This window comes from Microbulbifer sp. CnH-101-G, from assembly GCF_052466775.1.
In genome coordinates this window covers 975,346-1,206,031 of record NZ_CP174292.1, presented here as the reverse complement: position 1 = coordinate 1,206,031, position 230,686 = coordinate 975,346, and the positions used below count along the sequence as shown (strand labels likewise).

185 protein-coding genes, 6 tRNA genes and 6 pseudogenes (2 of these 197 running past the window's edge) are annotated in these 230,686 nt (G+C 48.4%); 76 read left to right on the top strand and 121 right to left on the bottom strand.

What is annotated here, in order from left to right:
* The 6 genes from ACJJID_RS05470 to ACJJID_RS05445 all read right to left on the bottom strand — a co-directional run.
* A protein-coding gene (locus tag ACJJID_RS05470) for a hypothetical protein (protein ID WP_444921821.1) crosses the window boundary here: on the bottom strand, positions 1–652 show its 5' end (the start). It extends 659 nt beyond the left edge of the window; the window shows 652 of its 1,311 coding nt (coding positions 1–652); its start codon is at positions 650–652; its stop codon lies beyond the left edge, outside the window.
* 391 nt (positions 653–1,043) lie between these two features.
* A complete protein-coding gene (locus ACJJID_RS05465; protein ID WP_444921820.1) occupies positions 1,044–2,642 on the bottom strand; it encodes a phytoene desaturase family protein in 1,599 nt (532 codons plus the stop codon).
* 271 nt (positions 2,643–2,913) lie between these two features.
* Positions 2,914–3,177, bottom strand: coding sequence for a DUF7660 family protein (locus tag ACJJID_RS05460; RefSeq protein ID WP_444921819.1), 264 nt, complete (start codon positions 3,175–3,177; stop codon positions 2,914–2,916).
* Complete coding sequence (locus ACJJID_RS05455; RefSeq protein ID WP_444921818.1) at positions 3,174–4,247, bottom strand: hypothetical protein; 1,074 nt, start codon at positions 4,245–4,247, stop codon at positions 3,174–3,176. The genes ACJJID_RS05460 and ACJJID_RS05455 overlap by 4 nt, the downstream gene beginning before the upstream one ends.
* Positions 4,248–4,667: 420 nt before the next feature.
* Positions 4,668–4,877 carry a helix-turn-helix domain-containing protein gene (locus ACJJID_RS05450; protein ID WP_152453048.1) on the bottom strand — a complete coding sequence of 70 codons (210 nt, stop codon included), beginning with the start codon at positions 4,875–4,877 and terminating at the stop codon, positions 4,668–4,670.
* Between the two features lies 1 nt (position 4,878).
* Positions 4,879–5,388 carry a DUF2975 domain-containing protein gene (locus ACJJID_RS05445; RefSeq protein ID WP_444921817.1) on the bottom strand — a complete coding sequence of 170 codons (510 nt, stop codon included), beginning with the start codon at positions 5,386–5,388 and terminating at the stop codon, positions 4,879–4,881.
* A gap of 138 nt (positions 5,389–5,526) precedes the next feature.
* Here ACJJID_RS05445 and ACJJID_RS05440 point away from each other — a divergent pair, with 138 nt between their 5' ends.
* The gene (locus ACJJID_RS05440; RefSeq protein ID WP_444921816.1) at positions 5,527–7,593 is read left to right on the top strand and encodes an alpha/beta fold hydrolase; all 2,067 of its coding nucleotides are present in this window, start codon (positions 5,527–5,529) and stop codon (positions 7,591–7,593) included.
* Positions 7,594–8,002: 409 nt separating this feature from the next.
* On the opposite strand, the pseudogene tnpA (ACJJID_RS05435) reads toward ACJJID_RS05440, so the two are convergent.
* Positions 8,003–8,367: pseudogene (gene tnpA, locus ACJJID_RS05435) on the bottom strand (IS200/IS605 family transposase); the annotation flags it as partial.
* A 247-nt stretch (positions 8,368–8,614) separates the two neighbouring features.
* Here tnpA (ACJJID_RS05435) and ACJJID_RS05430 point away from each other — a divergent pair.
* Positions 8,615–9,067 carry an immunity 26/phosphotriesterase HocA family protein gene (locus tag ACJJID_RS05430; protein WP_444921815.1) on the top strand — a complete coding sequence of 151 codons (453 nt, stop codon included), beginning with the start codon at positions 8,615–8,617 and terminating at the stop codon, positions 9,065–9,067.
* Positions 9,068–9,177: 110 nt separating this feature from the next.
* Here ACJJID_RS05430 and ACJJID_RS05425 read toward each other — a convergent pair whose 3' ends face one another.
* The 12 genes from ACJJID_RS05425 to ACJJID_RS05370 all read right to left on the bottom strand — a co-directional run bounded on the left by ACJJID_RS05425 (position 9,178) and on the right by ACJJID_RS05370 (position 39,559).
* The gene (locus ACJJID_RS05425; protein WP_444921814.1) at positions 9,178–14,394 is read right to left on the bottom strand and encodes an OmpA family protein; all 5,217 of its coding nucleotides are present in this window, start codon (positions 14,392–14,394) and stop codon (positions 9,178–9,180) included.
* The gene (locus ACJJID_RS05420; protein WP_444921813.1) at positions 14,394–26,186 is read right to left on the bottom strand and encodes an isopeptide-forming domain-containing fimbrial protein; all 11,793 of its coding nucleotides are present in this window, start codon (positions 26,184–26,186) and stop codon (positions 14,394–14,396) included. Before ACJJID_RS05420 ends, ACJJID_RS05425 begins: the two co-directional genes overlap by 1 nt.
* A gap of 1,679 nt (positions 26,187–27,865) precedes the next feature.
* Positions 27,866–29,245: an AgmX/PglI C-terminal domain-containing protein gene (locus tag ACJJID_RS05415; RefSeq protein WP_444921812.1), complete on the bottom strand. Its 1,380-nt coding sequence runs from the start codon at positions 29,243–29,245 to the stop codon at positions 27,866–27,868.
* Between the two features lie 9 nt (positions 29,246–29,254).
* Positions 29,255–29,800: an ExbD/TolR family protein gene (locus ACJJID_RS05410; RefSeq protein ID WP_253868941.1), complete on the bottom strand. Its 546-nt coding sequence runs from the start codon at positions 29,798–29,800 to the stop codon at positions 29,255–29,257.
* Positions 29,797–30,387, bottom strand: a complete 591-nt coding sequence (locus ACJJID_RS05405) for an ExbD/TolR family protein (RefSeq protein WP_444921811.1) — start codon at positions 30,385–30,387, stop codon at positions 29,797–29,799. The genes ACJJID_RS05410 and ACJJID_RS05405 overlap by 4 nt, the downstream gene beginning before the upstream one ends.
* Positions 30,387–31,154 carry a MotA/TolQ/ExbB proton channel family protein gene (locus tag ACJJID_RS05400; RefSeq protein ID WP_444921810.1) on the bottom strand — a complete coding sequence of 256 codons (768 nt, stop codon included), beginning with the start codon at positions 31,152–31,154 and terminating at the stop codon, positions 30,387–30,389. Before ACJJID_RS05400 ends, ACJJID_RS05405 begins: the two co-directional genes overlap by 1 nt.
* Positions 31,155–31,223: 69 nt before the next feature.
* A complete protein-coding gene (locus ACJJID_RS05395; RefSeq protein WP_253868938.1) occupies positions 31,224–31,547 on the bottom strand; it encodes a hypothetical protein in 324 nt (107 codons plus the stop codon).
* Positions 31,544–32,128: a tetratricopeptide repeat protein gene (locus ACJJID_RS05390; protein WP_444921809.1), complete on the bottom strand. Its 585-nt coding sequence runs from the start codon at positions 32,126–32,128 to the stop codon at positions 31,544–31,546. The genes ACJJID_RS05395 and ACJJID_RS05390 overlap by 4 nt, the downstream gene beginning before the upstream one ends.
* A 23-nt stretch (positions 32,129–32,151) precedes the next feature.
* Positions 32,152–35,331, bottom strand: a complete 3,180-nt coding sequence (locus tag ACJJID_RS05385) for a tetratricopeptide repeat protein (protein ID WP_444921808.1) — start codon at positions 35,329–35,331, stop codon at positions 32,152–32,154.
* Positions 35,328–37,559, bottom strand: a complete 2,232-nt coding sequence (locus ACJJID_RS05380; protein ID WP_444921807.1) for a hypothetical protein — start codon at positions 37,557–37,559, stop codon at positions 35,328–35,330. Before ACJJID_RS05380 ends, ACJJID_RS05385 begins: the two co-directional genes overlap by 4 nt.
* Before the next feature lie 2 nt (positions 37,560–37,561).
* Complete coding sequence (locus tag ACJJID_RS05375) at positions 37,562–38,071, bottom strand: hypothetical protein (protein ID WP_152453024.1); 510 nt, start codon at positions 38,069–38,071, stop codon at positions 37,562–37,564.
* Between the two features lie 474 nt (positions 38,072–38,545).
* A complete protein-coding gene (locus ACJJID_RS05370; RefSeq protein ID WP_444921806.1) occupies positions 38,546–39,559 on the bottom strand; it encodes an NADP-dependent oxidoreductase in 1,014 nt (337 codons plus the stop codon).
* 147 nt (positions 39,560–39,706) lie between these two features.
* On the opposite strand from ACJJID_RS05370, the gene ACJJID_RS05365 reads away from it, so the two are divergent.
* From ACJJID_RS05365 to ACJJID_RS05350, 4 genes are all read left to right on the top strand, one after another.
* Complete coding sequence (locus ACJJID_RS05365) at positions 39,707–40,615, top strand: LysR family transcriptional regulator (protein WP_444921805.1); 909 nt, start codon at positions 39,707–39,709, stop codon at positions 40,613–40,615.
* A 248-nt stretch (positions 40,616–40,863) separates the two neighbouring features.
* On the top strand, positions 40,864–41,487 hold the full coding sequence (locus tag ACJJID_RS05360; protein WP_152453018.1) for a hypothetical protein: 624 nt from the start codon (positions 40,864–40,866) through the stop codon (positions 41,485–41,487).
* A 167-nt stretch (positions 41,488–41,654) separates the two neighbouring features.
* Positions 41,655–42,050, top strand: coding sequence for a hypothetical protein (locus ACJJID_RS05355; RefSeq protein WP_444921804.1), 396 nt, complete (start codon positions 41,655–41,657; stop codon positions 42,048–42,050).
* 687 nt (positions 42,051–42,737) lie between these two features.
* Entirely contained in the window at positions 42,738–43,253 is a 516-nt protein-coding gene (locus ACJJID_RS05350; RefSeq protein ID WP_444921803.1) for a GNAT family N-acetyltransferase, read from the top strand.
* A gap of 156 nt (positions 43,254–43,409) precedes the next feature.
* Here the strand turns inward: ACJJID_RS05350 and ACJJID_RS05345 are convergent, their stop codons facing one another.
* From ACJJID_RS05345 to ACJJID_RS05335, 3 genes are all read right to left on the bottom strand, one after another.
* Entirely contained in the window at positions 43,410–44,798 is a 1,389-nt protein-coding gene (locus tag ACJJID_RS05345; RefSeq protein ID WP_444921802.1) for an MFS transporter, read from the bottom strand.
* A 169-nt stretch (positions 44,799–44,967) separates the two neighbouring features.
* Positions 44,968–46,353, bottom strand: a complete 1,386-nt coding sequence (locus tag ACJJID_RS05340) for an MFS transporter (RefSeq protein WP_444921801.1) — start codon at positions 46,351–46,353, stop codon at positions 44,968–44,970.
* Between the two features lie 88 nt (positions 46,354–46,441).
* Entirely contained in the window at positions 46,442–47,824 is a 1,383-nt protein-coding gene (locus tag ACJJID_RS05335) for an MFS transporter (protein ID WP_444921800.1), read from the bottom strand.
* 252 nt (positions 47,825–48,076) lie between these two features.
* On the opposite strand from ACJJID_RS05335, the gene ACJJID_RS05330 reads away from it, so the two are divergent.
* The 4 genes from ACJJID_RS05330 (at position 48,077) to ACJJID_RS05315 (ending at position 51,662) form a co-directional block, all read left to right on the top strand.
* Positions 48,077–48,598 (top strand): DUF4174 domain-containing protein, encoded by a 522-nt coding sequence (locus tag ACJJID_RS05330; RefSeq protein WP_444921799.1) that lies wholly within the window; start codon positions 48,077–48,079, stop codon positions 48,596–48,598.
* A gap of 360 nt (positions 48,599–48,958) precedes the next feature.
* Positions 48,959–49,570 carry a hypothetical protein gene (locus ACJJID_RS05325; protein ID WP_444921798.1) on the top strand — a complete coding sequence of 204 codons (612 nt, stop codon included), beginning with the start codon at positions 48,959–48,961 and terminating at the stop codon, positions 49,568–49,570.
* A gap of 620 nt (positions 49,571–50,190) precedes the next feature.
* Positions 50,191–50,832, top strand: a complete 642-nt coding sequence (locus ACJJID_RS05320) for an NAD-dependent epimerase/dehydratase family protein (protein WP_444921797.1) — start codon at positions 50,191–50,193, stop codon at positions 50,830–50,832.
* 173 nt (positions 50,833–51,005) lie between these two features.
* Positions 51,006–51,662 carry an exopolysaccharide biosynthesis protein gene (locus ACJJID_RS05315; RefSeq protein ID WP_444921796.1) on the top strand — a complete coding sequence of 219 codons (657 nt, stop codon included), beginning with the start codon at positions 51,006–51,008 and terminating at the stop codon, positions 51,660–51,662.
* 55 nt (positions 51,663–51,717) lie between these two features.
* On the opposite strand, the gene ACJJID_RS05310 is transcribed toward ACJJID_RS05315, so the two are convergent.
* The 3 genes from ACJJID_RS05310 to ACJJID_RS05300 all read right to left on the bottom strand — a co-directional run bounded on the left by ACJJID_RS05310 (position 51,718) and on the right by ACJJID_RS05300 (position 54,246).
* Complete coding sequence (locus ACJJID_RS05310; protein WP_444921795.1) at positions 51,718–52,317, bottom strand: lysostaphin resistance A-like protein; 600 nt, start codon at positions 52,315–52,317, stop codon at positions 51,718–51,720.
* A gap of 94 nt (positions 52,318–52,411) precedes the next feature.
* On the bottom strand, positions 52,412–52,933 hold the full coding sequence (locus ACJJID_RS05305) for a GDYXXLXY domain-containing protein (RefSeq protein WP_444921794.1): 522 nt from the start codon (positions 52,931–52,933) through the stop codon (positions 52,412–52,414).
* On the bottom strand, positions 52,930–54,246 hold the full coding sequence (locus ACJJID_RS05300) for a DUF2157 domain-containing protein (protein ID WP_444921793.1): 1,317 nt from the start codon (positions 54,244–54,246) through the stop codon (positions 52,930–52,932). The genes ACJJID_RS05305 and ACJJID_RS05300 overlap by 4 nt, the downstream gene beginning before the upstream one ends.
* 244 nt (positions 54,247–54,490) lie before the next feature.
* Between ACJJID_RS05300 and ahpC (ACJJID_RS05295) the strand changes: the two genes are divergently transcribed.
* Positions 54,491–55,057, top strand: coding sequence for an alkyl hydroperoxide reductase subunit C (gene ahpC / locus ACJJID_RS05295; RefSeq protein ID WP_152452997.1), 567 nt, complete (start codon positions 54,491–54,493; stop codon positions 55,055–55,057).
* Positions 55,058–55,545: 488 nt separating this feature from the next.
* On the opposite strand, the gene ACJJID_RS05290 is transcribed toward ahpC (ACJJID_RS05295), so the two are convergent.
* The 4 genes from ACJJID_RS05290 to ACJJID_RS05275 form a co-directional block, all read right to left on the bottom strand.
* Complete coding sequence (locus ACJJID_RS05290) at positions 55,546–55,701, bottom strand: hypothetical protein (protein WP_444922609.1); 156 nt, start codon at positions 55,699–55,701, stop codon at positions 55,546–55,548.
* A 47-nt stretch (positions 55,702–55,748) separates the two neighbouring features.
* Positions 55,749–57,119, bottom strand: coding sequence for an ATP-binding cassette domain-containing protein (locus ACJJID_RS05285; protein ID WP_444921792.1), 1,371 nt, complete (start codon positions 57,117–57,119; stop codon positions 55,749–55,751).
* A 585-nt stretch (positions 57,120–57,704) separates the two neighbouring features.
* Positions 57,705–58,901: an MFS transporter gene (locus tag ACJJID_RS05280; RefSeq protein WP_444921791.1), complete on the bottom strand. Its 1,197-nt coding sequence runs from the start codon at positions 58,899–58,901 to the stop codon at positions 57,705–57,707.
* Positions 58,898–62,269, bottom strand: coding sequence for a Gfo/Idh/MocA family oxidoreductase (locus ACJJID_RS05275; protein ID WP_444921790.1), 3,372 nt, complete (start codon positions 62,267–62,269; stop codon positions 58,898–58,900). Before ACJJID_RS05275 ends, ACJJID_RS05280 begins: the two co-directional genes overlap by 4 nt.
* 378 nt (positions 62,270–62,647) lie before the next feature.
* Here ACJJID_RS05275 and ahpC (ACJJID_RS05270) point away from each other — a divergent pair, with 378 nt between their 5' ends.
* From ahpC (ACJJID_RS05270) to ACJJID_RS05230, 9 genes are all read left to right on the top strand, one after another.
* Positions 62,648–63,214, top strand: coding sequence for an alkyl hydroperoxide reductase subunit C (gene ahpC, locus ACJJID_RS05270; RefSeq protein ID WP_444921789.1), 567 nt, complete (start codon positions 62,648–62,650; stop codon positions 63,212–63,214).
* A gap of 78 nt (positions 63,215–63,292) precedes the next feature.
* The gene (gene ahpF, locus ACJJID_RS05265; RefSeq protein ID WP_444921788.1) at positions 63,293–64,843 is read left to right on the top strand and encodes an alkyl hydroperoxide reductase subunit F; all 1,551 of its coding nucleotides are present in this window, start codon (positions 63,293–63,295) and stop codon (positions 64,841–64,843) included.
* 424 nt (positions 64,844–65,267) lie between these two features.
* Positions 65,268–66,581: an acetyl-CoA hydrolase/transferase family protein gene (locus tag ACJJID_RS05260; RefSeq protein WP_444921787.1), complete on the top strand. Its 1,314-nt coding sequence runs from the start codon at positions 65,268–65,270 to the stop codon at positions 66,579–66,581.
* Between the two features lie 8 nt (positions 66,582–66,589).
* The gene (locus tag ACJJID_RS05255) at positions 66,590–67,438 is read left to right on the top strand and encodes an HpcH/HpaI aldolase/citrate lyase family protein (RefSeq protein ID WP_444921786.1); all 849 of its coding nucleotides are present in this window, start codon (positions 66,590–66,592) and stop codon (positions 67,436–67,438) included.
* A gap of 22 nt (positions 67,439–67,460) precedes the next feature.
* Positions 67,461–67,976 (top strand): MaoC/PaaZ C-terminal domain-containing protein, encoded by a 516-nt coding sequence (locus tag ACJJID_RS05250; RefSeq protein WP_444921785.1) that lies wholly within the window; start codon positions 67,461–67,463, stop codon positions 67,974–67,976.
* 444 nt (positions 67,977–68,420) lie between these two features.
* Positions 68,421–69,848: an alpha/beta hydrolase family protein gene (locus ACJJID_RS05245; protein WP_444921784.1), complete on the top strand. Its 1,428-nt coding sequence runs from the start codon at positions 68,421–68,423 to the stop codon at positions 69,846–69,848.
* Positions 69,849–69,913: 65 nt separating this feature from the next.
* Complete coding sequence (locus tag ACJJID_RS05240) at positions 69,914–70,996, top strand: sensor histidine kinase (protein ID WP_444921783.1); 1,083 nt, start codon at positions 69,914–69,916, stop codon at positions 70,994–70,996.
* Positions 70,997–70,999: 3 nt separating this feature from the next.
* Positions 71,000–71,716, top strand: coding sequence for a LytR/AlgR family response regulator transcription factor (locus ACJJID_RS05235; RefSeq protein ID WP_444921782.1), 717 nt, complete (start codon positions 71,000–71,002; stop codon positions 71,714–71,716).
* A 308-nt stretch (positions 71,717–72,024) separates the two neighbouring features.
* Positions 72,025–72,534, top strand: coding sequence for an ester cyclase (locus tag ACJJID_RS05230; RefSeq protein ID WP_444921781.1), 510 nt, complete (start codon positions 72,025–72,027; stop codon positions 72,532–72,534).
* Positions 72,535–72,748: 214 nt separating this feature from the next.
* Here ACJJID_RS05230 and ACJJID_RS05225 read toward each other — a convergent pair whose 3' ends face one another.
* From ACJJID_RS05225 to ACJJID_RS05215, 3 genes are all read right to left on the bottom strand, one after another.
* Positions 72,749–73,624, bottom strand: a complete 876-nt coding sequence (locus ACJJID_RS05225) for an SDR family oxidoreductase (RefSeq protein ID WP_444921780.1) — start codon at positions 73,622–73,624, stop codon at positions 72,749–72,751.
* A 772-nt stretch (positions 73,625–74,396) separates the two neighbouring features.
* Positions 74,397–75,221, bottom strand: a complete 825-nt coding sequence (locus ACJJID_RS05220) for an SDR family NAD(P)-dependent oxidoreductase (RefSeq protein ID WP_444921779.1) — start codon at positions 75,219–75,221, stop codon at positions 74,397–74,399.
* Between the two features lie 133 nt (positions 75,222–75,354).
* Positions 75,355–76,197, bottom strand: a complete 843-nt coding sequence (locus ACJJID_RS05215; RefSeq protein ID WP_444921778.1) for a type 1 glutamine amidotransferase domain-containing protein — start codon at positions 76,195–76,197, stop codon at positions 75,355–75,357.
* Between the two features lie 126 nt (positions 76,198–76,323).
* On the opposite strand from ACJJID_RS05215, the gene ACJJID_RS05210 reads away from it, so the two are divergent.
* Positions 76,324–77,241, top strand: a complete 918-nt coding sequence (locus ACJJID_RS05210) for a LysR family transcriptional regulator (RefSeq protein WP_444921777.1) — start codon at positions 76,324–76,326, stop codon at positions 77,239–77,241.
* Positions 77,242–77,442: 201 nt separating this feature from the next.
* Here the strand turns inward: ACJJID_RS05210 and ACJJID_RS05205 are convergent, their stop codons facing one another.
* Complete coding sequence (locus tag ACJJID_RS05205) at positions 77,443–77,844, bottom strand: winged helix-turn-helix transcriptional regulator (protein WP_444921776.1); 402 nt, start codon at positions 77,842–77,844, stop codon at positions 77,443–77,445.
* Between the two features lie 149 nt (positions 77,845–77,993).
* On the opposite strand from ACJJID_RS05205, the gene ACJJID_RS05200 reads away from it, so the two are divergent.
* On the top strand, positions 77,994–78,536 hold the full coding sequence (locus ACJJID_RS05200) for a nuclear transport factor 2 family protein (RefSeq protein ID WP_444921775.1): 543 nt from the start codon (positions 77,994–77,996) through the stop codon (positions 78,534–78,536).
* A 207-nt stretch (positions 78,537–78,743) separates the two neighbouring features.
* On the opposite strand, the gene ACJJID_RS05195 is transcribed toward ACJJID_RS05200, so the two are convergent.
* The 6 genes and pseudogenes from ACJJID_RS05195 to tnpA (ACJJID_RS05170) all read right to left on the bottom strand — a co-directional run bounded on the left by ACJJID_RS05195 (position 78,744) and on the right by tnpA (ACJJID_RS05170) (position 81,091).
* Complete coding sequence (locus ACJJID_RS05195; RefSeq protein ID WP_444921774.1) at positions 78,744–79,145, bottom strand: hypothetical protein; 402 nt, start codon at positions 79,143–79,145, stop codon at positions 78,744–78,746.
* 143 nt (positions 79,146–79,288) lie between these two features.
* Positions 79,289–79,624 (bottom strand): hypothetical protein, encoded by a 336-nt coding sequence (locus tag ACJJID_RS05190; RefSeq protein ID WP_444921773.1) that lies wholly within the window; start codon positions 79,622–79,624, stop codon positions 79,289–79,291.
* A gap of 93 nt (positions 79,625–79,717) precedes the next feature.
* Positions 79,718–80,017 (bottom strand): hypothetical protein, encoded by a 300-nt coding sequence (locus ACJJID_RS05185; protein WP_444921772.1) that lies wholly within the window; start codon positions 80,015–80,017, stop codon positions 79,718–79,720.
* 124 nt (positions 80,018–80,141) lie between these two features.
* Positions 80,142–80,318, bottom strand: a pseudogene (locus ACJJID_RS05180) (YdeI/OmpD-associated family protein); the annotation flags it as partial.
* Positions 80,319–80,468: 150 nt separating this feature from the next.
* Positions 80,469–80,648, bottom strand: coding sequence for a DUF1905 domain-containing protein (locus ACJJID_RS05175; protein WP_444921771.1), 180 nt, complete (start codon positions 80,646–80,648; stop codon positions 80,469–80,471).
* Positions 80,649–80,705: 57 nt separating this feature from the next.
* A pseudogene (gene tnpA, locus ACJJID_RS05170) lies at positions 80,706–81,091 on the bottom strand (IS200/IS605 family transposase).
* 536 nt (positions 81,092–81,627) lie between these two features.
* On the opposite strand from tnpA (ACJJID_RS05170), the gene ACJJID_RS05165 reads away from it, so the two are divergent.
* Both ACJJID_RS05165 and ACJJID_RS05160 read left to right on the top strand, forming a co-directional pair.
* The gene (locus ACJJID_RS05165; RefSeq protein WP_444921770.1) at positions 81,628–83,559 is read left to right on the top strand and encodes an Ig-like domain-containing protein; all 1,932 of its coding nucleotides are present in this window, start codon (positions 81,628–81,630) and stop codon (positions 83,557–83,559) included.
* Positions 83,560–83,955: 396 nt separating this feature from the next.
* A pseudogene (locus ACJJID_RS05160) lies at positions 83,956–84,090 on the top strand (IS110 family transposase); the annotation flags it as partial.
* A 21-nt stretch (positions 84,091–84,111) separates the two neighbouring features.
* Here the strand turns inward: ACJJID_RS05160 and ACJJID_RS05155 are convergent.
* From ACJJID_RS05155 to ACJJID_RS05095, 13 genes are all read right to left on the bottom strand, one after another.
* Entirely contained in the window at positions 84,112–84,696 is a 585-nt protein-coding gene (locus tag ACJJID_RS05155) for a DUF6940 family protein (protein WP_444921769.1), read from the bottom strand.
* Between the two features lie 455 nt (positions 84,697–85,151).
* Entirely contained in the window at positions 85,152–85,613 is a 462-nt protein-coding gene (locus ACJJID_RS05150; protein ID WP_444921768.1) for a hypothetical protein, read from the bottom strand.
* Between the two features lie 60 nt (positions 85,614–85,673).
* The gene (locus ACJJID_RS05145) at positions 85,674–86,048 is read right to left on the bottom strand and encodes a hypothetical protein (protein WP_444921767.1); all 375 of its coding nucleotides are present in this window, start codon (positions 86,046–86,048) and stop codon (positions 85,674–85,676) included.
* A gap of 146 nt (positions 86,049–86,194) precedes the next feature.
* Positions 86,195–86,662: a hypothetical protein gene (locus tag ACJJID_RS05140; RefSeq protein ID WP_444921766.1), complete on the bottom strand. Its 468-nt coding sequence runs from the start codon at positions 86,660–86,662 to the stop codon at positions 86,195–86,197.
* A gap of 110 nt (positions 86,663–86,772) precedes the next feature.
* Positions 86,773–87,018: a hypothetical protein gene (locus tag ACJJID_RS05135; protein ID WP_444921765.1), complete on the bottom strand. Its 246-nt coding sequence runs from the start codon at positions 87,016–87,018 to the stop codon at positions 86,773–86,775.
* 437 nt (positions 87,019–87,455) lie between these two features.
* On the bottom strand, positions 87,456–87,629 hold the full coding sequence (locus ACJJID_RS05130; RefSeq protein WP_444921764.1) for a hypothetical protein: 174 nt from the start codon (positions 87,627–87,629) through the stop codon (positions 87,456–87,458).
* Between the two features lie 93 nt (positions 87,630–87,722).
* On the bottom strand, positions 87,723–88,205 hold the full coding sequence (locus tag ACJJID_RS05125) for a DUF4279 domain-containing protein (protein WP_444921763.1): 483 nt from the start codon (positions 88,203–88,205) through the stop codon (positions 87,723–87,725).
* A gap of 26 nt (positions 88,206–88,231) precedes the next feature.
* On the bottom strand, positions 88,232–88,516 hold the full coding sequence (locus ACJJID_RS05120; protein ID WP_444921762.1) for a hypothetical protein: 285 nt from the start codon (positions 88,514–88,516) through the stop codon (positions 88,232–88,234).
* 85 nt (positions 88,517–88,601) lie between these two features.
* Entirely contained in the window at positions 88,602–88,904 is a 303-nt protein-coding gene (locus ACJJID_RS05115; RefSeq protein ID WP_444922608.1) for a DUF6980 family protein, read from the bottom strand.
* Positions 88,905–89,004: 100 nt separating this feature from the next.
* Positions 89,005–89,199 (bottom strand): hypothetical protein, encoded by a 195-nt coding sequence (locus tag ACJJID_RS05110; protein ID WP_444921761.1) that lies wholly within the window; start codon positions 89,197–89,199, stop codon positions 89,005–89,007.
* A 725-nt stretch (positions 89,200–89,924) separates the two neighbouring features.
* On the bottom strand, positions 89,925–91,631 hold the full coding sequence (locus tag ACJJID_RS05105; protein ID WP_444921760.1) for a SulP family inorganic anion transporter: 1,707 nt from the start codon (positions 91,629–91,631) through the stop codon (positions 89,925–89,927).
* Between the two features lie 184 nt (positions 91,632–91,815).
* Complete coding sequence (locus ACJJID_RS05100) at positions 91,816–92,229, bottom strand: TIGR01244 family sulfur transferase (RefSeq protein WP_444921759.1); 414 nt, start codon at positions 92,227–92,229, stop codon at positions 91,816–91,818.
* Positions 92,230–92,294: 65 nt separating this feature from the next.
* Positions 92,295–93,173 carry an MBL fold metallo-hydrolase gene (locus tag ACJJID_RS05095; protein WP_444921758.1) on the bottom strand — a complete coding sequence of 293 codons (879 nt, stop codon included), beginning with the start codon at positions 93,171–93,173 and terminating at the stop codon, positions 92,295–92,297.
* A gap of 96 nt (positions 93,174–93,269) precedes the next feature.
* Between ACJJID_RS05095 and ACJJID_RS05090 the strand changes: the two genes are divergently transcribed.
* From ACJJID_RS05090 to ACJJID_RS05065, 6 genes are all read left to right on the top strand, one after another.
* Entirely contained in the window at positions 93,270–93,584 is a 315-nt protein-coding gene (locus tag ACJJID_RS05090; protein ID WP_152452914.1) for an ArsR/SmtB family transcription factor, read from the top strand.
* Between the two features lie 4 nt (positions 93,585–93,588).
* Positions 93,589–94,020 (top strand): YeeE/YedE family protein, encoded by a 432-nt coding sequence (locus ACJJID_RS05085; protein ID WP_444921757.1) that lies wholly within the window; start codon positions 93,589–93,591, stop codon positions 94,018–94,020.
* An 11-nt stretch (positions 94,021–94,031) separates the two neighbouring features.
* Positions 94,032–94,466 carry a YeeE/YedE family protein gene (locus ACJJID_RS05080; RefSeq protein WP_216646316.1) on the top strand — a complete coding sequence of 145 codons (435 nt, stop codon included), beginning with the start codon at positions 94,032–94,034 and terminating at the stop codon, positions 94,464–94,466.
* A gap of 116 nt (positions 94,467–94,582) precedes the next feature.
* The gene (locus ACJJID_RS05075; RefSeq protein WP_444921756.1) at positions 94,583–96,337 is read left to right on the top strand and encodes a SulP family inorganic anion transporter; all 1,755 of its coding nucleotides are present in this window, start codon (positions 94,583–94,585) and stop codon (positions 96,335–96,337) included.
* Positions 96,338–96,409: 72 nt separating this feature from the next.
* Entirely contained in the window at positions 96,410–98,629 is a 2,220-nt protein-coding gene (locus ACJJID_RS05070; protein WP_444921755.1) for an ATP-dependent helicase, read from the top strand.
* A 107-nt stretch (positions 98,630–98,736) separates the two neighbouring features.
* Positions 98,737–98,813, top strand: a tRNA-Arg gene (locus tag ACJJID_RS05065).
* Between the two features lie 130 nt (positions 98,814–98,943).
* Here the strand turns inward: ACJJID_RS05065 and tnpA (ACJJID_RS05060) are convergent.
* The 3 genes and pseudogenes from tnpA (ACJJID_RS05060) to ACJJID_RS05050 all read right to left on the bottom strand — a co-directional run bounded on the left by tnpA (ACJJID_RS05060) (position 98,944) and on the right by ACJJID_RS05050 (position 100,896).
* Positions 98,944–99,357: pseudogene (gene tnpA, locus ACJJID_RS05060) on the bottom strand (IS200/IS605 family transposase).
* A 314-nt stretch (positions 99,358–99,671) separates the two neighbouring features.
* Positions 99,672–100,412 carry a toll/interleukin-1 receptor domain-containing protein gene (locus ACJJID_RS05055; protein WP_444921754.1) on the bottom strand — a complete coding sequence of 247 codons (741 nt, stop codon included), beginning with the start codon at positions 100,410–100,412 and terminating at the stop codon, positions 99,672–99,674.
* A 154-nt stretch (positions 100,413–100,566) separates the two neighbouring features.
* Positions 100,567–100,896 (bottom strand): GmrSD restriction endonuclease domain-containing protein, encoded by a 330-nt coding sequence (locus tag ACJJID_RS05050; RefSeq protein WP_444921753.1) that lies wholly within the window; start codon positions 100,894–100,896, stop codon positions 100,567–100,569.
* 328 nt (positions 100,897–101,224) lie between these two features.
* Here ACJJID_RS05050 and ACJJID_RS05045 point away from each other — a divergent pair, with 328 nt between their 5' ends.
* Both ACJJID_RS05045 and ACJJID_RS05040 read left to right on the top strand, forming a co-directional pair.
* On the top strand, positions 101,225–101,689 hold the full coding sequence (locus tag ACJJID_RS05045) for a hypothetical protein (RefSeq protein WP_444921752.1): 465 nt from the start codon (positions 101,225–101,227) through the stop codon (positions 101,687–101,689).
* The gene (locus ACJJID_RS05040) at positions 101,686–101,985 is read left to right on the top strand and encodes a hypothetical protein (protein ID WP_444921751.1); all 300 of its coding nucleotides are present in this window, start codon (positions 101,686–101,688) and stop codon (positions 101,983–101,985) included. Before ACJJID_RS05045 ends, ACJJID_RS05040 begins: the two co-directional genes overlap by 4 nt.
* A gap of 18 nt (positions 101,986–102,003) precedes the next feature.
* Here ACJJID_RS05040 and ACJJID_RS05035 read toward each other — a convergent pair whose 3' ends face one another.
* From ACJJID_RS05035 to ACJJID_RS05020, 4 genes are all read right to left on the bottom strand, one after another.
* The gene (locus ACJJID_RS05035; protein WP_444921750.1) at positions 102,004–102,279 is read right to left on the bottom strand and encodes a GmrSD restriction endonuclease domain-containing protein; all 276 of its coding nucleotides are present in this window, start codon (positions 102,277–102,279) and stop codon (positions 102,004–102,006) included.
* Between the two features lie 333 nt (positions 102,280–102,612).
* On the bottom strand, positions 102,613–103,485 hold the full coding sequence (locus ACJJID_RS05030) for an RbmA family biofilm matrix protein (protein WP_444921749.1): 873 nt from the start codon (positions 103,483–103,485) through the stop codon (positions 102,613–102,615).
* A 144-nt stretch (positions 103,486–103,629) separates the two neighbouring features.
* A complete protein-coding gene (locus tag ACJJID_RS05025) occupies positions 103,630–104,505 on the bottom strand; it encodes an RbmA family biofilm matrix protein (RefSeq protein ID WP_444921748.1) in 876 nt (291 codons plus the stop codon).
* A gap of 453 nt (positions 104,506–104,958) precedes the next feature.
* Positions 104,959–105,126, bottom strand: coding sequence for a hypothetical protein (locus ACJJID_RS05020; protein WP_444922607.1), 168 nt, complete (start codon positions 105,124–105,126; stop codon positions 104,959–104,961).
* 355 nt (positions 105,127–105,481) lie between these two features.
* Here ACJJID_RS05020 and ACJJID_RS05015 point away from each other — a divergent pair, with 355 nt between their 5' ends.
* The 8 genes and pseudogenes from ACJJID_RS05015 (at position 105,482) to ACJJID_RS04980 (ending at position 112,897) form a co-directional block, all read left to right on the top strand.
* The gene (locus tag ACJJID_RS05015; protein WP_444921747.1) at positions 105,482–105,682 is read left to right on the top strand and encodes a hypothetical protein; all 201 of its coding nucleotides are present in this window, start codon (positions 105,482–105,484) and stop codon (positions 105,680–105,682) included.
* A gap of 1,252 nt (positions 105,683–106,934) precedes the next feature.
* Complete coding sequence (locus ACJJID_RS05010) at positions 106,935–107,384, top strand: transposase (RefSeq protein ID WP_444921746.1); 450 nt, start codon at positions 106,935–106,937, stop codon at positions 107,382–107,384.
* Positions 107,285–107,713, top strand: a pseudogene (locus ACJJID_RS05005) (transposase); the annotation flags it as partial. The gene ACJJID_RS05010 and the pseudogene ACJJID_RS05005, both read left to right, overlap by 100 nt.
* 34 nt (positions 107,714–107,747) lie before the next feature.
* The gene (locus ACJJID_RS05000) at positions 107,748–108,803 is read left to right on the top strand and encodes an FG-GAP repeat domain-containing protein (RefSeq protein WP_444922606.1); all 1,056 of its coding nucleotides are present in this window, start codon (positions 107,748–107,750) and stop codon (positions 108,801–108,803) included.
* A 125-nt stretch (positions 108,804–108,928) separates the two neighbouring features.
* Positions 108,929–109,783, top strand: a complete 855-nt coding sequence (locus tag ACJJID_RS04995) for a delta-class carbonic anhydrase (RefSeq protein ID WP_444921745.1) — start codon at positions 108,929–108,931, stop codon at positions 109,781–109,783.
* 294 nt (positions 109,784–110,077) lie between these two features.
* Positions 110,078–110,154 (top strand) — tRNA-Arg (locus ACJJID_RS04990).
* A gap of 174 nt (positions 110,155–110,328) precedes the next feature.
* Complete coding sequence (locus ACJJID_RS04985; protein WP_444921744.1) at positions 110,329–111,498, top strand: patatin-like phospholipase family protein; 1,170 nt, start codon at positions 110,329–110,331, stop codon at positions 111,496–111,498.
* A 493-nt stretch (positions 111,499–111,991) separates the two neighbouring features.
* Complete coding sequence (locus tag ACJJID_RS04980) at positions 111,992–112,897, top strand: EamA family transporter (RefSeq protein ID WP_444921743.1); 906 nt, start codon at positions 111,992–111,994, stop codon at positions 112,895–112,897.
* 44 nt (positions 112,898–112,941) lie between these two features.
* On the opposite strand, the gene ACJJID_RS04975 is transcribed toward ACJJID_RS04980, so the two are convergent.
* The 3 genes from ACJJID_RS04975 to ACJJID_RS04965 all read right to left on the bottom strand — a co-directional run bounded on the left by ACJJID_RS04975 (position 112,942) and on the right by ACJJID_RS04965 (position 115,966).
* Entirely contained in the window at positions 112,942–114,978 is a 2,037-nt protein-coding gene (locus ACJJID_RS04975) for an acyl-CoA synthetase (protein WP_444921742.1), read from the bottom strand.
* 132 nt (positions 114,979–115,110) lie between these two features.
* Positions 115,111–115,491, bottom strand: coding sequence for a tautomerase family protein (locus tag ACJJID_RS04970; protein ID WP_444921741.1), 381 nt, complete (start codon positions 115,489–115,491; stop codon positions 115,111–115,113).
* 10 nt (positions 115,492–115,501) lie between these two features.
* Entirely contained in the window at positions 115,502–115,966 is a 465-nt protein-coding gene (locus ACJJID_RS04965; protein WP_444921740.1) for a hypothetical protein, read from the bottom strand.
* A 193-nt stretch (positions 115,967–116,159) separates the two neighbouring features.
* On the opposite strand from ACJJID_RS04965, the gene ACJJID_RS04960 reads away from it, so the two are divergent.
* The gene (locus ACJJID_RS04960) at positions 116,160–116,591 is read left to right on the top strand and encodes a winged helix-turn-helix transcriptional regulator (protein ID WP_444921739.1); all 432 of its coding nucleotides are present in this window, start codon (positions 116,160–116,162) and stop codon (positions 116,589–116,591) included.
* Between the two features lie 470 nt (positions 116,592–117,061).
* On the opposite strand, the gene ACJJID_RS04955 is transcribed toward ACJJID_RS04960, so the two are convergent.
* The gene (locus ACJJID_RS04955; RefSeq protein WP_444921738.1) at positions 117,062–118,315 is read right to left on the bottom strand and encodes a Y-family DNA polymerase; all 1,254 of its coding nucleotides are present in this window, start codon (positions 118,313–118,315) and stop codon (positions 117,062–117,064) included.
* Complete coding sequence (locus ACJJID_RS04950) at positions 118,316–118,705, bottom strand: LexA family protein (protein WP_152452880.1); 390 nt, start codon at positions 118,703–118,705, stop codon at positions 118,316–118,318.
* A gap of 64 nt (positions 118,706–118,769) precedes the next feature.
* On the opposite strand from ACJJID_RS04950, the gene ACJJID_RS04945 reads away from it, so the two are divergent.
* The 6 genes from ACJJID_RS04945 to ACJJID_RS04920 all read left to right on the top strand — a co-directional run bounded on the left by ACJJID_RS04945 (position 118,770) and on the right by ACJJID_RS04920 (position 122,988).
* Positions 118,770–118,898, top strand: a complete 129-nt coding sequence (locus tag ACJJID_RS04945; protein ID WP_444921737.1) for a hypothetical protein — start codon at positions 118,770–118,772, stop codon at positions 118,896–118,898.
* Positions 118,899–118,963: 65 nt separating this feature from the next.
* Positions 118,964–119,497 carry a mechanosensitive ion channel domain-containing protein gene (locus ACJJID_RS04940; protein ID WP_444921736.1) on the top strand — a complete coding sequence of 178 codons (534 nt, stop codon included), beginning with the start codon at positions 118,964–118,966 and terminating at the stop codon, positions 119,495–119,497.
* A 40-nt stretch (positions 119,498–119,537) separates the two neighbouring features.
* Positions 119,538–120,047: a hypothetical protein gene (locus ACJJID_RS04935; protein ID WP_444921735.1), complete on the top strand. Its 510-nt coding sequence runs from the start codon at positions 119,538–119,540 to the stop codon at positions 120,045–120,047.
* Positions 120,047–120,589 carry a hypothetical protein gene (locus ACJJID_RS04930; RefSeq protein WP_444921734.1) on the top strand — a complete coding sequence of 181 codons (543 nt, stop codon included), beginning with the start codon at positions 120,047–120,049 and terminating at the stop codon, positions 120,587–120,589. The genes ACJJID_RS04935 and ACJJID_RS04930 overlap by 1 nt, the downstream gene beginning before the upstream one ends.
* A 195-nt stretch (positions 120,590–120,784) precedes the next feature.
* A complete protein-coding gene (locus ACJJID_RS04925; RefSeq protein ID WP_444921733.1) occupies positions 120,785–121,648 on the top strand; it encodes an AraC family transcriptional regulator in 864 nt (287 codons plus the stop codon).
* A 173-nt stretch (positions 121,649–121,821) separates the two neighbouring features.
* The gene (locus ACJJID_RS04920) at positions 121,822–122,988 is read left to right on the top strand and encodes a patatin-like phospholipase family protein (protein WP_444921732.1); all 1,167 of its coding nucleotides are present in this window, start codon (positions 121,822–121,824) and stop codon (positions 122,986–122,988) included.
* A gap of 795 nt (positions 122,989–123,783) precedes the next feature.
* Here ACJJID_RS04920 and ACJJID_RS04915 read toward each other — a convergent pair.
* Together ACJJID_RS04915 and ACJJID_RS04910 are read right to left on the bottom strand one after the other, a co-directional pair.
* Positions 123,784–124,800 carry an NAD(P)-dependent alcohol dehydrogenase gene (locus tag ACJJID_RS04915; RefSeq protein WP_444921731.1) on the bottom strand — a complete coding sequence of 339 codons (1,017 nt, stop codon included), beginning with the start codon at positions 124,798–124,800 and terminating at the stop codon, positions 123,784–123,786.
* Between the two features lie 190 nt (positions 124,801–124,990).
* On the bottom strand, positions 124,991–125,386 hold the full coding sequence (locus ACJJID_RS04910) for a glycine zipper family protein (RefSeq protein ID WP_152452863.1): 396 nt from the start codon (positions 125,384–125,386) through the stop codon (positions 124,991–124,993).
* Between the two features lie 369 nt (positions 125,387–125,755).
* On the opposite strand from ACJJID_RS04910, the gene betT reads away from it, so the two are divergent.
* Positions 125,756–127,822, top strand: coding sequence for a choline BCCT transporter BetT (gene betT, locus ACJJID_RS04905; protein ID WP_444921730.1), 2,067 nt, complete (start codon positions 125,756–125,758; stop codon positions 127,820–127,822).
* 9 nt (positions 127,823–127,831) lie between these two features.
* The gene (betA, locus tag ACJJID_RS04900; protein WP_444921729.1) at positions 127,832–129,529 is read left to right on the top strand and encodes a choline dehydrogenase; all 1,698 of its coding nucleotides are present in this window, start codon (positions 127,832–127,834) and stop codon (positions 129,527–129,529) included.
* A gap of 251 nt (positions 129,530–129,780) precedes the next feature.
* Here betA and ACJJID_RS04895 read toward each other — a convergent pair whose 3' ends face one another.
* From ACJJID_RS04895 to ACJJID_RS04865, 7 genes are all read right to left on the bottom strand, one after another.
* Entirely contained in the window at positions 129,781–130,611 is an 831-nt protein-coding gene (locus tag ACJJID_RS04895) for a TorF family putative porin (RefSeq protein ID WP_444921728.1), read from the bottom strand.
* 150 nt (positions 130,612–130,761) lie between these two features.
* On the bottom strand, positions 130,762–131,304 hold the full coding sequence (locus tag ACJJID_RS04890; protein WP_444921727.1) for a DUF2878 domain-containing protein: 543 nt from the start codon (positions 131,302–131,304) through the stop codon (positions 130,762–130,764).
* Positions 131,270–132,523 carry a class I SAM-dependent methyltransferase gene (locus ACJJID_RS04885; protein ID WP_444921726.1) on the bottom strand — a complete coding sequence of 418 codons (1,254 nt, stop codon included), beginning with the start codon at positions 132,521–132,523 and terminating at the stop codon, positions 131,270–131,272. Before ACJJID_RS04885 ends, ACJJID_RS04890 begins: the two co-directional genes overlap by 35 nt.
* Positions 132,520–133,326 carry a DUF1365 domain-containing protein gene (locus ACJJID_RS04880; RefSeq protein ID WP_444921725.1) on the bottom strand — a complete coding sequence of 269 codons (807 nt, stop codon included), beginning with the start codon at positions 133,324–133,326 and terminating at the stop codon, positions 132,520–132,522. Before ACJJID_RS04880 ends, ACJJID_RS04885 begins: the two co-directional genes overlap by 4 nt.
* Positions 133,327–133,339: 13 nt before the next feature.
* Positions 133,340–134,590, bottom strand: a complete 1,251-nt coding sequence (locus ACJJID_RS04875) for an NAD(P)/FAD-dependent oxidoreductase (RefSeq protein WP_444921724.1) — start codon at positions 134,588–134,590, stop codon at positions 133,340–133,342.
* Complete coding sequence (locus ACJJID_RS04870; RefSeq protein WP_444921723.1) at positions 134,590–135,366, bottom strand: SDR family NAD(P)-dependent oxidoreductase; 777 nt, start codon at positions 135,364–135,366, stop codon at positions 134,590–134,592. The genes ACJJID_RS04875 and ACJJID_RS04870 overlap by 1 nt, the downstream gene beginning before the upstream one ends.
* Before the next feature lie 3 nt (positions 135,367–135,369).
* Positions 135,370–135,801: a nuclear transport factor 2 family protein gene (locus tag ACJJID_RS04865; RefSeq protein WP_172975339.1), complete on the bottom strand. Its 432-nt coding sequence runs from the start codon at positions 135,799–135,801 to the stop codon at positions 135,370–135,372.
* Positions 135,802–135,949: 148 nt separating this feature from the next.
* Between ACJJID_RS04865 and ACJJID_RS04860 the strand changes: the two genes are divergently transcribed.
* Both ACJJID_RS04860 and ACJJID_RS04855 read left to right on the top strand, forming a co-directional pair.
* On the top strand, positions 135,950–136,567 hold the full coding sequence (locus ACJJID_RS04860) for a sigma-70 family RNA polymerase sigma factor (RefSeq protein ID WP_152452845.1): 618 nt from the start codon (positions 135,950–135,952) through the stop codon (positions 136,565–136,567).
* 7 nt (positions 136,568–136,574) lie between these two features.
* The gene (locus ACJJID_RS04855; protein ID WP_444921722.1) at positions 136,575–137,258 is read left to right on the top strand and encodes a ChrR family anti-sigma-E factor; all 684 of its coding nucleotides are present in this window, start codon (positions 136,575–136,577) and stop codon (positions 137,256–137,258) included.
* A gap of 150 nt (positions 137,259–137,408) precedes the next feature.
* On the opposite strand, the gene ACJJID_RS04850 is transcribed toward ACJJID_RS04855, so the two are convergent.
* Complete coding sequence (locus ACJJID_RS04850) at positions 137,409–140,921, bottom strand: indolepyruvate ferredoxin oxidoreductase family protein (protein WP_444921721.1); 3,513 nt, start codon at positions 140,919–140,921, stop codon at positions 137,409–137,411.
* Positions 140,922–141,413: 492 nt separating this feature from the next.
* Here ACJJID_RS04850 and ACJJID_RS04845 point away from each other — a divergent pair, with 492 nt between their 5' ends.
* The 3 genes from ACJJID_RS04845 (at position 141,414) to ACJJID_RS04835 (ending at position 143,552) form a co-directional block, all read left to right on the top strand.
* Positions 141,414–141,977, top strand: coding sequence for an Lrp/AsnC family transcriptional regulator (locus ACJJID_RS04845; protein ID WP_444921720.1), 564 nt, complete (start codon positions 141,414–141,416; stop codon positions 141,975–141,977).
* A gap of 257 nt (positions 141,978–142,234) precedes the next feature.
* On the top strand, positions 142,235–142,711 hold the full coding sequence (locus ACJJID_RS04840) for a hypothetical protein (protein ID WP_444921719.1): 477 nt from the start codon (positions 142,235–142,237) through the stop codon (positions 142,709–142,711).
* 55 nt (positions 142,712–142,766) lie between these two features.
* Positions 142,767–143,552, top strand: coding sequence for an alpha/beta fold hydrolase (locus tag ACJJID_RS04835; protein ID WP_444921718.1), 786 nt, complete (start codon positions 142,767–142,769; stop codon positions 143,550–143,552).
* 63 nt (positions 143,553–143,615) lie between these two features.
* Here the strand turns inward: ACJJID_RS04835 and ACJJID_RS04830 are convergent, their stop codons facing one another.
* The 5 genes from ACJJID_RS04830 to ACJJID_RS04810 all read right to left on the bottom strand — a co-directional run bounded on the left by ACJJID_RS04830 (position 143,616) and on the right by ACJJID_RS04810 (position 150,920).
* Positions 143,616–145,277, bottom strand: coding sequence for a D-arabinono-1,4-lactone oxidase (locus ACJJID_RS04830; protein ID WP_444921717.1), 1,662 nt, complete (start codon positions 145,275–145,277; stop codon positions 143,616–143,618).
* Positions 145,278–145,335: 58 nt separating this feature from the next.
* Positions 145,336–147,198 carry a carotenoid oxygenase family protein gene (locus ACJJID_RS04825; protein ID WP_444921716.1) on the bottom strand — a complete coding sequence of 621 codons (1,863 nt, stop codon included), beginning with the start codon at positions 147,196–147,198 and terminating at the stop codon, positions 145,336–145,338.
* A gap of 407 nt (positions 147,199–147,605) precedes the next feature.
* On the bottom strand, positions 147,606–148,070 hold the full coding sequence (locus tag ACJJID_RS04820) for a GNAT family N-acetyltransferase (protein WP_444922605.1): 465 nt from the start codon (positions 148,068–148,070) through the stop codon (positions 147,606–147,608).
* 422 nt (positions 148,071–148,492) lie between these two features.
* Positions 148,493–149,266, bottom strand: coding sequence for a hypothetical protein (locus ACJJID_RS04815; RefSeq protein ID WP_444921715.1), 774 nt, complete (start codon positions 149,264–149,266; stop codon positions 148,493–148,495).
* A 256-nt stretch (positions 149,267–149,522) separates the two neighbouring features.
* Positions 149,523–150,920 carry an aminotransferase-like domain-containing protein gene (locus ACJJID_RS04810; protein ID WP_444921714.1) on the bottom strand — a complete coding sequence of 466 codons (1,398 nt, stop codon included), beginning with the start codon at positions 150,918–150,920 and terminating at the stop codon, positions 149,523–149,525.
* 154 nt (positions 150,921–151,074) lie between these two features.
* Here ACJJID_RS04810 and ACJJID_RS04805 point away from each other — a divergent pair, with 154 nt between their 5' ends.
* Entirely contained in the window at positions 151,075–151,965 is an 891-nt protein-coding gene (locus tag ACJJID_RS04805; protein WP_444921713.1) for an EamA family transporter, read from the top strand.
* Between the two features lie 62 nt (positions 151,966–152,027).
* Here the strand turns inward: ACJJID_RS04805 and ACJJID_RS04800 are convergent, their stop codons facing one another.
* Entirely contained in the window at positions 152,028–154,199 is a 2,172-nt protein-coding gene (locus ACJJID_RS04800; protein ID WP_444921712.1) for a jacalin-like lectin, read from the bottom strand.
* Positions 154,200–154,736: 537 nt separating this feature from the next.
* On the opposite strand from ACJJID_RS04800, the gene ACJJID_RS04795 reads away from it, so the two are divergent.
* The gene (locus ACJJID_RS04795; protein ID WP_444921711.1) at positions 154,737–155,687 is read left to right on the top strand and encodes an alpha/beta hydrolase; all 951 of its coding nucleotides are present in this window, start codon (positions 154,737–154,739) and stop codon (positions 155,685–155,687) included.
* A 59-nt stretch (positions 155,688–155,746) separates the two neighbouring features.
* On the opposite strand, the gene ACJJID_RS04790 is transcribed toward ACJJID_RS04795, so the two are convergent.
* Together ACJJID_RS04790 and ACJJID_RS04785 are read right to left on the bottom strand one after the other, a co-directional pair.
* Positions 155,747–156,067: a cupin domain-containing protein gene (locus tag ACJJID_RS04790; RefSeq protein ID WP_444921710.1), complete on the bottom strand. Its 321-nt coding sequence runs from the start codon at positions 156,065–156,067 to the stop codon at positions 155,747–155,749.
* A gap of 262 nt (positions 156,068–156,329) precedes the next feature.
* On the bottom strand, positions 156,330–156,797 hold the full coding sequence (locus ACJJID_RS04785) for a hypothetical protein (protein WP_444921709.1): 468 nt from the start codon (positions 156,795–156,797) through the stop codon (positions 156,330–156,332).
* A 668-nt stretch (positions 156,798–157,465) separates the two neighbouring features.
* On the opposite strand from ACJJID_RS04785, the gene ACJJID_RS04780 reads away from it, so the two are divergent.
* A complete protein-coding gene (locus tag ACJJID_RS04780; RefSeq protein ID WP_444921708.1) occupies positions 157,466–158,020 on the top strand; it encodes a hypothetical protein in 555 nt (184 codons plus the stop codon).
* 643 nt (positions 158,021–158,663) lie between these two features.
* Here ACJJID_RS04780 and ACJJID_RS04775 read toward each other — a convergent pair.
* Positions 158,664–160,136, bottom strand: a complete 1,473-nt coding sequence (locus tag ACJJID_RS04775) for a lytic polysaccharide monooxygenase (RefSeq protein ID WP_444921707.1) — start codon at positions 160,134–160,136, stop codon at positions 158,664–158,666.
* Positions 160,137–161,025: 889 nt separating this feature from the next.
* Between ACJJID_RS04775 and ACJJID_RS04770 the strand changes: the two genes are divergently transcribed.
* Positions 161,026–161,625, top strand: a complete 600-nt coding sequence (locus ACJJID_RS04770; protein ID WP_444921706.1) for a hypothetical protein — start codon at positions 161,026–161,028, stop codon at positions 161,623–161,625.
* 119 nt (positions 161,626–161,744) lie between these two features.
* Here the strand turns inward: ACJJID_RS04770 and ACJJID_RS04765 are convergent, their stop codons facing one another.
* Positions 161,745–163,238: an APC family permease gene (locus ACJJID_RS04765; RefSeq protein ID WP_444921705.1), complete on the bottom strand. Its 1,494-nt coding sequence runs from the start codon at positions 163,236–163,238 to the stop codon at positions 161,745–161,747.
* Positions 163,239–164,109: 871 nt separating this feature from the next.
* A complete protein-coding gene (locus tag ACJJID_RS04760; RefSeq protein ID WP_444921704.1) occupies positions 164,110–165,927 on the bottom strand; it encodes a haloalkane dehalogenase in 1,818 nt (605 codons plus the stop codon).
* A gap of 387 nt (positions 165,928–166,314) precedes the next feature.
* Here ACJJID_RS04760 and ACJJID_RS04755 point away from each other — a divergent pair, with 387 nt between their 5' ends.
* The 3 genes from ACJJID_RS04755 (at position 166,315) to ACJJID_RS04745 (ending at position 169,864) form a co-directional block, all read left to right on the top strand.
* The gene (locus tag ACJJID_RS04755; RefSeq protein ID WP_444921703.1) at positions 166,315–167,415 is read left to right on the top strand and encodes a sensor histidine kinase; all 1,101 of its coding nucleotides are present in this window, start codon (positions 166,315–166,317) and stop codon (positions 167,413–167,415) included.
* Complete coding sequence (locus ACJJID_RS04750; RefSeq protein ID WP_444921702.1) at positions 167,387–168,139, top strand: LytR/AlgR family response regulator transcription factor; 753 nt, start codon at positions 167,387–167,389, stop codon at positions 168,137–168,139. Before ACJJID_RS04755 ends, ACJJID_RS04750 begins: the two co-directional genes overlap by 29 nt.
* Before the next feature lie 147 nt (positions 168,140–168,286).
* Positions 168,287–169,864, top strand: coding sequence for a phytoene desaturase family protein (locus tag ACJJID_RS04745; protein ID WP_444921701.1), 1,578 nt, complete (start codon positions 168,287–168,289; stop codon positions 169,862–169,864).
* A 643-nt stretch (positions 169,865–170,507) separates the two neighbouring features.
* Here ACJJID_RS04745 and ACJJID_RS04740 read toward each other — a convergent pair.
* Complete coding sequence (locus ACJJID_RS04740; RefSeq protein WP_444921700.1) at positions 170,508–177,119, bottom strand: outer membrane protein assembly factor BamB family protein; 6,612 nt, start codon at positions 177,117–177,119, stop codon at positions 170,508–170,510.
* Between the two features lie 657 nt (positions 177,120–177,776).
* On the opposite strand from ACJJID_RS04740, the gene ACJJID_RS04735 reads away from it, so the two are divergent.
* Positions 177,777–177,983 carry a hypothetical protein gene (locus ACJJID_RS04735; protein WP_444921699.1) on the top strand — a complete coding sequence of 69 codons (207 nt, stop codon included), beginning with the start codon at positions 177,777–177,779 and terminating at the stop codon, positions 177,981–177,983.
* A 53-nt stretch (positions 177,984–178,036) separates the two neighbouring features.
* Here ACJJID_RS04735 and ACJJID_RS04730 read toward each other — a convergent pair whose 3' ends face one another.
* The 4 genes from ACJJID_RS04730 to tnpA (ACJJID_RS04715) form a co-directional block, all read right to left on the bottom strand.
* Positions 178,037–178,240 (bottom strand): hypothetical protein, encoded by a 204-nt coding sequence (locus ACJJID_RS04730; protein ID WP_444921698.1) that lies wholly within the window; start codon positions 178,238–178,240, stop codon positions 178,037–178,039.
* Between the two features lie 425 nt (positions 178,241–178,665).
* Positions 178,666–179,346 carry a hypothetical protein gene (locus ACJJID_RS04725; RefSeq protein WP_444921697.1) on the bottom strand — a complete coding sequence of 227 codons (681 nt, stop codon included), beginning with the start codon at positions 179,344–179,346 and terminating at the stop codon, positions 178,666–178,668.
* 1,022 nt (positions 179,347–180,368) lie between these two features.
* Entirely contained in the window at positions 180,369–181,037 is a 669-nt protein-coding gene (locus ACJJID_RS04720; protein ID WP_444921696.1) for a hypothetical protein, read from the bottom strand.
* Positions 181,038–181,613: 576 nt separating this feature from the next.
* Positions 181,614–182,024 carry an IS200/IS605 family transposase gene (gene tnpA / locus ACJJID_RS04715; RefSeq protein ID WP_444921695.1) on the bottom strand — a complete coding sequence of 137 codons (411 nt, stop codon included), beginning with the start codon at positions 182,022–182,024 and terminating at the stop codon, positions 181,614–181,616.
* Positions 182,025–182,426: 402 nt separating this feature from the next.
* On the opposite strand from tnpA (ACJJID_RS04715), the gene ACJJID_RS04710 reads away from it, so the two are divergent.
* Positions 182,427–182,933, top strand: a complete 507-nt coding sequence (locus ACJJID_RS04710; RefSeq protein WP_444921694.1) for a hypothetical protein — start codon at positions 182,427–182,429, stop codon at positions 182,931–182,933.
* A gap of 731 nt (positions 182,934–183,664) precedes the next feature.
* Here the strand turns inward: ACJJID_RS04710 and ACJJID_RS04705 are convergent.
* The 12 genes from ACJJID_RS04705 to uvrB all read right to left on the bottom strand — a co-directional run bounded on the left by ACJJID_RS04705 (position 183,665) and on the right by uvrB (position 196,012).
* Complete coding sequence (locus ACJJID_RS04705) at positions 183,665–184,108, bottom strand: hypothetical protein (protein ID WP_444921693.1); 444 nt, start codon at positions 184,106–184,108, stop codon at positions 183,665–183,667.
* Between the two features lie 1,628 nt (positions 184,109–185,736).
* A tRNA-Pro gene (locus tag ACJJID_RS04700) sits at positions 185,737–185,813 on the bottom strand.
* A 114-nt stretch (positions 185,814–185,927) separates the two neighbouring features.
* On the bottom strand, positions 185,928–186,296 hold the full coding sequence (locus tag ACJJID_RS04695; protein WP_152452791.1) for a MerR family transcriptional regulator: 369 nt from the start codon (positions 186,294–186,296) through the stop codon (positions 185,928–185,930).
* Positions 186,277–186,582 (bottom strand): integration host factor subunit alpha, encoded by a 306-nt coding sequence (ihfA, locus tag ACJJID_RS04690; protein WP_444907762.1) that lies wholly within the window; start codon positions 186,580–186,582, stop codon positions 186,277–186,279. The genes ACJJID_RS04695 and ihfA overlap by 20 nt, the downstream gene beginning before the upstream one ends.
* Before the next feature lie 130 nt (positions 186,583–186,712).
* Positions 186,713–189,088 (bottom strand): phenylalanine--tRNA ligase subunit beta, encoded by a 2,376-nt coding sequence (gene pheT, locus ACJJID_RS04685; RefSeq protein WP_444921692.1) that lies wholly within the window; start codon positions 189,086–189,088, stop codon positions 186,713–186,715.
* Between the two features lie 131 nt (positions 189,089–189,219).
* Complete coding sequence (gene pheS, locus ACJJID_RS04680; RefSeq protein WP_252082361.1) at positions 189,220–190,233, bottom strand: phenylalanine--tRNA ligase subunit alpha; 1,014 nt, start codon at positions 190,231–190,233, stop codon at positions 189,220–189,222.
* A gap of 204 nt (positions 190,234–190,437) precedes the next feature.
* On the bottom strand, positions 190,438–190,797 hold the full coding sequence (rplT, locus tag ACJJID_RS04675; RefSeq protein ID WP_020413350.1) for a 50S ribosomal protein L20: 360 nt from the start codon (positions 190,795–190,797) through the stop codon (positions 190,438–190,440).
* A gap of 36 nt (positions 190,798–190,833) precedes the next feature.
* Positions 190,834–191,028, bottom strand: a complete 195-nt coding sequence (rpmI, locus tag ACJJID_RS04670) for a 50S ribosomal protein L35 (protein ID WP_020413351.1) — start codon at positions 191,026–191,028, stop codon at positions 190,834–190,836.
* Positions 191,029–191,175: 147 nt separating this feature from the next.
* Positions 191,176–191,715, bottom strand: a complete 540-nt coding sequence (infC, locus tag ACJJID_RS04665; RefSeq protein WP_152452785.1) for a translation initiation factor IF-3 — start codon at positions 191,713–191,715, stop codon at positions 191,176–191,178.
* A 27-nt stretch (positions 191,716–191,742) separates the two neighbouring features.
* Entirely contained in the window at positions 191,743–193,671 is a 1,929-nt protein-coding gene (gene thrS / locus ACJJID_RS04660) for a threonine--tRNA ligase (RefSeq protein WP_444921691.1), read from the bottom strand.
* Between the two features lie 107 nt (positions 193,672–193,778).
* Positions 193,779–193,855: transfer RNA gene (locus tag ACJJID_RS04655), tRNA-Val, on the bottom strand.
* Between the two features lie 150 nt (positions 193,856–194,005).
* Positions 194,006–196,012 carry an excinuclease ABC subunit UvrB gene (gene uvrB, locus ACJJID_RS04650; protein WP_444921690.1) on the bottom strand — a complete coding sequence of 669 codons (2,007 nt, stop codon included), beginning with the start codon at positions 196,010–196,012 and terminating at the stop codon, positions 194,006–194,008.
* 241 nt (positions 196,013–196,253) lie between these two features.
* On the opposite strand from uvrB, the gene ACJJID_RS04645 reads away from it, so the two are divergent.
* Together ACJJID_RS04645 and ACJJID_RS04640 are read left to right on the top strand one after the other, a co-directional pair.
* Positions 196,254–196,329 (top strand) — tRNA-Asn (locus ACJJID_RS04645).
* A gap of 45 nt (positions 196,330–196,374) precedes the next feature.
* A tRNA-Asn gene (locus tag ACJJID_RS04640) sits at positions 196,375–196,450 on the top strand.
* A 147-nt stretch (positions 196,451–196,597) separates the two neighbouring features.
* Here the strand turns inward: ACJJID_RS04640 and ACJJID_RS04635 are convergent.
* From ACJJID_RS04635 to gyrA, 13 genes are all read right to left on the bottom strand, one after another.
* Positions 196,598–198,550, bottom strand: coding sequence for a polysaccharide biosynthesis protein (locus ACJJID_RS04635; protein ID WP_444921689.1), 1,953 nt, complete (start codon positions 198,548–198,550; stop codon positions 196,598–196,600).
* Positions 198,551–198,609: 59 nt separating this feature from the next.
* Positions 198,610–199,500: an MraY family glycosyltransferase gene (locus tag ACJJID_RS04630; protein ID WP_444921688.1), complete on the bottom strand. Its 891-nt coding sequence runs from the start codon at positions 199,498–199,500 to the stop codon at positions 198,610–198,612.
* 162 nt (positions 199,501–199,662) lie between these two features.
* Positions 199,663–199,965, bottom strand: a complete 303-nt coding sequence (locus tag ACJJID_RS04625; RefSeq protein ID WP_444921687.1) for a ComEA family DNA-binding protein — start codon at positions 199,963–199,965, stop codon at positions 199,663–199,665.
* Between the two features lie 141 nt (positions 199,966–200,106).
* Positions 200,107–200,817: an orotidine-5'-phosphate decarboxylase gene (gene pyrF / locus ACJJID_RS04620; protein ID WP_444921686.1), complete on the bottom strand. Its 711-nt coding sequence runs from the start codon at positions 200,815–200,817 to the stop codon at positions 200,107–200,109.
* Between the two features lie 48 nt (positions 200,818–200,865).
* The gene (lapB, locus tag ACJJID_RS04615) at positions 200,866–202,056 is read right to left on the bottom strand and encodes a lipopolysaccharide assembly protein LapB (RefSeq protein ID WP_152452773.1); all 1,191 of its coding nucleotides are present in this window, start codon (positions 202,054–202,056) and stop codon (positions 200,866–200,868) included.
* 1 nt (position 202,057) lies between these two features.
* Entirely contained in the window at positions 202,058–202,366 is a 309-nt protein-coding gene (locus ACJJID_RS04610) for a lipopolysaccharide assembly protein LapA domain-containing protein (RefSeq protein WP_444921685.1), read from the bottom strand.
* Between the two features lie 119 nt (positions 202,367–202,485).
* Positions 202,486–202,794, bottom strand: a complete 309-nt coding sequence (ihfB, locus tag ACJJID_RS04605; protein ID WP_152452771.1) for an integration host factor subunit beta — start codon at positions 202,792–202,794, stop codon at positions 202,486–202,488.
* Between the two features lie 140 nt (positions 202,795–202,934).
* Positions 202,935–204,614: a 30S ribosomal protein S1 gene (gene rpsA / locus ACJJID_RS04600; protein WP_444921684.1), complete on the bottom strand. Its 1,680-nt coding sequence runs from the start codon at positions 204,612–204,614 to the stop codon at positions 202,935–202,937.
* Positions 204,615–204,787: 173 nt separating this feature from the next.
* Entirely contained in the window at positions 204,788–205,477 is a 690-nt protein-coding gene (gene cmk, locus ACJJID_RS04595; protein ID WP_152452767.1) for a (d)CMP kinase, read from the bottom strand.
* A gap of 68 nt (positions 205,478–205,545) precedes the next feature.
* The gene (locus ACJJID_RS04590; RefSeq protein ID WP_444921683.1) at positions 205,546–207,777 is read right to left on the bottom strand and encodes a bifunctional prephenate dehydrogenase/3-phosphoshikimate 1-carboxyvinyltransferase; all 2,232 of its coding nucleotides are present in this window, start codon (positions 207,775–207,777) and stop codon (positions 205,546–205,548) included.
* Positions 207,777–208,880, bottom strand: a complete 1,104-nt coding sequence (gene pheA, locus ACJJID_RS04585; RefSeq protein WP_152452763.1) for a prephenate dehydratase — start codon at positions 208,878–208,880, stop codon at positions 207,777–207,779. The genes ACJJID_RS04590 and pheA overlap by 1 nt, the downstream gene beginning before the upstream one ends.
* 39 nt (positions 208,881–208,919) lie before the next feature.
* Positions 208,920–209,999: a 3-phosphoserine/phosphohydroxythreonine transaminase gene (gene serC / locus ACJJID_RS04580; protein WP_444921682.1), complete on the bottom strand. Its 1,080-nt coding sequence runs from the start codon at positions 209,997–209,999 to the stop codon at positions 208,920–208,922.
* A gap of 166 nt (positions 210,000–210,165) precedes the next feature.
* The gene (gyrA, locus tag ACJJID_RS04575) at positions 210,166–212,727 is read right to left on the bottom strand and encodes a DNA gyrase subunit A (protein WP_444921681.1); all 2,562 of its coding nucleotides are present in this window, start codon (positions 212,725–212,727) and stop codon (positions 210,166–210,168) included.
* 189 nt (positions 212,728–212,916) lie between these two features.
* Here gyrA and ACJJID_RS04570 point away from each other — a divergent pair, with 189 nt between their 5' ends.
* The 4 genes from ACJJID_RS04570 (at position 212,917) to ACJJID_RS04555 (ending at position 216,674) form a co-directional block, all read left to right on the top strand.
* Positions 212,917–214,242 carry a TRZ/ATZ family hydrolase gene (locus ACJJID_RS04570; RefSeq protein ID WP_444922604.1) on the top strand — a complete coding sequence of 442 codons (1,326 nt, stop codon included), beginning with the start codon at positions 212,917–212,919 and terminating at the stop codon, positions 214,240–214,242.
* Positions 214,243–214,490: 248 nt separating this feature from the next.
* The gene (gene ubiG, locus ACJJID_RS04565; RefSeq protein WP_152452757.1) at positions 214,491–215,192 is read left to right on the top strand and encodes a bifunctional 2-polyprenyl-6-hydroxyphenol methylase/3-demethylubiquinol 3-O-methyltransferase UbiG; all 702 of its coding nucleotides are present in this window, start codon (positions 214,491–214,493) and stop codon (positions 215,190–215,192) included.
* Positions 215,193–215,204: 12 nt separating this feature from the next.
* Positions 215,205–215,864, top strand: a complete 660-nt coding sequence (locus ACJJID_RS04560; protein WP_444921680.1) for an HAD family hydrolase — start codon at positions 215,205–215,207, stop codon at positions 215,862–215,864.
* A 51-nt stretch (positions 215,865–215,915) separates the two neighbouring features.
* The gene (locus ACJJID_RS04555) at positions 215,916–216,674 is read left to right on the top strand and encodes a YciK family oxidoreductase (protein WP_444921679.1); all 759 of its coding nucleotides are present in this window, start codon (positions 215,916–215,918) and stop codon (positions 216,672–216,674) included.
* Positions 216,675–216,746: 72 nt separating this feature from the next.
* Here ACJJID_RS04555 and ACJJID_RS04550 read toward each other — a convergent pair whose 3' ends face one another.
* On the bottom strand, positions 216,747–217,055 hold the full coding sequence (locus ACJJID_RS04550; protein ID WP_444921678.1) for a hypothetical protein: 309 nt from the start codon (positions 217,053–217,055) through the stop codon (positions 216,747–216,749).
* A gap of 264 nt (positions 217,056–217,319) precedes the next feature.
* Between ACJJID_RS04550 and ACJJID_RS04545 the strand changes: the two genes are divergently transcribed.
* The 3 genes from ACJJID_RS04545 (at position 217,320) to ACJJID_RS04535 (ending at position 219,854) form a co-directional block, all read left to right on the top strand.
* Positions 217,320–217,739: a hypothetical protein gene (locus ACJJID_RS04545; protein ID WP_152452750.1), complete on the top strand. Its 420-nt coding sequence runs from the start codon at positions 217,320–217,322 to the stop codon at positions 217,737–217,739.
* A gap of 188 nt (positions 217,740–217,927) precedes the next feature.
* Positions 217,928–219,076 (top strand): sigma-70 family RNA polymerase sigma factor, encoded by a 1,149-nt coding sequence (locus ACJJID_RS04540; RefSeq protein ID WP_444921677.1) that lies wholly within the window; start codon positions 217,928–217,930, stop codon positions 219,074–219,076.
* Positions 219,077–219,416: 340 nt separating this feature from the next.
* A complete protein-coding gene (locus ACJJID_RS04535) occupies positions 219,417–219,854 on the top strand; it encodes an acyloxyacyl hydrolase (RefSeq protein ID WP_444921676.1) in 438 nt (145 codons plus the stop codon).
* A 29-nt stretch (positions 219,855–219,883) separates the two neighbouring features.
* On the opposite strand, the gene ACJJID_RS04530 is transcribed toward ACJJID_RS04535, so the two are convergent.
* Positions 219,884–220,987, bottom strand: coding sequence for a glycosyltransferase (locus ACJJID_RS04530; RefSeq protein WP_444921675.1), 1,104 nt, complete (start codon positions 220,985–220,987; stop codon positions 219,884–219,886).
* A gap of 186 nt (positions 220,988–221,173) precedes the next feature.
* Between ACJJID_RS04530 and ACJJID_RS04525 the strand changes: the two genes are divergently transcribed.
* Together ACJJID_RS04525 and ACJJID_RS04520 are read left to right on the top strand one after the other, a co-directional pair.
* The gene (locus tag ACJJID_RS04525) at positions 221,174–222,064 is read left to right on the top strand and encodes a TraB/GumN family protein (RefSeq protein ID WP_444921674.1); all 891 of its coding nucleotides are present in this window, start codon (positions 221,174–221,176) and stop codon (positions 222,062–222,064) included.
* Positions 222,065–222,316: 252 nt separating this feature from the next.
* Positions 222,317–223,627 carry an OprO/OprP family phosphate-selective porin gene (locus tag ACJJID_RS04520; RefSeq protein ID WP_444921673.1) on the top strand — a complete coding sequence of 437 codons (1,311 nt, stop codon included), beginning with the start codon at positions 222,317–222,319 and terminating at the stop codon, positions 223,625–223,627.
* Positions 223,628–223,675: 48 nt separating this feature from the next.
* Here ACJJID_RS04520 and ACJJID_RS04515 read toward each other — a convergent pair whose 3' ends face one another.
* On the bottom strand, positions 223,676–227,233 hold the full coding sequence (locus ACJJID_RS04515; protein WP_444921672.1) for an indolepyruvate ferredoxin oxidoreductase family protein: 3,558 nt from the start codon (positions 227,231–227,233) through the stop codon (positions 223,676–223,678).
* Between the two features lie 277 nt (positions 227,234–227,510).
* Here ACJJID_RS04515 and ACJJID_RS04510 point away from each other — a divergent pair, with 277 nt between their 5' ends.
* Positions 227,511–227,981, top strand: a complete 471-nt coding sequence (locus ACJJID_RS04510) for an Lrp/AsnC family transcriptional regulator (RefSeq protein WP_152452743.1) — start codon at positions 227,511–227,513, stop codon at positions 227,979–227,981.
* A gap of 69 nt (positions 227,982–228,050) precedes the next feature.
* Here ACJJID_RS04510 and ACJJID_RS04505 read toward each other — a convergent pair whose 3' ends face one another.
* Both ACJJID_RS04505 and ACJJID_RS04500 read right to left on the bottom strand, forming a co-directional pair.
* A complete protein-coding gene (locus ACJJID_RS04505) occupies positions 228,051–228,563 on the bottom strand; it encodes a shikimate kinase (protein WP_444921671.1) in 513 nt (170 codons plus the stop codon).
* Between the two features lie 44 nt (positions 228,564–228,607).
* Positions 228,608–229,330, bottom strand: a complete 723-nt coding sequence (locus ACJJID_RS04500; RefSeq protein WP_444921670.1) for an acyltransferase — start codon at positions 229,328–229,330, stop codon at positions 228,608–228,610.
* Positions 229,331–229,437: 107 nt separating this feature from the next.
* On the opposite strand from ACJJID_RS04500, the gene ACJJID_RS04495 reads away from it, so the two are divergent.
* Positions 229,438–230,055, top strand: coding sequence for a class I SAM-dependent methyltransferase (locus ACJJID_RS04495; protein WP_152452740.1), 618 nt, complete (start codon positions 229,438–229,440; stop codon positions 230,053–230,055).
* Here ACJJID_RS04495 and ACJJID_RS04490 read toward each other — a convergent pair.
* On the bottom strand, positions 229,984–230,686 hold the 3' portion of the coding sequence (locus ACJJID_RS04490; protein ID WP_444921669.1) for a prenyltransferase. 410 nt of this gene lie beyond the right edge of the window; only the last 703 of its 1,113 coding nucleotides appear in the window; the start codon falls outside the window, past its right edge; the stop codon is at positions 229,984–229,986. The two genes, ACJJID_RS04495 and ACJJID_RS04490, sit on opposite strands and share 72 nt — an antisense overlap.

Genomic DNA, 230,686 nt, shown 5'->3' with positions numbered 1-230,686 from the left:
TTGTTATTTTTAATTGAGCCCTATCTTTCGATTTTATCGGCACTTTAGCGACCTGACCTCCACTCAAAGTAGCAATCACATCTGCTAAGGCATCAATCTCTATTTTCGCCGCAGGTGCCATTGCATATACCTCATCAAATCCTTCGATTTCACTTGCATTATCGGATTCTCCATTAGACCTAGACTGAAAATCATGCGTTTGAAAAATTACATTTTGATAACCTTCAATACAGCGATCAACTTTTAGCCTATTTTCTTGCGCTAGGTGTTGCGAACTTTTGAAAAAATACTGCGAATGAGATTTTTTCCTTTTACAAAATTTCTCTTTGATACGGCCAGTATATTTCTTTTCCGGATAGCAGGTTTCACTAAAAAAAGTGAACCTCTGTCTTTTGGCTTGCCTGGCCTCAGACTGCCGACTGCTTCCAACAATGAAACTAGCTGCAATAAAAGCATTGTGGGTGAGATAATATTTTAGATATTCAAAATTAAAGCTATTTGTCAGGGTAAGTCGATCAAGGGTATAACAGCTTCCATTACTAGACAATTTTGCCTGACTGATTAATTTATCTCTCTCAACAGCGGAGCTTAATGGCGACAATAGACAGCAAGCAATGAAAATAGCGAGTAGGAATTTCGAGTAACAGAGCATTGAGCGACTCCGTTAGCTAAGTTTTCCTATAGTTTAGTCGGCCTTAAATAGGTGTGATAGTATCAAATGTGAAGTCTAATAATGGCCCCAGTAGTTCAGAACCTATAAAAACTGTATTTCGCTCGGTTACTGACTCCAACCAGTTACATCCAAGAAGTGAAGCACCTTACATGTATTTCCTTAGAATGTTCTTCCTTAGAATATAATCCCCTAGATAGAAAGCCCTTTTTGAGTCTTTCATTGAGAAAAAGATTATACCGCCCCTTTAAAGATACCCTTCTGAAGACTTAACTAAGTATTTAAGATTTCTGAAAATGTAAAATGGACCAATCAATGCCAATTGATCGCATCCCTTCCATGAATACACCCATTTAGCATCGCCAATGCACTTTCACGAATTCCCACATAAGAGCTTTCTAGCCAATAACATTCCCGACCCTGGCGTGGCACTTCCACCTAGCCAGGTGGATGCACCACACATGTAGAGACCTGGAATTGGCATTTCATGGTTCGCATACCCAGTAAAGGGCCGATTGCCATAAAATTGTGATAAATGGAGGCTACCAGCGTTTAAATCTCCATTCACAAGATTTGGGTTCAATTGCTGCAATTCCAATGGCGTATGTATAGTCATCCCGAGGATCCTATCGGGAAGACCCGGCGCATATCTCGATATCTTCCGAATGACGCGATCTGCAACTTTTTTGGCAACTTCAGGGTTCCAGACCTGTTCTTTTATTTCACAGGCAGCATCTCCACGAATCTCAGCAGGTATTGCACGTACCATTATCCAAAGAACATGCTGACCATCAGGGGCGCGGGTTGAATCAAATATCGTCGGTTGGCCCACTACGATAAAAGGGTGACTTGGAAGCATACCCGCCACACCTTCCTGGTAAGCGGCCGCTGTATAGTCCAGCGATGGACCTACATGCACGTAGAAGCTCCGACGCGCCGCTTCATCTTTCCAATCGGGCAACCTCGATAGAGCGAGATGAATCACCATTGTGCCAGGCCCGTAACGGTAATTTTCCGCTTCTTTAACTATCGCATCCGACAAATTACCTCTCGTCAGTCTCACCAATGCCTGCGGTGTGACACTGGCGACAACTCCACGAGAACATCGCAGCTCCTGTCCACTCGCAAGACCTACACCGGACGCCCTCCCCTTATCAAAGAGGATCTCTTGTACCACCTGCTTGGCTGCAACATTTCCACCACACTCTTGAACGAGTTCTACAATGGCCCGGATTATGTTGCCGGAACCACCGCGGGCAATCAGAATGCCATTTCGCTCATCACCATTGGTCTCCAGAAAAGGCATCCAGCATCCACCCGAGATATCAGGTGCATAATCTAAGTGCATTGCCCAAGCGGCTATAAGAGCCTGTACAATATCACTCTGGAAACGTCGCCCTAAATTTTCACGAAGGGAGTCAAGCAGTATCCCGCGTAAGGGAGTAGAGACACTAGGGGGTATATCCCCGGTTCTGCCAAAGACAAGTTCCAGCGGACCGGTTTGAGCGGCTGGTGAGGCCAATAGTTGGAACAAGGTGGGGCTGCACCGATCATAGTCTTCACGCCAATCCTTCCATGCCTCAGCGTCTGCCTTCGAGAAGCACGCAATGGATCGCAAATTAGCATCCAGATCCCTACTAACGCCCAAAAATTGGTCATCAGCAGCAAATGATCCAAAGGAATGCTCCGCGACAATAAATTTCAAGCCCTTTTCTGCCAAGACCTCTCTGTGCTCAGTATAAAATTCTGAGCCTGCGAACATACTTAGGTTCGTCGCCCCAATGTCATGTAAGAATCCTGGTAAAGTGAGTTCCAGTGTTCGTATTGCACCACCTGGAGTAGTGTTTAGATTGAGGACCAGTACTCGCCAACCCTCTTTGGCCAGGATGAATGCAGCGCAGAGAGAATTGATACCAGCACCAATGAAGATAATCTCGGGTTCTCTCTTAACTTCAAATAATGACTCGCTCATGACGGTATCTCATCGAACTATTGGCCAGCATCCAGACTGTTGGATACACTTCGTATTCGTCAATTAATATTAGGAATAGTACAGTCAGCCCTGGTCAACTTGTAACAAAGGGGTAATGAAGAGGCGGGATAGATTTTTTTGAAAGCGAGAATATTTATTCAGTCACTTAGTCATTAAGTTTAAATTTATAAGATGTCATGAAAACTCATATGGAGTGCTGAGTAAACTAATCCCCAGAATGGCGGATCAATCAATGAACGGGTTAATGAAGTTATTCATACATTCTGGCAGCATATAGGATTTCAGCAAAAACCTTCCAATGAATATTTTCGGGAATTTCTTCTCCCTGATTAGCGTAAAAGCCATCCATATCATCTGCCCAAGCAGCTATTGCCTCCAGAAAACTGGCTAGGTCAGCATTCTCCCAACTCGAAGAATTGTTTTTATAATCATTAAGAATATCCAGAACAAATTTAGAGAAATCATCTCTTGTCTTAATCTGGTTAAGATTTTCAAGTAAATTTAATTTATTCATTTATCTCCTCTGCGAATACGAATCGTGGTACCATCGTTTTTACTCGTGAATTTAAATGACCCCTCAACAATCTCACTTGGGGTCGCGGGTGTTATGCGGATCGGCTTGGCCGCCTCCTGAAAGGCCTTAAGCCTGCGATTGTCTAATGAATAGATTTTACCATCTCTACTAAATACCCGTATAGGTGGTACATCACTCGCATTCAATTTTCCACTCTTTAGATCCTGGATCAAGTCTTCCACTTTTCGTCCATTTGTAAAAGTTGCTTTAATGCTATCCTGAGTGAACCTGACTGCTTTAGGGTTTATCAATCCCTTTCGAATCACAGCGACTCTTGGAGATTTTACCCAGGCGCTATAGGTGATAGAACCGTCGGTCCTAGCATAGGATCGTATTCGGAATTTATAGGAACCACTTGTTAATCGCTTACCCTTTTCCCTTGGTAGGGCAATTGGGCCTGTACTTATTCCAGAATAAACACAGGACCATGTGGAACAACTATCTTTGCACTGCTCAATTTCATAGCCGGTAATTTTTTTGTTTGAACCAGGGGTTTCCCATTTGACTTCAACGGTTCCTTGAGATCCTGGATTTTCAGAGACAGCATCCACTACTCGGGGAGCTTGTATCGGAGGGTTTACTAGCTGTACTTTCTCCAACTCTCCACTTTGAACGGTTATATTTCTTGGCGTGGGAAGAGGATTAGCACCATCTTGATGTTTCTCACGGGAAAAACCATCACAGCCTACACTATTCCTGGGCTGCGCCTTGAACCACGAAAGCCCTTTAAATAACCCTTTAGGTTGAAATGAATACCCAGTGAACTTACTAGGCTTGGGCCAAATACCATCCTCTTTTTGCTTTACCAGATGATACTCATTGACAAGGCCTGGTAGTGAAAGCCAAGAAAATGGAATGTCTTCTATACGGCTGCTCGTTTCAGAGACAGCCGTTTTAACTTCTAGTAGGGAGGAGTCTGAATACGATTTGCTAGAGAAACCACTGGCACAGGCTGTAAAAGATAAAAACAGAAAGTAGAAATATGCAATAAAACGCAGGCTTAGAGACAAAGCTTTCACCCGAGAGTTGAGCACTACCGAAGGGGCAACACTGCGACCTTTTGTGACTACCCATTACCGCACCTATAAGAACCGATTATAGGGTGGGATTTTGCTTGTTGCGGCAAACACTACTGAATAGGTAGTCAGGTCTTAAGAGGATAATAATTCTAGTGGCAAGAACAGCTAGAACGAGAGGAAAATTAAAAGGCATCGATGCTTCTACAACCGGAAAGCACCTACCGCCCAGGGAGCTTCAACCGCGAACTTATTTCTAGGCACCCTCCCCTTTAGTTTATTTGAATGGAAAGCATAGGAGACTGAAGAAGACCAGCAGTTTTCACTTCAGCCCTCAACTATTGAACTAAAGATTTCCCAGTAGCACTCCTGGCACTCCCTTCCTGGGGGTAAAACTGGGTAGAAAAAAATAGATCACTCATCTTGTTTGAACTCCAAAATATCACCGGGCTGACATTCAAGCGCTTCACATATTGCCGATAACGTATCAAACCTGACTCCTTTCACTTTACCACGCTTCAATAATGACAAGTTAGCCTCGGTAATCCCTATCTCAGCTGCCAATGATTTAGAGCTGACTTTACGTTTGGCCAGCATAACATCCAAATTGACAATGATAGCCATGCTACACAAACTCTTTGTTTTCTTGCTCAATTTGTTTTGCTGCGCGCAAAATATAGAGGACGCTCACAAGTACGAACAATGTGAAAAGCCTACCGACATCAAATGACAGCACCAGGGTCAATTCATTTTCATGCAAATACGATAGATAACTGAGCCATAAAGACTCCAGCAAGCGCACCAGGATCGAAGCCCCATAGAGCCAAACCAACCACACATAGCAGCGGTCACTCTCTTTGCCAAAATAATCACCCTTCGCATACTGACCAAAAAGCCGCCAAAGCCAATAGATAAACAAGCCGGAAAGTACAAAGGTCGGCAGTTGGCCGAGTAATAGCATCGACCTGTACTCGTCACCTAACGCCCAAAGTTCCTGGAAAAGTGGGTTGCTGCTATTGAAGGCATTCTCATCGTAAACAAAGTAGTTGATTAGCAAAATGCTTATGGCAATCAAACTGACAGCGACGACAGTCCAGCGCAGACGCGTACTTAATACCTGAATATTTTGCTTCACAGGTTAGCTCCTTTGGGATAAGCAAACATTATACAACAGTATCTAATTTCTGCAATCCAGCTATAAATTATTGCTTTACAATAATTTATAGCTGCTCTACAGTATATCCATGGTCATCACTGATAAGGAGTTAAGTCCATGGAATTCAAGAATCACCGTTGGTCAATACGTAAGGCCATCTGCTGGCTGAGCTTTGCCACTGTATTTAGCGGCTGTAGCATGAATGTCGTTTTAGAGGATTCAGTATCAACAGAAGCTCAACAGGAGTTACTCCCTATTGAGAGTTTCTTTAATGACTCTGAAATCAGTGGAGTCAAATTATCTTCTGATGGTCAATGGCTGGCCTGGCTCCAGCAACATAACGGAGCACCAAATATCTATGTAATGCCGAGTGATGGGAGTGTTGAGGATGCCTTCCCTTTAACTGCTTTTGCCGATGGAGCAGATAGCTTTTATTGGGATAAACATCAGCTCGGTATGTTTGTTTCTAAAGATTCCGATGGAAACGAACAGCACCAGATTTTCCGATTGGATCTGGAGGTAAAGGATAAAACTCTTAATTTGCTGAACACCCAAAATTTAACATCGAAAAAAGGTGTCAATTACATACTTTTGGGACAGGCTTCAAAAACACCTAACACCCTTACACTCATTGCGAATCACGACGATCCGATGACATTGAAATTTTATCGGCTGGATACTGAAGCCGGTAAGCTTACATCACTGATGACCAATACCGAGCGTTTTAATGATGTACTGATTGATCCTAAAGGATTTCCCATTGCTGGTGTGAGATCGAACCCAGATACATCAATGCAGTTATTTATTTATAAGAATAAATCCTGGCAAGAAGCCCTGAAAACTGAAGCGGGCGAAATTTTACACCTATCCAGTTATAACGCAGATCTTGGAAGAGTGTACTTCGAGTCCAGCTTCGGTGAGGCAGACACTTCGGGGTTAAAGCAATTGAGCTTGGCTTCAGGAGTAATCACGGATGTGCATACAGATCCCCATGAGCGATCCGACGTTTATAAGACCTTATTCAGTAAAGATGGAGAGCTTCAGTTGGTTTCTTACTACTATGGATATCGAGAAGATTATCCAATTAGTAAGGAGTTCAAAAAGCATTGGCAATATATCACCAATCAATTTTCCGGCAGGGTAGAGATTGATGTTATCTCTATCAATGAGGAGACTGGCATATGGCTGCTAGATATTGCCAGTGATGTCGATCTAGGGGCTTTCTATACCTACAATCAAGCAGACCAATCCCTGAGGCGCTTGATAGATAAAGATACAAGGTTAGATTCTGAATCTCTGGCAGAAAGACGCTCTATTACTTATAAAGCCCGTGACGGCATTACTATTCAAGCCTATCTGACTCTGCCCAAAGGCAAGAGCAGTCAATTACCGCTAGTGGTATTGCCTCACGGTGGTCCATGGGGAAGAGATCACTGGAAACTTAGTGATAGCTTCTTCAATCGCGTGTCTCAGTTGCTATCGAATCGTGGTTATGCGGTATTACAACCCAACTTTCGTGCATCTACAGGCTTTGGTGAAACCTTCATCGCTTTGGGTAATCGCCAGTGGGGAACCGGTGCAATGCAACATGACTTGACTGATGGTGTTGAGTTTCTAGTGGAGCAAGGCATTGCGGACAAAGATAAAGTAGCAATCATGGGTGGGTCTTACGGTGGCTATGCAGCACTTTCCGGGTTGACTTTCACCCCAGATGTATATGCAGCCGCGATATCTTTTGTGGGCCCATCAAGCCTAGTCACCTTGGTTGAGTCATTCCCGGAGTATTATCGACCATTTATTTCCAACTGGTTCAAAGCAGTCGGTGATCCTTTGATTCAAGCAGACCGAGAGGATATGCAGGCCCGATCACCTTTAAACTTTACGGATCAAATTAAAGCACCTTTACTATTGGTTCAGGGTGCAAATGATCCTCGCGTTACTCAACTTGAGTCTGATCAAATTGCTATAGACATGTATCAAAAAGACTTAGCTGTCGAGTATATTTTGGCTAAAGATGAGGGGCACGGATTTACCAAGCGCATTAATAAACTGGCTTATTTGATAAAAATGGAAGAATTTCTCTCTGAGCACTTAGGTGGTGAAGTAAGCTCTGATATTCCTGAGGAGCTTACTACCCATTTGGCTGGGCTTGAAGTTGACATATCAAAATTAGCCGAGGAGTAATCTTAAATAGATTTCTTGCGACCTTGAGTTGATTACCAATATGGAGCGCCTGTCTGTGATAGATCTTAATCAAGATCGATCAAAGACAGGCTACTTTAAACTACTGTCATTTCAGCTTTTAAAGAACAACACAAGAAACTCCGTAACCCTAGCACCTTAATAGCGGAAAATATCTCACGACTGCCTCATTTTAAATTTAGATAGGCTTATGATTCATAAGCACAGCCAGCTAATAGAAATCTCGAGTTAGCTACTAAGCCATCACCCACTTGGAGCATCCGTTTAATCAGCAACCACCCGCATAGCAGGTGGTATGGTGAAAGCCCCCAGAGGGGGCCAGTTACAACCCCGCCAGTTGCATCTGCTCATGCTGGTATTCTTCTACCTCTTGATTCTTGATATACACTCAAATCACCTGCTCATCTAGCCCCACTATACTCACACAGTAACCCTGAGCCCAAAAGTGTCTTTCTGCGAAATTTCTCTGTACATGCTTGTACTTCAGAAATATCTGGATTGCAGATTTCCCTTTCAGAAACCCGACCGTATTGGAAACACTAAACTTCGGAGGAGTCATTAACAGCATATGAATGTGATCCCTCATTGCGTACCCTTTACCAATTCAATGCTCTATTGACGACATAAGTCTCGGGATATTGCTCCAATCTCCCATCTCAATGTCCCAAATAAGGCTTTCTTTCGATACTTGGGCACAAATACCACGTGGTACCTGCAATAATGTTTCACGTGAGCTTGGCATTGCCAATCTCTCATATGGCTTCCTTCTGGAGCTTGCCCGTTCATGGAGGCCATATTTTTACTCTGTACACCGGAACAGCTGAGCCTTGTCAAGTCTCACCGCAGAGGCGGTGGTTTACCTATGTGTTAATTACTTATTGACACTAATGGGGGAGCAAAATCTACCGGAGGCACTCCTGACAATGTTATTAATGGGTCGGAGCTAAAAATAAGAAATGGATTGTATATAATTGAAGTAATAAATTAAATCTTGGGCTTTTGTATGGCTATTAAACATAAAGCTGGAAGTGTAGTTAAAATTGAATTAGAAAGTGGTGAGTTTTGCTTTGCACATGTACTCAAGGACCCTCTTATAGCTTTTTACGATTTAAAAGTTAAGGAGATTCCGCCGATTAATGTTGTGATTAACTCCTCTATTTTATTTAAAGTTTGGGTTATGAAATATGCAGTTACATCCGGTCGATGGCCAATTATTGGCCAAAGCCCTTTAACAGAAGATCTAAGGGCACCAGTGACTTTTTTTAAGCAGAGCCCCATGAATGGTAATTTATTCCTATATAGGAACTCCGAAATTCAAGACGGACCTGTTTCAGCAGGGGATTGTGAAGGGTTAGAGAGAGCTGCCGTATGGGACCCAGAGCATATAGAAGATAGACTTCGAGATCACTTTTTAGGTGTACCTAATAAGTGGATGGAGTCATTAAAAATTAAGTAAAAAGAGAAGAAGGCCCGCAACGGCAGGCCTTATTAACTTCTTACCAACGAGATAACTTCACTGAAGAAGTGCGCCTCAAACAAAATAAGGTTTTAATTCCTACTCCACTCTTACAACTTACCAACAATATTCACAAACATCCCCTGGCTGTCGTAATCCAGCTGGGTGAGATCATCGGAGAAGTCGGTAAAGTTGTAACCCACCCCCAACTTCAAATGATCACCGATATGACGGTACAGGCCGACCAAGGCACCACTCTTGCTATCCTGTGCGTCGGGCAAATCGAGTAGGCGGCCTTCGATTAAGAGATCCCAGCGTTTTACAAAATGCCAGTCTGCGCGCAGTACATAGAGGCTGGCGCGGCTGTCGAAGAATTCTGGGTCTTCCCTATCCAAGCTTAACTGGCCCAGACGGTAGGCGTATTTGCCTCCCAGGGTCCAGCGTTGGGTGAGATCGTAGCTGGCATCCACGGAGAAAATATGACTCTTCTGAATAAATTCAGCCGAGGTGTTTTCTACCGTTACCTGATCTTTGGTGGGCACGTTATAGAAATAGGTGTATTTCAATAGCGTATTGAGGCGATCGTGATTCACCGGGCGGTAGGCGTAGCCCATTACCGCTTCGGTAAACTTGCCATCATAAAACTCGCCCTGGGAGCTTTTGCTGTCGGAGTAATTAAACTTGCCGACCAAGCGCCAGTCTGGGTTAAGTTGATAGCTCAGGGTGTTTTTCAGCAGCCAGGTATCGCGCTCGGATTCCAGCACGGTATTTTCATCCAGTGCGGTTTCCATGGTATCGGTGCGGTATTCTACTGCCGAAGCCAAACGGATTTCATCCAGGCTATAGCCCATATTAAGACCCAGGGCGTTGCGCTCAGTTTTGGCGCCGGTGCGCGGGTCTTCCAGGGTGCCCGCCTCTACTGTGGTGCCATATGTCCAGCGGTCGTTGGGTGCCAGGTCCATACCCAGGGCGTGGGTCAGGCCGGTGGAGACATCGCCGTGGCTGTAGCGCTCCTCACCATACATACTCAAAGTGTCGGAATAACGGCTGCGGAAGCCGGTACTCATATTGCCTTTGCGGGCACGCACGCCGGTATCGCTGCGCTCGTTATCGAGGGTGTAATTCAGGTAAACACTGGTTCTATCGCTCACCAGGAAATCGGTACCCAGGCGCGCGGCCAAACCGGTATCGCCGCTGGAGACTTCACTATCCATGGTGAGTCTGTCACTCACCCGGTAGGCGCCACCCATACCAACCCGGTTGTTTTCTTCACGGGTGCCGGTTACTTCCACAGTGCCCTGTACAAAGCCGAAAGCACTCCAGTTTTCACCGGAATCATAACTGGCTTCCACCGCCATATCGGTGCGATCGCCCTCAGTTTGGGTAGCTGCAACGACCTCCGAGAAATCCTCGCGGCTATCATTGCGCACGCCGGAGCTAAGGCGCCAGTGGTCGTTGAGGCGATAGCCGAGCATCAGATCTGTAGCACTGGTGTGCAGACCGAATTCCTCTTCTTTATTATCCGCTTTCAAGCCCACATCGAGACTTTCACCAAGAGGTAGGTTGACCCCGGCTCCAAACTGTGTGGTTTCGCCCCGGGCAAATTGGCCGGGGCCGGAGAAGCCCGCTTCCCGTTGCTGGTGGTAGAAATTACTGGAGCCGCGCAGGCTTTCAAAGAAATCCCCCAGCTGCAGGCTGCCCTCTACTTTGGTCGCACCCGCAGAAGCCTCGGGGTCTAAGGTCTGACCATTATCAAAAGTGAAACCACCATCCAAAGAGTTGGTGGTATCCAGGTTACCGCCTTCGCTATTGGCTACTTCAACTTTTAGCCAGCTGCCGGCGGTTTTGCGCAGAGTTAAATCGAAGCCCTGCAACGCGGTTTCGTTGTCATCCTCATCCTGCTGGGTAGCACTGAGCCCCAGCTTTACGTGATCTCCAAACCAGTAATGGGCGCGGCCACCAAAGGCCAAGGTGTCCATCTCTTCAAAGCCGGGAGTATATTCGTAACGGGCGACCAGATATTGGGGATTGCCGTTGTAGGAGCCATCCTGAATTAATAAATTATCGTTGGCCAGGGCGGATAGCGGTTTGTTCAGCAGTACGCGGCCCTGAATATAATCGATATCATAGTCAATGACCGGCGAGAGATTTTTTACAGCCAGCACCAGGCCAGAGTCTTTATCCCGCACTTCAACACGCAGACGTTCAGAGCCGTTGAGAATATCCTGGTGTCGCATGAAATACAGGGAACCGCCGGTTCCACGATATTCATCGCGCCCGGCAATAGTACCTGGCTCTGCGCCGAAGGCATCTACCTGGAAGCGCTTTTCCCCAAAGCTGGTCATGGAGTCGCTTTCGAAGTGACCGTTGGCACCGTAAAGAGCACGATCTATTTGCGCCAATTCATTATCGGCATAGGTTGCCTTGAAATTACCCCACAAGCCGTAGTCGTCGTACTTGGACAACTTCACATAAAACTTGCCGGAGGTGGGCGCATCTTCCACTACGGTGGAGTCGTCACCAAAGGTGGGATAATAAAGATCGCTATCTAAACGACGAAACAGGGCATCCGGCGTTTTTTCCATAAAGTTGGAAAACAGATCGTCGACAGGACCTTCTTCCGTATCCGCACTGGCGGACAAACGCCAGCCTTCACCGAAGCCACCGCTAGTATAAAACGCCAGTCGGCCATCGTAGCTGACAGAATTGTCGTAGTGGGTTTCATCGCCGGTCACCAGCGCTGCAGGGCCGTTAGTTTTATCGTAGCCGATCGTGAGATCGGCAATACCCACGGTAAACCAGTCGTTTTTAGCAAATTCCAGATCGCGCAGGAACAATTCGCCATTGCCCTCTTCATCCAGAACCGCCACCTCTACGGTGTGCATACCGGGATCGAAAATCTGTTCGGCCACAAACTGGCCCTGCTCGTTAACCGGTACTGGATTACCCGCCAGCCAAACAGTGTGCCCTGGCGGCACCTCAGCACCATTCACCAGCACACTGTTGCCATCCAGAGGGATATTTCGTCGCGCTAAGCGGTTCTCGCCGTATCCAACCAGTAATTCCTGGGAGACATCCACATCTTTTGTGGACTCTTCGACCTGGTCCACCAACCACAGAGTCTGTTCGGTGGTTTCATCGAAGCGGCCTTTTCTATCGTACACCCGCAGCACATAGTGCAGTTTTTTTAACGGCGCCTGGAACTGGGAAAATTCCGCAAACCATTCTGCTTCCCCGGCGGTCAGTGGTACCACATCAAGGGGAGTGTCGCGCAGGGACTGTCCCTCTTCAAACAGGCGCACCTCGGCCTGCTCAATAAAGGTGGGATAGTTGGTATAGCTGCGGAAAACTACGCGGTTCTCGCTGTGTTCCGTGTCCGGGTTATCCGCATAGCGGATGGTATTAGGCCAGGCTGAAACATTCAGGCGCGGCTGCATCTTTTTGTTATCGAAGCGGAACTGGATATTGGCATTATCCAGCGCCACATCGGTACAGCGCTGCAGGTCGGCAGAGTTTTTATAGGGGTCATACTCCGGGCTACCATCCACGGTAATACGCATTAAATTCAGCGAATAGGGATTATTAGCGATAGCCTCGCGATTAATGCGCTCGATTTCCAGGCGGTCACTCTCCGCCAGAATCGCCAGCTCGTCGTAAAGTACCTGTACTTCAACCCTGGCACCTTCATTCAGAGTGAAGCCGTTGGCCACTACATCGTCGGACTGCACATAACCGCGACCTTCCGATTGCACTTGGGTGTCTTCAAGGCTGAGCAGTTCTTTGACCTGCTCCATAGCGCGGCGAGCGCGTGCACCGGAAAGCCCCACATCATCGCCATAAACCATGGCTTCACGGCGATCCATACGTTTGTTTTCGCTGTAGCCAATAAAGCTCAAGCGCACATTGGCCTTGCTGGCGATTTCCCCCATGGCAGCGCGCATTCGGGTCAGCTGCGCCTGGGTAATAATCGGATCGCCATTATCGAAGCGAATGGGCGGAATATCTCCACGCAGGGATTGGTGTGCAATGGTAATGGTTTCCGCAGCCGCCGCTTCCGGGCAGGCCTGTACTCCGTCCACCGCCACTTCGAGGGGATCGTCGTACCAGAATTCCACTTCCACGCGACGGTTGAGAGCGCGGCCTTTAGGTGTGTCATTGGCGGCAATAGGCTGACTGGCCCCCTTGCCGCTACTGGTAATCATGGTGTCCGGTAGGCCCAGGGCATCGCGCACCGCCAGAGCGACACGGCGAGCTTCGCTATGGGATTTTTCCCGATAGGCACTCTGCTGCTGTTCAGAACTTTCACCAATCTGCAGAGGCAGTGCATCGGTGTGGCCGACAAAATGGATAACCAGATTATTTTTATTCGCTAAATTCGAGCGCACTTCGCGGATACGGCGTAAAAACGCCTCGGGCAAATTCGCTTGCCCTGCCTGCCAGCGCAGAGGATTGACCAGGTTTTTTAAGCGCGCGCGCTGTTCAGTGCCAGCAGTATAGTTGAGCCTACAAACTGTTTCCTGCCGGCATACTTTCACGCGATTGAGCGCCAGGGCCTCAGCGCGGGCGCGTGCCGCCATGGCTTCTTCATCCAGGGCATCGTAAGTCACCTGCACCTGGACGCGGCGATTGAGTTCACGCCCTGCGGTGGTGATATTATCGGCGATGGGCTCAACATCACCGCGGCCTTCCACGGTGATCATTTCCTCTGGCAAGTCCAGGGCCTGCTGGAAGAAATCCGCAACGAACTGAGCCCTGGCCTGGGTAAAGTCATCCTTATTCTCATAATCAGCCACCAATTCTTTTTGCATAGGATCAGAATCAGTGTGGCCAATAAAGTGCAGCTTAAAGTTTGGCTTTTCACCTAACTCGGTGAGTTTTTCTCGCAATAACTCTATAGCCTCTGGGGAGACTTCATCCTCTACAGTATAAAACGGTATGGGTTCGATAAAGTCTTCCAGCACAATTGGCTCAGGCGGAGCAATAAAACTCCCTGCATCCTGCAGCCATTGATTGGCTGGGGCACGCAATAGCATGGTTTCCGTATTGCTGCCGATGGACTTTTCCTCAAATTCTGCCTGAGGCTCCTCTATTTCTGGAGTCAGCCCGGGAATTTTTTGCCACACTTGCCACCAGCTCGCCTCCTGAGGCTCGGCAGCCCCAGGGACAACTGGTTGTTGCGCTTGAGCCGGTAGCGTCAAGGCTAGGGCGATGGCCGTGGCCAAACAGCGCTCACGTCGGCGAAATGTGCGAACAGTTTTTTTTACAGCAACCAGAGCGCTCGACGGTTCCATGCTACTGCGATTTTTATCGCTATCTGCAAAGGACATTACTGCCACCCTCCTTTGCTGGGCGGCGCACCACGCCGCCAGAATACTTCCGTTTCAATAGTCAATTCGTAGTCGCCATAACTAGCTGCCCACTGCTCGGCAATTTCAGTCTTGATCGCTTGCAAACGCTCTTCCACCAAATCCGGGTCTTCATTTTCCGCGAGGTAAGACAGACGCAATACCGAAGGCGCCTCACTGAGTTTTTCCAGCAACAGTTCAATACGGGACTGCCACTGGGGACGCATCTCGGTAGTTGTCGGTTCAAAGACCGCCTCAGCCATATCCAGTCGCACCACCCGGTGCAAGCTGGCACCGAAGTTAAACTTCACCATCTTGCCTCGGGTCGCGCGCACTACACGCGGGTTTTCCGTGGTGAGACGATAGCCGCTGGGCAGACTGCGGTCGTCGAGCTTGAGCACAAAATTGGAACCGCGATCAGGGTTCGGTACCACAGCACAGGTGATATGGAATCGACCGTGGGCGTCAGCGGTAGCATTGAGGCCAGTTGCACTCACCACTCGCGCACCAGGCAGACCGCCTTCACCAGCATCCTGATAGCCATTCATATTTTTATCGTCGAAAACCTTACCGATCACATCGGTACAGTCGAAGGTGGGGTCTGGAACCACACGCACGGTTGCCGAGGCCTCACCAGAGGCTGCTTGCCCGGAGAGCTGGTTGAACATTGCCGCACGGTTCACGTACTTGCCCTCGCCCACACCGGAACCCACGACCAGCAGCAGTTTCAGCTCACGGGTCTGATCGGCTTCCACACGCAGGTCGGACCAGATCAATTGCAAACCTTTTGTCTCCGGCTCTACCGGTTCACCGTCGAGGCGCGCCGAGCCGGCCACGTATTTGAAGCCAGCGGGGAAGAAGTCCACCAACTGCAAATCTGTGAGCGGCACCGGCAAGCTGTTGCCAAAGGTAATGGTGTAAGGCACCAGCTGGCTGCGAGTCACATTCAGCATGGCCGCAGTTTTAGTAATGGAAAGCGCTCCCTCCAGGTTCGGGTCCATGGGAATATGGTTGTTGAACAACTGGCTGTCCCCTGGAATCTGCTGGTTATCCAGGGAGAGGCGCAGGTAGTAATTGGTTAACGTATCGCGCGCTTCGATATCCAGCGGCGGATTCGCTGGGGACAGCTGTACTTCACAATGCTGCGCGGTTCCCGGCACCATGTCGGCATTGCTGCCGAGGCAGGCACCCACATCGAACCCGGCAGTTTCCTCATTGGTTTGCGCAGGGATTACCAGGGATTCACCACCGACATATTTCTTATCGGCAAGCTCTACTTTAATCAGGTAGTCCGCATTGGCAGGACAAGCGGCATCATCGAAATTAATGTCGAATTTGTAGTAACCACCGGTATGGGTTACTTGGCCCTGCTGCTTTTCATCATCGAAACAGCGATCCGGCAATTCCTGCCCAGAGCTAGCACGCAGCATGGTCAGAGCAGCACCGGTAATGGGCTCACGCAGGATCGAGTTGTACACCACACCATTTGGTGTCAGCGGTAAATTCAAGTCCTGCGGATTGGCCCCTGAGTCTACAAAAATCTCACTAATACGCTGCGGACCATCGGTGAAATCGGAAACCGAGTTACCTAAAGATGCAGTATTTTCAGTGGCATCCGGTGCGGTGTAGCGCATCTCATAACTGAGACCACCGTAGCCATTTGGAACTAGCCCTTGGAATTGGAAGTAACCGTTTTCGTCGGTCTGGATAGTTTCCAGCAAAGTATCATTGAAATAGAGGTCTACAGCCCAATTCAATAATAGGCGTTCGTCCGCATCCGCCTGGTTATTGAAGTTCACATCGTGCCATAGGTAACCGGCCAAGTTGGCAATACCCGGTGTACCGCCCACATCTATGGCAACACTGGCTTGATTAGTTGAAGGAGGATCATTCCACTGTACTTCAGCGGTGTTCAGCACCGTATAACCAATTTCCAGGTTGTCGGAAAGCTTTGCCTGGAAGCGCAGTGTTGCACTTTCACCCGGCAACAAGTCCCCATAAATAGCGGAGTAATCTGCGGTAATTACCTGACCAGCGATACTGACACCATCGACCTGGCCATTGAGCATGGCAGAGTCTGCAACGTAGGTAAGGACACCATCACCAGCAACCATTAGGTCATCAGTAATAGTCACCATGGTTGCCGGTACACCACTGATATTTTCAATGGTCACCAAGTATTCCAGCACCGTACCGGCTTCAGCTGCACCGCCACCGATAACGGCAACTTCTTTCACAATTGAAAGTAGCTGTGCATCACCCACAACCACTTGAGTCGGCTGGGCACCATTGGCCGGATTGCCATCCGCATCAGTGAGAACCAGGGGCAGTTCTTCGGCAGTGACGCTGCCCTGGTTACTGATTACAGTCCCCCTGGCAACATCCGCATTCACCATCACATCAAAAGTTACAGTGGCCGTTTGTGCAGAAGTGATCACACCCTCATCGGCACCCGGCAGTGGTGGTGTTAGGTCATTGGAAGACACGGGCAAGGCCGTATTCAGCAGTGACATACCGCCAGCGTTGTCGGCAACAGCCACGCCATTTAGGGTCGTACTGCCAGCAACATAAGTGGTATTTGCAGGCACCTGGTCGGTGAGAACCGCCTGTAGTGCATCGACACCACCCATATTGGAGATTGCAATGGTGTAACGCAGTACATCACCGGGATCAACAATGCCCGCAGAAATATTGTCCACAGTAATTGCCACGGTTTTATGCGCAATCAGCAAGGGGACATCGCCCACAATATCAATTGTAGGATCGTTCGGCGCATCGGTAGCAGGATCATCCGAAGGCACTTCAGCAAAGGGACCGCTTCCTGCACCCTCGCCATTAACAAAGCCTTGGTTAGAAATCATGGTGCCATCTTTGACATCATTAATGGTGACATCAAAGGTGACCACCGCAGCTGCAACACCGGTTGCAGCCGCACCAATAAAGCCATCGGCCTCGCCATTGGTATTAATACTCATTCCAGCTGCAAGAGGAGAAGTGCCACTTACATCCGAAAGCGCTGAACCATTCAAGGTAGTGGAACCCGCTACGTAAGTGGTATTGGCTGGAATCTGGTCGCGCAGCATTGCATTAACGACATTTTCGCTACCGGTATTTTCCACGCGAATGGTGTAACGCAGAGTATCCGTCACCATCAGCAGATCCGGATCGCCTGTTATATCCGCTGAGGTTTTGTGTACCACCAGCAGTGGCTCGGAATCGATTAACACCTGAGTAGGATCTTCATCACCCTCCGCGTCAGGATCATCGGTGCCGTTAATATTGGGATCGTCACTGTTTTTGAGTAACTGGCCTGGCAACTGTACCTGAGCCTGATTCAATACAGCTGTAGCGCTATCAATGACAGGGGCGAGAGTGACTTCATAGATCAACTGAATTGAATCGCCAGCATTGCCACTTGCCGCCAGGTCAAGATTTGTCACCTTCAGCAAACCACTGCCGTGGGTACCAGCAGAAGGATCTGTTCCGCTGCTATCGCTATTTGCCGGAGCTGTTACCAGCTGGAGTGAACCGGACTGGAACAGCGGCAGGCTGTTGAGGCGGCCCAGATCATCGGTAATTTCTATTCCGCTGACATCCACACCGCTGACATTTTCCAGGGTGAGGGTATAGCGCAATACCTCTGCAGGACTCGCTGCGTTAGCTGGGTTTTGCCCACGGCTGACATTTTCCACCGTCTTGTAGAAAGTCACCTTGGGTACCGAGGCGCTCACGCTGAACGCGTCCTCGTGATCAAGAACCCCAGGAGTGCCATCGGTAGGCGCCGGACGGGTGTACTGACGCGCTTCGGACGCACTGCTATCCCAACTGTGCCACAGTGTTACGCCGGCAATATTGGTGAGCGAATCGCCATCACGGGTATCCGCATCCAGGATGGCATCGTAACTTAGCAACAGATGGTGATCCGCAGCCAACATTGCCCCAGCGCCAATCGAGGTGAGGGTGAGCGTACAGCTGGCAGCATCAAAGGCCGCATTAAAATCGGTGCCTTCGCTCAGAGTGGCAACCGCTGTACCGGCAGCGTCTGTAATTTGCGCAGCAAAATTATTTGGTGCGGTTTCACACATACCACCGGGATTATTGTCCGGCAGAATATCGGTCACACTGATATCCCAAGCCGGGCCGGTGCCGATATTGTGTAAGCCCAATGTAAAGGTACCGGGCAAACCAGACTGCACACTGGCGGGGCCGGTTTTTGTCAGGGTAATCGCCGTGGGTTCTACCACCTGCATATCCAAAGTGGTATTACCGGCACCGGCGCCCTGCCCCAACGCCGGATTGTCGTTGCCGTAGTTGTAGCTGTAACTGGCGCTGTTGCTAAACAGGAAGCCATCTACATTGGGCGGATTGCTGTCGCGCAGGCGCAGAGTGATATCAAGCACCACCTGCTCACCAGCCGGTATGTCGATGCCACTGGTGCTATCGGCAATCACCAGCGCGGAGGCGGAACCGGTATTTTGCGGGGTAAATGCATTTTTACCGGAAACCTTGGCCGCACCAATAAATTCCAGATCCGCGGCAGAAGAGCTCAGGTCGATCAGCACACTCACATCGTGCAGAGCTGCCGGCTGTGGCGTTTGCGGAATGGTAATGCGGTAATTAAACGACTCGCCAATGGAGGCTGTGGCTTGAGTGTTTTCAATTAACAGCGGCGCGGCATTGGGGGTATTAAACTGCACGCCCACTGGAGCTGTGGGGCCGTAGTCTTCGCGCATATCCAAAGCAACCGCAGTGGCTCCCTGGGAAGGCAAATTATCGCCATCCAGTGAGTAATAGGTTTCCACAGTGGCCGCATTTTGCAGATTGAGGCCTGCGCCTAAGTTGGCATCGGCCTGTACGCGATACACCATCTGCAAAGTCTGACCCGGATTAATGGCATAACCCGTTCCCGCAGAGAAATCCCAAACCGCAACACCGGTGCTAGTATTGAACGCCGGGGCAATTGCGCCGGCCGCAGCACCATTCACATTGATCGACTGTACACTGATGCCACCCTGGCGCAGGCCGTGGGGAATCAAATCTTTTAAGACCGGGTCGTAGGCCGGTGCTGAGCCATTATTGGTAATGGTAAGGGTGTAATCGACCGTGTCGCCGGCGGACAGTGTCGCACCACCCGCGGGCGTCGCGCTGATCGCTACCGCCAAATCCGGCTGTAGCAGATCCAGGGTTTCGCTGTCATTGCGGGTCTCTGTACCGGTGGCAGCATCGAAGCTAAACACCACATTATTGGTGAGCGCCGTATTATTGGCAGGCCAAGGATGTACATCGCGGTTTAATACCCGAGCACGATAGCGCAGCACAAATTCATCATTGGCTGCATTGTTATCACCGAGATTGCGCAGATCGGCAATATTCCAACTTAAAGTTGTTGGACCCATCGCGGGGTCACCAGCCAGTACCGGCTCGGCAATATCGTTGTGGGTGAAAGGCGCCACAGCCGCAAAGGGTGCGCTGTTGTCGGCATTAACCGATACCGTGCCGACAAATACCATGCCCTGCGGCAGGGTATCGACAATCTGGGCGTTCGGTGCTGAGCCTTCAGGCAATGCCAGGCGCAGCTCGTACTCCACCAGATCGCCGATACGCAACTGGGCATTGCCGCTACCGTAACTGTCGTCGACACGGATTTTGCTCAGGGTACTGTCATTGGCAGCGGTCAGCTGTGCAGCGATATTTTCCAGCACATAATCATTTAAACCGCCGACACCATCGGCACCATTACGCTCGTAGGGACTGCTGTTGTCTTCATCCAAGCTGGTCCACTCGATACGTGCATTGGCAGAAAGCGAGGCGGCCGCCAATACTTCATCTAAAACCAATGCATCGAATACCAGCAGGCTGTTATTGCCTGCGGCAATGTCCAGATCGCTGTTGGCACGGTTCCAAACCAGGCTTTGTGCATTATTGACCCCATCACCAGTGACAGTGGGATCAGCTTGGGCGACACCGGCAAAGGAGACACTGCCCGGTACAAATTGCAGACCGAGTGAAAGCTGCTCGCTGATTGCCAAATCAAATGCGGCAGAATTTTCTGTGTTGCCCGCAGCGCTGAGATCCAGAGTGAAGCGCAGAATATCGCCCGCATCCGGGTCATTGCCGGGGCTGGTCTGGTTGGCTACGGCATTGGTTGCGGATAAATCCGGCTCAACAATCGTGAGCGTCGGCGCAGTGCCAACACCACCAGCCTGAGCTGCACCACCTTTGGTGGCGGCAAAGGTATAGCTGGCCTCATTGGCAAAACTGTGCCCCGCCTGCGCGGTTGCGTTATTGGCAACACGCGCACGCACCTCAAAAATCGCCACATCGCCAGCCGGAATCATATCCACGGCCAGGGCAATATTGTTATTGCTGGTGTTATCGGTAAATGCGCGGCCATTAATTTCCTGCAACTGCACCAGTGTCAGGCTGGGATCGAGCACATCGGTAATCACTAAGTCGTGAATCGCCGCGGTGGTGGCGCTGCCCGGTACTTGAATACGGTACACCACTTCCTCCCCCACTGCCGCTGTGGGGGCAGTAAGCAGGGTTTTCTGTGGCGGCGTTACCGTAGTGGCAACCGTGCCCATCGGGTAAGGCGTTGCCAGGGGAACCGCGGCATAGTGCTCGCCGTTCTTGCTGGGCAGTGACCAGAATTCATTGGCCGTAAAGGTGTTTACCCAATTTTCACCGCCGCCGATATCGGTATAAAAACCAATTTCATAATAAATATCCAAACAAGCGCCGGCCTCGATAGGCACCTGCAGAGTAAAGTGCATATCGTCGCCGCGATTGGCCGGTGCGGTGTAGTTGTAGTCAGCGCCCTGCGTCAGTACTGTGCCATCCAGAGACACCCGCAAGTTGGCGATGGAATTCTGGTCCATCTGCGTAGCCAGATCATCGGTCAATGACAAATCATAGGCTGGAGCCAAGCCGGTATTGCAGGCTTGCAGGGTAAACTGCATCACATCATTGGCTGGGTTCACATTCATATGGGAACTGGGCCAGTTGGCATCGGTCTTGGTCAGATTCGCGAGGCGCGGCTGCAGCACCGTAATACTGGCGCTGTCCTGCAATGCGCTGGCGGCACCGGTGTAATTCAATTGCGCAGTATTGGTTAGAGTGGCGGTGGGTACGGCAATGCCTGCACCGGTTTGCACCTTGGCGGTGTACTCAATCACAAAGTGATTGGTATTGCCGAAATTACTGCGAATATCCCCCAGGTTCCAAGTTACCGTACCGGTATCGCCGGCAGTGGGCACGGCAATCGCCGCATAGGAGTAATCATTTAGATTGTCATCGTAGGGGGCGCTGGTATCGCCATTTACACTGACAATGGAATCAAATTCCAAGCCGCTGGGCAGCGTATCGGTAACGGTTACCGCCGGAGTAGTGCCCGCTTGCAGGTTCAGGACCAGCTGATAGGTCACCGTGTCACCAACCCGCAGTGTACCCACCGGAGTAGCACTATCGGAATCCTCAATCACAGTCTTGGAGAGACTGGTGTTATCCACCGTATCGATACTGGCGTTGGCCGGGCCAACACAGTAGTCATCCGGTGCAGAAATACTTGGGCAGCCGGCGCCATCGCGCTCATAGGCCTGATCGTTGATGCTGCTGTTATCCAGTGAGGTCCAGTCCAGCATCACACTATTACTAATCGGCGAACCAAAAACCCCATTCACCTGGGTGCGATAGGTGATCACCAGGGTTTCACCCAACTGCAGATCCAGGCTGTTATCGCCGTTATCGCGACCCCAAATCAACGGTCCGTTCGGTGCCGCTGCCGGTGTAGCGACAAAACCAGCCACAGCGCCGCCGTTAATCAGTGCCATCGGAGTAAAGCTATTATCCAACTGCAGTTCCGACGGCAGTGTGTCCACCAGATTTAAATCGTAAGCAGCAGCGGTGGAGCCACCAGCGTGGGTCACGGTAATTTCGTATTCCAATACATCGCCACCCACCGGTAAATTGCCGGGGTTGGTTGCATTGCTCACGGTTTTACTCACCGTTAACAGGGGCTCTACCACGGTAATCGCGGCAGTTCTGTCATTGAGATTTTCCCCGGCCCCGGTTTCGCCATTGCTATAAGACAGAGTGGCACCATTGCGGCGTGAGTCACCGTCGTTAGTGGCCAGATCATTGGCGATACGGGCGAAATAGGTAATGCGGATCAGTGGTTCAATGGTTCCACCGGCAGTGTCATTTTCACTATTCGTATCGACGGTACCGATATCCCAGGTGGCATTGCCGGCAGTGTTGTCTGCGGGGAAGCTATTAAATGCGGCTTCAGAGGGCGCAGCGCCATTGATGGTCTCGATACCGATAAAGTCGTAGCTGATGTCGTAATCGCTATTATGACTAAGCACATAACCTTCCGGGCTGCCCAGTTGATCCGTAATCGCTACGCTTTGGCTGATACCTTCGGGCAAACTAATTTCCAGCTGGAATTTTTTATGGGCACCGATAGTGGGGACTACCGCCGGCTGCAAATCGGTTTTACTCATCTGCAGTGGCAAGACTTCTGTCTGGGCACTGGCATTGGTTTCATAATCATTGATAGCGTCACCACCATTGGGCAGTACGCCGATACGCATACCATCGGCGGCCCCATCGTTGCCGATGGAATTGCTGCTATTCAATGAAATATCTTTGCCCGGCAGGGACTGCCAGCGGGCCTGAATGGTGTTATCCAGAATCTCATGGGGCTCTACACCCTGCTCTACCCGCACATCAAAGGTGAATGACTTGGTAGCGCCCACGGCGATGCTGTAATCCGCATTACTGCGATTCCAGCTAAAGATCGGTGCATTAGCACCCACTGTAGTGATATCAACATTTTGGGGTGGATCATTACCACCGATATTGCCAACGTAAACCAACTTAGTGCCCGTCAGGTCATCAAGCACCTGCAGATTATAGGCAGCGGCGCTACCGGTATTTTCCGCGGTTACAGTTACTGTGAGAATATCGTCCGCATCGCTATTGGTTACAGCGAAGGATTTGTTCAGCTGTATCCTCGGACCCGTTACATTAATTGTATGTGGATCAAAAGTAGTTGCTACCGGGGTAGCTCCAACCGCCGGTCTATAAGTCATTTGCGCTACGCCACTAACATTAGGATTAACTAAAGTAGCGGCATGAGGTGTATATTTATTGTTCTCCACTCGCGCGATAAATGTTAGTTCGACAGGTACCAAACCGTCAGGATAGGCTCCACGGTCAAAAGACAATAGATGCTGATCGCCATAACGCCACTCAACAAAGTCATTGTTACAATCGATTTGAGGGGTTGTTGCTCCACCACCAGTAAACCATGTGGTACCCGGAATGGATGTTAAATCCAGCGATACCGCCTCAATACAACTTAACCCCTCGGGAAGATCATCACGGAAAGTAAAATCAATTAATCGGGAGGCAGGCACCTTACCCGTCAGCTGATATCGGATTTCTTCGCCAACAACCACGTTATTATTTTTTGGGTCGCTCAGAGAGAGTGAAATAATTTCTTTCGGTTCGGTTTTAACACCAATGATGGTCATAGTCGCATCGTCAGAACCGCAATAGCCACTCCCATCAATACAATAGATACGAGCACCACCAAGCGCCGGTGTGGCTGTACGTGGTGGAACTTTTCCATCTGTGCCAGGGTGGTTAGTATTATCAATAACTGGATTACTTTGCGCACCCGCCAGCCCTTTTAGACTGTCGTAACGAAAAATAGAGGCCGTATTTTTAAACGACTGATTAGGAACCACTGTACGGTGTGGGCTCACACGATAGTAAAGATTAACACTATCTTTATCGTCAATTTGTTTTAATGCTGTTGAATGATCATAGGAAAAGGTTAAGAAAGCCTGGCTTCCATTTTCCAAACAGTGCGGGGAGGCCTCGGGATCATTAGGGTCGTAGTCATAATCATTTCGACCAACCAAAGTGCCCACAAGACCAAAGTCGCCCTCAGGAGTATTATTTAGACCATCCAATGCAAATGGCCAAACACACATTTGTGCACTCTCCAGCTCGTCGGTAATTACGACATCATATGCTGGGGCAGCACTTGGACCGCTGTCTTGATTATTTTCTACAGTTATTCGGTAGACAAAGTCATCAAACTTACTACCAGACACCGAGTCCACCCAGTTACAGCTATTAATATTTCCTCCAGCCTGACTAAAATTACAGACCTTTTTAGAGATATTAAGGTTTGGCTCAGTTACTGTAAGCTCTGCAGTCCAGTCTTGCCATTGTGGATAGCCTGGATATTCTGTATTACAACTACTTCCTTTTGTGCAGGAATAATTATCAATGGTTATTTGTTGAGTTGTTGGGGTGCCAGTGCCATCCACAGTAGTCTTGAAATAAGCAGTGAAACGAGCCCGACCATAGTCAATACTCGTATCACCATGAGTGGTAGGGCCTGAGACTTTATCCTCATCTTTATTGAGTAAGCGGGTAGTCATGTCCGCAAGGAACCACTGTCCACGTTTATCTACAGCATAAGTGCCACCATCACTCACATCCCAGTGTAAGCCTGCATCTGAAAGCAACGTGCCCGGCATACTGGTAAAATTAGTGATAGTAGTACTACAGTCTGTCCTGGATGGGTCAGGGAAGGTAGCATCCGCACAAGAAGCAAGCTGGCTATGGGAAATATACCCTTGATAACCATCGCGTCCGTTATGGACCCCGGGTGTATCATCTGCGATATCAATGCCACCAACAGCAATTAAGTTGTAGCCTGGTGTCTCAAATCCAAACCAACCACCAGCATAAATCTCAAAGTCACACTCTTCCCCAATTAATATTTCCGGCTCACCGGAATCCCTGCTGGGCAATTCATTACAACTACCTGGCACATGACGTTTCAATAGATTGAAGCCAAGTACCTTTCCTCGCATAGCATCCAACGAATAATTATTGGCTTGCTGTTTCCCAGGATTGGTTTCGGAATTAGCAGCTTCCGGTGCAGGATAAATTAATGGTGTACCATCATTAAGAGTTATTTCCCCGATCAAATCTACTCGAAAAGTAAGATCATCAGCTTGCAAGCCTGTACTGCTTGTATCTTTCTCAACAACAAATGTTATATCCCCAGAACTGTCATTCTGGGCTTTTAAAATGTCTAGCCCATTGTCAATTGAGCAAAGGTAGACACTTGCATTATTAGGAATGGGTACAGTGTTGTTATCAGGCGGCGGCAGCTTCCAAATAGGCATCCTGACGTTGGCACCAGAAGGATGTGCGCTACTGGGGTGAACTGGAGGGTTCGCAACTGTAGTACTACTACAACCATTGGGAACACCCACAACATTCATCGTTGCCCCAAAAGAGACATAAGCAAAGAAGTTATCGGCTTGATCTCCACCTTCATTTGTAATTTCAAAAGTGAGATCGGTCGTGCCATTATCTCTTACAATATGTAAAGCCGCAGGGATATCAACATCCAGGTCTTCTGGCCAAGCATCGAAATTGGTAGTCTCTGTAATTTTTGCATTATTTAAAGAACAATAGTTATCAAACTCAACCTCTACTTTATGTTGTAGTGTCTTCCTATACCCGGTATCAGGCTCATTGATACCTTCATCAAGGTTGGTTTTAAGATCAAAAGCAGCTGGATCTATTAGTACAACTCCAAACCTAACTTCAACCCAATCCCCATGTCGCAAAATGTCTACTTGAGACCCTTCATTGTTTGCGACACCATTTCCCTCTAATGAAAAATTAGGTGTTTTAAGTTCTGCTTTTGCTAAGTTAGACTGACTGGCATCAACTGCCACTGGGTTTTCCCAAGTAACCCCAGCCCCGCCAAAGTTAATTCTGCCAGGATAGTTATTACCCCCACCTCCTCGTCGACCAACAACCTCTACAGGATGTGTTGGATCCATAATATACTGGGAAGGTAGAGTATTAAGCAGTCGTAGACCACTTACTGTATGACCAGTATTATTTTCTACACGAACGGTAATATTGGCACGAGAGCCTGCCCTACCTGCTATCCCCTGTGCATTTCGTATAGTAGTGTTAACCTCTAAGTCTCCCTGGTTTTGGGTCCCAAACAGGTTAGCAACTTTAGATGATGGGGGCCCCTCTCCCCAAGCATGGGTAATTCCACCTATGGGAGAGCTACAACCCCATTCGAGATTTCTAACTACATTGATTTGTCGAGCGCTATTACAAGAACTATCCATTTTCCCAGAAAAGTAGATAGAAACGGCCCCATTAATGGAGCCCAATGGGAATTGTAAGCCCCCAGCATTACCCCCGATCAATTCATTATTCACACTAGCAATCGAGGCACAATTACCTTGACGGCTACCCGCAATGACAGAGTTAATAGCATCTGCTTGTGAAAAACATGCATACTCTAAATCTGTTGCACCATCTACAGGACTCAGCAAGTCCTCAAACTTTACATAACTTAATGCTTGAGCCCCACTATCAATAGTGACTTCCCACAGAACTCCATCCTCTATATGCCCATAGGCTGTGGAATCACCAAATCTTGGAATCAATGCACCCGTACCGGTATCAAATGTTCTTACCGATTTACTAAGAGTTGGGGTCGGCTGCTCAATATCTAGAGTGCGATTGTGACTCTGCTGCTGAATCGTTGTTCTGCCACAAGCCGAATATTGAGCAAGAGCAGTTATGTCCAATCTTAAGTTTTGCTCTGCAAGGTTTTCTTCCTCCCCAGGGCGGCTACGTACATCAAAGCTCAGCTCTACAAACTCACAATCATTATCAAATACATTGGAATTATCACATCGTCTGCCCAAAAAAATGGGATCTCGAAGTGAGGCTGGTAAATCAGAAAAAGAAAAGGAAGGGTTATTGTCACCATCACTTGGTATGGAGGTTAAGCTAGCACTACCGGAAATACGCAAATTACCAGCATATTCGAGACGTGGGTTATTGAGATCAACATTCAAAGCAAGATCTCGTAACGGCTCATCAGTGGGGTTTCGAAGCCTTATACGAACTGTACCCGTTCCACATAATTCACAGTGACTGTCGTTGGCGATTTCTACAAGATCCGGCAAGAAGTTTACGGGGCATTCTTCAGTAGCCGAGGCGTTGCTCGCTACAAACAGGAAGAACATACTGGCTAAAATAAAACCAGCTAAAGAGTACTTCCGAGAGGTTTGCCTAATTACTTCCGACATCATCGTCACTTATCAGCCGCCGCTTTTCTGTTTACAAAATCCTCGACAGAGCCCACAAGCACTGCCACCGCACAGGGTCTGCCCGGTGCGCGAACTTTAATTGCAGAGGAAAAAAGTGGCCGTGAAACAGGTCATAAATACCGCGGGGCAAGGGAACTTTTTTGGAGATTGCCAAGTGGTTCTCAGGGATACCCAGGAAGGGAGTCATCTAGAAAGCAATGAAAAACTTTTACAAAACCAGCATGTACAAAAAGTGTCTCCTCGTCACCCAAGTGAGAAGGAGACACTTTTGATTAGTTTTGAGGCAGGAAGTCGATCGGGTAGAGAATGGTGATCGTTGGAACACCAGCCTTTTCACCGAAGTTAAACCGCTTGACCCTTGCCACAATCTTGGCATTGAGTGCCGGTGAATCCATATCACTGGATTCCACTTGTGCCATGGATACAGAGCCATCCGGTTCGATAGTAATTTTCAACACCATCTTGCCCTGCAGAGCCGGGTTGTTACGCAACTCGCGGTTGTAGATGCGATACAGCGACGACTTGTAACGATCGAAGACAATCTGAATTTCTTCGTCGGTTCGGGACGGCCCCACACCATCGCTAAGCGGACGATCCTCACCGGCAAAGTCACCCTCGGTACCAATAGCACTCTCCACTCGCGCAAACTCGACACCACCCAGAGAGGAGCCAGTTCCAGCCACGTTGCGGCTCACATCGGAAGCACTCAGGCCGCCACTACCCTTGGCCGCAGCAGAAGTAATCAGAGAACGCTGGCTGCGATTTTCCTTCTTACCAGCCGTGCTCAGCTGTGTCTGCTGGCCGAGACGATTATCCAGATCATCCTGAATGAGATCCTGGAAATTATCTTTGAAGGCCAGAACACCGGCGCGCTCGGCTTTCTTACGAGCCTGCTTTTTCTCGGTCTTGGTAGGCTTCGGCTCCTGCTTAGCCACCTTTTGTTCAGGCTTAGGCTCGGGTTTTTTCTCCTCTTTCTTGGGCTTGGTTTTCTCCGGCTCAGGCGGCGGCTTGGGCTTGGTTTTCTTTTCGATGACCAGCTTGGCCAGGCGCTCTGGAATTTCAACCACCTCGGATTCCGGTTCCGGCAGCGTGTACAGCGGCACTAGATAACCCAATAAAGTGGCGATAAATAGAGACGCAAATACACAGAGGCGGAAACGCTTTTCATCCTCACCTTGGGTATGCCAAGGCATAACCATCGGACGAAAATCCGGCTGTTCAAATTCGCGTGTGATTTCGAATTCGTACTTAGACTCTTCCTCTTCACGGCGCAGCTCATCTGCCTGCTCATCCAGAGCAAAGATTTCCTCATTACAATATTCAATATTGTCGAGGACTTGTCGGCGAGACTGATGTAGCTGGTCCAGCCGCTCATTGTAATCGCGGGTGGATTCGCCAATTCGCGCAATCATCCGCTCGGAGGCATCGACCCGGTAATCCTCTGCCCAGAACATTTCTCCGGCGCCGGCCTCTTCGAGCTTGCGCAGGCGCTCGGAAATTTCATCAAGCAGCTGGAACTTGGTGCCATTGGCCTGCAACTCAGCCAGCTGCTCCTCTATCTGCTGCCGCTCATCCTCGAGCAGGAGCATACGCTGGCGAACCGCATTGAGCGATTCGCTAAGCGCCTGCTGTTGTTGTAGAAAATTACTCACAAACTTCCATTAACCCTGAGATGCTTTCTGAATAACCGCCAGCGATACCTTGGTGTAGCCAGCTTCCGTACAGCTGGACATCACCTTTTTAAGCAAACTGAACGGTATGCCTCTGTCCGCGAGAATATTGACTTCCGGTGGCTCCGGCTGTACTTCACCTTCAGTGCCTTCCTCCTCAGCCTCTGCTTCGGCAGAAGCCTGGGCCACACCGATGGCCTTACCCATTTCGGCAATCATTGCCTGCTTGATGGCCTCGATAATGATTTCCTCACTCTCAAGCACCTCGCTGGTAGCCACCACCGAATTGGATTCCACCAGGATTTCCTCATCGGTCACCATCAGGGTCACCGTTTCCCTGGGCTTAGTCTCCACCACTGAATCTGGCAAAGTAATGACCTTGGGTGGCTCCAACGCCTCATTGCTGGAGGTGTTGGTGAGCAGGAAAAACACCAGAATGGTGAACACATCCATCAGTGAGGTAAGGTTCATTCCCGAGGTTTTTTTGCGTTTATGGCTGCGCGCCATGCGCTTCATACGTCGGCTTTCATGTCTCACGGCGCATCTCCTATGGAAATATCGGGAAACAGCACCACCCTTTCCACCGCTTCGGGATCGCTGGGATCACTACCTTCCACACGCACTTCGGCTCCGCGTACGGTATCCATCACACCCACAAGATGCTCATAGGCGATATCCGCTTCCATCAACAAAATGGAATCCGTTTTTTCCGGATAGCTGGCTTTTACCTGCAATAAAAACTCAGTGAGTTTTTTCAGATCGTAGACCTCGGCAGTTGGCAACAGAGCAAGCTTTTCGCCCTCTTCAGTGCCAGCCTCCACAGCTGCTTCCACCGGTGCGGGCTCACTCACTTCGGGCTGAGTCAGATTAGGAAAACGCGCGATAACCTTCTCACCGTCACTGATTTCCAGCGCCTCCTTACGCACGACGACTTCCACCGTAACTGCGGGATCATCCGGCGCTCCGCCGCCGGCTCCGCTCGGCATATTCAGTTCTAAAATTGTTACCCGTGAGAACACTGCCGATACCAACAGGAAGGGTACCAGCACCACCATCAGGTTCAGGAAGGCGGTGATGTCCAGCTCCGGGGCTTCTCTATCTCTCCCGTGGCGCCGCCTTCTCATTACGCAGTTTCCGTTTGCTGTTCTTCGGTTTTGGCCTGGGCCTCGGGTTGCGCTTTGGAGTGCTTTTCAGATTTATTAACTGGCTTATTTTCAGCTTTCTTCTCTGAAGCAGGCGCATCGATTTCGAAGCGGCGGCGAGTTGAGCTGTCGATCAGGTTGGAGGCTTTTACGGAAACCATTTCCAGGCTGTCGATAATTTCACCGGTAAGAGAGTTGAGCAGCGCATGCACGATCAACAGGGGAATACCGGTCATCAGGCCGAAGGCGGTAGTGTTCATCGCCACGGAAATACTGGCGGAGAGCAGGTCAGCCTTTTCTGCAGGGTTGGCATTAGCAACCGCAGTAAAGGCTTCGATCAGGCCCATAATGGTACCGAGCAGTCCTAGCAACGTGGCAATATTGGAAAACAGTGCGACGTAGGGAGTGCGCTTTTCCAGTTGCGGAGTGATTTCCATCATGCTCTCTTCCATCGCGATTTCGATGTCTTCGCGACGGCGCACCGCACCCTGGCGGGCAAGGCCCATGGAAAGCAGCTTAGCTACACTGGAATTATCCTGCTTGACCAGATTGCGAGCGCGATCAAAATCCCCGCTGGAGAGAATCGGTTGTAATTTATCCCACATGGTGCGATTGGTATGGCGCTCGTAGTGCAGGCGAATAAATCGCTCAATCGCTACGGCGCTACCCAGGGCGGCCACCACAAGAATGGGGTACATAAAAGTACCGCCCGTCTGGAAAAACTCGATGACGCTATTGAAAAAGTCCATTACAAACCCTCTTGAGAAATACTGCAGTAATTGGTTGCTGCTCTGGCATTTGCCAGAGAAAGGACGGCGTTAATCGCCGGACAGGCTGAGCTGGTAGAACTCCAGCTCACGCATGAAAACTTCCTTGTCGAGCGGTTTGAGCTTGTCGTCCATCAAACTGGAGACAAGATCACTTTCAACGCCCACCTCGGAACTTTTCCAGGGAACGATATAAAGGGACTTGGGCGCTTCCTTGTTACCAATAATGGATATACCCGATAGCTCCTTTACCTTGGAATCCACTTTCTTTTCTGTGGATTGTGTTTTTTCTTCATCCTGTGATTGCGCATTGGCGAATGACGAAATAGCTAACCCCATAAGGAACGGCAAAATCCATTTACACTGCACTGTCACTTGTCCGCCCTCCTCTTAAGGTCCGCCAGCCAGATGGATACATCCTGATCTTCTGGCTCCAGCTGCACATATTGCTGGAATTGTGCCAGAGCGCACTGGAGATCTTGCAGATAGAGATCACACAATATGCCTAGATTTTTAATCAAAGGCAGGTATTCGGGGTTTTCTGCCAAGGCATTCACATAAATTTTGCGCGCATCGGCAAAGCGACCCTGCTTGCGATAAAGCACAGCCAACTCATTGGTGGCTACCGGGTGTTCGGCATCAATCTCTAACGCCTTAAGAAAAGCCTCTTCCGCTTTTTTTTCCTCGCCAACCTGAGATTGGGCAATACCGAGATTGATATAGGGTGCAGGCAAGCGCTGCTCCCGCTCAACAACCGACTCCAATAATTCAATGGCCTGCACAAATTCCTTATTGGCGAGGAGTTCCAGGGAACGCGCAAAGTCCCGGCTCACACTGCCGGATACCCGCACAGAGGAATAATCAGAAACTTTTCCCGACTTGGTCTGGACACCCGCACAGGCAGCCAGAAACAAAGCCACAACCATCAGGACAACCATTCGCAATCTTATTTGCATAGCCCTAATCTCCATTTTCACTGTTACTGGCCGGAAACCGCTTCACCCGATTCCAACACCTCAGGTTCTGGCGGCAGAGGCACAATGTTCTGCAGATACTCACCAGCTTCCTCGGCGCGTGCATAACGGGCCGGCATCAGGCCGGCCAGCTTTCCGATACTTTTGTCGACCCAGGGGTTGTAAATACCCACCCCGAGCAGCTCAACATTTTTCTCATGTACGGAAATCGCTTTTTCCTCGAAAGGATAAATTTGATCCTCCAGAGCCAGCTCATACTCCTCCAGCTCAAGCGCACTTAAATTACTTGGGCGCTCAGAGTCTTTCAGGGACACACTGAAGTGCAGATAAATTTCCGCGAGATAATAGGTAGCGGCAGCGGTCACATCCGCTACCTTGTAGTCGATCAGGGCTGAGAAATCGCTGATCGCTTTTTTCATGCGCTTGCGCTTCAGATTCAGGTTTTGCTCGATGGGCTTCACCAGCGCCACCTGGGTAAAGGCTTCATAACTGGGCTGCGCCAGTTGCAGTGCGGCGTTACCGGCCAGGTAGCGGGTGCGATCACTGCGTTGGGATCCGCCGCGCAACTCAATGCGCACCATCTCGCGCAATTCCTGCGTGTAGCGTTTTTGCTGGCCGGAGGATTTATAGATATCGGCAATCTTCTGCCGTGTTTCCAGAGCCGGCTCCATAGGATTGGGGAACAGCTTGACGTAGCGGCGCAATACCGCCAGGGCTCTGTCACTATCTTTGGCGGCACTGTAGAGATCCGCCGCCTGAGTCAGGGCTTCACGACGAATCTCTTCATCTTCAGATTCTCGCTCAATACGCTCAAATTCTGCGGCCGCCAACAAGAGCTCTCCGCTCTCCTGATAGACCACCGCCAATTTCTTGGTGACATCTTTGGCCAGTTCGTGCTCGGGGAAATTCCTGCGGAAGCTGTTCAGCACCGTGGCAGCCTGGGTCCAATCCTTGAGCACAATCAGGGAGGCAGCGGCATCGTACTCCGCCGTAGCCAATAAAGTCGCCCCCGGAGCCGCAGCGCGAATTCGCAGGAAGTGGCCGGCAGCGGTGGCATGGTCCTCTTGCTTGCGCGCCATATCACCCTGCTGGTAAATGGACGCGGCCAAGTTATCGACCAGCCCCGCACGATCTTTGGCATCAGTCGCAGTGAGATTTAACGTTTCCCCATAGGCCACTTCCGCATCAACATAGGCCTGGGTATCAAAGGAACCGTGGGCCACCAACATCCAGGCGGAGCGGCGAATTTCCTGCTCTGCCGCAGGGAATTTCTCCAGCAGCTGGCGGCCGTTTTCGATCACTGGCGTATAGTCTTTAAGACCATACAACTCCTCCACCGCGCCCAACATCACCTGTGGCGCTTTGGCGTGTTGCGCAAAAGTATCGGCAAACGTTAAGGAGGAACGAATAATTTCCCGCAACAGCGGCGCACGTTGATCTAGGCTCGCCTCTTTCAGGTTATTGGCTAGGTGTTCACGGTAAGCATAAACCGCAGCGTAGCCCGCTTCGCTGGAGTCCTTGTGAGCGGGATATTCGTAAGCGGTGCGTTCATATTCCAGTGCGGCATTGTGGAAGTCACGATTTTCCAGCATCAAACCGGCGAGCTGGTAGTTCATTTCCGGCGCACGCTCGGTTTCACGGAAGGACTGTAGATAGCGGCGATACCAGTGAATGGCCTCGCGATAGTGCTCGCCTTTCTTATCCTTCAACTTCTTATTCTGGTAGGCAGCGTGATAGTGGCCTGCCAAGTCGATCAGGTTGGCCTGTAAAAACTCAACCACTTCACCGAATTCATTGATATCGAATACGGTCCAGTATTCGGCATTGAGAGCGTAGGTATTGACGAAGGTTTTCTTCGCCTCAAGTACCAGCTTGGGAAATCCACCTTTGCTGTAAATATCGATGACGCGAATAGAAAAATCCGCGGAAACTTTGTGCAGTGGATTCCGCTCCACAAAAGCGATGTAGGATTTCGCCGAATCCTGGTAACGGCGCTTGTCCAGGTAGTATTCACCCAAGTGGCTATACACCAGGTATTCATACTGACGCGCGCCCTTGCGGGAGAAATAATCGACAATGGAATCCGGCCCCTCCATATAAGAGAAACTCAGACTCACCACGCGGAAAGTATCATCCACATGTTTGCGTTCAACCATATTGGTCTGCTGGTCGAAATCGTAACCTTGAGAAACTTTGTAATCGAGCATGGCCACGTAATCATCCAGCGCCATCTCGTACATATCCTGTTTAAACAGGGACCAACCGCGCTTATATAAGGCCAATTCGTAAAAACTGGAAATCTCGCCGATCGTAATTACCCGACCATAGGCCTCTTCTGCATCCAGGTATTTTTTACGGGTAAAGTAGTATTCACCCAGGCGAAACCAGGCCTCATCGATATGGCGCGAATCTGGATACTTGGCCACCAGCTGGCGCAATACATCCACTGCAGCATCAATTTGCCCCGCCTCTTCGTAGGCACGGGAGAGCTGGTACATCACCTGGTCATTGCGGTCGTAGAAGGGATATTTTTTCAGCAGCTTAAGATACAGCGCGATCGCCTCACGGGCATTGGCTGACATCAGCGCTTCCGGGTCCTCTTCGGGCACCTGTAGCGGGGTAGTATCCGCTGCAATCTCGACACTACTGCTAGCACGGGCTTCGAAATCTGCATCGGATTCCGCCGCGCCAGTTTGCTCTGCTGCAACTTCCTGTAGCTGTTGATCTTGTACTTTGGACACTGGCGCAGCAACTCCTGCGGGAGCCTCCAAAGTATTCTCTTCAGGTACTTCTGGAGCATCAATGGCGATCACAGCACCGCTGCCAGCAGCCGCGACACCGTCGATAGCGGCATCTTCGGCCCGGTGCGCCTGCTTGATTTTCAGGTCGGCAATACGGCGCATCGCCTCGGGAGTGAGTTTAGACTCTGGAGTTTCCTGCAAGTAGCGTTGGTAGCTGGCCAGGGCCTTTTCCAGGCTTCCGTCGATATATTCTTCTTTGATCTCAATATCGACATTCTGCAGACTGCCAATGGTCTTGCCGCTATTAACCGCACAGGCGTTGAGCAACAATACTGCCGCAGCTAATGCACAGCGGCGCAGTAAGATCGGGGGCTTGTATCCTGTCGCGACGGGCTTAATAGCAGCCCTAACGGGGTGTTTTACGCGCTTGGTTAAGGATTTCACGCTTTATCCCCCTCAATCTCTGGAGCTTCCGATTCGGCAGGACTGCTCTTTGGAAGAGTTTCCGTCTGGGTCTCGCTGTGTGGCTCAACTTCGTCCGGCTCCTGCAACTTATTATCAGTTTCAGATGCTTCCATTTCGGGAGGATTGTGTTCCGGAAGAGTTTCCGGCTGAGCTTCACGATGCTGCTCAACCTCATCCGGCTCCTGCAGATTATTTTCAGTTTCTGATGCTTCCATTTCGGGAGGGTTGTGCTCTGGAAGCGTTTCCGGCTGAGCCTCGCGGTGCTGCTCAATCTTGCGCTCATCCTCGCGTTGCTCTTGCAGCTCGTTGGCACGGTCATAACTATCGGCCAGGGCGAAGCGCGCTTTAATCTGGTAGCTTTCCAACTGGCTGCGACGGCGCTCTAATTCTTCAACGGCGAGCGCTTCCAGCATGCTGCCCTGGCGGGCCATCAGCATCTCCAGACGCTGCTGAGCAGCGTGAATTTGCGCACGCAGGCGCTGGATATTCTTGTTGTAACCGGTATAGCTATGGGTAGCCGCCTGACGACTGCGCACATACGAGCGATAAATTGTTTGCAGTTTTTCAATCTCAATATTGAGTTCCTGCAAATGCTTATAAGCTTCTGTGAGGCGCTGGTGATACTCGGTGGAGAGACGTAAATCCAAAATACCCTGCAAGCGCGCCAGGCGGCTGCGGGTTTCCTCGGTAAAACCTTTGGGGTTGCGCGCGATCTCCTTGTGCAGCTGCAACAGCTGCAGGCGCGCTTCCTGCTCATCGGCGGTAGCGAGATATTCGGGGCGACGGGAAACCAGCATCTGTTCGATACGATTGGAAAACTGATCGCGCTGCTCCATACGCAACTTGATACGCGCATCCAGCGCACGGAATTGATCGTCTAACTGTGGCAGCAGGGGCTCGTAGTAAGCTCGACGCGCACTGATAATATCTTCATAAGCGGTCAGGCTTTTAAGCCACTCTTTATTGCGCTCGAAGAGATCATTGAGATCGCGATAATTGCGCAGGAATTCCTGATAATCATTGGAGGCCATCAGATCAAGGAGATAATGGGTCTCCGGCGCCTCCGGCAGATTGCGCAAAGCCACCACCCAGTTTTGCACCTGGGTAGCCTCTTTACGGCGTAGCGCTTCGAGAAACTTTCCCTGGCGAATACTATTGATAGAAGCGGTCAGCGTATCGATTTCACGGCCAAAAGCATCCAGGGCGCGGCCGTAATTAATGGCTGCGGTACTGTGTACATCCAGCTTGCCGTAGGCATAAGGCACCGCCAACATCACTTCCTGAACCGCCTCATTAGTGCCCTTGCGGTTCTGCAAGATTCTCCAGGGCACCAGGGCGCGATCATATCGGCCCGCACGAGCTTCCACCCAGCCGGCACCGAGTAGTGCTCGATTAGAGAAAGGCCCCTCGAGATTGACCCGATCAAAATAGGGGCGCGCCAACTCCAGCTCGCCGGCCTCCATCAAGTGAGAGCCCAGCAAGAGGTTGGTCTTGTCATACAGTGCCTGGTCGACAGGATTGCTGCTGCGGCGCTTGCCAAGAGCCGTGAGCTCAAGCACACCGCGGGCTTCCTCACCGGACTTCAACTGGGCGATACCCAGGTTGAACTCCACAAAGCCGTCTAGGGATTCCTCACCTTTTAAATCTTTAAGCAACTCAACGGCTTCTTCGAGGCGCCCCAACTCCATAAATACCCGCGCACGCAGGAACTGCTCATCGGCACGCACCCGCAAGGGCACCCTGCCCTCAATCATTTCCAGTGCATGCAGAGCATTGAGGGGTTGCTGTTTGTGATAGTGAATCTTAGCCAGGCGATAGGCGGCCTCATTACGCACTTCCTGAGAAACGTTGCCTTTTAGCACCGCCTCAATCGCACGGCCCGCTTCCCGGTGCATCCGATAGGAAAGCTCCAGGTCGCCCACAGAAAATTCCGCCTGCCCCAAATGCGCACTGAATGGGTCCAGCTCCGGCTCATCCAGACGGTGGTACTGGCCCAACTCGTTGTCCAGGGCCACAATCGCATCGAAATAATTTTCCTGATGGGCGTAATACATGGCCGCACCGAAAAACAAATCGCGTAGCTCCTCTTTCTCATCGTCGGCCTGAGCAGCACTGGAAAGCAGAGAGAAGCTACAGAGAGTGAAGCTGAGAGCACGCAGGCTAGCCCCGGCGACGCCAGAGAATGCGAAAAGCAGTGGGATGCGCATGATTACCAGTCCTTGAAGTTAATCTCGGACTCGGTTCCGGAAATCCTGATCTCAACAAATTTGGGCCCCACTGCCTTATCGATCTGGTAAGAGGCATTGGCCTGATAATCTTTACCGGAAGGGGTCTTACCGATAAAGCGCACCTGCAACGGGTGCGCACCCGCCTGCACATTACCGGTATAAATTTTTTGCACCCCTCCCTTCTGCAGAGATTCAATTTCGCGATAGGTGTAGAGGTGGTGCGCAACGATCTCCCCATTGAGCGTAATCTCTACAGATTCCAGCTCAAATGGCTTTTCGTCGGCAACAGAAACAAACAGGGCCACCTGGGTATTTGAGGGAAACAACAGCTTCTCTTCCAGCTGTGCCAAAGTCGCGGTGAGGTCGATCACATCTTTTTTGACATCCTGGATCTGTTCATCCAAACCACGGATATCATCTCGGCTGACATCCTGCGCATTCACTGCGACTGCCAATAAAAGAAGGAGAGTTACCTGCAAAATTCTGAACATGTGGCCTACCTCTGACCCAATCCTTATCAATGAAAACCAGCGATGTGCAAGCCCCTAATGGGCCACATTGAAATGCCTGAAAACAGGGACCTTTCAGCCAGCGGCATTGTAGTGAATACAGAAATGGGCAGATGTGAGGGAAGTCAAATCTAGGGAAACCGGCCGTTGTTAATTTTCAACGCAGTGAAGTTGCAATCTGAGGTCATTATGTGAGGCAAGTCTCATAACCCCTCAATTAAAGCCGGAAATTGATGGCAATTATTTTACAGATACATTGGGAGAAACTATCTCCCTTCAATATCAGGGCTTTATAAAATTTTAAAAAAACAGGAATGCAATCGATAGGCATTGATCAACTGCGCCCGAGGATAAGAAGATAAAAAGTGAGAAGTTAAGAGTCAGTGGCAGCCATACCCAAATCTCAAGGTATGGCTGACATCTTAGCGAAAAAGCAACCCTAAAGAATCCAGCACATCAACCGCCATTCGCCAGTGAAATAACCACTTTGCCTTTTGCCCGCTTGGTATTCAAGTAAGTGAACGCAGCCAGGCTCTGCTCGAAGGGATAAACCCTATCGACGACCGGATGAATTATCTTGTCCTGATACAGGGCCCCCAACTCTTTGAGCTGGGCGCCATTCGCCTGCATGATGACCATACGATAAAATGCGTTTTTCTCTTTCGCCAGCTTCAATATCGGACGCGACTTTAGGCGGATCAACTTGCGCAACAACCAGTTGATACCCAATTCCCTCGCCGTCTGCGGGTCCACCACCCCTGCGATAGATACTACCCTGCCACCTTTCTTCAAGACTTTGAAAGCGTCTAATGTGTATTGCTTACCGAGGGTGTCATAAACCACATCAATATCAGACAGCAGGTCCAGATAGTTTTCTTTTTTGTAGTCGATCACCTGATCCGCACCAAGCTTGCGCACCCATTCCACATTGGCGCTACTGGTTGTTGTTATCACATAAGCGCCGTAAGCCTTAGCGAGCTGAATAGCCATAGAGCCAATGCCACCGGAACCCGCATGAATCAATACTTTCTCTCCCTTTTTCAAACCCGCAACTTGAATCAGGGCCTGGTAGGAAGTCAGCCCCACCAGGGGGACGCTTGCAGCCTCTTCATGGGTAAGGTTGTTGGGCTTTTTCGCCAAGTGAGAAGCATCCACTACCAGATACTGGGCAAGAGTTCCTACATGATCCTCCCCCACCCTAGCGAAGACCTCTTCACCGGGCTGATATTGGGAGACCCCATTACCCACAGAGACCACCTGACCACTTAGGTCACGGCCGATACCCACTGGTAGATTGAGCTTCTTCACAGCCTTCATTTCACCGCGCATCACCATCAGATCTATGGGATTGATACTCGCTGCATTTATTTTAATCAGCACCTCGCCAGCACCCGGCTCAGGTACATTGGCCTCTTGAAAAGCCAGGCTGCTGTCGATATCACCATACTGAGTAATTTTGAGTGCTTTCATTAGTCCCTCTAGTCATCTGTTCAGGAATGATGGCGATAGTGCCCCCTAGCCCACCTATGAAACAGTGAGCTACCGGTGGAAGTCTTTTGTCTTTCTGACAATAATAAAGGGGAGATACCCGTACAAAGCACCAAATATAGAGGTTTTATGGATAAAATCAGGGCATTACGCTACTTCAAGCGAGTGGCAGAACTATGCAGTTTTACCGCCGTAGCCGAGGAATTTGATGTGCCCGCCTCCTCCATCTCCCGGCGGGTTCGGGATCTGGAACAGTCCCTAGGGGTAGAGTTATTGCAGCGTAGCACTCGCAAGGTGGAGGTTACCGAGCTGGGCAAACTTTACTATTCCATGACCAGTGAAGCCATTCGCCAACTGGAGCAAGCCGACGAACTGGTGAGCCAAACCTTCGAGGCACCGAGCGGGTTGATTCGCATCAGCTGCCTGCCCTCTTATGGGGAACAACACCTGACACCCTTGCTGGAAGAATTCGCCCAGCGTTACCCCAAAATTGTTTTTGATCTGCACTACAGCGACGACCTTGCCCAGCTGGGCAAAGACCCAGTAGATATCGCCATACGTGGAGGCTATGCCCCCGATGAGCATGTCATCGCCAAGCGCCTATCCAAGAACGAATTCTCACTCACCGCCACGCCAGAGTACCTAAACGCCCTGGGGCAGGAGTTTCCGCTGAACAAACAAGCTATCGAATCTGCCCAAGCCCTGCAGTACCGCGGCCCCAGAGGCCCCATAGACTGGCACTATTTGGATGGTGACCATTGGGAGCCACTGAAACTATCCACCCACATGATAAGCAATAACGGTAAGGCCCTGCTGGCTGCAGCGCTGAATCACCGCGGCATGTTCTGTGTACCTTCATGGAGTATTTGTGAATACCTGGAATCCGGGGAATTGGTGCAGGCACCCACCCAAGGGCAGGTTTCCGTCAGCCCCGGGGGCGATATTGGCATTTTTCTACTTTACGAGCGCAGTAAATATCAAATACCCAAAATTAAATTATGTGTGGATTTTATTTGTGAGCATTTGCAGCAAAATTAAGAAAAAGGTGAAAAATACCACACGGTAAAGTCAAATGTAAAAATCAACCATCTAGTGCCAACCCCATTACAATATATGACACTCTGATCGTCGAAAGGTAGTCAGTATCACTTCTATATCCAAGCCTCTTGGCCAATTATTTTATCGAGCTATGTGTGTAACTCCCATCTAAGCAGGGCAATTCGCAACGCCGATCAAACTATTATATTCTAAGGGTCTTAAAAAGTTTACATCGCAAGGAAGGATCCATGGGGCTTGATTGGAACCCAGCCAACAAGGCAAAACCTGGACATGAAGAAGAATTTAAGAAAATCACTAAAAAGCTTTTAGGAAAAGTTTGGTTTGGGAGGAAAAGACTAGAACAAAGGTTTGAAGAGATATCAATCTCTGCTTTTGAAACCCTCAATACGCCCCAAGTAGGCATCGACGAAGCAGCTACCCTGTGGGCTAAAGAGAAGTACAAAGGCTCAAATCAAGAAATAAGTGAAGAAGAATTTCTCTCCAGATTAACTGGATACTATGTACTAGAGCTCTCTCCTCCGTGTGATGGCATCCCCTATTACAGCAATAGTCTATTGGGTTACGTGGATGCTTACTCTTTCAGAGCCCAGCTTTTGAAAGACTGCAAGGAAATAATTGGTGAAGACCTACTGGCTAAATCATTTGAATACCAACAGCCTTCAGAGCTGGTTAGGTATGGTGAGGATCTAATTAAATTAGCAAGTAGATATTCTGAATCACATAAAATTAAGATCCCAGATCAGGCACCCGAAGAGACAGGCACTTCTTTCAATCTACATGTTGTAGTATCTGCCGGTCGATGGTGTAAATTTTGGGGAAAAAGAGGTCACATGTTAGAACCATTTTTTTGAACTGGTGTAAGCAAAAATGGAAATCAGGAATATATCCAGCAAAAGAACAACAATCTACAAGCAACGCACACTACAATAAATGAGCAAAACCTAATCAGTTTTAAATAGTACAACAAAGAGATTAACTGAATTAAATCAACTTTAGCTATTCATCATATAGGAATGATATGCAAGCTATTATAACTCTAACTATCGCACTCCTATCCAACGCAGCCGCCGCTGCTCAGAGCACGCCTGAAATCCTTAAGATGTATGAGCACTTTACCCTGTCTAGCGCCGCAGCGGGTAAATGTTACAAGCCGACAGAGCAGGAACTAGCTCTATTTCTAGCCAATTATGAGCTGGTTACCCGAATGTCCTCCCAATACATTAAAAATAAAAAGCCAAGCCTCACGGACAAGCAGGCCTCACAGATACTCCTTGATGCAGGCAAGCGAGCAACCGACATGGTATATAGGGAAATAGAAGAGGCAAGCTGCACGAGCCCCAAGATTCAAGATCTTATTAAGCGATTTAAGGTGCAATCCGCTTGGAAGCCCGGTAAACAACCTTCAGGCAAGTAATCATGAAAGGATAATTGGTACTAACGATCAATATCAGACGATATCTCCTAGCTAAGAGATCGTTAACATACGACAAAAGCCTGAATGTCCACTCCCCAAAAGATAACTTTAACAATATAATTGTTACCTAGACCTTAAAGGGAAATAAATCTTACTATTCAACAATAGGAAACACAGGCAAGTCGATATTAATAAATCTATTAACATTCAACAAGCTTAGGCCTGTGTATGTTTACCCTATCTACTTCATCAATTTTATAGAAAAGGATTACCCGTGGGACGAAAATTAATCTGGTCAAGCATTTTGATTGCCTCATTAAGTGGTTGCTCCTCCCTCATGGAGGAAACTGTCACAAAAAGAGCACCCTTTGACTTAAACTGTGACCCTAAATCCATGACCATTCACCAACTAGACCGACGCACATACGGTGCTTCCGGTTGCAATAGACGCGCCACATACATCTTAGAAGGGCCTTGTGCAGGACCGGGAAGCCCCTGTGTGGCCGTAATGAATTCTACCGTTGATGAGCAAAAATTTTAATGACCTCTTAATCTTTAGGTATCTGCGAAGTTGGAACTTTTTCAATCTTACTTCGCAGACTCACTCCTATTTAAAAATTTTGACCAACTTTTAAAATAACCTGAAATATCATCAAAATTAATGTACCAATGGAGTGTTGAACAGAAATGAAAGTAAGTACCCAGCGCTTAACCATGTCACCTATCACCAAAGGTGATTGGTCACTATTTGAGAGTTTGCATACTAATCCTCAAGTAATCCAGTTATGTTTCGATGCGCCAGATGAAACAGAATTAAAGTCTAAGTTTGAATCAAGACTTACGCTCTGGGAAGCGAACTCTAATACTTGGTTGTGCATGACTATTATAGATAAACTCTCCGGCCAGAAAATGGGGGTTACTGGGTTTCAATTAGAGAACGGCATAGCCGAAGTTGGCTATTTATTGTTACCAGAGTTTCATGGAAAAAGTTATGGTACCGAATCGCTTACCGGCTTAATGGAATGGGCCTATTTAGAGCATGGTATTGCGCACTATAAGGCAGTAGCAACAGAAGGTAACATTGCTTCAGAGCGGGTGCTCGGGAAGTGCGGCTTTCATCTTGATATGATCATCCCAGAAGCCCACATGATTGGCGGAAAGACTTATGCCGATCATATTTATTTTCGAAAAATAGAGGCTTAGACAGAATATCCTTTGGCGAGACTTTGCTATTTTAGTACTCAAGGGCGAATAGAAAGATAAAAAAACACAATGATTACTATACAAGCCCTTTCGTCAACCCAAAACTGACCGCCCTTTTGAAGAGCTATTTACTTATAGATGTACTCATTAGGTATGCTAACCAGATAACTCCTTCTTCTGGCTAGCTCCAACAAAAAACAAACAGCCAATCAATCCTGCAAGTGCAAGATAGGCATTAACCGTAAATGCCCGGTCAATACCTGAAGCAATATCAGGGGCAAAAGCCACGATAGTCGCATTCATACCAAGCCCAATAGCGCCGCCAGCAATTTTAAACATATATAAAACAGCCCCAGCAAGGCTTGCCCGGCTTGGTGATACGGCCGTGATTGCAGCGGTGGTAATTGCAGGATTGAATAGGCCAATGCCAGTACCCAGCATTGCCATACCCGGCAACAGAGACACAAATCCTGTGTGGTCGTTTAGATGAGACAACATAAACATTCCCACACACATGCACAGTATCCCCGCCCCCGCCAGCCACCTTGGCCCAATGACTTCATAGAAACGTCCAGACAAATAGGCGAACACCCCGGAAATAACCATTAACGGAATCAGTGACATACCGGACTGCATCGCACTGTATCCCTGTGTTTTTGTCAGAAACTGTGGAATATATAATAGCGCTGAGAAATATAAGACAGCGACTAATAGGGTGACAACACTTGCCGCAAGAAATTTCCTATTACCGATAACATCACCAGGAATCAGCGCATTGCGCCCTGTTCGATATTCAGTAATAGCAAACACACAAATAAACACACAAAACACTGTCAAGAGCGCGATAATTAGCGGATGCTTGAAACCGATCTGCCCAGACATATCAAGAGCAAACAGCAAACCAAATAAAGAAATTGAGAGAGTCGCCACCCCTGGATAGTCAATTTTTTCATCTGTTGGCTCAGGAGGCTCGAACGGAACCACCTTCCAGCATACAAACATGGCGAGTGAAGCAATGGGGATGTTGATTAAAAAAATCCAACGCCAACTTAAAAGGTCAGCCAGTGTCCCCCCCAATACCGGGCCTATGGCATTAGCGAAGGCACAAACTGCCATAATTAACCCGCCAGCCTGGCCTGAGCGGTCCTCGGGCATCAGGTTATAGGTCATCCCCAGGACGGATGGCCACATCATTGCCGCTCCGATCCCCATCAAAGCTCTTGAAATCAAGAGCATGTAAACATTAACAGCCAACCCCCCCAGAAGTGAAAAAAACATAAAAACCAAGGTGCCACAAAAGAATATATTTCTTCTACCATAGAGATCAGCAAGGCGACCACCGGTGATAATTAAAACACCAAAGACCAATGCATAACCATTAATAATCCACTGTGAGGTGGTTATGTCCACGTTAAATTCATTTTCTATAGCGGGCAATGCTGGGGCAAAAGCGGTAAAGTCATTAGCAACAAGGAATACTGCCATAGATAGGGCCGTAAGCCCTAGATATTGCTCCCTACCTAGAGAGGAATTTGACGCCGACATAAATTGACTCCTTCTGCACCACTTTAGATTTCAATCTTGATCAGCGTTTTTAGTCATTTTTCAATCACCCTCGTATGTCAAAATTTACTTACTCTTTCATTTCCAAAATACTTATTTCGTATCAAGTCTTAAGTTACTCTAAAATGAGCAACACGCTCCTCCTTAGCTACTAACGCCCTGAAAGCACTTTGGGTAGCGGCCCTGGAACAAAGAAAACAGCGATGATAAATGCACTAAGAGCAAAGTAGGCATTCACCGTATAGGCTCGACCAATACCTTCAACCACAACTGGGGCGAACGCCACGATAGTCGCATTGATCCCCAACCCCAATGCCCCTCCAGCAATCTTGAACATATATAGAATCGCACTAGCCAAGCTTGAACGACTTGAATCAACAACCGAAACAGCTACAGTAGTTACCGCTGGGTTAAACAGGCCTATACCAATACCTAGAATAATCAACCCAGGAATAAGCTCCAGATATTCAGACTCATGATTAAGGTATGATAGAGAAAAAATCCCTGCTCCCTTGCAGACAAGCCCTACACAGATCAAGATCTTAGCCCCCAGCTGTTTATGGAGCGCCCCAGAGAGGTAGGAAGTCAAGGCAAAAGTAGCCATAAGAGGAACCATTGCAAACCCAGACTGGACGGCAGTAAATCCTCGATATTCAATGAAGAATTGTGGCATGAACAATAGAACCACAAAAAACATCATTGCGGATAACAGCGTTACAATACTCACAACACAAAATGTTTTATTTGTGATGATATCTGCCGGAATCAAAGCCATCTCTTGATTACGTCTCTCTAAAACGATAAAGAGACATATAAATATTAGGAATGCCATTAACAAGTAGACTACCAGTGGGTGCCTAAATCCAATCTCAGAGGCCAGATTCAAAGAAATTAGAAGACTAAATAGCGAGACACTTAATGTGATGACTCCCAGGTAATCGACTTTCTCACGTGTACCCGTTGGAACATCATCAGGCACTGACTTCCAACATAATAGAATTGCTGTAAGAGCAAGGGGAATATTTATGTAAAATATCCAGCGCCAGCTCAAATATTCTGCTAGAACTCCACCAGCAATAGGCCCGACTATATTCGCCAGCCCCAAGACTGCCATTAAACCTCCACCAACCTGGCCTGCATACTCTTTAGATACCAAGCTATATGTCATTCCTATAATTGATGGCCACATTAATGCTGCCCCTATGCCCATTAAACAGCGGACCACCAATAGCATCGCCATATCGATAGAAAGCCCACCTAATAGTGAGCAAAGGGCAAAAATGCCAGTCCCCGTAATAAATGCGCGTTTTCTTCCATAAATATCAGCCAAGCGCCCGCCAGTAACCACCAAGATACCGAATACAAGCGCATAGCCATTGATTACCCATTGTGAGGTAGTAATATCAAAACCAAATTCATTCTCTATGGCAGGTAGCGCGGGGGCAAATGCACTCATATCAATAGCGATCAGAAAGAGGGCCAGGGCAGCTGAAGATAACCCATAGACCTGTGCCCTTGAAATCTTCGGCTGCTCCACTAACCTACTTCCTTCATCAGTTTTGGGTGAGAACCCAAAAATAGGATATTTACTTCAGCCTTCTCCACATACTCCCTCATTCCAGCCGTTACCCCTCTTCCCGCTCTGGGATTCTGGGTGCACTCATAAACAGAAAAGCAATGACAAAGCCCACAAATGCGAAACAGGCATTCACCTCAAATGCCCGGCCAATACCTGATGTTATATTCTGTGAAAAACCCAATATCGCTGCATTAACACCTAAACCGACAGCCCCCCCGGTAATTTTAAGCATATAAATAATGGCACTCGCCAGGCTGGCACGATTGGGATTAACGATGGCAATAACCATCGTTGTAGTTGAGGGGTTAAATAGCCCAAGGCCTGCCCCTAAAATGATTAACCCAAAGATATACTCATAGCCTAGACTCAGCCTAGACAAAAAGAACATTCCCAGACTCATACCAAGAATCCCAACACAGACCAGTAGTTTTCCACCTGTCCTCAAATATAATTTTCCTGCAACAAAGGACATCAGTCCAAAAGCAACCATCATTGGGACCAAGACCAACCCTGACTGTATAGTAGAAAAGCCTCTCACATTAGTTAAGAATTGTGGCAAGTACAAAATACCTGAGAAGAAAGTTACAGAGGTAAAGAGCGTAACTGCACCTGCAGCCAAGAAACGCTTGTTTTCAATGATGTCTGGTGGAATCAGTGCAATATCACCGGCTTTTATTTCTATAATGAAAAAAGCAACGCTGAATAATAAGAACAAAGATAACAGCCCCACCACTAAAGGATTCAGAAAACCTCTCTCAGAAGCAAAGCTTAAGGCTAGGAGAAAACTTAACAACGAACCTGTAAGGGCAACAACACCGAGATAATCAATTTTTTCATCCGGATCATAGGGGGCATCTAGAGGGGTAAATTTCCAACACATATATACTGCGACAGTAGCAATAGGCAAATTGAAGAAGAATATCCAGCGCCAACTCAGTAGATCTGCCAACAAGCCGCCCACAACCGGGCCAAGGGTATTGGCCAAGCCACAAACCGCCATAATCAATCCCCCAGTTTCCCCTGCGCGCTCTTCAGGCATCAGGTTATAAGCCATACCCAAAATTGCAGGCCACATAAGGGCAGCCCCCACACCCATCGCCGCCCGACTTGCCAGTAGCATTGGCACATTGATTGAAAGCCCACCGACAAGGGAAAAGAGCAAAAAAATACTGGCTCCAGCTATAAAAGTACGACGTCGACCGATAATGTCTGCTATACGCCCCCCGGTAACAACCAGTACCCCAAACACCAGTCCATAGCCATTAATAACCCATTGTGAAGTGGTAATATCCATATTCATCTCCCTTTCGATGGCCGGAACCGCCGGGGAGAAGGCGCTAATATCGATAGCGATAATAAACAGAGCAACGAATATGGCTAATAGGCCTAATCGGTTTGACTGCTGGGAGGACTCCTGCACGTACGCCATGAATGGTACCAGCTTCAGAGACTCCAATTGAAAATCAAGTCAGGAAGTTGTCAGGTCCCTGCAATACTTGGGTTTGGGACTTCTCTCAGTAGCCTAGTGCTTAAGAGCCTCTTTAATAAGGTCCACTAAAAACCAGGGGGCCACCCCCTATTTTATTAACAGGGGCAATCAAGAGAGGCACCGTAAAAGTCTAGTTGATTTAACTCAGCTAAACTTAGTGTATTTAGCAATCCAAATAGCAGAGTTGTACTAATGCGCATACTGTTTTTTTTGCTATTAATTCTTCATTCTTTACAGCTTTCCGCAGAAGAAGTAGCTATAAACAATCTTAAAAATTTCCAATGGAAATATCGTGTGTTACTCCTGGCCAACCCTAAAGACGTGCCGGAGACTATGCAGTCTCTGCTCAAGCTGGAACCACAATTCGCCGAAAGGCAACTACTGTGGTTTTTGTTTTCCAATGAGAAGATCGAGACTAATTACCCCGGTGAAATTGCCAGAGATTTCGGTGTTAATGTCCGCGATCAATATTTCAGGGGCAATACGGAACAGGTTGTTTTAATTGGCAAGGATGGTGGAGTGAAATATCGCACTGTAACCTTCTCACCCGTGGAAATATTTCATCGTATAGATCGGATGCCCATGCGGCAGCAGGAGATGCAAGGTACCTATTTACCCAATCAAGATCGGCTTAATAACTGTATTGAAACTGCAGGAACACTAAATTTTTTTTCTAGAATTGCCGAGAAGTTTTGTATTGAGCAACCTAAATAGAAGCATGTCTAGGCATCCTTGATGCCTAGACATGCCGCCCCCCTTCGCATCTGACCATCATCCAATCTCTACGCACACTGGTTATGTACAAGACTTATTACTTTAGAGTTCATTCATCCCATCTACGCATTAAGTCCTGACCAACATACATACCCGGCTAACCTTTATATCCGATAGATCCATAGATTAAATGACGCCTGTTAGATCCGATTCCTGATTCTTTCCCGCACCATCTTGAACGACATTGGTTGCACTTTGACAAACTGACCCTGTCCATCAAAAACAGACACTTTAATGATCCTAGCCTGAGCCATATCAGCTTAAATTTTATCCGACCTTTTAATCATAAAGGCTACGTTCATGAAGAAAGATTCATCCCTGGTCACAGTCATTTTGATTACTCTAGCCTTTATAGGGTTTGAAACAGCCGCTGAGGAGGGCAATCACAACGCCATCACAAATGGTAAGGGCACCATTTGTAGCAATGAATATGTCTTATGCACATCCGCTCCTTGCGTTCCAGATCCTGAGAAACCGGATTCAAATGCAATTTGTAACTGTGATGTTAACGAGGGATTGAACTTCGGGTTATCAGAATGTAAAGCCCGTGTGCCTGTGACTGACTCAAACGGTGTAAAAAAAGCCTTATCGACATTTTCTTTCGCACAGGCACCTACTAAGCCTGTACTTTCCTGCCCACAGGGTAAACCGTGGACAGATTGCCTGGATCAACCTTGCATTGTCGATCCAATGAACCCCCTCAAAGCCATATGCACATGCAAGATTGTACGTGATAAGCCCTTTGTAACTTTTGGGGGAGACTGTGTTTTTCTGACTTGTGATACGGGCTACTGGTCAGGAGCAACGGTAGGGTCTTATGTTGGGGCAAGCAGAGATCTTATGAAGGCATTCCATTTAGATGAAATACCGGCCAAATATTGTGCAGGGATGAAACCTGAGGTTTTACAGTAAAACTTGTATTATTTCGAACTTCTCCACCGCTTCGGCTATTCCTGAAAAACGATAGCCGATTCGTCCTTTTGTCCGTAAATCGTTACCTGGCAAAGTGCTGACTGACCCGTTTGGATAAAGTTGCTGGCACCATCCACATTTACGACACTCAAGCAACACCTGGGCCGATTTGGATTGGATTGTGGTACTGCCTTAGGCAAGCCAGTGAGAGAGCTTCATCATGTTGGTTACAGGTTCCGTTGACGTTGGCTCAAACTCAGTGAGAATTGATTTTGTGGGAAGATTGGATAGCAAAAGAACTAACCAAGCCAAATCAACCTGAATGCTTCTCAGTCTTCATGGACAACGCCGTTGAAAACCCAAGCCTATATAAGCCCGCTATATCTTACCTAACATCAGAACTTATTGCATCACTACCTGGAGTTAATCTTTCAAGGCTCAATATCTAATGGCAAAAAAATTCCAAACTTCTTTTCTAATTTTTTTAACGGAGTGCTCATTTATTTAAAAAAACTGACTAAAAATTCAAGTCCTTAAGCAGGCTAACAAACTTGACAATACCACCCCTTAATAGTGGATCATTCACCTTATAGAAAAGTGATTAGCCAGGAAATATAGCAATGAGAGCCATTATTATCGGAGCAACAGGACTGATCGGGAATCACCTGGTTGAGCAATTAGCAAAAGAAGCTTTCATTGATGAAATAGTAACCCTGACCCGCCGAAACACCCCCTCCCCCCACCCCAAGGTACGCAATGAAGTAGTAGATTTTGATCGCCTTGAGGAATATGCAGAATTATTTCGAGGCGACTTGCTCTTTTCCTGCCTAGGTACTACCAAGAAACAGGCTGGTAGCCTGGAGCAACAACATAAAGTGGATGTAGATTATCAGTTCCACGCGGCACAACTGGCAGCGAATAATGGGGTATCTCATTACCTGCTGGTATCCTCCAGTGGCGCTAATGCCAAGAGCAGCAATGCATATTTGCGAATGAAAGGAGAATTGGAGCAGAAGGTTTTGCTACTGCCCTTTGCCCAAATCAGCATCTTCCGCCCTTCCCTACTCATGGGAGATCGTAGTGACTCCCGCCCAGCTGAGAAAATTGGCGCCATACTACTACCCTGGATCTGCCTGCTGCCCGGATTACGTCGCTACCGTCCAATAAAAGGCGCTCAAGTGGCGGCAAAGATGGTGAGCGAGAGCCAAAGGCAGGGTAAGGGCCTGGAAACCTTCACTTTGGATGAATTGTTTTCCAACTAGATCCCCTGTTGGACTGGCGCTTGGGGCCTTGGCGGCACAGACTATCTCTAGAGGTTTCCCTTTCTGGTGAACGCCATGCTGTTGTTTGTGTCCTATTTGTTTGAGCTGCTCTTGCCCGTCTTGCTCCAGGTCGCCTTGCAGACGCTCCCTGCCGTAGCTCACAGTCGGCGAGGATGCCAGTATGTAAAACCCTGGCCATCGGGCCCTGCGCAACCAAACCCCGTCAGGCACTGAGCCTCGCTGTTATGCCCCAGGAGTTTACCGGTCTGTGCCAACTGCTCGAGCAAATCGAAACCAGCTGCCAACACGCTGAGCGGGTCTCCCTGGAACTTGTGATAGATACCATCGGGCTCAGGTCTTATGCGCCCTTCCTGCTGGTGGTGGGTCTGATTTTGTTCTCCCCCTTGAGTGGCGTGCCCGGTATTTCTACCGCCATGGCAGCGCTGCTACTGCTAGTAGCCATTCAACTTTTATTGGGGCGGAGACATGTATGGCTGCCCAAGTGGCTACTCAAGCGCTCCATATCTAAAAAGAAGCTCATAAGAGCATTGCATTGGTTGCGACGGCCGGCAGAGTTTGCTGACCGCTGGATGCAGCCGCGCCTGGACTTTTTGGTGAGGCGCGGTGGCACCTATGCCATCGCCACCACCTGTTCGCTGATCGCTTTGACGATGCCGCTGATGGAACTGGTGCCCTTTTCCGCTACTACGGCGGGATTTGCCCTCACCATTTTTGGACTGGCCCTGGTGGCCCATGACGGCCTACTGGCACTGATTGCCTTTACCATAACTGCTCTACTCACCCTACTACTCGCCCACACCCTGCTATAGGGTTGAAGGGATAATGGGCTGAAGGACTGAAGTGCCGAGCCCCTGAATAGACGAATTATTCGCTCAACCATCGATCGGCGCCCAGCACCTTGGGGTAATAGGCGAGAGCGGCCAAAGCAAAAAAATCGTAAACGGCGTGCCAGACTATCACCCCCAACAGGCTCCCACTGACCTGATAGGCATAGCCGAGGATCAGACCAAAGACAAAAATCAACAGTACATAGATCAGCGAAGCCCAATGTAGAAGTGCAAAAATGAGGGAGGCAACGAATAATCCCAAGAGCGGTGAACTCAGCTGTGATAACCAGGTTTGCAGAAAGCCACGAAATAACAGCTCCTCACACACGCCCGCAGCAATAGACAATATTACTAATTGGACAAGAGGCATTTTGCTGAAAATTGGCGCCAACCGGCCACAGTGCCAGCGCAGGGCACGGCCCACCCGATTATGGGAACGGGTCAACGCCACTACAGCAGCAAAGCTGAGTAACGCCCCCAGAATCCCCCAGGCCACTGAACTCAAAATAGTTCTATCAACAGTGGGAAGCGCTACCTCGGAAAACCCAAAACCGATTGCTGCCAGCAGCAGGCACCCCCCCTGCACCCACATCATGGTAGAGAAAATATCGATCCGATGTCCTTTCCCCTGTGACATAGCGCATCCCCCCATCCGTTGGCATTGTTTTCTCTGTTCGGTTATGAATCCGGCATACTCCTGCACCAAACACCGCACGAGTCAATTTACCGAATCAATCGTCCCCGATCACATTCTTAAGGGTCACTTGCCCGCTGGGCGCCACCATAAGCTCGGCAATCCCACCATCGCGCAATTCCCGCTCCAGCTGCAGGGCCTTTGCCTTGGGCGCAAAGTAAGCCTCTATGCCGTATTTAACACGATAAAAAAGCTTTGCGCGCCAAGCGTTACGACCCACAACCCGCCCCTTTAGAAATACCCCTTCGGAAGGTTTATCCAGGCTCGCTCCAGAAAACTCATAGAGCCCTGAAGGAGCTTTTTTCAAGGAGACATATACCACCTCTCCCTCTCGCACTCGCCGGTCTCCGGCTAGGGCCGACTTGGCAACGCGGGAAAAATCGTAATTCAGCTGCGCATAGTTACCTCGAAATAGAGAGCGGGGATCTACCGGAATCGCTTTGACCCGCACCAGCTCTCCCGTCCAAAGCGGCATCTGCGCTTTTACATACATCCCCACAAGAATGAAAAATTGCGTAGCAATCGCCACCCCTAAGGCGTAGGTCAATCCCTTCTTCATGACATTTCCTCCCCGCCCTGGTGGTGCTTCCAGTACTTGGCGGCGCCCAGCAGCAGGCCCGCAAATAGAATAAAGATTAACGTCGCCCCCAGATAATCGCCGATCAGGTCGATATAGCGCAGCAGTGCGGTGATCAATATCGACATCACCCCAAGAAAGAAATAATGGGAAATACCATCGTGAATACCCCGGTAGATCAACCAAATACCGCAGCTGATAAGGACGAAATTAGTCGCCACCTGCAGATACACTGCCAAATCCGGGTCGCCTCTGGTACTGACGGTAATCAGTGCACCAACAAAAAATACCAAGAGGAGGCCGCTCGATATCAGGCGCCTGGTCGGCAGTGCTAATACCAGCGTAGCGGCAGCCATCGCGGCTACCACCAGCCACATACTCAGCCGGTGCTCCCACTGGGCCTCAATCAGCTCCTCCCAGGGAAATGCAAAGCTGAATACCAGCAGGCTGACCAGAGCAAAACGCAGGCACCACACGGAAATCACCGTTGCGTAATCCTTGGCCACCGATGCCCCCCTCAAGGCCAACCAGTGGCTGAAAACATACAGCAGAATAAACAGGGCAACCGCTACCGCCAGATTCTCGGGATAGAGCTTCAACCCAACCCACGGCTGCTGGCTCCGCCAAAATTCCGACAGAGTGTATTCAACCCAGAAGCCGATACTCACTAAGAGCAACAGCATAAGAACCGTACTCGCACGTCCACGCAGAAGCACATAGAGAGATGCCGCAATAAAGAGCGGGAAAAGCGCCGGGTAGTAGCCCATGCTGACCTGCAAAAAGAACCACAGCAGCGCTAAAACTTGTGCCTGGATTGCCAGCCAGGGGCTGCGAGTAATCAGAGCAAACGGCAGGCAACCCAATGCCCACCAGAAGACGCCATCGAGCATATATTCGCCCAAATGGTATATCTGCGCGATCAGGATAATTGAGGCACCAAAGAAGAAGTTCCCCAGCAGGAAAAGCCCCTCGCCCCGGCGGGGATCGCCTGTGAAATAGATCCGCAGGGCAACGCATTGGGTAGCTACAGTGAGCGCTACCAGCCCTCCCATACGCAAAGCGCGTGGAATTTCCTCCCAGTTGGCACCAATCAGGGTAATCAGCGCCAAGGCGATAAACAGGTAACCGAGCCCCACCAACACGTTGTAACCCATTGAGCGCTGCCGGGCCCGATGGTAGTCCACTTCATAGCGGGCGCAGATTAACTCAGCCTGCGCCTCGCTGATTACCCCATCATCCACCCAGTCCCCGGCTTCCCGCGCCAGGTCATACTTCAACAACCTTATCAATCGCATACCACTTTCCTGCGGCTTTGTATCCATTACCGGTGAGCAGCACTACGCGCACCCCAAGTCCTTGGAGTATCTCTAAAGTCGCTTCCATCCACAATCTAGCCTGCCCCAGATAAGCGCATAGTCACAGGCTATCTGACACATTTAAATTGTTAATTTTTATTAAAAACACAAGAACAATAGTATTTAGGTCACAGAAGTTACAGACACAACGCGGAATACTTTTAATCCAACTAAGGAGCAATTCATGTCCCGTTATATCGAATCCGAACTCAAGCCCTTCAAAGCCAAGGCCTATCAGAACGGCGAATTTCACGACGTCAGCGACACCGATGTAAAAGGCAAGTGGGCCGTATTCTTCTTCTACCCCGCCGACTTCACCTTTGTATGCCCCACAGAGCTCGGTGATCTGGCGGACAACTACGAAGAGTTCAAAAAGTTGGGTGTAGAGATCTACTCCGTCTCCACCGATACCCACTTCACCCACAAAGCCTGGCACGACTCCTCTGACACCATCGGTAAAATCCAATACCCGATGATCGGCGACCCCACCGGCACCATTACACGTAACTTCGGTGTGATGATTGAGGAAGAAGGCATCGCCGACCGCGGCACCTTTGTGATCGACCCGGAAGGCCGTATACAGATCGTTGAGATCACCGCTGGTGGTATCGGTCGCGACGCCAGCGAATTGCTGCGCAAGATCAAAGCTGCCCAGTATGTCGCCGCACACCCCGGTGAAGTCTGCCCGGCTAAATGGAAAGAAGGTGAAGAGACCCTGGCCCCATCTCTCGACCTGGTAGGCAAGATTTAAGTTTTCCCAAGCCCTCACAGGATTGGAACCGGCAATGCCCACCTTTTGGTGGGCATTGTCATTTATAATTTTTGAACAGCAGATTCATACAAATTCAATAGAATTATCAAACGCTACCATAAATTTCGTTTTCAGAAAAAGTATGCCTGACTAACAAAAATCTAAACGTCGTAAGGCTCTAACTCTCTCTGCTTTTGATAATATGATCGCAATCTGACAATAACTGAATAGCCAACAATGAATCATCCATAGGAGCTTGAGGGCATTCCGTGCGTCCTGCAGCAAGGCAGCGTTGTACAGCGGCAGCCTCATAGATAAGCCCTTCCGAGCATGGGAAGATAAATTTTCAGGAAAAACTAGGCAGACGAAAGACCTATGTTTCAATAGGATATAAAGTGGCAAGGTTAATACCATAATCAACTAAATAGCCTGCCGTCAGTAACATACTACCTACTAATCCTCTTTTCTTACTAATCGATAAAGATTTTTCAATCCAAATCAAGCTGACCACCAACGCCTAAAGCCTTAACAAAACTCAGATTATGTGAAACCAATAACACGGCACCAGAAAAATCCATAATGGCATCCACTAATAGCTGCCGGGAATCCAGATCTAAGTGATTATCTGGCTCGTCTAGTAGTATAAGGTCTGTGGTAATGGTGCCTCGTGTAATGGCTAGTAGAGCTACTTTTAATTGCTCCCCCCGCTAAGTAACCTGAGAGGAAGCAGCGCCATATCACCCCTTAACCGCAAATTACCTAGCATGGTACGCCATTCAGATTCTTTTCTGCCAGGGTGAAGAAAGGAAAGGTTCTCTAGAGCTGATATCTCTTTATTGAGAAAACTGAAATCCTGATCTAAATAACAAACACTTCCACGCAGTTGGCAAACACCACTTAAAGCTTCTAGTTGGCCAGCAATAATCTTCAGCAGGGTGGACTTTCCACTGCCATTGCTACCCTTTATCCTCCAACGATCCCCCGTTCGGATTGTTAAAGATATAGGCTTATTATGAGAACCATATGGAAGCTGCAAATTTTCGAGATGCAGTTTTATTGATTTTCGAGAGTCACACTTAGTTATGGATAGCTTTTGTGGTCTTAGCCTCTGGGACTCAATTGTAGTTTTTTTACTTATCTCATCTCCTTTTCTCTCTAACTGTAACTTGCGCTGCACACACTTTCGCTTTAACTTTCCGAGACCTTTTCCTGCACGATCTTTTTGTGAATCCATAAGACTCTTGCTTTGAGAGTTCCGCTGGCCTTTACCCTGTCGTTTTCTAGTAGCAAACTTATGCAAACTTTTCTGTCTAACGTTATTTAATCTATTTAATTTTTTTCGATTATCTTCTGCCCTTTGAAGCAGGGCTGCATACTCTGTTTCTTTTTGTTGTGTATACGTACTGTATGCGCCGCCATAGATTCTCAGTCCTCGCTGATATATCGCCACTATTTGCCCAGTATTTTCTAGTAACTCCACGTCATGACTGGCTACCAACGCCCCGCCTGAATGACTTATTATTTTCTCTTTCAGCCATTCTCGACCACTCTGGTCAAGATGATTGCTAGGCTCATCGAGAAGTAAGTAATCATTTGAGAGAGAGAATGCATAGGCAAGGTGTAATCTGGCTCTTTGACCACCACTCAGTCTTTCAATAGGAGTCTCCAATGGCGCATGGATTTTTGCTTCCTCTAGCTGGCGTTGCCAATTAAGAGGCAGATGCCAACAGTCCGCAACGGATATCAAGCCCTCCTCTGATGCATGCCCTTGGTCAATCCGTGAAAAAACTTCATACAAGTGTCCATCTGCGAGGCAATCGACGATCCGCAAATCAGGCCGGTGATTCATCTGTTTCACCAGGTGATGGCGTCTTTTCCAAGATACCTTGCCGCTAGCAATGGAAACTTGACCGTGAAGAATGCCAAGTAACGTGGATTTCCCACTGCCATTAGGTGCAACTAATCCAGTGATCCCTATAGGTAATTCCAAACTTACTTCATGAAAAATCGAGGTTCCCCCAAATATCAGGGAGACGCTTTCAAGAGTACAAATAGCTGTCATATGCCCTCCGATCATAAGATCGTGCGGCGTATTTCTGCTATCGAACAAGACTGGTTCTCAAGGAAGATACGCCACCTGCAAAGGATTAAATAGGTCCGCAGCGATAGAGTGCGAACTTAGCTCCAATTATGCGCAGGACTTAATTCATCGGCGTAAAAAACTCCAGGTAGGATGACAGAATTTTATTTTCCAAGGTGGGAACATCTATTACAGGCGCTTAGCGTAATTAATATATTAGTACATTTCGAGCACTATTTGATCTACATGACTAGTAGCACTATTTGCCAATAAATGAGCTCAGACGACACCTACTATTGTAGCGATTATAGAATTTAATATACCTGCCCATCAAGCTTTGATACTGAACGCCTTATCACCAATCCGACCGTCTCCTAACCTATTAAGTATCAACCTGCAGGAAGAAGCACCTTATCAACCCGTTAGTATTTTCACTCTAACCACCTTCCTATGATAAGGCTGACTCAGCTGTGAGTGAATCACCCAGGTTTTTAACCCTGCACATTGAGAACTTCAACTGATTAACATTCTTTTTTATTCATGAGAATAATATAGATTATTAGAAGTTTATCGAGAACTTTTCAACCTCTCAAAAAAGGCTATCAATGTGCAAATTATAATCCCTGATAGAAGAAATACTGGGACTACATAAATAGCTGTTTGAATTCCATAATTTCCATCCAACCAACCCACCAAAGCATGGGCAAATATCAAAAAAACCCCTCCTGTGCCAAGAGAAAATGAAACAGTAAATGGTGGATTCTTGGAACAACGGGTTAACCACTCCATCGTATAGGGGAATAGGTAAGATAGTGTTAATCCGCATACCGGAAACCATATAGGATTCACCCAATAACCCAGAAGAAAAACCACTGCAGTCGATAGAAAAGAGATAATCAGCCAAAAGAAGGTATTGCCCTTCAGAAGAATAAAGGTAAAAAGTATCCTGCCAATGCACAATAGGCCAAAAAAGATTGATAGCAAGATATCAGCTTCAACCGCCCATGGGCCGCCTCTTGCCTCAAGAAACAGCACTAGTCGACTTGCAAGAATATGCTCCGATCCGTTGTAGGCAGAAACAATCAGCCCACCACCTATTGCAATCCACCACTCTTTTGGTTCTTTATCACGCTTACTCTTTTCTCGATAAGCACTTGGATCAATACCTCCCTCACCCGCTTGACGCCTTGCCCTGCTATTGCGTAATCCAAAGAAAATAAATAGTAAAATAGCGGTTGCAAGCCCACCAAACAGGTAGAACCCACCCTCCCAACCAAAGTGATATTTATAGAAGAGTACAGGCAATAATGGAGATAGTATTGATGCCACTCCGTAGGTGCTATGCAATCCACAATACCCTTGGCGAGTCAGGTCTTGAGGTACAAAAAGAGGAATTGCTACATTAATTAGCACCATACAACCCCCTGCACCGACCCCAAAAACAAAACTGCCCAAAATCAATACAGGAAAGGAGTGAAAATAACCAGAGATACCTGATAGGATGGAGCCGCTCCCCATGAAAATGACAAACAACCCCAAGCCAGATATGACTCTCACCCTCTTTATCCACAAAGATCCGGAGAGCGTCATCAATAAAGCTGAAAAGGTGGACAAAAAGAAAAAGGTGGAGCCCTTAGTAGGGGATACAGAAAAGAAATCTAGTATTTTTGGATAAATTGGTGCTTTATAAACTTCTATAAACCCCAGAAGAAACAGCGCTCCATAGCAGGACAACAATCCAAACCAATAGATATTTCGTTTCACGCAGCTTTTCTTTTAATGTGGTGGTCGCATTCTACGATCATCTTGATTGCCTGCACGGAGTCTGCTAAAGGAAGCTCCGGACACTCGATCAATCCTCTCTCCAAGCATCGCTGCACCGCCCGGGCCTCGTAGTATAGCCCCTCGGAGTTGGGATAATTAAACTCCCCCCTAATTCGCGGCAGCGGAAATTCATACAACCTGGTATTGTTATCGGCTCTTCGATCACCCTCGACCCTGGTTACGGAAATCCTTGTCGGGCAGTGAGCCGGTGAGTGTACTTTCACCCTACCCTCAGTGCCATAGACCTCCAATTCTTCCGCACCCTCAACCAGATGACTCCAGGAAACAACAGCTATAGGCCCGGAATCATAATGCGCATAGATTAATCCCGCACCATCCTCCTGAAATCCATAGTCATCAAGAACGCCAGAAAACTCTAGGTCTGATGCATTCCTTCCAAGCAACATAAGCGCGGCATGAATGGGGTAAACACCAGCATCCATGCCCGCCCCTACCCGCCATTTAGGCGATTGAAGCCCTTCATCCTTACGCAAGTCGAAACTTAAGTCTGCCCGAATCTGGCAAACCTTACCTATCTCGCCGCTACTTACGATGCTTCTACAATATTCAATAGCAGGGAAGAATCTCATCCACATTCCTTCCATACAAAACAGCTGCTTTTTATGGGCAAGCGCTTTAATCTTTAAGGCATCTTCCACTGTGAGCGCTAAAGGCTTCTCAACAAGCACCGGCTTTCCTGCCCTTAACGCCAGTTCAGCATGCTGCCGATGCAGCTCTGGGATGGTTGCAATATAAACAACATCAACGTCTGGATCAGAAACAAGCTCCAGATAACTCCCATACGCCCGACTGATTCCGTGGTTACTCGCAAAATCTTTCGCCCTATCCAAATCTCTTGAAGCCACAGCGTGAATTTCAGCAGACTCCAGATAATTGATAATTATCGCAAAGTCATTTGCAATTCTTCCGCAACCAATAATTCCCCAGCGTAGTGATTTTTGACTATATTTTTCCTGGTTTCTCACATTTGACGTTTTCGCACCAGCAGACCGAGAATCTTCATCTTCAATAGTATCTGGGTCCAAAACCAGCTCAGGATGTATAGCTAGTCTCTTTTGCAAGCTAATCCAGGAATTCTCCAGATCTTTATTTTTTATTTCATCTACCCAAGTGCAACGCCCTAGAGGCGCAGGCAGTGGAGCCCGTAATCTGCCCGATCGATGAATAGAAACTTGTTTAAGAGCTGTTTTGTATACATCCAAGTTAAGCCCTTTTACGCTAGCTGCAAGTCCCAGCTTGACGTAAATATCAAATAGAAACTCAACCTCCTCTTTGGTAATCAACTCCATTTGTTCAGCCACTATGGATGTGAACAGGCAATCAATACCTACTGCCTCACCATGCATCAGCCGAAATGATTCATCACGCTCCAGCCATCTTGAAAGTGTGTGCCCAAAATCCATCGGCCGGGATAAATTTTCCTCGTTTAGGTCCCCCGCGATGCTATCCAGCATGGCATCAATACATATCATAATAAGATTGTAAGAATCCTCTCCAGGCAAGCCATTAGAGTCGAGAAACCTGCTATCCAACAAGCCCTCACCCCTTTTAGATAGCAGATTGAGAACCTCTTTATTAAATACCACGCCCACTTTAATCATTTCGCCAATCGCACTCTTCAATACCCGTTGTGAGTTAGTGCGTAAAAAAGTCGGATCAATAATGGTATGCCGAGGACAGTGAAAAGCACCTAAACCATTCTTAATAATATGGTTCACACTCACTTTGATACCAATAGAGGAATCAATCATGCCCATAAGTGTAGTGGGAATACGTATCCACGGGGTATTACGCCGCCAGACGGCACTGACGAATCCTATGGTATCTGTTACTGCCCCACCCCCCATGGCTACGATTGGCTCTCTATAGCGAAGAGGGTTTGCCTTCCAGACCTCATCAATCACCTTGAGGAAACTATCAATATTCTTTGATTGTTCACCGCCTTTCATCACTATTGGAATAAGGCTAACTCCAACAGACTTTTCCCACTCAAGGATATCTTTTGCATAAAGATCCCAGACTCTGTCATCAACGCAACAGATGATCCTTTTCTTTGGTGGCCTTAGGATATCAATAAGAAAGTTATTACCGGGGGCAAATAGTTTTTGGTGGTACGAGATTCTTTGAGTAGTTGGCTCTTGACATACCGTATCTACAACCTGAGCAACAGGATGATAATCCTTGTTACTCTTAACCTGAGCCTGAATACTAGGCTCAATCGCCGCGGCTAGCTGAAGAACTCCACAGGCGTGTGGCAGCCTGGGGAGGCTTAAATACTTCTCGTCATCGTGGTATAAAATTGACTCAATAAATAACCTCTTCAGAGCACGGTAATCCTGCTCGAATAAGTAGCAATACCACATTGCACCTTTTTCTTTCTTGGTAAGCGTCAAAGCGCGCTCTAACACATCTTGGCTGGCCTGCCTGACCAAAACAGACTTGCCCGTGAGGCCTCTCCTCATCACTATACTGTTTTCTACCCCCTCACAGCGAGTGGCAAAAAAGGAAAAGCTGACTCCTAAGTTAGTTTCTACCTTGAAGGATAGTTTCTTAAAATCCTCAATATTACCAAAACGCTTTTGTACGGTTTTCTCAGGGTTAACTACTACATCAACAATGTTATTAGGAGCTAATTTCCACTTTGCAACACAGAGTTCAAGTTCATGACAGCACTGATTCAATAGCATTCCTTCAGAGTTTTGCCTAAACACACTTTCTAGAGAATCTTCAGGGTGGGGGTTGTGATGTATAAAACCAACGCTTCTGGAGTGCAACGCCCACTCATGGTCGATTTTCTCAGCTTCTTTAACAAAACTTGCAATATGTTTTTGATAACCTACGACAACCTTTACATTTTTTTCTTCGGCAATCCTTTCCATGGCTTGTAGTTTTTCCAGAGAATCTGCCCCTGGCTTTTCCAAGTAAATATTCCTATAGCCTTTGGCAACTACCGACTTAAACACATCCGTGGCTGATGGAGTTCTAACCGAGATGATGATCAAATGCTTGGAGAACATATCTGGCCTGGGCAACTGATCTACAGAGGTATAGATTTTGAAGCCTCCGAACTGCTCCTCAAGTCTTGCCATCTCTCTTTTATATGCCAGCCCTTTCTCGCTCGAAGCAACAGCCTCAGAAAGCCAATATTCCTCAATAACCGCATCCACGACTACATTTGGCATACTCATTAACTGAGACAAATGCAGCCACCCAATTGACTCCCCAGGCAGTCCTACACCGATTACTGTGGCATGTACTACGTTTTGATTCATATCGGCAACTTTCAACCTCACACCAGCACAAAGCTAAGCTAAAACCTCGAGCACCAACCCACTCTCATACCCCATTGCTAATGTCCTCGTATCTAGTCCTCAACTCTTTTTCAGCTCTTCATCACTCAACCCAGAGGCCGAGCTCTTAGCTGGTAACTTCCTGATTAAGGAATGCTGAGCAGCACTCAATACCGCTGCTTCTAGCGGTGATGAATACCTATCAACACCCTACAGTGGTATCCCCCACCCACGGCAATCAAGATACAGCCAAAGATAGCTATTAACTATCGAAAGCATTTAAATTAATAATTTTTATTAATTTATCGTAATCGATAGTATTACCCCCGTACCCAAACAACGACCGGCAATACAGCCATGAATAAGGAGCTATCCATGTCACGTTACATCGAATCCCAACTGAAACCCTTTAACGCCAAGGCTTACCAGAACGGTGACTTCTTCGATATCAGCGACGCTGACGTAAAGGGCAAGTGGGCGGTGTTCTTCTTCTACCCGGCCGACTTCACCTTTGTGTGCCCCACCGAGCTGGGCGACCTGGCGGACAACTACGAAGAGTTCAAGAAACTGGGCGTGGAGATTTACTCCGTATCCACGGACACCCACTTCACCCACAAAGCCTGGCACGACTCTTCAGACACCATCGGCAAGATCCAGTACCCGATGATCGGCGATCCCACAGGCACCATCACCCGCAACTTCGGCGTGATGATCGAGGAAGAAGGCATTGCCGACCGCGGCACCTTTGTGATCGACCCGGAAGGTCGCACCCAGATCGTTGAGATCACCGCCGGTGGCATCGGTCGCGATGCCAGCGAGCTACTGCGCAAGATTAAAGCCGCCCAGTACATAGCCGCACACCCCGGTGAAGTCTGCCCGGCCAAGTGGAAGGAAGGGGAAGAAACCCTAGCGCCCTCCCTCGATCTCGTCGGCAAAATTTAAACCCGAACAGCTCTGACCCGGCCCACCAAAAAGGTGGGCCACACCCAAATTTTGAAATTGTTAGGAAAGGACACACCGATGTTGGATGCAAACCTGAAGAAGCAACTGGACACTTACCTGCAGAATATCGTCAAGCCGATCGAGATTCGTGTGTCCACTGATGACAGCCAGAAATCCAAAGAGCTGGAATCGCTGGTCGATGAAATTTCCGCGCTCTCTGGAAAAATCAGCGCACGGCAAGGTCAGGCCAAGCGCACCCCGAATATGGCCATCGCTCCAGCGGGTGAAGAACCCCGTGTAAGCTTTGCCGGAATCCCACTGGGCCATGAATTCACCTCTCTGGTGTTGGCGTTACTGCAAGCGGGCGGCCATCCCTCCAAGGCGAACCCAGAACTACTGGAGCAGGTGCGCAATCTAAAAGGTGAATTTCACTTTGAAACTTACATATCGCTTTCCTGCCAGAACTGCCCAGATGTGGTTCAAGCACTGAACCTGATGGCCACCCTAAACCCGAACATCACCCACGAGATGATCGATGGCAGCTTGTTCCAGGATGAGGTTGAGCAGCGCAATGTGATGGCGGTACCAGCGGTCTACCTGAACGGCGAACATTTCGGCCAGGGGAGAATGTCTCTGGAAGAAATCGTCAGTAAACTGGATAGCGGCGCCGCAGAACGCAAAACTGAAGAACTCAATGAAAAAGCCCCTTACGACTTACTGGTAGTGGGTGGTGGACCCGCCGGTGCTGCAGCAGCCATTTATGCCGCACGCAAGGGTATTCGCACAGGCCTGGTAGCTGAGCGCTTTGGCGGACAGGTGATGGATACCGTGGGTATCGAAAACTTTATCTCAGCCCCTTACACCGAAGGCCCGAAGCTTTCTGCCAGTCTGGAGCAACACGTTAAAGAGTACGGCGTAGATATTATTACCGATCAACGTGCAGCCAATTTACAGCGCAACGAGCTGGTGGATATAGAGCTGCAAAGCGGCGCCACCCTATCCAGCCGCTCAGTCGTACTGGCCACCGGTGCCCGCTGGAGAGAACTCGGCGTGCCAGGTGAAGCGGAATACCGCACTAAAGGCGTAGCCTACTGCCCCCATTGCGACGGCCCCTTCTTTAAAGGTAAGCGCGTTGCGGTTATCGGTGGGGGCAACTCCGGTATAGAGGCGGCCATCGACCTGGCTGGTATTGTCGAGCATGTCACCGTATTGGAATTTGCCGACAAGCTACGAGCAGATGACGTTTTAGTACGCAAAGCTCAGCAGATGGATAACATTGACATTATCGTCAACGCCCAAACCACTGAAGTCCTAGGCGATGGTAACAAGGTAAATGGACTCGCCTACACCGATCGTGAATCTGGAGAAAACAAAAGACTCGATCTGGCAGGAATCTTTGTGCAAATTGGGTTGGTACCCAATACAGAGTTCCTTAAGGAAACCGATGTAGAAATGAATCGCACGGGAGAGATCGTTATCAACGAGCGTGGCGCAACTTCTGTACCCGGCGTCTACGCTGCCGGCGATGCCACCACTGTGCCTTACAAGCAAATTGTGATTTCCATGGGAGCCGGTGCCACGGCAGCATTGGGCGCGTTTGATTACCTGATCCGCTCCTCAGTGGAATAAATAGAGGTACTTCTCAAGGCCGGTCTAAGACCGGCCTTTTTTACTTCTGTACTGCACGAAATATTCCGCCATCCCAGCCCCTCTAAAGCATTTGCAGTCAAGGTCAACGGGATTCTCTAGCTCTCATCCTGCCACATAACCTCTCCTTTATCCCACCGACACTTTCTGTTCACATTGAACCTGACAGCCTTAAATAGTATCGCCGTAAATAACCTTTCAATTTCTCAATAAATAGCAACAAATCACGACAGAATAAAACAGCCACTATAAATAAGCCCTCGCATTAGCCGAGAATACTATCGAAGCCCATACTTCACTATCGAGACCGGAAAAATAATCTATTTTAAGTTCAGTGCTAGTAGGCCATAAAGCGCCTAAGGGTCCAGAGAGAAGACAAATAAGATAACGGTGAATTTAGCGTATTATGAACTACGAAGCCCAATACCATAGAAAATTGACCACAGCCGATAACGCCATATCCGCAATACCCAGCGAAAGTATCATTTCTATGGGTATGCGTGTAGCCACGCCACCGGCCTTACTAAAAGCTTTGGAAAAGCGCGTTCGGGCAGACGACATAAAGAAGCTCAAGGTGTACTACATGCGCTGCGGTGGCATCGCAATGAAAACCATTTTTCAGGAAGATTTACTAGACCGCGTCAGGCCTTTTTCATCCATGCTCACCAAGGACGAGGTCAAGCTCGCCAAGAAAGGTTTCGCCAAGGGTAAAAAATACATTAACTATGTGCCAATTTCCTTCAGTCGCTACCCTGAAATCATTAAAAAGCAAGTTAATTTGGATGCCTTTCTCGTTACCGTATCCCCAATGGATAAATATGGATACTTCAACTTTGGCACTAGTGGGGATTATGCGATTGAGCTATCCAGGCACGCGGAACGATTGATTGTTGAAGTCAATAAAAATATGCCGAGAACTTCTGGGCAAACACTTCTTCATATTAACGAAGTGGATGCAATCATAGAAAACGACACCCCATTAATCGAAGAGCCACAAAGAGAAACCTCTGAACTGGATAAAAAGATCAGCGATTATATTGCACCACTAATACCTGATGGCTCCACCATTCAAATGGGGATTGGTGGTGTTCCCAATGCTGTATGTGAGCATTTGGTTGGTAAGAAAGATCTTGGGATACATACCGAGGTTATCACCTCGGGTATGATAAATCTGATCAAATCTGGCGCTGTTAATAATTCACGAAAAACGCTTAATACCCACCTCAATGTTTTCACCTTTGCAATAGGTGACAGGGCACTGTATGACTTTATTGATGGGAATCCTTCAATGGCGTGCCTCCCGGTCTCTTACGTCAATGAACCACAGACTATTGCCCAGATTGACAACATGATATCAGTTAACTCCTTTATAGAGATCGATTTCAATGGTCAGGTGAATGCAGAATTCACTGACCATCAATTCTCAGGAGTGGGTGGACAACTGGACTTCATTAGAGGTGTCTATTACTCGAAAAACGGTAAGACCATATTGGCAAGCAGTTCTACAGCACAGGGCGGAAAAATTTCTCGAGTGGTACCGCGATTAAATACCATCACAACAGATTCCAGGCTTGATGTTGATTACGTAGTTACTGAATACGGCTGCTGCCAGCTGATGGGAAAATCAACCACAGAACGTACCCATGCCCTAATTAATATTGCACACCCAGAATTTAGGGAAAGCCTGATAAAAGAAGCTAAAGAGCACAATTTCATCTAACCAACCTTATGATCAACCTACACATTCATCCTGCACTGCTTTTCACGCCAGGTAATAAACCCACTCTTTTTCAGAAAGGCGCAGAAGTAGAAGCCAGTGCCGTTATTATTGATCTCGAAGATAGTGTACCCAAAAGTGAAAAGCAATTAGCCCGGGACAATGCGGTTCACTATCTTTCCAAGAAAGACAGCAACACTACTGCCAATATTATTCGAATCAATCACCTAACAAGCAATGAAGGGCTAAAAGACATACTTGCTATTACCACATCCAAATTACAGATCGAGGCTGTACTTTACCCCAAAACAGAGTCCTCTAATGATATCCAGCAACTTGATGAACTTCTCTCTCAAACTTATGAGGACTTAGCAATAATTGCCTTAATCGAAACAGCCAATGGAACAATTAACATCCACAATATTGTTAAAAACAGCCCACAGAAACTGCAGGCCCTGATGTTTGGTGCTGCAGACTACGCCTACGACCTGAACTGTGACAACTCCATTAACGTCCTAAGCTCTGCTCGCAGCAAGATCGTAGAAGCATCAGCGACAAAGAATCTAGCCTGCTATGACTCACCTTACTTTGACTTCAATAATGAAGATGGGCTACTGAAAGAGCTGAATATCGTTAAGACAATGGGATTCAATGGCAAAGCTGCTATCCACCCCAAACAAATCTCAACAATCAAGTCTTCTTTCAAGCCTACTCAAGAGGAGTATGAAAAAGCAGAAAAAATAGTAGAGATTTATAACAACTCAAAGGGCAAGGCTTGTCAATACCAGGGTGAGATGATTGATGTACCTGTCTATTCCAAAGCAAAGCAAATCATCACTATCTTCAACAAACTAAACTAAAGCAGCAAGGGAAATGGTAGTTATGCAATTCCAACCCTATCAAAAAATCAGCGATAACCGCTATCGGGAAGACTTTGGATTTTACTTCGAAGACTTCAAAGAGGGTATGATCATTGAGCATCGTCCAGGTAGGACATTAACTCGAACAGACAATACCTGGATGACGTTACTTACAATGAATACGGCACAATTGCATTTTGACGCACACTATGCACAAAACACTGAATGGAAGTTACCGCTAGTAGATAGCACTCTAACCCTGGCGATTGTAACTGGGATGACCGTAAACACTATCAGTAAGAAGGTAGTAGCTAATTTAGAGTGGGATAAGGTAAAGCTACTAAAACCTGTTTTTGAGGGGGACACCATCTACGCTGAGAGTGAAATCCTATCTAAACGGGAATCACATTCCCGCCCTACTCAGGGAATAGTGACGGTTGAAACTCGTGGCTTCAATCAAGATGGTGAACTATTTTTGAGTTTTCTGAGAACAGTATTGGTGTACAAGAAAGGCCACTCACCATCTTACGGCATTTAGGGGGCTTCTGAATAACGCCGTAACTTCTATTACTTTCAGAGTGGCTCACCATCAAAACAAAGCTATGTAGGAATACCTAGACCTTTCCATAAGTCGCAACGCAGGATACAAATCGCTCTAAAATTCTGTAGTGCGAACCCTGCAGGCCGCATTTGCTGTGTGCTTAACGGCTATCTACACCGAAGCCCCTCCAGCCTATCGAACAATAAACCAGAAACAAGGGCCACTCCACCAAGCCCTTGCCTAGCCTACAAAGAGGTGACAGATATGCCTCAAAACTAATGGCACTATAGAACCATCTTGTGCATGCACAGGCTCTAGCCACTCATCATCTTTCTTTACCGCTCATCAATCATAAAAACCATTCCCACTAAACTTCCTACATAAAGCCAAAAGCTCATTAGAATGCCAAGCATTCATCGAATACACACAGGGATATCACACATGCAAGCGAGCAAAACCACCTTTGCAAAAGCCAAGTGGCAATTAAAAACCTTAATCCTCGCAACAGGCTTGCTCTCAGCCAATGCAATGGCTGGTGGCATCGAAGGAAGCTGGAGGTCAGTTGCACAAATAAATGGTGAGAGAAATGTGCCAATAGTCATTCATCTTGACGAAGTTAATGGCGAGTGGACCGGCACTTTGGACAGCCCCTCTCTGCGGAAGGAGGGGCTAGAGGTCTCCATGCTGGAAATCCAAGACAATAGTATCACTTTCGAAGTGGAAGACTTACAGATTAGCTACAAAGGCGCTTATAGTGAAGCAACTGACCTGATGTTCGGCGCTATTCATCAGGAAGTTGCATCACCGATGAATTTTAGCAGGACCTCTGAGAGAGCAAGAAACAGGCCGAACAATCGCCCCCAGACACCACAAGGTCCATTTCCGTATACGATTGAGGAAGTGAGCTTTAAGAATGCTACGGCGAACAATATCATTTCAGGAACACTGACTAAACCAAAGTCAAAGATCAAGGCAACCGCTGTTCTTATCAGTGGCTCAGGGCCTCAGGACCGTGATGAAACCCTGTTTGGCCATAAACCATTCGCAATAATCGCCGATCACCTGACACGACAAGGATATGCAGTATTTCGCTATGACGACCGCGGCATTGGTGGCTCCAGTGGTGACTTCAGTGCAGCAACCAGCGAAGACTTTGCCAATGACACCAGTGCGGCTGTAGATTTTTTAAACAGTCGTAAAGATTTACCCAAAGGTAAAGTTGGATTAATTGGACACAGCGAAGGTGGTATGATAGCACCCATGGTTGCTAGCAGCCGAGATGATATCGCTTTTTCAATCCTGCTTGCAGGCCCAGGGGTTAAAATACCAGAATTGATTATTGATCAATGGAACCGGGATCGTAGATTTAAAGGCGTTCCAGAAGAAAAGCTGCAAAAACTCAGCCATTTAGATAAGAAAATTTTTGATAAACTTGGCATGCTTGGGCTGAAAGAGAGTATCAATGGTGAGATTGAGGAACTGCTTTACGAAAGTGTCAAGCTCGAAGGCGTTGCGGCAGAAGAACTGGATGTACAAGTTGAACAACTAAAGAACCAATACTCTACACCTTGGTTCCGTTATTTTCTTAAGTTCAACCCTGAGCCTTATTTAGAAAAAACAAAATCACCATTATTAGCTCTTATTGGATCGTTAGACTTTCAAGTTGATGCAAAAATGAACCTGAACAATATACAGTCAATATTGAGTAATGCTGGGCACAAGGACTTTAAAACTATTGAACTTGAAAAAATGAATCATCTTTTTCAAACTGCAGGCAACGGCTCTTTTTCTGAATATGCTGAAATTGAAGAAAGCTTCTCTCCAAGAGCCCTTAACATAATGTCATTATGGCTAAATGAACGCTTCTAGTCATAATAAGAAATATCAATCTATGGCTCCTATCTTGGAGCCATTTTTATTAACATATACACTCAATGAATTTTCTAAAATCACCTACTCCATCTGTAAAATTTCTATCCTACCACTTTGGTGGCTGGGCAATATTCTCACTAGTAAATACCTTCTCACTGGGACTACTGACCCAGGATCACATCGACAAGATCGCAATACACGTTGCAACCGTAGTATTAACCGTAGGGTTCTCCACTCTTATTATCCGAGAAATCACATACCGCTTTAATCTTTTTGATAAAAGTTGGTATCAACAATGGGCTTATTTTCTCTCCGCCTCGATCTTACTAGGATTTATCTGCGCCTGTATCGCAGTGAGTATCATCTATGCGTACTACAACTCCGAGGGATATACGGTTGTTCACACTTTCTGGGAAGCGGTGTTCGATAGCTGGCTTATCCTTATCCTACTCATGCTAACTTGGTCTCTAATTTACCTTACTGCAGTAAACCAAGATCGCTTGCGAAAGGCTGAGCAAGATGCAACACAACTCAAGCTGCAACTCAATGAAGCTAAAATGAGTGCGCTAATGGGGCAACTAAACCCTCACTTTCTTTTTAATGGATTAAATAACATTCGCGCCTTGATACTTGAAGATACCAATAAGTCTAGAGAAATGTTAACCAATCTCTCTGATCTGCTACGTTATACCTTAATTGCCCACAAGCATAAGACTGTACCCTTAAGAGATGAACTAGAGATCGTTTGCCAGTATATCGAACTTCTAAAAATTCAATATGAAGATCGACTAGCTTTCAAAATCGAGGCTGACGATTACTTAATGGGAGAGAGAATACCACCATTGTTAATCCAGCTACTTGCTGAAAATGCTGTACGTCATGGCATAGAGAATTGCAAACAAGGAGGTGAACTAATGATTAAAGTAACAAAAGAAGAAAACCATATAGTAATCACTGTAAAAAATCCAGGCACCCTCAACACAGCATCAGCTACAGAGAGCAACAATACTGGCGTAGGATTAAGCAATATCCAAAAAAGATTAACCATTCAATATGGCAATAGGACACGTTTTAATATTAAACAGCAGGGCTCCCATGTAGTTGCCCAGTGCCATATTCCCTCCTCCTTACAATTAGTGGTATAAGAAGTGAAAGCCATTATCGTTGAAGACTCACGACTCGCACGTAATGAATTGAGAGAACTGCTCAAACCTCATAAGCATATAAACTTGATTGCAGAGGCGCAAAATTGTGAAGAAGCGATCTCTCTTATATCAGAAGAACAGCCGGACTTAGTTTTCTTAGATATCAACCTTCCTGATGGCAATGGATTTGACATACTAGAGAAACTGGACCTTACACCTCAAATTATCTTCACAACAGCTTACGATGAGTATGCCATCCAAGCTTTCGAAGTGAATGCTCTGGATTATTTACTTAAGCCAATCAACCCTCAAAAACTAAAGCGGGCCCTAGACAAGACATTACGTGAGACACCCCCTACCCCCTCCAGCGACTCAATAAATTACTTAGACAGCAACAATAAAATATTCATTAAAGATGGAGAGCGTTGCTGGCTAATCGAAATCGGAAAAATTCGCTACTTTGAGAACTGCGGCAATCATGCGCAAGTCTTTTTCGATGATAGCAAACCATTTATTTATAAATCTTTAGCCAAAATTGAACAAAGATTGAACCCTGAAATTTTCTTTCGCGTTAATCGACAGCAGATTATCAATTTAAATTTTATTAAGGATATAGAATCGTGGATTAACAGTGGTTTACTAATAACCATGACTGACGGGAAAGAGATAGAGGTTGCCAGACGGCCAGCCACCCGCCTACGAGAGATGCTGAGTCTCTAGCCCACTTAGATAATCCAATAGTCAGTCGATATAGGTTAATGTAAGAGCTGCCAATAAGGAGGGGACTAAGGCCATCGTTTCCTCCTACAAGCTTCCAATCCGGAACTTGATAACCTGATGAATCGTGAAGGGCTATTTAACCCAGCAGCTGGGCAGGTAAGGAGGAAGCAGTTGCCAAAATCCACCTGCAGACATGACTATTCCTTCGAATAGCGTTCATACTTTGCATTCCTTATAGCTCTCTAATGAACTCCTTTTTCATCAAAACTAACGGTTACCTCAGGTACCTTTGCAAATAGGACAACTACATGACTAAACGATATCTTTCTTTGGTAATAACGACATGTATCTTCTTGTGTGCGAGTTTAACTAGCGTTTTTGCTTATTCCAATGACCTAGAGGCAAATAAAAAACTCGCTATGCAAGCTATTGATTGGTGGCTCAGTGGGACTGATATTGATCCAGCCACTATTTTTGCTCCAAACTATGTGAATCATCTGGATTCTGCAACCAACTATACCGCTGGCCCTCAAAAACGAAATTTACAAGAAGTAAAGGCTGAGGTAGATAAATTTCATGCCGCCTTCAAAGACGTAAAAATTCTTAATAAAATGCAGGTCGCTGAAGGCAATTTAGTGGCCACCCATGTGGTTATCAGGGCAAATCATGTCGGCTCTTTTATGGGTGAACCCCCAACAAAGAAGACCGTCACTTATGATGGCGTTGAGTTTGTCAGGATTAAAGATGGAAAGATCACCGAAACCTGGGTTACCTGGGATAAATACGGCTTCCTGAAACAAATGGGGGCTATAAAATAATGATTTTCAGTTTCTTTAAGATGAAACAATCGGCTGTATAGAGAATATCTATTTAGTTGTCCTATACCAACATTCTATTTAAGCCGCCTTATGCTTCCAGCCAAAAGATAAAAGTTATAGGCAGATCTAGTGATACCATAAAGCAATATTATTAAGCTCAGGCACCTTTTATACCAAACAGAGTATTCAAGGTGCCCATTCTCAACGCATCTCTTTAATATTTCTTAAGCTGAAATAAGTTTGACATTCCATAAGCAGAATATATTTCTTGCATAGCTTGTTCGGTCACACTGTTGATTTTCTCTATCGTGGGATTTAATCCCGTACCATCAACGGTCGTCCGAAATGGTCGATTCTCAGGATCGGTATTCAGTAGGTTGAGTACTGCGTCTGCGACTAGTTGCGGGCTGGGAGCATCCTCTGACTCATGCCCTTCTTCAGTGCCTGCCCACATTTGCTCTGGAGCATCTGCATACTCACCATAGCTTGCAGCCACCGCTCTATCACTTGCTTTTAACAAGTTGGAACCAAAATCTGTACCAAATCCACCTGGCTGTACAATCAATGATTGAATTCCAAATTGTGCCAATTCTACGCGATAATTCTCCGCAATGCCTTCCACTGCGTGTTTCGTAGCATTATAAGAGCCTAGGAAAGGCAGCACGAATTGACCCAGAATGCTGGATATTTGAATAAGGGTTCCACTTCCACGCTTTTTCATTTGAGGTAATACCGCGCGTATTAACCGCTGAACCCCAAAGACATTAATATCAAAAACCTTTTTAAAATCCTCAATAGTAAAACTTTCCTGCCAACCGAGAGTGCCGACTCCAGCATTATTAATCAGTACGTCAATTTCGCCCGCTTCCTGGATCACTTGAGTAATACCTTTAGCAACACTCTCATCGTCAGTTACATCAATATCCACTATAGTGATACCTTTTGCCTGTAACTCATTGGCTATTGAGGCATTGCGTCCTTTCGAATCTCTCATTGTACCAATGACTTTGAAACCATTACTTGCAAGTGTATTGGCGATCAGGTAACCGAAACCACTGTTTGAACCAGTAACTAAAGCAGTTTTAGTCATGATTGTCTCCTTAAATTGTGAGCTACATCGCTTGATTCCTGTATAGATTAATGTCCAAACAGAAATGAGTGAAATCAATTCATTGAATTTAATAATGAATATAATTCATGACCCAGAAAGTTATTAAGCGGTAAAAGAAACCAGCTAATATCGATAAACCCCAATACTGGCGCGACAACAGAATAAACTGCCAACATAAAACCTCAACAACACCCAACCCTGCACTATTAACAGCCAACCAATAAATCTCAAGAAATATGATCGAAGTAAGCTTTGACACTACCGCACAGCAAAGACAGCATCAGAAATCTCTCTCATTAGAAGTATATTTCTTTGGAGGTAAAATTTGGTGCTATGATGCCATTAGTCACTCAAGTTATCCTCAAAGGTAAATTCGGGCAAAGGTAAATTCGGGGCTGTGACGCACCAAACAGATAAAAGAGTGAGGTAATTAGTTATAAGCATGCGCGTTAACTCAAAGTTTTACGCATTTATCCAGAAATGGTTTGTAGAGCATAGCGACACCTGACCAGCGCCTAACTTATGCCACCACTAAAGTGGGTTTTTCAGCATTAACAATACAGTAATCTTGCCCATCAAAAGGGAAATATGAAAAATAAATTGAAGCTCAACGCACTAACAGAAATACCCACCTAAAAAACCAAAAATTCATACAACAATCTACTCTCATCTATTGCCGCATTAAATTTGAAAGGTGTAGAAAATCGGCACGAGAGCTTCGCCATAACTTTTCTGTGAAACTTATCAGTCACTACTCATTTATTGTTGCATCAAAAGCGTCTTGGTAGTCAGGATGCCAGCGAGAAAGCGGTGGACGATTATGGATAATATCTCCAAAAGCCCAGCGAATACGTTTATTATCAGTTTCACGATCTACGTCATTATCTGGGCACAGAATGTAGAAATCCCCCCTTTCAATACCTCTCAGCATGAATTCAACTACTTGCTCTGCAGTCCATGCACTCTCAGGTTTAGTGGGACTATCAATCATACCCGTATAAGTAAACCCTGGAATCAATAGGTGTGATGTGACTCGGCTTCCAACTGAATTACGAATAGCGTGCTGTAATGCTTCCGTAACGACTTTTACTGCAGCCTTACTCACGTTGTAAGCTGGATTTCCTGGAGGCGTGGTGATTCCCTGCTTGGACCCAGTGGTAACAATGATTGATGGGCTACTTTGATTAAGCATTTCCGGAGCAAATACGTGAATACAATGGATCGCCCCCCAAAGGTTAGTGTTGATCGTCTTATTCCAGCCCTCTAGACTTTCCCAGCTACCACTTTTAACCGCAGTACCCGCATTGTTGAAAAGAAAATCAATACGACCAAATTTTTCTTTTACTCTCTCTTTGAGAGCCATCACCGAACCAAAATCAGCTACATCGGTCTCTACAATGAGCGTATCAGTTGATAGATTGTGCTTGGCCTCTTTCAACTTATCTTTGTTGATATCGGCAATGCAAATCTTCATCCCTCTTTCCGATAAGATCCTTGCCGTAGCAAGACCTATTCCACTAGCGCCACCGGTAATAACTGCAATGTTATTCTTCTTTAAAATGGAAGACATGCTCATAGGGACTCCTAAGTTGATGTCAAAGATATTCAGAGGAAAAAGACTGTAAAAATTGTTGAAATACAGTATAAGTCACACCTCCTCAGACACAGCCTTCCTAAGAGCTGTGCCTGAAGAGGTACAGAGCAAGCTACTACTTCATTAACTTTAAGAGTTCTTGTGCAACAGCGACAGAGGATTTGTTGTTTTGACCTGTCACCAGCTCGCGATCAACAACTACATGTGGCTGCCAATCCTCTTTACCTTTAGAGTAATTGCCACCAGCATTAGTAAGTGCATTTTGTGGCCAGTAAAACAGCTCATCACCACCTAAGTAGTATTGTGTAGCAACGGCTTCTTCTGAATTACTAAAAGAGGTCATTTTGTAGCCATCATAGACCCAACCTTGAGCAGGCTTTGCCTTCTTGCCTGCTTTCATTTGGGACTCAAAATCAGAGCTATTAGGCAAAGCGGACAACAGAGCAACTGGGCCGTGGCAAACTAAACCCGTGGGCTTAGATTCAGCATTAAAATGCCTTAAGAAACCTCCCAGTCGATCATTCGATACCAGGTCTCCCAAAGGTGCGTGGCCGCCAGGTACAAACAGCGCATCAAAATTCTCGATGCCAATTTGTTCAATACGGGCAAAGCTGACTACGGGGCTATGCGCTTTGTCAGTCAGCATTAGATTTTCGAAGAGCGCTTTATGGGTACTGTAGTTCTCCTGACTAACGTCTAAGAAGTGGTCAGGTGTATCCGATACCGGGTCCAAGGTCGGTGCCAGCCCAGTCGGAGTGGCAAATGTTAATGTATGCCCTGCATCCATCAGAAGTTTTACCGGTTCCATAAGTTCATTCAAATAGAAGCCAGTTTTGTAGTCATAGCCACCTTTCAATTTCATTTCAGACACATCAGACATCACAACCAACACGTTGTCGGCCATTGCCAGTGGACTAACCAACAGTGACGCCATTGCAAATAGTTTCTTCAAACTCATAATCAGTTCCTCGGGACTGGGGTTGATCGAATTGGACTGTGCGCAGAATAGGCCCCAAGCCTTCATTACTGAAATTAATTAATCTAATATAAGCATGAACACAACTAATAGCCGAGTCAGGTCCAGATGAGCAATATTTCAGACATAGAGCTGAACCAATTAAGGCTGCTGCAGATTATCTTTGAAACACGAAATCTCACCCGTGCTGGTGAACGTGCCGGACTCACTCAGTCTGCGGTGAGTCACACGCTCAAGAAACTCCGTCACAGCTTAAATGACTCACTAGTCATAAGACAGGGCAATCAATTAGTGCTGACGCCAAGAGCAGAAAGACTACAAGTGGCTTTGAATCGATGGCTACATGATTTTGAACGGAATATTTTAAATCAGGAAGCGTTCGACCCAGAAAGTACGCAGCGGACTTTCTATATCGCGACGAGTGATTTAGTGGAGCAGAGTATTGCCCCCCCATTGATAGCGTTACTTCAAAGGGAGGCTCCCAGAATTCAAGTTATTTTTATAAAAATAGATAAACTTGGCATAGCCAATCAGATCGAAAGTGGTGAGTCTGATCTTTCAATCAGCACTGTGGAATCCAATCACCCGAGCCTTATGGTGAAAACGCTATATAGAGATGATTTTACTTCAGTAGTAAGGACTGATCACCCATTTCTGAAAAGCAAAAAGGATGTCCATAATTTCTGCAATTATCCACATATCCTGGCTGGCACGGGGCGTGATAACCGGGGAATGGTTGATGAAGCTTTAGAGAAAATTGGCTTGTCTCGAAATGTTCAATTTAAGGTGGCCAATTTTTCTAGCGCACCTTACATAGTAGAGCGTAGTGATGCGATTCTAACTGCACCAAGAAAATTCATTCAATCTATCACTAGCAAATTCAACATTAAACTTTTCACCCCACCTATCAGCCTCCCTCACTACTCTATGAAAGTCTACTGGAATTTAAGAAATAAGGATGATCAAGCAAATAAATGGCTTAGAGATAAGATTGCGGAAGCTGCTCACATTGAAAATGTGCTTTAATTTAAGCAAAAAATCACTCTACTTAAATACTGAGGAGATTAGTTTAGACCAGATAGAGCACCTTCTGAAAAACCGGTAACTGTCAGATCAAGCCTAAAGCACTACACTTAAATATTTGTCAAAGGACCATATTCACTTATTGTGTGCGTTTTTGATTCATTATTCATTGATGCTTCATACCTTACGGTAAATTTATGTGAGTCACTCTTGATTGACTTTTTCATCGTAAGTTCTTCGCGAACGTTTGATTTCTGTATGGTGTGATTCTGCCCAGGAAACCAACTGGTATAAAGGTTTAACCAAATCTCTACCCATTTCTGTAAGGTCATACTCTACTTTTACCGGCACTTCGGCATAGACCGTTCTTGATACATATCCTTCCCGCTCAAGGTCACGGAGGGTTTGTGTAAGCATACGCTGTGAGATACCCACCACTCTTGATTTCAGTGAGTTAAATCGGTCGGCACCCTCGACAAGTGCAAACAATATCAGCACTGACCATTTATCACCTATCTGTGCCACCACATTACGAATGGGACAGTCTTCGGTATTATGAAATACCCGCTTTTCGATTTTCTCTTTGCCTTTTCTTCTCACAGTCATGCCACACCTCTTTTGCCAGCATCGTTTTATAGGTTACCAAAATGTGCCTAGATGACACCAAAGTGCCTTCTTGTTGTGCTAGTTACTATTATATACCATAAGGCTCAAGTGATACTAACATCAACCAATCAAACTAAGTGGATAACATTATGTGGAAGATTATTGCAACAACACTGCTGTTAATAGTAAGTACCTCTGTCTCCGCACAGAATGCGGATCAGCTGACTATAAATCTGAAAGCATTACAAAAAAATAGCTGGACTGAGCAAGAATTGGCTAATGTTACCTTGGTAACTGACTTTGTTCAGAATCTGATGAATAACCATAATTTTGACTACATACTTGAGCGTTATAACGATAGCTCGTATGTTCAACACAACCGTAATTTGCCCGATAAAATCACTGGTTTAGTGGGTTTTTTACAAGAGTTTGTTGAGGACTATCCCGACTACACTTATGACGTTAAGCATATCTATGCTGATGGCGATTACGTTATCTTCCACTCACATGCCACTCTGAACAAAAGTGACAGAGGTCACGATAGCAAGGGTATGAATATTATCGACACCTGGCGCCTTGAGAATGGCAGAATTGTAGAACACTGGGATTCAATACAAGCACTAGATGGTTTTATGCGATTTTATTCACTCATAAGCGGAGGAAGTATAAAGAATGATAATGGAGTTTTCTGATTCAAGAAGCGGTATATCTTTCTGAAGTAAGCAGAAAGATATAAGCCACTGGAGTCTAAATCTATATTTTATCAGGTACGCGCTGGGGACTTCTAAGGGGTATAACGCCCTCAAAAGAAGCGCCCAACGCTATGCACATTTTGTGCGGAGTTGGGAGTCCAGCGTCCCGCTGAGGGGCAAAGGCCCGGAGCATCCTGCTTGTGATAGTTATGCATTTCTTCCCGTTTTTTTTCTACGAAGCACCCTGCCAACATATGCACCGAAAATGGACGCCATAACTAAACCAAGACCGAACAGTAATTTTAAGTAAAATGGACTGTCCGAAAAATTAAATACGCCAAACACAAGAAATGATGGAAAGACTTGGAAAAATGCAAGGATATACGCATTTTTAGACCAGATATAACCGGTTAATCCGCCAAGACAAAAGAGAAATATATGGTACGGCCCCATGAAGTGTTGAGATGCGTCACCAAATATACGCGCAAGAAACATCGATGCTTTTTGTACATGCTCAAACAAGCCGTTTGATGAAATCAATATCACAACGAACAGCACGCCTAAACCAAAGTGAACCAGTAGCAACACCAGATTTGAAAATTTATTCATGCTTTTCCTATTGCATATCACCCACAGCATTGGCGGCTTACCCTATGCGCGTTTTGCGCGGCATTGGGAGTGCAGTGCCAAGTACAAAATGTGCATAACACTGGGCGTCTCGCGGAAGGCCGGAGCCTTGCTGCCTGTGTTTGTCACATTTTAATGGTGCTCTCAAGGTATCGAGCCATGTTGATTACCAGATTTTCAGCGCGCTTACTCTTCGCAACAATAGTGAATCCAGACCATACATCCCACTCAATACCTACCCGCTTAAACCCACGCATATAGCTTTGAAAAACTTCATCCAGTCCGTAAATTGTGATACCGAATGGACATAACTCAAATTTCTTAACAAGCGCTCTTTTAGTCTCTTTATAGTTATCGAGAGGCAAATCATTTATTTCATAGCAAAGACGTCCAGAAAAATCTCTACATAAGACTCCAACCTTCAACCTCTCTACAATTTCTTTCAGATCGACTTTACTCATATTCAAGAGATACAAAACCTAGTGCACAGGCGAGCGGAACGTAATGTACGTGTAGCGAATTCAACCCGCATCCTTTGCTGGCGATGCGACTTGTTAACTGTACGAATCGAAACCAAATCGATATACCTCTGGAAACAGAAACCCCACTACAAGCAAAACCAACACAATAACTACTCCAATGGCCATTGCCTTAAATGGATGAATTTCCTTTCCTTCGGGGTTGTCGGCAGCTCCCGGCATATTTTCAGGCATGTGTACCACTTCGCCTAACACTCCCAGAGTCGTAATAATCACAACGTTCATATAAAAGCTGCTACCAAAGAAATGTGAAATAGCAGCTGCAAGTACCACCACTAGTGCGATTCTTAGTAATATTCCTTTCCCCTTACTCATAATCCGCCAGTACAGTTAACGCCTGCAGCAACGGCAGGCAAAATTTGCGCTGCTTTTGGGGCAGAAGGCTGACAATTTTGACTGTCCAGTTGCCTGTGCTTGTATGGGCGCACTTAGCACTACCTTAGTTATTGGAGTCTGCCGCTTTGGGGGCACTGAAGGCTTTGCTGTAGTAACCTGACGGATCAAAACAGCAGACTCTCCACTTTCCTGAGGCAAACATTTCACATGCATTGTTAATCCGCTTTGTTCGTGTCTTTGCCTGTTTGACTGAGACTATCCAATGAATCCAGTCGACACGCGCAACAGTGGTTGTGTCATCCTAAGTAGTCCGAGCGTCAAGCGAAGCCTCCAATGCTGCTAAGCCGTCAGCTGGGATTTCCGGTTCAGGTTCCTTCTGCACAGGCGCGATCTCAAACTGGCTGATTCCACCAACAACTGTGCCCAAAGCTTATAGTAGCTCTTTATTGATGCGCTGCCAGTGGCTTCTCTGACCATCCGGCTCAAGCAAAGCCTGAAAATCTTGACCGTTAATGGTTCCCCCTACTGTAATTCGGCCCCGCCGCGGAAGTCTTGCGCTTTCATCCTTCGGAAGAACCACGAACGCCCACGAATCAGCAACCACCCGCATAGCGGGTGGTATGGTGAAAGCCTCCTAAGGGGCTAGTTACAATCCCGCTAGCTGCATCTACTCTTGACGGCGCTCTTTAATCTCTTGATTCTTGATGTACTCTTGAATCATCTGCTCATCAAGCCCCACTGTACTCACGCAGTAACCGCGAGCCCAAAAGTGTCTTCCTGTGAAATTTCTCTGTACATGCTTGTACTTCCGAAATATCTGGATCGCAGATTATCCTTTCAGAAATGCAACCGTATTGGAAACACTAAACTTCGGAGGAATCATTAACAGCATATGAATGTGATCCCTATTGCGTACTCCTCGACTAACACAATGCCCTCTTGACGACATAAGTCCCGGAATACTGCTCCAATCTCCCGCCTCAATATCCCAAATAACGCTTTCTTTCGATAATTGGGCACAAATACCACGTGGTACCTGCAATAATATTTCACGTGAGCTTGGCACTGCTAATCTCGCATATGTCCTCCTTCTAGAACTTGTCCTTTCATGGAGGCCATATTTTTCATTCTACATGCCGGAACGGCAGAGCCCTGTCAAATCTCACCGTCAGGGGTGGTGGTTTACCTATGTATTAATTAATACGTAAATTTATCTACATCCAAATAAACCAAACAATTCACAACCTGCCAAGCAAGTTCATGCTTTCTTCAGAACCTTTATCACAACAATAAAAATCATTAATTAAACCACTTAAGCCAGCAAACCCAATCTATAAATTGCAAAGATTTATTTTTAATACCATCACTCTAAAAAAACCCTATCGTCATGTAATCGACCATAAATATAGATTAAGAGGCATGGTAAGAAGTCAACTTAGGGTTTTTACTCCCAAACTTACTGTAAGCTAAAAGTGACTTTCAAATGGTAAAACGGTAATCTTGGCTCAGGAATCATCCAAATTTAGCACGACAGTTTCAATTGGAAATTTTCTCGTTGATTCCAGGAGTTTTGTAATAGGGAAGTAAATATGAAAGATCGTATTCTAAAGTTAATACTCTGTGTCGCAATCGCCTCATCACTTTATGGCTGTAGTGGCGGCTCAGGGGGTAGTGACTCAACAAACAGCGATTCCGAAAGTAGCCATGGAAATAGTTCTGGAGATAACTCTGGAAATGGCACAGGAACTAATTCCGGTAATGGTTCTGAGGGCGTTGATACTACACCTCCAACAACGGATGGGCCTGGCAGTGATACACCACCACTTTCAGTAAGCCTCAAGCCAGCTAGCGGCAGCATCATTGGGCCAAATGAGGATATTCAGCTGAACTTCAGTACTTCCATTCAACTAGATAATGTTACGTTATCTGGAACTATGGGTGAAGACGGAGTGATTACTCAGCTTGATGAAGATACACTGATAGTAAACCCAAAAGCGGGGTGGGTAAATTTATCAGAATATACCTTAGTCATTAATGCAGAAATTGATGCCGATAACATCATGGAAGAGGTTGCTGCCTCCTATCAGATAGATATGCAACCCCCCTCTGTTGTCAATTTTACTCCAGGGACGGTTCGCTTAGAGAATAACGACATAATCAAGGTCCTCTTCTCAGAGTCTATGGATGTCGAAAGTCTTCAGTTGACTGGTAGCCTTACTGAAGATGGCTACACAATTGCTTGGTCTGAAACCAATGTTAGGAATGATACCTTATCCATTAAACCCGATACCGCCTGGGAGTCTGGCCAAGACCGCGACATTAGCATTGATGTTAATGACCAAGCTGGTAACAAAATATCGCAATATAGCAGTACTTTTACTACCCCTTTATATTTTGAGAATTTTGACTCCGCAAAAGTTGTTATTGGTCAAGATAACTTTTCTAGCAACGATGTAGGAATAAGTGCAAAAAACTTTTCATTTCAGCCCAGCGGCGATGTAAGTGTTGACAATGAAGGAAAACTATATATTTCAGATACTTCCTCTAATAGAGTGTTAGTCTTTAACTCTATCCCCACCATTAATGGCGCTCCTGCAGATATGGCGGTAGGTAAGGATGGACTGGATACTCTCACCCTATCTGACAAACGACAGGAATTATTTGGCCCATCAGATGTAAGTTTTGATGGTAATAACCTTCTGATTTCACAATATAAAGAAAGACTTATCTCTATTTATGACAAAATAACGATTGGGATGGGAGCCATACCTTCTCTAACATTATCAATTGGTGAAGATGATATTTCCCCTTGTGTGAGCCTGGCACTCTGGATTAGTTGGGGAGCCTCTATTGCGGATAAAAAAATTCTAGTCACCGATGCAGGAAACGATAGGGTTTTGATTTGGAACACGCAACCAGCTAATAACAACACGCCTCCAGATCTAGTGCTCGGTCAGACATCGTTAGTAGATTGCGTCCTGGATGGACCTTCTGCAAGTACTTTCAATTCACCTACTGATGTATGGAGTGACGGAAAAAAACTAGCAATTATAGACAGCGGAAACAACCGTATTCTTCTATGGAACAATTTCCCCAGTAAAAATTTTGCGCCTGCAGATGTAGTTCTAGGACAACTGGACTTCACAAGTAGAAACAGGGAGTTAACAAACAAAGAAGGCATAGAATGGCCTGTCAACGAATACACTTTTAACGAACCATCAACTGGCATTTGGTCAAATGGAATTCAACTCTTTGTTGCTGACAGCAAAAATAATAGAATTTTGATTTGGGACACGTGGCCAACCACAAATTTTGAACCTGCAGACAGAGTTCTAGGTCAGAATAGATTTACTAATTTTGCCGCAAATGATGCAAATCAAAACGGTATTGGGTATCCGAATGAAGCTGAATCGCCGACAGCATCTACTCTGAATGGGCCCACAGGAATTTTTGGTTATAAAAATAACTTATTTATTACTGACTCCGGGAACCATCGAATCTTAATTTTTAAATCTCGCTAATAATCACATTAAGCTGCAGGGCGACTCATCCTCTAAATAAGAGTTTGGAGCCCTGCTTATTGACCATCTTTTGACTGATCCAAGCTTAGGGCTGCTAACACTAATTTTGATAAAATGTATCCATGGGAACCTCAACAGAATAATTAAAAATCATCAAACATCCTCTTCCCTCAGCATATTCTGTCAAGTAAGTACAGAATTCTCGTTGGACAAATCACTGGGCTAAGAAGTGGGGTTTTTGATCATTTTTTCCATATCCTAATCAAAAGGTAGACGTCTACTTAATGGGGAAGATTTCCGAAGAGATTTCGGCAAATTACAGGGTTAGTACTAACATCATGTACGCATGGTTTATTTTCTTCTATGATGTCGGAAATATAATGACATCCTAAACAAAAGCCAATCTATGAGCGCCTGGTCGCTGCTGGTAAAACAAAGAAAGTAGCCCTTATCGCATGTATAAGTAAGCAACTTACCATCCAAAATAAGATGGTAAAAAACAACACTTACCAGGATGAGAAAATGGCTTGAATTATTGACAAGGGACCATAGTCACTTATTAGGCGATTGTTTAAACTTTGCATAATGATAATACTTCGGCTCTGTATCAAAGCGAACGTGTAGCCATGCTACACCACCACCGGCAGTACTAAGCCACACAGGTATATTTGACGCCAATTCAAGACCCACGTTACCGACTAGACTCCATAGGTCTTGCTGCTGGCTAATAGGTGCTGTACTCGTAAATGATGCAAGATGGCAGTAATTAGCTGCTTGATTTTGACATGATGGTACTACTAGGTGGGCATCCTTCCCCAAGCTTTGGAAAGATACGACCGTTTTATCTGTATCCGATATAAATGATTCAAACGGTTTAGAATTAGCTTTACGATTTATTGAGGGATCATTTAAAACTACAAACTCAAACTCTTGGTCCAATGTCCCTTCAGTATAACCAGGAGTTTCCCACCTAAATGACTCAAAAGATAATTCTTGCAACGAAGCAATAAAAAAGCCACGAAAATCTTCGTCGCTTTTTAATAACTCCAGCACGTCACGATAAGAAATTACTTTGTCATTCTTCCGAACAACAAACAGATAACCATCCAACACTTCCGATTTACATAAATTCCACATAATCTATTTTCGCTAACACCGTGATATGCGGCCGGAGCGCGAAGCGACGGTGGGGGCCTGCAGGGCCGGAATGGTCACGATCACCTTTTTACATTTTTTACGATAGAAATATGATGTTATCACAGATGAAATAAAGACTGTACTGAACAACCACACTAATGCCTTGAGCATTAAGAATATGAACTGGTCACCTGTCAAATGATTTGGCTCAAAGCTAAATTGCCCTGCTGCATAAGGAACATAGACCTGCCCTATGAGCATATTTAACAATAATGCTGATACCGCTACCGATATTGATATGACAAAACTTCTTTTAAGTATCTCTCTCATAGCTTCCTGCACAAAATTTAAGCGCCGCCAGCAGGGGCAGCTTTATTGTGCACATTTTTCGCTAAAATGGGAGCACAACAATCTGTGCAAAAAGCTGTCTCCCTGAGGGCCGCAGGCCCGAAGTCTTACTGCCTGGCTTTGTTAACACTAACTGCCTGACGGACCTCTTGGACCTTGGATATGTCAAGTGGACTTATGTACCCACAGTTATGCAGGTAGAGACTCCCATTTCTTTCAGTGGCAAAGATTAAATACTTTATTCCCGACTTAAAATCATATTTACAAGAACAAACTTTACCTGAACTTACTAGTTGCTTTCCTGAGAAATCGCCTTTTATGGATTCTTCAACATCAAACAAAACCTGAACATCCAAAATAGATTCGCTCTCTCCATCCTCTTCGATTATTGTTTTTTTAATGACCGAAGCGCTACCAGTAAAAATTATAGGGCTTCGTTCAACAGCAAACTCAATTACTGAGAAGCCTTTTTCTCGTGAAACCGCCTCATCGAGGAACGACGTCCAGCAGCTACTAGAATATGCAACACTAGAAACTATCGCAGCGACTAAAGCTAGAATGTATTTCATGTGTTAACGCTTCAAGAAGGGGCGCCGCTTTGTGGCGTCCCGCTTGCTTGGCTCGTTAGGCTAAAAGCCCTCGTGCCTACCCCAATGTCCGTCCGGGCTTCTTGCACAACGGCACCCAACTTCAGCAACTTTGTCGGTATCCGTTAATCTCCACATAGTAATAGTTGTATCACCGGGAACTAATTCAGACTCTTTAACTGGCTTGATAGTTAAAGTTCTTGTGTTTAGATCAGTATGCTCCAACATACATTCATCAGGTGCAATTTCGAAATGTTTGTGGATAAGGCTAAGGCCAAACTTATCAAGTACTCCATATTTCTTGAGGATATTTCTTACTTCTACAAAGCACGCCATATCATTGCTAGTTAGATCTTCAGTCTCACTAATATCAATGATGCTTTTCCACTGCATCGGTTGAACGGCTACCCTATTCATAACAAATCCCTCTCAACTAGTGACTCTCCTTTAGATTACTTCAAGCTCAATGACGGAGAGGTTTTCAAAGAGCTCAACGCCAGTGGTAATGGGCGACAACGGAGCACAGCGACATTGGCGTCCCATTGACCACCTTGTTAGGTGCGTCAAACGTCATCGTTTAATCTTGCACCCAGGTATCCAGCTAGGTTAGGCGCTTCACTTTGCTTCAGTACGTGATTAACCCATGCGTCTCGTTCGTGTCCGATTAAGTAAAGGTCCCAAGCGCAAGCAGTCAACCCAGACGGCGTCATATACTCCAACTTGTCGGGCTCAGCTGAAGAGGACACATAAACATGGTGGTGCAGTTCATTTTCGTCAGCCCACCAATCTACGAAAACGAAATTCCCTATTTTACCCTGATGAATGCCAACAAATCCGACTGCGTAATGATTAGTTCTCGAAGCGCTTTCTTTCAATCGAGCTAAAGCAACTTGGTGTGCAGTATCAACAAGGGCCGATGCGAGAGGATTGTCTGTATAAGTGATCGAGTAAACCTTAAGCTTCCATTCACCAAGTTCCCACAAGTCAACGAATCGAATAGGTCGAGCACGATAGTTTTCAGAAAGTTTCATATTCCACCTTCACTTATAAACACCTAACGTCCGGCACACAGGCGAAGCACGCGGTGCTGAGCCCAGGCCGATTGTGCCGCCACTGGTTATGCTTCATTACGCGATGGGTTCTAAGTCAGAGGGAAAGATCGATACTTCTCCCACTGAGAATCACTCATTTCGCCATTGAATTCACGGGAGTTCCACGCTCGATTTAAGTGTGCATAAATATGAGCCATATCTATAGAATAACCCTCGATGTCAATGCTCCCCTTAGATCCCATTTCTTTAATAAGATCACCTAGATTCTCATGTGCATCTTCTAGCTCACTCATTAATTGACTCCATTCAACTGGGTTCTCCTTGCTATCTATCATGACGTCTCTGAAATAACGCCGGCCGCAGCGGCTGGCAAAGCTGGCGATTTTTGTGCGGAACGCACAAAAAGTGACAGTTTTGAAAGTCCGTTGCCGGCCCTTGTTAGGCACTGCGATACACTGGGAATTTAATGCTATTGTCCAATGCTTGGCAGGCCTTAATAATTTCATTTTTACGTTGAGCTGTAGTCCAACCGTTTATGTGCTCACAATACCACTCATCTTCTAGTTCGGTAAAATGACTCAAGTAATCTGGATAAGCTAAATCAACATTTGCACTATATAGTTGCGATGCCGCTATCTCAGGTTTTATCTTACCTTTAACACATTCCTGAGCGATTACTTTGGCATACCCCTTTAATGAATCATCATCAGATGGTCGAGCAATAGCCAGCTCTTTTAAGACACGACTAAAATAGTCCTCGATCTCAAATTCATTAAATGGTGGCTGGAAAGTCAGCTAGCTCTGCTAAAGATTCTGTATCAGCTCCACTTTCTAGTAGTGTCATTGCCCAAGCCACTTTATATTCAGCTCCAGCTGGATGCATCGCTGCCAGCCCAAGAACTTTATATGTTTCGAATAATTGTGATTTAGAGAGCATAACTTCCAATGTGCCTAACGCCCGCAGCAACGGCAAGCTAAAGTGACGCAACTTTTGGGACAAAAGGTGTGACACTTTTGACTGTCCGATTGCCTGCGCTTGTTATACATCTTCATCATCAGGGCCATACATATCAAAATCTATTTCAACTCCGCGCTGCCCCAATGCAAGCAGTGCTTCTGAGCTTATACTTATACCCTCCATCGAGCCCCCCATGAAGAGACCACAAAATAAATCTAACCTATATTTCTCTGAGATTTTTTTCCATACCTCTAGATCATGAGTTAATTTATTTAGAATTTCGAATATTTGACAATCTAAATCACCTGGCATTTTCTCATTAGCTTCGATACGCCACATTCCGGATCTTGCTATGCGTGGCTTTCCATTACTCATCCATGAGAATGGCTCACCTTTAATCATCTTCACTGTAGGTTGACAGCCTAGTAGCTCACTGATTTCTTCAGGTGATAATTCATCTCCAATAACTCTCAAGCTTGCTTTAGTTTTCGATAGAGTCGGCATAATTTTATGTATAACGCTCACAGCACGGGCCGAAGCCGCAACGCGGCGAAGGTCCAGCACCGTAGGTGCGACCGTGCCTGTGTTTGTTAAGTTTGGTCACGATCAAGATGCAGATTTGAGATTGCCTCTCTCAACAGCTTATGAGCTGGCGTGCCAGACCAACTACCTAATGTAGAACCTAATATACCCGCTCCAATGGGGACAATTACATTGCCTACACTAAACTTATCCCGATATCCTAATTCTGGATTACTAATTAGAAAGAATCCAAAGCCAACTATCATCAAAGAGATTGCAACTCCACTCCACCGATAGAATCTAAGACTTCGCTCAAGTTTTTCAAACTTCTCAACTATTTCTATATTTTTCATTCTTAAAACTTAACGTTCGCATTTGCGGCGGCTGGAGCATAGCGTAAGCCGTCCGGCCGCGATAGCGGCGAACAACATGCGCTTGTTAAGTGTTTCGATACCAAGCATCACTATTAAATTCCTCGGGTATATTTTGTTCAGCTGGATCATCAAACCCCATACTCTCTAATTTATCAAACCATTTATCTCGTTTAGAGCCCGGTAACTCTAGACCACACCATGGACAAAACTTGATAGAAATAGAGCTATTACCGCCGTCATGGATTATGAGACCATATTCATCGAATTTCGGGATATAGGAGACAAGAACGTCTGGACACTCGTAGATACTCTCATGATCCTTACAGTCAAGCTCGACTCTTTTCCCCATTTCTTCGCAACAATGCATAATTATCTTGGACACTTAACGCCTCAATAACCCGCAGCTGAAACGCAGCGAAGCGGAGTGTAAGCTGTCGGGCGCCGAAGGCGCGTAGTTAATTGATTTGTTAAATGTAAGACCACACTGCACCTATGATAAGTAGAACTATTATTGCCACTTGGATTTTATTGGCTTTACTTTGTTCAGCTTTGGCTTCAGGTGTATCAGTCACTCCTACCTGATGATCGAACCCTCCCTCATCAAGATCTTCGTTGAAGATGATGAGGCCATTAATCAAAACAGCGATCATTACCAGTAACATTGCTGTTAGCCAGTAGAATCCCGTGAAGTACTGGATGCCCAAACCAAATAGAAGACAAAAAGTAATCCATTATTGCTGCGGGCTTTAGGTCAATGCCATTCATCTTCGAGTACATTTAACAGTGTATTCAAAAGCACCTGCATTATATCACCCTGCAACATATCCCAAGTTCAAAAAAACCAGTAAATCCAGAAAAAGACTTACAAATCAAGGGATTAGCAATCTCTGACATAGAAACACTCAAGTGGATATATTGCGGCTGCATTTTATCTTGTTATTTTGTTGCTTTTGATCACTGATGTAAATCATTAAAAATCAATAGGTTAACGCTGATCTTACCGTGGATATGTGCACCTGCTTGTGATTTTAAATATCGACGACAGTTGAAGGTAGTAATTTCTGCACGTAAAAACGGAAAAAGAAACCAACACTTATGAGACTTTTGCAAGTGAATTTAGCCTTGAATGCATAAGCTGGCTGGAATATTTCCGCTAGATCCGGTCACTTCTAGGAAGGCCGCTTTAAGTCCCAAGCACAGCTAGATGGAAGAAGTGTCCTAGCCGCCCATAAGGCCTAGCTTGATCATCTCAGCCGATTTGGTGAAAGGTTCTGGCCACACTTCCATTTAACGGCTTATTCGTACTGCGATCTTAGTGAGTAACCCGAAGACTTGTACCGTTTTTTGATCGCAAACCTCACATTCCTCAACGCAATGAGATTTTGCCCTAGCCCAGCTGCACAAACGCCTGATACTGACTCAAAAATACCCGCCCAGACAACTTCTGCAAAAAACTACTCCTCTCCAGGCAATCCATCACTGGCCCTTTCACTTCGGAGAGATGAAAGCAAACCCCTCTTTCCGCCAGATTCGCATTCATAGACTCCAAAACTTCTAATGCACTCCAATCAATCTCATTCACCGCGCTGCACATCAGAATGACATGCTTCACCTGTGAGCTATTGGCTAGGCCGGTATAGATACGGTCTTCCAGTACGCCGATATTAGAGAAAATCAGGCGGCCATCTACGCGGAAGGTGAGAATCTCAGGAATGGTTTTTACCTGGTGCCGGTGAATATTGCGGAAATGCTCGGTGCCCTCCACCAGGCCCACTTCGGCGATATGGGGTTTAGAAGCTCGATAGATAAATAATAATAGGGATGCGGCAACGCCACAGGCTACACCGGGCTCGACGCCCATTAACAGGGTTACGGCGATTGTCAGGGTAACGGCAATAAAATCTGCCTTGGCAAAATGCCAGGTTTTACGCAGGATGGAGAAATCCACCAGGGAGAGAACTGCAACTATGATGGTGGCGGCCAGGGTGGTTTTCGGTAGGTAATAAAGAAAAGGGGTTAAAAAGAGCGCGGCCAGGGCGATGCCTATGGCGGTAAACAGGCTGGCAAATTGTGTCTGCGCACCTGCGGCATCATTCACTACCGAGCGAGAAAAACCACCACTCACCGGGAAACCACCAGAAAGGCCGGAGCCGATATTGGCCATACCCAGGGCAACCAACTCCTGATTACTATCCACTCTTTGTCGGCGCTTGGCTGCAAGGGTTTTGGCCACTGATATGGATTCTACATAGCCAATAATCGCGATCATTAGTGCAGGCACAAATAAAGATTGCAGTAGCGGCAGTGTTAGCTTCGGCAGTGATAGCGGTGGTAAACCGGCGGGGATAACGCCTACCAGGGCCACCTGGTGAGCTTCAAAATTCAGGACAGCTGATAAGGCAATGGTTGCCAGCACGCCCACCACCGGAGCCGCCCTGGCAAACAGTCCGGCATTACTGCGAGACAAGCCCATTTTCTCCAGCCATTTCGCAGCAAAGGCTCTGGCCCAATAGAGAAAAATCACCACCCCCACTCCAGTGATCAAGGCGAGGCTATTGATGCTTTGCAGGTTCTGCCATAGCGATAGCAGTAACTCCGGTGCAGTATCACCATGGGCGGCCACCCCCAATAAATGCCGCAGCTGGCTGAGTGCAATCAATAATGCGGAAGCAGTAATAAAACCAGAGATCACTGGGTGGGAGAGAAAGTTCGCCAGCATGCCGAGACGTAAAGTGCCCAACAAAAAAAGTATTCCCCCGGAGAGCAGCGCCAGGGCGGCGGCCGCGCTCAGGTAATCCACCTCACCAGTAGCAGTGACCTCTCCCAGGGCGGCGGCACTCATCAGTGAGATCACCGCGACCGGCCCCACAGATAAAGTACTACTAGAGCCGAAAATACCGTAAACCACCAGCGGTACCATACTGGCATAGAGGCCGACTTCCGCCGGCAACCCCGCTAACAGGGCGTAAGCAAGGGATTGGGGAATCAGCAGCACCGTGACTATTACGGCGGCGAGTAGATCCCGGTTTAAAGTGCGGCGGTTATAGGATTGAAAAGTAGTGAAGATGGGAAACCATCGGGAGAGTTTCTGCATAACCATGGTTTACCTTCCGCTTTTTCTCTTCACGCCGTCAGATTCACTCGTATTGTCACGGCATATGACAGACATTTAACTGCGGCACCCTCTTACAATACATAACGGTGCCGCAATTTTTGGTGTGGTCTAGCCGGCCATTAAAGCGCCTTTAAAGGCGCTCGATAGATTAGGGCACGATAAGTTAGGAATCGATAGCAACCAGTGCGGCGCTGACATCAAAGCCTGCTGCCTGTGCTTGGCTATGCAATTGTTTTTTATCGGCACCCATTAAAATTTTGGCCCCGGCCCAAACCTGGCTGGAACGATTGCCGGTGCGGCAAAATGCATGAATTTTTTCACCGCTCTGCAATACATTGCGAAAGGCCTCGCAGTGCTCCCGGGTCATTTGCCCACGGGTAAAAGGAATCGCAATAAAGCGTAGGCCGGCATCCTGAGCGGCCCGTTCCATGGCTTCGTAGCTGGGGTGTGCCTCACTCTCCCCTTCCGGGCAGTTGCAAACCACCACCTGTACACCACTCTGTGCCAGAGGTGCCATCTCTTCACAGGCAATATGTTCAGAAACGCTCACTTGCTCATCTAATTTTTTAATATTCATCGTCGCCTCGTTGTGACTGCGGCTCCAGTTAAACATGGCTGCAGCGCTAGATTTACTTGGATTTTTTACAGCTGATTCAGCGGCACTTTTAAATAGACTGTGCCATTGGATTCTGCCGGAGGAAACTGGCCGGCACGAATATTGACCTGCACTGAGGGGATAATCAGCCGCGGCATGGGCAGGCTGGCATCGCGTTTTTTACGGATTGCCACAAACTCGCTTTCGCTAATACCGTCGCGCAGGTGGATATTTTCCCGTCGCTGGGCCCCCACAGTGGTTTCACACTGGTGCTCGCGCTGACCCTGCGGCGGGTAGTCGTGACACATAAACATGCGGGTTTCATCCGGCAGGGATAATATTTTTTTCACCGACAAATACAGTTGTGCGGCATCGCCTCCGGGAAAATCACATCGGGCACTACCCACATCCGGCATAAACAGGGTATCTCCCACAAACAGGGCATCGCCGATCAACCAGGCCATATCCGCGGGAGTGTGGCCGGGGCTATAAATCACCCGCGCCTCCAACTCTCCCACCTGAAAATGTTCACCATCCTTGAATAGGTGATCAAACTGGCTGCCATCGGCAAGAAACTCCCGCTCCAGGTTAAAAACCTCGCGAAAAATCTTCTGCACCTGGCAAATCTGCTCGCCGATGGCGATGCGTCCACCCAACTGCTCCCGCAGGAAAGGCGCCGCAGAGAGGTGGTCGGCATGGGCGTGGGTTTCCAATATCCACTCTAGGGTGAGATTCTTTTCCCGGATAAACGCCACTATTTCTTGCGCACCCTTGTTGCTGGTATGCCCGGATGCCGTGTCAAAGTTGAGCACGGCATCCACCACGGCGGCCGAGCCACCGGCCCTGTCGTATACCACATAGCTCCAGGTTTCGGTCTCTCTGTCGAGGAACGGCCGCACCTGAGTGCTTTGCTTTACCTGCGGCATTTTTTGCCCTCCAAATTCACTACCCGATCAATATACATTTTGATAATATGTAAAACAATATATTATTATTTTGTAGATTGTTACCAGGCCAAGTCAATGCCCGATACCTCCAGCCTCGATTTAAACAAGATGCGCGACTCCGCCGGCCAAGCCGCGGCCATGCTGCGCTCCCTGGCCAACCAAGACCGCTTGTTACTGCTGTGCCAACTCAGCCAGGAAGAACTTAATGTAGGCGAACTTGAGGAACGCCTGGGTCTTCGCCAGCCCAGCCTCTCCCAACAGCTGGGTGTCCTACGCCGCGAGGGGTTGGTGGACACCCGCCGGGAGGGCAAACACGTTTACTACCGAGTAGCTGACCCACGGGTTCTGGCACTTCTACAAACTCTTTATCAACTCTACTGCGCGGAGTAACGCCATGACCATCGATTGGACTGCCTTCACCCCCGCCACGGCACTCGCCGGCGGCGCCCTTATCGGGCTCGCCAGCGTCCTATTGCTGATTTTTAATGGCCGCATTGCCGGCATCTCTGGTGTTTTGGGCGGCCTACTAGAAAGCAGCTCCGGTATCGGCTGGCGCCTGGCTTTTATTATCGGCTTGCTGGCCGCACCGCTGGCCTGGCAGCTCTTTGTCGCCCTCCCTCCCATCAAAATTGAGGCGGGCTACCCCACCCTGATCGCCGCCGGCCTGCTGGTGGGCTTCGGCACCCGTTTGGGCTCCGGCTGCACCAGCGGTCATGGGGTCTGCGGCGTATCCCGTCTCTCACCCCGCTCGCTGGTCGCCACACTAGTGTTTATGGCCGCGGGCTTTGCCACTGTTTATGTTGTGCGCCACCTGCTGGCCGCTTAAGAGAGGATCAAATGATGAAAACCACTGTAACGGCGTTACTGGCGGGCTTGATCTTCGGACTGGGCTTGCTGTTATCCGGTATGGCTAACCCGGAAAAAGTATTGGGCTTTTTAGATATTGCCGGCGCCTGGGACCCTTCCCTGGCACTGGTTATGGCGGGCGCCATCGCCGTCAGTCTGCCCGCCTTTCAATTATTTAAAGGGCGCAAAGAATCCCTATTAAAAGAAACCTTGCAGCTGCCAACCAATACCCATATTGACCGCCGCCTGGTGATAGGCGGCCTGATGTTTGGGATCGGCTGGGGCTTGGCAGGCTTCTGCCCCGGCCCCGCCATTGTGGCGAGCGGTGCCGGGCTGGAAAAAGCACTGATATTTACCCTAGCCATGCTGGCCGGCATGGGCATCTTCAGGCTCGGCGCTCATAAGATGATCCCGGCGCGGGGATAAGGCGGACGCCCAGGAGCGGGGGGTGCTGGCAAGCAGCGCCACCGCTTCGGTCTATCTTGTTGAATCAAGGTATCGCCACTACCAAGAGGAAATCCGCCAATCAACAAAAGTAAAACATGCGTGTGCAGCAACTGATTCCCCTCTGGCTAAAACGCTACCAGCCAAAATGGCTGATAGGGGATGCCGTGGCTGCAATCCTTGCCAGCATGATGTTGATGCCCCAGGCACTGGCCTATGCGGCACTGGCCGGCCTGCCGCCCTACTTGGGACTTTACGCGGGCCTGCTGCCTCTGGTGGGCTATGCCCTGTTCGGCTCCAGCTCGGTACTCTCTGTGGGGCCCGTGGCAATACTGGCCCTGATGACCGCCTCCGCGCTAGCCCCCATCGCCACACCCGGCAGCGCCGAATATATTAATGGGGCCATACTACTGGCCCTACTCAGTGGAATAATGCTGCTATTGATGGGTTTCCTGGGCCTTGGCAGCCTCTCCAATCTGCTGAGCCTACCGGTGGTCAATGGCTTTGTGTCCGGCGCAGCGGTGCTGATCATCGCGGGGCAGATAGCCCCACTACTCGGCATTAAAAGTGAGGGGCACACGGCCCTGGAGATTTTGCTAAGCACCATAGATAACGGCCCGTTGAGCGACCCGGATGCAGCCCTGATGGGGCTGATTGCCCTATCTAGCCTGATTATCGCGCGCCTCGGGCTTCCTTTTTTACTGCGCACCCTGGGCGTTGAGGCCACACGGGCAAAGTTGCTATCGCGCCTGGCTCCAATGCTGGTTGTGCTGCTCTCCATCGCCCTCACCACCATTTTCCACTGGGAGCAGGATTTGCCCGTGGTGGGCGAAATCCCTGCGGGCCTGCCGGATTTCACCCTGCCGGTTTTAAATTTCTCCATGATTTACGAGCTATTGCTGCCGGCACTGATTATCGCCCTGCTGGGCTTTGTCGAGAGCCTCTCGGTAGCCCACACCATCGCCCTGCGACGGGGAGAAAAGCTTGATGCCAATGCGGAACTGCGTGGCCTCGGTACCGCCAATCTTCTCAGTGCCTTTTCCGGTGGGTTTGCGGTAACCGGCAGCTTTGCCCGCACCGCGGTGAACGATGAAGCGGGGGCAAAATCACCGCTAAGTGGCATTATCGCCGCAATGTTGATAGCCCTGGTGCTGCTCTATGCCACCAAGGTATTTACCGAACTGCCGGTGTGCGTGCTGGCCGCAACCATTATTGTGGCGGCAGCCAACCTGATTGATCTACGCGCTCTGGCTCAACACTGGCACTATGACCGCACCGATGGCCTGGCCATGGGCGGCACTTTATTAGGCGTCATACTGTTTGGTGTGGAAGCGGGTATCGGACTGGGCGTAGGGCTTTCTTTCGCCACCCTGATTTGGCGCGCTAGCCGGCCTCATATCGCCGTGGTCGGGCGTGTTCCCGGCACCGAGCACTTCCGCAATGTGCTGCGCTATACGGTAAAAACCCAACCGGACATCCTTTTCCTACGCATCGATGAAAATTTGTTTTTCAGCAATATCAGCGCGGTAGAAGACCGCCTGTTTGCAGAGGTGAAACGGCAAAAGAGCCTGCACGACCTGGTACTGATTCTCTCTTCGGTCAACCGCATCGACAGCACCGCCACCGAGCGCCTGCAGCAGGTCAACCAAGACCTACTGGAGCGCAATATCCGCCTGCATCTGGCGGAAGTTAAGGGCCCGGTACTGGACCGGCTGGGACGCTCCAAGCTACTGCAAGAATTAACCGGCCGGGTATTTCTCTCTGCCTACATCGCCGAACTGGCCCTGCGCCATCACAATATCAGTGATGATGGCCAACCCAGTGCTCCGCCCTCCCCCGCCGATCCCACTTGACCCGTCACTTGGTTAACTTGTCTGCCAGCGCCAATTACTGGCAAAATATCCAGTATTTGGGCGAAGGACACCATGGCTAGCGATACACTGACAGAGGAACAGCGGGCCATTGCGGATCACTCCGGGGGCCACGCCAAGATTATTGCCGTGGCCGGCTCCGGCAAAACCACCGCCCTGCTGCATTACGTAAAAAATCGCCTGGATACCGGCACCCCCGCCGCCCAGTTGCTGATATTGATGTACAACCGCAGCGCGCGGGAGGATTTCGAACGCCGTATGGGCCAGCTGGCCAGTAATCACATCCCGGCGGTGCACACCTTTCACAGCGTCGGCTACCGTCTGTACCAGCGCATGATGGCCAACGGCCATATCACCGCAGCCAACCTCAGCCCCCTGCCACAATCCAGCGTACAGCTGCAAATCTGGAAAGCCATTGAGGAGTGCGCTCCCACCCACGAGCTGGAGGAAATTCGCGAGCGCAAGCAGTCGGAAATCGAGGCCGCAGAATTTTTTATCGACTACAGCAAAACCCTTCTCTGTGGTGAACACAGTGCGCTCAAGGAACTAAAACTCGGCGACGAATACGGATATTTTTTACAGGTATTTCGCGCCTTCGAAGACTGGCGCCGCAGCCAGGCAGCCGTAACCTATGCCGACCTGATCTACGACCCGGCAAAACTGCTCCATGAAAAGCCGGAACTGGCACAACAATACGGCGGAAGTTATGAAGATATCCTGGTGGATGAGTACCAGGACATTAACGAGATACAGCACTTTCTATTGCAAGTGCTGCACGGCGGCAATGGCAATGTGATCGCCATTGGCGACCCCGACCAGACCATTTATGAGTGGCGCGGCTCCAAGCCGGAATTCCTGCTCAAACTCTTCGACCAGGATTTTCCGCCGTCTCACATTTACCACTTGAGCCGTACTTTTCGTTACGGGCACCAGCTGTCCCTGGCCGCTAACCACTTTATTGAGAACAATCGCGACCGCGCCGAGATTTTTTGTGTCTCCGCCGATGGCGAACGGCAAACCCCCATCGAACTGGTGAACACCGATAAAGAGGGGCGCTGGCTGGTGGAACACCTGCGCCGTTGCCAAAAGCAGGGCCAATCTTTGGCGGGTATCGCCGTGCTGGTACGCCTCTGGTCTATTGCCGCACCGCTGGAGCTGGCGCTGCTAGCCAACAGCATCCCCTACCGCTCCGCCAGCCGTAACACGGTGCTGTCGCGCCGCGAACTGCGGCCACTGTTCTGGAGCCTGAATATCGCCTCGGGACGTTTTAGCGAACTCCCGCCCAAGCGGCGCCAGCAAGGGTTGTACGAATGGCTCACCGCGCCGCATGTACGCATCCCACGCAAAGTACTCGAACCCCTCTGTGCTGCCCTCGCCACTCGGGAGAAAGACTGGGGCAAACAGCTGCTTGCCCAACTGCCCGAGAGCCTGAGCAAACCGCAGGCCAAGCGACTGCGCCAAAGGGCGGAGCTTTTGATACAGATAGAGAGCTGGCGCGGCCACGCCGGCGAGCTGTTGCGCCGACATATTGGCGAACTGGAGCTTCTCAGTGGTATTGCCGAAGACGCCTTCACCCACCAGCAGGGTGAGGAGAGGCAACAGACTATTCTCGCCTTCTGCCAATACCTGGATACCCTCAAGCAACCTCCGGCACAAGCCTTAGCGCACCTGCAGGAATTGCAGCGGCAACACCGCGAGGGCGAGCAGACTGCCACAGAGGCCATCCAGATCACCACTATGCACCAGGCCAAAGGGCTGGAGTGGGACCAGGTCATTATTCCCACCCTCACCCAGCACAATATGCCCTACCAGTCCCAGCGGGATTTCAGCACCCCCGCCTCCTTGGAGAGTGAGCGTCGCCTGATGTACGTGGCCATGACGCGGGCAAAGTCCAAACTTTTTCTGCTGGCCCCCACCGAGGAAGCGAAGCGCAAAGACCCCGAGGCCGCACAACCCTCGTTATTTATCGACGAAATGCAATTGCCCCTCAGCCAGCTGATGGCGCAATGCCTGCGCGAACGCCCCGAACATATCCATACCGATATCCCGGTCTCCCGCCAGGCCCTGCGCTACCTAGAGGCCTGCGACTACAACCCAACGCTCAGCGCACCCGCCGCCCCCATACGCAAGCCCACCCAAGGCGAAGCCTTACGCCACAACAAGCTCGGCCAGGGGCGGGTTTTAAAATGGGAGGATCAGCGTGTGGAAGTGCAATTCAGCGATGGTAAAACTCGGCGCTTCGACTGGGACACCCTGGCCCGCTATTTGGTGTAGCGCTTGGCAAGATCAGTATGTATGGGGTAAGACAATGATTTGTAACGATTTTTTTAAGAAAACAGTTGACTTGGGTAAAGCATCTCTATAATATCCGCACCCGTAACGCGCTCGTAGCTCAGCTGGATAGAGTACCTGGCTACGAACCAGGCGGTCGGAGGTTCGAATCCTCCCGAGCGCGCCATACAAAGCAAAGGCTTACGTCTCAAGGCGTAAGCCTTTTTTGTTGTGGTGAAAAATCAGCAACCACCCGCATAGCGGGTGGTATGGTGAAAGCCCCCAAAGGGGGCTAGCTACAACCCCGCCAGGTGCATCTACTCTTGACGGCGCTCTTCAATCTCTTGATTCTTGATATACTTTTGAATCATCTGCTCATCGAGCCCAACTGTACTAACGCAGTATCCCCTGGCCCAAAAGTGTCTTCCTGAAAAATTTCTCTGTACATGCTTGTACTTTCGAAATATCTGGATCGCAGATTTCCCTTGCAAAAACCCAACCGTATTGGAAACACTGAACTTTGGAGGAATTATTAACAACATATGAATGTGATCCCTCATTGCGTATCCCTCAATCAACTCAATACCCTTTTGACGGCATAGGTCTCGAAATATCGCTCCGATCTCCTGTCTCAATGTTCCAAATAATGTTTTCTTTCAATACTTAGGCACAAATACCACGTGGTAACTGCAATAATACTTCACGTGAACTTGGCACTGCCAATCTCGCATATGGCCTCCTTTATAGAACTTGCCGGTTCGTGGAGGCCATATTTTTCATTCTGCACGCCGGAACGGCAGAGCCCTGTCAAGTCTCACCGCCAGAGGCGGTGGTTTACCTATGTATTAATTAAACAAAACAAAAAAATTCCACCTCACTACAACCGTATCTAGTCACTAGAGATAGGAGACCCCAACATTTCCAAAATCACACTCTTTTCTTCAGATGTTGGAGGCCTGGAAGTTTCACGGAGGTATTCACGAATAGCTTTGAGCCTATCACTGATATTAACCAATTGACCTTTACCACTATCTTCGCCAAGTTTTCAACATGTAGTAGAAACAGAGTATTCAACACCGGTCTTGGGATCTATGTCTGTGGCGCTGACTGCTTTGGGAAGTGTACTATCCAGTATGACTTTAAGCTCTTTTCTTGAGGCATAATTAAAGAGCTGCTCGGCTATAATCATCCTCCCAACCCAATCCAACCCGGCGTTTTCGTATTGCTTTTGCCTTGCCGACATCACCTCATTACAAATGACAACTATTTCAGTAAGTACTGTCATTCTCTGGCTTAGATAAGACTCTAGGATTGTGAATCTGATGTTGTATAAGCCCTTAGTTTCCCCCCAATCAATGTAATTACCCCCATCATCAAATCGACTTTGATTAGGGTTGGATACTTTGCCCACAGCATTCATGATTTCATGTATCCCGGAGCTAAAATCACGTCTCAAATCTGCATACATTTTCTCACGTAGAAATAAAGGTATTTCACAATCTTCCAGAAGCACGGGAAGCACCACTACTCTTTTTTCTCCTAACTCCCTAAATAGGCCAGAGTTAAGCTCTTTTTTACACCACTGTGATTGCACAGAGGCTTTCGATAGAACTACGAGCAAGGCATCAGCTTCAGTAAGGGCATCCTGGATACGCTCGATCAATGAATCCCCTACATTTAGTTCCCACCTGTCCAACCAAACCTGGGCATTTCTATTGACCATGGCTGTGGCCAAAGAATCAACTCTATCTTTATCAGCGTGAGAATAGCTTATGAAGATAGTCACTGTTCAATAAACTCCGTATTGATACTAGAACCACTCTATTCAGGCTTTATCAGTTACCTGAATATCATTAACCCACTATGCGACTGCCAGGAAAACAGCGCAGATATGCAATGTTACTTTTTTTACGAACTAACAGACAAATAACCTCAACAGTTCACATCAGCCCATATTTCTGCACGACTGCTTCAAACTGTCGCGTATAAATAACGCGAGCGGGTTGATATGGGGGCAGCCACTCATCGGGGCCTTTGTCGCCCTTGCTTTGGTTGTGCCCATCATCTACCAGCCACAGGTTCGCTGGGTCTTTAGCAAAGGCACGGCACTGCTCCCGGGCCCAATTGGCACCACCGTACTTATGGGTCCATGAAAGTGGGACAATATGATCAACATCTAGGTCCGAAGCCTTTTGGAAAAACTGGCCGGTATAGGGGCCCATCCATAGGCCCGATACAACGGTGCAAGCCTTATCATTACTAAAGGCCACCGGAGCCAGAGAGAGGCGAATCAGCAGCTCCTGGCAAGTGCTCTGACAGTCACCGTCCGCATCGGACCAGCTGGGCAGCCACTACTGGCGATCGTAAGCCTCGGGTTCGGCTTCGTAGCAACCGCTTAATGTGGCCGCCAGTACAAGCAGAGAAAGTAAACGCATATAAATCTTAAACGACAAAGGGTTACTCTAAACCCAGTTACTATGACACCAGTTATTCCACTTGAGTGTTTGTTTAGCCCATTATATTCTGGCGTCCTATCATTGGGGGAGCCTGTGAGGCTTCAATCTTAAGCTAAATATTTATCACCCATGGAGGGGTTAGGTGCAACAATTCCGTACTGTTGAAGACCTGCGTGAGTACATCAAAACATTAGGGCCTTTTTATGCCCGACCAACCGAGCAGGGGGCCCACCCAACGCTGTACAAAAACAGCAAAGATGCCTCTGTGATTATGGGAATTAGGAAACGGGACTATTTATTTTCCCAAGATGAACAGTGGGTACTCCCCCATGAGCAAATGGGCCTATCCTTCTCGGCTCACTGGCAACACTTAAAGCGAATCTATCGCCTGAAAAAGAAAATAACCCGAGGGTTGCCCATCCACGTTTTCTGGGTTCTAGAGAAAGCTGATATTCCCGCAGGCTTGGCCTTTGTGCCAGACCCGAAAGATAAAAATCATTACTTATTAACGGTGACTGAGAGAATGAAAGTGGAGGCCTTGGTAGAGAAGCTAACTTGGGTCGCAGACAGAATGTCAGTTATCCGAGAGGCGCAGGACGCACTATGATCGAATACAAATACCCGGATGAAGAACAGATCCTGTTTCACTATGCCGACAAAATGGGGGATGCGAAGGCCAGGGCGGTACTAGAAAAGCGGGAAGTGGCAAACGAGCAAGAAGCGCAGACTCTCTCCAGTTTTTACTGGAAGATGGTGGACGTTATGGCGGACGATCGGGGCCAGGGACTTCCAGTTCTGGAGCGCGAAGGCTTTGAATCCTGGGCCGAAGCTATTTTCCATACTCTGAATGGCTATCTTGTAAGTAATGGCTATGAAGAACAATGGGACAACGAAGAGGAATAAGCTTCACTTCCTTTCACATTAGGTCATACTTTTCAGCGATAGCCTGAAACTGCTACAAAATAAGTGCGCGCGGGCTAGTAGGGGGGGTAACCATTGATAGGGGCCTATATCGCCATTGCTTTGATTGTGGCCGTCATCCATCAGCCACAGGTTCGCTGGGTCTTCGGCAAAAGCACGGCGTTGTTCGCGGGTCCAATTGGCACCGCCGTGCTTATGGGCCCATGAAAGTGGAACAATATGTTCAACATTCAGGTCCGAAGCCTTTTGGAAAAACTGGCCGGTATAGGGACCCATCCATAGGCCAGATACAACTGTGCAAGCCTTCTCATTGCTAAAGGTCACCGGAGCCAGAGAGAGGCGAATCAGCAGCTCCTGGCGAATGTTCTGACAGTCACCGCCCGCATCGGGCCAGCGGGGGAGCCACTGCTGACGGTCATAGGCTTAGAGTTCGGCTTCGTAGCAGCCGCTTAAAGTAGCTGCCACAGCAAGTAAGGAAAAAATACAACAGTGCTTTAACATCGAAAGGTAGTCTAACATCCAACACTTATCTTGGTGGCTGAGCCATATATGATTAGTACGGGACAGCCGGGACACAAAAGTGCCCCAGCTCAGTCAAAAGCTTAAAAATTAGTCAGCACTTTTAGTGAAATACAGACTGTCTTTCACCCGAACCCCGGTGCTTGGGTCAGTGACATACCAAGTTAACTCGTAATCTCCAGCCTCAAACCACCCTGGTATCGTTAGATAATTTCGAGTGTAGTCCTTTGCCTCAGAATAATTCAACACGACATCCCGTGATTTATGAATGGGGTAATTATCACCATTAGGAAGAGTGAGCACACTCCATTGCTCAAGAGTAACCAACGATAGTGAAGAATCTAAATTGCGAATACTCGCATCATAATTAACCCTTCCCCCATAGGAAGGCACTGAAAATTCGACAGGTTCATCAAGCACAATCGTCAACTGAGTGTTAGAGATATCACCTTCAACAACCAGCTTAAAGTCCCAGAAATCCACATAACCACCGGACACATTGAACGTAAACTTACCTTCTCCATCAAGGAAGTTTTTCGCCAAGATACTAGTTTCACCTTCACAGAAACTGATGTTCGTCATCTGCCTGACAGGATTGGGATTTTCCGGAGTTGGAGCATCGATAAAATAAAGGAGTCTCTGTGCATACGCTTGAGAAATAGGCATCATGAAAGGTCCTACTGATTCACTTTCTACCCTATAAAATGCTGCGCCTGCATCTCCACCTTTAACTTCAGTTTTGATACAAATTTTTTCAATACTGTCGAATTGATAGCCAACATCTAGGTCCACCTCGTACTCAACTCCATCTCCCATCCTAAAGGGGAACGGCTCACCTAAATCTATTTTTGTACTGATCGTATCTGCCTGAACCAATGTCGACGCGCAGATTAAAGTGAAACCAGTGATAGAACTTTTCAACACAGCCCTATACTGAGGGTATTTGTTTGTGATTTTTTTCAAAACGATACTCCATTACATATATTATGAGGCACAACAATACTTCGGACAGTTTTTTATAATCCGGCCCTTAAAAAGCAAAGCTCTTGATTTGATAAAGGAAGAGCTGGGACACAAGAGCCCCCAGCTCAGTCGAGAACTTAAAATTTAGTCAGCACTTTTAGTAAAATGCAGACTGTCTTTCACCCGAACCCCGGTGCTTGGGTCAGTGACATACCAGGTTAACTCGTAATCTCCAGCCTCAAACCATTCTGGTATCGTTAGATAATTTCGAGTGTAGTCCTTTGCCTCAGAATAATTCAACACAACATCACGTGATTTATGAATAGGGTAATTATCCCCATTGGGAAGGGTGAGCACGCTCCATTGCTCAAGAGTAACCAATGATTGTGAAGAATCTAAATTACGAATACTTGCATCATAATTGACTCTTCCTCCATAGGAAGGCACTGAAAATTCGACAGGTTCGTCAAGCACAATCGCCAACTGAGTATCAGAAACATCCCCCTCTACAACCAGCTCAAAGTCCCAGAAATCTATATAACCACCGGACACATTGAACGTAAATTTACCTTCTCCATCGAGAAAATTTTTTGCTAAGAGGCTGTTTTCTCCCCCACAGATATTGATGCTTTCTTGCATCTGTGGTACAGGGTTAGGGTTTTCCGGTGTTGGAAGCTCTACGCTCTTAAGCAACATCAACGCTTGCGATTCAAAATAAGGAAGAGTGAAAGGTCCTGCAGGTTCACTTTTTGTTTCATAAGATACTCCGCCCGCAGTTCCATTTTTAACTTTCGTATTGATACAAATTTTCTTAATGGTATCGAATTGATAACCAACATCTAAAATTAACTCGTGTTTAATTCCATCTTCCATCCTGAAGGGGAAGGGTGCACCCAAGTCTATTTTGGTACTGATCGTATCTGCCTGCACCAAAGCCGATGCGCAGATTAAAGTGATTCCACCGATAGAATTTTTCAACACAGCCCTGTGCAGAGCGGATTTTGTAGCCAGTTTTTTCAAAATTACAACCTATTACATATACTATGAAACACATAAATACTTCGGACAGTTTTTTTAATTCCCAACCCTAACAAGGCCTGCAGCTTGATAATCGGTATTTATCACAGCCTTGAACGTCTCCAAATTGCGTAAAATACCTTTACAATGCCACAACCCTAAAACAACCAGGCCAAAACTGTCCGAAGTATTTTATTTCATTCTTTCCCCATGCCCCAAAAAATTTTACCCTTATATACGTACCAACTAAGCCAACAGTTAAAAGCAGAGCGATTAACTAACCTGGTTATCTCAGTAAATATTATTTAACGCGGATAACATCTGCCCCAGCACCCAGTCAAATCGCTGTTTGCACTCTCAGTGATCTTCGGCAGAGCCCCCTGGCGGTTAGCAATATTCCAGCTGTGTTGCCTTTCACATACAACAGATTGTCCGCTTTATTCAGAGCCACTTTTGTCAAGCAAAGTTGTCTGCAGCCTGACATTGCCACATAAGGGCAAGCTGGCCGACTTTACCGGCCCAGGCGCCGCTGCCTGAAGCCACTAGGTAGCGCTCGCCATTACTGGCAGTGCCCGGCAGATTGTTTTGTGCGGCCTGCTCTTCTAGCTGCAGTTGTGCGTCGATGGTATCCAGGGCTTGACGGCGGGCGCTAGGGTGTCCTCTTGTGCGAAGGGTTTGCCTTTATTGGGCATGTCGCTAAAGCTGTTTGATTTCTGCTAATAATACGCAGATTTGTGCCCTGGGGCCTGGGCTGGTGATGCTGTTTAGCTAACCGACTGGGATAGTAGCTGTGCCTGGGATGGTGAGCGTGGTTGGGTTGATGTCTGCGACCTGGTCATTCATCGATATCCGCTAAAAACTGGCTTTGATCGTAGACAGCGCGGCCACCCAAGCGCCCTATTCCGAGTAATTGAAATACTAGCTGCACCGACCCGGACCTGATTTTTGATCTGTTCGACAAGCTGCGGGCAGCTTTACCTTGTTAGAAGTAGAGCAGTTCTGCGCGGCCTTTTTTATCAAGCGCAAGAGCAACGCGGCGATTGCCAATACCCGCATGCCGGTGTTTGAGCGTTGGCAGATCCGCTACAAGTCCGCCCTAGCCGCCTATAAACAGCCAAGGAAATGTTTGAGTGCAGAAAACATGCGGGTGATGGAACAGCTAGCGGATAACACTGTCTAGAAGGCCCTGTTAGGGGGCTTTAACAAAGCGGTGGACGACGCGCGATCCTGGAAAGCAATGATGCCCACCAGAATCAGATGATGCAGCTTCGATCAGATCCAGAAAAGATCAAGCAGTTTTCCCGGCTGATGTTTGATTTATTGAAAGGCCGGAGTGACAGTCGCGGAAAACGGGTTAATGTCGATTACAAATATATAGGGGGTATTGCCATAACAGGGCTCTAGGGCCTTGCATCTCTCTGCTTCCGCCCGCTTTAGCAACCCAGGCCATACCAATCTATAGGTAGGGGATGATCCCCTACCAGCAAAAACACATAAACGCCCTCGACTATTAAGGACCTTGCCAGCTTGCAATTCTCTCAAGAGGAAGTACCTCGGTAGACAATTAGCGTTTTAGTTATGCCCATTAAGTACTTCCATCTAATGTCGTTCTTTCAGGGCGACTGGCTGGTATCGGCTCCCATAAGGTTCCTAGCTTACCCGTGTTGAAAATAACTGGCCTACAACCAACGGGACTCTTTGCTATTGTCAAGGGAATCACTTGTTATAAAAATCCAGGCATAAAATTGTGAGCCTAATGGAGGCATGAATACAATATAAATTTTTATCGCTCTCTTACAATAAAACCGCACAACCTGTATGGGGTCTTTACCAGCAGCCACACTGATACACTGAGCCTGCATTTAAATAGATTTTGACAATACATGGTTAATAGTGACCACTTGGAATCGAAAGATATTATCAACCGCCAATAAAGAGGGGGCTGACTCTTTTTATGCAGACAAAACCAAGGCTATAATTTTACTAACTCAATCAAGAACAGCTTGAAAAACCCTCCACTTTAGGGCGCTGCCATCAAAAAAATTTTTCCAGAAAGGCAGAGTAAGGCTCAAGATCGATCACGGGTGTTTTGCACTGCACATAATATTGATAAGTTATTAAGTTATCACAATACCCATTTAGCCCCACACAAAATTCATATATCGCCAAACTCACCAGAAGCTAACAAATTAATCTCGATTATTAGCCTGATGCCAGATAAAGTTCTAAGCCGGAGATAATTAACCTTTGTCAACTCTAGACCAGAGCATTCCCTTAAAATTTGTTATGTAATCACGCAAACCTTAGAGAACCATAAGAAAATGAATTTAGTTAAATATATTCTTCTAACACTCTGTTATATGACTAGAGGCTGTTTCATAACTTGAAATCGGTTATTCTCACGCAATTACATAGAAAAAAGCCAAGAAATAGTGAGCCGATTCAAGTCAGAGTTAACCAATGATCAATGGAAATTGATCAAACCATGTCTTCCTGAATTAAAACGAGGAAAGGGAGGCCCAAAACCCATTGATAATCGGGCTTGTTTTGAAGGCATCCTGTGGGTTTTGCGTTCTGGAGCGCGATGGAAAGATCTTCCTTCACACTATCCATCACCGAGTACATGCTGGAGAAGGCTTCAATTTTGGGAAGAGCAAGGAGCTTGGCTACATGCATGGAGAAGATTCCTGGAGCTATTGGATCAACAGTCTTTGCTTAACTGGGAGGAGGTCTTTTCTGATGGTAGCTTTGCACCAGCAAAAAAGGGGGATTCGAAGTCGGGAAAACCAAGCGGGGCAAGGGTTCAAAGTGGATGGTGGTGGTCGATGGCGAAGGTATTCCACTGGGAGGCACCATTACTTCGGCCTCACCAGCAGAAGTAAAGTTATTACACCCATTGCTTGATGTTACGTATAAAAATACAAAGATTCATCGTTTAGTTTATGATAAAGCGGCGGACTCTGATCCTCTTAGAGATAGTCTATTGAGTCGTGGAATCGACCTTATCTATCCACACAGGAGAAATAGGAAAAAAGCCTCAAGGCAGGATGGTAGAAAGCTCAGAAGGTATACTCGCCGTTGGAAAGTTGAGCGGACTTTTGCATGGTTGGGAAATTACCGCCGTTTAGTTGTTAGATGGGAGCGATATTTGTCCACTTATCGTGCTTTTTTCTATATTGCAGGCATGTTAATTACGTTAAAGAAGTTATGAAACAGCTTCTAGCGCTTTATGCTCCGCAAACACAATTAAAGTAGAAAATATATCTTACTCCGCTTCCATACTTAAAGTTGGTGCCGGCCAACCTGTAGTTGCAGTAACAGACCTCAATTCAGACGGAAATCAAGATGTAATTATTGCAAACAATTCAGACAACAACATAGTAACCTATCTTTCCAGTGGCAATGGGACTTTGACACCAGCAGGAGATCTCCCCGCCGGTGACAGTCCTTCAGGTTTATCGACCTCTGACATCAATGGCGATGGGAATGTTGATGTTGTTATAGCCAACCACGAAACCTCATACGTCACCATGCTTTTTGGAAATGGCAAAGGAGGTTTTTATCCTGCACCGAATTCACCTTTAAGCGTGCAAGTAACACCTCACCCACATGTCGTCCGATTAAGTGACCTTGATGATGATAGTAAAGTTGACCTGATTGTAGACAACCGTAATCTCGAAGGTTTACTCATTCTCAAAGGACACGGGAATGGTGATTTTAAACTGCCAGGGAAGACTATTAAAGTGGGAGGAGACCCCTACCGGGGATTTGCCATCAAAGACTTAAACAAAGACGGACACTCCGATTTGGTGACGCCCAATCAGAATGATATAGGCATATTAATAAATAACAAATCTGGCAATAATTCTTTCAGCTTAAATAATCTGGCACAATCCGAAGCTCCATTTACTGTTGAGGCCGCAGACATGAACGGAGACGGAAACATGGATTTACTTGTAGCCAACAACCGCGATGTCATTACTATAATCCCAGGAGATGGCAGCGGCAGCTTTCTAAAAAAGAAACAAGTAGAAATCCAGGCATCTAATGGCGCCAAACAGATTGCGACAGGAGATATCAATGGTGATGATATTGACGACGCTTTAATCAGCAGTTGGCCGGGGGAAATTCTCGTTTTAATTGGAGGCTCGACAATCAAGTCGATCAAATTTAAGGATACGAATATTCCCAATCCGTGGGGAGTCGCACTTTTAGATTTAAACAAAGACGGTAAAAGTGACCTTATTGTTGCGGATGGCAACAGCAATTTAGCAGCTGTGTACATAAGCCGAATAGAGTAACAGATGCCTTATTGATTGTAATCTAAAGTTACTCCTGCTGCGTACCGGAATTAATTACCAGAGCAACATACCCACATAAATACAACCAACCTCTCAACCACAACAAACCGCAGGGGATTATCACCGTGAAAATAAAGTCTCTTTTTTTAGCTGCAACGACAACTATAGCCGTCAACGCTTCTGCGCAAGAAAGTAATGTCGCAGTATCAGATGAGACCATCGAAAATCAACGTGCCAATTTAGAGAAGAACACCACAGGGAGAAATTTTGGCCCGCAATCTCCACGCGATATTGAATCAACTTCCGGAAACCATGCGATTTTCTTCGCTGCCGCACCAGCTCATACGGTTATGAACTTGTGCAATATCCATTTTCACAAAAATGCTGAGCATAAAGGTGGAGAATTTACCCAGTATGCGGGCAACGGTGATGGGCATGGCTTTCTGTCAGGTTTTAAGTATTCCGGTACTCTTACCGACACCGAGTTAGCCCCACCTAATCAAGAAGTGTGTCCAAGCGAACATGGCAGCCTTCATCCTGGAGATACCATTGAAGTCCATTATGTCCACTCATCCGCCAAAATTAAACCCGGTCCAACCTTGGGTTCCTGTTTCAACGAAGACATCAAGAATCCACAGTTGCGAGTAGAAACGCAAGTTTATGTCTTGGTGAATGATTCCACTGCTTTAGACTTTGTAAAGCTAACTGCCCATGATGAAAAAGGTGGTTTTCAACAAGCCTTGGGCATTCCCAGCAATACTGGAAAGCCAATTCAGTATTCAGGCTCCACCACCGGTCCAGATTACAATGAACAGGGCTCACCTTATCAAGTCACCTGGAGTGTCCGCCCCAATGTTGCCAAGGTCAACATTGCTTCTGTGGGCAACTGGTGCAAGGACAATATCTTTAATGAAGACCATGCTCATGGTGTAAGGAATTTGATCCAGAACCCCAAGCTTCTCTCCAAGATTGAACACTAAACGCGCATGCCAACAATACAGCTACCAACGTGACCCAATCCATCTACAACGGGCACGCCACTAAGGAGCTAGTTATTCCTCAAATGCCTCAGGATTTCATGTGTACTGGTGCCGGGTAATGCCGCAGCTAAAGGCTAAGCTTCATTACCCCACTTCCACTTCTTAACCAACCAGAATAGGAGGTGGCCACTGTTCTCCTTCGCTTAATGATCAATATTTAACCTTAATTACTCTTTTTCATAAAAGTGCTTGACGGCTCATTGGTAAACCTATATTGTGCGCACCCTCAACGACGCGCTCGTAGCTCAGCTGGATAGAGTACCTGGCTACGAACCAGGCGGTCGGAGGTTCGAATCCTCCCGAGCGCGCCATTTCAAAAGGGCTTGTATCTCCGGATACAAGCCCTTTTTTTATTTCTTCTGTAGATAGCTCCGCAGGTAGCGATTGCAGTCATACGACCATACACTTCACACCAATCTAAGTTAATCTTGGCTTCGGCCCGGCAGCATTCACTAACTCTTTAAGTGAGAGTGGCCTGCAGTCTTATGCTTAAACATGTGGTTTTAGCCCTACTCTGCATTCTTGCAATTTATATTGTTGCCGCTTACATCTACAACAAGCATTTTACCCAGTCTGTCACTTTCAAAAGCTCCCCTTACGAGCCCGAGCGGTCAGAAAGCCTAGATTACCTCAAAGAAAAAGACACTATTAAAATCTTGATCGTAGATGGCGGCGGTGTCCGGGGGCTCATCCCCTTATATGTACTTAACTATCTCGAGAACAAACTACACAAGCCGATTAGCGAGGTATTCGATGTCTACAGCGGAGTATCCAGCGGTGCTATTGTAGCCAGCGGCATCAACATCCCTGAAAAATTTATCCCTAAAAATTACACCGGGCATGATTCTGCCACGGAGTACTTGATCCAACTCTATAAAGAAGAAAGTGACTACCTGTTTTCCTCACCTTGGTATCACGATCTATTGACAGGCTGGGGACTGTTTTCCCCTTCTTTTATGGGCGAGCGACTCCACCGTGTACTGGAAAACCACTATACAAAGTCACTTTCTTTTACAGATCTCAATAACTTTGTCCTTATCCCGGCACTTGACATTCACAGTGGTAAAATACACCTTTTTAAAAATCGAGGGGATGAAGTCAAACAACTACCTACCGACAGCTTATACCAGCTAATCACTGCAGCAGTCAGCGCCGAGACCGCCTTTCCTCCGGTAGCTTTCAGGACACCAGAGCAATCCAGAGAGCACAGCTACTTTGCCGATGCCGCCCTGGCCATGAATAACCCCACCAGCCTAGTGCTACTGGATATCCTTAAAGAATTTCCAAATAAAAACTATTATGTACTAATTTTAGGAGCAGGCTCACCACCATTGGCTAGCAGTGAAGCAGATTACAGTGAACTGAAAAATTGGGGGCGTATCAACTGGATACGGGATGCCTTTTCCAATATTCAGAGATATATGGATATTCAACAATTATACGCACTGGAGCTCGCTCAACAGCTCTCTGATGGCGATCGCCTGGAATACGATTACCTAAATGTCGAAGTCACTGATCCATTCGTCGATATCTTTGACTATGACTCCCTGCACCATTTAAAAACTTATGCCGATCGCTTGATCGAAGAAAACCAGCAAGAATTAAAAAGAATTATCGAGCGACTCAACCAGCCAGATAAAAAAGCTTCTCAGTAGTAGTACATCACAAGTTCGATATTTGATCATCCATATTTGCGCAGACTACAAATCTATTCTCCAGCCCTAACTATCGATAGGTCATCTGCAGGCTTTATGCCCTGAAGATCGCTGAGTTACTCAGAAAAACTGCACTGAAAACCATTAGATCGATGATGATGTTTCCCACTCTTTTGTTGACCTCTTTGGCTATTAACACCATAGCTCCTTGAAATAATGTACCGACAGACTTATTGGAGAGATACAGATAAGCCAGAATCGTACTGTTAACTTTCTAGGCAAGACACCTCTACCAATCCAACTCGCCCAGCTCCACAAGATTAATACTATTAGATTGACTATTTCCATAGTCTCTTTATTATGCGGGAGTAGTTTTCCAAGTAATATCTACTAGCATCTACACTAGATAGATATCTCCCATTAAAAAGCTGAGGAGTGCGAACCTCCCAGAGTGTTCTAAAGTAGTTACCCTCTGTAGGGATGGGGATTATTTATGCCGTTAAAGGATCTGGCTCTAGCTTGCACTGTTGTTATCATTTGGGGAGTTAATTTTTCGGTTATTAAAATTGGACTGGAAGAACTTCCTCCCATCCTATTCTCCGCACTTCGATTCCTTATAGTTGCAATTCCGGCCGTGCTTTTTATCCCCTTTCCCAAAACCTCTACGTGGAATCTACTGGGTGTCGGTGTCTTTCTTGGGGTGTTCAAGTTTGGGCTACTCTTCTTCGCCATGAAAGCGGACGCCTCTGCAGGAATTTCTTCACTGATCCTTCAGGCTCAGGTCTTCTTTACCATCTTACTGAGTGCAATTTTCTTTAAGGAGGCAATAGGTCGATATCAACTGTTGGGTATTTTCATTGCAATGGCCGGATTTTCACTGTTTCTCTTCAGCAGTGAGGGGAGCGTAACCTCATTCGGCTTGGTGCTATTATTACTTGCAGCTTTCTTCTGGGCCCTGTCGAACTTGATCATGAAACGCACTCAGGGCGTCAATCTGTTGCACTTTATGGTCTGGGTATGCCTGGTGCCTCCCATACCTCTTTTTACCCTCTCCTATTTTCTGGAGACTCAAGACCCTTTAACTCTGATTATTAGTGCCAATGCGAAAACCTGGCTTTCCCTCGCCTTTGTCAGCTATATCTCTACGCTGATTGCCTTCGCGATCTGGGGCAGGCTTCTGAGAGCCCATTCTGCGGCAACGGTGACCCCTTTCGCCCTATTAATCCCGGTGGTGGGCATTATCACTTCCAGTGTTATTTTGGACGAAAAGTTAGAAACCATAGAGGTTATCGGCTTTGCACTGATTATGGCTGGGCTTATATGCAACACTTTATATGGTAAGTTATTGGAACTGGTAAAAGCCTCAAGGCAAGCCGTGCAAACTCCACCAAAGATTTGATGGCTTGGTCGGGGTGCTCAGAAAGAGAGCACCCCAAAAGAAAATTAGACGATCTCATATTTAAAGGTGTACGGCGCAAGCTGCTCCGCAAGAGCGCCCTCAAGACTGGAATCCCCTCCGGTGGTAACCCTGGCAATAGTACCAAGCACCTTGTCTTGCTCCACTTTTACCTGACTCTCGGTAATGGCTGAATCTGCTCCCTGCACCAATCGGTCAATAATATCCTGAACACACAACCGGATTTCTTCCATCTCCAAAGCAGGCTTGAAGATCTTGCCAACCGCCGTAGTAGGGAGTCCCGGTCGGAGCACAATTTTTCTGGGAATGGCCGCCCGCTCGGTAATATTTTCTTTGGCATAGGCAGTAATCTCTTCAAGCAGGGCTCTGGCAGAATCATCCATTACAACCTCCTGCCCTCTGACTGTCAGCGTGCTGATCGCTTCACCCGACAGCATGACATAGGCGACGGGAACCTCTCCCGCATAGGCATCTGGTGTACCTACTGCTGCAGCCATGGCAACGGAAGGATGCTGGCAAAGCACCTCTTCTATCAATTTGGGCTCAATATTATGGCCTCCACGCACTATCAACTCTTTTTTTCGGCCTGTGAGCCAAAAATAGCCATCTTCATCCTGCCTGCCTAAATCCCCGGTGTTAAACCAGCGCTGCCCTTGATCATCCTGTACCCAAATTCCTTTATTGTGCTCAGGGTTGAGATACCCATTGAAGACATTGTCGCCTCGAATAAGCAAATTGCCGATTTCATTGGTCTGGCTATACCGAATAAAGTTGCCCAGCTCACCTAGCTGGGCACTTCTCATCTCTTGTAGCGGTAAACGCAGCCCGATAGAGCCCACTTTCTTCGCGCCATGTGGTGGCGTGAGACTGCTAGCGCAAGTGCCTTCCGTTAAACCATATCCCTCTACGATTTGCACACCGGTTATACGCTCAAAAGCATTAAAAACCTCAATCGGCATAGGCGCCGCGCCACACAAAGCCATTTGTAGGGAGGAGATATCACACTGTTTTACTGGCTGCTGCAACAAAGTAGAATAAACTGTGGGCACAGCGCTAAAACTGTTCACGCGATAGAATTCAATGATGTTCCAGAAGTTACTGAAAACACCCTCACCCCGGTAGCCCTGTGGGGTCATTAATACCACCTCACAGCCGTTAATAAACGCTGCAAGCCCCGTCACGATTGCCGCATTCACATGAAATAGTGGCAAACCGCACAGAATAACTTTTCCGGGCCCCATAATATCGCCGGCGACCAAACCAATACTTTTTGCATTCGCCAATTCATTCCCGTGTGTATGGGTGGCGATCTTTGGTAACCCTGTTGTACCCCCGGTACAAAATAGGGAGGCGGTGTCATCACTGTGGATACTGCGTTTAAAGTTCAAATGGCTAGACGGTTGCTGCTTAATCGCCGACTGGAAGGGGATTCGTTTTTTGCCTTTCAATGATTTCAGCCGCCGGCGGTATTGATACTGTATTGCACTAGCCGCAATGCCTTTCAAGCCTCCGGCGTGATATGCCGGGTCCACATGAAAGATACTTTTTACCTCGGGTAAATTCGGTAAAATACTCTCAACTTTTTCACAGATATCAGTGCCCGGGAAAGGACTCAAGGTAACGATGGCTTTTGCCTGGCTATGCCGAATCAGCTCTTCTATCTGTTTGGCCTCCAGTAGCGGATTGATCGCCAATACTTTAGCGGCCGCCTCCGCCCCCCATAGTACATAGTGGGTTTCTGGCAAATTTGGCAATATAAATGCGACAGTGTCATGCTCTTGAATACCGACACTACTGAATAAATTGGCAGTTTGGATAATACGCTCAGCCAGTGTTTGATAGCTAATCTTTACTGGCTTTCTATAGTCTTTGCCTGAGATAAAAAAAGAGATCGCCGTTTGCCGGGAATAGCGCTTGCACGCAGCCATTAATGCTTCAAAAGTATTTCCGCTGAATTTTTCCGAAAAAGCTTTAAAGCTGGAAAAATCTTGCCCCTCTGGCTGCTTACCTGTTAGCAGGTAGGCTTCCAGAGCCTCAATACCTTTCAAGGTTGAAGTGGACATAATATTACTCCCTGACTGCCAATCAGCAGATGGTTGTATTGAATTATTTTTTACTTTGATACTTAGTTTACTTTGATACTTAGTTTACTTTGATACTTAGTTTACTTTGATACTTAGAAAGCAACCGCAAGCCTAGTTTGAATACTGGGCAAGCCACGCTTGCTCCTCTCCAGGTTCTGGCATAACCGCGCCTCCCTCTATCACCCAACTGGCGGGAACATCTATAAGCTCCACCGTGCAGCGAGCGGAAGAACACCCTAAAACCAGGGAGACCACTTCGATAAAGCGATTGGCTAGAGCTGACTTGATTCTATCGCTGCGACCTGCGCGAATGGAACCCAGGATATGGAGACTGTTCTTTGAGCGTAAATGAACGCCTCGACTAAATACAACCTGTACAAATTGTGCGGGTGCGCCAGTTATTGTGCAGTGAGCTTCAGTAACCCCAGAGACCAGAGCCTGTTGCTCAAGAGCAGATAATGGGCGCCAAGTGGAAATCGTATAAAGCGGCATTTTTAACCTCTCATAAATTGATATGGGTGTTGAAATGACCCGTGGCGCTTTTGGACCTCACTAATCGCACCAGTGTTTTGGCTATGTAGGCAATTTGCCGCAGCGGTGACATACGCTTGCGATTTGCGCTTAGGAATGCCCTGCTGAGCGATTGGTCAGGCGCCGTAATAACGACTTCATTTTTGTTTATCCCTGTTGTGAGGCACCACTGCTCCAGCAGTTGGTATAAAAACGGGTGTCGCAACTTATTTGATGTTCCATCAGGCACTGGGGCCATCAAGGTGGCCACCGACGATGTCTTTCCCTCCAAAAAGGCTTGGTTTGAGGGAACCTCCAGCCATATCACTCTGGGCGTTACCGGCTGGCTTAGGTGTTCCCGGTAAGCCCGGCCTATGACTTGCTCCAGGGCTTGCTTGTTGAGGCTCGCTCGTGAACCTTCGACCAGAGAACATAAAACGATAGGTTTGAAGTGCATGACCCATACCATAAGTTGCATTTTGGAACTAATCTAATATAAATAAGTTCCAAAATGCAACTTAATTGCGCTAGCTTAGCCTAGAAACCTCAATAACTTATGGCTATATAACGACCTGATGCGGCCTCCAGGGAAGTTTTGTTTTGGAACTAACTTGTGAGACCATGGCGCCATGAACAACTCCGGAACGGCTATGAGCGAGAGTAAACCCGCTGTTCAATGTGGGATCGAAGAGGCCCTTTCTGTGATCGGCGACCGCTGGAGCCTGCTGATTGTCCGCGATGTGCTGAGAGGCTTTAATCGATTTGACTCTTTGCAAGATAGTTTGCAGATATCCCGAAATATCCTCACGCAAAGATTAAGTAACCTGGAGGAAACCGGCATCCTGGTTAAAGCGCCCATTAAGCCCGGTGCGCGGCGTATGCTCTACAGCGCTACCCCAAAGTGCCTTGCGCTAGTCCCCGTCTTGGTCTCTCTGATTGATTGGAGTACACACTGGTCTGAGAAAACCAATGTACGCTGGTCTCGAGTGGTTGATAAAAAAACCGGAGAAGCTGTTAAGGTGGACCTGGTAAACAAAGAGGGCGAGCCTGTCTCCCTGCTGGATCTGGATTTGAAATATTAAGAGCCCGCTTAAAACTAACGATCTCAGTTCAACCTGTACCCCGCCGAGACTCTCGCTTCCTTTCCCGTGCTGACTCCACATACTGACTCCTCACACTGACTGCTTGCGGCTAGACTGGTTTTATCGATCGATAAATACTGCCAGCCATCCGATGCTTCTTTACTGTGATCACTGTGGCCAAATCTGGGATATCAAGGATTCCGCACTTATTCCGATACGGGAAATCCTCCGCGCCTTTCCCGATCGCAGAATCAGCGCAGCGCTGATTAAAGCCTTAAAACTCGCTATTGGCCTCCCTATGATGGAGGTAAAGCGCTTCGCATGTCACAAGACCTTAAAGAGCGGCCGCTGCTTCGTCTGCAATGCATGCCTGGACAATATTCCAGTCCTCATCAAAAACTGCGGCAGCTGCGGAGCGTTGAATCTTGATATTCCGAAACAGGACCAGCCATCCCCTTAAAAATACTCTCTTAAACATCTACCAGTGGCAACGCTTCCCAGCGTGTGGTGTAGGCGGGTGAGCGGTAGGCCTGGCGCATTTTCCAGTGTTTATGTACCCCCTCAGCACCCAAGAAAAGGGTGCCGCGGCCAAAACGCTGATTGACCCTATCGAGGGCCTGCATCATCTCCCCGGCGCGGGCCGGCTGACCGACAGTGAACAGATCCCCCTGCCCCAGAGACCTGGGCACCAGCTCTACCAGGCCCACACCGGCTTTCATAAAGCGGTGGCCCGGGCGGTAAAGCTCGGCTATCGCCCCCTTGGCCAGACTGGCGATCAGGCGGCTGTCATCGGTGGCATAGGGGCACTGTACCAGCGTACTGCGGCTGTAATAGTGGGGCTCGTGAGGTGAGGTGTGCAGAAAAATATGTATCGAAGCCACCAGGCATTCCTGGGCGCGCAGCTTTTCTGCCGCTCGGCTGGCATAGAGGCTGATTGCCTGCTGAATGGGCTGCAGCTCAGTCAGCTTCTCTCCAAAAGAGCGCGTGCAATAAATCTGCTTCTTTGCCGGCGGTTGTTCCTCCAGACTCAGGCACGGAACTCCATTTAACTCCTCAATAGTTCGCTCAATATTGATATTGGTGTGCCGGCGCAGGATCTTGGGATTGGCCTGCGCCAGATCATAAGCGGTCTCTATGCCCAAGTGCCCCAGCCGCTTTGCCAGGCGCCTGCCAACGCCCCAGACTTTATCGACCGGCATACGCTTTTGTAGCCACTGCCACTTCTGCGGGGTATCCAGAACACAGACTCCATTGCAGCTAGCGATTTTCTTCGCCGCCCGGTTGGCGAGCTTAGCCAGAGTCTTACTCGGGGCAATCCCCACCCCCACCGGCATACGCACATCACGCCACAGGGTTGTGCGAATCCGCTGGCCGTAATCCAACCACTGCTCCTGCAAGCCATACAGATTGAGAAACATCTCATCGATACTGTACACCTCCACTTCCGGACTGAAGCCCTTCAGGGTTTCCATCACCCGGTGGGAAATATCACCGTACAGCGGATAGTTACTGGAGAAGATGGCCACCTTGTGCCGTCGCAACAGGTGTTCAATCTTGAAGAAGGGCTGCAAATCCCCAATCCCCAGCGCTTTGGCCTCCTTCGAGCGCGCCACCACAAAACCATCATTATTGGAAAGTACCACCACCGGCCTACCCCTTAAGTCGGGCCGGAATATCTGTTCACAGCTGGCGTAGCAGCTGTTGCAATCCACCAGTGCCAGCATTCAGCGGGGGCGGTGATAGCGAATAGAGGCTTTAACCACCCCTTCAACGATAAGCTCCTGCCCCTCCCAAACCGGTATCGGCGGATAGCGGTCATTGGCCGATAGCAGCCGCCCATGGTGGCGATCCAGCACCTTACAGGTGAGCTGGCCATCCAGGGCCACCACCACGACATCACCGTGTACCGGCGTCAGTGAACGGTCGACAACCAGGAGATCGCGGTCGAAGATCCCCAAGCCCTGCATGGAGTCGCCGTTGGCTCGGGCCATAAACGTGGCCGCCGGATGAGTGATCAAATGTTGATCAAGGCTGAGGCTTTTCTCTTTATGATCATCCGCAGGAGATGGAAAGCCAGCGGCAACACCGTGACTGTAGAGAGTCGCTAGTTTCATAGGATTTACCCAGTACTGTATATATATACAGTTTAGGGGCAGTGCGCCGATCCCGGCAAGAACGATGGCTGACCAGCGAGCCGCCAGCCGTGCCCACACCAAGCCCACTGGCAGGCCTTCAGGCTCCCGCTTGTATGACAGCTTGGCAGTGTGGCTGTGTGAGATTATGATCCGCGCAGCGGGCGGAGAGTGATTAACGACAAGACGTGCCCCGCAGCCCTCTCCCTAATGGGCACGGTACGGAGACGAGACACACATATGAATTTAATCATAGCGGCACTGATCGTAGCCTCTTATTTTATCTGCATGAGGCTTAGCTCCTCCGCTATCAGCCGATTTGGGCAAACCAGGGCAGTCAAGCCCTATCGCCTCAAATACATTTCCAAGACCGTCAGTATTGCTCTTTTGGTATTTCACCTGGTCCTGCTGATCAGCGCCCTGGGATTTGAATACACCCAGGTTTCCATCTTCCTCTCTTCCGTATTTGCAGTAATTGGCGTGGCACTTTTTGCCCAGTGGTCAATATTGAGCAACATCACCGCCAGCCTGATTATTTTCTTCGGCTTTCCCTACCGGGTTGGCGACAAGATTCGGGTGATGGACAAAGACGATGACATCTCTGGCACGATTGAGGAGATCACACTGTTTCATGTCCTGATCCGACGGGGCGAGGAATTAATTACATACCCCAACACTTTAATCCTGCAAAAAGGCGTGATTAAAAACCCCGGCAAGCAGCTAATGGAAGCTCCAGAAAAACTGCCGGAAACCAGCCAGGCCGAAGTACAGTAGATTTCCCCCCTCCCTGCCCTCATTTCTGGGCAGGGAGTTCTTGACGGACAATTCTTTCCCCCCGAATTTCCACATCAACCTGGCCTGCTTTAACCCCAATAAGCCCTTCCTCGTCCTCAACTGCCTTGAAAATAACAAGCAGCAAACCCATAGAACTCTATTAAAGGCACGGAAAAGCTCTCACCACTTCCCATCTTCAGTGAAGCGATTTGCTTCAACCGTCTCAATGGTTAAAAATGCGCAAGATTCAATGAAATTGGCTTTAAGGGACTGCATGACCGATACCCTGAAAGATATACTCCACTTCATACAGGAAATGGGCCTAAAAAATGGCCTGTTTGTCGTGTTTTTCATCTTTGCGCATTATTTATTGTTCTGGATGTACAGTGGGCGGTTGAAAGATCGCCAAGTTGAAATTGATCGACTAGCGGCAGATAATAAAGAGTATCGGGACAGGTTCCTCAAACTGATGGATAATGCCTTTTCCTATTCTCCGCCCACTAGAAAAGTGGCCCCCAAAAAGCCAGTTAATGAAAAGGAGTTTGAGTAGTGTTCTCCATGTTGCTCGCGATTGCTCTTGTCTTCATTGCAATTCAGATATACAGGCTTTTTGAGATAAGAAAGCATGACCAACACCTGTTCGAATTTTGTCAATTACGGAGAGATACCATCGCGTATCTCTCCAACTCCTATGAGCACCTATCCAGAACAGATTACATTGCCCTCAGAAAAATCAACGACGCCCTGAGTCGCATCATAGCCGGGTACAAAGAACACAAAACCGTTGTCTTTAATTACCGTTTATTTACCGAGTACTTGGATGAACTCAAAGCTTTTGAGAAAAAAGCCGAGAAGATATCTACCGGAAATAAAGATATTCAAGATCTACTCAAAAGAATCCACTGCTCTATTTTCAAAGCCTTTCTGGCATTTACCCCCCACCTCAAATCAGAACTGGCATTCTCCCTGGTGATAAAAGTGATTTCCTTTGGAGTGAAGGCCGGGCTCAACTCCCTGAAGGACTATTTACAGCGTCTCAAGGAGGCAAAGGTCATGGTAAACACCTTCAAGAGGTCTACCACACCCTGTTAGTCCCCTGCAGTCTATTCGGGGGCCTATGCGCCCCCTCCATTTCGCCTTTTCTACCTCCTCTGTTTCCACTCCCTCTCTCCTCTTTTCCTCGCCTCCATCAACTCGCGCTCTCCATGGGTAATATTCAGCAACTTTGATCAAGTGTCAGAGAGACACAAAATTTAGAATACTTTTAGATAAAACGAAGCGGTATCTATGATGAGGTATAGGGAAAGGTTTGCGCAGGTACTGCACTATATCGAGGCCAACCTGGACTCCGAACTGGATATCGACAAGCTCTGCCAGTACGCCAACTTGTCTAAGTACCACTTCCACCGACAGTGCTCCGCATTTTTCGGCATGTCCGTGATAACCCTTGTCAGATTGCTGAGGCTCAAACGGGCGGCCTATCAGCTCACCTACCGGGACAAAAAGGTGTTGGATATAGCTCTGGAGAACGGCTACGACAGCCATGAAGCTTTCACGCGAGCTTTTAAGAAACTCTTTGGCAAGAATCCCTCAGAGTTTCGCCGAGCCCCAGACTGGGAAGTTTGGCATAAACACTATGAGCCAATAATGATATTAAGGAACCAGTTAATGGAAAGTTCCGCTAGTTACCAGGTCGATATTATTGAATTCCCCGAGACCCAGCTTGCCGTTATGGAACACCGGGGCGCAGCCCACCTATTGGGCACAACCATCAGACAGTTTATTCAATGGCGGAAAGCTCAGGGGCTTTCACCGAACAACAGCAGAACCTTCAACCTAGTTTACGATGATCCAGCAACCACACCTCCCGATCAGTACAGGTTTGACGTCTGCTGCACGGTAAAAACCTTTACCGACACCAATGCCGAGAATATAGTCAACAAAGTGATTCCGGCTGGAAAATGCGCGGTCATTAGACACAGTGGGAGCGATGACTCAATTGGCACAGCCGTTCGATACCTGTACTTTCAGTGGCTGGATTCTTCAGGTTTTACTCTGCGTGAATTCCCAATGTTTTTTGAGAGGGTAAAGTTTTTTCCGGAGGTGTCGGAAAGTGAAATGATCACCGATATCTTTCTGCCCATAGAATAATATCCTCCCAGGGAAGCAGAAAGCAGGATACAAAAAAACAACCTGTAAACAGATAAAAAGCTGCACCTGAAATTCCTTAATGGAATAGCTAAAGATAAAACTATCGCCCTATCCTGTACTCTTTAGGATATAGATTTAAAGAATGCTATGGACTTAAAGAGTACAAACAGCTTATGAAAGCTCGGCATCTATCAGCCATTATTGCTTTTCTTATTATTGTTTTTGTGAGCCTAGTGTATTTATACAATAGCCGCCTCACACAGAGCACTAAGTTTGATGCTCGCCCGGTCACAGGTGAGTTTATTAAAAATAATGATGCTCTCAAAGACAAAGAAACCATTAACATTCTGATTGTAGATGGCGGTGGCATCCGCGGATTGATACCACTTTACGTAATTCAATACATAGAAAACCAAACTGGCAAACCCATTGAGGAACTCTTTGATATTTTCAGCGGTGTCTCAACGGGTGCCATTATTGCCACGGGGCTCAGTGCCCCCTATCTACCAACAGACCGGCAAGGGTCTAAAGATCAAAGTGTTGACTCTAAAACTGACAGGATAATTCAAATCTACAAAAATGAGAGCGGCTATATATTCTCTACCCCTTGGTATCATAAACTGTTAACCGCCAATGGACTTTTTTCGCCTCGCTTCATTGGAGAGCGACTGAGTAATACCATGGAGAAACACTACACAAATGGGATGAAAATCACCGACCTAAATAATTACATCATCATACCCTCCCTTAACATCCATACAGGCCAGGTGAAACTATTTAAAAATCGAGGTCAGGAAATTACCGAACTGCCCACCAATACGCTTTATCAGCTTGTCACTGCAGCTACTAGTGCTGAGAGCCTATTCCCCCCGGTAGAGTTTATGACTACTGGGAAAGATATTCGCCACCGCTACTTTGCCGATGCTGGCATAGATGCAAACAATCCTACCAGCATCATTCTTTTAGAAACCATCAGAGAGTTCCCAGGGAAAAACTACTATGTACTGATCCTTGGTGCTGGTACATCACCCTTGAACACTATGGAAACCAACTACAGAAGCTTAAAAAACTGGGGAGAAATAGGCTGGACTAAAGATCTTATATCGAATGTACAAAGATCTATGGACGATCAACAATTATACACCCTGGAGATTGCCAAATCACTTAGCCATAAAGGTCAAATAAGTTATAACTACTTCAATGTAGAAATAACCGATCCCTTTGTTGATCCATTTGATTACAAATCCATCGACAAGCTAAAAATTTTAGCAGATAGACTTATCAACGATAATCAAGCTGAACTAGATCGAGTAGTACAGAAACTTAAGCAAAGAGGCTGATGATTGATTCATATAATATTGCTCAGCGAGTAAAATTTGTTTTTCAAAACGGTAAACATTACTCTTAAGCGGTGAAACTTTCACAGGTGCGGCAATTAGCATGGCAACCGGAAAATTTACGCTGGCAATAGCTACACTCTTAATACTATTGGGCACATCTTCCTCCAGCCTGGCAAGCAGTCTCAATGAACAAGAAGCCCGCAAACGATGCATGAGAACCTGTAAGCATGTTTATCACCGGTGTCTTGGAAACAATCGGGAGATACCAGCTGATTGCGTGAGCGATAAAAGGTTCTGTGATTTTATTTGTTATGACGACAAACTCTACTATCGTGAAAGCGACTACCTGAAACGGCAATACAGACGAAATCGATGGAAGAATCGATGGGATTAACGCCTATAAGAATGGCACCAACATTAGTACACAGTGCAGACAAGGAAATTGTGATCGAAATTTAGAGACCAAACAGAAAGCGGAAACTGATAGAAAGGACTAAGCAATCAATTTAATCCTAAAAAGATTTCATAGAGAAATACTCTTCCGGGTATTCTGGACCAATCGTTATCTTTCCCCATAACAGCCTGCATTTATCATAAGTACCTTAAAAAAGGACTTATAAATCCTGCACACCAGTGTTCGTAAGAATCTCGGTATACACGAGGCATGTCAGAATGAACAGCCATGCACGGTTACCGAGATTACTTGGCTAGCTCTTAAAGCCAATACACCGAATAGTTTGTAATCTAATAACCAGAAGAGCTTCACACTCTCTATTACAGCGGCTTTCCTGCGCTCTATTCCCTAGACAATACGATTCGATACTTGGGGTTACCTGACTTCAAGTGCTTGAACGCTTCCTCAATCTGGCTCATAGGGTAAATCTCCACCTGCGGCCGGATTTGGTGATGAGCAACAAAATCGAGCATGGTTTCAATGGTTGCTGGGCTGCCCACCGGGGAAGCCGAAATGGAGCGCTGACCGAAGATCATAGGGAAAAGGGTAAACTGGATGGGGTCCACAACAGCACCGACAAAATGCAGGCGCCCTTTCGGCTTTAATGCCTGGATATATAGATCCCAATCCAAGTTGACATTCACTGTAGAAATAATGAGATCGAAACTCATAGAGGCCGATTTAATTTCTTCCGGGTCCCGTGAGTTCAATGTCTTGTGGGCACCGAGAGACAGGGCCTCGGTGCGCTTGTGCTCACTGGAAGTAAAAGCGGTAACCTCACAACCCCAGGCATTTAGAAACATCAGGGCCAAATGTCCCAAGCCCCCGATACCAATCACTGCTACTTTAGCGGTGGGTTCAATACCAAACTGCACCAGCGGGTTAAATACGGTAATACCACCGCACAGGAGAGGTCCTGCCGAGACCAGGTCCACCCCCTCGGGAATCACCACCAGGCTGCCCATATCAGCGCGGGCTTTATCGGCGAAGCCCCCACCAGTAAGAGTGGTAAATTGGGCTTCGGCACACAAGTTTTGATCGCCCCGCCGGCAGTAGTGGCAGGTCTCACAATAACCGGAGTTCCAACCCAGGCCAACAACGGTGCCGGGCTTGAAGTGACCAGCTTGCTCTCCCGAAGCAAGAACCCGCCCAATCACTTCATGGCCGGCAACCATAGGGTATCTGGATACTCCCCACTCATCCTCGATCATGCTGAGGTCACTGTGGCAAATACCACAGTAGAGCACTTCCAACTCCACCTCAGTTGCTCCCAAGTCCCCCACTTTTACCTGATACGGTTTAAAGGGGCCTCCAGCTTGCATAACCCCATAGGCATTGATGGTAGTGCCACTGGCCATAACTTACTCCCATGGTATTCACTGAAAGATCAACGCGTTGCTTTCGGCTTTAAAATGGTTGTTCCCAACTAAACACTGTAAGCAGAACATAAAAAAAGAGCCGGGGATTTCCCGGCCCAAGCCAAGTCCTGTGAGGTTGCCGAATATCAGAGGACCCACGAGAAAACTTGGCTAACTCCTGTGAGGGGAATTAGTTCAACACACGATATCCGCGCCCGCGCAGACAGTTTTTGATAATTTGCTGTGCTTCGGCACCGGCACTACCAGCGCCGGAGAGACCACCTACCAGGGCTCCCGCACCAGCACCTGCCGCCGCAGCCCGGCTACTATCACCGACGATAGCGCCCAGCGCACCGCCCACCACTGCACCCCCGGCGGCACCCGTTAAGCCCCGGCGACCCTGGTCGCTATAGGTGGAATAGGCAATCCCCTTGCACTCAGAGAGGTCGACTTGATACTGGTTCATATTGACGCCCCAGGTATCAATCACGATGCCGCCGGCACCAGGTACCTGTTCCGGTTGGGCAGCACACCCAATTAATAGGGCGAGGCAAAATCCTGCGGTGGCGTTAATACCAGTTTTCATCGGACACCTCTTACAGCCTGAGCCTAGAGATTGCATGTATGTCACGCTTTTCATCTTTAGGTTTAGCTCTTGGTTGAAGATGGCGCCAGTCGAGAGAAGGGAAAAGCAAGAAAATGAACGACTAAAAAGTCATTAAAGAGGTCCCATCGGGCAAGGGTCAGTGAATAAGAACCCCCTCTATGTGCAGATTATTGATTAAATGAAGAGTAATAACAGCTATTACAACAAGCCTGTGAGAGATGCTGATTTCTATGAGTTAAATCTTCAACGCCTGCCCTGAAGTAGTCCCCAACCTCCATGAGCACACCCGGCGACTGTCAGGCATAGCCTACTCTGATGGGATAGTCGGTCTTTTTTCGCAGGGGAGACATGCACAGCACCAAATCATCGGAAAGCACATCTAAAGCGAGCACCGCAGAGGCGCGAATAAAGCCACTGGTATTTTATGGCTCTGTCGTGGGTATTGTGCTGTTCTCCCTCTGGGCGATGATCTTTACCGAGCAGGCAATCGGCGTTATTAACGAGGTCCTTAGTTGGATATCAGGCAGTTTCGGCTGGTTTTACTTTCTCGCTATCGTTGCCTACCTCATCTTCGTGATCCTGGTGGCCATTTCCAAATTCGGTGACATCAAACTCGGACCCGATCACTCAGAACCCGATTTCAATATCGTGACATGGGCTGCCATGCTTTTCAGCGCCGGAATCGGCATCGACCTGATTTTCTACTGCATCGTAGAGCCCGTGACCCAATTTATGGAGCCCCCTGCTGGTGAGGGCGGCAGTATCGAAGCGGCACGCCATGCCATGGCGCTAACTTTTTTGCACTGGGGTCTTTCCGGCTGGGGAGTTTATACCCTGGTAGGTATGTCCCTGGCTTTCTTCAGCTACCGGCATGGACTGCCCCTTACCATTCGCTCAGCACTTTATCCGTTGTTCGGTAAACGTATCTACGGCTCTCTCGGCAATACCGTGGATATTGCCGCGGTATTGGGCACGGTGTTCGGCGTTGCCACCAGCCTGGGAATCGGGATCATCCAGCTGAACTACGGCTTACAGTACATGTTTGGTATACCGGAGGGCATCTTCACGCAATCACTGCTGGCAGTTATGATTGTGGTGTTCGCCGCATTCTCTGCAGCCACCGGTGTAGAGCGGGGAATTCGGCGACTGTCAGAATTCAACATGTTACTGGCAATAGTGCTGATGCTGTATGTGTTGATTACCGGCAAGACACGATTTTTACTCGACGCCTTCGTCACCAACATTGGTGATTACTTACAGAACTTTATCGGCTTGTCCTTCAATACCTATCCTTTCGCCCCACCCACGGATTGGCTCAATGCCTGGACACTGTTTTTCTGGGCATGGTGGATTGCCTGGGGGCCCTTCGTCGGCCTGTTCCTGGCACGAATTTCCCGCGGCCGCACCATTCGTGCATTTGTTATCGGCACCTTGATTCTACCCTTCACATTTATGGCCGCCTGGATGGCTATCATGGGCAACTCGGCCATCGATATGGTAATGGGCGGCGCCACAGAATTCGGCACCCAGGCGGTAGAGAAACCCGGGTCGGCCATCTATCTGTTTCTCGAGCAGCTGCCCTGGAGCATGCTAACCACAATTGCGGTAACCATCCTGTCGATCGTGTTCTTTGTCACCTCTGGAGACTCGGGCTCGCTGGTGCTTTCCAATCTCACTATCCGTCTCGAAGATCCCAATCAGGATGCGGAACCCTGGATGCGGATTTTGTGGGCTGCAATCATCGGTATTGTGACCATTGCCCTACTGATGACAGGTGGCCTTTCCGCCCTGCAGGGTGCGGTGGTGATCATGGGGCTGCCCTTTGCCATTGTCCTGCTGCTGATCATGTTGGGGCTGTACAAAGCGCTGCAGCTTGAGAAGCTGAAATCCGCGAGCATGCAGGAGTCTTTATCCGGGCATCTTTCAGGCAGAACTATATCGCGGGAAGGGCATACCAATTGGGCCCAGCGGCTGTCGCGCGCGATCAGCTTTCCAACGTTTAAGCAGGTGGAAACATTTATACAACGCACCATCCAGCCCGCGTTTGAGGCGATGAAACAGAAGCTCGAAGAGGAAGGGTATCCGGTCAGTATCGCTGGCGACGAGGGCGACAATCTGCATCTGGAGCTCAACGTGGACCTCGGCGGTGAAGTGGACTTCACCTATCAGGTGTGGCCGCGGCAGTGCTCGATGCCAGCGTTTACCCTGCGGGCAGAGCAACCCCGCTCCAACTACTACCGTCTGGAACCACATCTGCGGGAAGGCGGGCTGACCTACGATCTTATGGGGTACACCCGCGAACAGGTCATCAGTGACATCGTCGACCACTTCGAAGCACATCTACAGTACCTGCACATGCGCCGTGAGCGCGCGGCACGCAGTACCGGTGAAGAGGGTGAACCAGGGTCAGCCTAGGGTAAACAGATGAGTAATCAGGACTTTGATCAGGCTGTTGACTATATCGTGGTGGGGGCGGGTTCAGCCGGCGCCGTGCTGGCCAACCGGTTGACGGCGGACAGCAAAAACAGCCTTTTACTGTTGGAATTTGGCGGCAAGGATAATTCCATTTATATCCGTATGCCCTCAGCGTTTTCCATTCCGCTGAATATGCCTAAATACGATTGGGAGTTTTATACCGAACCGGAGCCGGGGCTGCATGGCCGGCGAATCCATCAGGCCCGCGGCAAGGTCATTGGCGGCTCCTCTTCGATCAACGGTATGGCATTTGTTCGGGGCTGCGCTGGAGACTACGAGGAGTGGGTGGAGCACGGCGCATCCGGCTGGGGCTACGCGGATGTCCTGCCCTACTTCCGCCGAGCCGAAACCTGTGTCTATGGCAGTGACGCCTATCGCGGCGACCAGGGCCCTATCACCGCGTGCAACGGCAACAATATGAAAAACCCGCTTTACCGCGCCTTTATTGAGGCCGGTACTCAGGCGGGCTACGGCTTTACCCAGGATTACAATGGCTATCGGCAGGAGGGCTTCGGGCGCATGGACATGTCTGTGCGCGACGGTGTGCGCTGCTCGACCGCCCTCGCCTACCTGAAGCCGGTTCTGAGCCGCAGTAACCTCGAACTCAAAATGCATGCCCTCACAACTCACGTGATTATGCAGGGCAAGAAAGCCATAGGTGTGGAATACCGGCAGGACGGAAAAATCTTTCGCGCGCGCGCTAATAAAGAAGTGATCGTTTCCGCCAGTTCATTCAACTCACCCAAGTTGCTGATGTTGTCCGGTATAGGCCCAGCGGCCCACCTGCAGGAACACGGTATCGAAGTCGTACACGATCTGCCTGGTGTCGGGCAAAACCTGCAGGACCACCTCGAGGTCTGGGTGCAGCAGGAATGCAAACAGAAAATCACCCTCAACGGCTGGCTCGGGCCACTGGGCAAGGCCTGGATTGGCATCAACTGGCTACTCTTCAAACGGGGCCTGGGCGCTTCCAATCATTTCGAATCCAATGGCTACATTCGCAGCCGCGCCGGCCTTAAATATCCGGATATCCAGTACCACTTCCTCGCCGGCGCCATCGCTTACGATGGCTCCAGTGCGGTGAAAGGGCATGGATTTCAGGTACACCTGGGCGCAAACAAACCGCTCAGCCGCGGCTGGGTCAAACTCAAATCGGCAGATCCAGCAGCCGCACCGGAAATGGTCTTCAACTACTTAGACCATGAAGAGGACAAGCAAGCCTTTCGCTCTGGCCTGCACTTCACCCGTGAGATTTTTGCCCAGGCAGGCATGGACCCTTACCGAGGGCGGGAGATTTCTCCGGGACCGGACGTGCAAAGTGACGATGAGATCGACCATTGGCTCGCCGAAACCGCCGAGACCGCCTATCACCCTGCCGGCAGTTGTCGTATGGGCACGGATGAAATGGCCGTAGTGGATCCCGAATGCCGGGTACACGGCATAGAAAACCTGCGCGTGGTAGATTCCTCCATCATGCCAACCCTCACCAATGGCAATCTCAACGCCCCCACCATCATGATTGGCGAGAAAGCCGCCGATCATATTCTGGGTAAGTCATTACTAAAGCCATCCACGGCAGAGAGCTATGTGGCGAGTGGCTGGGAAAGCAGCCAGCGCGAGAAAAAACCGGAGCGCTCTCTGCGCTAAGCCCTACTCAATACCAGGTAAGCGCAGGATTAGTGGATGAACCCGCAAACTTAACTGAGCTGGGAAGGCATAGGGTTTTTTTAAATTTAATTTCCAACCCTATGCCAGCTTACATGGCTTCCAACCATAGCTTTTTACGTAGATGATTGAGTAGATGGTCGATGAGCGGAGGCTTCACTGGGGTCAAAAAAGAAGATTCGAAGTGAAATTTTCGCCGACGTAGATCAGGCAAAAAGCGTATATGATTTACTCTAAAAGCTGCGAGTGACTTTAAAAACAAAGCGCCCATCGGTTAGATTCTTGGCAGCCAGGAATGGATCGACACCATCGGTATCGTACCAACGTAAACCCAGGGTGTAATCACTGATTTTCCAGTCTATACCGGCGTCGTAATAACCATAATTGAGATGGTTGTAGGAAGATTCAAAAGTTTGCTCGCCAAGATGCACAGAAATATCCATGTAGCTGGCCAACTCCAAGCTAAAGGTCGCTTCATAGGCCAGAGAATCGACATTATTGAGAAAGTCTCTGCCAAAGTAGTTATTTGAATACCAGAGGCTCGGGCTGATCGTTAATTTATCCACCGTAAAACTAAGGATCAGATAGGTTTCGGCATAGTCGAAATCAAATTCCGACTTTGGATAGTTGTAAGACCAATAGCCAATATTCAAGTTAATTTCGGTCTCAGGCAGATCTCCCGACCACCCTACATAGGGATCAAACTCCATACTATTGCCGGGGCCACCGAAGTCCGTATTGGTTGTCCAGACGCCAATATAGAAACCAATATCGTGGGTCCAGTTGAGGTCGCCCTGGACGGTAGGACCATTATTCGAGTTCGAGATACTGCGGAACATATAATCCGAAGCAATTACCAGACTACCGGCGACAGTACCAAACCCGTCATCTTCGCCATTCTCGTCTCCCTCACCGTTCTCATCACCCTCACCATTCTCGTCTCCCGGGTCGATCTCGCTAAATTCACCCCGCTCGTCGACGACCACTTCCTCCGATAGGCACCTGGAATCGAGTGCCCCCAGAACCCCGACCAAGATCAGGGCCCGCACGAGGTAAGCTTTCATGGCTGGCTCCTTGGTGGCGTTGGTAAAATAAGGTGACTGAACCAGAAATTACATTTTTAATTGAGTAGGGTATGTATAGGTGGCGAGGCCGCCGAATACAAGCTTTGCGCCAGCTTGCACGGCTGCACGGCTGCACGGCTGCACGGCCATTCACCGATAGGCGGGGTTTATAGTGCGCGCCAAGTAGCTAAATCCCGGAAGCATCAGCGCCCACAGCAGCGACAGTAACATCAATGATCGCCACAAGGGCTGGCCCAACTCTACGGTGCCATTCAAGAAGGCACCGGTGTAATAGCTAAAAGGACCAAAAAAGCCGCCTAACAACGCAGCCAGCCATAAATTACGCTGTAGGAATACCAGGCTGTAGCGCAGTGTCATGGCAAAATTTAACCACAGACATACCAGCCAGATGGGAGGCCAGGAAATACCACTGAGGTTTTGCAATACTCCCAGATGAAAAAGTACCGAGTCCACCCCCACGCCAAAAAGAAACACGCCCCCCAACCACAAAGGCTCTCTGCGCAGGTTAGCGACAAAAAACAAGTGAATAAATAAATTGACCAGCGTAAACGGCACAACAATCCAGGGACGCGCAACGATCACACAAAGGGGCCAGGCAATATCAAACAGCAAAGCATTGGCGATAAAGCGCCACATATCAGTCGATAAGAGCGCGCGGCTTGGCAAAGACAAACTGAGCGGTACTGATCACCCTCTGCATAAAGCCACCTTCGCAGTAGCACAAATAAAATTCCCACATCCGAATAAAACGGTCATCAAAACCCAGGTTGCGCACCTGTGGCAGCCTGCTCAAAAATGCGTTGCGCCAGTGCCTCAGTGTGCGCGCATAGTCCGCAGTAATATCCTCCAAACCCACAATCTGCATATCAGTAGCGGTGGCAATCTGCTGAGCAATAACCTGATTGGATGGCAGGCAACCACCGGGAAAAATATAGTGCTGAATAAAATCGATGTCTTTGCGGTATTGATGGTAGCGCTGATCCGAAATAGTAATGGCCTGCATAAACATCAGGCCATCTTCTTTTAGTAAACGACTACAAATGGAAAAGAACTTACGGTGATATTCATGCCCCACCGCCTCCACCATTTCAATAGAAACCAATTTATCGAAGCTGCCGTCTAAGTCCCGATAATCCTGTAACAGCACACGCACCTTATCTTGCAGTCCCTCACGCTCCACCCACTGGCGGGTATACTCATATTGCTCTGCAGAGATTGTCGTGGTGGTTACCTGGCAACCTGTGTGTTTTGCCGCGTAAATAGCCATGCCACCCCAACCTGTGCCGATTTCCAGCAGGTGATCGTCGGGTTTTAATTGCAACTTTTGGCAAATATGCTCCATTTTGTGAACAGAAGCCTGGTACAAGGTAGCCTGCTCAGAGGGGAACATGGCCGAGGAATAGAGCATGGTTTTATCGAGAAATAAGCGGAAAAAGTCATTTCCCAGATCATAATGCGCGGCGATATTTTTGCGGGAACCCCTGCGATTATTATTGTTGAGGTTATGCAAGGCGCGTAACACCATGCGGGGCAGCTGACTCCCACGGCTATCCATACTCTCAATCAGGGACATGTTATCGACCATCAGGCGGATCACATCCAACAGGTTTGGAGAGTCCCAGGCGTTCTGCATATAGGCTTCGCCCGAACCAATGGTGCCGTTTAACAGTACCTGTACATAGGCACTGGCATCCCGAACGCGAATATGCGCCCGCACCGCTGCCTGCTCCACTGGCTGGCCAAAATGGTAACTGGCTTCCCCATCTTCAATCAGCAGGTGGCCCCGCTCTACCACTTGCATCTTAGCCAAGACCAGCTTGCGCGCGAGTCGCACTAACCAAGACTGACTCTCCTCTCCAACGGTTGCCCGCGAAGTTTGCTCTGGATTCATAAATGCTTCTCCCCTCCCTGAACTTTGCCCCTGTCACCGGGATGCGCATAGACAGGAGTGCGCTTGAACCATAACTTCAGCGCCTGCCAATAAATGGTGGCAATCACTTTTGCAGTCATAAATGGATACTGGACCAGAATACGATTGAGAAGGCCTGCGCTCAGCTCGCAACGGCGCAGGCTCAGTATGGCATCGAATAGAGGACGCTCTTCCTCCCCTTGGCCACATCGATCAAAATTCTGTAAATAAGCAGTGAGGCGATCACCCGGCGTAATACTTCTCCAATGATAGCCCTGGGAGATGGGCATAAAGGGGGAGACATGAAAAGTCTTGGCAAAAGCCACTTTCTGCACCCGCGCCCCGGAGCGGCAATCCAGCACATAGCTGTGGCGCTCTTTCCAGGGGGTATTGTGAACATCCAGTAATAACCAACGCACTTCCCTGCCCTCGCCATCAAAGCAGTAATAGATACTGATAGGATTCATGTTGTAGCCAAAGTAACGCCAATTGGCGAGCATACGCACGGGCCCTTGCGGGCGTTCCCCGGCAACCGCCTCAACCCTGCGGCGCACGGCCTCATCAATGCTGAATTCCGGGTCGCCAAAAAAATCCTCGCGGCGAAAACGGGCTGGAGCCCATGGCTTTTTCGACCACCAGGGAGAGAGTGCACAAAATTGCTCTAGCTCCGCCAAGTCTAGATACACCATAAAAACCTTGTAGCGGAAGGCATTTTGGCGGGGGGAAAAGCGGCGATGTTGGACCCAACCGGTGTAAATGGCGCTCTCCATTGTTGCGGCCTCCATTAAGGTTTCCCCTTCACCAGGTTACTCCCAATCCCTCGGCGACTCGCAAAGCGCTGCTCACCCCATCCTCATGAAAACCATTGGCCCAATAAGCACCGCAAAACCAAGTGCGGTTTACCCCATTAATGCACGTCCATTGCTGCTGGGCACGAGTGCCCGCTACAGAAAACTGGGGATGGGCATATTCAAAGCGCGCAAGCACCTTTTCTGGGGCGATACGATCCTCGGCATTCAGGGTGACACAGTAAGTTTTATCTGTTGTCAGCCCCTGCAAAATGTTCATGTTATAGGTCAGCACCGGTAACTCATCGCGCTCAGTTCCTAGCCGGTAATTCCAACTGGACCAGCTGCGCCTTTGTTGTGGTAATAAACTGGTATCTGTATGCAATACCACGCTATTGCGTGCGTAGGGAATGGCTCTGAGCAATTGCCGCTCCAACCCAGAGGCATCTTCAAGACACTCCAACGCCTGATCCGAGTGGCAGGCGAACACTACCTGATCAAAGTTGAGTTGCTCACCCGTACAAGTCAGCAGCTCCACATTTTGCTCCCTACGTCTGACAGATTGCACTTCAGTAGAGAGCCTAACCCTGTCGGCATAAGGTGCAATCAGTGTGGGAATATAGGAGCGGGAGCCCCCTTTAATCACTCGCCACTGGGGCCGTCGCACCAGGTTGAGTAGGCCGTGATTGAAAAAGAAACGCACAAAAAAACTTACCGAAAATTCGAGCATCTGCGCCACACTGGCTGACCAAATCGCCGACCCCATGGGAACCAGGTAGCGATTGGCAAATTCTGCCGAGTAACCATTCGCCGGCAAGTACTCTCCGAGGGTCAGGCCTTCATGCAAGCGCCCTTCGCGCCAGTCCCGCGTGGCCGTATGATTAAATCGCACTATGTCCCACAGCATGCGCCAGTGACCGGCGCTGAGAAGGTTGGAGCGTTGAGAAAATAATGTATTGAGGTTATTGCCGGCATACTCATAGCCCTCCTGATCGCAGCACACGCTGAAACCCATGGAGGTCGGCTGGGACTCGATGCCCAGCTCATCGAGCAGGCGAATAAAGTTCGGGTAGGTCCAGTCGTTATACACAATAAAACCGGTATCGATGGCCAGGGTGCGATCACCTTCCTGCACATCGACCGTCGCAGTGTGCCCACCCAGTCGGTCCTGCGCTTCAAATACGGTGATCTCGTGCTTGCGGCTCAAAAGATAAGCCGCCGTCATGCCGGCAATTCCACTCCCGACGATGGCAATACGCATCAACTCTTCCTTAAGGTACGAATCCTACTTATTTTTGGTGTGCAAAAACGAAACCAAAGAGAACGGAAAAATCCGAGAAAACGCAGTGGCAGGCTCAAGCGCAGAGGAAAATCGATTATGGATTTTTTGCGAGACAACCCCACCTCAATATACTCCGCTGCTTGCTCCGCGCTAATCAAAAAAGGCATGTCAAAGTCGTTCTGCGCGGTAAGGGGGGTGTCGACAAATCCCGGGCGGACCAGCACGACCTTGAGGTTTGTATGGCAGGTATCCGCACGTACCGATGCCAAAAAGTAATCGAGCGCGGCTTTGGAGCTGCCATAGGCCTCCGCTCTGGGAAAAGGTACAACCGAAGATAAGCTGCCTAATGCGGCAAAAAGTGGAGACTTGCTGGCAGCCAACAGAGGCAAAGCACAACGCAGAGTATTCACGACGCCAAAGAAATTGGCGTCAAATACCCGCCGATACATAGCGGTTTCTAGCTGTAAATCATTGTCATATTCACAAGTGCCGGCACAGGCGATCACCCCATCCAGGTGATCGGTTAAATCCTTGAGACGCTCAAAAGTAGAGGCCATGGCACTGTCATCGGCCACATCGCAATCGAGTATGCGAATGCGCGTGGGAGCAAACTGCTGCAACTCTGCCAGGGCTTCACGCCGGCGTCCGCTGGCAATCACAAAATTATTGTGATCGGCAAGACGTAGGACCAGGGCTCGGCCGATACCGGAACTGGCCCCCGTAATCCATAGTGTCTTATCGCGAATTTCCGCCACCAGTCAGCCCTGCCCCAGGCGCAGTTTAATTTTGCGCACAAGAGAACCTAGTAGCGGCACCTGTTCGTAGACCATCGCCCCCATATCGTAAAAATCTTCGTGATAAAACACTTTGTCTGAAAAGCGCACCAAACTGCAGCCGCGCAAGCGCAGCGGCCGACCACCTTTCAAAGACTGGTGCGCATAGTGCATATACCAGGGCAGGCAAGCACTATCATGGGTAATTGAAGCCTCTTCAAAACGAAAACGGCACTGGGTGAGCCCGCGGCTCATACCAGAGAAATATGTTTTCAGAGCGGGCAGCCCCTCAATCCGGTGCAAAGGGTCACGGAATACAATTTTATCGCTGTATATTTTCGATAGCTCGGCGGGATCCCTAACCAAGAAATCCCGATAATAGGATTGCACTTCCTTAACCAATGTTCGGCTGCTCATCTTCCCTTCCACCGTATTCCCCAGCGCTATCCCTATCATTTACGTTAGCCTGCGGAAGGCAGATCACAGCGCCAAAGTAAAAAAAGCCCAATCCATTTGCCGAGCACAAGCGTAGTAAAAGATCGACATCACAGTAGAGAGCGCTAATATGGCGCATAGACTAAGACACAACGGCAATGGAATTGCGGTGAAAGCTTCCCAGGATTACAAGGATGACTGGAGCAGGCTACTGACGCAGGTTGGCGCCCAGCGCGATCGCCAGGCGTTCGAGCGTGTATTCCGACATTTTGCCCCGCTGATCAAGGGCTTCCACCACAGCCGCAGCACCCAGGCACTCAATGCCGAAGCGGCGGATGAGCTGGTTCAGGAAGTCATGCTCAAGGTATGGCATAAGGCCCCCTGTTTTGACCAGGGCAAAGCCTCGGCCAGTACCTGGATATTTACCATTATGCGCAATTGCCGTATCGATATGCTGCGCCGCAGTCTACGCCACCAGAATCGCGACAGCGATGTTGATGTGGCCGATATCTGGGATGAAAACCTGGAAAACCAGCCCCTGTTATTTTTGCAACATAAACGCAACGAACGCGATATCGCCGACGGCCTCAGCGCCCTGCCCGCAGAGCAGAGCCATATTTTGGAAAAGGCCTATATGGAGGGAAAATCCCACAGCGAAATTTCCGAAGAACTGCGCCTTCCCCTGGGTACGGTCAAATCCCGTGTGCGCTTGGCCATGAAAAAATTACAAGCCAGGTTCGTCAGGTGAACGCCGAATGATTCGCCACCACCCGGATGAAAATCTTCTGTTGGAATACGCCTCCGGCAGCCTGGCCCGCGGCCCCAGCCTGGTTGTTGCTGCCCATGTACAGATGTGTGCCGACTGTCGCTCCCAGTTGTCTACCTTAAATAATCTCGGTGGCTCACTCCTCAACGGAAGTCCCGCACAACCCCTGCAAGCCAATGCTTTCGAGCGACTGATGGAACGTATCGGCCAGATTCCAGAGAAGATCATTCATAAAAGCGAAGATACCCCCACTCCAGTACCGGTTGGCGGGGAGCCGGCCATGGATCATTTGCCCAAAGTTCTGAATAAACTATTGGCCAGCAACCCTAACCGGCGATGGAAAACCCTGACTCGGAACCTGCAAATGTGTCGGCTCAAGTCTGGGCAGAGGGATTACGAGGTGGCTTTCCACTGCCTGCGCAGTGGCAGTGGTCTGCCAAAACACGATCACCGTGGGCAGGAATTCGCCCTGGTACTGCATGGCAGTTTTTCCGATCACAATGGTATATATGGGCGGGGGGATTTCGTGTTACGCGAGCCGGGGCAGGTACACAGGCCCATCGCCACCCAGGACATGGACTGCCTGTGTTTTTCTGCAGTCGCGGCCCCGGTGTCCCTTACGGGAATCCGCGGGCTGTTCCTCAACCCGCTCATCCCTTTCAGGCCAGGATAAGCCCTGGCAAAACTCTGCTTTTGAGGTATTTAAAACCTGTATCCAGGTTATCGGCATCCATGCCTCAAGCGCATTCCCTGTCAAATTCCCAGGCTACGATCTATGCAAGTATGAATTTTTACTTTCGCCTTCTGACACTCTCTAAATAATTCAAGAAACTGCTGCCGGCTCCTCTACCCCATTGCGAGCGGAAAACTGAGTAAACAGTTTCTGCCAGCGCTCCTGCACCAGGGCAAACTTCTGCTCGCGCACATGGCCGTAGCCACGCACCTGCATGGGTATCTCCAGCAGCTCACGCGCCGCGGCGATATTATCAGTGCTTAGCTGGGCCGCCACCGATTCCACCGCCTGAGCCACCTGGCGGGCCCAATCGCGCTCGGCACGGCGCTCTTTGGTGTAACCAAATACATCCAGCACGGTACCGCGCAGTACTTTACCCCGCGCCAACAGCGGCATTAAGCGGCCCATCCAGGGACCAAATTGCATCTTGCGCACCCGACCACTGGCATCAGGGCGAGCCAATACGGGCGGGGCCATATGGAATTTCAGGGAGTAATCGCCGCTAAACGTCTCGCGCAGTTGGCGCTGGAAATCCTCGCCACTGTACAAGCGCGCTACCTCATACTCATCCTTGTAGGCCATGGCTTTGAACAGACTGTTAGCCGCCGTGCGGGTCAACTCCCCCGCCGTGCCGGCCAGGGCCGACTCCGCTCGCTGCAGCGGCGCTATAGACTGTGTGAATTGGCGAGCGTAGGCGGCATTTTGGTATTCACTCAGCTCGCTACTCAAACGTGCGATCAGTTGCTCTACAGATTCCTGAGGCTCAATCATTTTTACTGGCTGCGCCGGCACCGCCAGTTTTTCAATCGCCCTCGGGTCCGTCGCCAACAAACGCCCAGCGCGGAATGCGCGCAGGTTGTTTTCCACCGCCACACCATTCAGTTCGATCGCCCTCTCCAGTGCCGCCTCACCAATAGGCAGCAGCCCTTTCTGGCAGGCGAAGCCCATGATCATCAGGTTACTGGCAACGGTATCGCCAAACAGTGCCTGAGCGTATTTATTCGCATCGAAGGCAAAGTATTCAGCACAGAGGGACTCAATGCTCTGCTGGGTAGTATCTGCCGGGAAGGCCAGTTCGTTGTTACGCACAAACGCCGCCACAGGCACCTCGGCCGTATTGACCAGCGCGCGCATTTTGCCGGTAGCAAACTTGGGGCGCTGACCGGCAGCGGTGACCATATCGCAACCGAGTAGTAGCTCGGCGGCGCCATCGCGGATACGCGCGGTGGTAATGGCCTCTGGGCGCGCACCCACCTTTACGTGAGCAACCACCGCACCATTCTTTTGTGACAGGCCGGTGAAGTAGAGCGTGGTACTGCCCTTATCTTCCAGATGCGCGGCCATGCCCAAAAGTGCGGCCACGGTAAGAACACCGCTGCCGCCGATACCGGCCACCAAAATACTGAGTGGCTGTTCCAAGGCGGCCACCGGCGCTGCGGGCAAACTGACAATTGCAGCATCCAGGGACTCGGCCAGGGACTGCACCGGTGGTTTTTTTAATTCCCCCCCCTCGACAGTGACAAAACTGGGGCAGAAACCATCGGCACAGCGCATATCTTTGTTGCAGCTGGACTGGTTAATCTGGCGTTTGCGGCCATAAAGAGTTTCCAGTGGCTCTACGGCGATACAGCTCGACTGCACACTGCAGTCGCCACAACCCTCACATACACGCTGGTTGATCAGCAGGCGCTTGGGCGGGTCCACCATCAGCTTTTTCTTGCGGCGGCGGCGTTTTTCTGCGGCGCACACCTGCTCGTAAATAATGGCGGTAACACCGGGCGTTTCACGCAGGCGACGCTGGACGGCATCCAACTCGGAACGGTCCAGTACTTCCACCTTCGCCGGCAACTGGCCGCGGTGCTGGTGCCAGTGATCGGGGTTTTCACTGAGCAGGACCACCTCACCCACCCCCTCAGCCAGCAGCTGCGCGGCCAGGCTGGGAGCATTTACTTCGCCATCGGCGGGCTGGCCACCGGTCATGGCTACCGCATCGTTGAGCAAGATCTTGTAGGTGATATTGACCTTACTGGCCACCGCCTGGCGAATAGCCAGCAGCCCGGAGTGGTTATAGGTACCGTCACCCATATTCTGGAAAATATGCTCGGCACTGGAGAAACGATACAGCCCCACCCAGTGCGCGCCTTCACCGCCCATATGGGAATAGGTATCGGTGCGCAGCCCCTTGCCCAGCGCCATAATATGACAGCCGATACCGGCACTGCCGAGACTGCCCTCCGGCAGTTTGGTGGAGGTGTTATGGGGGCAGCCAGCACAGAAGATCGGCTCCCGCGCCAATAGACCCTGGGCACGCTGCGGCACATTACCGCCCAGCTTTTCTGCCAGTGGAATCAGTCGCTGCGCGAGATCGGTGTCCGCCAGCCAGCGGGCGATGGCCTTGGCCACCTGGTCCGGGCCAAACCCCCAGATTGCAGGTAGTAGGTCTTCACCATTGAGATCTTTCTTACCGACCACTTTCGGGCGGCGGCCATCTTCCCAGCCATATAAAAGATTCTTCAGCTGGTCTTCCACCAGTGGGCGTTTTTCCTCAACCACCAGCAGGCGCTCCATGCCATCGGCAAACTCACCGATACCGCGGGGCTCCAGGGGCCATGACATTGCCACCTTGTAAATGGCAATCCCCGCCTGGCGCAGGTCCTCTTCGCTCAGGTTGAGGAGCTGCAACGCCTCGAGTAGATCCCCGTGGGCCTTGCCGACCGTCACAATGCCAAAGCGCTTGCGCTCGGCCTTGTGAGTTGTTCTATCCAGACGGTTGGCATAGGCGAAAGCCCGCGCCGCCGGCAGGCGTTCCTCCAGCATGCGGCGCTCGTATTCCAGGCGCTCCGCCGGCCAGTTAAGGTGCGGATCGTAATTCAGGCCGTGCGCGGGAATGGGGAAATCCGCCGGAATACTAAACTGAGGCAGGCTCGGAACCACCAGAGAGGCACCGGCCTCCACCGTTTCGGTAATCGCTTTGAAACCCACCCACAGGCCGGAAAAGCGCGACAGGGCAATACCGGCGAGCCCGAGGGTGAGATACTCATCGATACTGGCGGGAAACAACAGCGGCATCATGACCGATTCAAAAATCTGATCGGTATTGTGGGAGAACATGGAGGATTCAGCGGTGTGGTCATCGCCACACAGCGCCAGCACGCCGCCGAGCTTGGCGGTACCCTGGATATTGGCTTGGCGGAACACATCCGCGGTGCGATCCACCCCGTGGCCCTTGCCATACCAGATGGAAAAGACCCCATCGCGAGTGGCCTGCTTGCGGTAGTGATCGATCAGCTGGGTACCCCAAATATTGGTGGCCCCAAGATCTTCATTGATACCCGGCTCGAAGTGAATATCGTGCTCAGCCAATAACTTCTTGTGCCGCCACAAGGCTTGGTCGTAACCACCGAGGGGAGACCCCCGGTAACCGGAAACAAAGCCCGCAGTATTCAGGCCCGCCAGCTCATCCATGCGTTTCTGCATCAACGGCAGGCGCACCAGTGCGTCGATGCCGGTCAAAAAGACCCGGCCAGAATCGCGGGTAAACGCGGCCTTGAGAGAATACTCTGTATCAAAGCCCAGCTCCTGATCGCCTTCGACCATTGCCATGGGTACCACCTATTTATTAATTATTGCTTTTCTTTTGCCCGGTTCGATGGCGGGTGTCACAGTGCTTATTTCATCTCAACACTGAGGGAGCCAGTCGAAAGCCAAACCGAGGCATCTGCTTAGCCGCTAAAATTAACACCGCCCGGCCAGGCAGGTCATACCAAAATAAGCCTGGCTAGGGCATAATACGGACACAACTCGCTAAAGATCATAAGCTGCTAGCAACAATTCACTCAAAAAGCCGGTTTTTTAGGGATTCATCGATTAGGAACTTCACGGGGATGTCGATGCGGGATACAAACTGATCTATCCCTTCGCATGACCATTTTCCTCACTCGCTGGACGACAAATGGAAAGGCAGAATGAACGAATGCATAGTGGCTGGTCACCCAGCGCTGAGCTGGCGAGCGAATGAATATTGATAGCAAAGAATAAACGGTTTCACGGCGCTGCAATAAAACAGGATAATTGCCCAGACAGGATTCAACCGGGATGTTTTGTCATGCCGGCAAGGCAGTGAAGCGGCCGGATAATCCGGTGTTCGTTCAGAGAGAAGAGATACGGAAAAAGACCATGGCCTATTTACTGGATGCCATTGATAAAAAAATCCTGGAGATTCTCCAGGAAGATGCCACTATCCCCAATATTGAGCTGGCAGAAAAAGTCTGCCTCTCCCCCTCCCCATGCTCACGCCGGGTCAAAAACCTCAATGAACAGGGCTTTATCAAGCGCGCAGTGACCCTCTTGGAGCCGGAAAAAGTAGGGCTTCCAGTCAGCGTCTTTATCCAGGTCACCCTCAACCACCAGGTGAAAAAAGAGCTGCAGGATTTCGAATCCGTTATCGGCCAATGGCCGGAGGTTATGGAATGCTACCTGATGACCGGCGACTTCGATTATCTGCTCCGGGTTGTGGTCCCCAACCTGCAGGCCTACCAGGAGTTTCTCGATAAAAAGCTGACAGAGCTGCCGGGAATTGACCATATCAAGAGCAGCTTTTCTTTAAAGCAGGTACGCTACCGTACTGAGTTGCCGTTGGATCAGTTGTTGGAGAAATAAAATAGACAGGAAGTCTTTCCTGCCACGACTCTGATAAGTTTTCAAAGCAATCCTCTCGGTTTAAAGCGCCTGTATTACACCCAGGCGCTCTAGCAAAGCAATTCGCTCGTTAATAAATCCTGCCCTTATTTCTTGTACCGATCAGGACAGCGTATAGAGAAATAGTCCCTCATATATGATCAATTTATCAATATACTTGGCCTTTAAAAAGCGATCAGTAAAAGAGCCTGAGGAAACTGGTCTTTAAAAGAAAATCATTGAAAACAACCATCAGACAGATTTTACTGGCCACATCAATTGGCGGCAGCTCCGTTGGAATCATTATGGTTGCAGTGGATACCGTGGCCTCACGAGAATTAACATTCTACAAAGTAATTGGCAACAGCTTTGTATTCACTTTTTTTGTATACTCACTTTATGCGGGCTTAACGTTTTTAAAAGACCTTTCAAATATAGAGCATCTTGAGCGGGCTTTTATCGCACAGATTCCCTGGATCACATCTCCTGTAGTGAACTTCAAAATTGCCACCGGAATAGGCGCATCCTTTTTATTGACCTGTCCACCCATCAGTGGCACATATCGCCTGAGTGTCGGTGCTGAATACGCACTTTCTTTTTTAAATGAACAAACTTGGGGAATCGGAGTAAACTTAGCCGCTATCAGCTTCTTGGCCCTTATCAAACTTTACAAAAATAAAACCTTAGGGCATAGAGGTGCACAGTCAAGCTATTAGCACACTCTGATTCAGAGAGTAAAAATTAGAAATAAATAATAAAGTTTATATACCCATGATAAAGTACTCACCAGAAAAACCTAAAGAAACTATCCTCTTTCTTCATGGTGCACTTGCCGATGAAAGAATGTGGGAGCCGCATCACCATATACTCTCAAAAGAGTACAGGGTTGTTTCTCTCACCCAAAGACACTTCGGCGCTGAAAAAAAAGGAAAAACGGGAAGTTTTGGTATTGATACGCATGCCAACGATCTGATTAATTTTGCAGCCACCCTTAATGAGGGCCCCTTTCATTTGATCGCTTGGTCTTATGGTGCTGACGTTGCATTAAGCGCAGCGATAAAAGCACCCAAATTATTCAAAAGCCTATTTGTCTATGAACCTGGGTACCCAGGACATCTAGACACCCAGAAGATGGAAGAATTTATGCAGGATGCCGAAGCCATGTTTGGTAAGGTATTTAACGCAGTTACTAATGGTGAGCTTGAGGCGGCTGTCGAGTTTCTTATCGATGGCTCCGGGAACAGAGCTGGATATTTCTCTTCACAAGCACCAGAACTCCGTGACCAGCAACTGGAAAATGCGCACACCCTCCCCTTACAACTCTCCCAAACCGAAAAGCCCTGCCTGGATAAAGAGCACTTATCTGAAATCCCAACTCCAACTACGATTGGATACGGCAGTAAAACCAGAAAGCTCTTTCAGATAGTATCCAAATCTGCGGCCAGTCATATTTCGACATCGAAACTATTACAAGTTGCTTCAGAAAATCACATGTTGCCAATAGAAAACCCAGAAAAGTTTTGCCTGCTCATTAAAGAGCATCTGTCAAATAATTAACGATCAATCGAAAAAAATGAGAAGGAGTGGCGAAACTGCCACCCCTTTTGCATCAATACAAACTTAATCTTTCTTACAAATCCGCGCCTCAGAATACCAACTACCGGCCTGGCAGCTTGCCCCCTGCTCACAGTGCTCATCGGTTCTGCAATAGCACTGACCATCGGCATTACAATGTGGCGTTAGGTAATTCTCAAGTGGATCTTGGCCACTGACACGCTCCCAGAACGGATTGGTAAAGACATTCTCCGGGTCCAGCTCAGCCTTGGCATCGAGGAATTGAGACCATTTGGGGAAGCGTGAAGGCATATCCTCAAAAATAGCCACCGAGTTCTTACCCCAGTGCGGCCTGGCACCATACTTCCGCAGGGACATCTGTTCAATTTCCAGATTCACAAAGTAGTTTTTCGGCACCGCCTCACCACGCTGGCGAAGGGTGTACTCAATTCCTACGAAAGCGGTATCGCGCCCGGCACTCATTCCCAGGTAGCTGTCGGAGGCCTTGCCAAAGCGGAAATAAATACCATTCAAAGGGAAGCAAGTGCGCTCGCTGTGGGCGATAATCTGGCGCACATCGGCAATCCAGTTGGGCAACTCCTCAAAGGGTATAGCCACTTCCTGTAAGGCAATCGGCAGCTTGTCCCAGACACAATTATTCGGCTCTTTACAAACAAAATGCTGCATCAGGTCCGCATGGCCTGTGGGTTTAATCAATTTCTTGAGACCCGTATTAACATCGCGGAAGTAGGAGCTGGAGCGGGCTGTATAGCGCAGGGACGCGGCAAAGCACTGTAAAGCTGCACTGTCGGCCTCATGAAGGCTATCGAAAATCAGGCCAAACAGATACTCGGAAAAATCAGAGACATCGGCTTGAGCGTTATAAGCATTGCCCCGGGTGTCCAAGGGAACCTTGTTATAGGTGGTTACCGTATAGCGCCCCAACCCAGGGAACCAGGCAATATTTGCAGAGTGGTTATCTCGGGCAAGATCCAAGACAACATTTTCCAGGTCGCTGTCATCCCGGTGCCCCTTCACTTTGGCCCGCACCTTGTAGCCCGGCTCGGCTTCGATGGTCACTTCAACCACAACCCCCAACACGCCCAGATTAACCCGTGCAGCATTGAGTAGCTCACCATTAATAACACGTAGATCCCCCTTACCATCAACGAGTTTTATCTCGGTGACATAATCCGAGATCATATTGCTCTTCTGGGTAAAGGTAGAACCATGTGTGCCGCTACCGAGCATCCCACCAATCGAGAAGATCGCCAGCTCCGTGACCATAGGCACACTGAGCTCATGCTCACGTAAGTAGGCCGCCAAATTATTAAAGCGCATACCGGCCTGTACGGTTACCAGGCGGTTTTCTTTGTCCAGGCTAACCACCTGATCCATATTTTCCAGGGTGATTTGCACCTCTCCATTACCGGCACAGGCAGCATCTATCTGGCTGTTGAAACGCCGTGTGCCGGTCATGACCTTGCGGCCCTGAGCGGCTGCATCGCGCACGATTGCCTGCACCTCGGCAATCGTTGAAGGGTCATGAATAACCCCTGGAAAACATTCCTGAGTCTCCTGGTAGTTTTTTATAACCTCTGGTACATCAATGGGTGGGGGTAACTGCTCCGCCGAAGCCCCCGCAGCAAAAAACAAACCTGCCGCACATAAAAAACTGGTGGCCCGGCGCAACAAATGACATCGCCCGGAGAGTAGTTGATGGTACATGCCTTTGTTTCCTTGTTGTTGTATTACAGAGTGGTTGTAAGTCAACTAATTAGAAAAATTAACCAAACCTGGGCAGAAGCTCCCGGCTGATAATGTCCTGAACATTGCGGCTGTGATCCGGCGCCTTACCGCGCAGGAAGTCCCCATACCCAGAACGATAAGCCGCGGTAGGGCGACGGCTTATAGAAGGCACCCATAGGGCATGGTTGGTAGTGGCGAATTCCAGGGAGTCGCTGGCGAGGATACAGAGTGGCCCCCTACTGAGTGCAGCGGCATCGAATATCCAAAATTCTTTACCGTTGGATTGAGCACCACTCGGATATTTTCGAACAACGGCGGCTATCAGGTAGCCATCATTCTGAGCGGTGGACCCAGGTCGAGCCATAAACTGCGGAGTGCGCATCACACAGTCATCGGGGAACTGATAAGCATCGGCAATTTGCATACGGGAGCAATCCATATGCACCAAAGCAGATGGCCTGCTTTGCTCGGGCATATCCCAATAGCTATATAAACGTTCAGGGTAATTGCGGTATGCCCAGGATACGCGCATTGAAACCAAATCGGGGCGGTAACCCACCGCGGCCCAATAGAGATGCTCAAAGGTTTCAGGAAACTGGAAGTGGCCACGATAGGCCGGGTCATTCATGTCCCACAACAGATTTTCATCTCGAATAACCTGATAGTCTTCCTTGATCTCCCGCGCGAAGTCAGAGGTTACTTGTATCCGTGCCCGCACCAAGCCACCGACATCCACCGGTGCTGCTGGATAGCCGGACAGCCATTTCGGTACTAGCCCGCCCTCCTGGAATATCTCATAGCGGAATAGCTGCTCAGACTTATCCATGGCCCCCATATACTGGCCATAGAGGGTGATTTCACCAGCGCTATCATCATAATTACAAACAATATCCGAAGTATCGAAGCCCAACTCCAGATAATCGGCAATAATATCTTCGCGCCCAGGCACCATGTCAGATTTGCGTAACACCCAGCAGCGGGTTCTGTGCTCCTGCGGCAATACAATATGGGTACCGAGAATACGGGTAGACTCCACCCTGGCCGCTGTTTCAAAAATAATGACATGATTGCGAGTAACCCCCAGGGAGTGAGAGCTGGCGGCAATGTAGGCGTTGTTTCCCTGACGATCGCGAATATTCCAGCTTTTAAAAGCCCCCTGCTGATCCCAGGAGATCAGGCGAATAAAGCCCGAGCGCCCGGAGTCCCCCATGTTTCCACCATAATTTATGGTGATACATTCACCCGATTCCAGATCAAAGAAGGGGTGGCCTGTGGTACGAATTTGCGGGAACAGCCACTTCTTTGGCGTTAGGTTATCGAGCAGTGGCGGCAGGCTGGATTCCCACTCGTCCACTTCACCGATAGGCGTGATCATTTCCAGTGTGGTCGCATCGAATTCATAGGGCATTCCACCCTCGTAGCTCATAGCAAAGCGGTTATCCCCCATATAATTGGGGGCCGTGTTGCAATAATTCATGAAACCCAGGTTTGCACTGGAATAGATCGTTCCCCCCAGCAGATTAAACTTGTCGAAACCACTCAAATCCTGCTCCTGCATAATTGCAGAGGCGGTTCTGATCATTTTTCGTGTAAAAGCAACACTGCCATTACTAGCCCTACCACTAAAATCCAACCGGGTGAGCGCGCCTTTTCCGTTGGGGGTTAAATGATTAGGGGCGAGAGGGATACCTTCGGCCATCAGCAGATGGCCGGTGACATCATCTGGCAGGTTACCCTGAACCACCTTAAGAAAACCGGCTGAGTCCTGCAGACTACCGTGCATAATAGATTTCGGAAAATTCTCTAAGCGATTACTTGCCTGAGCTGTAGAAGATGTCATACCAGCAATAGGCAGCGCAGAGAGGGCACCAGCGGCTTTAAGAAGATCGCGACGTTTCATTATTTTCCTTGTAATAAAAACGGCCGACTGCTTTACCTGACCTTTTGCTTATAGATATAGATTTATATAGTTAACTCACTTCATCCATATATAAATTTTCTGCACCTTTGGAGGCCGATTTGAAAGGTTAATCATCCCAGCAAGTTAAAGAGATCAAAGGTGTAACTACCGAAAACTGGAGAGCAGTTAATTATATTAAACTGCAAAAATCAAGAACGAGTTTATGACACTGTTAACCAGTATTCCCGATAGGGGATACTCCTATCGGGACCAAATAGTCAAACAAAAAAATACCGGTAAAACATCTATTAGATTGCAATTAGGCTCAGGAAAGGAAACTACACGAATAGAAGGCGAATCTATTTCAATATCTATCGTTCCTCTTAGATTTATAAACCTAGAGAGTTCTAAATCTCTAACTTGAGCCTCTCACCATTAGAGTTACCTGAAAAACCTTCTCGCCGATAAAAATCTTCTGTTCTTTTCCACTTTTCCTTCTCTGGTGTGCTCACTTCCAAGCGAGACCAACCCTGCTCCCCTGCAAATTGAATCACCCGGTCAAGTAATCTTTTGCCGATCGATTGGCTACGGTATTCAGGCTCTACGTAAAACTCTTCAATCACACCGTAAAAACCTCCGGCATAAATAGCCGCAGATCTGGACACCGTAATAACTGCTATAGGATTATCCTCAACATAATAAAGGAAGGCATTAAAACCACTATTACTGGCTAGCAATTTACTGCTCGCCTCGGCTAATTGTTCAGCGTTAATTTTGCGCTTATGTCCCACCAGAACAAATAGCAACTTGGCAACCAAGTGCGCTACTACGGCAGCCTGCTTAGGCGTGGCGGGTAGAATTTCACCCTGCATCAATCTGCTCCCTGATCCTGTCAATCCTAAAAATAAGCCACCCCCGGAGAATCCCCGAAGCTACTTAGATAAAAATGTGATCACATTTGCAGCCTATCAGTCAGCAGGCTCAATAGCAAGGCGTGTCGAATATTGACTAAGACACTCAATGCGGGAAGATAGAGAAATAGTTTTCACCTAAAACACTAGGCAACAAAAGTACCGAGCAGAATTATTAAGGGGCATTCATCGTGAGTCACAAAAGTCTTGATATGCTGATTGCTGAGAACAGCCATTTGAGAAGTTATGGATGAGGATAAGCAGCGCTGTTGTAGAGATTTATTGAGAAGAGGAGAGTGAGAGAGGCGATGCATACGCTGAAAGCCCCCACTTGCTGAAAGCCCCCACTAACTAAAGGGGGCTTTCATAGTCAAAGAGATTTATTAATCCCAGCGATTAAATATAACGTGCATACCGTGATTATCATCACTAACAAATACGAAATAACCGGCATTCGTGTACCTGGAAGCACACACCTTGGTGCCGCCTGAAGTCTCTGCACACTCCATTTTGTAAGCTTCAATACCTGTCGTTTCATAGGCACACTGCTCAGACTGCCCCGCCAGGTTTTGTACAAGATCACGAGTAGTTCTAGCTAAAACAAAGCGGTAATCACCGAAGTAACGATAGTTATACGCATCCTGGTAATAAGCCTGGGAATCCCAGCCAGAACCCAGCAGATCGGAGTAACATTGCGCAGGGTTCGCTACCCACAGCATATCCATGTCATTGGAAGAATGTACCCCAGGCCAGCGTTGCTGATCATGCTTGGAAAGTACTACGTTTGTGGAATCAACGTAATCCTTTACAACGACATAATCGCCTTCATCACTTTCAATACGGCAAATTGGCGCACCGCCAACAAATTCATCACATTGCACGTCATCCAGTGTAATTTGGGTGGTGGAAGTGATACAGCTGGCTGCATAATTTTTTGCCCAGTCCTTCACCGCAGTAATGGCATACTCGCGTTTATCTTCGATTTCATAGTAAAAATCTGAAAAAATGCGATATACCTCGCGGTCGTTAGTATTGCTTTGAGTCGCAACCTCTGAACACTGACTAAAATTCGGTAAATCAAATGTTGTATCTGCCTGAGCAGGGATGGTGCCAGCAACAGCCAAAATTGACGCAGTTAATTTTGCAATAGTTTTCATTTGTAGTCCTCCATGAATTAACTCTCTCAAAATCGGCGCGGATTCTAGCAAAGGGAGGCGGGCAATTGAAATATTTTTGTCATGTCGTGACAGCGCTAATCATGGCAAACAACATCACCGATGGAGTAATTTCAGGTGTCAAACCATCTGCAAGTGAGTGCGCGCTATTAGACTACGGGAGGCCTAAATAGAAATTTAAATCTAATCAACATAACAGGCTTAATTAAAAAATTTACTCAAAAGCTATACTTTTGCTTCAAACACTCTGATTGATCAGCCCAACCAGCCGCTCCAGCTGTTTTCCTGCTTGAGAATACTCCCCTATCTTATCTTTCATAGGAAAGCCACAGTTAACCCTTAAGCAATCTTTATAATAATTTAGGGTACTAAAGCATGACCCTGTCCTTATATCCAAGCCTTGCTCCTGGGCAAGACACGCAAAAAGCTGTTCATTTAACCCAGGAATCTGTAGCCATAAAACCAGTCCACCTGCAGGAGCACTGATACGGGCCCCAAAGGGGAGTCGGTCAGTCAAAAAATTACGATACTGAGCTACTTGCTCTACCAATCTAGGCCTCAATGCCGACAGATGCTTGGCATATTGGCCACTAGCAACAAAATCGGCCAAACCCAATTGGAGAGGTGAATTTACCCCTAAACTTTCACATTGACGCTGATGCCTGTAGTCACTTAGATAACGACCAGGCAAACACCAACCCAGCCGATAACCAGCACTTAGCGTTTTTGATATAGAGCCACACCATAGTAAATAACCCCCTTTATCCCAATGGCATACTGGCAGTGGAGGGGTACCTCGGTGATCAAGCTCATGGTAAATATCGTCCTCAATAATTGGGATGCGGTATTTATTCGCCAACTCGGCTAACTGCTGTTTCTGTGCAACATTAAGACTGATGCCGGTTGGGTTCATGTGGCTACAGGTAAAAAGCCCTGCACTAATACTCCTTTTTTGCATCTGTAACTCCAACTGATGCAAATTCAATCCCTCAGCGGTAGAAGGAATCTCCACAACATTCCTCCGCATTCTTGCCAGGAGTTGAAGGAGCCCGCTGTAGCAAGGGGAACTAATGGCCACCGCATCTCCGGGTCTAGTAGTTACTTCCAGCGCTGTGCGTACTGCATCGAGACAACCATTGGCGATCACAAGCTCTGAGGCTTGAAAGTGGAATCCTGAGCTCCCAAAGTGCTCACTAAGCGAACGACGTAGCGGTAATTCTCCTTGAACATCAGGATAAAGGCATACCCTCTCCCCCTGACTTCGAGTGGCACGGCGTAAGCTTCGCTCCAAACCATAAACTGGCTGCAATTCCGCAGCCAACTGAGTTATTCCGAGTGGTCCAGGCAGCACAGAATAGGAGGGCCCACCTGTACTCGGCGCTGTTGCCTGACTAGCAAAAGTAGGCAACTCGGGAAGTGTCCCCACGATTAGAGGCTGTCTCACATAAAAACCAGACTGAGGCCGGGCTTGTACCCATCCTATCTCCTCAAGATAACGATAACAGTTTAGTGCGGTAGTCATGCTGACCTCATTCTGCTGGGCAAGCTGCCGTAATGAGGGAAGCTTTTGCCCCGCCTGCACTCTCCCCAGGCGCACATCGTCTATTAAACGATCAGCCAGACTCTTATACCGCATGACTACTCCCCTCCGACATCCACAGCTCGCCCTGAACACAGGCCCTTAAGGGGAAGCAAATCAACAAACTGTATACTTTTTTTGGTTCAAATCTGTATCTGTACCAAATCCCAGAATGCACAGAAACTATCCCGATATCAATGGGACTGAAGTTATGCGCTATAAAGACCTGGCATTGGGAATTTTTGTGACGGTAATTTGGGGGATGAACTTTATTGCTATCAAGATGGGCACCACCAATCTCAATCCAATGCTTCTGACCGCCCTGCGCTTTGCTCTTGCGGCAATACCGGCCATTTTCTTTATACCCAGACCTCCCGTAGCCTGGCGATATATCCTTAGCTATAGCCTGGTATTCGGTACGGGTATCTGGGGACTAACCACTTATTCAGTTACAGCAGGGCTTTCTCCAGGGATGGCTTCATTGCTTCTTCAGCTCAATGCAGCAATCACTGTATTGATCGGTTGGATGATTCTAAAAGAAACCATAAGCACTCAAAAGTTGTTAGGGGCCAGCCTGGCGCTCTTAGGCCTGTGGCTAGCCTTGCTTATTGAAGACGGTAGTGTCAGCTTTTTCGGCGTGAGCCTGGTGGTAATGGCAGCAATCTGCTGGGGGGTTAGTGGATTAATAATGAAGGCTGCGAACACTAAGCAGGTTTTCGCCTTTATCGTTTGGAGCCTACTATTCGCTCCTTTTCCTTTAATCGCTCTTGCGCTGGCTTTGGAAGGTAAAGAGATTTTTTACAGCCTAATTGAAATAGATAAGCGAACTATCTTTTCAATTCTATTCCAGGCTTGGCCTACCACATTACTTGGCTATTGGATCTGGAATCGCTTGGTCGTCACTTACCCGCTATCTACCATTGCTCCCCTCACCTTACTGGTACCAGTTTTTGGACTTTTTGCGAGTTGGCTATTTTATCAAGAGCCTCTGGGGCCAATTAAAATAGGTTCAGCTTTATTAATTATCTCAGGATTGCTGATTGGACTAATCAAGTGGGATAAGAGAAGAAGTGGAAAATCGATGCAACCAAATGCTTCTTAATCACTAAATAACACTGTATTTTGAGCGGACAGGGTTCTCCTATCCGCTCAAAATTCCGAGGTCTAAGGCAAACAAGATGATGTAGAGAAGAAGTATTTCACCTCGTAATCACTACACACCTCTGTAGCGCAGAAGAAACGATAATTAGTACCAATATCTCCGACAAGTAGATCTTCACCAGTTAGCCTATAGTCCAACTTGGAATCCGCTAAACGTCCGACGATGCCAACTACATCCCCTACTTCACAATTACGGGAAATGTTACCAGCCGCTTTCTGCTCATTAAAACTTTCATAGTCTATGCCTCCCGAGGATGGATCATCATTGTTGAGCCAGTCGGTCGCATAATATCCGGCATTAACTAATGAGTTGGAAAGTTTATGCACCCCTAAAGCATTAATTTCATCCCCATGACGACCATGGAAAGCAAATAGCTGCTGGGTTGAGGTAGAAGAGTAGGCCGTACAAGAACCCTGTTGAGAGCCACCAGAAACTGTCTCACCTGTGCTAGAAGTCAGTTTCAAATAATAAACACTGCCGGAACTGTATTTTTCGTCGTCCCAGCAAATTTTGACATCATCAAGGTACTCCCCACTCGTAGTATCAAAATTCAGAACAGAGCCCATTGAACCCCCATCTCCATCGCCATACTCCATGCAAAGTTCATGTTCACTCGCATTTGCATGGCTGACAGCTTGCCGGAATTCATAACAGGCCTTTAAACCATCAATACGGCTTCCAGAACGAATCTGCACTGACTTAAGATTCATCGTGCCACTTCCGAGTAGCTTACGCTTAACAAGATCGATAGAATCAAATGAATCCCCACCAGTTCCACCAATCTCATCTTTTTTCAGATAGCCAAAATCAGAGTAAGCTTCCTGGCTCGCAAGCCAGAATCCATCAAATACTTTGTAGTAATTCACCCAAACCGAAGTGGTTATCCCCTGAGCATTCCTTTCAGCATAAAGTTCAGAGTTCTCAAGGGCATTGTAGGGCATTCCATAGCGATAACCTTTAGCAGCACAAACACTGTAGCCATCAGACCAGGCACCAGTGGGCTCACTGATATGCCAGTTGCGATCATCATCCACACAGGCAAATACACGTTCTGACGAGCAATTGTAATCTCGGATCTCGCCATCATTAGTCAGCCAACTACAGTTGTGTTCGGTACCCGGTGAATCATCTCTCCAAGACCACAAATAGTCTTCTATTTGTGGAGCCTTGGAAGCACCAATAGTTGTTGCATTGGCTTCAACCAAAGCCAACTCAATCAACTGATAACCTGCTTGCGCTTTTTCTTGAACGGTATCACCGTAAATTTTAATATCGTTTTTGCTGTATTCTGTAGTCGCATCCAGTGCGACACTGAAATTCCCGTTTTTATAGTGGGTAGTCACACTGCTATTGCCATCAGAATCCGCTGTCAATTGGCTGGAGTTTTGTGCCAAGGGTTCATTGGAAGTCAGATTGCCAGAAGCATCCATCTCATCCACACCAATCCAGACATTTCTTAAATACTTGCTGGTATGTGACTCATCGTGATAATCGCAAAGATTATCGTCTACGGTATGTGGGTAATCTCTGGGGACCTGAGTAAAAAGAATAATATTCCGTCCTGCATCCAGCACGTCTTGCTTTGTCAACGTTTGCACCGGTAATGAGGCGCAATCACCTTCGGAATAACCCCAGTCCGTTGGCTTGAAAACATAGTCCCCTAAGCGGCTCTCTATCTTCTCACCAATTTTGTTTCTGAAATTTTGATGATAGTCGGAGTCGTAGGCTTCAAATTTTATGAACAACACCTCATCCTGATTATCTTCAAGAAAATCGGTGATTTCATCAAAGCCATCCCCCAGAGTTGCTGCAGTACCAGCCATATAAATACACATGGTGGCCTCTTCAAGCCCCATATGGCACATATGTGGAGTAGAGCTAAAAGTGGATGAAGGATAGGTATCGTACTCCACCAGGCGGATGCCACGATGGAATAGTTTTTCCGGAGCATACCATTGGTTAACATCAGTGTAGACTCCCTGGTCCCACTGGTAAGAGGCATAGGCGTTGTGCGCGCCGGCCCAAAGCGTTTTAGATAAAGGTGCCCGGGTGTCGATTTGTCCCTGTGAATCCAGTCGCTGTACCTTTGCATCACCGCTATCTATTTCACCAACTGCCATCATCGACACTGAGATTCCCAGTACCAGAAGAGGAATGGAGTTTATTTTTAGCATTATTTATTCCTGAAAGATTACTTGATAGTGGCTACGCCAACTTAAGAGCGTTTCCTCGAACTTATTCAATGAATTAAAAAATTAAAATAAGCACTAACGTTCCAGGAAAGAAATTACCCTAAAACTCTGCGGCATCAATACGCGCTTAACGCTACTTAACTATTTCACAATGCATGCACATTTCCGGGCGAGAAAACCAATGGATAGCTTCAATTTCCCTACGCTATTCACTTCTTATATTTCAAAACTCGCATAACGAGTAAAAAAAATACTCGAAACCAACTTACAAAGTTGCTTTTTCATAAGATTTCGTATTTGGTACAAGAGAACCACCAGTAAACGATATCATTCCGGTATGACCATTAAGTTTCAGTTTTACTTTTCTTTCCTGAATAAACTGGCTAATTGACCACGTCACGAGGAGGATTCAGGCACCATTTACAACACACTCGTAGAAAAATGGACAAAGCTATAGGCGCCCGGATTTTTCTTCCTAAGAAGTTGAAGTCTGCACCAAATCAAAAGTACGGATACACAATGGCCTTTTCAGTTGACAGGGATTTTACCCAGGCACTTGATAAATTTAGCGCGCTACTAGAGCCAATAGAACCAATCGCCGTTGGTGATGTGGCAACAAGGCGTGAGATTGGAGAGAGGGTTCTTAGAGAAGTACTTCGCACGCAGCCTATGCCAAGTGATGTTTTAATTGAAGATTTTCTGGTAAAGGCAGCGGATGGGTCCAGTATGCTGTTACGCTGGTATTGTAAGGAGGGTTCGACACCGGGCTCAGCAGTACTCTACCTGCATGGTGGTGGCCTGATCTTTAACGATGTTGGGATTTACGACCGAGCAGTCGCAAACTATGTCTCTAAAAGTGGGGTTCCATTTCTCTCAGTAGATTATCGTAAAGCGCCGGAGCACCCCTTCCCTACCCCTATTGAAGATTGCTTCTCCGCATTGAGCTGGCTACATAAAAATGCCAAGCAGCTAAATGTAGACCCCAATCGACTAGCTGTTATGGGAGATAGTGCTGGCGGGGGGTTATCTGCCGCACTAACCATCCTGACAAGAGAGCGGAAAGGCCCCTCTTTGGCAAGGCAAATCCTTATCTACCCAATGCTTGATGATCGGAATATTATCGAGGATCCAAATCTGGCCCCTATAGTACTCTGGACCAATGATGACAACCTCACCGCCTGGCGTGCCTATCTCGGGGATGCCGCAGGCACAAACAACGTTAGCCCTGTAGCTGCCCCGGCACACTTGAAAAACGCTGAGGGATTGCCTCCAGCATATATTGAGGTGGGCGAGCTGGATATCTTTCGTAATGAAGATATCCAATATGCACGGCTACTCACCAATGACGGGGTGAGCACAGAGTTTCACCTGCGCCCTGGTGTTATTCATGCATGGGAAGTATTCGCACCAGAAATCCCAATCTCCGTGAGAGCCATGAATGACCGCATCCGGGTTATCCAATCTTTTTAATCACTTCACTAAGCTTACAAATGTAGTTCTGCACGATAACAAAAATATGCTGAGGTAATTTATTCTTTGCCATCTGAATTAAACCAAAACTCGATTTCATCAGTATCCTGTTCAAAAGAAGCGGCATGTTCGGTATAGGCGGGCACATGGTACCAATCACCAACACCAAATCGTTGAACAACACCATTCATAGTCAGTACCAGTTCCCCTTTTGTAATCACCCCATAATTATCCGTTTCATGGACATGGGCTGGAATAGTCGTGCCTGCGGGATAAGAAGCAAAAAGTACATCACTTCCTTTCGCTTCAAGTTTATAGGCATCAAAGCGACCATCATATAGTGGCAACTGTTTAATTCTATTGGGGTAACTTCCAGACATAATGCAGACTTCCTTGTTATAAAATCCTAATCTCACTCCAAAAAAGAAACATCAATTCAAAACTGACAAGGAGTGAAATACACACACTTAAAACATCACAGCAGCTCTCAAGAGAAAACCTCTGAGAGCGACAAATATAATCTTAACTATTTTCAAGAAAAGCAAGGCATTTATAGTAAATAATATCTTTCTAGAAGGATGTACCAAATGAAGTTAACGGCCACCAAATCCATCGCCCAGTAGATATCACATTAAAACTTCACTAGCGGGTTTTAACCTCAATTGAGAATTCTGCACCCTCTAAAGAATCGAAGTAGTCTGGGTTAGCAGGATCATTGATTAACTTGCCACTAAACGAGACTCCCTCCTCCTTTTTCTGTTGCTCAAATAGATCCGGGAGTGTATTTTTCCTGGAAAAATCATATCCTTTTCCAGATGTAACGCCCTCCTCAAAGGCAGCACTAATATCTAGTGGTTTATGACGTACTTCTTTGACGGGCACATTTTGTTCTTCATGCTTATCAGCCCTACTCCTGCCAATCTCAACTTCAGGTGAAGATTCTTCTTCCAAAGATTCAACTAACCCTTCAAGGTCCACCAAGACATCATCCAGTTTTACCGAATCACCTCTTGCCTTATCCGCAGCAATATTGGAAATTTTTGAGCTTTCTCTTGGCGGCTGAGAAGGTTTATCACATGCTACCAAGATAAAAAGTGAAATGAGTATCAAACCATATCTAAACATAATTACTAAAAATAAAAAATATTTTGTCGAGACCGAGGTTGCAAAGCTTTGAGAAAAGCATCTGTAGCTATGCCTAATGTTACCATAGTCTTATTTAGCATGAAATCCTGAACTTGTTAGGTAGATACTCCAAAAGCTAACCATCCAGTAGAGCGATTTACTATAAATGGTATATTCCATATCCTCGATTACCTCTCCTCGCTTACCCTGGGTAACCCAGCATCCAGAGTAGAAAAGGTAAATCATTCTGATCAGCGCGACAAATCACCACCCACTTATAAGCCCATCGACCTCTCAATTCCGTACATCTTAGATTTGCACTCAATCACCTCCTCTTAATGCACTGAATATGAAATAAAAGAGATTGCGACATTTAGGACCAAGGAAGGCATAAATATCCTTTCTGATTATAAGTGAATTTAATCATACCTGACCAAATAAGAGGCGTACTATTCAGTTACGGTTTAAAATTTCTCGAAACAATTTGGCACCCCAACTATCCTTATCAGATTATTCATAACAACTCCCTCGAAATGACGCTTTATTCACACCCCAAATATCCACCCTTTCGAATAAGCTTTGTTGGTAACAACGATACTTCCCCCATGAGAAATCTTTTAACGTCAGCCAACCAAATCAATCTGAGAGATAAGATGAATACAAAAACATCAATTCTTGCATCATTGTTTTTCACATTATTTTCTAATCTACCCCTGGCAAATGAGACATTTAATAATGTATTAGACGACTCTGATTTTAACTCTTTAAAGTCTGTAGCTAAGCGAGCTATCGACAAGCAAGATATTTCCACATCCGATGTGGTTCAACTAGCGGGCAGGTCCAATTTTCAAGTTGAAGAAACCAATGAGTCTATAGATATCTATTTATCTGTTGATGGAAACTCTGTAATCATCAACTCAGAAAGATCTGATAGCGATTCTAATCAAATAACTACATCCATTAGAGTCGCCAATGCAAACTATACAATCGAATTCGATAGTGACAACCGCGGTGGTGTTATGCATGGATACGGGTCAACGCTTGGGGTTGAAGGCAAAATACTACTTTATGTCACTTTGGCAAAGATGGAAGAGAACAGATGGCGAGAATCCAGTAGCTTGAGTAAATCCCGACTCTATAGATTGATTAATTGGCTTTCTGAAATGCCCGCCGGCACAACAATCAACACTACCAAACTGGGAGAATAAACCAGCGGGAGAAATATATTCGGGCAGTTAGCGATTAAATGAAACATCTCAATCCAAATAATAAGGAAAAGTAGAAGTAGAAGTAACTTTAAAAATACAATCAAATATGCAAACTAACCAAGTCGCAAACTATCCCCCACCCACTTAACCAGCATCAGGTTTAAATTCGAATAAAAAGATAAGTATTCTTTTCGAAATTTAATTACAACCTTAATGTTTCGATCCGCTAGAGATAGTGATAAGTAAAAGAATTATCAATCATAAAATTTTAATTTGTAAGATATCAAAAGAAAGCCAAACACCTCAGAAAACTTTATCTTGAATAACATAAATAAATATGAAATGAAAAAGGAAAACTAAAATACAAATTAATGTTCAGCCTGTGGACTGTATGAATTCATAAAGCTGTCAATCAGGTGGCCAAACAACCATTGATTCTACAACATTAGATACTGGGGTATATCGATAGCGTTAGAGAGAAATGGTAAATGATAAATCCCTTCAGGAATTTATGCTAATTAACTCAAAAATCAGCATACTTTAGCGATTAACGAGATACCAGGTTTTTCGCCTGCCCTCGGTATTAAAACGGGCTTCTCTCTAGAACCGCCTCCCCAAGAGGAGACGGCTAGGAGTACCTAGGTTACTGGCAGGAACTCTGCTCCCAGTACTGGGGTGCAGCCGAGGGGGACCACCAGTTGGGCCCAAAAGTAGAAATATATACCTGGCCCTCGAAAGTTACTCGATCACCGACTTCATAGCCCCCATCACCCGCGTAAGGCTGCTGAAACTCAGGGCAAGAAGCTGCCGAACCTTCATCACCGCTAGCATTGTCATCGACACTATTGTCATTGCTATCGTCTGATCCCGTGCCAGTATCACTGCCAGAGTCATCACCCTCTGTCTGGCATGTGGTTTCGCTCCACAATGTGGGCGCTGAGCTCGGAGACCACCAATTGGGCTCGTGCTTAGATTCGTAGGCAACCCCTTCGTAAATAACTACATCGCCAATCGAGTAGCCTGGATCACCAGCATACGGCTGCTCGAAGGTTGCACAGCTGCTGCTTCCTGAACTCCCAGTATTCTCACTATCACCGGTTTCTCCAGAATCATCGTCACCTGTAGTGGCATCATCCTGGTCAGCGCTAAGTTCGTATCCAATCTCAACATTTCTCAGGCCGCTACTGCCCAACAGGTAGATGCTATTGATACCGTACAACGGCTCAAAACTACTACTGCCATCATAATCACCGGCTCGAATGCTGGATTGCTCCTGATTGATTAACTCAGCTAGATCGTGAGACCAGTTTTCGGCAATCCCCTGTTCACCAGAAGTTATCTCCAGAACAGTAGAGTAAGAATCGTTTTCGCCGGTACTATCAAAAACACGGGTATACACCTTATCCCCAACATTTAAGTCCTGAGTTGGGTTAATTGTGCCTCCAACACTCCATTCAGTATTGGTTACATTATCACCGTCGAACTCTACGTCGATAACGTTATAGAAGGCATTCACCGTGTCCCCAACATCCCAAACAGCAAGAATCACATGGTAGCCCTCACGATTTGGCACCTGACACTCGTGAGTCATATCTGTTGGAGGCTGCTCATAGTTCCCATCCACTTCGCAGAAGGGATCAAGATCAAACTGGTCTCGAGTCAAGGCAGAATTCGGGTTCCAGTTTTCCTTGGTAATATAATATTTCCAATCGCGGCTTACATGGTTTGCAGTAAAGTGCCATTTAAAGGTTTGCCAACCAGAACTAATATAGTTTTTAACCCAACGATCAGAAGATTGTTCATTCAATTCAGACCAGGAGCTATTCCCAGCACTGGCGATTTGGCCATCGGCTGGGCCACTATCAGGGAACCCCTCGGCACCCTCAACACTTTGCGGCTCCCACTGGACAGCGCCACAGCCAGTATTCATTTCTCCAGTATCAAGAGGGTATTTGCACAGAGTTCCACGTGCAGAGGCAACACCACCATCAGCTGCTTCTACATAACCATGGCTAAGTGCATTGGAGCTGAGTCCGGCCAGTACTAAAGCCATTAATGCATGATTAAAAATAGGTTGTTTTAATACAGATGCTAATTTGGTTTTCTGGTAAATCATATTTCTGCCTGTTATTCAATTTTGTCCAATATCCTTCCCCTGTTGAGCTAGTTCCTTAGCCAGTTGAAGCATGTGTATGCCTCAAGAGCAGCGTTTGCGACAAAGCTATGGACCGCCTTCAATTAGTACGGTTCCTACCGCCAGGCCAAAAAAAGATGAAAATTACAAAAATGGGAGCTCAGTAATTTGTTCCATTAAAGCAATGAAATGAGGAATAAATAAACTAAAAAACCACCTTCCCTGTAAATTTTAACTACATATAAAGGCGCTGACATCAAGCTATAGCTTAAGATTAGAAATCAAGCAGTGATTAAAACTAGCATTTAAAGACCTGAAGATAATCGATAGATCTCGACCTGAAATAAATCACATAAAATCCATATTTCTTACACAATTGAAATGTAACCTTGACTATTATTGTGTGTAAGCATATTGAATTTGCCCCACAAGCACACCAAAGAAAGCCTTTGCCTTTTTAGCTTAAAATAACCAAGCTTGCCTCCCACTATCTAGCCAAGCCTGATCCGCAACAAAGGCTAACTGTAGATCCCGTTTACTCCCAAGCATAGAATAACGTCTTGTTAGATTCTTAAATAACTCTGTATCTATGGCTTACTCAATATTCATTTAGCCAGAAGCAACTATAAAAACCACTCGAAAAGTAAAATACCCCCGAGACAAAACCAATATCAATTTTGCCGAACCTGTTTGACATAAATCCTCACCTTCATAAATAAATGAACTACCGCGTCGATAACTAACCAACCAATATCAGTCGTCAACAGTGTAATCTGATGATATTGAAAAGGCTCACCATACAATTTATCGTTATACTGCTTTAGACCAACCGGTCACATAACTTACAAATTTCCAATAAGGAGGTTCGGTCATGGCAGTTCGATTGGGAGGCGGTTATGCTGCTTATCGTTTCAGACCTGAATGTACTTGGGTGACTGGCACCAATGCAGGAACGTTACGCTCTGATGGATATGGTTCCTGTGTGGGGCTAGTACTCTATAGTGGTGCACCCAGAAAAATTGGGGTGGTCGCGCACTTTTCTGGCTCTATGCAAGTTCAACAGGTAAGGGATGATGCATTCGAGATCATGGCAGCGGTCTGCCCTATTGCGCCGGGAAGAAAATGGCGGGGATGGGTTTTTGGTGGCGTATCCCTTAATGGTAACTCTTCACATCAAACCATGAGTGGGAATGGGTCCAGCCTGATACATACTCGAGCCTTAATTGATACAGTACGTGGTGTGCTAGAATTTAATCGAATGTTTGATGTTAATTTTAACATTAGCAATTTAGAGAAATTCAACTTCAATAGCCAGGGAGTATTCTCCGAGATGAATTTACGTCGGGGCGGCAACTACGTTGGCCACCAAGGTGTTAAGTTAGATCTTGCCTCTGGCCGAGTTACCTGGGATGATCTCAATCATGGCTCTGGTAATTCAAAAGCCAATAAGATGATTAACTCTATGGTTTGACCAATAGATTTTGACCTGGTAGATATTAGCTTTTCGTCTCCAGGTCTAACTTGACTCTTCAGTAAAAAACACTAAGCCTATAAAGCGCCTCTCTACGGCTTTAGTTTAAACCCTCTACTCTACCCTCCCCTCTCCATATTGTGACTCTTGCAAAACTCCACATAGGGACGAGATGATATTACTCGATAAAAAACTGCAGATACGATCACAACCAGCCACATACTCGAGACAAAATATAGAACCCACAAGTATGTCAAGAATGGCAAGGTGAAGACAATTAACTTATGAACTCCTGCTCCGGAAATATGTAATGTTGCATAAATAGATACTAGAATGCTCAAGGAAACACATAGCAAAAGTAGCGACGAAGACTCCAATGTCAGCATCAGTAAGCTCAATAGAATAAATACAATAAGTCCAAACCAGCGAGTATTAGGCTCAAGGGCCCCCATGCTGATAGGCGCAGCCATATAACTGACGACATGATATCCGGTCACAATTACCATAAGTGCTGCCCAGCTATCCGCATTAGCTAGAACAATCGCTGCTAAAACCCAGTTAACTAGAATCGATCGCCTGGAAATATTGTGTACCGGATCCAATACGGCTAGCCATCGAGGCATTTGTCCTACTTGTGCCATCCCAAATAAAATTCTTGATGAAGCACCAAGATACGTATATCCAGAGGCAGAAGGGCTGGTAACACTGTCTACCAACAATACAAGCGCCAGAAAATGCAGGCCAAGAAGAGTCGCTAAATCTAAGAGTGGCGATGCAAAATTCAACCCCTGCCAACCGCCATTCTCAATCAATAGCTCATGTGGCACTGCTTCCATAAAGGCAAATTGTAGCGACAGGTAGACTAATGTGATAATAACTATCGAAAGAATAATAGCCAATGGAATATTGCGTCTGGGTTTTTTGATTTCACTAGCAAACGCAACACTCACTTGAAAACCATTGTATGAATAAATAAGTCCAGCACCAATAATGGCAGAGAATGCACTATGGAACTCAAATTCCTGATTAGAAGAGAGAGAAAAATTAGAACCAGTTTGATTCCGCGTGAAAACTACAATGAGCAATACCGTAAGTGCAAATAGCGGGGTAAATATTTTCAGTACTGTGACCACGTTGTTGATTTTAGTTAACCAGCGAATTCCATAAAAATTAACCATCAGATAAAGACCCAAAATACTAAGGGCTAGCACTTTCCCCCAGGTCGTAAGCCTATAGTTTTCTATCAGTAAAGAGGATCCAATTGCTGATGAAAGGTACTGTGTTGTAGCTTGAGCTTCTGTAGCAACCACCATCAGAATGCCAAACCAATTAGCAAAGGCAAAAGGCATACCAAAGATATTGTTATACGATAAAGCACTGGCTTGAGCTAATGCTCCCCTTACTGGATGAATTGCTACGACACGAGCAAGACAAAGGCCTACCATCAAAACCAGAGCTGCTGTTAGGATCCAAGCTGCGAATGCCCAGTTGCCGGCATATCTCGCTGTCAATTGAGCACTGAAAAGCCAGCCTGACCCAATCATGCAGGTTGCGCTGAGCAGCGTTGCACTAAGCAGTGTAACTTTTTTCTTGCCGCGCTTGGATTGTTGCATATTGAATATATGTTTAAAAAATAAGAACAAGAACAGATTGTTATCTTTATTAAACGAAGATTATCGAGATCTTGATAATCGTACCTCTTCGGTAAGAAGCTTTGCCCAAAGCTTACCCCAACCTATGCAATTTGCTTATATACAAGACTTAATCCTCTACTTTAGATCCTCCGATGGTCGCTGGCGTCACTTCACAATGAAAAAAGCGCTTAATATGCTTTTTAAGCTCCCTGGATCAAGAAAGGCGCTTAACCGGCGATGATGATATTTTGACACTATTTTCATCATTGCACATCTAAACTTTAAGAATTTTCTATTTGCAGTACCCCAATACACATGGTATTTATCCGCAGATAGATGAACTTTACTTATGAACAAGAAAGATTGACAGACTTATACATCCTATGCCGTCACTGAGGTGCCTGATTAAGTTTGCACTTGCACATCAATGGCTACAGAAGTTTTTTTACTTAGATTTAGTGTAAACTCCTTATTGAGCAATTCGGCGCCTTGCAAATACAGCTCGCTTACTTGACTAAAGGATTAATCAGACGTTTATTTTCTGAGGGGAAGAATAAACTTTTTAATCATAGGGAGTAAGTGCAAATTGAATATACTTCTATCCAATGAAAACAAGGGTTCACTTCAAAAATAAGTGCTCAAGACAATCAGAAATTCCTTTTTTAACTTGGACTCCAGCAATAACAATTCCGGATCAGTCGAACATATTGAATGTTAATAACAGGAACTTCAAAAAATAGATTTGACCCAGGATCTACAGATCAAAAAATTGAAGCCCACTTAAAAACAAGCGGGCCTCAATCAATTCAACATATTTATTGAAAAACTTACGTTAAATATCTAGCTAAAATTAAGGTACGAGTTGGTAGCTGTTACCCAGGTCATCCTTAAGCACCAGGGCTATGCCATCAATAGCTGAAACCTGTAAGGGCTCATTTAGAATTCGGCTCCTGAATGTCCACCCTTCAGGTAGGTTGAGACGAGCGCCCAGATGTTTCAAATCATCCATCTGTAAGTTGGCATCTTCAAGGCGACTAAAAGACTGCATGATATATACCTGCCCATTGATATCTGTTAACTCATAGACACGTCTACCTTCATAAAATAACCAGATGTTATCCCTTAGTACTTTACCAGGAACATAGGCAACGTCCTCCCCTTGACTATCAGTCAGATCAACGCTAGTTAATAAACGCATTTCTAACTCGCCAAATAATCGGTATTCATCGTCTGGACTGGGTAAAATGATGTCGCCACCTAGATTTTCATCCACAACAAAAAAACGAGGCCCATTGGGTATGGCTGATAGTGCATCATATTCCGCAGCTATATCACTAAGATCTAGAGCCTCCCACTGGGCCTGTGGGCAATAGTTAACTCCCGGTGTACCCCAGATTTCTGCTTTTATACTTGAACCATCTTGATATGAAAGCAAAATTTCGCAATAACGGAAATTGAAGGATGGACCACCTGCACGCAATGGTTCTTCTGGAGTGGTGCTTCGTAGAAAGTTTAATAAGTGAATAGCTAATTCTTCACCCACGTCATCTTGAATAAAGTGCCCAGCCAAAAAACGCCTGTGATCATTACCATCCGATCCTGGTACATGCTCGATCCACTTTTGCTGATTTTCCTCGCTGCCTAAGCCTCGATCGAACTCACCGGCATTAAACATAAAAGGATTATGAAATGCCCCGAGTGTTTGCCAAGCAATTATATTTTGCATCTCGATATCAACAAACATGGCAGGAAAAGCACGTATTGCCGCTTTGTAATCAATACTGGGATAAGGTGCGTTGTAAGCGGAAATTTCTTCATCAGTCAACTGGTAGACTGTCAAGACTTGAACCACATCTCCGGCCAATAGCTCAGGCACACTAGATGCATAGTCAATCCACTGCTGGAATCCCTCAACTTGATCGCTTGACCGGGAGGCAAAAAATGTTGCCGCATCACCTAATGACTCGTCTAACTCAAAACTAGGGTAAATATATGGATTTTTACCAGGAGGGATTATTGGCAGGTTACCATTAGCGACAACTAATCTCGCAATATGGTGCGATATTTCACCGGCAATTCGAAGACCAAAAAGACTACCCCAATCATGTACGAAAAGATTGATATTAGTTAATTGTAATTTATCAATAAAGGCTTTCGTCCAAGCAACATGCTGTTCGAATTGGTGAATCGTGACATCAACTGGCTTATCTGACTTACCCATGCCGATGTTATCGGGTGCTATTACCCGGTAACCAGCTTCTGCGAGGATAGGAATCATTTTCCGATAAAGATAGGACCAACTTGGCTGGCCATGCAAGAGTAATACAACATCCCCATCAACTGGCCCTACATCCACATAATGCATACTTAAGCCATCAATTTCTACGTAATTAGCAGCAAACTCATAACCGGGCAATGAATCAAAACAGGCCTCTGGAGTAACCATATACTCCACACCAGCATCGGTAACTTGCGTTGTGTTTTCTGCTGATTTACAGGCCTCGCTATTCGGCCCAGAGGAGTCTGGTATTTCTTCTGTTGTTTCTTCAGAGTTATCTGAGTTACAAGCAGTGATTAAAACTCCAAGCATAAAGGCGCCAATGATATTTGGCCATCTGCGCTTAGAGTAAACCTCTTTAATATCTGGTGATAAAGAGTGATTTGCCATGGATGTATTCCTTTTGCAGTCAGTAAACAGTAAATGCCAGGAGTGAGGAATACAGATATCACTACTACAACACCGTAAAGAAGGCAGGATTGTTCAGATGGTGTAAATATTCGTATCAACGGTGCTTTAAGCCATATTATTCAACACAAAGAGTTTAAATAGTCATCTAGATTTCTTACACTTAACTCGTACTTAAGAATAACCAGTGGATTTAAATTGCCTTACCTCCACACAAATCAAAAATATTCGCTGAGCAATTTTCAAAAAGACCAAAAATTTTTTTACTTATGGTTTATATTTCAAACCCTGCGGTAGACGAAACAAGAGTGAACGTCCATAGTTACTTATGGTTTTTACGACCTGAAAGTTTATTGGAATTGAAAGATATTGATAGAAACCACAACCAACCAAAATTCTCTGGAAATTCGCAAGAGAAAACCTAATCAAGCATGGATATTCTTGATTATTTGGCCATCTTTTAATATTGGCCTTATCTCTAGCGCACTTTATTTGCTCAACCATCTCAATATTTATCTTTTACTGCAGGTAACAATCAAGATATGGAGTGTATTTTTTGTTGGATACTTACTGTTCAATATTTTTGAGACTCTAGTCAAGAGATTACTAACATCTTTGATTGAGCAGTATATTTGGCTATATAGGCCCATCGTTATTTTTTTGATTTTTATCTGGGTTGTGCCAATTGTCGAAATCCCACTCGAAAATAATGTATCAAATGTCAAATTTTTACCAGTCGTGGTACTGCTACTTGAATCGCTCATTTACATGGCTGTAATGTACATATTCCAGCAGCAGGAATTACACTACCAAACCTGCATGAATGCCCAGAAGACAGAATTGCAGATGCTTAAGATGCAATCCAACCCTCACTTTTTATTCAACACTTTAAACTTGATAGCGACTGAGATAAGCCGAGATCCGCCAGTTGCAAAAGAACTTATTTATAACCTTTCTGATTTATTGCGCGGCACCGTTAGGCTTTCCAATAATAACTGGGCAACCTTAGAAGAAGAATTACAGCTGGTGGAACTCTACCTTTTATTGCAGCGTAAACGATTCGATGGTCGACTTGCCTTTGATATAGATTTCCCAGCCGTATTGAAGGGAAAACTTGTCCCTTCCTTATTGCTTTTACCGGTTGTAGAGAACTCCATTAAGTATGGCATTACACCCTTTGTAAGGGGCGGCCATGTGAGTATCATTATAGAATTACAAACTGGCTACTTAAAAATAGAAGTACATGATACCGGCCCTCCTTTTGATGACAACAATATACAAGAGGGTCAAGGTCTACGCATATTGTCAGAATCCCTGAAATTACATTTTGCTGATGATTACTCAATGAATTTGAGTTCAAGTATTGGAGGCACCAGTATGGTAATTCGTATTCCAGAAGTCACCTCATACACTAACTCACAGCACCTGCAAGGAAGCGCAGATGAAACCGAAAACCGTTGCCATAGTTGATGACGAACCTGCTGCAAGATACAGCTTAAAGGAGGTGATTGATACTTTTAACGAATTGGAAGTCATAGTAGAGGTGTCGGATGGTAAGTCTGCAATAGAACAGATTTTGGTCACGCGACCCGATATTGTTTTTCTCGATATTGAAATGCCTGAAGTAACAGGATTTGATGTAGCAAAAGCAACCTCTCAGATGAATTATCAATTGATTTTTTTAACCGCCTATGAAAATTATGCGTTGCGTGCTTTTGACACTGTTGCTATTGATTACCTGGTAAAACCTGCCAGGCCAGAACTAATTGCCAGGAGCATTCGTAAAATTTTGCAACAGGAGATGTATGCTTTAGAGCAAAGTGGGAATACTACAAGTATTAATCGTTTACTGTTGAGCGATGGCAACCAACAAAGATTACTTTCGCACGATCACATTAATTATATTGAAAGTATAGGCCGTTATCGCCGCGTTCATCTTACCGAATCAGGGTCCCGCTTGCACAACACAGACACCATAATATCCGATATGACATTGGATACTTTTTGTGAACAGTTACCGAGAAAAGTATTTTATCGACTGCATCGTAGCTATATTATTAATAGAGAAAGAATGCTGGAATTAAAGTCACAATCACGACGTCATTTTGTAAGAATGGCTGGTACAGATACAAAAATCCCAGTCTCCCGTAACTTCCTCAATAGACTAAAGCGATCTATTAAAACCAGCTGCTAATCTTTTGATCTTAGGTTCCCAGGATTAAGTAGAGTGTTCTTTCTAATTGACGACATATCAATACCTACCCCAAGAATTCAATGATTGAGCCGCCCGACTTTTTTTGGCATATTTTATATACCGAATCTTCCTACTCAGAGAATAATAATGAAGGATTTTTTGATTGTTGGTGGCGGCCATAATGGCTTGGTTTGTGCCTGCTATTTAGCTAAAGCTGGAAAAAATGTAACGATTTTTGAGCGCCGGTCGATTGTTGGCGGTGCAGCGGTTACTGAAGAGTTCCACCCGGGTTTCCGAAACTCTGTGGCTAGCTACACCGTTAGCCTGCTTAATCCCAAAATCATAGAAGACCTCCATTTACGTGAGCATGGCCTGGAGATCAAGTTACGGCCGCAATCAAACTTTTTTCCACTTTCAGAAGGCAAGAGCCTCTCTTTTCATAAGGATCTCGCGGATACACAGACAGAGGTTGCGCGCTTCTCTGAAAGAGACTCAGCCACTCTACCTGACTTTTATGCCATGCTGGAAACGGTGGCAGACATTTTGCGCGAGGAACTGCTGCGTGCTCCCCCCAATGTAGGTGGCGGCCTTGTGGATTTGATTCGCGCCGGCGGCTTTGGCCTGAGGGCGAAAAAACTGAGTATGGCATCCCGTCGTGATGCATTGGACCTGTTCACCAAGAGTGCCACCAGCGTGCTGGATGCTTGGTTCGAAAATGACCATGTAAAAGCTGCGTTTGCCTTCGACTCTATCGTCGGCAACTATGCCGCTCCCAGTACCCCCGGTTCCGCCTATGTGTTACTACATCATGTGTTTGGCGAGGTAAACGGCGAGAAAGGCGCTTGGGGACATGCTATGGGCGGTATGGGTGCGATCACCCAGGCGATGCGCAAAGAAGCGGAGCACCTCGGAGTCACCATTCGAACAGATGCTGAAGTTAAAGAGATATTGATCGATGGCGGTCGCGCTACCGGAGTACAGCTAAGCAGTGGGGAAACCCTTACTGCCGGTAAAGTAGTCGCCAATGTCGGCCCTAAACTGCTCTATTCCCAGATGATAGACGAACAACATCTGGAACCGGAGTTCCGCCGCCGTGTACGTGGTTTTAGAGTAGGCTCGGGCACCTTCCGTATGAATGTTGCTCTATCTGAGCTGCCAGACTTTACCTGCAAACCTGGTACACACGCACAACCGCACCACAAGTCTGGAATCGTCATTGGCCCCACCATGGATTATCTGGAACAAGCCTATATAGATGCGACCCAATACGGCTGGTCCAAGCAACCCATTGTCGAGATATTGATCCCCTCCACCATCGATCCTTCTCTGGCCCCCGAGGGCCAACATGTGGCCAGCCTATTCTGCCAACAATTTGCTCCAAAACTGCCGGAAGGTAAGAGCTGGGACAACTACCGTGAGCAGGCAGCTCAGACCATTATCGATACCGCCACCAACTATGCACCCAATTTCCGTGATTCCATCATCGCCCAACAAATCCACTCACCGCTGGATTTAGAGCGCAAGTTTGGCTTGATGGGAGGCGATATCTTCCATGGTGCCTTAGGCCTGGACCAACTGTGGAGCAACCGCCCCTTTATGGGCTTTGCGGATTACCGCACGCCGATTCAGGGGTTGTACCTTTGTGGCTCCGGCAGTCACCCGGGAGGTGGGGTTACTGGGGTGCCTGGGCATAATGCGGCGATGGAGATTCTGAGAGATAAATAAGAATAGCTCGTATTGATCTTATGAACCCAGTACGAGCACTATTCATAATAGTGTTCAGGCCAAGATTAACCACTCAAGATATCAGCTGGTTATAAGTTATTTAAATGAGCCTCTGCACTTGCTGACAAGTACAGTGAGCAAATTGGAAGAGCATAGACAGCCTGTATGATCTATGCAGATCTTAATCTTCTCTAGACCAATAGTGCCAAAACACCGGAAGAGTCCCTTTTGCCTCGATTCAACAGCGAATTCCCGTAGCAACTACTCACAGTCAGCCTCCAAGCCTTCAGCCGATGCTTGGTCATAAACCCAAGAGCCTAAATTTTAACTGGAGTACTATCTCGAACTGGTAAATTGGAAAGGTTGAGGAAAGTTTGAAGATATTACCACCGATATAATTTAAGGTATCTCGCCAATTGACATAATCCTAGAGCTAGGACAAATAGAATAGGAAAAGTAAACTCTTACTTCATATTTTTATTCAGATGGCTAGATAATAAAAAATTAGCACCACAATAATAGACAGGGCACAGCCAGTCTTTTAATCCTTAGGCTACTTCAAACTAGCAAATACTAATGGCATGGGGGTTGCCCCACCATGCCATTAGTAGTCTCAGTAAACTAAATCAAATTAAAGGTTCAGTTACTGTAGCGAAATAGCAGTCAACTCAGAGCCAGCGATATACAGGGTTCCGTCATCACCAAGACTTAAGTGCCCGGAAGATTCAAAACTCCAATCCAGCTCCTGAGTACCTATATTAATGGCATAAGTATGCGATGAATCTCCAACAAAAATATGCGTTCGGGTTACCACAATATTTGAAGTTAACAACGTTGGCGCCTCCCAGGCCCACACTTCGCTCCCATCTTCTTCATCAATAGCTTTCAAAATGCCAGACTGCAAGGCGTAAATAATTCCAGCACTAGAAGCTGGCTGTCCTGAAAATCCAGCAGAAGTTTTCTCCCACAAAATGTTGCGTTTATTGAGATCAAATACAACTAAAGAGCCCGATTGAATTGCCACAACATTATTATACCTAGTCAAAACTGTGGCCAAATTTACATCGTATCCTCTCCAGTCAAAATTAGGATATTCAATGTTATAGGCCAATTCACCAGAATCACGGTGAAAAACTTGTAGATCAGTAATAAATGCATATACATACTCTTCATCTACAGCTGGGGTAAATTCTTGATACTGCGCTGTAGATGCGAACCAGGACTCCGACCCATCACTCAGATCAAATGAGTAAAGTCCTCCGTAATACCCCCCCGCAGTATAAATCCCTCCATCATATACAGTTGGAGACATATAAGTTGACCACTGATTTTCATATTTAGTAGCAAACAATAGTGAGCCATCATCTATGTCAAGCCCTCGTATAAAGGAATCCCCATGACCACCAGTTTGAAAGATGACTTTTCCACTGTCATAAGCTGGGGGATTTATAGAAGATATACCGTCATAAGCACGCTCCCACACCAAATTGCCGTTGCTTGCATCCAGAGCAACAATTCTCTGCTCTGCATAATAGGATTCATTAGATGCGAAGACATTACCATCAGCCACCACTACCGGGTGTAACTTTGTCATATTAGGTAATGTCACGGACCAATGGTGAGAGAAATTATCTACATCTAGCTGTAGCGGTGTATAACCAGTATGCGTTGCTCCGCCTTGATATGTCGCCCATACCACAGGTAAGGGGTAACTATTGCTATCAATAGGTGAGGTGTCTGAGAAGAACTCTTCAACATTTGTAAAAGAATCAAAATCTTCATCATTTGCTGCATCGTCAGCATCGATGGGGTCTAGCGCATAAAGCACTTCCCATCCATCCCTCATATGGTCGCCATCAGTATCAGCAATAATTGGAGATGTACCATAGGTATTCGACTCTTCAAAATCCGAAAGGAAATCACCATCTGTGTCTATATCTATTGGGGAAGACCCCAAGGCATATTCTTGCAGATTGGTAAGGCCATCAGCATCAATATCACCAGCGCTATCATCTGCCAACAAATCCAAACCATACTCGAACTCGTACATATCTCCCATACCATCACTATCCGAGTCTTCAAGTAATGGGTTTGAGCCGAGTTCCTTCACCTCTGTAAAATCAGTAAGCCCATCGTTGTCACTATCTTGCGCCAATAAACTTGTACCTAATTCCACCTCTGCTGCATCAGACAAACCATCAGCATCTGTATCCGCAACAAAAGGATTAGAACCATAAATCAACAGTTCATCGCCATCGTTAACGCCGTCATTATCAGTATCAGGGTTGTCCGCATGAGTACCAAAGGTGTACTCCAGCAACGCAGATAAGCCATCCCCATCCAAATCGGAGCCCGCATCAGCAACATTCTTCGGATCTAATCCAAAGCCATACTCCCACCAATCAGGAAGTCCATCACTGTCAGAGTCCCAATCTGGCGTCAGATCTACAAATTTACCCCGCGCATCTAGCTTGGAAAAACTACTTAAGTCTGCCGTGACACGATATAGTCCGTCATATGCTGTAGCAGCGACTAACTCCCCATTACTACGGAGATTTAGATCATTAAAGCTCTGGCCAACGAATAATGTTTTTTGCAAAACCCCACCAGCCGTAAACTGATGTATCTCACCATTCCAGGTAGCTGAAAAAATATTACCAGCCTCATCTACCGCAATTGCCCGGGAAGTTTCAATAGATATGTTGGAGAGCAGAATTCCTGACTCCGGACTGAATTGAGAAACCTGACTGCCACTTAATGCGTAGAGATAGCCATCTGCGCCAACTGTCAGATCTATAAATGTGTCTGCATCTACATAGTTCACAGAACCATTTGCTAAGTCAAACTTCACATACCCTTGACTAGGACTGCCACTAGTTGACTGGTTGGTAACGAAAACTTGTTCACCAACAGCATCTATGCCGCCATAACTCAAATTATGAATAATACTCCAACCAGGCGCTGGATAATGCTCCCAAAGATTTGACTCTAGTGAATATACACTTAAATAAGGCTCAAATGTCCCATTGAAAATCGCTACTCTTCCATCATCCAAAATCACCGCATCTCGTGCATATGTGAAATCACTTCCACTCGGATTAGGGATGTCGAAACTTTTTATTTCACGACCATCAACATCAAGCAAGTAAAGCTTATTTTCAAAAATAGAAATTCCAGAGGCTCCCACTTCAAAAAGTGTAGGAAGAGAAACCCCCTTCAGTTCATCAATCAAAATGCCACAATCGTTAGCTGAGGATTCAATCCTCACATCTAATTTATGATAACCCTCAGCAATGGGAACAGATATCTTTTCCCATGATGTTTGGGAGACAGACACACCTAATAATTTCTCACCATTTAGCTCAATAACCAATTCAGCATCATAGATGGAATAGCAGGTAGATCGTGCTTGTAGAGAAAACTCTACAGGGGAAAAGTAATTGGTTGTAGAAATACCCCAACTACCTTCGGTAAATAAACTAACAACCCCATCACTAGCTGATTGAGTGACAAATTGTGGGCTACCTTGTGAGACCCAGCCCCCCGGCAATTCTTGATTTTCAAAAGAAAAATAGAATTCATCGATTGGAGAGGGTAAAGATAACTCCTCAGTTGGGTCAGAGCCCAAAAGGTACTCGATTAGATTAGAAAACGTATCATTATCCAAATCACTATCGGCATCGGAAGCATCTAACGGATTCAGTCCAAATAGTACTTCCCAGCCATCCGGCATACCATCTTCATCTGTATCACTGTTAGATGGATCAGTAAAATAAGTCATAACCTCGTCAAAGTCTGACAACCCATCCTGATCCGTATCTACCATCAAAGGCGAACTGCCGGCTACGAATTCCTCAAGATTATTTAGGCCATCAGTATCCGAATCCTTCAAGGCATCTAGTTTGTCAGTGTCATCCAAACCATGGGCCAACTCCCACCACATTGGCAAGCCATCGTTATCGGCATCAGATTCATACCGATAATTTACTATATTCAGCTCATTGCCAATTGATTGATGAATTAGTATTACACCATTTTCATCAGCAATAAGGTCTATATAGGTATCGATATCGAGATATTGTTTAAATAGAATTTCTCTAAGATCATGACTGAAAATTGCTAAAAGATATTCCCTATCTACCTTAACCAGGCCAACAGCAACACTTTCGCTCCAGGTGAAATCCAGTAGCTGTATCTCCGCACCCACATCCTCAGATAAAGAGCTCAAATCAAGTGCGCTAACGAGGGGGTTAGCGGGGTACCCCTGGATAACATTCCCCTCTCCAGTCACAAATAATTTACCATTCGGTGATTGCGACAGCCATGCACCTAAAGACTCTCCGAAGTAATAATATTGATACCCGGAAAACTCCTTTCTATCATTATCAATATTAAAGCTATTTAAATCTCCATAAGAAGAATAATGATAAAACCGGCCGGTTTTCTCCACGTAAAGCAGCTCCTTTGAGCTGCTTACCCAATTGTAACTATCCCTAACCGTATAGCTTTTATCAAGCAAGTGATAATTCAAATAAATGCTATCTTGACCACTTCCAGCAACTGCCACATAGAAATCACCTGCACTTATTAATGCTTCCAGACCTCCCTCTAAAGAGGCCACCTCCTGGTTTTTTATAGGTAAAGTTTCACTAAACTCAATAAGTTTACCATTCTCAAAACCAACCAATATCGAGGATGGATTGGCGACATTTATAGACATCGCCTTACCGTTACTCTCAAAGTGCCCCAAATGTAAAGGGTTTAGATATTTACCAGCAGCCGTATCCCACTTCCAGACTGAACTGGAATCGCCATCCAGCAAATATAGTACGTTTCCTCTTCGAGCAATCTGATCTACATTTTTGACCTGGACTTGTCCTTGAATATCACAAACGCCATTTATGCCATGCTCTGCAAGGTAGCAGGCTGAATCCAGAGGAAATAAATCGAGGCTTAAACTAGATTCTCCCACAGACGGATCATACCCATCATTCCATGAGTCGGGCGCGCCATCGAGGTCAGAATCAACTGATGCAGCGCTATCGTTTGGAAATGCATCCTCTCTATTCGGAACTCCATCGCCATCTATATCATCTAATAGCTCAACCAGCTGATACTTTCGGCCATGATTCTCAGTATAAGTAATGACCAAGGCTGCTTCATCTAACTGTACTAAGCCCTCAGGAAGTCCAATATAGGAAGCAGAAAAAAATTCTTCAAAATTGTTGTTGTAAGCAACTAAAGAGCTGTTATTAGTAAAAGACGCTGATAAGGTTACAACCGTACTATTATCGGAAAACCCATAATCAAAACTAGTTACTGGAGAGCCAATTAAACTCAAGTCACTGGCTTTGTAATAATCACCACTACCAAGCAGCACTCCGTTACCACTATTAACGAGCAGAATCGGACCTCTGATAGTGTAATCACCATGGTAGGGAGATTCCCCTTGGGCACCTATAGCACCGCTCGACTGAGAGATTTCCTCAAAATGTATATCATTAGGTGACGTGCCATCTCTAAAATGATAAAGCCGATTATTTACATTGTTCCAAGCATAATAATGAGAATACCTATTCCAATCCTTACTATCTAATAAACTCCCATCCTTAGACAAGACATGATGTGAACTCCAGGCTCCCTGACCATCTTGAACCAATAGATAGCGACCCGCTTCCGCCAGTCCGGTTGCACCCACAGGCATTTGAATGAGGTTAACTAGTTTTTCAGGTGTATCAATTGAAAAATATCGGATCCAGCCGTCACTATAAGCAAGATATACTCTGTTATGCTCATCATGGTAACGTACAACCTGGGGACTTTGATCTTCAACTACTAGATCAAGTTTTCCAGTGAAGTTTTGAGTCTCTGAACTCCACTGGTAAAAATCGTAAACCCCATTTTCAGAGAACCCGAGATATATAACACCATTCGCGTCAGAAAATGCTTCATCCAGTGCAAGTGTATCGGTCAGTGTGGCGAAACAGGTCTCCCCATCACCTTCATTTATCCGAAAGCACGACGCATCAAGGTCGTAATAGTCAGCATTATCACCGACTCCGTCACCATCCTGATCTGATGACTCTGTTTTATCCCAAGGGAATGCGTCGTTCTCGTTTTCTACGCCATCATTGTCAATATCGCTGTCTACTTCATTGGGGGTACCATCCCCATCTAAATCGGCTCCGATAGCTTTGATAATGGAGTATTTGGGTTTATCCCCCCAGGCTGAGATCTCTCTTGAACCGTCATATTGACGTGTTTCATGAATAAGGAGCTTAACTAAACCACCAACTTTGAGAGGAGTTTCAGCGTCTGAAGACTCGGGATCAAAGGTGTTGGGCACAAGTAGCTCACCAATGTTCAGCCTGGAGACAAAGTCGTAATTATCTTGTATTGCCTGCGTGGTATTTGTATCAAGACCTTCGGCAAGGCCATCTAACACCCCATCTGTTAGATCTAAAACTAACAACTCCAGTACTGCAGAAGTGCTTATATCTGTCTCGTTTTTAAGAGCCCACACAAGAGACGCGGTAGCTTCAGAAGCGGTACGGTAGCTCAAAATATCATCAAGATCGGCCTCATTCCCAAAGGCCACTGGTGGCGTATGAAAAAGGTCTACCTTATCTAGTAGGTCAAAGCCTAACTGACTTTTAACAACCAGGGATTGAGAGTTTATAGCATCACTCAACCCAGGTTTATCGACTACATTTCTCTGCCGGATCAGATCAACAACGATGGTTGTTAGCGGTGTTGCAAAGATATCTTTAGATTTCTCGAGCGCCTCAGCTTCAACAATTGTTGATAAGCTAGGAAGGATTGGGGCCATTCCTGTCGTTAGGTCTATCGTGGCATCATCAGCCAAAAATTCAATTAGGTAGTAACCATTGTCCGGAAGGTCTAAGCCTTCCTCAGTGAATTCACCTAACTCTGTGGTTTCGCCTCTCGCGACAACCTCCCCCTTTAAGTCCTCCGCCTCAAAAGAAACTTCATGAATCTTATAAGTGGCAAAACTTAGTGGCCCCTTAACGGCGGTCCCAGAAAGCGAATATGTGACGGCTGGGGTAGGGGCAGGTGTAGGCTCGGGTTCAGGTGAAGAGTCACTTCCTCCCCCCCCTCCTGAGCAACCTAGTAAGACCGCAGTGAGACCTGCCAGTACAAGCTTTAAATTAAATACCGTTGTTCGCGATCCCATATCACAATCCTTTTCACTCACCAAGCTTGCATACTTAGTGCGATAGTACTTGAGCTGCATAAATCAGGGCCTTTTCGCCACTTTGCAATTCTTTACAGAAATGGGCGCGATCATATACGGCTATTAAATGAACTGCAAAACCCAACTTAGAATTCGATACCTTATTATCACTATGTCTCCCGCTGTGTACGGAGGATATTCCTCTGCGGTAGGGATGCCGTATCCAGGAAGAGCTGTGAACACCAGCGCCAGCGGGTTGAAGACAGGATACAAGGAAAAGCCAAGATCTTTGATCTCGATATCCCAGTTCCAATTACATCTCAATACAGCAATGTATTCACGCTACAATCCAAACTGAGCAGCCCAGCTGGCGTGCGATTAACGCAGGGATATGCCCAAAGGCTTGCCTTTTCAGCTGAACCGCTATTCAAAGCCGGAAGACTGGAGTAGCCGACAACTGTATCTGAATAAACCCAGGGTGTATGGGTTAAGGGTTAAGGGTTAAGGGTTAAGGGTTAAGGGTTGCCAGTGCCTTCCAATTGCCGGAGTCCAACTTCGAGATGCAACTCTGATTATGTTTTATTACATTTGGAGAGGTAAATGGCGAAAAAAGCGCTTAAGGCCATGCAATGGTTGGTTTGGGTACTATCACCCAGGCCATGTGTAAACATGGTGGAGTATCTCGGAGTCACCATTCGCAAAAAAGCTTAAGTCAAGGTGTTGTTGATAGATGGTGAGCGAGCTAGAAGTGTACCGCTGGGCAGCGAGGAAACCGTTACTGCCGCTAAAGTAATCGCCAATATCGGCCCCAAATTACTCTTTAGCCAGATAATTGGCGAACAGCACCTAGAGCCGAAGTTCCCACGTTCGGTGCGCGGTTTCAGAATAGGACCCGGAATCGTCATTGATCCCACCATGAATTAGCCAGATCAGGCCTACGTGGATACGACCCAATACGTATGGTCAAAACAACCCTTTTAGGGATACTGATCCCCTTCACAATCGATGCCTCCTTGGCCCCCAAGGGCCATCATGTCACCAGCCTTTTCTGCCAGTAAGTTGTTCCAGAACTCCCGGAGGGTAAGCGCTGGGATGACAACCGTGGCTAGGCGGCACAAACCATTAATGATACCGTCACCAACTATGCACTCAATTTCCGTGATGCCATCATTGCCCAACAAATCCACTCACCGCTGGATTTAGAGCGCAAATTTGGCTTGATGGGAGGCGATATCTTCCATGGCGCCCTGGGGGGTTGACCAATTGTGGAGTTACCGCCCCTTTATTGGCTATGCAGGTTACCGCACACCGATCAAGGGTCTATATCTCTGCGGTTTGGTAGGCGGCGTTACTGGAGTATCTGGGTATAATGCTGCGATGGAGATCCTAAGGGACAAGTAGAAATATTGTTATAAATGTCTCACGAAGAACGAGTCATTTTTAATTTAAAATAAAAAATAGATGTGTCAGGCAAAAACCAAAGCTTCTATAGCTAAGGTATTGATTCTTCTTGAGGCTTAGCATAGAAAATAGAGGCTTTTAAATTATAGCTTTGAGTCGAGCTAAGTGCTGGGAAGAGCGCCAAAGGCGCTCTTCCCAATTAAAACTAATTAGATGTACCACGAACTTTGATCAAGATTTCATCACCCGGATTCACTTGCAGTCCATACTGTTTACAGTCATGAACCAACCCATTAACAGTTGCGGTAATTTTCTGGCCAGAAGTTTTATTTTCACAAATAAGCTTGCTTGGTGTCATCCCACTTACATTAACCCCAATTGAATCCTTTTCTTCTGGAATATTATAAGAAACAATACCCTTCAGCGATGAGTCACCCCCCTCACAATGCTGCTCAAAGCCAACATGAAGTGAAGTCAAATTTCCATCATCGTCATAAGAAACTTGGTAAACTTCAAACTCCCCAGAGACAGTGTTGCAACCGCGTCCCTGCCCTGTAAATGAAAGTCCTGGTTTATCGGCACCCTGAAAAGGAAAGCGTTCGGCTAACAAATAATTTCCAACTTGAATCTCCTCATCACCGGGAGCAGCCAAATTCAACGTCCAATTTAAATATGATTCATCTGCAAGATTCGAAATAGAAACTGTGATTCCATTATCATAGTTTCTCTTGTAAGAAATCTTTGCATTATCGTCATCGTATAGGTAGTTCAGCCCCTGGCCTATGTAGTCACCGGCCTCACTCTCAAGCTCAACCTGTGACTCAGCTAATACACCTAGCGATGTAGATGCAAGAAAAAAAGCTGCCGAAAGGACAATAGATTTCATTTAAAAAAATCCTTTTTTGATAAAATTTCAACCAAAAATTACACATTAGAGCATACCAATAAATCTAGAAATTACCTCCATGACATTTCAATTCAGCAGCACGACAGCACCGTGAGAACGCACTCACAAAACTCGGCATAAGTAAACCGAGCAACCGGCAAAACAAAGCCACCTTATCGAAACCTTAAAAGCACCTAGCTGCGCTAAATCTCTAAACACATTTTTGGAAACTACTTATGCAGTATTACGCAAAATTAAATATTAATCAAACCCCATAAAGAAATTCACCTGCACTTCAAACAAGAGTACTATTTATTGCCAAATTGAATATAACCAACCAATTTCTTTAGGAGCAAAACAACCTACTTTAAAAGCAGGATATATATTTAGCATTTAATATCTTCGAAGCTTGCACTCACACTCTTAAGAGATACCTCTCCGCCAAAAAGTATCACACCAGGAAACCAACTAATAACATCGATTAAAACTTGAAGGACTGGACTTTGATCCCACTCAAAAAAAATTAACATATGAATGTTATGTAAGCGCAACATTTATAGAAATATGCCAGTACTAAGCTCCAGGAATTGCTGAGTAAAAAAACCAGAATGGCAACTGCTAGCAGGTGGTGCAACCATTATCGATACCGTGACCAACTATGCACCCGATTTTCATGATTTCATCACCGCCAAGAAATTCACTCACCTCTGAATTTAGAGCGCGAATTTATCTTGGTAGGGGGTGATATCTTCCATGGCGCCCTAGACTTAGATCAACTATGAAGCAACCGCCCGTTTGTGGACTTTGCTGATTAGCGTACACCGATCCTCTACGGTTTTGGTAGTCACCCGGGAGGTGGTGTCACTAGTGTACCAGGGCATAATACCGCGATGATGGTTCTGAGGGATAAATAAGAGTGGCATATCAAGGCAAGCAGGACCGAAGCTCTATAAATTCAGCCCCTGACTTGCCACTTACAGAAAATAAGGCCACACAGAGTTTTAAATACCCTCGTTTGAAACCTATAAAGTAATTGGCACTGTTACTCGCTCTAATCCATCCCAATAAGTAAGCTCTATATCTATAACTGAACCATTGGGTTTGTCAAATCTTTGAGCTTTTTCATTTTGGGAAGTAGTTGACCAGCCAGAATTTAGCTCACTACCATTTTCATAGGCTTTTAGCTCTACAAGAGAGTCTAAATTACCGGTTACATAAATGGCCAGGTTATCCCCAGTATCACCCAAAAAAGCGCTCTTTAAACCCTCTTTAAGGGCACTTTCAAAAGAATCAGCACTCTCTGATTTGTTGAAGGACTGGTTTGAAACCTCTAATGAACCCACCTTCCAAGTGAATGCTTTCTTTAAATCAATGTTATTTTTGACTTCTTTGTTTGTGCCTTTACTGGTTAAGATGTCAACAGATCCATCAATCTTTGATGAGCTAATAAAACCAAAAGGTCCATCTTCTAGAATAATATCAACAAATGCATAGTTACCATCTTCGTCTATTTTAGGGAAGCTTCCTAGTTTGAATTTTTCTTCTCCTTTCCTATTGTATCTAACATCTTCACCATTAATCTCAAGTTTCGAGAATTTTAATGATTCTGAGTCAACAACGGCTATATCTCTACCTTCAACCTTAAAAAGAATACTTCTTGATGCCATTGCGCACTGTTGTGGCTTATCCATAAAGCTGAGGGTTTCCAGCTCAGGATGACAGTCCCTATAAGCAACCATCCTTGTATCGAAATTCGCGGCTTTCACAGGCATCGCAAACATTAAAAAAATTAAAAGGAGAGGCCTCGTACTATTCATTTCCAATATACCTATCTATTATTACCTAAAAATGAGTGGGCGAATTATGTAGTGATATTCTCATGGAGTAAATCAAAAATATTTAGATTAATAATATGGGTAGTACATTTGTACATATTAGAGTTGATTTTATGAGATATTTCAGTGCAGATTTAGAATTGGCAATACTTTTTTCAGTGAGCAGCCAAACTCGGACACCTATTTAGGTGGCAAGGTTCACATTGTCAGCTGAGATAGGGCTATTCAACGAATAGTCAACGTCGATATTTCCCCCTAAATTTAAATTTGAGGTTGCCCGCTCGCGGGATGATCGGCAGCGACCATCTAACTTTGGGATAATCTGCTAGATAACAAGGGAGAGAAGCCCTTTGGTAAGGCACCTACCTCGAAGCATGAGAAAATCAGCAACCACCCGCATAGCGGATGGTATGGTGAAAGCCCCCAAAGGGGCTAGCTACACCCCGCCAGCTGCATCTGCTCTTGACGACGCTCTTCAACCTCTTCATTCTTGATATACTCTTGAATCATCTGCTCATCAAGCCACACTGTACTAACGGAGTATCCCCGGGCCCCAAAGTGTCTTCCTGAAAAATTTCTCTGTGCATGTTTGTACTTTCGAAATATCTGGATCGCAGATTTCCCTTTCAAAAACCCAACCGTATTGGAAGCACTGAACTTCGGAGGAATCATTAACAACATATGAATTTGATCCCTCATTGCGTACCCCTCAATCAACTCAATACCCTTTTGACGGCATAAGTCTCGAAATATCGTTCCGATCTCCCGCCTCAATGTTCCAAATAATGCTTTCTTTCGATATTTAGGCACAAATACCACGTGGTACCTGCAATAATGTTTCACGTGAGCTTGGCACTACCAATCTCGCATATGGCCTCCTTTATAGATCTTGCCGGTTCATGGAGGCCATATTTTTCATTCTGCACGCCGGAACGGCAGAGCCCTGTCAAATCTCACCGTCAGAGGCAGTAGCTTACCTATGTGTTAATTATCACTGCATTCCATCCTCTATTCGGTGAACATTTCTTTGTGACAGGGGTGCTGAATCTGGAAAAGATCAATAACATCAATGGAAATGGATTGAGGACAGAATGCAAAAGCTAGTCGGCATCTTTGCGCTCGATATTACAGCCTATGCTGTGATATTAGCCATTACCATCTTGTGCTCTATATCGACCAAAAGCCGCCAAAACTCGGTCCGATAGCAAGATCATTACTCGCTGGCAAGAATTTTTTAGAACTTCCGTGCTAGCTCAACGCTACCTTCAGGGGGACACTCTTGATTCTGGCGAAATGGACAAGCTCAATGAGCTTGTCGCTCTTTGGCAAGCGTGCTTGCAGGATATCAGCTGGTTTTTGCGCTGCCTTAACGAGTCTATTGCTCGCCAAGGCAATGCAGAAAACAAGTGCCGCGGTCGCTTTTGGGAGGGGCGTTTCAAGTCTCAGGCTTTGTTGGATGAGCAGGCGCTGGCAGCCTGCATGGCCTATGTGGATCTCAACCCTGTCCGGGCCAAAATAGCCAAAACTTCGGAGGAGTCGAATTTCACCCCAATCCGACAACGATTTCACGCAGCGACTACTGGTAAGCAGCCCAACAATCTATTGCCGATACTCGGCGGTGAACGCAAAGCAATGCCCAAGGGGCCGCCTTTTCAGCTGGATCACTATCTCGAACTGGTAGATTGGAGTGGCCGACAACTTAACCCACAGAAATGGGGCGCTATTGATGAAAATATCCCCCCAATTCTTTAACAGTTGGGGATATCAACAAAACACTGGCTCTATCTAAACCGCAACTTTGAAAGCCGCTTTAAGTGCTTGGTGGGCTCGGCGGAATTGGGACGACAAGTTTGTACCAAGCAGAATAAGCGCTGGGTACATGGACTGCGAGACCGCCAACTCTTCCTTAGCCCCCCTCCCAGTTCAATAGCCGAAAATCCTCTCGACTATCACTAAAGCAGTTACGCGACTGGCAGCACTCCACACCCATCTCTCAATTATTCAAAAGCCCAACCTATCTGTGCCGAATCACCCCCTGCATTGAAGTTGATGTGCCATCTACCGAATGGTGACGTACCAATTTTGCTTATTTCTTAGCACTTCTACTCCGTGGACTCATCTGCGGGTCCGTAGTGGGCTGCCTGTCGCGAAACTGACCCCACTTTCTAATCTTTGAGTGTTCAGGATCATTTATCCCGTCAAATCAAAGATGGAGAACCTCCAGAGCTGATACTTGTTACGTAAATGCCACCCCTTCTCTAATCTTTGGGTGTTCTAGAATTAATACAGAAAAGATGAAATACACGATTTCAAAGCTATTCTTTCAGATTATGGGTGCCCTGGATTTATTTGGCTTACCAGCGGCCAAGCCGGAGCGATTTTTGTGATAAAGTGTAACGCAGCTTAACCACAAAAACCGCGTAGGTTTGGACGCCTGCGTGTAGCCGCTTGTTAGGCCAAGTGCATATACAAGATTATATAGATCAAATCTTGAGTATACTTGTTTTACCCTGCGCTCTCTTAAAAAGATTGTAAGCATCAATACCTGGATCAAAACCCACGCTAGAAAACTCACTGCCTTCACTACCTGGATCTATACAATTCCAAAAAGATGCAGCACTATTTAATACAAAGCCTCTCAGATACCAATTTGGGTCTATAGAGAATAAAGATTTTCGCAAATCTATAGATTCAGGCGGGCGATACTCACTGAGCCAATGCCAAGCCTCTCTTCTATGCGCGGTACTTGAGAATATTCTTTTTTCGTTTGCAGCGTTCGCATTTTGAATAACGTAATCGGCGCTTTGACTAGTTAAAGGTATTCCTAGACTATCAAGGAAGTTATTTGTCACATACACCAAGCCACCAAACCAGCTTGAACTATCTTTTGTTGCATCGGATACTTTTTTTCTATTTTCATCTGGCATAAATACTTTCCTATAGTTGCTTAACGCTGGGCCTGTATTTTATACACATATTTAAATACTATTCAAAGCCCCATACAAAGCACAATTCAATGAGTTTATTAGAACCTGGTTTCGAGCAAATTTTTCACATTAAAAGCAGGTTACCCCCCACGCTACTAGACATAGGTGTCACGTACCATGGCGGTTCAACTCTTTTCCACTTCCTGCCTACCATTTCTACTATTGCCGTCAAGCCCAACTAGGAGGTCTCTTTAAGCACATTTCTCAAATTCGAAAACGGTTAAATTCACCGCGTGAGCTGTAGTAAGTAATATAGGCCCGCACGCCTATGTCGCGCCTTCGAGATATCCCGTTAATCGCTCTCACTTCGGGTCACTAAGGAACGCTTAATCGGTGTATTGTACTTACAGCTTTCCTTAACGATAAAACTTTAATCAAACAGCCTATCCTCCGACCAGTCACACTCTCAAACAAAACTAACAACTTAAAAATTACCGTAACTACACAGTTAAATACAGAAATACACTAATAAAAAATTCTCTTATATGATTAATCTCTACACTCAAGAAACCCATAAACTCCCTCACACCCCAACCCTCAACCCTCAACCCTCAATCTTCAATCTTCAATCTTCAATCTTCAATCTTCAATCTTCAATCTTCAATCTTCAATCTTCAATCTTCAATCTTCGACAAAAATAAAAAATATAGCCCCCCGAAATCATTGCGTCAATTCAGAATTTAATAACTATAGATTTCATAAAACTGAACCTAATACCAAAACAAAATTTTCAGATAGAACTCTGCACAGTAAGCAACAAAAACCTCATGCCGCCACTTTAACTCGACACCTACATATCGCCTCGAAAAATACCATCAATTATAATTTTACGCAGCAACAGGCAAAAAACACCCAAACACAGTAACACTGAATCAACATCTTTTATTTTTAATTGTTACACAAGAAACCATATTGCACCGATTAAAAGGAAGTTTCAGTAAAGCGAATTTAGCAAGGAGAGGTGCCTCAGCTCTTTTTAATCTCAACTTGCTATCCGCCGGCAATAAGCGCTTGACCTCAACAACTGCAACGAGCTTTAGACCGCAAACTATTTATGCGCAGAGATGGTGGCTTTTGTTTTGCCGCCTCCGCGTAGAGACGCAATGTTAATAATATCGACGATACCCATACCGATATTATTTTTTCGGAGCAATTTAATAGCGAAAGACCTATCACCCTACGTCGAAAGAAATTAGATATCGCGCAACCGAAAAACCCTGCTCAGGAGGATAACAAAGCTAGCAAAGTGGGAAGCTATACCGCTCACTGTGAAGAGCAATAACCTGTGCAACATACCCAAAGACATAACAACGCAATCTAGCGCATACACCCCTATCCCGATTGCTCCCAGAAGTTTTACCTAGTGCACTCAAAATCTGCAATGCGATATTGTGTACCTCTGGCGGGGCCCGAACTCCTAGACCATTAAAGATTTCAGCAATACTACGGCTAGAGAGCCCCCGAATAGATATAAGTTAGTAAGATTCCCTCTTAATTGACTTTATTTTGGACACAAAAAAACCCGCTAAAAAGCGGGTTTTTTTGCCGTTGCTAGGCAACGATATGTATGGTCGGAGCGGCCGGATTTGAACCGACGACCACCACACCCCCAGTGTGGTGCGCTACCAGGCTGCGCTACGCTCCGATTTTGAAAAATCGCTCACTTCGCTAAGTGCTTGATTTTTAAAGACATCGTATCTCGATGTGGCGTGAATCATACCGGACTAGGGCTGGATTGCAAGCCCGTATCGGTACTTTTTTAGAAATTCTTTCTCCCGTCCAGCAGAGCCACCACATCTTTGAGTTCCGCAATCACTTCCGGCAGTACCTGCTGCAGCTGTACCACTTCTGCCCTTTCGCTGCCGGTCTCTATCTGCTGGCGGGCTCCTCCAATGGTATAGCCCTCTTCATAGAGTAGCGCACGAATCTGGCGCACCATAATAACGTCCTGGTGCTGGTAGTAGCGGCGGTTGCCGCGGCGTTTAACGGGTTTCAGCTGTGGGAATTCCTGCTCCCAGTAGCGCAGTACATGGGGCTTCACGGCACACAGCTCGCTCACTTCACCAATGGTGAAATAGCGCTTACCGGGGATTGCAGGTAGCTGAGCATTATTGCTCGGTTCCAGCATGTTCCTCTACTCGTGTCTTGAGTTTTTGCCCTGGTTTGAAGGTGACTACCCTGCGGGCTGAGATGGGGATTTCCTCGCCGGTCTTTGGGTTGCGACCGGGACGCTGGCTTTTGTCGCGCAAGTCGAAATTGCCAAAGCCCGAGAGCTTGACCTGCTCGTTGTTCTCCAGCGCATTGCGGATTTCCTCGAAGAAATACTCGACGATCTCTTTCGCTTCGCGCTTATTAAAGCCCAGCTCCTCGTACAACTTTTCGGCGAGCCCGGCCTTGGTCAGTGCCTCTGTCATTGGATCCTACCAATTGATTCAGAGGCGTCGACTCCAGATCGGAAGCGGCCCAAACCGCGGCGGCTTTCAACCCGGAAGCAGACGCTCTCGGGGTGCAATTCAGCCTGCACACCGAGAGCATCGTGCTCTGTTAGCGCAGGCTAGCGTTATATTTTTGTTCTAATTTACCGACCACCGCCTCCAAGGCGGCATTGATTTCTTCGTCATTAAGGGTGCGCGACGAATGCTGAAACGTCAAGCCCAAAGCGACACTTTTTCTATTTAAATCAATACCTTTGCCCTGGTAGACATCAAATATCTTGAGGTCCGTCAAGGTTTCACCGGCGGCCTCGGTGGCGGTCTCCACCAGGCTGGCGGCGGGAACGTCCGCATCAATCAACAGGGCCATGTCGCGGCGCACTTCCGGGAACTTGGACAGCGGGCGGAACGCGGGGGCTTTACCTTGGCCGATCGCTTCCAGGCTGAGCTCGAATACGAACGCCGGCTTGGCCAGATCCAGCTTTTTCTGCAGCTGCGGGTGCAGGGCACCGATAACCCCTACTTCGCGGTCGCCGCGCATAATCTTGGCGGTTTGGCCAGGGTGCAGTGCGGAGTGTTGGCCGGCAACAAAGCGGAATTCATCGGCGACACCGGTGCGGGCCAGCAGGGCTTCCACGTCAGCTTTCACATCGAAGAAATCCACGCTGTCTTTGCTGCCAGTCCAATTTTCCGCAAAGCGGTTACCGTAGGCGAGACCAGCGATCATCTGTTCCTGGTGCAGCTCCGCACCGGGTACGAAGCGCAGACCAGTTTCGAACAGGCGTACGCGGTTTTGCTGGCGATTGAGGTTGTACTGCAAGGCTTTGTACAGGCCCGGCAGCAAGGTGGTACGCATCACCGCCAGCTCGGCGCTGATTGGGTTCTGCAGGGCCACCGGGTCGGCTTCCGGGTCAAACAGGGCAGCGCTGTCGCTATCGATAAAGCTGAAAGTGATCGCTTCGTAGTAACCGCGGCTCAGCAGGGTCTGCTCCAGGCTGTCCTGGGCAATGGCACTTTCCGGGCGTGGGGCAATTTCCAGTTCGGCGGTAAAGCTCTCGCTGGGGATACGGTTATAGCCGTAAACACGGGCCAGCTCTTCCAGCAGGTCGGCTTCGATGGCGATATCGAAACGGAAGCTGGGGGCGAGGAAGGTCCAGCCTTCGGCATTTTGATCGATCTTTTCCAGGCCCAGGCGGGTAAGAATATCGACGATCTCGTCATCCGCCAGCTGGATACCCAGGCCCTGCTCTACCCGCGCTCGACGCAGAGTGATATGACGCTCGGCGGGCATGGTTTCGGTCAGCTCGCGCAGATGTACCGGGCCGGGCTCACCGCCAACGATATCCAGCAACAGCTGAGTAGCGCGCTCAACCGCTTTCTCTTGCAGGTGGTAGTCCACGCCGCGCTCAAAACGGTGAGAGGAGTCGGTGTGCAAACCATAGGAACGGGCCTTACCGGCAATCGCCAGCGGGCTGAAAAAGGCACTCTCCAGGAAGATATGCTGGGTATCTTCGGTAACGGAAGAATCCAGGCCGCCCATGATGCCGGCCATGGCCAGAGGCTTTTCTTCGTCGGCAATTACCAGGGTACCTTCCTGCAGTTTCACTTCCTGGCCGTCCAGCAAGGTTAGCTCTTCACCGGCTTCAGCCATGCGCACTTTGATACCGCCGGAGAGTTTCTCCAAGTCGAAGGCGTGCATGGGCTGGCCCAGCTCCAGCAGGACGTAGTTAGTTACGTCTACTACCGGATCAATACTGCGCAGGCCGCTGCGACGCAGACGCTCCTGCATCCACAGAGGTGTTACGGCCTTGATATCGATATTGCGAATGACACGACCTACGTAGCGCGGGCAGGCAGCTTCGGCCAGCAGGGATACGGGCAGACTCTCATCGATTTGCTGGGGTACCGGGGCAACTTCCGGGCCCTGCACGGCACAGCGGTTCAGTACACCCACTTCGCGGGCAATACCGGCAACACCGAGGCAGTCGGAACGGTTTGGGGTGAGGTCTACTTCGATAGTCTCATCGTCCAGCTGCAGGTATTCGCGCAGACCGGCACCGGTGGGTGCGTCTTCTGGCAGCTCCCAGATACCGTCGTTGTCTTCGCCCAGCTCCAGTTCGGTTTGTGCACAGAGCATGCCGAAGCTTTCGACACCGCGCAGCTTGGCTTTTTTGATTTTAAAATCGCCCGGCAGCTTGGCGCCTACCAGCGCAAAAGGAATTTTGATTCCAACGCGCGCGTTGGGGGCACCACACACTACTTGCATTTCACCGTCGGGGTGGCCGGCCACTTTACAGACACGCAATTTGTCGGCATCCGGGTGCTGTTCACAGGCGACAATCTCACCGACAACCACCCCGGAAAAATCACCCGCTACTTTCTCTATGCCATCCACTTCCAGGCCGGCCATGGTGATTTGATCGGCCAGTTCCTGTGTGGTGAGTTTCGGGTTTACCCATTCCCGCAACCAGGAGTTGCTGATTTTCATAGTTGATCTCTTTCTGTATTCCGTCAGCGCACCTCTGTGCGCATTTCGCCCTGGGTATTTATTTCGCCACCCGGGCCTCCACAATTCGATTGCTACTGCGAACAGCCGCGGCTATTCACGCTCTCACTGGGCTAGAACTGTTTCAAAAAGCGCAGATCGTTATCGAAGAACAAGCGCAGATCGTTAACGCCGTAACGCAGCATGGCGAGGCGCTCGATACCAATACCGAAGGCAAAGCCGGAGTATTTTTCGCTGTCGATATCGCAGGCGGCAAACACGTTCGGGTGCACCATGCCGCAGCCGAGAATTTCCAGCCAGCCGGTGCCGGAACATACGCGGCAACCTTCACCGCCACAGGCAGTGCACTGGATATCGGCTTCCGCGGAAGGCTCAGTGAATGGAAAGTAAGACGGACGGAAACGCACCGGCACTTCCGCTTCGAAGAAGGCTCGCAGGAATTGGTCGATAGTGCCTTTCAGGTGCGCAAAGCTGATGTTCTCACCGATTACCAGGCCTTCTACCTGGTGGAACATGGGCGAGTGGGTCACATCGGAGTCGCAACGGTATACGCGGCCCGGGCAGATAATGCGCAGCGGCGGAGACTTCTTCTCCATGGTGCGGATCTGCACGGAAGAAGTGTGTGTTCTCAGTACCGTGGTGGGGTCCACGTAGAAAGTGTCGTGCATCGCGCGCGCTGGGTGGTGCGCGGGAATATTCAGGGCTTCGAAGTTGTAGTAGTCCTGTTCGACTTCCGGGCCGTTCTCAACTGTAAATCCGATGCCTGCAAAGAAATCTTCTACACGCTTTAAGGTGCGGGTGATGGGGTGAGCATTGCCCTGCTCTTCACCGCGCCCCGGCAGAGTGACATCTATGGTCTCTTCAGCCAGCTTGGCATTGATGGCTGCCTGCTCCAGCATAGTGCGGCGCGCGTTAATTTTTTCCTGCACCTGCTGCTTGGCTTCGTTGATCTTGGCACCCGCAGCCGGGCGCTCCTCAGCGGACAGCTTGCCCAGGCCTTTCAGCAGTGCCGTCAGCTGGCCCTTTTTGCCCAGGTAATCAACACGCACCTGATCCAGTGCGGCGAGGCCGTCGGCCTTCTCCACCAGCTCCATTGCCTGCTCGGTGAGGGACTGCAAATCTTGCATCGAACTGTTCCCGTTTGAATCCAACTTCGATTGGGGCCTATTGGCCCTAGTTTTTGTGCTTGTTTCGGCCGGTGCGCTTGCACCGCGGGGGCTCCCCTGGCACCGCCACCGGTAAAAATAGCGGAAACCCCATAAAAAAATAGGGAAGGGCCGCTACAGCCCTTCCCTATTTTAAGTATTCAGTTTTACAACTGAAATGACAGCTTACGCTGCCAGGGCTGCCTTAGCTTTTTCAACTACGGCAGCAAAAGCGGCTTTATCGTAAACAGCCAGATCAGCCAGTACACGGCGATCCAGTGCGATGTCCGCTTTCTTCAGACCTGCAATCAGGCGGCTGTAGCTCAGGCCTTCGGCACGGGACTGGGCGTTAATACGGGTAATCCACAGAGCGCGGAAGTTACGCTTTTTAACGCGACGGTCACGGTATGCGTACTGACCAGCTTTAATAACTGCCTGCTTGGCAACGCGGAATACGCGAGAACGCGCACCGTAGTAACCTTTAGCCTGCTTCAGAATCTTCTTGTGACGACGACGCGCCTCTACACCACGTTTTACACGGGCCATAACTCTATCCTCTTAAACCTTTGCGATTTGGGCCAATTACTTGGCGCGCAGCATACGATCGACCAGACCGGCATCAGACTTGTTCATAGTCTGGGTGCCACGCAGCTGACGCTTACGCTTGGTGGTCATCTTGGTGAGGATGTGGCTCTTGTTAGCGTGCTTGTGCTTGTAGCCCGCAGCCGTCTTCTTGAAGCGCTTGGCAGCGCCACTATGAGTCTTTGCTTTCGGCATTTTGTACTCCAAAGTGAATATTCGCCTGTAAAACAGGCACCTTTAGTAACTGCCGACAACCAGGGGTTATCGACACTGTGAGAGTGAGGAGGCAGCCGTCGCCCAATCACTTCTCAAAGGAGGTCCCGGGAATCGCTTCCCCAAACCTCACTTTTTCTTTTTGCTAGGAGCGAGAACCATCAACATCTGGCGACCTTCCATCTTTGGTCTTTGCTCTACAACAGCCAGCTCTTCCAGGTCTTTTTCGATGCGCTGCATCATCTCCATGCCAAGCTCCTGGTGAGCCATTTCACGACCACGGAAGCGCAGGGATACTTTGGCTTTGTCACCCGCTTCAAGGAAGCGGATGAGGTTGCGCAGCTTGATCTGGTAGTCACCGATATCGGTGCCTGGGCGGAATTTCATTTCCTTGATCTGCTGCTGCTTCTGCTTCTTCTTGGCCGCATTCTTGGCTTTCTTGGCCTCGAATACGTGCTTGCCGTAGTCCATGATCTTACAGACTATCGGCGTGGAGTCCGAGGCAATTTCAACGAGATCCAAGCTGGCTTTCTGTGCAGCTTCCAGCGCTTCATCCAGGGAGACAATGCCTACCTGTTCGCCATCAGCGCCTATCAGGCGGATTTCTGACGCTTCAATCTGATCGTTTATGCGGGCCTTTTTGGACCGTCCCTTAGTGTCTCGTTTAATAGCTATGGTCTCCCAGTTGCCAAGTTGTTATGCATTATCTTCGGACAAACGGCCGCGGCGACTGACGTCCTGTTCGAGAATCTCTAGGAAAGACTCATAAGTCATGCTTCCCAGGTCCTCACCGCTGCGGGTGCGCACGGCAACCGTCTGGCTCTCTACTTCCTTATCGCCAATGACCAGCAGATAAGGGACACGCTGAAGCGTGTGCTCGCGGATTTTAAAGCCGATCTTCTCGTTTCTCAAGTCAGCACTGGCGCGGTATTCAAGGGCGCCGAGGCGAGCCTCAAGATCGCGGCAATAATCAGCCTGACGATCGGTGATATTCATGATTGCCACCTGCTGTGGCGCCAGCCAGGTGGGGAACGCGCCTTCATAGTGCTCGATCAGGATTCCGATAAAGCGTTCGAAGGACCCCAGGGCTGCGCGGTGCAACATGACCGGTGACTGACGCGAGCCATCTTCGGCAACATATTGCGCATCCAGGCGGCCCGGCATAGAGAAATCTACCTGAATAGTACCGCACTGCCATACACGGCCGAGGCAGTCTTTCAGGGAGAATTCGATCTTGGGTCCGTAGAAGGCACCTTCACCTGGCAGCTCCCCCCAGGGCAGACCTGCGGCATCCAGCGCATCCGCCAGCGCTTTTTCTGCCTTGTCCCAGCTTTCATCGGAACCCACACGCTTCTCCGGGCGAGTGGAGAGGCGGTAAATAACATCATTAAAGCCGAAGTCTTTGTACACGGAGTGCAGCAGATCCATAAAGTCAGAAACCTCTGACTGGATCTGATCTTCGCTACAGAAGATATGACCATCATCCTGCACGAAGCCGCGCACACGCATCAGACCATGCAGGGAACCGGAGGGTTCACTGCGGTGACAGGAACCAAACTCCGCCAAACGCAGCGGCAGGTCGCGATAACTGCGCAAACCTTGATTAAACACCTGCACATGACAGGGGCAATTCATCGGCTTGATGGCAAACTGACGCTCTTCACTGGTGAGCGTAAACATATCATCGGCAAACTTGTCCGCATGACCGGACTTCCGCCACAGGCTGAAATCCACCAGCTGTGGGGTTTTGATTTCTTTGTAACCAAACTCGCGCTGGCGGCGACGCATGTACTGCTCGACAGTGCTGTATATCGTCCAGCCATTCGGGTGCCAGAACACCATGCCGGGCGCCTCTTCCTGAATATGGAAGAGATCGTATTTCTTGGCCAGCTTGCGGTGGTCACGCTTCTCTGCCTCTTCAATACGACGCAGGTAAGCTTTTAATTCTTTCTTGTTGGCCCAGGCAGTACCGTAAACACGGGTCAACATCTCGTTGCTGGAGTCACCGCGCCAGTAGGCACCAGCCACCTTAGTCAGCTTGAAGGCCTTCAATCTGCCAGTGGAGGGCACGTGGGGGCCGCGACATAGATCTTCGAAATCGCCCTGGCGGTACAGAGAAATATCTTCATCGCTGGGGATACTGTCGATAATCTCGGCTTTGTACTCTTCGCCCATATCGAGGAAGTATTGCACCGCTTCTTTACGAGGCATTAGCCGGCGGCTGACCGTAATATCTTCCTTGGCCAGCACTTCCATACGCTCTTCGATCTTTTCCAGGTCTTCCGGCGTAAATTGGCGCTCGTAGGCAAAGTCGTAATAGAAGCCATCATCGATAACCGGGCCAATAGTGACCTGGGCCGTCGGGTACAGCTGCTTAACCGCTTGCGCCAGCAAGTGTGCGGCAGAGTGGCGAATGACTTCCAGCCCTTCGGGTTGGCGGTCGGTGATGATGGCCAGATTGACATCGCGATCGATGACATAGCTGGTATCAACCTCTTTGCCGTCAACTACGCCAGCAAGTGCAGCCTTGGCCAAGCCAGGACCGATATCTGCGGCCACATCGTGCACGGAAACCGGAGCGGAAAATTCTCGACGAGAACCATCGGGGAGAGTAACAACGAGCATTGTTTGTCCTTTCTCTCAGTGGCGATCCCTACCAAAGACCGCATGAAACTATCCATGAAACCATTCATGGAACTATTGATTCGGATGGAGTAACCACCCTTTGAAGATGGTAGACCCGAGCGGATTTGAACCGCTGACCTCTGCCATGTCAAGGCAGCGCTCTAACCAACTGAGCTACGGGTCTAGAACTCTGCAGCGGGGGAACCCAGTGCTGCGAAGAGCGCGAACTTTAGCACCGCTTTTCAGTGTTTTCAACAACTTACTGAGCTTTTGCAGTAATTTTTTTAAGTGATTGCTGCGGCAGGGGCGGCCGATAAAGCTACCCCCAGCCCAATTATTCCACTTCCTTCAGGCGTGAAATCTCATCTCGCAACTTTGCTGCAGATTCAAACTCCAGGTTTTTGGCGTGCTCATACATCTGATTCTCCAGCTCAGCAACTCGCGCCCAGCGCTGCTTATCGGACATCGGTTTGTCATCAACCTTATAGGTACCCTTCCCTTCTGCCACCTTACGCTTACTTTTGGGCACACCGGGCGCCACAGCGCCCTCAAGAATATCCGCAACGCTTTTGCGAATCCCTTTCGGTGTAATGCCATGCTCTTTATTGAAAGCAATCTGTTTTTCCCGGCGGCGACGGGTCTCTTCCAGCGCGCGCTCCATGGAGCCGGTTACTTTGTCCGCATACAAAATAGCCCGCCCCTCAAGGTTGCGCGCTGCCCGGCCAATCGTCTGGATCAGTGAGCGATCAGAGCGGAGGAAGCCCTCTTTATCGGCATCGAAGATGGCCACCAGGGCAACCTCTGGCATATCCAGACCTTCACGCAGCAAGTTAATACCAACTAGCACATCAAACTCGCCGATGCGAAGATCGCGAATAATCTCCACCCGTTCGACAGTATCGATATCGGAGTGGAGGTAGCGTACCCGCACCCCATTCTCCGCCAGATACTCGGTCAGATCCTCTGCCATCCGCTTTGTCAGCACGGTAATCAGCACTCGTTGATCCGCTTCCGCGCAGCGGTGAATTTCAGAAAGCGCGTCATCTACCTGGGTCTGGGCCGGGCGTATTTCCACTTCCGGATCAACAAGCCCTGTGGGCCGCACTACCTGCTCAACCACCTGCCCCGCGTGATCAGCCTCATAGGGCCCCGGTGTCGCTGAAACAAATACCGTTTGCGGGGCCAGGTGCTCCCACTCTTCAAATTTGAGCGGGCGGTTGTCCAGGGCGGAAGGGAGACGGAAACCGTACCCCACCAGGGTCTCTTTGCGCGATCTATCCCCGCGGTACATGCCGCCGATTTGCGGCACGGTTACGTGGCTTTCATCAATAAACAACAGTGCATCGTTTGGCAAGTAGTCAAAAAGTGTGGGCGGTGGCTGGCCGGCATCACGACCAGACAGGTAACGAGAATAATTCTCCACGCCATTGCAGTACCCTAACTCCTGCATCATTTCCAAATCATATCGGGTACGCTGATCCAGCCTCTGCGCCTCCAGCAACTTGTTATTACCGCGCAACTGCTCCAGACGTACCCGCAGTTCATCCTTGATTTCATCGATAGCGCTGACAATGGTCTCGCGCGGGGTAACGTAGTGACTCTTGGGGAAGATGGTAACCCTGGGAACTTTCTTAAGCTGCTCGCCGGTAAGAGGGTCAAACAGGGTGATCTCTTCAATTTCTTCATCAAACAGAGACAGGCGCACCGCCTCCAAATCGGAGTCGGCCGGGTAAATATCAATAATATCGCCGCGCACACGATAGGTTGCACGGCGGAAGTCGGCATCATTGCGCGTATATTGCAACTCCGCCAACCTGCGTAAAATTGTGCGCTGATCCACCAGATCGCCGCGATCCAAATGCAATACCATTTTTAGGTACTTATCGGGATCACCCAGGCCATAAATAGCCGATACCGTGGCAACGACCACAACATCACGCCGCTCTATCAGTGCCTTTGTAGCAGATAGGCGCATCTGCTCAATGTGCTCATTTACCGAGGCATCTTTCTCAATAAAAGTATCTGAGGAGGGCACATAAGCTTCGGGCTGATAGTAGTCGTAATAGGAGACGAAATACTCGACGGCATTCTTGGGGAAAAACTCTTTGAACTCTCCATAGAGCTGGGCAGCCAACGTTTTGTTGTGCGCCATCACTATTGCCGGGCGCTGTAAGCGCTCGATGATGTTCGCCATAGTGAAGGTTTTACCCGAACCCGTAACCCCCAGCAGCGTTTGATGGCTCAAACCATCGTCTATACCCTCGGATAACTGCTCGATCGCCAGCGGCTGATCCCCGGCTGGCTGATACTTAGATTCCACCTTAAAAGGCCGCGACTCCATACACTTCCCTCAACCACTCAATCATTCATGCAACACCGGATTGTAGGCTGTCGTCATACCACCCTCAAATACAAGAGAATAGCGTCCTACCCTGCCCTCCTCAGACCTGAGGCGTTTTGCTCGCAGGCTAAATAAATATTTTCCTGACAAATCAATTAGTTAAAGATCAAAAAAGGGGTTGACCTAGTCAGGAGTGCTCTATAATATACGCGCCATCTCAACGGCACAGCCGAAAAGATATTCCGCCTTAGCTCAGTTGGTAGAGCAAATGACTGTTAATCATTGGGTCGCTGGTTCGAGCCCAGCAGGCGGAGCCAAGTTTACAGCGCAGCTTAATTTGCGCTATATAAGTTAGATTAAATTCCGCCTTAGCTCAGTTGGTAGAGCAAATGACTGTTAATCATTGGGTCGCTGGTTCGAGCCCAGCAGGCGGAGCCAAATTAAAACCCCGCATAGCATGCTATGCGGGGTTTTTTCTTATATGGCCACCCTATATTCTTTCCCTACCCCCCCCTGAGAAGCAAAGTGAACCCTCAACTCCCGACTTAATAAAAAGCTGAGGGGTAGCCGTTCTTAAAGCTAAAGCTACCGAAGGGCGCTCTCATTAGAGACGGGGAGTCGCTCAACAGTGGCCATTTTTACCGGACGGGGCACTTTGGCAGAGCAAGACCAAACGGCATCGGTCAAGCCGTGCTTTGAGACATAACCACTTACCGATTCAGATAAGATCTGATGGACCTTCTCGCAGTGATGCTCAGCGCAGGCCTGCCTCAATGCCGCGATAAGCGATCGCAGGACTCCCCTCTCCAGGAACTCCTCTTCCGCGCGCATAATCATCGGGTGGTCGGTACCCGATACATTGTCACCAAGTAGCAACTCCTCGTAGAGCTTTTCCCCGGGACGCAAGCCAGTCACCTGGATCTCAATATCTCCGTCAGGGTTTTTATCATCCTTTACAGAATGCCCCATAATCCTGATAAGCCGCTCGGCAAGATCATAGATTTGTACTGGCTCTCCCATATCCAACACAAATACATCGCCGTTGCGGCCCATATTCCCCGCCTGCAAGACAAGCTGAGCGGCCTCGGGAATAGTCATAAAGTAGCGAGTCACCTTAGGATGGGTCACAGTAACAGGGCCGCCCGCATTGACCTGATCTGTAAAAAGGGGAATAACCGAGCCAGAAGAGCCCAGCACATTACCAAAGCGGACCATGCAGACCCGCATTTTGCTGGAGTGGCGACCATAGTCCTGACACACCAGTTCGGCAAGGCGCTTGGTGGCACCCATAACATTCGTTGGGCGTACGGCCTTATCGGTAGAAATCAGAACAAACTGCTCCACCTTGGTACCTTCGGTAGCCTCCAAAACTGACAGGGTACCCAGCACATTATTGTCTGCACCCAGAACGACATTCTGCTCAACCAAGGGAACATGCTTATAGGCAGCGGCATGATAAATAGTATTTACCGAAAAGCCTTGAATGATATCAGCCATTCGCACTTTATCGCGGACATCGCCTAGTAGTGCAGTCACCTTGAGCTGATACCCTTCATCCAGTTGCTGCTGGCGAAGCTCACGCTCAATTTGGTAGAGAGCATACTCAGAGGACTCCACCAGCACTAAGTGAGCCGGCCCCCACTGGGCAATCTGCCGGCAAAGTTCCGATCCAATAGACCCACCAGCACCAGTAACCAGCACCACCTTGCCGCTAATAGAGCCAGCTATCAAAGTTTTTTCAGGCTCTACTGGAGCCCTACCTAAAATATTTTCATAGGTTTGGGACATATCTTCGGTGCGGCCCGCCGCATCAACCAGCTCCTCCACACCGGGAATGGCCTTGACCACCAACCCCTGCTCACGAAGCCCCCTTGCTATTTCCCGGCGCCGGCGCTTAGGCACGCCAGGCATTGCCAATAAAACCTCAGCAATATCCTGATCGGCAACAACGCTAAGGATGTTTGCCGGGGAATAAACCATAACACCATCAATCAAAGTCTTTTGCTTAGAGGTGTTATCATCAAAAAAGGCGACGGGCTTATAGACTTCACCATGAAGCAACGCCTTATAAACCTGCAAACCAGCCGTACCGGCGCCATAAATTGCCACGCGAGTTTTATGGATCTCCAAGGCCATCTGATAGTAAATCCTGACCAGCCAGCGAGACCCACCCACAGCAATCAGTGCAAAACACCAGTAGATAACTGGGACCGAGCGAGGGACGCCCGCAGTGGTCAAATAAGAGGCCACTGCAAGGAGAATTGAGGATGCGGTAACCCCTTGGAGTACGGCGATAACCGCTTTCTGCCCCATGTAGCGAATAACCGTGCGGTACAAGCCGAGCTTAAGAAATATAAAGCTACTGGAGCAGATGGTAATAACCAGGCAGGCCAGCATTGGCAACGTCACAGCCTCAGCAAAGCCATTGAGCCGAATTGCCATAGCGATAAAAAAGGCAACACTCAGCATCGCGAGGTCAAACAGCAACATCAATGTCGGCTTCTTGGCCCTGTCAAATTTTCGCCAAATACCAATCACAGGATTACTCCAAACATAGAATCAACCAATCCCTGGCCCCATTCTAGCGACCATCAAAGTCAAGCTGCCGTCAAGGCAACAAAAGCGAATGCGACACTAGATGCAGCAACCATTAAAGCCAACTGCAAATGTAGTGTTTTTCTCACTCCAATTCGGAGTGCCAAGCGCTGGTAAAGGTGCTCTCGATGGGCCTCCCACCAGCGCTGCCCAGCGGCCACTCTGCGCAATAATGTAAAACTGGCATCCACCCAAAATGGGCTAAATACAATGATCGGGAACCATAACTGAAAGGCCCCTCTCTGCCACCCAAACACGCTTAAAGCGAACACTGCCAAACCAATGCCTGTGGACCCTGCATCCCCCATAAATATTCGAGCAGGGGGCCAATTAAAGCGCAGGAAAATCACTGTGCACACCACAAACAAGGCGCACACACCAGCCAACTCCCAATCACCAGCAAAAAAACACACAAGACCAAGAGATAAAAAACCGATCACAGTCATGCTGCCGGCAAAGCCATCCATGCCGTCCATAAAATTGTACAGATTGATCATCCAACTCCCCGCCAGAACGAGGGGAAGAAGCCACCACCAATCCACCTCTCTGGGTAGCGAAAGAACAATCAATATCGCGGCGATTAACTGGGTGGCAAAACGTACCCTAGCAGCCACATGCCGCACATCATCTATGGCCGATACAGCAAGCAGCAAGAAAAAAGATATATAAACCGGCAGAGGAAAAGATGCCGGCCCAACAGCTAAGCCCAGCCCGCAACCCGCCAATAGCGCCCAACCACCAGTGCGAGGAACCGGGTCGCTATGCATGGAGCGATGATTGGGCACATCCAGGGCCAAATTTTGCATGCGCGACAGCAAGACAGATGTCATGCCGTAACTCAATGCCCCCCCAACTAGCAACGGGAGCAACCAGGCTAAAAATGAACCTGCCAAAACTTTCTCCTTCAACACCTACTATTGACGCAACACATAGCGCTAAAACTAAACCTCAGAACAAGCGCTGACATCAATTTCGCAGCAGAGGAGAGCTGAGGCAGAGAGGCACCCCATCCTATCAACAAAGGGGAATCCTCTTCGCCCCTGATTCCAAGTCAACTACAATCGAATCCGCTCACGATTCTTGTCGAGCGTCGCTGCACCAATCCCTTTGACATTCAGCAACTGATCCAGCGATGTAAAGGGACCGTGCTGCTCCCGATACTCAATAATCAGCTGCGCTTTGGCCTCACCAATGCCAACAAGCCTCTCCGCAAGCTCTGTCGCGGATGCACTGTTTACATTGACCGCAATAGAGTCTTGCTGTGCAACCTCAATCTCCTCGGCGGATAATGCCGATGAAGAAAAAAATGTAAGGGCAATAGCCAGTAATACAGAAATTAACGAATGAGCTTTTATCATGATCGACTCCCAGTGAAAGTGTTTTGGTTTCACATTGGGACTGCTATACCTCCCCAAGGCGGACCATGATACCAACAGGTCATATGAGCCTCTTGCAAAGGCTTATTACACTACATGACACCCAGTCAAAGCAAACAAACCTTATTTTCCTGCAATTTCAGCCAATATATCTTGCAGGGCTGTCAGGGGGTCCTCTGCCGCAGTGATGGGTCGACCAATTACCAAGTAGTCAGATCCCTGATTCAATGCCTCATAAGGGGTAAGAGTACGTCGCTGATCGCCGGCGTCACTACCCGCAGGGCGAATTCCTGGGGTCACCAAAGCAAAATCTGGACCACAGGCTGCTTTTAGCGCTTCAGCCTCGCGCGCAGAGCAGACTACACCATCGAGACCACAGGACTGAGCCTGAGCGGCCAGGTTGAGCACCTGCTCCTCCAAGGGCTTACCAACCCCAGTTGCTGCAAGCTCTTCCTGGGTGGTGCTAGTCAGCACAGTGACTCCGATCAGCAACGGCCTACCTTCGCCAAGCTCACTCAACGCATCGGCAGCCGCTCTCATCATGCGCTCTCCGCCACTAGCGTGCACATTTACCATCCAAACACCCAGGCGCGCTGCCGCCTTTACCGCTGCTGCAACGGTATTGGGGATATCATGAAATTTCAGGTCCAGAAAAACCTCAAACCCTCGATCGACAAGGGCGCAAACCAGATCTGGCCCCGCAATAGTGAATAATTCCTTGCCAACTTTTACTCGACAAAGAGATGGGTCTAGCTGATCCGTCATAGAGAGCGCGGCATCAGCGTTGTCATAATCGAGGGCAACAATAACCGGGGAAGAAACTTGAGAATGCAAAGAAATACCTCTAAAAAAATTAGACTAGATAGCGATCGAGGAAATCCATCACTCCCCCTCGATCCCCTTGACTGAGCGGACAGAGTCCCAATGCTTGCAGCTGGGGCATAACCAGTGCAATTGGTTTCCAGAGAATCCACAATTACTGCAACGATAGTGCGGACGATTGGCGATCAGTTGATCAATCAATGTTTTCAGCAGGGAGAGATTTTCCCTCGACCTACCTTGTGCCGTGCCAATATACAAATCCAGAAAACGGCCAAGTCCACGCAATGACGGGCGCAGAGCAAGCTGCTTGCCCATAAAGGCTGCCGCAGCGGCTTCACTATCCTGCTCTTGAATCCTGCTAGTAAGAGCGATCAATACGCTATTCGATGGGTGCTCCTTGAGGAGCGACTCAAGATAGCGATCCAACCCTTTTCCATCATCCAGCTCGACATAGCAGGTGATTAACAACTCCAGAATTTCCGGAATATAGTCGGGGCTTTGCTTGGGAATCCGCTGCAACACCTTGATAGCGTCCCGCTGCTTACCGAGCAAATATTCAAGACGCGCCCACAGTAAGCAGGCTCTGACCGAGCTGCGATCATACCCCAAAGCCGCATCGAGATGTTTACGCGCACTCAAATAGTCTTTGCCTGCAATAGCCTCCTCAGCGAGCTCACAGCAAAAGTGCGCCTGTATAGGAGCCCAGTCAGCGGACAATCGCTTGAATCGGCGACCGTGCAAAAGATTTACCGCATGGATGGCTTTAGCCCACTCTCTCTCATCCCTATAGACCTCAATCAAATGTTCGAGACTGGTTGCCCGCAGCTCCTGGGAGGTTTCAACCAGTTCCTGTAGAAGCCGCTCGGCTCTGTCTAACCAGCCAGCGGCGATATAGTCGCAGGCCAACTCAAACTGGGCTTTATGCTGGCTCTGCCTTGATAAGCTGGGACGCGCGAGCAGGTTCTGGTGGACCCTGATAGCCTGGTCGTACTCCCCCCTTCTACGCAAGAGATTGCCCAGAGCCAGGTGCGTATCGAAAGTGACCGGGCTGACCTCAAGAGAATCGATAAACTTCTCAATGGTGTCATCGTGGTGCTCGCTCAGAAGATAATTAAGCCCCTGCGCATAGGAGCGAGCCAGGGACTGCTCCCGCTCACTAAAGTCGGGCTTTCTCCTGGAGCTACCGCGACCCAATACCCAACCGATAGCAACAGCAGTCAGCAGAAAGAAGAAGTAGGCAAGATCCAGCAAGTCAGTCTCCGGAAGCCTTACGGTGAACGGCTTGCAGTTCGCGCTCCATCTTTTTGAGCTGCTTGCTCAAACCTCGAGCGCGGCGGTGCTGAGAGAAAATCGGTAAAAGACTGGCAAGGAAGCCGAGCAAAACGCCCAGAAGCAGCATACAGATCAGCCAAACCCCAACGCTACCGGACTGCAGGGAGTAACCCGCAATAACCGGTGAGATCACCTGGGAGTTTTCCACCGCAAAATAGATACCGAGAGCAACGCAAATCAGGGCCAAAAGGCCGAAAAAAAAGTGCATCAGCCAGCGCAGAAATGACAAGGGAACCTCCACGTTCCACGAAAGATTGGCTCAAACTAGCGGCCACAAGGATTTTCAGGCGAATGATACTGCCATTTTGGAAGCACCACCCCTCTCATCCGGCAATATCCGAGGTGCAATCATACTTCGATCCCAGCCACATCGTGCATGCTGCGATTTACTCTGTCGCGCAATTCTTTGCCAGGCTTGAAATGGGGAACATATTTACCCGCCAGCGCCACAGCATCCCCCGTTTTAGGATTCCGCCCAGTGCGCGGTGCACGGTAATGCAGTGAAAAACTGCCAAAACCTCGTATCTCAATGCGCTCCCCCTGAGAGAGGGAATCAGACATGGTATCCAACATCACCTTGACCGCCAGCTCTACATCCTTAACTGGCAGCTGATCCAACCTCAACGCAATCCTTTCGATCAGTTCGGACTTGGTCATGCGCTCCGCAACCTTTGTAAGTCATTGATTTTCTGGAGTAGAGCGCCAATCATCTAATAGAAAGCCGGACTGGGCAACCCCAGTCCGGCTTTCGGGTCACTTCAGATAAGAAGTCTGAAGTAGTGAACACTCAAAGATAATTAGTCTTTGTTGCTCATCTGTGCCTTGATCAGGTCACCGATAGTAGCAGGCTGAACTTGCTCAGACTGCTTCTTGCTGTGATCCTTGATGGCTTGCTTCTCATCGTCCTGGTCTTTGGCTTTGATAGACAGGCTGATCACGCGGTTCTTGCGATCCACGCTGGTGATCTTAGCTTCTACTTCTTCGCCTTCTTTCAGAACGTTGCGAGCGTCTTCAACCTTGTCGCGGCTGATTTCTGAAGCGCGCAGAACGCCTTCAACTTCATCTGCCAGGGTGATTACCGCCTGCTTAGCGTCTACTTCCTTCACGATACCATTGACGATGCTGCCGCGATCGCTAGTGGATACGTAGTCGGAGAATGGATCGGACTCCAGCTGCTTGATACCCAGGGAGATGCGCTCGCGCTCGGAATCGATGCCCAGGATAACAGTCTCGATTTCGTCGCCTTTCTTGAACTTGCGAACAGCTTCTTCGCCAGCTTCGTTCCAGGAGATATCGGACAGGTGAACCAGACCGTCGATGCTGCCGTCGAGACCGATGAAGATACCGAAGTCAGTGATGGACTTGATCTTACCGGAGATCTTGTCGCCCTTAGCAAATTTACGCGCGAAGGCATCCCACGGATTTTCCTGGCACTGCTTGATACCCAGGGAGATACGACGACGCTCTTCGTCGATATCCAGAATCATCACCTCTACCTCGTCGCCAACCTGGACAACTTTGGATGGGTGGATGTTCTTGTTGGTCCAATCCATTTCGGAAACGTGTACCAGACCTTCCACACCTTCTTCCAGCTCTGCGAAGCAGCCGTAGTCGGTCAGGTTGGTTACAACCGCCTTCACGCGGCTGTTCTCTGGGTAACGCTGCTTGATGGATACCCAAGGATCTTCGCCCAGTTGCTTCAGGCCCAGGGATACACGGCTGCGCTCGCGGTCGAACTTCAGTACTTTTACTTCGATCTCGTCGCCAACATTCACGATCTCGCTCGGATGCTTGATACGCTTCCAAGCCATATCGGTGATGTGCAGCAGGCCGTCGATACCACCCAGATCTACGAAAGCACCGTAGTCGGTCAGGTTCTTAACGATACCCTTAATGCTCATGCCTTCTTGCAGGCTTTCCAGCAGCGCTTCACGCTCTTCAGAAGTTGCAGCTTCCATCACGGCGCGACGGGAAACCACTACGTTGTTACGCTTGGCATCCAGCTTGATAACCTTGAACTCGAGCTCTTTACCTTCCAGGTGCGCGGTGTCGCGAACCGGGCGAACATCAACCAGAGAGCCGGGCAGGAATGCGCGGATATTGGCAACGTCGACAGTAAAGCCACCCTTAACCTTACCGCTGATAACACCTTTAACCACTTCGTCAGCTGCGTGCGCTGCGTCGAGGATTTTCCAGGCTTCGGCGCGCTTGGCTTTTTCACGGGACAGACGGGTTTCACCGAAACCGTCTTCTACAGCTTCCAGGGCAACCTGTACTTCGTCGCCCACCTGTAGCTCAACTTCGCCTTTATCGTTGGCGAACTGTGCAGCAGGGATAACGCCTTCAGACTTCAGGCCCGCGTGAACGGTTACCCAGTCTTTGTCTACGTCAATTACAACACCAGTGACGATAGCGCCCGGTGCCATTTCAACGCTTTTTAGGCTCTCTTCAAATAGATCAGCAAAGCTCTCGCTCATTACATTACCTATAGTGCTGGGTCCAGCCGTTAGTAACTGTTGAGTTTAGTCAACCGCCAGCCAGGACCCCAACCGCGATGCCAGAACGCGGGTCGGATTACAACAACGGCCGGGCAATTCTGGCAAAACCCGGCCGCTATCGTTAAAAACTTTCTGCTACTGACTTCAGTGGTTCAGGGCGCGATTCGCTCCTGTACCAGTGCCATTACTTTATTGAGAACATCCTCAATCCCAACCCCAGTACTATCGAGCTCTACCGCGTCTTCAGCGGGAGCCAGGGGGGATGCTTTTCGATTCATATCCTGTGCATCACGGGCACGAATGTCCTCCAGCAGGTCGCGGAGGCTAACAGAAACCCCCTTCTCCCGCAACTGCGCTTCACGCCTCCTGGCGCGCTCCTCGGCACTGGCGGTTAGATACACCTTAACGGGGGCATCGGGGAATACGGTGGTGCCCATATCCCGGCCATCGGCCACCAAACCTGGCTGGAGCCTAAAGTCCCGTTGACGCTGCAGTAATGCGGCGCGCACGCCGGGGATTGCAGCCACCGTAGAGGCTGCCATACTCACCCGCTCCATACGGATTTCATGGCTGACCTCCCGGCCCTCCAACAAGACCTGCAAGCGACCATCGCTTATCGGAAAGCGAACATCCAAATCTTTGGCGACCTGAGTCAGCGCTTCCTCATCGGCGAGATCCACCTCTTTTTCCAGGGCGGCCAAGGCGGCAGCCCGATAAAGAGCGCCAGAGTCCAAAAGCGCAAAGCCCAGCCTGTCGGCCAGCAGCTTTGCGATAGTTCCCTTACCTGAGCCACTGGGACCGTCAATTGTGACAACCGGTGGCAGCTTGCTTGAATCATTCATAGTTATTCGTACAACTCTACTTCATCGTTAGCCGCGCAAACCGGCTCCCCCCATAAAGATACCCTAGGTCAAGCTAACTGCAGCCTAAAGCCTGAACCAACTGCCAGTTCAGCAAAGTTCGGAAAGGAGGTCGCCACATTGGCGCAGTGGAGGATGCGGATTGTATCCTTTGCACGCAGCGATGCCACCGCAAAAGCCATGGCGATACGGTGATCTCCTAAACTATCCACGGTGCCACCGGAAAATACCGCTTTTTCTGGGGAGCCATTGATCACGATTCCATCTTCGGTAGGCGCCGCACTTACCCCCAAGGCAGCAAGACCATTGGCCATCGCCTGAATACGATCACTCTCTTTTACACGCAATTCTTCAGCACCGGTCAAAACCGTCTGCCCCTGCGCGCAAGCCGCGGCAATAAATAGTGCGGGGAATTCATCGATAGCCAGAGGCACCTGATCTTCGGGAATAGCAATTCCCTTTAAAGGCGCATAGCGAACCCGGATATCCGCGACCGGCTCCCCCCCCACAGTGCGTTTATTTGAAAGCTCAATATCACCACCCATAGCCCGAAGGATATTAATGACTCCATCGCGCGTCGGGTTGATTCCCACATGCTCCAGGGTCACATCCGCCCCTGGAGAAATAGCCGCAGCCACCATAAAGAAAGCCGCTGAGGAGATATCCGCCGGCACATCAATACGACAAGCCTTCAACTCTCCATTTCCTTGCAAGGTCGCACGTGCACCATCTCGTCCCACGGAATAACCAAAACCCTGCAACATGCGCTCGGTATGATCGCGGGTAGGAGCCGGCTCCACAGTGCTGGTTTCACCTTCTGCATAGAGGCCGGCGAGCAGGACCGCGGATTTCACCTGGGCACTTGCCATTGGCAGGTGATAGTCGATACCGGCGAGTCGTTTACCACCTTTGATCAATAGTGGTGGACGCCCCTCGGGCCCGGTTTCGATTGCTGCGCCCATGTCTCGCAATGGGTTGGCAACCCGGTTCATGGGGCGTTTAGAGAGGGATTCATCACCGGTCAGAGTGACATCAAAATTCTGACCCGCGAGTAAACCAGCAAGCAGGCGCATAGATGTCCCTGAATTACCCAAATAAAGGGGACCAGGAGGCGCCTGTAAACCATGCAACCCCACTCCATGTATCGTCACTCGGCCCTTATCCGGCCCCTCAATGACCACCCCCATATCGCGAAAAGCCTGCAGAGTGGCCAGAACGTCCTCCCCCTCAAGGAAGCCCTCCACTTCTGTCACCCCTTCAGCCAGAGAGCCCAGCATAATTGAGCGGTGTGACATGGATTTATCTCCCGGAACACGGAGTTTGCCACTCACGGTGCCACCCGGTTGCGCGATAAAAGTAACTTCCTTTGCTTGCATAGGTTCTGAATACGCTTGTTTCGCTAACATTTTTGTAAAGTGATCCCGCGCCGCTTTAGCGCGGGTAAATACCCCCATCAGTGCCGAGCTATCACCAGAGGCGATCGCATTGCGCAGGGAGGAAAGATTGAGACTGTAGAGATCGATCGCCTTTAAAATGGCATCGCGATTAGCCAGCATAATATCCCGCCACATCACCGGGTCGCTGGAGGCAATGCGAGTGAAGTCGCGAAAGCCACCGGCCGCATAGCGGAAAATATTTTCATTCTCAGCATCGTGGGCCAGGGTATCTACCAAGCTAAAGGCGATCACATGGGGGAGGTGGCTGGTCGCGGCCAGTACTTCATCATGCTCTTCCACCGACATTTTCAATACTTCAGCTCCGGCGGCCTGCCACGCCTGAGCCACTCTGTGCAGGTGATCGACATCGGTGTCAGGAGCTGGAGTGAGGATTACGCGGTGATCGCGATAGAGGTCATCGCGCGCAGCACTTACCCCACTTTTCTCGGAGCCGGCAATTGGGTGCCCTAACACCAGATAATTCGGCACCCTGCCCCAGATTTTTTCCGCCGCACTCTGCACGCTTCCCTTAACACTGGCACTATCGGTGACAGTCACACCTTCAGGCAAATGATCCTTCAACTGCGCAAATACCGACTCCACTGCGAGAGTTGGCACCGCAATAAAAACCAGATCCCCAGCTTCCAGCTGCTCAAGCGCTGGCGGCAGGCTTGTGTAGGCGCGATCGACTACACCCAATCTCTTTGCCTGCTCGCAGACCTCCTCCTGAAGCGCCACACCGATCACTTCACGGCAGGCTCCCGCCGCCTTGAGGGCGAGCGCAAAGCTGCCACCAATAAGGCCGATACCCACAACCAACAAGCGGCCAACACGCACTTGCCCCATCACAGGACACCGCGCGGGTAGGAGCCGAGCACTTTCAGATCCGAAGCACAGGCACCGACCTCTTTTAGCGCCTCAGCAATGTCTTTCGTATCGCGGTGACCTTTAAAGTCGACAAAAAACACATAAGTCCAGTTACCGGACTGAGAAGGCCGCGTCTCCACCCTGGTAAGGTCGATGCTGTAGCGGCGGAAGGGCTCAAGCATATCGTGCAGCGCACCCGGCTCATTGCGCATGGAAACCATCAGAGAGGTCTTATCATCGCCACTGGCAGGCACCTGCTGAGTGCCAACGATCAGGAAACGCGTGGAATTATCCGGGCGGTCCTCAATTTTCTCTGATAGCACCTTCAGACCATACAGATCTGCCGCCATATCCCCGGCGATTGCCGCGGCATTCCATTCCCCTTTAACACGCTTGGCCGCATCCGCATTACTGGAGACCGCCACCCGCTCCACGTTGGGGTAATGCGCATCCAGCCATTTGCGGCATTGGGCCAAACTCTGGGCATGGGAATAAATACGCGTGATCGACTCCGGCCGGGTCACGTCGGAAATCATCAGGTGATGATGAATACGCAACTCCACCTCTCCGCAAATACTGAGATTGGAGTTCATAAAGTTGTCCAGGGTGTGATTGATCACACCCTCAGTGGAGTTCTCTACCGGCACTACACCGTAATTCACAGCGCCAGCCTCCACCTCGCGGAAGACTTCATCGATGGCCGCCAGCGGACGACTCTGCGCGGAATTGCCAAAATGCTTCAAGGCCGCCTGTTGGGTAAAGGTACCTTCTGGCCCGAGATAAGCTACCTTAACCGGCTCCTCCAGAGCGAGGCAGGCGGACATAATCTCTCGAAAAAGCCTCGCCATTTCCTCATCGGTCAAAGGGCCAGCATTGCGCTCCATAGCGCGACGCAAAACCTGCGCCTCACGTTCAGGGCGATAATAAAGCGCATCCTCTCCGGTTGCTTTTTTTACCTCCGCCACCTCCAGTGCGCAACTGGCCCGCTCGCTGATTAGCCGGGCGATCTCCGAGTCAATGTCATCGATACGATTGCGCAGCTCCAGCAGGCGCTGGTCGCCTCCCACGGTTTCCTCTGTCATCCGCTTTCTACTTTCCTGGGTTTATTAATTGCCTGATCTTTAGCCTCTGCAGGCCTCGAAGTCCGCCATAAAGGCCACTAGCGCCTTCACTGCCTCAAAGGGTACGGCGTTATAAAGGGATGCCCGCATCCCCCCCACAGAGCGGTGCCCCTTCAAGCTGAGCAACCCGGCTTCCTCGGCCTCGGCCAAAAACTGCTTATCAAGTCGTTCGTCGGCCAACACAAATGGGACATTCATCCGCGAGCGGCTGGACTTCTCCACCGGGCTGGAAAAGAAATCACTACTATCGAGAAAGTCATAGAGCAGAGAGGACTTTTTAGCAGCCTGTTGAGCCATAGCTTCAACGCCACCCTGATTCTTGAGCCACTGGAAAACCAGACCTGAAAGGTACCAGGCGAATGTGGGTGGCGTGTTATCCATAGAGCCGGCATCTGCCGCGACTTTCCAACTCAAGCTACGCGGAATATCTTTTAGCGCTCGATCGAGGAGATCATCGCGAACCAAGGCGACCGCTATACCGGAGGGGCCAATATTTTTTTGCGCACCGGCATATATCACACCAAATTTTTCCACGTCGATTGGACAGGAAAGAATATTAGAGGACATATCCGCAATCAGGGGACATTCCACTTCAGGAACATAGTCGAACTCGATACCGCCGATGGTCTCGTTGGGCGTGTAATGAAAATAGGCCGCTCCCTTACTCTGCTGCCAGCTGTCCTGTGATGGCACATAGCGGAAATTACGATCCTCACTGGACGCAACCACATTGACTTCGCCATAACGTCGAGCTTCTTTAATCGCCTTGGCCGCCCACTGCCCGGTGTGGATAAAGTCAGCCTGTTTTAAGCCTGCGCCGAGCAGGTTCCAAGGCACCGCACTGAACTGTCCGGTAGCCCCACCCTGTAAAAACAGCACCTTATAGTTATCTGGCACCTTGAGCAGGTCGCGCAGATCCTGTTCCGCGCGTTCAGCCACCTCGACAAATTCCGGCGAGCGGTGGCTAACCTCCATCACTGAACAACCCAGACCGCGCCAATCCAGCAGCTCCTGCTGCGCCTGCTGCAAAACCGGCTCAGGTAGAGCGGCGGGACCAGCGCAGAAATTGTATTTCCTCATGACCTGACTTCCACAAACTAAAAATGGTTTCAAATTCAACTAGATGTGCCGACGCACAAACCGCCATTCAGGGAGATGGGTATCACGCTTTCAGGCATTTTTTAGGGCATCAGAGGCAAGAAAGGCCGCGATAATCGCAGCCTTTCTGTTGGTACCTGAGGGTGGGTCACTCTGCCCCACCGTTGTCTTCGACTTCTTCCTCAGTTTCTTCGATACGCCCGAGGCCCACGAGCTTTTCACCGCTCTTAAGCCGGATGACACGCACCCCCTGGGTATTGCGCCCCAGGACGGAAACCTCGTCGACGCGGGTGCGCACCAGAGTGCCCTGATCGGAAATCAACATCATTTCCTCACCTGGGTGCACCTGACAGGCACCCACTAAGGCACCGTTACGCTCGCTCTCGGCGATCGCGATAACACCCTGGGTGCCGCGACCCTTGGTGGGGAATTCGCTGATAGCGGTACGCTTACCGTAGCCGTTTTCAGTGGCCATCATCACCGAGCCGCCCTCTTCCGGGATCACCATGGCGATCACCTCCTTGCCCTCCTGCATGCGGATACCGCGCACACCGCGAGACACGCGGCCCATAGAACGGACATTGGCCTCGGAGAATCGCGCCGCTTTACCGGCACTGGTAAGCAGCAATACATCGCGCTCACCGTCGGTCACCGCTGTGGCAACGAGACGATCTCCTTCTTCCAGTTCGATAGCGCGCAGACCCACGCTGCGCGGACGGGCAAAGGCGGTAAGCGGAGTCTTCTTCACGGTGCCGTTAGCAGTAGCGAAGAAGATAAAGTGATTTTCATCGTACTCAGACACAGGCATCAGGCTGCTGATGCGCTCGCCCTCTTCCAACGGCAGCATATTGACTACCGGCCGTCCGCGCGAGGCGCGACCGGCAGTGGGTACTTCATAAACTTTGAGCCAGTACACCTTGCCTTTGTTAGAGAAGCACAAAATAGTGTCATGGGAGTTGGCAATCAACAGGTGCTCGACAAAGTCTTCATCCTTCACCTGGGTGGCCGACTTACCCATACCGCCGCGACGCTGGGCCTGGTAATCCGTCAGAGGCTGGCTTTTGGCGTAGCCACCGTGAGAGATAGTCACCACCTTATCTTCCGGGGTGATCAGGTCTTCTACAGTCAAGTCTTGACGGGAGGCAACGATATCGGTGCGGCGCTCATCGCCAAAGTCCTTAGACAGCTGCTCCAACTCTTCGCGGATTACTTCCATCAGGCGCTCGAAGCTACCGAGGATATGCAGGTATTCAGCGATCTGCTCCAGGCGATCCTGGTATTCCGCCAGCAGCTTGTCGTGTTCCATACCGGTGAGGCGGTGCAGGCGCAGCTCGAGGATGGCCTGAGCCTGGGCCGGTGACAGGTAGTAGGCGTTATCGCGCAGACCAAACTCTTTTGGCAGATCATCCGGACGACAGGCATCGGCGCCAGCACGCTCAAGGAATTGCTGCACGTTGCCCACTGGCCAGCCTTTGGCCAGCAGCGCCTCGCGGGCATCCGCTGGGGTAGCGGAGGACTTGATCAGCTCGATCACCGGATCGATATTGGCGATGGCAATCGCCAGACCTTCCAGAATATGACCGCGCTCGCGCGCTTTGCGCAGCAGGTAGACGGTACGGCGAGTCACCACTTCCTGGCGGTGACGCACGAAGTGCTCGAGCAGCTCTTTCAGGTTCAGCACCTTGGGCTGGCCATCGACCAGAGCCACCATATTGATGCCGAACACGCTTTCCAGCTGGGTTTGGGAATAGAGGTTGTTTAAAACCACATCACCCAACTCACCGCGCTTGAGCTCAATCACTACGCGCAGGCCGTCTTTATCGGATTCGTCGCGCAGCTCAGAGATTCCCTCGATCTTCTTCTCTTTCACCAGCTCGGCGATACGCTCGATCAATCGAGCCTTGTTCAGCTGATAGGGGATCTCGGTAATAACAATTGTTTCGCGATTGGTCTTGTCATCGCGAATCACATCCGCCTTGGCGCGCACGTAGATACGCCCGCGGCCCGTGCGATAGGCCAAGAGTATCCCGGCGCGGCCATTGATGGTTGCCCCGGTGGGGAAGTCCGGCCCAGGGATATACTCCATCAAGTCGTCAACAGACAGCTCGGGATTGTTGATCAATGCCAGGCAGGCGTTGACAACCTCTTTTAAGTTGTGGGGGGGGATATTGGTGGCCATGCCCACGGCAATACCCGAAGAGCCGTTTACCAATAGGTTCGGCACGCGGGAGGGTAGTACCTCCGGCATCTGCTCGGAGCCGTCGTAGTTATCGACAAAATTGACGGTTTCTTTATCTAAGTCAGATAGCAGTTCGTGGGCCAGCTTATCCATGCGAATTTCGGTATAACGCATGGCAGCCGGACTATCGCCATCGATAGAACCGAAGTTGCCCTGGCCATCTACCAAGGTGTAGCGCATAGAGAAAGGCTGGGCCATACGCACAATCGTGTCGTAGACCGCGGTATCCCCATGCGGGTGGTATTTACCGATCACATCGCCAACGACACGCGCTGACTTTTTGTAGGGTTTATTCCAGTCGTTTTTCAGTTCGCTCATAGCGAAGAGCACACGGCGGTGTACCGGCTTGAGGCCATCGCGTACATCCGGCAGTGCGCGCCCGACAATCACGCTCATGGCGTAGTCGAGATAAGACTGCTTGAGTTCTTCTTCGATATTAATCGGAGAGATTTCTTTGGCTAATTCGCCCATGGCTTACGGCGTTCCTTTTTATAGCGCGGGCATGTGTACTGAGCCCGGATAAGCGGGCGATTCTAGCACAGTTTGACGCCTTTGGACCGGCTGCCCTACGCTCTTCTAGACCACTACTCTCCCCTGTTGCCGCAAGCAGTCTCTGCCGCTAAAGTAAATCCCCATCTTAACCGCCGTCGCCTAACTTCCATGCCCCAAGCAATAGACACCCTGATTCATGCGCGCTGGATTATCCCAGTAATCCCCGAGCAAAAAGTGTACGAGAATTGCTCTTTAGCCATTGAGAGCGGGCGAATCACCGCCCTGTTGCCATCGGCAGAAGCCAAAATACGGTTCAAGGCAAAACGGGAAGTGGAGCTCAAGCATCACGCCCTGATCCCCGGGCTGATCAACACCCACAATCACGCGCCCATGACGCTATTACGGGGTTATGCCGATGACCGCCCCCTCAAGGAATGGCTGGAAAAACATATTTGGCCGACGGAACAGCGCTGGGTAGGGCCGGAGTTTGTCGCGGATGGCAGCCGCCACGCCATTGCGGAAATGCTGCGCTCGGGAACTACCACTTTCTCTGATCAGTATTTCTACCCAGAAGCTGTCGCAACCGCTGTCCGGGAAACCGGCATCCGCGCACATATCGCCTTTCCGGTATTGGATGTGCCCACCCCCTGGAGCCGCCACGCCGAAGAGGCCCTGCATAAAGGCTTGGCACTGCGCGACGACTACCGCGCCCATGAACGCATTGAAGTGGTTTTTGCACCACACGCCCCCTACACCGTCGGCGATCAAACCCTGGAGAAAATCGCTGTATGCTCCGCCGAGGCGCAAATTCCCGTGCAGATACATCTGCACGAGACTTACCAGGAAGTGGAAACCGCACTGAAGCAAAATGGCGAACGCCCCACCGAGCGGCTACAGCGCCTTGGCCTGATGAGCCCACAGACTCTCTGCGTACATATGGTGGCAACCAATGAGCGGGACATAGAATTGTTGAATACCAGTGGTGCGCACGTGGCCCACTGCCCTTCGTCCAACCTCAAACTGGCCTCCGGCTTCTGTCCTACCGTCGAGATGCTCGATGCCGGTATTAATGTATCTCTGGGCACTGACGGAGCCGCTAGCAACAATAGTCAGGACCTGTTTGCCGAGGCCAGTACCGCAGCACTGCTGGCCAAGGCTGTCAGTGGCAGGGCCACCGCACTTCCCGCTCACCAGGCGCTGGCAATGGCTACTATCAATGGCGCACGTGCTTTGGGTATTGAGGAGGAAACCGGCAGCCTGGAAATTGGCAAGAGCGCCGATATTGCGGCGATCAATCTATCCGGCCTGGAGCAGCAACCAGTACACGACCCCATGTCTCAACTAATTTATGCCAGCGGCGGACACAATGTCAGCGACGTCTGGGTTGCGGGCAAGCAGTTATTGGGAGAGCGCCAATTACTCACCCTGAACGAGACTGAGGTAATCCAGCGAGCGCAATTATGGCGTGATAGAATCGCCGGCCATTCGCGCTAGGCACGAACGGACACTGCGATTCAATATAGGAATCAGCCACTAATTAATCATTAACTAGGCAATTTAATGGGTGTACTTCATCCCTTTTGTTGCCGTCCGTGAAATACTGGAGTGGCTATTCAAGCCTCCCTGCTTTCTCGGACTTTTACCGGCCAGCTGACAACTGGTTACGGCACACCCCCGTGCCGAGATAACCCGTAACCGCATGTATTTACGGGTTAACAGCGACGGAGTTTGCAGAGAAATTCATGAGTAATGTAGATCCCACGGAAATCGCCAAATTCGAGCAACTCGCCAGCCGCTGGTGGGATAAAGAAGGCGAATTTAAACCGCTGCACGAAATTAACCCATTGCGCGCTAACTACATTGACAGATACGCCTCAGTGGCCGACAAAAAACTGCTGGATGTCGGCTGCGGCGGAGGGATTCTGGCTGAGGCCATGGCCCAGCGAGGTGCAAAGGTGACTGGGATTGATATGGGCGAAGCCCCTCTCAACGTTGCCAAATTGCACGCTCTGGAAAGCGGCGTATCGGTAGATTATCGACGTATTACCGTGGAAGAGCTTGCCGAAGAAGCACCGGAAAGTTACGACGTTGTGACCTGCCTGGAAATGCTCGAGCATGTACCCGATCCTGCCTCAGTGATCCGCGCCTGCGCCAAACTGGTCAAGCCCGGCGGACACTTGTTTTTCTCGACGATCAACCGCACCCCCAAAGGCTGGCTCTTTGGCGTGGTGGGAGCGGAATATATCCTACGCTTACTACCCAAAGGCACCCATGAATACAGCAAGTTTATCCGCCCCTCGGAAATGGGCGCCTGGCTGCGCGAGGCGGACCTGGAACTGCGCGATATCACCGGCATGACCTACAACCCGGTTACCCGCAACTATAAACTCAATCCCCGCGACGTCGACGTCAATTACCTGATGTATGCCAGCAAACCCGAATAAGCGAACCCTACGATGAAAGCAGTTTTATTTGACCTGGATGGCACACTCCTCGACACCGCTCCGGACTTTATTGTCGTGCTCAATCAGTTGCGGCATCAGGAGCAATTACCTCCACTGCCCGACCAGGTAATCCGCGGCACCGTCTCAAGCGGCTCAAGGGCACTGGTCACCCTGGGGTTTGGCAAACAGGAAGGTGATCCCGAATTTGCCAGCCTCCTGCAGCGCCTGCTGGATCTCTACCTCGCGCACCTCGCAGAGCAAACCGCCCCCTTTCCCGGCATAGAACCATTACTGGATACCCTCGCGCAGAATGAAATCCCCTGGGGTATCGTCACCAATAAACCCGAAGCATTTACGGTGCCGTTGATGCGGGCATTTGAATATCTGCCACCGGCCTCTGCGGTGATTTGCCCCGATCATGTCAGCAAGTCAAAGCCAGACCCAGAAGCGATATTGCTCGCTTGCAGCAAAATTGGATGCACTCCGGCAGACGCCGTCTATATCGGAGATCACCAGCGGGATATAATTGCCGGCCAGCGTGCAGGCATGCCGACGATTGCTTGCGCATACGGCTATATCGATGCATCTGATGACCCCGCCAATTGGGGTGCCGATCACCTGGTCAGCTCAGTGGATGAAATCTGGCCCTTGCTACAGCAACATTACATTTAATCTTTGAAATCATGCCCGGCCCGATGCTGGGCGCCAGCATCAGGATGTTTCATGTCTGAATATGCCGGCGACTATGTCGCTCCATCAAACTTACTAAAAGATAAAATCATACTCGTTACCGGCGCTGGTGACGGTATTGGCAAAGTTGCAGCAAAAACTTTCGCCGCACACGGAGCCACCTTAATACTGTTGGGGCGCACCACCCCAAAGCTCGAAATGGTCTATGACGAGATTGAGGCCGCCGGAGGACCGCAGCCGGCAATTTTCCCTATGGATCTCAGTGAAGCACGCATAGAAAACTTTGAAAATCTTGCCGAGGCCATCGAACAGGAATTTGGTCGCCTAGATGGCCTGCTTCACAACGCAAGTCTACTCGGACAGCGCACGCCCCTGGCAAATTACCATTTCGCTACTTGGCAACAGGTCATGCAGGTCAATGTCAATGCAGCATTTGGGCTCACCAAAGCACTACTGCCTCTGCTGGAAAAATCCGAAGCCGGTTCGGTAGTTTTCACCAGCTCTAGTGTTGGGTTAAAGGGACGGGCATATTGGGGGGCCTATTCTGTATCAAAGTTCGCAACAGAAGGGCTGATGCAGGTACTCGCCGATGAATTGGAAGGTGTATCCAATGTTCGGGTGAACAGTCTCAACCCGGGCGCTACCCGCACAGCCATGCGCGCGACGGCCTACCCGGCAGAAAACCCCAAATCAGTAGTGGCACCAGAAGAAATTATGCCGACTTACCTCTACTTAATGGGCGATGATAGCCGCAGCCAGAGCGGCAAACACTTCAGCGCGCAAAAACGCTAGACCCTGTAAATAGCAAAAAACCGGGTAGCTCCCGGTTTTTTGCTGAGGCAGGGACAAAGGTGTTCGCCCCTATCACTTCTTGGGGGATTCCTCTCCCGATGGGCTTCTCTGCCCCACACCTTTATCAGCCCCCATATGCTCAGGCACATCGGCAAAGATGTCCCCCTCAAATTCCATCATCTCACTGCCACCGAGCATTTCGCCTTTTTTGATATTGCTCCCGGAAAAGTCCTGCTCTATACCCTTACCCTGTTGATTCTGAGATAGGGTAACCACGCTCGTTGAGGCAAAGACCTCTCCTCCGAGTGTAAGCCGCAAACCCTCGATACTGAGATAACCTGCCGTAGCCAATATAACTGCGGGAGTAATAAGACTTTTCATTGTTCCGCCCCTGGATAGTTTTTGCCTATGATTTAAATCCAATCAATAGCCAAGCACTCAACAAACCCCTAAGACAAGCACCGCTATTGAAAATGAGCCAACCAAATCGCTTTAATAAGGTGACAGATTAGCTCATCTTTATCGAGGCTATTTTTCCATGTGGGTTCCACTAAAAGCGTGCGGAGACGCACAAATCCAATTGTCCATTAGCCGCAGCTCCGGCAAAATAAAGCCCACAGCTGGCAAATAACGTAATAAATACTCATGAATCGAATTTTTCTTATCTCCCTCCTAACTATCCTCGCTCCCAGTATTAACGCGGACACGCTGGGAAAACAGCTTAAAGGCTGCTCTGAAATTACACCCAACACGGATCGACTGGCTTGCTACGACAAGCTCAGCAACTCCCTCGCAAAGCGAGCCGAGCAAGATTTCGGTCAAGAATACAAGCAAACTGAAGAAGCACCTGAGTCTATCGAGGCAAAAATCGCAGAGATTCAGGAGGGTGCCCACAATAAGAAAATCGTAACCCTGGAAAACGGCCAGGTCTGGAAGCAGAATGATGCGGGTCGCATATTTTGGAAATCCGGTGACCTCGTTGTCGTGGAGCGCGCAATGTTTGGCTCCTTCTTTATGAAACCTGCCGATGGTGGAAAGAAAATGCGGGTCAAGCGCCTGAAATAACTTACCATTAGTAACCTGGGCGCTCTCTGCGCCCAGCCCCTCCCTCCCACACAAAGACTTATCAGTCAGCCTTAATAGGGCGCAAAATTCAACTTTCATCTATCGTTAAGGTGAAATGGGCGCCAAAGGGTGCCCGGAGAGACTGAACAAAACATATCGTTCACGCAGTCAACAGAAGGTTTAAGCACTTGTCCCGAGAAAATTTTTACTCAAGGGATGAAGACTGGCTGAAGGATACAGACAACGCCCTCTCCGATTCCTGCTCCAATGCGGAAAATCGCGGCCAGACGGAAGACGCCGGGCCCGATATCGAAGAGATTCATTCAGTTGGGGAGCCTTTGAGCGAAAGCGGCAGCACCCCAATGCAGAGCTATCTCAAGCACTTATATAGGCTTGAATTGCTCACACCCGAAGAGGAACACAGTACCACCTGCCTGTTGCGGGATCTCGAGGACACCCTGATCGAGAAGCTGCAGCAATGCGGTACCGAGCTTGTCCAGCTGCGCAGCGAAGGCGTGGAGCAGCGCGGCAGTACCGGCGCCTATGATCACGGCCTAATCATTGCTCACACCGAAAAATTAATGGCCGGCGACGAACTTATCCGAAGGGAAAGAAGCAAGCTCGGCGGCCTTCTGCGGCGCTTCCAGGAACAGCGCAAGAAACTCATCCAGTGTAACCTGCGCCTGGTCATCGCCATTGCCAAACGTTTCCGCAATCCCTCGGTGCCATTCATTGACCTGATCCAAGAGGGCAATGTCGGCTTAATGAAGGCCATTGAACGCTTCAAACCGCAAATGGGCTACCGCTTTTCCACCTATGCCTACTGGTGGATTCAGCAGGAAATACAGTTGGCTATGCGCCGCAATGAGGATTTGGTGCGCCAGCCAGCCAATGTGCAGGATGATTTGCGTACAATTTACCGTGCAATCGGCGAGGTGCGCGCCCTAGGGCAGCCCGCCTCTGATGAAAATCTGGTGAAACATACAGGGCTCGATCTCGAACGCATCCAAAGCCTACTTAAGCTGCCAGGCCCTACAGGCTCACTGGACGACCCTGTCGCAGACGACCAGAGCAGCACCCGCTTGGATTATGCTCCCGCCGATGAGCTTTATAACACCGATGAGCTGGTTACCAATCAAGAGCTGGCGGAGCGTCTGCGCGAAGCGGTAAATCGCCTACCGCCACGACAGAGGACAGTGCTGAACCTGCGCTATGGTCTGATTTCAGATAGAGATTGTTCTTTCCGGGTTATCGGTGAGCAACTTGGACTCAGCCAGGAGCGCGCGCGCCAGCTGCACTCCGATGCCATTCGACAACTGAAGCGACAGTGGCGATAACTGCCCAGCAATTGATCCAGCAATCGATCAAAAGACCAATACTCTCTGAGCAGGGGGCTGATTTTCAGCCCCCAACCAATCACCTCCTATCAAACAGGAGGAAGTCGGTGGCGGTCAACGAGTACCGTGCTTGCCATCAATCACTTTCCCACTAGTCTTAATTACAGCTCTTGCAACTATCCCCCTATATCCCATGCGTAAATCTTTCACACAGGCTGCGGGCGATAACACAGCGCTAGGCTGTATCCTTTTCTTCGCCTTAAATTTCCTCATTTCACACGTAGCACACGCTGAGCAGGAAATTATTATCAGCGGCGGAAAGGGGCTGGGAAATGCCTTAATGCAACGGGACTCTATTTCCGCCGCCAAGGTAGCCGGCGTGAACTACTCATACCTACTCACCTCCTCCAATAACGCCAATCATTCATGGCAATGGTGGGGCCAGGGTAGCTACTCCTATATACGCCTGGGACATCTCAATGAAACCCAGCAGCAAAACATCATAGAAATCAAACCGGTACTGCGCTGGTATCCGCGCAGTGAACCCCTAGGTGGATTTGGAGAAGCGGGAGTTGGCGCTTCTTACTTAAGCCAGCGGGAATTTGGCGATATTCAGCTCAGCACCAAGGTTAACTTTGCTCTGCATTTTGCCCTGGGCTATCGCTTTAGCAGTGGCCATACCTTATCGGTGCGCTATAGCCACTTCTCCAATGCCTACACCAATATCCCCAACCCCGGTTTCGATTTCGCCTCACTCAATGGACATTTTAATTTCTGATCCAACACTGAGGCGCTTACAATTGCCAGTTAAGAAGTGGCGCTGAGATTGCGGTAGATATTCACGGTCTTTTTAACGATATCTTCATGAAAAAAGCCGTGCAATTCCGCTTTATCCCGCTGCACCATCAAAGTCAGGCCCACATCGCACAGCGCTTGTGGGCTCCCCCGCTCAACCACGCCTTGAGCGAAACAGTGCGCCAGTACTTCTCCAGCACAGGTATCTTTATAAGCAACCACCGCACACCCCATCGCCAAAGCCTGCATCGCATTTTTGCCATTAGGCTCTCCAGAGTCGGAGAGACAAAAAGCCAACTGCGAGGAAGCATAGAGTTCCCGTAAATCCTTTCTCTCTCCCAGAAACAGTACACACCCCTCAAGCCCCAGCTCTTCGGCTAGCTGCTCCAGCTTGCGTACATAGCGTAAATCGCCGCCCTGCGGCACCCCTACCACCAGCCCCAATAAATCGTCACGACTCTCTTTAGCCTGTGCCAAAGCCTGCAAAAAGGTTCTCAACTCCCCCTTTTCTGACAGGGAACCCGAATACAACCACCAATTTTTTCCCTCCAGCTGCGGATAGCTATTCAAGAAACGTAAGTGCCATTGGCTCGATACAGGTTTACTGCGATCGAACTCCCGGGAATTAATGCCCCAATGCACAACATGGGCCGGGTCAGCTAACTTTTCTCCAAAATGCTGCTGCAAATGATTTGCGATCCCTGTGGACGATGCGATGACAGATTGCCCAGAAATCAATCCCGCATCCCGTCTACCAGGTGAAAAATACTGATCGACATGAGTTATTAAACTGGGACGGGCGCCGACATCCATGCCTCGCCAAGCCCGCCAAACCAGCTGGGCAGTCAGGCGCCCGTGAACATGGATTACATCGGCATTTAAGCTTTGTAAGACATTGCGCAACCGACGAGCAAAGGCCACAGACAGAAAAGGCTTTTTATTCAAAGATAATTGAATATGTTGAATGTCATGCAACTCTAAACGGTTTACCAGTGCTCCCCCAGTAGAGATCACAACGGGTTTAACGCCCTGCCGGGCCAGTTCCTGAATAAATTCCAGCGCGACCTTGCCTACTTCTCCAGGCTCCAACTCAGGCCAGACTTGTACGATTTTCAAAATACCTACCGCAAAAATGGAACAAAGGCGGTATTTTGGCCCTCACAGAAATAATTTCCCAGTAGATTCCACACAAGTTTGCAACAAACCCCTCTAGCCAGGCCAATTTACCAGCAAGTTCCCCCAGTATGAGATGGGCTTCACGAGTGCTAACATGACTCGCTTCAACACATTCAGGAAAAAGCAATGTTCCAACGCTATTTCACACAGTCAATCGCTCTTGTTCTTATATTGCTTGTTGGCACTGCCACCGCAGCGGAAACAGACCGCGGTATTTTCTGGAAAGCCACCAAGGAGGATAAAACTGTCTATCTGCTGGGCTCTATCCACTTGGCAACGGAAGACTTTTATCCGATGCGTGCCCAAATAGAGCGCGCCTATGCCACCAGCGACGCTATTGCCGTTGAAGCCGATGTCCTCGCAGCCGAAAGCGACATAATGGTGCAACAGAAAATTATGATGGAATCGGTCTATCAAGGAGAACGCAGCCTGCGTGACGACCTGCCAGCAGACTTATATAAGAGACTGCAAGCGTGGATGCATAAACGCAACATGCCGGAAGCCATGTTTATTCGTCAGCGCCCCGCTATCGCTATGATTTCCATGAGCATGATCGAAATGCAGGCTCTGGGCCTCAACCCTGAGTTGGGTATCGACCGTCACTTCCTAACCAAAGCCAAAAAAGATGGAAAACCGGTATTAGAGCTTGAAGGAGTCGTGCAACAATTCCAGCTTTTGAACGGCTTAGACAATCCCGCCCTGTTACTTCAGCAGACGCTAGAACAACTGGAGGATGTTTCCACCTACTTACCTCAACTCACCAATGCCTGGAAAGCCGGGGATCACGATGCCCTCAACCGTCTGATATTGCTCGATGGCCTTGAGGAAAATCCCGAATATAAGCCCCTTTACGACAAGCTCTTTTTCCAGCGCAACAAAAATATGGCCAATAAGATTGCATCCAAGGCGTCAAAGTATCGTTCACTGTTTGTGGTTGTCGGCGCCGGTCATCTGGTAGGACAAGGCAGTATTGCAGATCTGATGAAAGAAAAAGGCTATAAACTGGAGCGTATCTAATTTTTTCCAGGCAGTGTAATCACTAAACTGAATACCTTCTTACTTTTGCCCGCGAAATATTGGCGCAGACATAAATAGTTGTCGGTGTTTCACGGGCTTACCCAGTAGCACCTGCACTTCGCAGGTTCAAAACCAGCGCCCTTTTACCCGCAAAAAAGCTGAATCGGCGAAAAATTGATTAATCGTCATACTCACTTGCTAAACTGCAACAACACGCCGCAGTAGTCACTGCAGTTTTCTAGGGAGTACCCCATGAAACGCTACGGCCTATTTTGCGCCCTAGCCTGTGCCCTTGTTTCTTCCCCCGCCACAGCCGATAAGGCCAAAACAGAAGGTGGGCTCAAAATTACATCTGACGATGGTAATTTTTCCGCTGAGCTCGGCGGTCGAATCCATTTTGACACCTACTTTTTTGACAAGGACGACAACTACTTTGACAGTTTTTTCATAGATGATGAATTTGAGGAGCCGGTAAACACTACGGACTTTCGCCGAGCGCGCCTGGCAATGAAGGGGAAACTCTGGAAGTGGGAATACAAGCTGGAGAGGGATTTTGCCTCCGCCGGAACTGGAGGGCTTAGAGATGTATTTCTGGCCACTAAAATCTTCGACGGCAAACTTCGCATTGGTAACTTCAAACCCAGCCGCTCTATTAATGAGCTAACCAGCTCCAATGAAATCACCATGATGGAGAGATCCTTCGCCACTGCCGCAGGGGTTTTCGCCGACCGCGGCCGACAACAGGGAATTGGCTGGAATACCCACTGGTGCTGCCATACATTTGGCGTCGATCTCTTTAACCTGCGCAATCCCGGTGATCCGCGCAATGAGGGCATAGGGAGCGCAGCCCGGTTTACTTGGGCCCCGATTAACGAGCCCATCAGCACCCTGCACCTCGGCGCCTATTTAAGTTATGAAGATGCCAATGAGGACACCTTAGCCCGTGAGGCCCTGGTTGAATATACCGGGCGTCGTGGCCCGGAGCAGCTGGTTGCTTTAAGCCCTGGTGGTGGCGAATTTTTCTTTGGTGATTTTGGTGATGATGAATTTTATCAAGGTAACCCAGGTGGTGATGTGTGGATTTTTGGACTGGAGTTAGCCGGCACCTACGGTCCTTTTTACGCCCAATCAGAATACGCTTTTGGCAATTTCTCTGGAGATATCTATCTATCAGAGCTTACTTTCGAGGATTTTTTTGGCGCACCGCCCAGTTTCTTATGCGATCCATTTACCGGCTGCTTCATTGGCGATCAGGATGTGCGCACCTGGTATATCACCGGTAGCTGGGCGATCACCGGTCAGCACAAACCCTACGACGATAAAATAGGCGTTTTTAAATCCATCAAACCCACCCCACCGGAAGGCGCTTTCGAAGTAACCGCACGTTACGACACCATCGAGAATAAGGATATTCCCCGCATGAGGGTTAGCAACTTTGTTTTTGGGTTTAATTATTATTTCAACCCCAAGGTGCGTTTAATGATGAATATAACACTCGGGGATGATGATTTTACCGGCGATCAAACCAAACAGTTCGCTGTTCGAATGCAGGCTTACTGGTAGGAAAAACAGCCCCGGAGGAAATCTGCCGGGGCTGTTATGGTCGGAGAGTTAACCCACCTGTTGGGCTTTAGTGGGATCGAAAATCTCAACCTCGCTGGCCTGACCGGCGTTTCGAGAAGGATTTTCGAAACGGCTCAGCGCCAGCTCTCTTTGTCGCTGGGCTTCCAACAAGTTGGCCTCTTTGATGTGCCCATAGCCTTTAATAACCTCTGGGTAGCTAAGCAGTTCAATAGCCGCCTGGTGGTTTTGCGCATTCAACTCACCCACCACTTTCTCAACCAACTGCTCATACTCAGTAATCAAGGCCCGCTCCATACGGCGCTCAGCGGTATAGCCAAAAATATCCAGGGCCGTACCACGCAAGAACTTCAGTTTGGCCAGGACACCAAACGCTTTATACATCCAACCGCCAAATTTCATCTTACGCGGGCGTCCCAACACCTTGTCGAAACGGGCCAATAGAGGCGGGGCAAGATTGAACTCAAGTACAAAATCGCCGCTGAAATTTTCCTGCAGAGACTGGGTAAAGCGCCCATCCGTGTAGAGGCGCGCGACCTCATACTCGTCCTTGTAAGCGAGCAGCTTGGCATAATTGCTCGCAACCACCTCCGCAAGTGCCTGGCTCGCTGGCGTTTTAAGAATTTCGGCCGCTTTGACCTTATCGACCAGGCTCTGATAGCGCTTGGCCAACGCCTCATTTTGATAGCCGGTCAGGTGTTCAACCCGATGGGCAACAATCTCATCCAGCCCTTTGGGCAACACAACAGGCGCGCGGTCATGGGCGAGAAGCCGGTTTAAAATCTTTCGATCCGCTGCTGCCAGGCGCCCGGCAGCAAATCCCTGCAGGTTACCCTCAACCGCTACGCCATTCAGCTCAATAGCCTGTAACAGCGACGCCTGGGAGAGAGGCAGAAGGCCTTTCTGCCAAGCAAAACCCAACATAAATATATTGGCCGCCAGGGTATCTCCCAGTGCAGATTTGGTCAGACGGTGGGCATCGATGGAATCCAACTCGCTAACCGCACTGCTCAGAGTATCGAGGACTGCCTGTGGAGAGTGGGCATCCTCACGGCCCAAAACGGTGGCAGCTGTGGGGCTCAGGTGTGAATTCACTACCGCACGGCTATGGGTTTCATCCAGCTTGGCCAGGCAAGCGGCGAGATTCCCAGCGGCAATCAAGTCGCAGGCCATCAGTGCATCGGCGCGACCATCGGAGATACGTACCGCTTGCAGCGCTTCGGGCTGAGCGGCAAAACGAATATGGGAATAAACGGCACCGCCTTTTTGCGCGAGGCCGGTCTGATCCAGGGTGCTGCAGGCTTTGCCCTCAATATGCGCTGCCATCGCCAACAGTGCTCCGATGGTCACCACACCGGTGCCGCCCACCCCTGTCACCAGGAAGTTAAAGGGTTCAACTAGGCCTGGTAACTGTGGTGTAGGCAGCTTTTCCGCTTCTGTACGCAATACATCGCCAACGCCCGCACCTTTGGCCAGACGCCCACCTTTTACGGTAACAAACGAAGGGCAAAAACCATTGATACAGGACAGATCCTGGTTGCAGCCGGTTTGGTTGACGCGGCGCTTGTCCCCCAGAGCGGTGGAAACCTTTTCCACGGCAATACAGCTGGACTGTTGCACACAGTCGCCACAGCCTTCACACACCAATTCATTGATAAAGGGGCGCCCCTCAGCTTGAGGCAACAGGCCGCGCTTGCGTTTGCGTCGCAACTCGGTGGCGCAGGTCTGGTCGTAAATAATAACCGTACACCCTTCCACATCACGCAACTCTTCCATTACCGCCGGCATATAGTCCCGGTGGCGAATCTCTACCTCAGAAGGGAAGCTCAGGGCCCCCTGGTATTTGTCCGGGTTGTCCATCACCAGAACGACTTTTTGCACCCCTTCCGCCAGCACTTGGCGGCAGATCATATCCGGTGCCAACTCGCCATCGTGGGGCTGACCACCCGTCATGGCGACGGCGTCGTTGAACAGGATTTTGTAAGTAATATTGACTCTGGCAGCAACAGAGGCGCGAATGGCGAGAATTCCAGAGTGGAAATAGGTGCCATCCCCCAGATTCACAAATACATGCTTTTCATCGGTGAAAGGCGCTTGCCCCACCCAGTTCACCCCTTCGGCACCCATTTGCGTAAAGGTGAATGTCTCGCGATCCAACCACTGGGCCATATAGTGGCAGCCGATACCGGCAAGCGCGCGACTGCCCTCCGGCACTTTGGTGGAACGGTTGTGGGGGCAGCCGGCACAAAACATGGGTAGGCGTGACACGCTGGAGCCCGCCTGTTGTGCAATGCGTTGCGCCAGGGCGTTGAGGCGCATTAAGCGGTGTTGTCCGCGCTCGCCCAGCTGGTCTTGATCCAAAATCAGACCCAGCACCTGGCAGATAATGGCCGGAGACAATTCTCCATAGGCTGGCATTAACGGCTGGTCGTGCTCATCCACTTTACCGAGGATACGCGGAAAGTTGGCATCCTTGAGGTGGACGTTGTACAGCTCTTCTTTCAGCTGCACTTCCATCAGACTGCGCTTTTCCTCCAGCACCAGCAGGGTATCCAGGCCCCGGGCAAATTCTTGGATGCCGGGCACATCCAGGGGATAGGTCATCCCCACCTTGAGGATACGAATGCCCAGCTGTCGGGCTTTCTCCTCATTGATACCCATATCCTCGAAGGCCTGCATCAAGTCCAGGTGGGCCTTACCGGTAGTGACGATACCTAGAGTGGCCTCTGGATTTTCCAGCACCACCTTGTTCAGTTTATTGGCGCGGGCAAATGCCAGAGCTGCCGGGCGCTTGTAGCGCCACAAACGCTCCTCTTGCTCAAGGGGATTGTCTTGTTTGCGAATATTGAGCCCACCTTCAGGGCGCTCAATCTCGGGGTAGCTGAACTGTACTCGCTGTGGATCAACTTCCACCGTAGCGGAGCTATCCATATTTTCTGCCAGAGTGATCATCGCCACCCAACAGCCACTAAAGCGAGATAACTCCAGGCCATAATGACCGTAATCCAGAACCTCCTGCACAGTTGCGGGATTCAAGACCGGAATATGCATATCCACAAAAGCAAATTCCGACTGTCCTGGATAGGAGGAAGACTTACAGCCGTGGTCATCTCCAGAGATGATAAGCGCCCCGCCCTTTGACGAGGAACCCGCGGCATTGGCGTGGCGGAAAGCATCACAGGAGCGGTCCACACCCGGCGTCTTGCCGTACCAGATACCACAAACACCATCCACCCGGGCGCCATCGAACAGGCCAACCTGCTGGGAACCCCACACTGCAGTCGCTGCCAGCTCCTCATTCACGCCCGGTTGGAATCGGATATTGTGCTGGTCCAGTAATTTTTTGGCCCTTGAGAGCTGTAGATCGTAGCCACCCAAAGGGGAGCCGCGATAACCGGAGATAAAAGTCGCAGTATTCAGGCCGCGGGATTGATCCATCCGCATCTGGTCGATGGGCAGGCGCACCAGTGCCTGAATCCCTGAGAGAAGCACACGGCCTTTCAGAGTGGTAAAACGATCATCCAGTGATATTGGTTTTTTTACCTGGGAGTCCACCGCGCGCTGGGGACTGGCTACTTTATCAGTCATACACCTAGTTTCCGGTCATTTATTCTTCTCGAAACCCGGTTCGAGTTATAAGTCATTATTCTTCCGAATTGCTCCGATTCAGCAGTAGAGAGTTCATTTTTTCGCCTCTCAGGTCACCCCTCTGGCGGGTAATCACAAAAAGCACTCAAGTTGAAACGGATTGGTCAGGTCATACTAGTGCGTTAAGCGCAACAGAGCATTGCTTTATTTACGTAAATGTGCGTAAAATTGTGATGAAAATCTCGATCGAGCAATTTTTTATAGGATAGGAGTCTTTATGAAGCGTTCGACAGACCTGGATGATTTCGACCGCAAGATTCTGCGAGCGCTGCAGGAGAACGCCGATTATTCCATGGCGGAGCTCGGAGACAAAGTCGGTCTTTCTCACACCCCCTGCTGGCGCCGCATCAAGAGGCTGGAAGCAGAAGGCATTATTCGCGGCCGCGTCACTCTGTTGGACCCTCGTAAACTGGACCTGGGAGTCACGGTATATTGTTACGTGACCATCCACAACCACGACGAAGAGTCTCTGAATAATTTTGAAACCGCAGTACAGGACGTACAGGAAGTGGTTGAATGCTATTCAACCAGCGGCGATAAGGACTATGTACTGCGCGTAGTAGTGGACAGCGTTGAGCACTATGAACAACTGCTAAAACGCTCGCTGGTGCACCTGCCCAATGTGGCATCGGTAAATTCCACCTTCGCGCTCAAGCAAGTGAAATACACCACTCAGTTGCCGCTCTAGCCTTCGTCAATCTTGCAGTCGAAAAAAGAGATGCGAGATCTGAGCCCTGTAACCTCAGGGCTCCCCCCTTCAATCCAGCCCTCGCAACTTTTGTAATAACTGGTCCAGTGCCTGCTGCAGATCCAAACCATCGCAGCTCAGGGTAATATCCGCATATTTGCGATACAGAGCCTGCCGCTCCTCAAACAACTCTTCAAAACTTTGTCCCGGCGCCTTAGCTATCCCACGGCTTTCATAATTATGGATTCGCCGACGCAACTCGTCTGCAGAGCACTCCAGAAATACAACGGTGCCTTGCTCGCGTAAATTTGCCATACCCTCTGCGCTATATACCGCACTGCCCCCGGTGGAAACCACATGCTTGGGCAGCTGTGCTGCGGCAATAACCTCCCCCTCAATAGCACGCAGGTTGAGGTAGTCACTTTCCGCCATAATTTCCTGAAGGGTTTTTCCCTCTTGTGCCTGAATCAAAACATCGGTGTCGACAAAATCCAGGGCCAACTCTTTGGCCAACAAAACACCCAGGGTACTTTTGCCGGCGCCAGGCATGCCAATCAAAACAACACTTTTTCTTTTTTTCATCAGTTTATCTGTACGCAAAATCATAAGCGGAACTTAAAACACCTTTAATCACCGCGGCGGGGAAAAAATACAGAACGCAACCAGCCGAAAAAACTATTGCCTTGCAGCATATATTTATCCAGCTCATCCATATTATGAGCCTGCCGAAAAGCATCGGCAAAGAGCGCTTCGCGAGTAATCATTCTGCGCTTGGGATTAATGGTTTTTATCGGCTTGGCCGGGTTGCCGGCCACCACCGTATTCGCAGGCACATCCTTGGTGACCACACTGGCCGCACCAACCACGGAGTTATCGCCGATACTAACGCCTTTACAAATAGTCGCGCTATCGCCAATCCAGACATTATTACCGAGGCGTATCGGTGCGGTGCAGCGAAAGGGCCTGGTGCGGTTATAGAGACCATGCCAGTCAGAGTCGGAAATATAAACATTCGCCGCAATCATACAGGCATCACCAATTTCTATGGATTGAGCCGCCGAAATACGAACACCAGGGGAAATCAGCACATAATCCCCAACAGTAATAAAAGCCTCGCCCCCCTTGTGTCCAAAGGTAGTGAAGCGAATGCATTTCTCCGCATTGGAAATCAAATGCGGATAATTACCCAGGCGAACATTATTTCCAAATACATGCACTGAAGAGGGGTCCATCACTTCCGGGTCAACACCTATCGCATCAAACTGAGGAAGTAAAAAATAGTACGTGCGCCAGTTGCGCCAACGCAACTGCAGGCGCTTCAGCCAGTAAGGCCTATGATCCTTGCGCATAATTAAATTTCTATTCGGTGGGGCCTGCTGCCCACAAAAAATCACAATTGCTTTTGTGCAAGCGCCAGTTTAGTGTTTGGGCCAAGTAAAATAGCAAGCAGTAAACTATGTCCATTCATTTGCCCATCGATATCCGAGCCATCAAGGGATTTCTCGCAGCCCACGAGGGGGAAGCGCTCTACCATCTTGCCGCTGAAGCCAGCAGCCTGGGCCCCTGCCTCGAAGTAGGCAGCTATTGCGGAAAGTCCACGATCTATTTGGCCTCAGCCTGCAAGCTGACCGACAGCGTCGTGTTTGCCGTGGATCACCATCGCGGTTCCGAGGAGCACCAGCCTGGCGAGGAATACCACGATCCCGATTTGTTTGACCAGAAAGCCAACCTAATGGACAGCTTCCGCACCTTTCGCACAAATATGCGAGCGGCCGAACTGGAAGATTGGGTAGTGCCGGTAGTGGCCCCCTCAGCGGTGGCCGCACGTCACTGGAACACCCCGCTCGGGCTCGTATTTATCGACGGCGGACACTCTCTGGAAGCAGCAATGACGGACTATCGCAGCTGGTCTCGGCATATTGTGCCAGGCGGTTACCTGGCCATTCACGACATATTTCCCGATCCAGCCGATGGCGGCCAGGCCCCCTACGACATTTACAAACTAGCCCTGGCTTCCGCTCAATTCGAGCTGGTCGAAACTGTCGACACTCTGGGTATCCTGCGCCGCATCTGATGGCAGGCGTACCGAGGTAAACAGCCCGCTTGCCGGCGTCAGGTCGGCAAGCGCATCTGCAGCAAGCAACATAGCGCCCACAGTCCAGGTGGTTTTCTCCTCGGGCCAGACCGCCTGATCCCGATAGACATATCCCGTCCAATAACCGCCATCACTGTCCTGCCAGCGATGCAGGCCCCGGTAAATAATCTCGGCGCGAGCCCGCTGACCTGAGGCCAACAACGCCATGGTCAACTCGCAGGATTCCGCCACCGTTACCCAGGGTTCATCATTCACACAGCGGCAACCTAAACCAGCCACCACAAATTCATCCCAACGCTGTTGAAGACGCGCTCGGGCGGCTTCTCCAGCAATAGCGCCAGTGAGCACGGGGTAAAACCAGTCCATGGAAAAGCGCGCTTTGCTCTCCCAGGTCCGGTCAAAACGTTCGGGCTTATTCTGTAACGCCTCGCCGAGTGCAGCGCGGCCCCGCACCCACTCCGTGCGCTCCAGCCCCAGCGCACTGGCAATATTGATCGCGCATTCCAGGCTTTTATAAACCGAGGCACACCCGGTAATCAGGGCGTCCTCTTTGTGTTTTCCCTCGGCGTCTACAGCCCAGTGAATCTCACCGTGTTCGGTCTGCAGGCCC

Coding starts and splice junctions, on each gene's coding strand:
- ACJJID_RS05465 (WP_444921820.1), bottom strand. CDS start 2,642: ATGAGCGAGTCATTATTTGAAGTTAAGAGAGAACCCGAGATTATCTTC.
- ACJJID_RS05460 (WP_444921819.1), bottom strand. CDS start 3,177: ATGAATAAATTAAATTTACTTGAAAATCTTAACCAGATTAAGACAAGA.
- ACJJID_RS05450 (WP_152453048.1), bottom strand. CDS start 4,877: ATGGCTATCATTGTCAATTTGGATGTTATGCTGGCCAAACGTAAAGTC.
- ACJJID_RS05440 (WP_444921816.1), top strand. CDS start 5,527: ATGGAATTCAAGAATCACCGTTGGTCAATACGTAAGGCCATCTGCTGG.
- ACJJID_RS05430 (WP_444921815.1), top strand. CDS start 8,615: ATGGCTATTAAACATAAAGCTGGAAGTGTAGTTAAAATTGAATTAGAA.
- ACJJID_RS05425 (WP_444921814.1), bottom strand. CDS start 14,394: ATGTCCTTTGCAGATAGCGATAAAAATCGCAGTAGCATGGAACCGTCG.
- ACJJID_RS05405 (WP_444921811.1), bottom strand. CDS start 30,387: ATGAGAAGGCGGCGCCACGGGAGAGATAGAGAAGCCCCGGAGCTGGAC.
- ACJJID_RS05400 (WP_444921810.1), bottom strand. CDS start 31,154: ATGGACTTTTTCAATAGCGTCATCGAGTTTTTCCAGACGGGCGGTACT.
- ACJJID_RS05390 (WP_444921809.1), bottom strand. CDS start 32,128: ATGCAAATAAGATTGCGAATGGTTGTCCTGATGGTTGTGGCTTTGTTT.
- ACJJID_RS05380 (WP_444921807.1), bottom strand. CDS start 37,559: ATGCGCATCCCACTGCTTTTCGCATTCTCTGGCGTCGCCGGGGCTAGC.
- ACJJID_RS05375 (WP_152453024.1), bottom strand. CDS start 38,071: ATGTTCAGAATTTTGCAGGTAACTCTCCTTCTTTTATTGGCAGTCGCA.
- ACJJID_RS05370 (WP_444921806.1), bottom strand. CDS start 39,559: ATGAAAGCACTCAAAATTACTCAGTATGGTGATATCGACAGCAGCCTG.
- ACJJID_RS05365 (WP_444921805.1), top strand. CDS start 39,707: ATGGATAAAATCAGGGCATTACGCTACTTCAAGCGAGTGGCAGAACTA.
- ACJJID_RS05360 (WP_152453018.1), top strand. CDS start 40,864: ATGGGGCTTGATTGGAACCCAGCCAACAAGGCAAAACCTGGACATGAA.
- ACJJID_RS05355 (WP_444921804.1), top strand. CDS start 41,655: ATGCAAGCTATTATAACTCTAACTATCGCACTCCTATCCAACGCAGCC.
- ACJJID_RS05350 (WP_444921803.1), top strand. CDS start 42,738: ATGAAAGTAAGTACCCAGCGCTTAACCATGTCACCTATCACCAAAGGT.
- ACJJID_RS05345 (WP_444921802.1), bottom strand. CDS start 44,798: ATGTCGGCGTCAAATTCCTCTCTAGGTAGGGAGCAATATCTAGGGCTT.
- ACJJID_RS05335 (WP_444921800.1), bottom strand. CDS start 47,824: ATGGCGTACGTGCAGGAGTCCTCCCAGCAGTCAAACCGATTAGGCCTA.
- ACJJID_RS05330 (WP_444921799.1), top strand. CDS start 48,077: ATGCGCATACTGTTTTTTTTGCTATTAATTCTTCATTCTTTACAGCTT.
- ACJJID_RS05325 (WP_444921798.1), top strand. CDS start 48,959: ATGAAGAAAGATTCATCCCTGGTCACAGTCATTTTGATTACTCTAGCC.
- ACJJID_RS05320 (WP_444921797.1), top strand. CDS start 50,191: ATGAGAGCCATTATTATCGGAGCAACAGGACTGATCGGGAATCACCTG.
- ACJJID_RS05315 (WP_444921796.1), top strand. CDS start 51,006: ATGCCAGTATGTAAAACCCTGGCCATCGGGCCCTGCGCAACCAAACCC.
- ACJJID_RS05310 (WP_444921795.1), bottom strand. CDS start 52,317: ATGTCACAGGGGAAAGGACATCGGATCGATATTTTCTCTACCATGATG.
- ACJJID_RS05305 (WP_444921794.1), bottom strand. CDS start 52,933: ATGAAGAAGGGATTGACCTACGCCTTAGGGGTGGCGATTGCTACGCAA.
- ACJJID_RS05300 (WP_444921793.1), bottom strand. CDS start 54,246: ATGCGATTGATAAGGTTGTTGAAGTATGACCTGGCGCGGGAAGCCGGG.
- ahpC (WP_152452997.1), top strand. CDS start 54,491: ATGTCCCGTTATATCGAATCCGAACTCAAGCCCTTCAAAGCCAAGGCC.
- ACJJID_RS05285 (WP_444921792.1), bottom strand. CDS start 57,119: ATGACAGCTATTTGTACTCTTGAAAGCGTCTCCCTGATATTTGGGGGA.
- ahpC (WP_444921789.1), top strand. CDS start 62,648: ATGTCACGTTACATCGAATCCCAACTGAAACCCTTTAACGCCAAGGCT.
- ahpF (WP_444921788.1), top strand. CDS start 63,293: ATGTTGGATGCAAACCTGAAGAAGCAACTGGACACTTACCTGCAGAAT.
- ACJJID_RS05260 (WP_444921787.1), top strand. CDS start 65,268: ATGAACTACGAAGCCCAATACCATAGAAAATTGACCACAGCCGATAAC.
- ACJJID_RS05255 (WP_444921786.1), top strand. CDS start 66,590: ATGATCAACCTACACATTCATCCTGCACTGCTTTTCACGCCAGGTAAT.
- ACJJID_RS05250 (WP_444921785.1), top strand. CDS start 67,461: ATGCAATTCCAACCCTATCAAAAAATCAGCGATAACCGCTATCGGGAA.
- ACJJID_RS05245 (WP_444921784.1), top strand. CDS start 68,421: ATGCAAGCGAGCAAAACCACCTTTGCAAAAGCCAAGTGGCAATTAAAA.
- ACJJID_RS05240 (WP_444921783.1), top strand. CDS start 69,914: ATGAATTTTCTAAAATCACCTACTCCATCTGTAAAATTTCTATCCTAC.
- ACJJID_RS05230 (WP_444921781.1), top strand. CDS start 72,025: ATGACTAAACGATATCTTTCTTTGGTAATAACGACATGTATCTTCTTG.
- ACJJID_RS05225 (WP_444921780.1), bottom strand. CDS start 73,624: ATGACTAAAACTGCTTTAGTTACTGGTTCAAACAGTGGTTTCGGTTAC.
- ACJJID_RS05220 (WP_444921779.1), bottom strand. CDS start 75,221: ATGAGCATGTCTTCCATTTTAAAGAAGAATAACATTGCAGTTATTACC.
- ACJJID_RS05215 (WP_444921778.1), bottom strand. CDS start 76,197: ATGAGTTTGAAGAAACTATTTGCAATGGCGTCACTGTTGGTTAGTCCA.
- ACJJID_RS05210 (WP_444921777.1), top strand. CDS start 76,324: ATGAGCAATATTTCAGACATAGAGCTGAACCAATTAAGGCTGCTGCAG.
- ACJJID_RS05205 (WP_444921776.1), bottom strand. CDS start 77,844: ATGACTGTGAGAAGAAAAGGCAAAGAGAAAATCGAAAAGCGGGTATTT.
- ACJJID_RS05200 (WP_444921775.1), top strand. CDS start 77,994: ATGTGGAAGATTATTGCAACAACACTGCTGTTAATAGTAAGTACCTCT.
- ACJJID_RS05195 (WP_444921774.1), bottom strand. CDS start 79,145: ATGAATAAATTTTCAAATCTGGTGTTGCTACTGGTTCACTTTGGTTTA.
- ACJJID_RS05190 (WP_444921773.1), bottom strand. CDS start 79,624: ATGAGTAAAGTCGATCTGAAAGAAATTGTAGAGAGGTTGAAGGTTGGA.
- ACJJID_RS05185 (WP_444921772.1), bottom strand. CDS start 80,017: ATGAGTAAGGGGAAAGGAATATTACTAAGAATCGCACTAGTGGTGGTA.
- ACJJID_RS05175 (WP_444921771.1), bottom strand. CDS start 80,648: ATGCGGGTGGTTGCTGATTCGTGGGCGTTCGTGGTTCTTCCGAAGGAT.
- ACJJID_RS05165 (WP_444921770.1), top strand. CDS start 81,628: ATGAAAGATCGTATTCTAAAGTTAATACTCTGTGTCGCAATCGCCTCA.
- ACJJID_RS05155 (WP_444921769.1), bottom strand. CDS start 84,696: ATGTGGAATTTATGTAAATCGGAAGTGTTGGATGGTTATCTGTTTGTT.
- ACJJID_RS05150 (WP_444921768.1), bottom strand. CDS start 85,613: ATGAAATACATTCTAGCTTTAGTCGCTGCGATAGTTTCTAGTGTTGCA.
- ACJJID_RS05145 (WP_444921767.1), bottom strand. CDS start 86,048: ATGAATAGGGTAGCCGTTCAACCGATGCAGTGGAAAAGCATCATTGAT.
- ACJJID_RS05140 (WP_444921766.1), bottom strand. CDS start 86,662: ATGAAACTTTCTGAAAACTATCGTGCTCGACCTATTCGATTCGTTGAC.
- ACJJID_RS05135 (WP_444921765.1), bottom strand. CDS start 87,018: ATGATAGATAGCAAGGAGAACCCAGTTGAATGGAGTCAATTAATGAGT.
- ACJJID_RS05120 (WP_444921762.1), bottom strand. CDS start 88,516: ATGAAAAATATAGAAATAGTTGAGAAGTTTGAAAAACTTGAGCGAAGT.
- ACJJID_RS05115 (WP_444922608.1), bottom strand. CDS start 88,904: ATGCATTGTTGCGAAGAAATGGGGAAAAGAGTCGAGCTTGACTGTAAG.
- ACJJID_RS05110 (WP_444921761.1), bottom strand. CDS start 89,199: ATGTTACTGGTAATGATCGCTGTTTTGATTAATGGCCTCATCATCTTC.
- ACJJID_RS05105 (WP_444921760.1), bottom strand. CDS start 91,631: ATGCAGAAACTCTCCCGATGGTTTCCCATCTTCACTACTTTTCAATCC.
- ACJJID_RS05100 (WP_444921759.1), bottom strand. CDS start 92,229: ATGAATATTAAAAAATTAGATGAGCAAGTGAGCGTTTCTGAACATATT.
- ACJJID_RS05095 (WP_444921758.1), bottom strand. CDS start 93,173: ATGCCGCAGGTAAAGCAAAGCACTCAGGTGCGGCCGTTCCTCGACAGA.
- ACJJID_RS05090 (WP_152452914.1), top strand. CDS start 93,270: ATGCCCGATACCTCCAGCCTCGATTTAAACAAGATGCGCGACTCCGCC.
- ACJJID_RS05085 (WP_444921757.1), top strand. CDS start 93,589: ATGACCATCGATTGGACTGCCTTCACCCCCGCCACGGCACTCGCCGGC.
- ACJJID_RS05080 (WP_216646316.1), top strand. CDS start 94,032: ATGATGAAAACCACTGTAACGGCGTTACTGGCGGGCTTGATCTTCGGA.
- ACJJID_RS05075 (WP_444921756.1), top strand. CDS start 94,583: ATGCGTGTGCAGCAACTGATTCCCCTCTGGCTAAAACGCTACCAGCCA.
- ACJJID_RS05070 (WP_444921755.1), top strand. CDS start 96,410: ATGGCTAGCGATACACTGACAGAGGAACAGCGGGCCATTGCGGATCAC.
- ACJJID_RS05040 (WP_444921751.1), top strand. CDS start 101,686: ATGATCGAATACAAATACCCGGATGAAGAACAGATCCTGTTTCACTAT.
- ACJJID_RS05035 (WP_444921750.1), bottom strand. CDS start 102,279: ATGGGTCCCTATACCGGCCAGTTTTTCCAAAAGGCTTCGGACCTGAAT.
- ACJJID_RS04985 (WP_444921744.1), top strand. CDS start 110,329: ATGCTTAAACATGTGGTTTTAGCCCTACTCTGCATTCTTGCAATTTAT.
- ACJJID_RS04980 (WP_444921743.1), top strand. CDS start 111,992: ATGCCGTTAAAGGATCTGGCTCTAGCTTGCACTGTTGTTATCATTTGG.
- ACJJID_RS04975 (WP_444921742.1), bottom strand. CDS start 114,978: ATGTCCACTTCAACCTTGAAAGGTATTGAGGCTCTGGAAGCCTACCTG.
- ACJJID_RS04970 (WP_444921741.1), bottom strand. CDS start 115,491: ATGCCGCTTTATACGATTTCCACTTGGCGCCCATTATCTGCTCTTGAG.
- ACJJID_RS04965 (WP_444921740.1), bottom strand. CDS start 115,966: ATGCACTTCAAACCTATCGTTTTATGTTCTCTGGTCGAAGGTTCACGA.
- ACJJID_RS04960 (WP_444921739.1), top strand. CDS start 116,160: ATGAGCGAGAGTAAACCCGCTGTTCAATGTGGGATCGAAGAGGCCCTT.
- ACJJID_RS04955 (WP_444921738.1), bottom strand. CDS start 118,315: ATGCTGGCACTGGTGGATTGCAACAGCTGCTACGCCAGCTGTGAACAG.
- ACJJID_RS04950 (WP_152452880.1), bottom strand. CDS start 118,705: ATGAAACTAGCGACTCTCTACAGTCACGGTGTTGCCGCTGGCTTTCCA.
- ACJJID_RS04945 (WP_444921737.1), top strand. CDS start 118,770: ATGGCTGACCAGCGAGCCGCCAGCCGTGCCCACACCAAGCCCACTGGC.
- ACJJID_RS04940 (WP_444921736.1), top strand. CDS start 118,964: ATGAATTTAATCATAGCGGCACTGATCGTAGCCTCTTATTTTATCTGC.
- ACJJID_RS04925 (WP_444921733.1), top strand. CDS start 120,785: ATGATGAGGTATAGGGAAAGGTTTGCGCAGGTACTGCACTATATCGAG.
- ACJJID_RS04920 (WP_444921732.1), top strand. CDS start 121,822: ATGAAAGCTCGGCATCTATCAGCCATTATTGCTTTTCTTATTATTGTT.
- ACJJID_RS04915 (WP_444921731.1), bottom strand. CDS start 124,800: ATGGCCAGTGGCACTACCATCAATGCCTATGGGGTTATGCAAGCTGGA.
- ACJJID_RS04910 (WP_152452863.1), bottom strand. CDS start 125,386: ATGAAAACTGGTATTAACGCCACCGCAGGATTTTGCCTCGCCCTATTA.
- betT (WP_444921730.1), top strand. CDS start 125,756: ATGCACAGCACCAAATCATCGGAAAGCACATCTAAAGCGAGCACCGCA.
- betA (WP_444921729.1), top strand. CDS start 127,832: ATGAGTAATCAGGACTTTGATCAGGCTGTTGACTATATCGTGGTGGGG.
- ACJJID_RS04895 (WP_444921728.1), bottom strand. CDS start 130,611: ATGAAAGCTTACCTCGTGCGGGCCCTGATCTTGGTCGGGGTTCTGGGG.
- ACJJID_RS04885 (WP_444921726.1), bottom strand. CDS start 132,523: ATGAATCCAGAGCAAACTTCGCGGGCAACCGTTGGAGAGGAGAGTCAG.
- ACJJID_RS04880 (WP_444921725.1), bottom strand. CDS start 133,326: ATGGAGGCCGCAACAATGGAGAGCGCCATTTACACCGGTTGGGTCCAA.
- ACJJID_RS04875 (WP_444921724.1), bottom strand. CDS start 134,590: ATGCGTATTGCCATCGTCGGGAGTGGAATTGCCGGCATGACGGCGGCT.
- ACJJID_RS04865 (WP_172975339.1), bottom strand. CDS start 135,801: ATGAGCAGCCGAACATTGGTTAAGGAAGTGCAATCCTATTATCGGGAT.
- ACJJID_RS04860 (WP_152452845.1), top strand. CDS start 135,950: ATGGCGCATAGACTAAGACACAACGGCAATGGAATTGCGGTGAAAGCT.
- ACJJID_RS04855 (WP_444921722.1), top strand. CDS start 136,575: ATGATTCGCCACCACCCGGATGAAAATCTTCTGTTGGAATACGCCTCC.
- ACJJID_RS04850 (WP_444921721.1), bottom strand. CDS start 140,921: ATGGCAATGGTCGAAGGCGATCAGGAGCTGGGCTTTGATACAGAGTAT.
- ACJJID_RS04845 (WP_444921720.1), top strand. CDS start 141,414: ATGTTTTGTCATGCCGGCAAGGCAGTGAAGCGGCCGGATAATCCGGTG.
- ACJJID_RS04835 (WP_444921718.1), top strand. CDS start 142,767: ATGATAAAGTACTCACCAGAAAAACCTAAAGAAACTATCCTCTTTCTT.
- ACJJID_RS04830 (WP_444921717.1), bottom strand. CDS start 145,277: ATGTACCATCAACTACTCTCCGGGCGATGTCATTTGTTGCGCCGGGCC.
- ACJJID_RS04825 (WP_444921716.1), bottom strand. CDS start 147,198: ATGAAACGTCGCGATCTTCTTAAAGCCGCTGGTGCCCTCTCTGCGCTG.
- ACJJID_RS04820 (WP_444922605.1), bottom strand. CDS start 148,070: ATGCAGGGTGAAATTCTACCCGCCACGCCTAAGCAGGCTGCCGTAGTA.
- ACJJID_RS04815 (WP_444921715.1), bottom strand. CDS start 149,266: ATGAAAACTATTGCAAAATTAACTGCGTCAATTTTGGCTGTTGCTGGC.
- ACJJID_RS04810 (WP_444921714.1), bottom strand. CDS start 150,920: ATGCGGTATAAGAGTCTGGCTGATCGTTTAATAGACGATGTGCGCCTG.
- ACJJID_RS04805 (WP_444921713.1), top strand. CDS start 151,075: ATGCGCTATAAAGACCTGGCATTGGGAATTTTTGTGACGGTAATTTGG.
- ACJJID_RS04800 (WP_444921712.1), bottom strand. CDS start 154,199: ATGCTAAAAATAAACTCCATTCCTCTTCTGGTACTGGGAATCTCAGTG.
- ACJJID_RS04795 (WP_444921711.1), top strand. CDS start 154,737: ATGGCCTTTTCAGTTGACAGGGATTTTACCCAGGCACTTGATAAATTT.
- ACJJID_RS04790 (WP_444921710.1), bottom strand. CDS start 156,067: ATGTCTGGAAGTTACCCCAATAGAATTAAACAGTTGCCACTATATGAT.
- ACJJID_RS04780 (WP_444921708.1), top strand. CDS start 157,466: ATGAATACAAAAACATCAATTCTTGCATCATTGTTTTTCACATTATTT.
- ACJJID_RS04775 (WP_444921707.1), bottom strand. CDS start 160,136: ATGATTTACCAGAAAACCAAATTAGCATCTGTATTAAAACAACCTATT.
- ACJJID_RS04770 (WP_444921706.1), top strand. CDS start 161,026: ATGGCAGTTCGATTGGGAGGCGGTTATGCTGCTTATCGTTTCAGACCT.
- ACJJID_RS04765 (WP_444921705.1), bottom strand. CDS start 163,238: ATGCAACAATCCAAGCGCGGCAAGAAAAAAGTTACACTGCTTAGTGCA.
- ACJJID_RS04760 (WP_444921704.1), bottom strand. CDS start 165,927: ATGGCAAATCACTCTTTATCACCAGATATTAAAGAGGTTTACTCTAAG.
- ACJJID_RS04750 (WP_444921702.1), top strand. CDS start 167,387: ATGAAACCGAAAACCGTTGCCATAGTTGATGACGAACCTGCTGCAAGA.
- ACJJID_RS04745 (WP_444921701.1), top strand. CDS start 168,287: ATGAAGGATTTTTTGATTGTTGGTGGCGGCCATAATGGCTTGGTTTGT.
- ACJJID_RS04740 (WP_444921700.1), bottom strand. CDS start 177,119: ATGCAGCTCAAGTACTATCGCACTAAGTATGCAAGCTTGGTGAGTGAA.
- ACJJID_RS04725 (WP_444921697.1), bottom strand. CDS start 179,346: ATGAAATCTATTGTCCTTTCGGCAGCTTTTTTTCTTGCATCTACATCG.
- ACJJID_RS04720 (WP_444921696.1), bottom strand. CDS start 181,037: ATGGATAAGCCACAACAGTGCGCAATGGCATCAAGAAGTATTCTTTTT.
- ACJJID_RS04705 (WP_444921693.1), bottom strand. CDS start 184,108: ATGCCAGATGAAAATAGAAAAAAAGTATCCGATGCAACAAAAGATAGT.
- ACJJID_RS04695 (WP_152452791.1), bottom strand. CDS start 186,296: ATGCTGGAACCGAGCAATAATGCTCAGCTACCTGCAATCCCCGGTAAG.
- ihfA (WP_444907762.1), bottom strand. CDS start 186,582: ATGACAGAGGCACTGACCAAGGCCGGGCTCGCCGAAAAGTTGTACGAG.
- pheT (WP_444921692.1), bottom strand. CDS start 189,088: ATGAAAATCAGCAACTCCTGGTTGCGGGAATGGGTAAACCCGAAACTC.
- pheS (WP_252082361.1), bottom strand. CDS start 190,233: ATGCAAGATTTGCAGTCCCTCACCGAGCAGGCAATGGAGCTGGTGGAG.
- rplT (WP_020413350.1), bottom strand. CDS start 190,797: ATGGCCCGTGTAAAACGTGGTGTAGAGGCGCGTCGTCGTCACAAGAAG.
- rpmI (WP_020413351.1), bottom strand. CDS start 191,028: ATGCCGAAAGCAAAGACTCATAGTGGCGCTGCCAAGCGCTTCAAGAAG.
- thrS (WP_444921691.1), bottom strand. CDS start 193,671: ATGCTCGTTGTTACTCTCCCCGATGGTTCTCGTCGAGAATTTTCCGCT.
- uvrB (WP_444921690.1), bottom strand. CDS start 196,012: ATGGAGTCGCGGCCTTTTAAGGTGGAATCTAAGTATCAGCCAGCCGGG.
- ACJJID_RS04625 (WP_444921687.1), bottom strand. CDS start 199,965: ATGATAAAAGCTCATTCGTTAATTTCTGTATTACTGGCTATTGCCCTT.
- ihfB (WP_152452771.1), bottom strand. CDS start 202,794: ATGACCAAGTCCGAACTGATCGAAAGGATTGCGTTGAGGTTGGATCAG.
- rpsA (WP_444921684.1), bottom strand. CDS start 204,614: ATGAGCGAGAGCTTTGCTGATCTATTTGAAGAGAGCCTAAAAAGCGTT.
- cmk (WP_152452767.1), bottom strand. CDS start 205,477: ATGAATGATTCAAGCAAGCTGCCACCGGTTGTCACAATTGACGGTCCC.
- ACJJID_RS04590 (WP_444921683.1), bottom strand. CDS start 207,777: ATGGGGCAAGTGCGTGTTGGCCGCTTGTTGGTTGTGGGTATCGGCCTT.
- pheA (WP_152452763.1), bottom strand. CDS start 208,880: ATGACAGAGGAAACCGTGGGAGGCGACCAGCGCCTGCTGGAGCTGCGC.
- serC (WP_444921682.1), bottom strand. CDS start 209,999: ATGAGGAAATACAATTTCTGCGCTGGTCCCGCCGCTCTACCTGAGCCG.
- gyrA (WP_444921681.1), bottom strand. CDS start 212,727: ATGGGCGAATTAGCCAAAGAAATCTCTCCGATTAATATCGAAGAAGAA.
- ACJJID_RS04570 (WP_444922604.1), top strand. CDS start 212,917: ATGCCCCAAGCAATAGACACCCTGATTCATGCGCGCTGGATTATCCCA.
- ubiG (WP_152452757.1), top strand. CDS start 214,491: ATGAGTAATGTAGATCCCACGGAAATCGCCAAATTCGAGCAACTCGCC.
- ACJJID_RS04560 (WP_444921680.1), top strand. CDS start 215,205: ATGAAAGCAGTTTTATTTGACCTGGATGGCACACTCCTCGACACCGCT.
- ACJJID_RS04555 (WP_444921679.1), top strand. CDS start 215,916: ATGTCTGAATATGCCGGCGACTATGTCGCTCCATCAAACTTACTAAAA.
- ACJJID_RS04550 (WP_444921678.1), bottom strand. CDS start 217,055: ATGAAAAGTCTTATTACTCCCGCAGTTATATTGGCTACGGCAGGTTAT.
- ACJJID_RS04545 (WP_152452750.1), top strand. CDS start 217,320: ATGAATCGAATTTTTCTTATCTCCCTCCTAACTATCCTCGCTCCCAGT.
- ACJJID_RS04535 (WP_444921676.1), top strand. CDS start 219,417: ATGCAACGGGACTCTATTTCCGCCGCCAAGGTAGCCGGCGTGAACTAC.
- ACJJID_RS04525 (WP_444921674.1), top strand. CDS start 221,174: ATGTTCCAACGCTATTTCACACAGTCAATCGCTCTTGTTCTTATATTG.
- ACJJID_RS04520 (WP_444921673.1), top strand. CDS start 222,317: ATGAAACGCTACGGCCTATTTTGCGCCCTAGCCTGTGCCCTTGTTTCT.
- ACJJID_RS04515 (WP_444921672.1), bottom strand. CDS start 227,233: ATGACTGATAAAGTAGCCAGTCCCCAGCGCGCGGTGGACTCCCAGGTA.
- ACJJID_RS04510 (WP_152452743.1), top strand. CDS start 227,511: ATGAAGCGTTCGACAGACCTGGATGATTTCGACCGCAAGATTCTGCGA.
- ACJJID_RS04505 (WP_444921671.1), bottom strand. CDS start 228,563: ATGAAAAAAAGAAAAAGTGTTGTTTTGATTGGCATGCCTGGCGCCGGC.
- ACJJID_RS04500 (WP_444921670.1), bottom strand. CDS start 229,330: ATGCGCAAGGATCATAGGCCTTACTGGCTGAAGCGCCTGCAGTTGCGT.
- ACJJID_RS04495 (WP_152452740.1), top strand. CDS start 229,438: ATGTCCATTCATTTGCCCATCGATATCCGAGCCATCAAGGGATTTCTC.